We start from the raw sequence: 225777 nt of genomic DNA, 5'->3' as shown, positions 1-225777 counted from the left end.
GTGTGCCTGCCGTTGGTGTCACGGCCCGTGCGGTTGCATCGGGGCACGGGAGCGAACTACGCCTTTCACGCCGCCGGTGACGCCGGGGTGTTCCCGCTGCTCGACGACTGGGCGAAGGCGGCGGAACGGGAGGCGGCGCTCGAACCCACCGAGGAGTGGATCACCGAGACCCTGCGGGCGGCGGGGTTCGGGGACGTGCCGATCGTGCACGGCGATCCCAAGGCGTCGATCGCCGGCCAGGAGCTGGTGGTGGCGATGGGGGTCGGGCTGCACGCCGGTGAGCCGGTCGTGACCACCCAGCACGGGACGGCGCTGGTCGAGTGGGCGAGCGCGGTCGACGTCGACCAGACGGCGTTCGCGGCGCTCTACGGGTGGGGTGAGCGAGCCGACGAGCGCGAGGAACCGGTCGGATCCGCGTTGCCGTTGAGCCACAGCCAGGAACGCGCCGTTGAGCACGCACGCCGTGCGCGGATCACGGTTGTCGGCGGGCCTCCTGGATCGGGCAAGACACACACCCTCGCCGCGTTGGCGCTGGACGCCGTGGCAGCGGGAAAGTCCGTGTTGCTCGCGAGCCGTACACGCAACGCCGCTGACGTGCTCGGTGCCGCGTTGCGCCGCGCCGGTGGGCCGGTGCCTGCTCTGTTCGGCGACTCGGAGCTGCGGCAGGAGATGGCACGGGAGCTGAGCGACGGCCTCGACGCCACCGGCAAGCCCGATCGGCTGAAGGAACTCGACAAGACGAGGCGCGCTGCTGCTGCCGCTGTCACGCGAGTCGAACGCACGGTTGCCGCTGCCTTGAACGACGAACTGCTGGCTGCTGAGGCTCGCCGGCATCAGGCGTTGATGCCGGCACACCGCGCGGTGGCTCCTCAGGCGTTCGACGCGGGTGTGGATTTCGTTGCGCTGCATGGACTGTTGCAGCCGCGCACCGGATTCCTCAGTGGACTGCGCACCGGGTGGGCGTTGAAGAAGGCACGCAGAATGACCGGAGCCGGTGACGTCTCCACGGAAGACCTGGCGGCCGCTATCGACGCCGCCGAACAGACCGCGGCCCTGGTGCGTGTCGAGACGAGCGGTACCACGTTCAGTGAGCTGCGGCCGTTGCTGGCCGAGCAGGACATCTCCAGCCGGCAGGCGACTTCCATGTGGCTCAAGGAGTTCGCGGTCAGCAGCCGCGGATCGGGTGCGCGCAGGGCGGTGGCGGCGCTGGCCAAGGCGTTGCGCTCGGGCCGGGCGGCGCGGCGGCGCGGGCTGGCCGAGATCGACAGCCGGGACCTGGTGGCGGCACTGCCGTTGTGGGTCGGGACGCTGTCCGACGTGGAGGACATCCTGCCGCCCGTGCCCGGCATGTTCGACCTGGTGATCATCGACGAGGCCAGCCACGTCGACCAGCCGCTGGCCGCGCCCGCGTTGCTGCGCGGACGGTCCGCGGTGATCGGCGGCGATCCCCGGCAGCTGCGGCACGTGTCGTTCGTCAGCGATCAGGCCGTGCAGGCGGCGGTGGACGCGGAGGGCACCCAGGACCTGCGCGACCGGCTGGACGTGCCGAAGGTGAGCCTGTTCGACGCGGCGGCCGCGACCGCCGGGGTGCACTGGCTCGACGAGCACCACCGCTGCGCCCCGCACCTGATCGGCTTCGCGGCGGCGAAGTTCTACGACGGCAAGATCGCGCTGCTGACCACGCACCCGGCGATCGCCGACGTCGACTGCATCGACACCGAACTCGTGCCGGGGGAGCGCACCGCGAAGGGCGTCAACCAGGCCGAGGTCGACGCCGTGCTGGCCCACGTGCGCAAACGGGTCGCCGCGGGCGTGCGGTCGATCGGCGTCGTGACCCCGTTCCGCGCGCAGGCCGACGCCCTCGAGGAGGCGCTGCTGGGCGAGCTGACGCTGGACGAGATCACGACCGGCGGCGTCCGCGCCGGCACCGTGCACGGCGTGCAGGGAGGCGAGTTCGACGAGGTCGTGATCAGCCTCGCCGCCGACGACAAGCCGGGCGCGTGGCGGTTCGTGAACGACCGCAACCTGCTTGCGGTGCTGACGACCCGCGCCCGCGGCCAGGTGCACGTGATCACGTCCGTCGAACAACCGCCCGGCCTGATCGGCGACTACCTGCGGCACGCGGGCATCGCGCCCACCGAGACCGCGGGTGCCGAACCGGACGACGCCTGGACGGCGCGGCTGGCGCAGGAGCTGAGGACCGCGGGACTGACCGTGCGGACGGGATATCCGGTGGGGCAGTGGCGGGTCGACCTCGTGGTGGGGGAGAAGGAAGACGCGGTGGCCGTCGAGACGCGCCCGCATCCCGACGGGGCACGGGCGCATCTCGCCCGTTGGCGTGCGCTCACTCACGCGGGGTGGCGCGTGCACGACGCGTTCGGCAGCCGGTTCGGCCACGACCCGGCCCGCGCCGCCGTCGAACTGGCCCAGGAACTAGCGCCGGGGCGCTGATGGCGTCTGCAAGTACCACCAACCCATGTGTTGGTGGTACTTGCAGACGTCGTTATCGGCGGGTGGGCTGGAACAGCGGTTCCGGGGCCGCCGCGGCCGAAGGCAGGAACGGGTTCGGGTTCGCCGGGCACACGGTCCCGACCGGGGGCAGCGTGCCGTTGAGCAGGTACGCGTTCGTGTGGTCGGTCGCGCACTTGCTGACCTGGTACGCCGTGTGTCCCCAACCCGCGTAGGAGAGCAGTCGGCTGCCGGCGAGCTGACGGTTCACGGCCTGTGCGCCCCGGTAGTCCGTCACGCCGTCGAAGTAGTTGCCCACCACCAGAACCGGTGCGTTCGTGCGGGTGCGCCACGGTCCGGTGTAGCGGTCCTGGTTCACCGGCCAGTTCGCGCACGCAGCGTTGCCCCACCACCACGCCGGTCCGAACTCCGAACCGGCTGCGGCGTAACGGGAAGTCGCCCGGTACGAGTTGAAGTCACGCGGGAACTCGATGTCCGCGCACACGTTGCCGTTGTACGCGTCGAACCCGTTGGCGTAGTCGGGTTCCGCCGCGACGGAAAGCCCAGCGGCCGCGTCGGAGAGCTGGTCGAACAGTGCGGCGGCGTCCGGCCAGTCGCTCGGCGAGTACATCGCGCCGATCGCGGCGTTGATCACCGCGTCGTAGGTGTAGAGCTGGTCGCCGAGCTGGATCGGCTTGGCCTTCACCGACTTCAGCAACGCGTCCCAGCGCTTCTCCGACTGAGGCCCGAAGACGCACGCGGCCTCGTCGCAGTTGCGCAGGAGCTCGCGGAACTCCTCCTTGGTCGCGATCCGGTCGGACTCGATCTGCCGTCCGCTCGACCACAGCTCCGGGTTGAGCACGCCGTCGATGACGAGCGCGCGGATGTTGTTCGGGAACATGTTCGCGTAGGTCGCGCCGAGGAACGAGCCGTACGAGAAGCCCAGGTAGGAGATCTTGCGGTCACCGACGGCGCGGCGCAGCAGGTCCATGTCCCGCGCGACGTCCGCGGTGCTCATGTGCTGCGCGATCTTCTGGTCGTCGCGGCATTCCGGGCCGAGCGAGCGGTAGCGGTCGTAGTACGGCCGTTCCTGCGCCGCCTGGTACGGGAAGCCGGGCACGCCCTCGAAGAACTTCTCGAGGTCCGCCTCACTGGCGAAGCAGTGCAACGGATCCGACTTGCCGATGCCGCGCGGGTCGAAGCCGACGATGTCGAACCGGCCCTGCAGGTTCGCAGAGAGCGTGTTGCCGGCGCCGAGTGCGAAGTTCACGCCGGACCCACCTGGTCCGCCGGGGTTGAGGAACAACGACCCGATCCGGTGGGCCTTGTCCGTCGCGGGCTTGCGCGCCAACGCCACGGTGGTGGTCGCGCCGCGCGGGTTGTCGTAGTCCAGCGGCACCTTGACCGAGGCGCACTCGAAACCGGGGTGTTCCGGTCCGCACGCCTGCCAGTTGATCCGCGGCACCCCGTTGTCGGCCAGCGCGACGGGCGCACCGGTGATCATGAGTGTGGCCGCCGCGGCGAGCACGGTGAATCGCATCGACAAGCTCCCCCTCCTGTCCGCAGAGGTGGCCATTCCTACCTGCTCGCGACAGGTCCCGTCGACCGACGAAAGTCGCGTTCGGCCAACTGGGACGCCGGGTCCAGGAACGGGTTCGGGTTCGCCGCGCACACAGTCCCGACTGCGGGCAACGACCCGTTGAGCAGATACGCGTGGATGTAGTCGATCGCGCACTGACTGCGCCGGTAAGCAATGTGTCCCCAACCCGCGTACGCCAGCAAACGGCTGTTCGGCAGCTGCTCGGCAACGGCCTGTGCGCCTGCGAAGTCCGTCGAACCGTCGTAGTAGGTGCCCACCACCAGAACGGGCGCGGACGTGCGGGCGCGCCACGGTCCCGTGTAGCGGTCCTCGTTCACCGGCCAGTCCGAACACGCGCTCGTGCTCCACCACCAGTACGGTCCGAACTCCGAACCCGCTGCGGCATAACGGGAAACCGCGCGGTACGCGTCGAACGTGCGCGGGAACTGGATGTCCGCGCACATGTTGCCGAGGTTCGCGTCGAAGAAGTTGTCGTAGTCCGGCTCAACAGCAACCCGCGCGCCCGAAGACGCGTCGGACAGCTGGTCCAGCAGGGCCGCGACGTCCGTCCAGCTCTCGGACGCGAACCCGGCGAAGAGTCCCCACTCGATCACCCGGTCGTAGGTCCACACTTCGCCGTTGAGCTCGATCGGCTTGGCGCGCACCGATGCCAGCAGCGCCTGCCACCGTTGCTTCGACTGGGGCCCGAACGCGCAGGCGGCCTCGTCGCAGAGCCGGAAGAACTCGTCGAGCACCTTGCGCGCGGCCACCCGGTCCGACTCGATCTGCCGTCCGCTCGACCACAACTCGGGGTTGAGCACGCCGTCGATCGCGAGCGCGCGGATGTTGTTCGGGAACATGTTCGCGTACGTCGTGCCGAGGTAGGAGCCGTACGAGTTGCCGAAGTAGGTGATCTTGCGGTCGCCCAGGGCGCGGCGCAGCAGATCCAGGTCGCGGGCCACGTCGGCGGTGCTCATGTGCCGTGCGATCGGCTTGTCGCACTTCGAAGCCAGCGAGCGGTACCTGTCGAAGAACGGCCGTTCCTGCGCCGCCTCGTACGGGAAGACCGGCCCGGCCGCCAGGAACGACGCGCGCTCCTGGTCGTTCGCGAAGCAGCGCAACGGATCCGACCTGCCGATGCCGCGCGGGTCGAAGCCCACCACGTCGAACCGGCCCTCGGTGCCGGCCGATATCTTGTTCCCCCAGGCCCAGGTGTACTCGACTCCGGACGCGCCGGGCCCGCCGGGGTTGAACAGCAACGACCCGATCCGCCGTGCCCGGTCGGTGGCGGGCTTGCGGGTCAGCGCGATCGAGGTGGTCGCCCCGCGCGGACGGTCGTGGTCGAGCGGCACGGTGAACGTGGCGCACTCGAAGCCGGGACGCTCCGGTCCGCACGTCGACCACTCGATCGACGGAACGGCGTGCGCTACCGGTACGGGTACGAGGACGAGCGCCACCACGGCGCCGAGCAGGGCGAGACGCATGCGCCGTTCATATCCGCCGTCAGTCCGGCCGTCGATGCTTTTGGCGAACTCCCAGCCTGTCCGCGAGCTGGTCGTGGATGGGCGTGCTCATCACGATCGGGCTCGATGGTGGTGCGGCCGACGGTGTCGGTCCGGACGAGTCCTGCTCTTCGGGCATGCGAGGAGGGTAGGCATGGTCATTGAGGCCTCAAGCATGCTGATCAAGAAATCACCATGGTCATACCCCATGAGGTGAATCCGGATCAGCCGATCTATACCCAGTGTGCGACTCTGCACCTGGTACGTAACCACCTGTGGGTGTGCCCGATAGGAGTACGCACAATTCCCCCGCAACGTGGAATCTCACCGGGCGGACACGACATTGCAGGAAGTCGTCGCAATGCTGAACGATCGGGTTCATCGCCGGACGAACCTGGAGCGTGACGATGGTCAGCGGCAAACGGGGCGTCGCCAAGCGGCAGCTCATCCTGCTCAGCGGCCGGGCGCACCCGGACCTGGCGGAGGCCGTCGCCAAGCACCTCGGTGTCGCGATCACCCCGCAGGCGGCCTACAACTTCGCGAGCGGCGAGATCTTCGTCAGGTTCGAGGAGTCGGTGCGTGGCGCGGACGCGTTCGTGCTGCAGAGCCACACCGCGCCCGTCAACGACTGGCTGATGGAACAGCTGCTGATGGTCGACGCCCTCAAGCGCGCCTCCGCCAAGCGGATCACCGCGGTCGTGCCGTCGTATCCGTACGCGCGGCAGGACCGAAAGTACGCCGGACGCGAGCCCGTGTCGGCGCGGCTGGTCGCGGACATGTTCAAGACCGCGGGCGCGGACCGGATCGTCACCGTCGACCTGCACACCGCGCAGGCACAGGGCTTCTTCGACGGTCCCGTCGACCACCTGCACGCGATGTGGCTGCTCAGCGACCACGTCCGCGCGAACTACCAGAGGGAGAACCTCGCGGTCGTCTCGCCGGACGCCGGTCGGACCAGGCTCGCCGAGAAGTGGGCGGACGTGCTCGGCGGATGCCCGATCGCGTTCATCCACAAGACGCGCGATCCGTTGCGTCCCAACGAGGTAATGGCCAACCGCGTGGTCGGTGACGTCGAGGGCCGTACCTGCATCGTGGTCGACGACATGATCGACACGGCGATGACGAGCACGACGGCGGCGCGGCAGCTGCTGGAGCAGGGCGCGAAGGACGTCGTGCTGGTGGCCACGCACGGTGTGTTGTCCGGAGACGCGTACGAGCGGCTGATCGCCAGCAAGGCCCGCGAGGTGATCCTCACCGACACCCTGCCGATCCCGCACGAGAAGCGGTTCCAGGGCCTGACCGTGCTCGGCATCGCGCCGCTGCTCGCGCGCGCGATCCAGGAGGTCTTCGCGGACGGGTCGGTGACCAGCCTCTTCGACGGGAACGCCTGACCGGGAAGCCTGCCCGGCCGTCCCGTGTTGGTATGGGACATGGGCGACGAGCAACGTGGCCGGGTGCGGGTCGAGCACTCGGCGAAGCGGGTGCGTGCGTACTTCGGTGGCGAACTGGTCGCGGACGCGACCGCGCCGCGGCTGGTCTGGGAGATCCCTCACTACCCGGCCTACTACCTGCCGCTTTCGGCCGTGCGGGCCGAGCTGAAGCCGACGGGGGAGACCCGGCATTCACCGAGCAGGGGCGACGCCGTCGTCCACGACGTCGTCACGGCCGGCGGCACGGCCGAGGGTGCGGCGCTGACCTACCCGGACTCGCCGATCGAGGAGCTGCGGGACCTCGTCCGGTTCGAGTTCGCGGCGATGGACGAGTGGCTCGAAGAGGACGAACCGATCTACGTGCACCCGCGTGACCCGTACAAGCGGGTCGACGTCCTGGGCAGCTCACGGCACGTGCGGGTGGCGCTCGGCGGGGTGACGCTGGCGGCGTCGTCGCAGCCGCGGATCCTGTTCGAGACGAGCCTTCCACCGCGGTACTACCTCCCCTTGAGCGACGTTCGATTCGATCTGCTGAAGCCCTCGAAGACGCGGACGCAGTGTCCCTACAAGGGGACCGCCACCTACTGGTCCGTCGAGGTGAACGGCGTCGTCCACGAGGACCTCGTGTGGATCTACCGGGAGCCGCTGCCGGAGAGCCAGAAAATCGCTGGGCTGGCGTGCTTCTTCAGTGAGAAGGTCGACCTCTTCGTCGACGGCGAGCTCCAGGCGAAGCCCAAGACGCCCTGGTCATAGCTACTTTCAGCGAGGCGTACTTCACACACTGCAAACTTGCAGTGACTGCAAAAAGAGTCGTATTCTGGTCCGGTGAACCAGCCGGGGGAGAGCCTGCGCGACCGCAAGAAGCGCCGCACGCGTGCCGCGCTCGAGCGGGCGACCGTGCGACTCGCCGCCGAGAGGGGCTACGACCACGTCACCGTGGAGGAGATCGCCGCCGAGGCCGACGTCTCGATGCGGACCTTCTTCAACTACTTCGCGAGCAAGGACGAGGCGCTCATCGGCGCGGACCCGGAAGCGGGTCCGCGCATGGCCGAGCGCATCCTCGCCGCCGCGGACGAGGTCACGCCGTTCGAGGCGTACCGGCAGTCGGTGCTCGCTGAGATCACCGACGAGCTGAACAGCGCCCGCGACCTGTGGTTGCTGCGCAAGGAAGTGCTGATGCAGCGCCCGGACCTGCTGGTCCGCGCGTTCGCCAACAGCGCGGAGTCCGAGCAACTGCTCGCGAACGCGGTGGGAAAACGGGCAGGGCTGCCCGAGTCCCACCTGTACCCGCGCCTGCTGGTGGCCGCCGGCAGCACCGCGTTCCGGTGTGCGGTCACGCGCTGGGCGCTCGACGACCACGTCGCGCTGGGCGACCTGGTCAGCGAGGCACTGGACCTGTTCGGCACGGGGCTGGCTCACGTACCACATCACCACGAGGGGGGATCATGACCACCGAAGCAGAAGTGACACCGGTCCACAGCAAACGCGACGTCGTCCAGGCCATGTGGGGCCTGATGCTCGGCATGTTCGTCTCGATCCTGGCGAGCACCATCGTGTCGAACGCGTTGCCGCGCATCGTCGCCGAGCTGAAGGGCTCGCAGTCGATCTTCGCCTGGATCGTGACGACCGAACTGCTGGCGATGACCGCGACCGTGCCGCTGTGGGGCAAGCTCGCCGACCTCTACAACCGCAAGCTGCTGATCCAGGCGTCGCTGGGCCTGTTCGTCGTCGGCTCGCTGATCGCGGGTTTCTCGCAGAACATCGAGATGCTCATCGTGAGCCGCGTGGTGCAGGGCGTGGGCGCTGGTGGCGTCACGGCGCTCGCGACGGTCGTGATGGCCGCGATGATCCCGCCGCGTGAGCTCGGCAAGTACTCCGGCATGTTCGGCGCGGTGTTCGGTGTCGGCACCGTCGCGGGCCCGCTGATCGGCGGCCTGCTGGTCGACACCTCGTGGCTGGGCTGGCGCTGGTGCTTCTTCATCGGCATCCCGTTCTCCCTCGCCGCGATCTACCTGCTCCAGCGCACGCTGCACCTGCCGGTCGTGCAGAAGAGGGACACGAAGATCGACTACCTGGGCGCGTTCCTGATCGTGTCCGGCGTCTCGACGCTGCTGATCTGGTCCTCGCTGGCCGGCCAGAAGTTCGAGTGGGCGTCGGGCTGGACCGCGGGCCTGGTGTCGCTGGGCGTCCTGCTGCTGGTCGCGGCCGTCCGCGTCGAGGCCACCGCGCACGACCCGATCGTGCCGCTGTCGATCTTCCGCAACCGCACGGTCTCGCTGGCGACCGTCGCGAGCGCCCTGGTCGGTGTCGCGATGTTCGGCGGCACGGTGTTCCTCTCGCAGTACTTCCAGCTGGCGCTCGGCAAGACGCCGACCCAGGCGGGCCTGCTCGGTCTGCCGCTGATCTTCGGCCTGCTGATCTCGTCGACGGTCGCCGGTCAGCTGATCACCAAGTACGGCAAGTGGAAGGCCTTCCTGGTCTCCGGTGGCGTGGTCATGGTCGGTGGCATGCTGCTGCTGTCCACGATCACCGCGACGACGACGGTGTTCATGGTCTCCGTGGACATGTTCGTGCTGGGCGTCGGCGTCGGCCTGATGATGCAGAACCTTGTTCTGGCGGCGCAGAACGACGTGCCTGCCAAGGACCTGGGCGCGACGACCTCGACGTTGACGTTCTTCCGCTCGCTGGGCGGCGCGATCGGCGTCTCGGCGCTGGGCGCGGTGCTGGCCAGCAAGGTCAGCTCGCTGGCCGCGGAGAAGTTCGGCCCTATGGGCGGCGGAGACGGTGGCAACAGCGTGCCCGACATCTCGGTGCTGCCGCCCGAGGTCAAGGCCGTGATCGCCGACATCTACGCGACGGCGACCGCGGAGATCTTCCTGGTGGGTGCGCCGTTCGCGGTGCTGGCGCTGCTGGCGGTGGTGTTCATCAAGGAGAAGCCGCTCAAGGAGCAGAGCGGTGACGACAGGCTGGCGGCGGAGATGGCCGCGGGTCACTGATCGCCTGGTTCTCCTGACCGGACCCCTGACTTTCGTCGGGGGTCCGGTCTGTCTTTCGGGTCGGGTTTTCGTGGTCCGCGCTCTTTACGTTCTCTCCCATGAACATCTGGGGAGCAGCACTCACGCTCTTTGTGTCCACGTACATGGGCGAGGCTTCGATTCCGGGCGTCGCGGTCGCGATCACCAAGGGGGACCAGGTGATCGCGGTCGAAGGTTACGGGCTCGACTCGAGCGGTGCGCCGATCACGGCGGACACGAAGATGGCGATCGCTTCGGTCAGCAAGTCGTTCACTGCACTGGCCGTCCGCCAGCTGGCCGATGCCGGGAAGATCGACCTGGACCGGCCGGTGTTCGAGTCCCGGGTCACCCCGCGGCAGTTGCTCAGCCACAAGTCGGGGATCAGCGACCGCACGTTGGCGGAGAAGAGCTTGCCGCAGCCTTCCAGTCCGGCGGAGGCGGTGGAGCGCGCTCAGGAGGTTCTGCGCTCGGCCGTGCCCGACGGCCAGTTCCGTTACACGAACACCAACTACCACCTGGCCGCACGGCTGGTCGAGCTGGCTTCGGGTGAGAAGTTCGGTGCTTACCTGCAGAAGCACGTTTTCGAGCCGTTGGGGATGCGGGACACGGTCGCGATCGACGTGACGCCGCGCGATCTGCCGGCGGACTACCGGCGTGGTTATGGGTACGCCTATGGGTTTTCTGTTGCTTTGACCGAGCCGGACCGGTTCGTCGCGGGCTCTGATGGTGTGATCACCACGGCTGCGGACATGGCTCGGTGGTTGGTGGCCCAAAAGACTTTGGCGCCGCAGGATGGCATGGGGTGGGAGGCCGATTCGCAGGGGCAGTTGCGGCACAGCGGGATCTGGTTCACCAGCACGGCGGGTCAGTTGCTGACCTCGTCCGGGTACGGGATCGCGGTGATGGCCAACAGCGGGATCACTCTCGGCAACGAGGGCACGTACGCGTTGGAGAACGGCATTGCCGAGATCCTCGACGGCAAGACGCCTGCTGAGCCCTCGTCGTACCGGCTGCTGACGGATCTGGTGCTGGCCGTGCTGACGTTGTTGTCGCTGGGGCTGGGGATTCGTGCGTTGCGGCGGCCACGGAAGTTCCACAAGGCGTGGCAGGTGTTGAGGTTCGTGCCGCTGGGTGTGCTGCTGGCGTTGCCAACGTTGCTGGGGCTGCTGTACGGCGGTGGGCGGGACATCACGTTCTTCCAACTCGCGCACTATTCTTTGCCGCTTGTGGTGTGGTTGGCCGTGTCCAGCGTGATGAACATCAGCGTGGCAGTGGTGAGGTGGCGGCGATGAAGACGGCTGCGCTTGCGGCGTGCGTTGCTGCTGCTGTTGGTGTGTCGTTCTTCATGCAGAGGAACGTTCCGCCGTGGACGGTCGCGGTGTGGGTGCCGTTGTTCGTGATCTCGTTCCTGCTCGGGCGCCGCACTGCTTCCTGGTGGCCGGCCGTGGTGTTCGTGGCGGGCGCCTTCGGTGGGCTCATCGGCCTGTTCCTGGTGGGTCTGGCGGTGGCGCTGCCGTGGTTGCTCGGGCGGGCCGGGCATCAGCAGGCGGCACTGGCTGCCGCCGGGGTTGAGGCCGCTCACCTGCGTGAACGCACTCGGATCGCGCACGAGGTCCACGACACGCTGGGGCATGAGCTGAGCTTGCTGGCGTTGCAGGCGGGGGCGTTGGAGATGACGTTGCCCGCCGAGCACCAGGCTGCTGCCGCTCAGCTTCGCGTGTCGGCGGCTGGTGCCACGGAACGGTTGGCGGACCTGGTGTTCCTGCTCCGCGACGGTGATCCGCCTTCAGGAGTGGGTCTGCAGGACCTCGTCGATCGTGCGGTGTCGGCCGGGTTGCGTGTCGAGTTCACTGTGGAGGGTTCGGTGCCGTCCACTGTGGAGGCGACTGTGCATCGGGTGGTGCAGGAGGCGTTGACGAACGCTGCCAAGCATGCGCCGAAGTCCGTGGTGTCCTTGAAGGTGACCACGGCTGATACGACCACGATGGTCGAGGCCTGCAACGACACCGGGTTGCGGCGAGGTGCGGGGAGCCGGCTGGGCCTGGTCGCGTTGCGCGAACGGGTGCGGATCGCGGGCGGTACGCTGCGGGTCAGCCGTGGTGGCGGAAGGTTCGAGCTGGTCGCCACGCTTCCGCACCCGGGGGAGTCGTGATCCGCGTTCTGCTCGCTGACGACGAGGCGATGGTGCGTGCCGGGGTGCGTGCCATCCTCGGTTCCGATCCTGCTCTCGAGGTGGTGGCCGAGGCGTCGGACGGGCGCGAGGCGATCGATCTGGCGTTGAAACACCGGCCGGACGTGGTGCTGCTGGACGTCCGGATGCCGCGCCTCGACGGCTTGGAGGCGGCGAAGGAGCTGGCGCGCCTGGGGTTCGGCGTGGCGATGCTGACGACGTTCAACGACGACGGCTACCTGGAGCAGGCGCTCGACGGCGGCGCACGCGGGTTCCTGCTGAAGTCAGGGGATCCGCGCGAGCTGATCGCCGGGGTGCACGCGCTGGCGTCCGGTGGTGCCTACCTGGCGCCCAAGGTGGCGGCGCGGATGATCAGCCGGTTCCGCGGTGGGCGGGTCAGCGAGGCCCGTTCCCGCGTGGCGTCGCTGACCGCGCGGGAACGGGACGTGCTGGCGTTGCTGGGGAAAGGTCTGTCGAACGCGCAGATCGCCCGGCGGCTCGACCTGGTCGAGGGCACCGTGAAGGGGCACGTGAGCGCCATCCTGACCCGGCTCGGAGCGGAGAACCGGGTGCAGGCGGCGATCGTCGCGCACGAAGCAGGCCTCTAGAACGGGAAGTGGCCGTGGCCTCCGGCGATGGTGACCCACCTCGTCGCCGAGAAGGCCTCGAGGCCCCACCGGCCGCCGAACCTGCCGTAACCGCTGGACTTCACGCCACCGAACGGCGCCTGCGGCTCGTCGTCCACCGTCTGGTTGCCGACGTGCACGATGCCGGTGCGGATGCGTCGCGCGAGGGCGAGACCGCGCCGGGAGTCCTCGGTGAGAATCCCCGCGGTGAGCCCGTGTTCGGTGTCGTTGGCGATGGCCACGGCCTCGTCGTCGTCATCGACGGTGACGATGACGACGGCCGGGCCGAAGATCTCCTCCTGGAAAATGCGCATCTGCGGGGTCACGCCGTCCAGGACGGTCGCACGCCCGCCGCCACCCGCTCGGACGCGAGCGCCCTCGCTGACCGCCTCGGCGACCAGAGCGGCCACGCGTTCGGCGGCGCGCGGGGTGATCACCGGTCCGACGGCGGTGCCGGGATCGGCGGGGTCGCCATGCGTCAGCGAATCGACCTTGGCGGCGAGCTTCGCGGTGAACTCCTCGGCCACCGCCCGGTGCACCAGGATGCGGTCGGCCGACATGCAGATCTGGCCCGCGTTGAAGAACGCGCTGAACGCCGCCGCGCTGACCGCGTGGTCGAGGTCGGCGTCGTCGAGCACCAGCAGGGAGTTCTTGCCGCCGAGCTCCAGCAGGGCGGGCTTGAGGTGTTGCGCGGCAAGGGTTCCGACGATCCGGCCGACCTCGGTGGAGCCGGTGAAGTTCACCGCGCGCACCCTCGGGTCGGTGATCAACGTGCGGGCGACCTCGGCGGCGTCTTCTGGTGCGTTCGTCACGACGTTGAGCACACCCGCCGGCAGCCCGGCCTCGTGCAGCACGTCGGCGATGAACAGCCCGGCCACGATCGGCGCGTCCTCGCTCGGCTTGAGCACCACGGTGTTGCCGGCGGCGAGCGGCGCGGCGACGGCCCGCGTGCTCAGGATGACCGGGGCGTTCCACGGCGCGAACGCCGCCACCACGCCGAGCGGCTCGCGGATCGCCAGCGACAGCTGCCCCGGCGTCTCCGTCGTGAGCACCTCGCCGACGGGCTGGGTGACCGCCGCGGCCGCCTCGCGCAGGACGTTCGCCGCCAGCATGACGTTGAACCCGGCCCACCCGCCGACGCCGCCGACCTCGTTCGCCATGAGGTTCACGACCTCGGACGTCCGGGCCTCCAGGTCGTCCGCGGCCTTGAGCAGAATGCCGCGCCGCTGCGACGGCGAGGTCGCCGCCCACTGCGCGAACGCCTCCTGAGCCGCGTCGACCGCCCGCGTGACGTCCGCGACGCCACCAGCAGCCACAACGGCGTAGACCTCGCCCGTGTAGGGGTTGAGATCATCAGTGGTGCGGCCGTCCAGCGCGGGAACGCTTTCGCCGCCGATGAATAGCTGACGCTTTTCGCTTGCCACAGTTGAGGATTCAATCGTTCTACCCCGGAATCATCCAAGTCAGGCTTCCGGTGGGTGGAAACCGGACTCCAACGTCCGGCCGATGCCCCGCGCCGCCACCTGCAACGCCGCCACCAGCCGCGCGCGCACGTTCCGCAGGTCCGGCACCACGATCCCGAGCGCCGCCACCACGTGACCGTCCACCTCGACCGGCACCCCGACACTGCACGCGCCGAGCGTCATCTCCTCGAACGTCTGCGCATACCCATCACGCCTGATGCGATGCAACTGCGCCCGCATCCGCCCAGGCTCCGTAACCGTGTACGCCGTGACCCGCGTCAGCCCGTGCGTGAGCACCTCCTCCTGCACCTCCGCCGGCGCGTGCGCGAGCAACACCTTCCCCACCCCAGTCGAGTGCAACGGCAACCTGCTCCCGGTAGAGCTCACGATCGGCACCGACGCATGCCCCGACACCCGGTCGAGGTAGAGCACCTCGGTCCCCTCCCGCACCGCCAGATGCACCACGGCCCGCGTAGCAGCGTGAATGTCGTGCAGAAACGGCTCGGCGACCCGGCTCAGATCCACCTCGCCCGCCGCCAGCAGCCCGAGCCGCCAGATCCGCCGCCCGATGACGTACTCCCCGGACTCCAGCCGCCGCACCGCACCCCACTCGAGCAGCTCGGCCAGCAACCGGTGCGCGGTGCTGATCGGCAACCCGCTGCGCCGCGCGATGCCGCTGAGCGTCTGGCGGCGGTGGCGGGTGTCGAAGGTGCCGAGCAGCGACAGCAGCTTCGAGGAGACGGTGGCGGCCATCCACGAATTCTGCCCGCAGTCTTGCCGGTTCACCCCAGGACGGCCGGTGTCGTCGCGTAGATTGCTGATCACTGTGCGCAGCCGGATGGTGACGGTGGTTTCGTGGTGACGAACAGTCTCTCGGGGTCGGCGGACGGCCAAGCGGTCCAGGCCGGAACGATCATCGGGGACGTCTACCTGTCGCAGCACCCACCGCGTCTGGTTCCGTGGGAGTGCCCACCCGCGCCGAGGCTCTTCGTCGGCCGCGCGGCCGAGCTGCGGCAGTCAGCCGAACTGTGCGTGGAAGGCCAGTCGGTGCTCCTGTTCCACGGGGCGGCCGGTGCGGGCAAGAGCGCGCTCGCGCTGAGGCTGGCGACCGAGGTGCGGGAATCCTTTCCGGACGGCCAGCTCTACCTGAACCTGCGTCAGTACCGGCGTGGCGGCAAGGTGGACCTGTCCGCCGTCGTGACCAAGTTCCTCCGATCCCTCGGCATCGCCGGCGACGCGTTGTCGTGGGAGCTGGGCGAGAAGACCGGGTTGTTGCGCAGTCTGTTGCGCGACAAGCGAATGCTGATCCTGGTCGATCACGTCGCGATGGCAGGGCAGGTCACCGAGTGGCTGCCGGACGGACCGGGCGTGGCCGTGGTCGTGACGTCCAGCGTCGAGCTGACGGGGCTGCGCAGGTACCGGCCGGAGCAGGTGGAGGTGGCGGGCCTGCGCGTGGCCGAGGGCGTCGAGCTGCTCGCCGAGTACTGCGACAGGGTCGAAGCCGAGCGTGAAGCAGCCGAAGAACTCGTGGTGGTGTGCGGCGGGTTGCCCGCCGTGCTGGAGGTCGTCGGGGCACGGCTGGACGACCGCAAGTCCTTGTCCGTCGCCCAAGTCGCCGCCGAACTCGCCGCAGCGCGCAGTCTGGCGTCCCTGCCCGAGGATGTGAGGCCGGTCGTGACCACAGCACTCGACGGTGTCTTCGACGACCTGCCGGACCAGGCCCGCAGGCTGTACACGCTGCTGGGCGTGCACCCTGGCGCGGACCTCGCCTTCGACACGGTCAAGGCCCTCATGCCGGACCCCGAGGACCACCTGATCGAGCTACGGCGAGCCCACCTCGTGGACTGGGACCGGACGGACGCCGGACGGGTGCGGCTGCGCGAGTTCGCGGCGGCGCACGCGGCGGACAAGGCCGAGGAACACCTGAGTCCGGAAGGCCGGGAGATGGCACGTCACCGGCTGGTCCGCCACTACCTGGTCCTCGCGTCGGCCGCCGATCTGAGGGCCAAGGGCGACCGGCTCCGGCTCGCCGAACACGGCGCCGAGGTCAGGACGAGGGCTGAAACACTTCCCGGCGGCAAGGCCGCGCTCGACGCGCTCGACGTCGAACGCCACAACCTGGCCGGCATCGTCGCCACCGCTGCCGAGGCTGGTCTGCACGCGGAGACCTGGCAACTGTGCGAAGCACTCTGGCCGTATTACCTGGACCGCACCGACCACGACGATTGGGTCGAGATAGGCCGCCACGGTGTTGAGGCGGCGATCTCGGTGCGGGACCCGGCGGTCGAGTCGCGGATGCGGTCCCAACTGGCCAGGGCGTTGAGCGAGACGCGGGCCTTCGACAGTGCCGAGGAGGAAGCACGGAAGGCCGTGGAGCTGGCCGAGCGCAGCGGCAACCAGCGCGTCACCGCCGCGGCGGAGGAGTTCGCCGGCAAGGTCTGCGTGGCTCGCGGTGCCTACGACCGCGGCATTCCGCACCTGCGACGGGCACTGCAGCTCAACGTCGACATCGGACGGCAACGCGGCGTGGCGGTGCAGCACCACGCGCTCGCCCAGGCGTTGCATCTCAGCGGCGACAACGAGGCCGCACTCGACCACGCCGATGAAGCACTGACCCTGTTCGAGTCGCTCAGCCAGCCCGAGCCGCGCAACCGCGGCAGCGTGCTCCTGACGAAGGCGAAGGCTCAGGCGGCGTTGTACCGCGAGGAAGAAGCGGAAGCGGCTCTGGAGCAGGCGATCGGGTTGCTGCGGGAGTGCGGTGCACTGAAGCGGGAAGCGGAAGCGCTGGAGCAGCTGGCCGAACTGGACGGCGAGCGGGAAGCCGAGCTCCTGACCGCGGCGAAGTCCATCTACCTGGGCTTGGGTCACCCGGAGGCCGTCGCACGCGTCGTCGACCGGCTCGATCGCACCTAGGATCGGACCGGTGGCCGCAACACAAGAAGGAAGACTCCGCGCCCTGCACCGGGCACTCGCCGCCCACCCCAACCACCCGGTGCTGTTCGCCGACCTGATCCGCGAAGTCTGGGGCGACACACCACCGACCGGTCCGCTCCCCGCCCTGCGCACCCTGGTCAAGCGGCTGCGCAGGTCCATTCCGGACGAGATCGTCACCGACGCGTCCGGCTACCGCCTCAAGGTCCGCACGCCGGGGCCGTGCCAGCTGCCGGCCGACCTGCCGGACTTCGTGGGCCGCGAGCACGAACTGGAGCGCCTCGAACGTCAGGAAGGCGTCATCGCGATCACCGGTGCGCCGGGGGTGGGCAAGACGGCGCTGGCGGTGAGGCTCGCGCATCGGTTGCGGGAGCGGTACTTCGACGGGCAGTTGTACGTGAACCTGCGGGCGTTCGCGGCTGGGCCGCCGGTCACGCCGGAGCAGGCGCTGAGCGGGTTTCTCAAGGCGTTGGGGGTGCCGCAGGCCGCGATTCCGGCGAGCCTTGACGCGCAGGTCGAGTTGTACAAGAGGAAGCTCGACGGCAAACGGGTGTTGGTGGTGCTCGACAACGCGGTTGAGGACGTGATCGAGCCGTTGGTGCCGGATCAGCCGGGGTGCCTGGCGATCCTCACCAGCCGGCACGACCTGCCTGGGCAGTTGCGGCTGGACGTGCTGGGGGACGACGCGGCGCACGAGTTGCTGACCAGCATGCGCGTCGGAGGTACGGCGGACGAGCGCACTGAGCTCGTACGGCTGTGCGCGCACTTGCCGCTCGCGTTGCGCATTGCGGGGGCGAACGTGGCGTACGGGCACATCGAGGACTACCTCGACGAGTTGCGCGGTGACCGGCTGAACGTGTTGGAGATCGACGGGGACGCGGCGGTGCGGGCCACGTTCGAGCTGTCCTACCGGGCGTTGAGCGGTGCGGCGAAGCGGGTGTTCCGGCTGCTGGGGCTGCCGCCCGGTGCGGACATCGGGGTCGACGCGGTCACGGCGCTCGCGGGGAGTGATCCCGAGGCGCAGCTCGACGAGCTGGTGCGGGCCGGGCTCGTCGACCACGTTGGCGTTCGCTATCAGTTGCATGACCTCATCAGGCTGTTTGCTCCTGACGCTGCGGACGACGACGACCGGGCGAGGTTGCTCAAGGGCTATGCGTGGTACTTGAGGACGGCTTACAACGCCATCGGCGAGGTCGTTCCCCAGTTGGACCTGATGACCGAACCCGACCTCACCGGGGCCTGTCTGGAGTTCGAGGGACGGGACGATGCGGCGGCGTGGCTCGACGAGGAGCATGCGAACCTGGTTGCGGCCGCGCTCGCCGCGCCGTCGCCGTACGCGCAGCAGCTCGCGGACGTCGTGCGGATCTATCTGCACGTCGGTCGGTTCGAGATCGACAAGGCGCTGGTGTTCCGGGCCGGGCTGCGGGCGGCGCGGGAGGCGGGTGACCGGTCCGGGCAATGCGCGGCGTTGTTCGGCCTGGGCATGTCGGAGTGGGGGCGCGGCGAGTACCGCGACGCGCTGCACCACTACGGGGCGGCGCTGGAACTCGCGGACGCGCCTGCCACGATCGCGGTGATCAGGAACAACTTCGGGCTCGTGCACCTGGAACTGGGTGAGGTCGCGCAGGCGCGTGCCCACCTCACCGAGGCGCTCGTACTGCGGCGGCAGCTCGGTGACGAACGCGCGGTCGCCAGCACACTGATGAACCTCGGCATCTCCCACGGCGCCAGGGGAGAGCTGCGCGAGGCGGCGCGGTACATCGAGGAGTGCCACGACATCTGCGCGCGGCTCGGCATGAGCACCCAGCGTGCGCTCGTCCTGGACAACCTGTCTGTCGCCTACTTCGAGCTGGGTGAGCTGGACCGGGCACTGGCCGCCAGTCTGGAGTCCGTCCTGCTGAACACCGAAGGGCACCAGATGCGTGCCCTCTCCAACGCACTGGCGAGCCTCGCCCGCATCCGTGCCGAACGCGGCGAGGTCGATGAAGGGCTGGCGACGGCTCAGCGGTGCTTCGACGTCGCGCGGGAGGCCGAGCACCCCAAGTCGCGGATCGACTGCCTGGTCGCGATGGCCGTGCTGGAACCGGAGAAGGCGGAGAAGCACGCGGGGGAGGCGGTCGAGCTCGGCCGCAAGATCGGCTACGAACCCGGTGTGATCACCGCGTCGATCCTGCTCGCCCAGGCCACGGGATCCGTCGAGCTGATCGACGAGGTGCTCACCACGATCCGCGAGACCGACAGCTTCATGGACCACTCACGCGCGTTGCTGGCCCGCGCGCGCATCACCCGTTCCGTTGACACAGCACGACAAGCACTGCAGGCGGCGGAGGACCGCAGCCAGGCGAAGGTCGCTTCGGACGCACGATCGTTCCTGGCCACGCTGTGACGCACCTCGGTGAGGGCTGGGACAGCACGGCGGAGCTGATCGGCGAACGGTGGGTGGAACGCAGGCCGCGCCGCCCGGAGATCGGTCCGCAGCTGCTGCGCGAGTCGGTGGTGATGCCCTGGCTGGCGCCGCAGCTGCCGTTGCCCGTCCCGGTTCCCGTTGTCGTGTCACGAGAACCGGTCGTCGTGCGGCACGAACTGGTTCCCGGCGGCGAACTGGAGACGTTGAACGCGGTGCAAGGCCGGCAACTGGGGGAGTTCCTGCTGGCACTGCACGCGGTACCGGTCGCAGGGGCGTTGAAACGAGGCGTCGGACCGATGACGCTGCCGGTCGAGCGCTTTCGCGACGAGGTGCGCGTGCCCGGTGGCGAGGAGCTGCTGGCCAAGATCGACGGACTCCCCGCGGACACCCTCGTGCACGGCGACCTCGGACCCGAACACGTGCTGGGCCGCGACGGCGTGCTCACCGGCGTCATCGACTTCGGCGACCTGCACGTCGGCGATGCGGCGATCGACCTGGCGTGGGCGCTGCACTCGACACCGCCCGAGTTCGCTCAAGCACTCGCGTCGGCCTACGGGGTGACGAACGAGCTGCGGGAGCGGGCGTTGATCTGGCACCGGCTCGGACCGTGGCACGAAGTGCTGTACGGCAACGACATCGGCGACCCGGTGGTGGCAGCGAATGGGCTGAATGGAGTGCTTGACCGGCTCAGGACCGGGTAATCCCGAGGTGACAGCAACGCACGTCAGGAGGAGAAATGCCCTGGGTTCGCCGGCACCGCCGTAGCGCTCCGTACAGCTGGTTCCGCACCACCACGGTCCGCAGCCACTACCGCAGGCCGTCCGGTGGGTTCCTGATCCCGATCGTGGTCGCCATCGCGGTCATCTTGCTGCTCATCGCTCTGTTCTGAGGGTAATGTCGAAGGCATGGGACAGTTGGGTGAATTGTTCCCGGGACCCAAGGTCCGCCGCGAGGCGACGGACGCCGGTACCGGTGAGGACTACGAGGAGACCGGTCCGCTCGACCTGACCGCGGGCGCGGTCCGGTTGAGGCCGCGGCCGAAGCCCGCCGCGGAGCCGGTTGCGGAGTCCGACGGCGCGGAGTGATCACCGGTACTACCCTTGGCCGGTGCTCGCCGCCGTGCTGTTCCTCATCCCCGCTGTTTTCTTCGTTTATGGGATGGTTCGTGACCGCCGCAGGCTGAGCAACGCCATCTGGCTCGGCATCGCCCTGGTGATGCTGTTGCTGTTGCTCGCGGAGGCCGGTCAGGACAACCCGGTGCTGAGCCTGCCGCTGGTGCTGGCGTTCATGCTGGCCGTGGTCGGCCTGCTGCTGCTCCCGCTGGCGTTGCTGGCCAACGGCCTGGTGATGGTCCGCCGCGAGGGCAGATCGCTGGGCAACCTGTTGTCTTTGCTCGCCGGTCTGGCGTTGTTCGGCGAGATGGTCTACTTCGCATGGGGTATCAGCCAGCCCAACGACTGGGTCCGCGGCAGCGCGATCGGCCTGTTCCTGGTGTCGGCCTACATCGCGTTCTTGTTCGTGAGCCTGTTGCTGTACTCGGTGGTCTACGGCCGTACCGGGCGCCGCCACGGGTTCGACGGCATCGTCGTGCTCGGCGCCGGGCTGGTCGGCTCACGCGTGCCGCCGCTGCTGGCGTCGCGGCTCGACCGCGCATTGCGGCTGTACAAGCGGGATCTCGCCGCGGGACGGTCGCCCGTGATCGTCGTGTCGGGCGGGCAAGGTGCCGACGAGGACGTCTCCGAGGCGTTCGCGATGCGGCAGTACCTGCTGGAACGCGAGGTGCCGGACGACGACGTGGTGCTGGAGGACCAGGCGACCACGACCGAGGAGAACCTCCGCTACAGCAAGAAGTTGCTGGCCGAACGCGGTCTCAACGGCCGGGTCGTCGCCGTCACGAACAACTACCACGTGTTCCGCACCGCCGTGCTGTCGCGCAAGCAGGGGCTGCGGTTGCAGGTCATCGGCGCGCCGACGGCCTGGTACTTCGTGCCGAGCGCGTTCCTGCGGGAGTTCGTGGCGCTGCTGGTCCGCAACCCCGTGGTGCACGGGCTGGCGTGCGCACTGCTGATGGCGGGCGGGCTGGCGTTGACCCAGCTCAACTAGTCGCGGTGGGGAAGAGCCAGGACGGCCGGCCCCACTTCGCGATGAACGACTGAGCGTCCACTTCGGTCTGTGCGACCAGCGTCGGGTCCTCGTACGTGGAAACGTTGCTGTACAGATGTTCTACGGTGACGCCGCCGACCCGGACCGTGCCGCCCGCCGCCTGCGCCTGCCACTCCAGGTCGTCGTCGCCGTACCACCAGCGGAACCGTTCGTCCGCGCGCAGGTTCGCCTGGCCGTCGACCACGAACGCGTATCCGGTCATCCGGTCGACCTTCAGCACCGGGCCCTGCTCGGTGTTGTGCCAGTCGGCGTTGTCACCGGACCGGTCCGGGTAGGCGATCGCGGCACCGTAGCGGTCCAGCGCGCCGACCATCACGGCCAGGAAACCCGGTGGCAGCACCAGATCGTCGTTCAGCACGGCCACCGCGTACTTCTCGCCGGCGGCCTGCTCGTGCGCCCAGTTCAGGCCGATGTTCCACAACCGGCTGATGTTCGGCGGCTGTTCCTCGTCGCGGACGATCTGCGCGGCGACGTCGGCCACGGGCGGAGTGCTCGCGTTGTCGATCACCAGGACCCGCTCGGGTGGGAGATCGAGGCTCCTGATGGTCTGCCGCAGCTCGGCCGGGCGGTCGTGGGTGGGGATGACCGCGAACGTGAGCCTCATGGTCGCCATGATGGCACGGGGCCGGATCGCGCCGGCCCCGTGCTTGATCACAGCGCTTTGATCACATGGTCCGCAGGAGGTCCTTCATCTCGGTGATCTCCTGCTGCTGACCGTCCACGACGGCCTGCGCGAGCTTCTTGGCGTTGGCGTCCTTGCCCTGCTCGAGCTCGGTCTTGGCCATCTCGACGGCACCTTCGTGGTGCTTGATCATCATGTCCAGCCACTGACGGTCGAACTCAGGCCCGCTGGAGCTCTCCAGCTTCGCCATGTCTTCGCCGCTCATCATCCCGGCCATGTCGTGGCCTTCGTGGTTCTGCTTCGTGGTCGCACCCCACTGCTTGAGCCACTCGTTCATCTGAGTGATCTCGGGGTCCTGCGCCTTCTCGACGCGCTCCGCGAGGCCGCGGACCTTTTCGTTGGTGCTGCGGGACGGCACGAGCTTCGCCATCTCCAGCGCCTGCTCGTGGTGCGGGACCATGTTCTGCGCGAACGTGACGTCCGCAGTCAAATCAGGTGCGGCCGTGTTCGGGGAGCTGCTGCAGGCGCTCAAAACGAGCATGCCGACGACAGCCCCGATGAGGGACTTCTTCAAGGGTCGCTTCTCTCTGCGTTTGTGGACAGTGCTGAGTGGACTGAAGAACTCAGTTCCGCAGCACGCAGAGAGTCGTGAGGAGCGGTCTTCCGCCCGGTGGCGGGCGTTGCGGTGTGCTCAGCGGCGTTTCGCTCGGGTGCGCCGCGAGCCGGGGGAGTGCTGTCCGGACCAGGAACCAGGCCGTGACCGCGATGGCGGCCGCGACCAGCACCGCGAGGCACATGTGCAGCAGGTCGTGCTCGTGCGGCTGCTCAGGTTCCTGCTGGTGGGTGACCGTGTGCTCGGCGTGCGGAGTTTCCGCGGCTGCGACATGGTGCATCCCGACGACAGCGAAGACGAGCGCGCACAGGAACACCCACTGGGTGAGCCGGCGCTTCGTCATGTGGCACACCCTACCCGGAGCGTGGCTTGATACGGGTACCCCCTAGGGGTATTGTCGGCACGAACCTGAAGGAGGACGAGATGGACCACGCTCCCGCCAGTCTGACCCGGCAGGCGATCTCCGCGACGCTGCACTGCCTCACCGGCTGTGCGATCGGCGAGGTGCTCGGCATGGTCATCGGCACGGCGCTGGGCTGGGGAAACCTCGCCACGATCGTGCTGGCCGTGGTGCTCGCGTTCGTGTTCGGCTACTCGCTGACCATCCGCCCGGTGCTGAGGTCCGGCCTCGCGTTCAAGGCGGCCCTGGGCGTGGCGCTGGCGGCGGACACGGTCTCGATCGCGGTGATGGAGGTCGTCGACAACGCGGTGATGCTGCTCGTGCCCGGCGCGATGGACGCGGGCCTCGCGAACTGGCTGTTCTGGGCGGCGCTGACGTTCTCGCTGGCCGTCGCGTTCGTGGTGACAGTGCCGGTCAACCGCTGGATGATTGGGCGCGGCAAGGGCCACGCGGTCGTCCACCAGCACCACCACTGACCCCGAACGGCCGGGACGCGCACGTCCCGGCCGTTCCGCTCAGCTCGCGGGGCTGAACCACATGGTCCAGTTCTTCTCCCAGGTCTCGCCGCCGTCGTAGGAGAACGACTGCTCCCAGACCGGCTCCGTGCCCGGCGTCCAGTCGAACCGCACCTTCACCTCGTGCCCGCCGACCACGTCGTCGCCGAGGAACACGCCGTGCCCGTCGGTGAACCGGCCCTCCAGCGGCGGGTCGAGGTGGCCGGGAGCGCGGGTGGAGGCCCACCAGATCCGCCAGACGTCCGCGGCCGGGTCGTACTGGCGCAGCGTCATGCCCTCCCAGCCGTCGGCGAAGAAGCTGTCGATGATCGCCGCACCGCCCAGCAGTGGCCTGGCCTCGGCCGATGCCTCGAACTCGGTCCACTCGGTGCCGCGCCCGATGATGTCGTCGATCTTGCGGTTGGCCACTCGCCACTGTCCGTGCAGGAAATCGAAGTCGCTCGCGCTCATGCCGGTGACGCTAGATCGGTATCCCTGACAAACGTTGTCAGTGATCAAAACATTGACGCAAAGGTCTGGACCATTTTACCGTTCCGGGCAGTGGCCGCCGCCCTAGCCAGGAGGTCCTTCCCTTGCGACTGCTCGCCAGAGTGGTCCCGGTGCTAGCACTGCTAGCCGGGACCGTGATAGCTGTGACCAACGCGCCCATCGCAGCCGCAGCCCACGAGGACTGCCGGCCGGACGGGCTGTACAAGACGCCGGGCGTGGACGTGCCCTACTGCACCGTCTACGACACCTCCGGCCGCGAGAACATGGGGTCCGACAAGTCCCGCCGCGTGATCGGGTACTTCACCAGCTGGCGGACCGGCAAGAACAACCAGCCGGCCTACCTCGCCAAGGACATCCCCTGGAACAAGGTCACGCACCTCAACTACGCGTTCGCGCACATCGACGCGCAGAACAAGATCTCGGTCGGTGCGAACGACGCCGGCAACTCGTCGATCGGCATGGAGTGGCCGGGCGTCCCGGGCGCCGAGATGGACCCGTCGCTGCCCTACAAGGGGCACTTCAACCAGCTCACGAAGTTCAAGAAGCAGAACCCGAACGTCAAGACGCTGATCTCCGTCGGCGGCTGGGCGGAGACCGGTGGCTTCTTCAACGCCGACGGCTCGCGCAACGCGTCCGGCGGCTTCTACAAGCTCGGGCAGAACCAGGCCGCGATCGACACGTTCGCTGACAGCGTCGTCGGTTTCCTGCGCCAGTACGGCTTCAACGGCGCGGACATCGACTACGAGTACGCGACGTCGAACAACCACGCGGGCAACCCCGACGACTTCTGGATCTCCAACGCCAACCGCGGCACCCTGTGGGCCGGCTACCAGGCGATCATGAAGACGCTGCGGGAGAAGCTCGACCGCGCCGGTGCCGCCGACGGCAAGCACTACCTGCTCACCGCCGCCGTGCCCGCCTCCGGCTGGCTGCTGCGCGGCCAGGAGGCGTACCAGGTCGTCAAGTACCTCGACTACCTCAACGTCATGAGCTACGACCTGCACGGTTCGTGGAACCACTTCGTCGGCCCGAACGCCGCGCTCTACGACGACGGCAAGGACGGCGAGCTCTCCGCCGGTGGCGTGTACACGGCACCGCAGTACGAGGGCATGGGCTACCTCAACACCGACTGGGCGTACCACTACTACCGCGGCGCAATGCAGGCCGGACGCATCAACATCGGTGTGCCGTTCTACTCGCGCGGCTGGCAGGGCGTCACCGGTGGCACGAACGGGTTGTGGGGCAAGGCGGCGCTGCCGAACCAGTCACAATGCCCGCCCGGCACCGGTTCCGCGGTCGGCTCGACCACTCCGTGCGGCAACGGCGCGGCCGGCGTCGACAACATCTGGCACGACGTCACGGCTGGTGGCGCCGAGGTTCCATCCGGCGTGAACCCGTTGTGGCACACCAAGAACCTGGAGTCCAAGATCACCGGCTCGTACTCCTCGCAGTACGGCCTCGACCCGGTCAACGACCCGACGGACCGCCTGACCGGCACGTACACGCCGTACTACGACTCGACGCTGAAGTCGCCGTGGCTGTGGAACAACGACAAGAAGGTGTTCCTCTCCACCGAGACCGAGCAGTCGATCGCGGAGAAGGCGAAGTACGTCAAGGACAAGGGCCTCGGCGGCATCATGATCTGGGAGCTCGCCGGCGACTACAGGTACGACTCCACCAAGAAGGAGTACTTCATCGGCGACACGCTGCTGTCGACCATCAACACCGGCCTGAACGGCGCCGCTCCCTACGGTGCTTTGAAGGCTTCGTCCCAGCAGACCCAGTCGCTCGCGGTCGACGTGGACGTCTACGGCTTCGCGTTGGGCGACAACAACTACCCGATCACGCCGAAGATCAAGTTCACCAACCGTTCCGCCGTCACCGTTCCCGGCGGCACGAAGATCGCGTTCGACTACGGCACCAGCGCGCCCGGTGCCATGGCCGACCAGTCCGGGTTCGGGCTGAAGATCGTGTCGAAGGGACACAGCGGGCCGAACGTCGGTGGCCTCAAGGGCGACTTCCAGAAGGCGGAGCTCACGCTGCCGTCGTGGCAGTCGCTGGCTCCCGGCGCCTCGATCGAGCTGACCGTCAGCTACCAGCTGCCGATCTCGACGCCGTCGAACTTCGTGTTCACGTTCGGCGGTCAGTCGTACGCCATCTCGGCCGACCACCCGCGGATCGGCGGCGGCAACCCGCCGACGTCGTCGTCCACCACGACCACCACCACGACGACGACCACCTCGAACCCGCCGACCTGCGCGCTGCCCGCGTGGGAGAACGGCAAGATCTACAACGGTGGCAACGAGGTGTCGCACAAGGGTCGCAAGTGGAGGGCCCAGTGGTGGACGCAGAGCGAGGAGCCCGGCACCACGGGTGAGTGGGGCGTCTGGCGCGACCAGGGCGCCTGCTAGTTCTAGCTGGTTCTACATGTCAGGAATCTGTCAGGCGCGGGGCTTAGGCTGTTCATCGTGACCGCCCAAGACCCGCGCCTGCAGGAGCTCGTCCTGCTCCGCAAGGTCCGCGACCGCATCGACCGCGAGTACCGCGAACCGCTCGACGTCGCGGCGCTGGCCCGCGGCGTGCACCTGTCCGCGGGCCATCTGAGCCGCGCCTTCCGCGCCGCGTTCGGCGAGTCGCCCTACAGCTACCTGATGACCCGCCGCATCGAACGGGCCATGACCCTGCTGCGGCGCGGCGACATGTCCGTCACCGACGTCTGCTTCGAGGTCGGCTGCACCTCGCTCGGCACCTTCAGCACGAGGTTCTCCGAGCTGGTCGGCATGTCACCCAGCCAGTACAAGAAGGTCGCCGCGACCGACGGCCAGGGCATCCCGAACTGCCTGGCCAAGGCCGTCATGCGTCCGATCAGGAATCGAGAAGCGGCGGCCGGTTCGCCCGATTAGGTTGACCACCATGTCAGTCATCATCGCCGCGGCGTTCCTGCCGGCAGACGACCCCGAGAAGTCCCTCGGCTTCTTCCGCGACGCGCTCGGCTTCGAGGTCCGCCAGGACGTCGGCCAGGGCACCATGCGCTGGATCACCGTGGGCCCGCCCGACCAGCCGCAGACCGGCATCGTGCTGCACCCGCCCGCTGCCGACCCCGGCGTGAGCGAGGAGGAGCGCCGCACCATCGCCGTGCTCATGGCGAAGGGCGTCTACACGGCCATCTCGCTCGGCTCGAAGGACCTGCAGGGCACGTTCGACCGCGCGCAGGCGTGGGTCGGGGAGTCCGGTGCGGGTGAGGTGCTGCAGGAGCCGGAGGACCAGCCGTGGGGAGTGCGGGACTGCGCGTTCCGCGACCCGGCGGGCAACCTGGTGCGCATCAACCAGCTGTGACCGTGGTGCCCGGCGCCGCCGGGCACCACACTCCGTGGCTAGCGGGCGCGCGTGCCCTTGAGCTTCACCAGCTCCGATTCGTGGAGGCCCTCCACGACCTTCAACGTGCCGGCCACTGAAGCGTCCGGCTTGGTCATGTACGACTGTGTCGCGGACGGTCGCCCCACCAAGGAGAACCGCAGCTCGCCGCTGATGCCCTTGGTGCTCAGGCCGTTGGTGTCGTGGAACGCCCGCAGGATGCCGTCGCGCGTGAGGTCCTTCTTGCCGCACGCCTTCTCCATCACCGCGACGAACGCCATCGCGACCGTGTAACCGTGCACGGTGTTGATCGTTCCCGGCTCGCCCGGCCAGCGCTGCTGGTAGCCGGCCCGCAGGTCCTTGATGCCTTCGGCGTCGCCGCTCCACGGTGCGAGAGGCGTCGGGATGAGCACCTGCTTGGCGAACACCGGCGCCACCGGTGACTGCATGATCGCCGCGTCGTAGCTGACCGCGCTGACCAGGATCGGCGCGGTCCACCCGAGCTGGGCGGCGATGCCCACCGCGGCGGCGGCCTGCGGTGGGGTCAGGCTGATCACCAGTACCTTGGCGTTGGCCGCCTTCAGCGCGGTGATCTGCTCGGTGAGGTTCGCCGTAGTCTCGGAGACGGCCTGCTCCGCCACCTTCAGGCCCCAGGAGCTCGCGGCGAAGCGGCTGCCTTCCAGGGCGTCGTCGCCGAAGCTGCCGCGCAGGTGAACGTGGCCGATCGTGTCGCCTGCGGCCAGGACACCCTTGCGCTTGTAGTAGTCGAGACCGTTGATGATGTCGAGGTCGTAGGTGGTGCCGACGATCATCATGTGCGGGTTGCCGAGCAGGTCCGAAGCCCACGAGGCGGGCACCGTGAGCGCCCGCGTCTGCATCAGGTCCGGCGCGATGGCGGAGGTCATCGGCTGGCCGAGCACGTCGATGAAGCCGAGCACCTGCGGTTCCAGCTCGAAATAGCCGTCGAGCGCCTTCTGGACGTCGTAGGCGTGGTCCTTCTGCTTCAGCTCAATCCGCCGTCCGCACACGCCGCCGCGTTTGTTGACATCGTCGAGAAAAAGTTCATATCCGCGAATGCGGTAAACCGACGACCCTTTGAACGGTCCTGTCATGTCTGTCAAAACGCCGAGCGAGATCGCATCGGCCGTGACGCCTGGACCGGTCCGTACGGTGGGATTCATCTGGTCATTCCCTGCGCAGCCGGTGAGTGCCGTCAGCAGCAGGGCGGTGCACAACAACAGGTGACGAATGGGCATTCGGGGGCCTTGTCGCAGAGGGCTGGGCGCGGCGTAGCGCGAAGTATTGGGTAACAGGTCCTCGCGCGTCCAATTTTGTGGTCCGAAACACCCCTGAGGGTGAATAGCTTCGATTACCGATGGAAAAGGCTCTCCGGGTACCGTGATCGGGTGGAAGAGCCCGTGTGGAACGAGTGGCGGCGGCCCGGCCCGACGCCCGCGCAACGGCGGCGCGACATCGGCATCGCCGTGCTGGTGCTGTTGTGCGCGGTCGAGGTCACCACCCTGGTCAACAGCATGGGCGCCTACGTCTTCAGCGATCCGCCCGATCTGCCCGCGCAGCTCGGCTGGATGCTCGCGCTGTCCGTGCCCCTGGTCGTGCGCCGCCGCTATCCGCTGGCGGTCATGCTCGTGGTGTCGGCGCTGTTCATCGCCGCGCAGTGGTTCAAGGCCGGCGACACGCTGGTGCCGTCCGCGATCCTGTTCCTCGCGATCTTCACCGTCGGCGCGTGGGAGCAGAACCGCGTCGTGGCGCGTTGGTCCCGCATCGGCGTCATCGTCGCGATGTTCCTGTGGCTCGGGTTCAGCCTCGTGCGCGCTCTGCTCGGCCCCAGGGGCGAGTTCAAGGATGCCGCTGGACCGATGGATCCGGTGCTCGCGTCCGTCCTCTACGGACTCGAGTTCAACCTCTTCTTCTTCCTGTTCGCCTATGTGGTGGGCGAGATGGCGTGGTCGGCGGCCCGGCGGCAGGCACAGCTCGAGTTGCAGGCCGAGGAGCTGCAACGCTCGCAGGAGCAGAACACCCGCGGCGCCATCGCGGCCGAACGCATGCGCATCGCCCGCGACCTGCACGACGTGGTGGCGCACCACGTGTCGGTGATGGGTATCCAGGCCGGTGCCGCGCGCCGGGTGCTGGACTCCGATCCCGCGATGGCGCGCGACGCGTTGCAGACCGTCGAACAGACCGCCCGGACCGCGATCAACGAACTGCGCGGCCTGCTCGGTGTGCTGCGGGCCGACTCCCAGGAGGAACTCCGGGCGGCGCCTGGCCTCGACGACCTGCCGGAGCTGTTCGACCACGCCCGCGCTGCGGGGCTGGACGTGTCGCACGGCGTGTACGGAGACCCTCGAGACGTGCCGTCCAGAGTGGCGTTGTCGGCGTATCGGGTCGTGCAGGAAGCACTCACGAACGTGGTCAAACACGCCGATGCGCAACATGTCGACGTCCGGATGCGTTTCCTGGACAGCGCTTTGGAATTGGAGATCTCCGACGACGGCCGTGGCCGCGGCACGCCCGGTGCCGGCTTCGGACTCGTGGGCATGCGCGAACGCGTGGCGGTGCACGGCGGTTCGCTGGAAGCAGGACCACGGCGAGACGCGGGCTATCTGGTCCGTGCATCTCTGCCGACAGAGGAGAAGGTGTGAGTCTGCGAGTTGTGCTGGCCGACGACCAGGACCTGGTCCGCGCTGGCTTTCGCGTCATCCTCGGCACCGAGCCCGGCATCGAGGTGGTCGGAGAGGCGGGTGACGGCGCTCAAGCCGTCGAACTCGTGGCGTCACTGCGGCCGGACGTCGTGCTGATGGACGTCCAGATGCCGCGCATGGACGGCCTCCAAGCCACCCGCCAGATCCTGTCCGCCGGTCACGGCACCCGAGTGGTCATCCTGACGACGTTCGACCGCGAGGACTACCTGTTCGAGGCACTGCAAGCGGGTGCGAGCGGGTTCCTGCTGAAGAACGCCTCGCCGGAGGACCTCGTCGAGTCCGTGCGGGTGGTGGCGCGCGGCGACGCGTTGCTGTCGCCCGAGGTCACGCGGCGGGTGATCGCACGGTTCAGCACCGCCCGCGAACGCACCAGGCCGCCTTCGCTGACCGACCGCGAGTTCGAGGTGCTGGTCGAACTGGCCAAGGGCGCGTCCAACGCGGAGATCGCCGCCGCGCTGTTCCTGGGCGAGACAACGGTGAAGACGCACGTCTCGCGGGTGCTGGCGAAGCTCGGGTTGCGCGATCGCACGCACGCCGTGGTGTTCGCCTACGAGCAGGGGATCGTCACACCGGGAGGCTGAGCTGGACCACCTCCCGGGCTCGCTGTCCGGATCAGGCGGCACGTGCGTCACTGCGGGTCAGAGGTAGATGGCCAGGGCCACGGTGGCGACCCAGGCCAGGCCGAGGGACTGCAGAACGTGGTCGGAGCGGGCCAGATCGTCCGGGGCGCCTGCCTTTCCGCTGTCGACGTCCACGGCGTAGCGCAGGACGGCGATGACGAACGGGATCATGGACAGCGCCGCCCACGGGCTGCCGGTGCGCTGGCCCAGTTCGAACGCCCACAGGCCGTAGGTCATGTTCATGACCGCGGCCGAGGTGGCCCAGACGAACCGCAGGTAGGTCTCGGAGTACTTGGTCAGCGAGTGGCGGATCGCGGCACCGGTGGCGTGGAAGAGCTTGATCTCCGCGTACCGCTTGCCCGCCACGATGAACAGCGACCCGAAGGCGGTCACGAGCAGGAACCACTGGCTGGGGGCGATGTCCGCGCCCAGCCCGCCCGCGATGCTGCGGAGCAGGAATCCCGAGGCGACCACGCAGAGTTCGAGCACCGGCTGGTGTTTCAGGCCGAAGCAGTAGGCGAGCTGGACCGTCAGGTAGACGGCCATGAGCACGACGAGTTTCCAGCCCGCCACCGCGCCGATCGTCAGTGACGCGGCCATCAGCACGCCGGCCGTGCCGAAGGCGAGCGGGACGGGCACGATGCCCGCCGCGATCGGCCGGTTTCGCTTCTTCGGGTGGGCGCGGTCGGCTTCCGCGTCCTTCGCGTCGTTGACCAGGTACACGGCCGAGGCGGCGCAGCAGAACGCCACGAACGCCAGCCCTGCCGAGCGCAGCACGGCCGTTTCCGCGATCCTGCTCGACGCGAAGGGCGCGGCCAGCACGAGAACGTTCTTCACCCACTGGTGCGGGCGGGCGGTCCTGATCAGTCCACGAACGACGGACGGCCTGGTCTCTGTCGCCACGGTCATCGACGACCCCACACGATGCGGCGCACACCGCGTGCCACCACGGCACCCAGCACGGCGCCGGCCAGCACGTCGGTCGGGTAGTGCACGCCCAGCACCAGCCTGCTGATCACCATGGGCGGCACCAGGATCGGCACCAGCGGCTGGTTGGTGAGCGCACCGTAGGCGACCGCGGCGGTCGTGGTGGAGGTCGCGTGTGACGACGGGAAGCTCAGCTTGCTCGGAGTGCCCGCGAGCACCATGACGCCCGCGTGGTGCGGGCGTCTGCGGCGCACCACGCGTTTCACCACGATGGATGTTGCGTGCGCGGCCACCACGGAGGTGGTCGCGACTGTCCATTCCGGACGGCGGCGGTGGTCGACGAGCCAGCCCGCGACGCCCAGCAACAGCCAGCCGGCGCTGTGCTCGCCGAAGAACGACAGCATGCGGGCCGCACGTACCACCGGCTTCTTCGCGAGCGCCGACTGCACGGCGATCAATGCCGCGGCTTCACGATCGCTCATCGGATGCCTTCCCAACCCATGCGGGTCTGGGTGTCGTGGGTGAGGGTGTACTGACCGGTCTCGTGGAGCGGCTTGGTCTGGTACACCTGGATCGGGAACGCGCCGGGGAAGTCCCGCATTCGCACTGGCAACGCGGTGACCTCCTGTGTGGCGAGGACGTCGCCGAACAACGCGCCGCGCACGGGTTGCCAGGTCGCGTCGGTCAGGCCGAGCCACTGCGTGTTGCCGTACTGCACCGCGTAGGAGATCGGTTCGATCACGCCGTTCTGGACCCGTGGCTGGCGTTGGCAGGGGAACAGGAACGCGAACTGCCATGCGACACCGACGGCTGCCTCGCGGGGCAGGAACTCCCGCAGCGGCTGGTACTTCTGCGCGGCGGGCGGGGTGAACTCGCCCTCGCCGGTGAGCCGTACCTGCGTCGCGCCCGCCGGTGCCGGCGGCAGCACGAGGGTGCGGCGCAGCGGGCTGTCCACGCCGTCGGTGAGCTTGCCGGTGCCGAGCACCTCCGCGTTCGACGTCGCGTACTCGTAGGTGACGGGCGTGGGTTTGCCGGTGACGACGGTCGCGAGCTGGTCGGTCTGGATCGCGAACCACTTGTCCGGCAACGGGACCAGCGGTCGTGGTGTCGCCACCTCGATCGCGTCCGCCGCGGCGCAGCGGGCGGCGAGCGGGTCCTGGACGCTCGCCGCCCACGGCGACCACGTGTCCAGCGTGCGCGCGGTCGCGACCGCGAAGCCGCCCACCAGATACGTGATGGTGGCCGCGAAGAACATCACGACCACGACCGGTATCGCGATGACCGGGGCGTAAGAACCCTTGCCGCGCCGGTACAGGACGAATGCCACGATGGCGATCAGCAGCAACCACCAGTAGGGCTTGTCGAACTTGAGCACCGACACGTGCGGCGGGACGCCCGCGGACGGCAGGCCCAGGTGCCACGAGTATGGCCACAGGTTGGCGCCGTGACCGGCCAGGCCGAGCATCGCGACGACGCTCACGACGCCGCCGAGCAGCACCGGTACCGGCACGCGGCGGTCGTTGGTCAGCTCACGGATCAACGGCACCGAGGACAGCAGCATCAGCGCGAGGAACACCGAGCCGATCCCGGCGAGGCTGCCGAAGTGGTGCGTCCACTTGCTGGGGGTGAACCACAGCAGGAAGAACGCGAACAGCGTCGACCAGCCCGCGAGCGCGAGCCGTGGCGGTACGTCGATGCGGCGTGCTCGTGCGGCCGTGACCAGCACGACGAACCAGACGAGCAGGACGACGCACACCAGCACCGGTGCTCGCTTGGCGTAGTTCGCCATGGCGTCGCCCTGGTTGAGCAGGAACATCCAGCGGGCGAACTCGGTGTACCAGGTGTCGGAGCCGGCCATCTTCTTGAAGATCTCCTGTGCGTACAGGAAATCCCGCAGAGTTCCGTCGCTGAACGCCATGATCATCGCGACCGCGGCGGGGGAGACCACCGCGAGTGTTCTCGCCACGATCGTGCGCCAGCCCGCGTCCTTCGTCAGGAGCTTCCACGCGAACGGCAGGCCGGCCAGCAGCGGCGCGAGGGTGGTGAAACCGGTGGGGTGCGCGAAGAACCCGATGGCCGCGATGCCGACGGCCGCGCCCAGCAACGCCAGTCGTTGCCGTTCGACCGCGACCGTCACCGCGAGCAGGGCGAGCATGCCGCACATCGTCACGACGCCCTCGGGTCGCACGCCCATGTCCAGCGGCAGCCACCACACCAGGAACGCCGCGCCCAGGACGATTCCGCTGAACCTGCCGGTGAACTTCCCCGTCACGTAATGACGTGCGGCGAACCACGTCACGAGCCCGAACAGCAGTGCCGGTATGCGCAGAACCACCGGGGCGAAGCCGAACACCTGCCATTTGGCCAGGAAGTAGTAGAACCAGGAGAACGGTGTGAAGCCCTGGTTGAGGATCTGGTAGTAGTTGCCGACATAGCCCTCGAACGGCACGTTCTTGGCCATCGCGCTGTAGTAGCCGTCGTCGTCGGACATCGGCGCCAGGAACAGCCAGAGCAACATGATCGCGGGGACGACCAGGTCGATCGGGCTCAGCCGCAACCGGAATCGGCCCGGCTCGCGCCGCACCCGCCGGTCCAGCAGGACGAGACAGGTGAACGCGGTCGCCGCGGCCAGTGCGAGCAGCACCATCAGCGCGATCTTGAGCGGTGCGGGGCTGGTGCTGAACTGGTCGTCCACCTGAATCCGCACGGACAGGTCGGGACTGCTCAGGCTGGTGATCGAGGTCGCCAGCACGTGCACGTCCGGCATGGTCGCGGATCGACCGATCTCCGTGCCGTCCCGCAGGATGCTCAGCCCGCCGCGGTCGCCGCGGATCTGGTACGTGCAGTCGCCCGCGGGCACCGGCTCGTCCAGGGTGGTGACGCCGCTGATCAGCAGACGACCGTTCTCGGCCTGGACGACGAGACCGCGTTGTCCGGCTGCCGCGGGATCGATCGTCGCGAACACCGTGCCACCACTGGCCTGTGCGGCCCTGATGGCCCCGCAACCGAAGCGCGCGTCCATCTCGAATGGACGGTAGGCGCTCAGCGCGAGCATCGTGGAACGCGGCGCGGACGCGTTCGCCGGCCAGGTGACGGCCGGGTCGTTGATCGTCACGGGCGCGAGCGGCATCAGCGCCGACAACAGCACGGTGAGCGCACCGGACACGACCGCGACAGCCAGCAGCCGTCTCTTCCTCGGCACGGGCGCAGCGGTGGTGGAGGGCGCTTCAGGCGTCTCGGGGGCGAGCGGAATCGTTTCTGTCGTCACGCGCCGTTGTCCTAGGGGGGTTCGGATGGGGCGAGGCGTCAGAAGCTAGCCACCGCCCGTTACGCGGAGAGACGGAGCGGGCCACGCTTTGCTACATCTGCGTTGCCATGCCCCGGATTCGTGTTACGGATGGGAAAACCGCCATGTCGAGGCCGATATCGTCCGCACATGGTTCGTGCGCTCAGCTTCGTCGGGGTGTGCGTCGTCCTGTCCGGACTGCTGGTCAACACCTATCTCGCGGTTGTAGCACGCAACGTCTCACCCGCGGAGTACAGCGACTTCGGCGCGTTCTGGTCGATCGCGCTGCTCGTCGGGTTCGGTGCTTTCCTTCCGGTGGAACAGGAACTGGCGCGCCTGGGTCCTCGCGCGCTGCGTTCGGCCGCGGTCGTCGCGCTCGGCATGGCAGCCGTCGAGTGCGCGTTCGCCGTCTTCGTGTCACCTGCCGTCGCGGTGCTCTGCTTCCTGTCCGCGGGACAGTTCCTGGTGCGGGGCGCGCTGATCGGCAGCGGCAAGCTGGCCTGGCACGGCGGCCTGCTGGTGGTCGACACCGCCCTGCGCGTGGTGTTCGCGCTGCTCGCCGGGTGGTTGGGGGCCACGACGAGCGCGCAGTTCGAGTGGACACTCGTGGCGGCGGTCGCGGTGGCGCACCTGCCGGTGCTGGCCGCCATCTGGTGGCAGGAAGACAACGTGGTACCCGTGCGCGACATCGCGCGCGCGATCTCACCGTTGCTGGTCGGGTCTGTTTGTGCGCAGCTGCTGCTCAACGGCATCCCGGTGCTGGTGACCGCGATCGCCGCGCCGGACGAACGCGCCAAGGCCGGCGTGTTCCTCGCCGCTTTCCTGCTCGCCAGGGTCCCGCTCTTCGTCGCGGTTCCGTTGCAGACAGCACTGCTGCCGGTGATGACAGGACAGCCGATGCGCAAGGTCGTGACGCGCCTGGCCGTCGTGCTCGCACTCGTGGGCGCCGCAGGGGTTGCCCTCGCGTTCACGATCGGCCCGTGGCTGGTGCGGCTCGTGTTCGGGCCCGCCTACGTCGTGTCCTCAGTGGACATCGCGCTGATCGCACTCGGCGTCGTGGCCCATCTCGGGTTGATCGTGACCACCCAGGCCCTGGTGGCGGGCGCTCTGCACAAGCGGGTGGCGTGGAGCTGGCTCATTGGTGTCGCGGCGGCGGCGGTGACGTTCGCGCTCATCCCGGACCTGTTGCTGCGCGCGGAGATCGCGTTCCTCACCGGATCACTCGTCGGCTGGCTCGCCGGAGTCCGCCTGCTCATTTCCCCACGACAGGAGAGCGAACTGTGCTCGACGACCTCGTCATCGCCCTGACCTACTACACGCCGTACGTGTCGGGCCTGACCAACTTCGCGCGGGACGTCGCGGAGGGGCTCGCCGAGCGCGGGAAACGCGTCCGCGTGGTCACCACCCGGCACGACCCGTCGCTGCCGCACGAGGAGACGATCAACGGTGTGCGGGTGAGCCGCGCGCCGGTGCTCGCCCGGTTCGGCAAGGGCGTGATCAGCCCGGCGTTCGCCACGATGGTGCGTGAAGCCTCCGCGAACGCCCGCGTGCTCAACCTCCACCTGCCCATGCTCGAGGCCGGCCCGGTGGCGGCACTCGCGAAGTGCCCGGTCGTCGTGACCTACCACTGCGACGTCAGCCTGCCGCCCGGCCTGGTGAACACGCTGCAGGGCAGGGTGATCGACGCGTCCAGCCGGCTGGCGATGCGCCGCGCCGCCGCCGTGGCGGTGACCAGCGAGGACTACGCGCGCGAGAGCAGGCTGTGGCCGTCGATCCGCCCGCACATGGCCGCCGTGCCGCCACCCTGCCGCCCGGTCCCCGAGGGCACACCGAAATTTCGCGACGGCGACGGCCTGCACGTCGGGTTCCTGGGCCGGATCGTGGAGGAGAAGGGCGTAGAACACCTGGTAGACGGCTTCCGCGCACTGGACGACCCGTCCGCGCGGCTGCTGATCGGCGGCGACTTCGGCAACGTGGCGGGCGGCAGTGTCATCGCCCGCGTGCGGGAGCACGTCGACGGCGACCCGCGGATCAAGCTGCTCGGGTTCGTCCCCGACGAGGACCTCGGCGACTTCTACGCCTCGCTGGACGTGTTCGCGCTGCCCTCGGTGAACGCCTTCGAGGCGTTCGGCATCGTGCAGGTCGTCGCCATGCTCGCGGGAGTCCCGGTGCTGGCGAGCGACCTGCCCGGCGTGCGCATTCCGGTGCGGGAAACCGGTTTCGGGCTCATCGTTCCCCCTGGCGACGCGGCCGCCATCACCGCTGGGCTGCGGTCGCTGCGTGATGAGCCGCCGGTCTCGGATGGCACGGCGGCGGCGAAGTTCAGCGTTCCGGCCGTGCTCGACGCGTTCGAGGCGCTCTTCGAGAAACACGCTTTGCCCGCGGGGTGATCGAGCACCACCGGACGGCAAACCGAGACATACTGTCCCGGCTCCACATCGCCGTGAGAGGTGGCTCAGGTGACGACGAACCAGCGCGTCCGCCGCAGTGGCTTGGCCCCGGTCGTCCAGGCGCGGTTGGCGCTGTGGACGTTCGTCATCGTGAACTTGGCGATCATCGAGTTCCTGTTCCTGACCGCGGGCAAGGGCAAGAACGAGGTCCTCACCGTCGCCAAGTTCTTCGGCCTGCACGCCGCGCTGATCATGATGTGTCAGCTGCTGCTGGTGGCCAGGCTGCCGTGGCTGGACCGCCGCATCGGCATGGACCGCCTCACGGTGTGGCATCGGTGGGTGGGCTTCACGCTGCTGTGGACGGTGCTCACGCACGCGACGATCGTCGTCCTCGGGTACGCGACGCTGGACAACGCGTCGATGGGGAAGACGTTCCTCGCGCTGGCGGGCGTCCCCGCCTCGCTGCTGGGCATGCTCGCGGCCACCACCATCGTCGTGATCGGGGTCGTCTCGACTCGGGCTGTCCGGCGGCGTCTGCAGTACGAGACCTGGCACGGCCTGCACCTGTTGCTGTACGTGGCGCTGGGGCTGGCGTTCGTGCACCAGTTGATTGAGACCACGACGTTCAAGTCCTCGGTGTTCGCGATGGTCTACTGGTGGGCGCTGTGGCTGTTGGCCTTCGGTTCGTTGATCGTCGGAAGGATCGTGCGACCGCTGATCCTCAACTCCCGCCACCAGTTCCGGGTCGCGGCGGTGGTGCCGGAGTCGCCGAGCGCGGTGTCGGTGTACGTGACCGGCCGCAACCTCGACCGGCTGCCCGCCATGGCCGGGCAGTTCTGCATCTGGCGGTTCCCCGGACACCGCCACTGGTGGCTGGCGAACCCGTTCTCGCTGTCCGCCGCGCCCGACGGACGCACGCTGCGGCTCACCGCCAAGGCCGTCGGCAAGGGCAGCGCGGGCCTGCGCGACCTGCAGGTCGGGTCGCGCGTGTTCGTGGAGGGGCCGTACGGGGCGTTCACCTCGCTGCACCGGACTCGGCCGGGCGTGCTGCTGATCGCGGGCGGGGTGGGGGTCACGCCCATTCGCTCGCTGCTGCAGGAGCACACGCCCGGCGACTTCGTCGTGCTCTACCGGGTGCGCGACGAGCGCGATGCCGTGCTGCTGAACGAGCTGCGGCAACTCGTGGAGGCCCGCCGTGGGCGACTGCACCTGCTGACCGGCAGGACCGGTCAGGGAGCCCGGCCGTTCGAACCGGGAGCGTTGCACCAGCTGGTACCGGACGTCGTGCACCGCGACGTGTACGTCTGCGGTCCGCCCGCGATGACCGCGGCCGTGCTGAGCGGTCTGCGCAGCCTGAACGTGCCGAATGCACAGGTGCACGCCGAGAAGTTCGGCCTGGCCTGACGTACGCAATCTGACGTACGCGAGATCAGAGTGTGAGCGGATGATGCGGGCGCTCGTGGTCGCGAGAGTAAGACGCGACACCACGAGAGAAGGAGTGCACCGCGATGACTACCACCCGCAAGCTCAGCGGCCGCGCCCGCAAGGCCGTGCTGCTCGTGCACGTCCTGTCGGCGGCGGCGTGGCTCGGCATCGACCTCGCGCTGGGGATCCTCGTCGTGGTCGCACTGTCCACAACGGACGTCAGCACGGCCGGCGTCGCGATCCAGGCGATCGACATGTTCGCGATCTGGCCGATGTTCGGCGCCAGCGTCGTCTGCATGATCTCCGGCGTGGTGCTCGGTGTGACCAGCAAGTACGGGCTCGTGAAGTACTGGTGGGTGGCGATCAAGCTGTTCATGAACGTCGGCATGTCGCTGCTGATCGCGTTCTCGCTGCGGCCGGGCGTGGCCGAGGCGGCGCGGATCGGTGAGCGGATGCTGGCGGGCGACCCGACCGCGGTCATCCCGTCCGGGATCATGCACCCGGTCGTGGTCGCGCCGACGTTGCTGCTGTTCGCCTACATCCTGTCCGTCTTCAAGCCGTGGGGCCGGATCCGCAAGTCAGCGCAGCCAGTCAAGCGTCAGCGCCGCGACCTCGTCGGGGCGGTCTAGCTGCAGGAAGTGCCCGGCGCCCGCCACGATCTCGACCCGCGAACCAGGGGCGAGAGCCGTGGCGGCGTCGGCGTACTTGTCCGGCGTGATGCAGCCGTCCTCGGCACCCGCGAGCACCAGCATGGGGATCTTCGCCGGCTTCTCGGAGATCTTCGCCAGGTCAGCGAGCTCGGGATCGTGCAGTGACCTGTCGAAGTTCGCCCGGTACAGCTTCAAAGCGTTGGCCCGCAACGCGGGATCCGCGTACATGTCCCGGACGTAGTCGGGCACCTCCAGGCCGGGCGACCAGGTGCGCCACATGTAGCTGATCAACGTGTCGTTCAGCAGCCCCTCGGCCACATCGGGCACCTGGAACATGAACAGGTAGAAGAACCGCTGCTGCTGCGCCGGATCGTCGAAGATCGTCCGCAGTGCGGCAGGCGGTGGCACGGACATCGTGATGACCCGCCGAACCCGCTCCGGCCACACCGCCGCCAGCCGCCCTGCCATCCCGGCTCCGATGTCGTGCCCGATCACGTCCAGGGGCTCGTTCGACAGCGCCGCGTTGACGGCCGCGGCATCGGCGGCCAGCGTGAGCCCGTCGCCGAACGGCAGCTGCTCGAACGTCGACGGGTGGTGCCCGCGCAGGAACGGCAGGACCACCCTGCGGCCCGCCGCGATGAGGCGTTCGGCGAGCGGCCCGAACGACGTCGGGTGGTCGGGAAAGCCGTGCCAGCACACGACGATCGGTCCGTGACCCGCGGCCAGCGCCGGGAAGTCCAGCCGCTCGGTGCGGATGACGATCTCGTCGAAGTCCATCAGAAGTCCACCCGCATCACGAAACGTCGTTTGGTGGGGTGCGTGACCTGCACGAACCCCGCCTCCTCGAACACCTGCCGCGCACCGACGTGCATCTCGCCCCACGTGACGTTCTGGCCCGGCGCGGCGATCATCGGATACGCCTCGACCGCGCGAGCCCCGTTCTTGCGCGCGTGCCCGACGGTCGCCGCCGCCAGCTCGTAGGTGAGACCCTGCTTGCGGAACCCCTTGCGCACCACGAAACACGTCACGGCCCACACGCCGTCGTCGTCCTTGTCCTCGGCACGCCCCTTCCACGGAATGGGCATGCTGAGCAACTTCGCGTAGTCGCACCGGGGTTCGACCGCGACCCACCCGGCGGGCCGGTCGTCCACATAGGCCACCAGCCCGCTGCCTCGCGCCGACTGCTCCTCGTGTGCCGCAACACGTTCGTCGAGCGTCGAGTCGCGCCAGATCCAGCCCTTGACCTTGTACCGCTGGCAGTGGCACTTGCCCGGCTCGGACCCGTCGAAGATCGCCTCGACGTCCTCCCACGGCACCTCGTCCGACGGAACGATGCGGATCACGAAGACCAGACTAGAGGTCCTGGGTGAGGTTCACCGGGTTTCCGTCCGGATCGAAGATGTGCGCGACGCGTTGTCCCCACGGCATGTCGTTCGACGGACCCTGGACGCGTCCGCCCGCGGGTTCGACCAGCGGCAGCAACGAGTCGACGTCATCCACTCCGATGCTCAACGTGATCCGCGGCGGCACCGAGACGTCGGCCGGCTCGGCGACGAGCCCGAGCTCGGCGTCGCCGATCTTCAGCGTCTTGTAGAACACCTTCCCCTGCTCCGGATACCGGAACACCTCGACCGCGCCGAGAACCTGCTCGTAGAACGCCTGCACCGGCGGCAGGTTCGGGGTCACGATGATGGGCTGGATCGCCATGGACTCCTCCTAGTCGTCCACAGAGGTACGGGACGGCCGCCGGGAACTCATCGGTGCGCCGAAAATCGGCAGCAACTCGTCCACGTTCAGGAACGTCGTGCTGCCGGTGACCAGTCCGCCGCGCACATCGATGAACACCAGCCCGAACGGCTGCTCCATCCCAGGCCGCATCTGCCAGTAAGCAGGCGAGGCGTTGGCACGAACCGGCACCAGCCACGCGCCGTCGCACGCCGCGTTCGGATCGCTCAACGCCACCGAGATCGGCCCACGACCCCGCAGCCACCAGCTGAACGGCGGCATCGACATCGTCGCGTCCTCGTGCAGCAGCGCCACCAGCGTCCGCACATCGTGCCGTTCGAACGCCTCGCAATACCGGCTGAGCAGCGACTTCTGCACCGGATCGGCCGGGTTCAACGGCTCTCCGGGATCGACCGTCTGCAACGTCGCCCGCGCCCGCTGCAAGGCGGAGTTGCCCGAGGCGACCGAGATGTCCAGCAGTGTGGCGACCTCGGAGGCCTTCCACGCCAGCACATCGCGCAGGATCAGCACGGCGCGTTGACGAGGTGGCAGGTGCTGGAGGGCGGCCACGAACGCCAGCCGCACGGTCTCCCGGCGGATCGCCTGGTCCTCGGGCAGGACCTTGGCGTCGGGCACGGGCTGCACGAAGACGCGTTCGGGCAGGGGCGCGCCGATCTCCCCGCCGGCCGGTCCCAGGTCAATGGCCACGGCCCGGCGCTGGGCGGATCGCAGCATGTCGATGCAGATGTTGGTGGCGATGCGGTAGAGCCAGGTCCGCAGCGAAGCGCGCGACGAGTCGAAGCTGTCGTACGCCTTCCACGCGCGCACGAGGGTCTCCTGCACGGCGTCCTCGGCCTCGAAACCGGAGCCGAGCATGCGGTAGCAGTAGCCGTTCAGCTCGATCCGGAACGGCTCCAGCGTCTCGATCACGCAGAAGACCCTACGCGGACCGATGAGTTTTCGCGGGCTGGTCCGTACGTACGGACATGACCGAAGACATCTTGCGAGCAGTGGCGGCGGAACGGCGTGACCAGGCAGAACTCCTCGCCGGGCTCACCGAGGAGCAGTGGCACGCGCCGAGCCTGTGTGCGGGCTGGCGCGTGAAAGAGGTGATCGCGCACACGACCCTGCCGTACCGCAGCTCGACCGCACGCGTGCTCAAGGAGATGCTGAAGTCGGCGGGCAGGTTCAACCACGCCTCCGACCGCATGGCCAGGAAGGATGCCGCGGCACTGTCCACGAATGACCTGGTCAGAACGCTGCGGGACAACGCCGAACACCCGTGGACGCCACCTGGGGGCGGCCCGGCGGGTGCGCTGTCGCACGACGTCATCCACGGCCTCGACATCACCGTCGCGCTCGGTGTGGACCGCAAGGTGCCCTTGGAACGCCTCCAACACGTGCTCGAAGGCGTGACGCCACGACACGTCAAGTACTTCGGCGCGGACCTCGACCGCAAACGGCTCGAGGCCACCGACCTGGACTGGACGTTCGGCGAGGGCACGCCGGTCCGGGGGCTGGCGCAGGATCTGCTGCTGGTGGTCTGCGGACGCACCCTCCCGGCGGGAAGGCTCAGCTGACCTCGTCCCGCACGCGCGCCGTCGCCTCGGTCGTGGCCACCAGGAACCGGGCCACGACCTGACGATCCGCGTCGCTCATCTCGTCCCAGGCCGAGGAGAACTCACGGGCCAGCGGCTGGAAGAACGTCGAGGCCAGCGCCGTCGCCGCGGAGAGCACCCGGAGCTCGACGCGGCGGCGGTCGTCCGGATCGCGCTCGCGCACGACGTGACCGGCCTTCGTGAGCCGGTCCAGCACCGACGTGGTGGCCGACGCGCTCAGGTTCAGCGCCTTCGCGAGCGATCCGGGGGTCATGGGGGAGCGGGCCGTCATGATCAGGTTCAGGGCTGTCATGTCGGTCGGGTGCAGCTCGTGAGCAGCGCTGAAGATCTCCAGAAACCGGTTCGACTCCATCACCAGAGCGCGCACCAGCATGCTCAGGTCGTAGTCACTTGCCTCGCTCACGCCGCCAGCTTACAGTTCGGCCATCGAATCATTCGACGATCGAAGGAATGTCTGATGCGAGTCCTGGCCGGGGTCCTGCTCGTGGTGTGGCTGGCCCTGGGCGGCTTCACCGGGCCGTACGCCGGCAAGCTCTCGGAGGTCGCGGAGAACGACAGCAGCGCCTTCCTGCCGAACTCAGCCGAGTCCACCCAGGTCGCTGAGCTGCAGAAGAAGTTCCAGCGCGCCAACGCGATCCCGGCGATCATCGTCGTCGAACGGCCCGGCGGGCTGACCGAGGACGACAGGAAGTTCCTCGCCGAGCGCGGCAAGGGCTTCCAGGCGTCACCGGTGATCCCCGCGCCGAACGACGCCGAGGCCGCCCAGCTCGTCGTCCTGCTCGACCCGGCGAAGGAGGTCCGCGACTCGGTCGTGGAGCTCCGCGACGGCGCCAAGAACGCCCCGGCAGGCCTGAAAGTGCTGGTCACGGGACCGGCCGCACAGGTGGCGGACCTGGTGAAGGCGTTCGGCGGGATCGACGGGCTGCTGCTGATCGTCGCGGGTGCGGTGGTCGCGTTGATCCTGCTCGTCGTCTACCGAAGTCCGTTGCTGCCGCTCGTCGTGCTGGTGTCGGCGGTGTTCGCGCTCGGGCTCGCCAGCTTCGTCGTGTACCTGCTGGCCAAGAACGACGTGCTCGCGTTGAACGGCCAAAGCCAGGGCATCCTCTCGATCCTCGTCTTCGGCGCCGCGACGGACTACGCGTTGCTGCTCGTGTCGAGATTCCGCGAAGAACTGCGTGACACCCAGGACAAGTACACGGCCATCCGCACTGCCTGGCGCGGCACGATCGAACCCATCGCGGCCTCCGCCGGCACGGTCATCCTCGGCGTGCTGTGCCTGCTGTTCAGCGACCTCGACTCGAACAAGGGCCTCGGACCTGTTGCCGCCATTGGCATCGGCGCCGCGCTGCTCACCACGATGACGTTCCTGCCGGCCACCCTGGCGCTGGTCGGGCGCGCCGCGTTCTGGCCGTTCGCGCCGAAGCTCGGCTCGCCGCACCCGGAGACCAGCGGCCTGTGGGGCCGGGTGGCAGGTCTGGTGCGCAACAAGCCCCGCGCGATCTGGATCGTCACGACGCTCGTGCTGCTCGTCGGTGCCGCGTTCCTGCCGCAGCTGAAAGCGTCCGGCACCGCGCAGTCCGACGTGTTCCTGACCGAGGTCGAGTCCGTTGCGGGACAGGAGGTCCTGTCGAAGCACTTCCCCGGCGGAACCGGGTCGCCGACGGTCATCATCGCCGCGGAGAGCAAGACGGCGGAGGTGCTGCAGAAGTCAAAGGTGGACGGTGTCGCCGACGTCCGGCCGTCCGGTACGGCCGATGGCCTGGTCCGCATCGAGGCCACGCTGAAGGACGCGCCGGACTCGGACGCGGCGGTCGAGACCGTGCAACGGATTCGCGCGGCGGTGCACGGGATCGACGAGGCGAAGGTCGGCGGGCAGACGGCGACGTTGCTCGACACCAGGACGACGTCCGAGCACGACCGGTTGCTGATCATCCCGATCGTGCTGGTGGTGATCTTCCTGGTGCTGGCGCTGTTGCTGAGGTCGTTGCTGGCACCGGTGTTGCTGATCGGGACCGTGGTGTTGTCGTTCGCGGCCACCATGGGTGTGTCGGCGCTGGTGTTCAACCACGTCTTCGACTTCCCCGGCGCGGACCCGGTGGTGCCGCTGTTCGGGTTCGTCTTCCTGGTGGCGCTGGGCATCGACTACAACATCTTCCTGATGACCCGCGTCCGCGAGGAGACCCAGCGCCTGGGCACGGTCGAGGGCACGTTGAGAGGCCTCAGCCTGACCGGCGGCGTGATCACCTCCGCCGGTGTGGTGCTGGCGGCGACGTTCGCCGCGCTGGCCGTCCTGCCGATCCTGTTCCTCACCCAGATCGCGTTCATCGTGGCGTTCGGTGTCCTGCTGGACACTTTGCTGGTGCGGTCGTTGCTCGTGCCGGCGTTGTCGGTGGACATCGGTGGCCGAATCTGGTGGCCGTCGAAGCTGAGGTGAGTCAGGATCTCGGGCATGACCTTCACGGCACGTCAGCTGAACCGCGCCACGCTCCAGCGGCAGATGCTGCTGGAGCGCGAACCGGTCGACCTGCTGACCGCCGTCGACAAGGTCGTCGCGATCCAGGCGCAGGAACCCGCGTCGCCGTACATCGCGCTGTGGAACAGGATGTGGCGCTTCGACCCGGCGGATCTGGACGAGGCGTTCCGGAGCGGCGTGATCCGCAAGGCCACGCTCATGCGGATCACGCTGCACGCCGTGACGGTCGCCGACCACGAGGTGTTCCACCACGCGATGCTGCCCGCGCTGCGGGCCTCCCGGCTCAACGACAAGCGGTTCCGGGCCATGGGCCTGACCGTCGAGCGGGCCGACGAGGTGCTCGCGCACATGCTGGAGTTCGCCGCGGAGCCGAGAACCAAGCCCGAGCTGGAGGCGCTGCTGCACTCGCACGTCGGTGACGTGGGGGAGCCGGGCATCTGGTGGGCGCTCGCCTCCTACGCGCCGCTCGTGCGGGTGCCGACCGGCGGACCGTGGGCCTACGGGCCGAAGCTGTCGTTCCAGACGACGGTGATCGAGCCGCGCGAACGGATGGCGGCGCTGGCCGAGATGCTCCGCCGCTACCTCACCGGGTTCGGGCCCGCGACCGTCCTCGACATGAACCAGTTCACGATGCTGCCCCGCACCGTGATCCGGGAAGCGCTGGAGCTGCTGGACCTGGTGCGTGACGGCGACTACTTCGACGTTCCGAATCGGACGGTCCCGGACGAGGACACCCCGGCGCCGCCGCGGCTGATGGCCATGTGGGACAGCACGTTGCTCGCCTACGCCGACCGCAGCCGAATCATTCCTCATGACTATCGCAAGCTCATCATCCGCAACAACGGCGACACACTGCCGACACTTCTCGTTGACGGTTATGTGGCAGGAGTCTGGCGCACGATCGAGGACGGCGGCGTCGAGGCGACCGCCTTCCACGCCCTGAGCGAGGACCAGTGGTCGGGCATCGCCGAAGAGGCCGCAGCGCTGCGAAAGCTCCTTGACGAGCGGGAACAGCACATCTACCGGCGCTACGCCCGGTGGTGGAGCGGCCTTCCGGTCCACGACGTTCGTATTGTGTGAAAACGTCAAGATCTACAAAGGACGCTTCCTCAGTCACTATTCCTTCACCCTGCAGTGGAGGAAAGTTCAATGTTCCAAACGAAAAAGCGCGCTCCTTCGGCCCTTGCGGCCGGCCTGCTCGCGGCGGGTGCGCTCACCCTGATCGGCGGTTCTCCTGCCACCGCCGTCAACACCGCCGCAGAGTGCGTCGACACGCACGCCGACGCGCACTCGGCGGCCCGCGGCAAGCCCGGCAGCACGGGCCACGACCGCAACGAGGTATCCAGCGCCCAAGCCGAGCAGATGAACGCCGACCTGCGCCAGAAGGTGATGGAGGCCAACCAGCGCGGCGGAGTCGCCGCACTGGCAGCCGGTGGCACGATCAATGTGGTCTTCCACATCGTGAGTGCCAGCAACGGCACGGGGGCGATCGACAACGCCACCATCACCAAGCAGATGAAGGTTCTCAACGACGGTTTCGCCGGCGCGGAGTCGAGTGCCGCAGCGAAGACCGGCTTCAAGTTCGTGCTGCAGGACACCAAGCGCTACACGAACGACGCGTGGTTCAAGCTGGAGGAGACCGGCTCCGAACGGGCGATGAAGACCCAGACCCGGGCCGGCACGGCCGCGACGCTCAACATTTGGTCCGCCGACATCGAGGGCTTCGGGTTCGCGACCTTCCCGGCCTGGTACGCGGGCGACAAGAAGATGGACGGCGTTGTGATCGACTACGCCACCGTCCCCGGCGGCTCCGAGGTGAACTTCAACCTCGGCAAGACCGTCACGCACGAGGTCGGCCACTGGATGGGCCTCTGGCACACGTTCCAGGACGGCTGCAAGGCGAAGAACGACGAGGTCGCGGACACCCCGGCCCAGTCAGGCCCCAGCTCGGGCTGCCCGACCGGCCGCGACTCGTGTTCGCTGGTGGGCCTGGACCCGATCCACAACTACATGGACTATTCCTTCGATTCTTGTTACAACCAGTTCACCCCTGGTCAGAACACCCGCATGCAGAGCGCCTGGACGGCGTACCGCAGCGGCAAGTGACCTAGCGTGACGAAGGGGCGTCGCTGTCGAGCGGCGCCCCTTTCGCTTGTGCGGAAAGCAGAAGGAACCGCAGACCGTCCTTTGAGGCCTCGTCCTGTGCGGTGTAGGCGATCAACAGCTGGTCGGGGTGAGTGTCCACGGTGAACTGCTGGACGTCGAGCGTCAGCTTGCCCGCCGCCGGGTGGTGGTAGGTCTTCACGAGTTGGCGCGGGCCGCGGACCTGGTGCGCCGCCCACCACGTGCGGAAGTCCGCGTCCCGCACGCTCAGCTCCCCGACGAGTGCCGAGAGCGTCTGGTCGTGCGGTGTCCGGCCGGCCTCCATCCGCAGCACCGCAACGCATTCGCGGGCCGAGCGTTCCCAGTCGCCGTAGAGGGCGCGGAACGCCGGATCGAGGAACGTCAACCGGATGAGGTTGCGTTCCCTCGCTGGAAGTTCCGCGAAGTCCGTCAGCAGTGCCGCGGCGCCGCGGTTCCACGCCAGGACGTCCATGCGGCGGTGCAACACCATCGCGGGGATGTCCGGCATGCCGTCCAGCAGCTGCTGCAGCCGCGGCGCCACCTCTGGTGCGGCCTGCTGCCTGGCTGGGGCGACATCGGCGACGGTGAAGAGGTAGTCGCGTTCGTCCGGTGCCAGTTGGAGTGCGTCGGCGAGTGCTTCGAGGACGGTGCGCGAGACGCGGGTGGAGCGGCCCTGTTCCAGCCGGACGACGTAGTCGACGCTCACGTGCGCGAGCTGGGCCAGTTCCTCGCGGCGCAGTCCTGGCACGCGGCGGGACCTGCCGTCGTCCGGGAAGCCCGCCTGGTGCGGGTCCAGTGCGGCGCGGCGGGTGCGGAGGAACTCGCCCAGTTCGGTCATGCCTCCAGTGTCCGCGATGGTCCGCACGCGTGCCTGGTACTGGCTTGCATAGGCAGGACCCTCCCTGGTTGTGCCGGGTTCGTGGGACGAGCGTGGTGGACATGGAAAACGTGACTTTCCCCAGCAACGGAATCGAGATCGCCGGCCACCTCTACCGCCCGGAGGGTGAGCCCCGCGGCGCCATCGTCGTCGGTCACCCCGGTACGGGTGTGAAGGAGCAGACGGCCGGGGCGTACGCACGTGAGCTGGCGGACCGGGGCTTTCTGGCGCTGGCGTTCGACGCCGCCTACCAGGGCGAGAGCGGTGGCTTGCCGCGTGGCCTGGAGGACCCGTTCCAGCGGGTCGAGGACATCCGGGCGGCGGTGACGTTCCTCGGTGGCGACGGGGTCGGGGTGCTCGGCATCTGCGCGTCCGGCGGGTACGGTGTGGCCGCGGCCGGGACCGATCACCGGATCAAGGCGATCGCCACGGTCAGTCTCGCCGACATCGCCCGCCAGTTCCGGTTCGGTGCCGACGGCACGCAGGATCCGGCTGTACTGCAGGGCTTGCTGGACCAGGTTCAGGACGGCAGCTTCACGCTCTTCCCCGAGACGGCGGAACAGGCCCGCGCCGGTGGGCTGCATTCGTTCGAGGGCTGGGAGTACTACTGCACGCCGCGCGGTGAGCACACGAGATCGGCGAAGACCGTGACGTGGAGCAGCGTGGGGCGGATCGCCGCGTTCGACGCGTTCCGCGCGGTCGACCTGATCGCGCCGCGGCCGTTGCTGCTGGTGGCCGGGAGCGAGGCGGTCACATCGTGGATGAGCGTCGAGGCGTTCCAGAAGGCGGGTGGCCCCAAGGAGTTCCACTGGGTCGAGGGGGCCACGCACGTCGACCTGTACGACAAGTTCGTGCCCCAGGTCGCCGAGCGGGTGAGCGAGTTCTTCGGCAAGAACCTCTAGACCTCAGCGGCCACCGAACGGGCGTGGTCCAGTTCGCGTTGATAGCGGCCGGGGTTGGCGGCGGAGAGTTCCTCGTTCAGGGTGAGGGCCTCGGTGATCGCGGCCTCGGCCTCGGCGCGTTCGGCCCGCAGCAGGCGGATCCGCGCGTGGTCGGTGAGCGCGTCGGCCAGCAGGTAGGCGTACTCGTGCGGGTCGTCGGCGTGCCATTCGCGGTACTCGGCGACGGCTTGCAGCGAGGCTTCCAGTGCGGCGTCGTGCTGTCCCGAGTGGGCCGCGGCCAGGGCGAACGTGTTGCGCGCCATGGCTTTGCCGTCCGGCGTCTGGTACAGGCCGATGCTCTTGGCGGCAGCCTCCGCGGCCTCCCCGTAGGCACGACGGGAGATCAGCAGGCTGGCCCGGTTGTTCCACGCCCGCGCAAGCTCCTTGCGGCCGAGCTCACGATCCGCGTGCCGGGTCGCCAGGGCGATGGCCTCGTCGCTGGCCGCGAGCGACTCGTCGAGCCGGCCGGTGTCGTGCAGACGGCTGCCGAGACTGACCAGCGCGAGCGCGAGCCGCAGTTCCATCTTCATGGCCAGCGCCCGGTGTTCAGCCTCCGCGGCGAGCTGCCGGTAGCGGTCGGCGGACTCCTGGGCCGCCCGCACCGCCTCCTCGTCGAGTCCCAGGTCCCGCAGCCGGTTGCCGTGGTTGTGCAGCGCCGCGGCGAGATGGCTCCGGTACTCCCACTCGTTCTCGCTGTCCGCGCGCTGCCTGATCACGTCCACGGCCTCGGCGGCGGACGCGCGTGCCTGCTCGAACCGGCCGAGGCGGAGCTGGATGAGGCTCAGCTCGTCGAGAACGGTGTAGCACCGCACGGTCGAGTCCTGTGCGCGCTGCCTCCAGAACGCCGCGGCCTCGGCGGCGCACTCCACCGCCTGCTCGTGTTCGCCGATCGTCACGAGCCGCTGGGCGTGCTCCGACAGGGCGTTCGCGAGGCTGTAGCCCTCCCGCAGTCCGTACTCGACCGGTCCCTGCCCGCGCAGCTCGGCGACCGCCTCACCGGCGTTGCGGGCGGACTCGACGTGCCTGCCCAGCTTTCCCAGCAGGTCGGTGATCCAGTACCTGGCCGTGTTCGCGATCGAGGTGCTCTGCTTGCCCGGCACGGCCAGCCGCAGGGCGAGCGGCAGCTCCTCCTGGGCGACCGGCAGCGCCTCCTCGTACCGCTCCTGCCGGATCAGATTGTCGCGCAACGAGGTCAGCACCTTACGAAGCTTCTCGGCGTCGCCTGCCTCCCGCCGGAACTCCAGCACCTCGAGGTGCGTGCGCAGGGCGAAGTCGTCCCACCCGCACTCCTCGAACAACTCCGCCAGCTCGACCAGAGCCTCCGCCAACGCGTCCGGCCCCGGCCAGTTCTCGCGAGGCGTGCGCCGCAACTCCTCCACGACCGGCCAGGTGTACCCCAGCATCTTCAAGGGGTCCGGATAGCCGCTCCTGGCCGGGCGGTGCCACGTCTCCTCGCGGCGCACTGGCTCGATCACCAGCGAGTAGATATCACGCGGTGCGCACCTCGGGAGCCGTCTTCGTCACTTCCGCTTCCGATGTAACGGAAGCAAGCCGCTCGCTCATCGTGCCGCCCTCGGGAATCCCGGCAGGAGAGGGGATCTTGCCCAGCAGGTACCCGGCGTGACTCACCCCGAGCAACACCAGGAACGCGTCCGAGAAGGCCGGCAGCCCGGCGATGCCCGCGGGGTTGTCGACGGCCCTGAGCGCCGCGACCGCCTGTGCGACGTAGAGCAGCACCAACAGCACTGTGATGACGAAGTTCTGGAACTTCGTCAGATCGATGGACCGGCCTGCCGACGCGCCCTCCTCGACGGTCAGCATCTCCCACAGCCTGCCGCGTTCCTGGCCTCGGGGGTAGGCCGCCACGGAGTCCGGCCGGCTGGTGCTCTTCGCGACCTTGACGGCCGCCGACACGACCCCGGACCCGACCGCGATCCCGAGCAGCCACAGCACCTGGGTCGGGATCTGGAACCCGGCCACGTCGACCTGCCCGGCCGCGAACCGCCCGAACGCCATGCCGCTGATCAGCGACAACAGCACGACCGTCCACACCATGATCTGGAAGCGGGACAGGCTGTACCGGCCGCGCGCGTCCCGCAGGACGTTCTGCGCACTCAGACGGCTGGGGATCACCACCGCGAGCAGCACGATGACGAGAGCGGACACGATCCAAGCCCAGAACGTGGTCGCCATGGGGGCCTCCTCGTTACACCGTTCGGACGCTGTGGCTGATACGTCGTCGGGAGGCCACCAGGCGTTATCACGCGGGGTAACGATTAGGGGGTCGGTCTACCAGTGGCAGGCGGTGTCCGGCTCGCAGCACGGCGCCAGGAACCGGCAGCTCGGGCAGATCCACTTGGAACCGTTGCCGTACGGGCGCAGGTCGTCGGACTCGCACTGCGGGCACTGGGGGAGTTGGACGGTCTTCTTGGCCGGCTGCTCGGTCACGCGCGACAACCTACTTCAGTTGTGGTCGATCACGAGGCTGGCGCGCGCGGCCGGATCGCATCGGGCGAAGTACAGCCGCTGGCCCTCGACGTAGCGGCGGTTGCGGGGATCGTCCGGATCGGACGGACTGCCGTCGCGCCCGGCCATGCGCGCCACGGAGACCGCGAAGTCCACCGCCAGGAACACCGAGAAGTCCCAGTGGTCCACCAGTTCGTCCCGGTGCAGGAAGATCCCGTCGACCAGCAGGATCGCGGACGGCGGCGCGACCTCGGCCGGCGCGTCCACGTAGGCGTCCGTCTCCAGGTCGTGGCTCGCCCGCCGGAACGGTTGCCCGTGAGCGAAGGGCACGAGCAGGTGCCCGGCGAATCGTTCGCAGTCGAAGCTGTCGAGGAAGAAGCCCTCCGGCGACGTTCGTCCGCGCTGCCAGCGGATCTCCTGCGGGTGGTGGAAGTCGTCGACGGACGCGCGGACCACCACGCGACCCCGTGAGCGCAGCACCGAAGCCAGGTCGTCGCAGAACGTCGTCTTGCCCGCGCCGTCGACCCCGTCCACCGCGACGAGCCCCTCGGCGGGCAGCAGGCCGGCGACTTCGTTCAACAGTTCGGTTCGCGTCACGAGATCGACGATTTCACACATCGTGACCGCGATACGCCCTGTCGGATGAGACCCAGGTCTCCCCGGCCTCAAGAACGCGTAAAAGCCGGACCCAACCCCGTAAGGACGTTGTTAGGCACCCCCTGATCAGGCATTTCCTGATGCACGCTCCCAGCGTCATAGGAAAGAACCTTGTCGTTGAAGGGAGCGGCGTCATGGCCGACCTGGCCTACGCGTTGCTGCTGATCGGGAGTTTCGTCGTGCTGGGCCTGACGGTGCGTGGACTGGAGAAGTTGTGAGCACGGGACTTGTCGCGAACGCCGTCGCCGGCGTGATCGCGCTCGGGCTGATCGTCTACCTGTTCGTCGCACTCATCAGGCCGGAGAAGTTCTGATGTCACCTCTCGTGGCCGGCCTCCTGCAGGTCGGCATCCTCGTCGCGGCCCTGGCGGTCGCGTATCGGCCCCTCGGCGACTACATGGCGCGCGTCTTCGAGAACAAGAGCCACTCGAAGCTCGAACGGGCGATCTACCGGTTCGCGCGGATCGACCCGGACGCCGAGCAGAAGTGGAGCACGTACGCGTACGGCGTGCTGGGCTTCTCGTTCGTCGGCATCGTGTTCCTGTACGTCGTCCAACGCGCGCAGACGCTCTTACCGTTCGACTTCGGGCGCGGCAACGTCGAGCCCGGTATGGCGTTCAACACGGCGATCAGCTTCGTGACCAACACGAACTGGCAGTCGTACGTGCCGGAAGCCGTCATGGGGCACACGGTCCAGATGATCGGCCTGACCGTGCAGAACTTCGTGTCGGCGGCCGTGGGTCTCGCCGTGGCGGTAGCCCTGATCCGGGGGTTCGTCCGGAGTCAGACCGACCGGCTCGGCAACTTCTGGGTCGACCTCACCAGGGGCACGATCCGGATCCTGCTGCCGCTGGCGTTCATCGCGGCGATCGTGCTGATCGCGTTCGGCGTCACGATGAGCCTCAAGTCCGGTGTGGACGTTGACGGCCAGACGGTGGCCAACGCGCCGGTTGCCGGCCAGGAGGCCATCAAGGAGCTCGGCACCAACGGTGGCGGCATCCTCAACGCCAACTCGGCGCACCCGTTCGAGAACCCGAACGAGTGGTCCAACCTGATCGAGATCTTCCTGATCCTGGTCATCCCGGTGGCGCTCACCCGCACGTTCGGCCGGCTGGTCGGGCAGACCAGGCAGGGTTACGTGTTGCTCGGTGTCATGGGCGTCATCTGGACCGCGATGCTCACGGTCATCTGGGGCGCGGAGGCCGGCGGGCTCAGGCCGTTGGAGGGCAAGGAACTCCGGTTCGGCATCCCCGGCAGCGCGATCTTCGCGGACGCCACCACCGGCACGTCGACCGGCGCGGTCAACTCGCTGCACGACAGCTACACCGGCCTTGGGGGCGGCGGCGCGTTGCTGAACATGCTGTTCGGCGAGATGACGCCGGGCGGTGTCGGCACCGGCCTGTACAGCATTCTGGTGATGGCGATCATCGCGATGTTCCTGGCAGGTCTGATGGTCGGCCGCACGCCGGAGTACCTCGGCAAGAAGCTGGGACGCAAGGAGGTCACGGCCGCGGCGGTCTCGATCCTCGCGATGCCGACGGTGTTGCTGATCGGGGCGGGCATCGCGGCGATCCTGCCGAGCACCCAGGGAGCCCTCAACAACCCTGGCGCGCACGGGCTTTCGGAGGTCCTTTACGCCTACGCGTCGGCGTCGAACAACAACGGGTCGGCTTTCGCCGGTATCACGGTGACGAACGACTGGTTCCAGTCGTCGCTGGGGCTGTGCATGCTGTTCGGCCGGTTCATCCCGATCATCGCGGTGCTGGCGCTCGCCGGATCCCTTGCGGCGCAGAAGAAGGTGCCGGTCACGGCGGGCACGCTGCCCACCACCGGGCCGCTCTTCGCGACGCTGCTCACCGGCTCGATCGTGCTCGTCGCCGCGCTGACGTTCGTTCCCGCTCTCGCTCTTGGTCCCATCGCGGAGGCACTGCAGTGACCACCAAACCCGGTCTCACGGCCGCAATTCCCGAGGCCTTGAGGAAGCTGCACCCGCGCCACCAGCTGCGCAGCCCGGTCATGTTCGTCGTCTGGGTCGGTTCGCTGCTGGTCACCGTGTTCGCCGCGACCGACCCGAGCGTGTTCACCATCGCCGTCGCGGCATGGCTGTGGTTCACCGTGCTGTTCGCCAACCTCGCCGAGGCCGTCGCGGAAGGCCGCGGCAAGGCGCAGGCCGACTCACTGCGCAAGACCAAGAAGGACGCGGTCGCCAGGCTGGTGAACGGCGACGTCGTGGCCGGCACCGAGCTCAAGATCGGTGATCTGGTCGTGGTCGAGGCCGGCGAGGTCATCCCCGGTGACGGTGACGTCGTCGAGGGCATCGCGACCGTCGACGAGTCGGCGATCACCGGCGAGTCCGCGCCCGTCATCCGCGAGTCCGGTGGTGACCGGTGCTCCGTCACCGGTGGCACGACCGTGCTGTCCGACCGGATCATCGTCAAGATCACGACCAGGCCTGGCGAGTCCTTCGTGGACCGGATGATCGCACTCGTCGAAGGCGCCGAGAGGCAGAAGACGCCGAACGAGATCGCACTGACGATCCTGCTGTCCACGTTGACGATCATCTTCCTGCTCGCGGTGGTGGCGCTGCAGCCGTTCGCGATCTACTCGGGCGGCGAGCAGTCGGTGGTCGTGCTGACCGCGCTGCTGGTCTGCCTGATCCCAACCACGATCGGCGCGCTGCTGTCCGCGATCGGCATCGCGGGCATGGACCGGCTGGTGCAGCGCAACGTGCTCGCCACCTCCGGCAAGGCGGTCGAGGCCGCTGGCGACGTCGACACGTTACTGCTGGACAAGACCGGCACGATCACCTGGGGCAACCGGCGCGCGACCGAGTTCATCCCGGTCGGTCCGACGTCCGGGGAGACGCTCGTGGCGGCCGCCCGGCTGGCCAGCCTGGCCGATGACACCCCGGAAGGCCGCAGCATCCTGGAGCTCGCGGGCGGGCAGCCCGCGACCGAGCACGAGAAGACCGGCGAGTTCGTGCCGTTCACCGCGCAGACCAGGATGAGCGGCATCGACCTGGGCGACCGGATCATCCGCAAGGGCGCCGCGTCCGCGTTCGAGCTGACCGGCACGGCCCGCGAGATCGTGGACGAGATCAGCGCGCAGGGCGGTACGCCGCTCGTCGTCGCGGAGAACGACCAGGTGCTCGGCATCATCAGGCTGAGCGACGTGGTGAAGCCCGGCATGAAGGAACGCTTCGCCGAGCTGCGCGCGATGGGCATCCGCACGGTCATGGTCACCGGCGACAACCCGTTGACCGCCAAGGCCATCGCCGAGGAGGCGGGCGTCGACGACTTCCTCGCCGAGGCCAAGCCCGAGGACAAGATGGCCCTGATCCGCAAGGAGCAGGAGGGCGGCCGGCTGGTCGCGATGACCGGTGACGGCACGAACGACGCCCCGGCGCTCGCACAGGCGGACGTCGGTGTCGCGATGAACACCGGCACGTCGGCCGCGAAGGAGGCCGGCAACATGGTCGACCTCGACTCGGATCCGACCAAGCTCATCGAGATCGTGGAGATCGGCAAGCAGTTGCTGATCACCCGCGGCGCGCTGACGACGTTCTCCGTGGCGAACGACCTGGCGAAGTACTTCGCGATCCTGCCCGCCATGTTCGCGGCGATCTACCCGGCGCTGGACAAGCTCAACATCATGCACCTGGCCACACCGCAGTCGGCGATCCTGTCGGCGGTGATCTTCAACGCGCTGATCATCGTGGCGCTGATCCCGTTGGCGCTCAAGGGTGTTCGCTACCGGCCGTCCAGCGCGTCGGCGTTGCTGCGGCGCAACCTGCTGATCTACGGCCTGGGCGGCGTCGTGACGCCGTTCGCCGGGATCTGGCTGATCGACCTGCTCGTGCGACTCATCCCCGGGATTGGCTGACATGCGGAACTTTCTGAAGCAGTCGTGGGCGGGTCTGCGGATCCTGCTCGCACTCACCCTGCTCGTCGGGGTGCTGTACCCGATGGCGGTGTGGGGCGTCTCGCGGCTCCCCGGTCTGCACGCCAACGCCGAGGCGACGGACACCACGCTCGTCGCGGTCACCCGTGAAGGCGACAAGTACTTCGTGCCACGGCCGTCAGCCGCGACGCTGCCGGCGTCCGGCGGCTCGAACAAGGGTGAGCTGAACGAGGACTACACCAAGGTCATCGCCGAGCGCCGCACCGCCGTGGCGCAACGCGAGGGCGTGCCCGAGGACCAGGTGCCGCAGGACGCCGCTACCGCGTCCGCATCCGGTCTCGACCCGCACATCAGCCCGGACTACGCGGCGTTGCAGGTGCCCCGCGTGGCGCGCGCGTCCGGGCTGTCCGTGGAGAAGGTGCGTGAGTTGGTCGCTGCCAACACCGAAGGCACCTTCACCACCACCGTCAACGTCACTGCGCTGAACCGTGCCATCGACAGCGCCAGTCGTTGACGGTCGCCGGGGTGAGCTGAGGATCTACCTCGGCGCCGCTCCCGGCGTCGGCAAGACGTTCGCCATGCTCGGCGAGGCCCACCGGCGCCGGGAGCGCGGCACCGAGGTGGTCGTCGGGCTCGTCGAGACCCACGGCCGCGACAAGACCGCTCAGCTGCTCCAGGACCTCGAAGTGGTGCCGCGCAAGGTGGTGCGGCACCGCGGTCTCGACGTCGAGGAGATGGACGTCGACGCGATCCTGGCGCGCGGGCCCGACGTCGCGGTGATCGATGAGCTCGCGCACACCAACGCGCCGGGCTCGCGCAACGAGAAGCGGTGGCAGGACGTCGAGGAGCTGCTCGATGCCGGCGTCGACGTCCTGTCCACGGTCAACGTCCAGCACCTCGAGTCGCTCAACGACGTCGTGGAACGGATCACCGGTGTGCGGCAACGGGAAACCGTGCCGGACGAGGTGGTCCGCCGCGCCGAACAGGTCGAGCTGATCGACATCACCCCGGAGGCGTTGAGGCGGCGTCTGGCCCACGGCAACGTGTATCAGGCGCACCGCATCGACGCCGCGCTGGGCAACTACTTCCGGCTCGGCAACCTGACGGCGTTGCGCGAGCTGGCCCTGCTGTGGGTGGCCGACCAGGTCGACGTGGCGCTGCAGCGGTACCGCAGCGAGAAGTCGATCACCGACACCTGGGAGACCAGGGAACGGGTCGTCGCCGCGATCACCGGTGGGCCGGAGAGCGAGACGTTGATCCGCCGGGCGCGCAGGATCGCGACCAGGGCGGGCGCGGAACTGCTGGTGGTGCACGTGATGCGCGGCGACGGGCTGACCGGCGTCACGCCCGAGCACGTCGCCCGGTCCCGCAAGATCACCGAGGACGTCGGCGCGACGTTCCACTCGGTGGTCGGCGACGACGTGCCGACGGCGTTGCTGGAGTTCGCCCGCGGGGTGAACGCCACCCAGCTCGTGCTGGGGACTTCACGCAGGTCACGGGTGGCGCGGGCGTTCGACGAGGGCATCGGCGCGGCGGTGGTGCAGGAGTCCGGCGCGATCGACGTGCACATGGTCACGCACGACGAGTCACGGCGCGGGCTGCGGTGGAAGATCGGCACCGACCCGTTGTCGTTGCGGCGCAGGCTGATCGGCTGGGGTCTCGCGCTCCTGCTGCCGGTGGCGGTCACCGGGCTCGGCATGCTGTGGCGCGACGAGGTCGACTACTCGACGGACCTGGTGACGTTCCTGCTGGTCACGTGCGTGGTCGCGATCGCAGGCGGGCTCGGACCGGCGTTGGTCTGCGCGTTCCTCGGCGCCGGGTTGCTGAACTTCTTCTTCACCGAGCCCTACTACAGCCTCACGGTCAACTCCCCGGAGAACGTGATCACCCTGGTGGCCATGGTGATCGTGGCGACGGCGGTGGCGCTGACCGTCGACCGGGCGGCACGGCTGGGGGAGCAGGGCGCGCGAGCAAGGACCGAGGCGGCGCTGCTGGCCTCCTATGCGCGCACGGTGCTGACCTCGCCGTACCCGTTGGCGCGGCTGCTGGAGAAGATCCGGGTGAACTTCGGCCTGGAGTCGGTGGCGTTGCTGGAACGCCGTGGTGGCGCGTGGGAACGGGTGGCGTGCGTCGGGCCGCGGCCGTGCGACGAACCGGACGAGGCCGACGCGGACGTGATGGTCACGTCCGACATCCACTTGGCGCTGCGCGGCCGCGTGCTGCCCGCCAGTGATCAACGCGTGCTGGAAGCGGCGGCCGGGCAGGCGCTGATGGCGTTGCGGCAGCAGCGAATGGCCGACGAGGCCCGGGACGCGCAACGCAAGGTCGAGACGACCGAACTGCGGACGGCTCTGCTGTCGGCGGTCGGCCACGACCTGCGCACGCCGCTGACGTCGATCAAGGCCGCGATCGGGAGTCTGCGCGACTCCAGCCTGCCACTGTCCGAAGAGGACGTTGCAGAGCTGATGGAGACGGTGGAGGAGTCCGCGGACCGGTTGGCCGGCCTGGTGGACAACCTGCTCGACTCGTCGCGGCTGGCGACCGGCTCGGTCGAACCGGTGTTGCGGCCGGTCGGCTACTACGAGGTGGTGGCTCGGGCGCTCGCCGGCATCGCGGGACAGGTGTCGGTGCAGGTGGCCGAAGATCTGCCACCTGCGCTCGCCGACCTGGGCCTGCTGGAACGCGTGGTCGCGAACGTGGTGGACAACGCCCTGCGGCACGGCCGTCCGTCACCGGTCGCGATCCGCGCGAGCCGCCACGGATCGTCCGTGGAGCTGCGGATCGTGGACCACGGGCGCGGCCTGCCGAAGAAGGCGGGGAACAAGGTGTTCGCGCCCTTCCAGCGACTCGGCGACCGCGACGCCACCCCCGGCGTCGGCCTCGGGCTGAGCGTCGCGAAGGGCTTCACCGCCGCCATGGGCGGGGAGATCAGCGCGGAAGACACACCGGGCGGCGGGCTCACCGTGGTGATCTCGTTGCCCGCTTACGAGGAGAGGCCATGACCTCTGTACTGGTGGTTGACGACGAACCGCAGATCGTCCGCGCGTTGAGGATCAACCTCAGCGCGCGGGGCTACGACGTGATGACGGCCTACGACGGCAGATCCGCGCTGGGCGTCGCGGTCGAGGGCAAGCCCGATGTCGTGGTGCTCGACCTCGGCCTGCCCGACATCGACGGCGTGGACGTGATCGCCGGTCTGCGCGGCTGGTCGAGCATCCCGATCATCGTGCTGTCCGCCCGCACCGATTCCACGGCCAAGGTCGAGGCACTGGACGCGGGCGCCGACGACTACGTGACCAAGCCGTTCGGGATGGACGAGCTGCTGGCCCGGTTGCGTGCGGCCGTGCGGCGCGGGCTGGCACGCGAGGTGGGTGATCCGGTGGTCGAGACGTCGTCGTTCGTCGTGGACCTGGCCGTGAAGAAGGTCCGGCGCGACGGCCACGAGGTGCACCTGACCCCGACCGAGTGGGGTCTGGTGGAGATCCTGGCGCGCAATCCGGGACGCCTGGTGTCGCAGAAGCAGCTGTTGCAGGAGGTGTGGGGACCGATGCACGTCAACGAGTCCCAGTACCTGCGCGTCTACTTCGCCCAGCTGCGCCGCAAGCTGGAGGACGACCCCGCGCACCCGCGTCACCTGATCACCGAACCGGGAATGGGCTACCGGTTCGAGGTGTGAGCGGTTGACGCGGAGGGTGTGAGAGCGCTTCCATGGAGGTCCGCTGCCGTGCGATAGTGACAGAGAGGTCATCATCGTGGCTCGAAAACTTCGGTATGCGCTCTTGGCGCTGCTCCTAGCGCTCCCACTGTCCGGCGTCGCTCAAGCAGCGGTCCCACCGACACCGCCCGGTTGGTCGCTGGCCTGGTCGGACGACTTCAACGGCGCCAACAACACCGCGCCGAACACCAACAACTGGATCGTCGACACCGGCCACGGTTACCCCGGCGGCCCAGGCAACTGGGGCACCGGGGAGATCCAGCGCTACACGAATGACCGCGCCAACCTGCGCCTCGACGGCACCGGCAACCTGCGGATCGTGCCGTTGCGCGCGGCCAACGGCGAGTGGACGTCGGCCCGCATCGAGTCCCGCCGGGCGAACTTCAAGGCACCGGCCGGCGGCGTGCTGCGCATCGAGGGCCGAATCCAGATGCCGAACATCACCGGCTCCGGCGCGCTCGGCTACTGGCCCGCGTTCTGGGCGCTGGGCGCGCCGTACCGCGGCAACTACTGGAACTGGCCGAGCATCGGCGAGTTCGACATCATGGAGAACGTCAACGGCATCAACAGCGTCTGGGGCGTGCTGCACTGCGGCGTGAACCCCGGCGGCCCGTGCAACGAGACGAACGGTCTCGGCGCCTCCCGTGCCTGCCCCGGCAGCCAGTGCCCAGGCAACTTCCACACCTACCGCTTCGAGTGGGACCGCTCGGTCAGCCCGAACCAGTTGCGCTGGTACGTCGACGGCCAGCAGTTCCACACCGTGCGGCAGAACCAGATGGACGCGACCTCCTGGAACAACATGACCTCTCACCAGGGCTACTTCATCCTGCTGAACGTCGCGATGGGCGGAGCGTTCCCGAACGGCGTGGCAGGCCGCGGCACTCCTGTCCCGGAAACGACGCCCGGCCGTTCGATGGCCGTCGACTACGTGGCGGTGTGGACCCGACCGTAGTTACTCCGGCTAGCCCCACTGCTCCACCACCCCGAAGTCGCTAGCGTGAAAGCAGGGGACTTCGGGGGAAGGTGGAGCAGTGGGGGATTTCGCGCGCCGGGACGTGCTGTCCTGGCTGGGGAAAGGCGCACTCGGAGCGGTCGCGCTGGGTGCTGTGGGGCACCCCGCGATGGCGGCGAGCGGCGTGACCGTGCTGCGCGGGGCGACGCTCATCGACGGCACCGGTCGTTCGCCTGTGCGCGACGCGACGATCGTGCTGGCCGGCGACCGGGTCCTGGCCGCCGGCCGCCACCGTGACATCCCACGTGGCGTGCGGGTGATCGATCTGGCCGGGAAGTACGTGATCCCCGGCCTGTGGGACATGCACACCCACGCGACGTTCCTCGAGGACACCGTCGCACCGCTGCACGTCGTCCAGGGCGTCACCGGCATCCGCGAGATGTGGGGCCAGCCCGAAACGCACGACACCCGCCGTCGCATCGAGTCCGGCGAGATCCTCGGCCCCCGCATGGTGATCGCCAGCGCGATCGTCGACGGCCCCGGATCGATCTGGCCCGGCGCGGACATCGTCCGCACCCCGCAGGAGGCCCGCGCCGCCGTGCGCAGGGCCAAGGACGGGGGAGCGGACTTCGTGAAGGTCTACTCGTTCCTGTCTCCGGAGTGCTACGCCGCCATCGCCGCGGAGGCCCGCAGCCTGCACATCCAGTTCGCCGGCCACGTACCTGCCCGCGTGCCGGTGCAGGACGCGCTCGCACAGCACACCCACGAACACCTCTACAACCTGTTCACGTCCACTTCGGACAACGCCGACGCGCTGTACGCCCAGCTTCGCGCCATGCCCGACGACCCGGCAGACCCGAACTGGTGGGGCCGCCACGGAGGCCGCATCGAACGGGCCGCCGTCGCCACCCACTCGCCGGCCCGTGCCCGCAAGCTGTTCGCGGCCATGGCCGAGAGAGGCACCTGGCAGTCGCCGACGCTCTTCGTCGAACGGAACATGTCCCTCTCACCCGAGACCATCGCGAACGACCCGGTGGCCCTCGAACGGATGCGCTACGTCTCGGTGGCCCTGCGCGCGCAATGGCAGCTGATCATGTCCGGCCGCCCGACGCGCACGCCCGAGCAAGTGGCGGAACTGCGGAAGTTCGGCGACGCCCGCATGCGCCTGCTGCGCGAAATGCACGAGGCAGGAGTCGGTGTCGTCGCGGGCACGGACGCGGGGTTCGCCTACGTGTTCCCCGGCTTCTCGCTGCACGACGAACTCGCGCTCCTGGTACAGGCCGGGCTCTCGCCCACGGCGGCGCTGCGGGCGGCCACCAGCGAAGCCGCGCGCTGCCTCGGACTGGAGCACGAGACGGGCACGGTCACGCCCGGCAAGCAGGCGGATCTGGTCGTGCTGGACGCGGACCCGTTGCGGGACATCACGAACGTCAGCCGCGTGCACGCCGTCGTCAGCCGGGGCCGTTACCTCGGCCCGGCCGATCGTGCCCGCATTCTCCGGGAGATCGAGGTCGCCGCCCAGGAACCGGTCGAGGCACCGGTGACGCCGACGGGGTGCTGCGTGCACTGATGTGGCCCCCGCCACCGTGATCGTCAGGATCGCGTCAAGGTGCGGGCCACCCGTGTCAGGGTCTCGTCCGGGATCTGGGCACGGACCGCCGTCAGGCGTGTGCTGGACGCATGACACTCGCCGAGTTGTTGCCCAGCATCGGATGCGCCACCGAGCCGGTGCTGGAAGACGGTCTCTGGCCGGACGGCACCCGCCTGGCCGGCCAGGACCTGGTCATCGGTGGACTCCCGGCCACGCAGCTGGCGGCCCGCTTCGGCACCCCGTGCCAGGTTCTGGACGAATGCACGGTCCGCGGCAGGGCACAGGCCTTCCGCAACGCCCTGCCGGCCGCGGAGGTCGTGTTCGCGGGCAAGTCGTTGCCCTGCCCCGAGGTCTACCGGTGGATGGCGCAGGAGGGTCTGTCCCTCGACGTGTCCTCGGCAGGGGAACTCGCGCTGGCCAAGGCCGCGGGCTTCCCGGCGCAGCGGATCGTCATGCACGGCAACGTGAAGACCGCGGAGGACCTGAAGGCCGCCCTGGAGTACGGGGTCTCCCGGATCGTCGTCGACTCGCTCGACGAGATCGCCCAACTGGGTGCGTTGGCGACGCACGGCCAGGAAGTCATGATCCGGGTGACGCCCGGCATCGACGCCCGCACGCATGCCAAGATCGCGACCGGCGTCGAGGACCAGAAGTTCGGTTTCTCGCTCGCGTCCGGCGCGGCCATGGAGGCGATCCTGCGTGTCGTGGAACAGCCGTCGTTGAGGCTGGTGGGCGTGCACTGCCACATCGGATCGCAGGTCAGACACGTGGCGAGCTATGAGGAAACCGTGCGACGGATGGTCGGCCTGATCGCGTCCTGCGGCACCAGGATCGAGCAGCTCGACCTCGGCGGAGGCTTCTGCGCGCCGTACCTGCGGGGTGACGAGGACTTCGACCTCGCGGGGTTCGCGCACCGGATCACCGGCGCCCTCAACTACGAGTGCGCGCTTCACCGCATGCCGCCACCGCGCGTGCTCATCGAGCCAGGACGATCGATCGTCGCGAACGCCGGCGTGACCCTGTACCGGGTGTGCGCGGTGAAGCGAGGTCTGACGCGCACCTTCGTGGCCGTCGACGGCGGCATGAGCGACAACCCGCGCCCCGCCCTGTACGGCGCCAAGTACGCGGTCCGCCTCGTCGGCCGCGGCGGGAAACCCACGCCGGTGACGGTCGTCGGCCGGCACTGCGAGGCCGGCGACGTGCTGGCCGAGGACGTGCTGCTCCCTGCCGACGTGCACGCCGGCGACCTGCTCGCCGTCCCCGCGACGGGCGCCTACCACCACGCGCTGGCCTCGAACTACAACCAGGTGTGCCGGCCGCCGATCATCGCGGTCAAGGACGGAGTCGCGAGGCCGATCGTGCGCAGGGAAACCGAGGAGGACCTCCTGCGCCGATACCTTTGATCAAACCGCCGACGAGTCGAACGTTTGTTCCCTAGAGTGGCGCGATGCACTCGTACGCCTACGTGGCCGACTCCCGGCTGGACGAGACGCGGCGCGCCCTGGGACTGCAGACCTCCGGCGGCAGGGCGCCGAACCCGCGTTTCTTCACCGGGTTCCTCGGCGATGCGCAGCAGGCCGCGACGGCGTTGCTCGCCATCGCCAAGATCGCGGGCACCCGCTACTTCCAGCCCACCTCCGAACGCCTGCGGGACCCGGTCGTCACCTGCAACGGCGACCGGCTGCGCTTCGAGTCGTTCTCGGGCTGCTGCGGTGTTTACGCGCGCCTGGACGTCCTGGGCGACGCCCTCGAGGGCGAGGTGCACGATCGCGGCACCACGAACGTCGACGTCAACGAGCCGCTGCGGCGTGCCCTCGCCCGCGTGACCAAGGGCGACCCGCTGCACCTCACGGTGGGGCCCGACCAGGTCGAGTTCGGCACGCTCGACGGCGCGGTCGTCGAGAAGAAGGTCCCGCTGCCGCCGCGCTGGTTGCGGGGCTTCGCCGAAACCCAGGTCCTCACCTCGAAGTTCGACCTGAAGGCCGAACTCGCCCCGATGGACGCGCAACGGTTCCTCAAGACACTGCCCAAGGGACGCGCGGCGGTGTGGGCGGTGCCGTCCGGGAAGTCGTTGCGGCTCAGCGGAACGGCCTCGGCCAACGCCGTGTGCCTGGCGGGCCCGAACCGCCTGGAAACGCTGATCCCGTTGCTGCGCTTCGCGAAGGCCGTCCGGCTCTACGGCCCACCGGCCGACGGCAAACCCGTCGCGAGCGGCTGGGAGGTCGACCTCGGCTCGCAGCGCCTGACGCTGGTCCTCTCGCCCGAGGTGACCCGCGGCCTGTCCGGTGAGGGCGCTGTCCTCGACGGTCTCGCGGCCGGAGACGCCGACACCGACGCCGAACTCATCGGCGCCCTGCTCGACTTCGAACCCCGCGTGGACATCGCGGACCTGGCCGACCGCTCCGGCCTCACCCCTGCCAGGGTCAAGGACGCGCTGGCACAGCTCGGCACGTCCGGGCGAGTGGGTTACGACCTCGCCGAGGCGTCGTACTTCCATCGCGAACTCCCGTACGGCGGCGTCGACATCCAGGCCATGAACCCCAGGCTGCGCAACGCGAAGGCGCTCGTCGAGCAGAACGCCGTCAGCTGGGACGGCGAGACCGCGCTGGTCGGCGACTACCGCGTCAACGGCGAGGCGTGCACCTGCCAGTGGTGGGCCGAGTACCGCGGCGGGCGCGGCAAGTGCAAGCACGTGCTGGCCGCGGACATGGTGAGGGGCAAGGCGTGAACTTCGACAGAATCCAGACCCTGATCGAGTCGGACCAGCTGCTCGCGCTCGGCGAGGTGCTGAAGAGCCTCACGCCGGAGGAACGCAAGGAACGTGCCGCCGACCTCGTCGCGTACGAGAAGGAGCGCCGGGCGTCCGGGCGGAACTGGGAACACCACGCGGCGATGCACATCGCGGGCATCGGGCTGCTCCCGAACGCGTCCACGCTCGCGCCGTGGCTGGTGCGCTACCAGATCTGGTGGCATCGCATGAGCCAGGAGAACGGCACGATCGAGGCCCTGAGCGTGCTGCGGCACCGTGACCCCGCGTGGCTGCCTGATCTGGTCGCACGGATCGCCACCAGAATGCCGACCCGCGAGCCCGGCCGGCACGACCTGCTGAGGATCGTGCTGGAGTTCTGCGGGGACAACCCGCCGGACTCGGACGGGTTCCTGCTGGCGTTCATGGACTTCGGCGGCCACACGCGCTGGAGGCCGTCCTTCGACGCGTTGATCCCGCGCATGCTGGAGGTCGTCGGAGCCGGTGCGATCTTCGCGAACACCTGGCAGTGGCCGCAGTTCCTGGGGGAGCGGGCAGACCGGCAGGTGCTCCTCGACGGCTGTCTCGCCCGGCTCCAGCAGGGCGGCAGCGCCAAGGAGATGGAAGGTTTCCTCGCGCTGCACAAGACTCTCGACGTGACGTTGGACGAAACAGCCGTTCACGCACGGGACTACGTCGCGATGCTGCCGGACTCGCGGTCGACCGTCGCAATGCTCGCCCAGGATCGGCTGAAGTCGTTGGACGAAGCCCAAAAGCTCGACTTCAGCCTGCTGTGCGACGCGAGCCGCTGGGTGTTCGGCCGCACCGAGAAGAAGCTCATCCGCGCCCAGCTCACGTGGCTCGGCAAGCACGCGAAGTCCACTCCGGACGAAGTGGTGCTGACCGCCGCCGAACTGTTCGCGCACGAGTCCGACGACCTGCGCGGCCAGGCCGTCAAGCTGATCGCCAGGCTCCTGCCGAAGATCAGCGACTCGACGAGGGCCGAGCTCCTGGCGTTGGCCGAACAGCTGCCGGCCGACATGGCCGAGCAGCTCGGCAGCACCACTACGCAAGAAGAGTCCGCCGCGCTCGTCCCGTTCGTCCCGAAGCTGTTCCCGGACCCGATCGCCACCCTCGACGAGCTGACGGGCGAGGTGCTGTCGTTGTTCGGCCGCAACTCCCGGTACGTCGACCCGATCACCGCGGAACGGATCATCGCGGCGATCGTCCGGTTCGCCTGGCAGGACCGGGAAGCGATCGCCAGGGCGTTCCAGCCGATCTACGACAAGTACCCGTGGATCCAGAACCGCGACGCCTACAACACCTACCCGGACCACGCGACGCGCACCGCCTGGACCGAGTTCCTGGCGGTCCTCTCGGTCGTCTCCGCTCCACCGAACGAGGCCGAGTCGGCGCTGGACCCCGATCAGGCGTGGCTGGTGCAGCTGGATCGGGCCCGATCAGGGTCGGTGGGCCAGCAGCTCACCCTCAGGCTGCACGAGATCGAGCAGGGGCTGGAGAAGTCGCCGCGCCCCGCCCTGATCTCCACCCCGACGGCGATGTCCGGTCTGCTCGACCCCGCCACGCTGCTGGAACGGCTGGCCGAGGCGGAGGCGGAGGGCTGGGAACCGTGGCCGAACGACCTCGAGCAGGCGTGCCACCGGCTGCCCCGCGAGGTGGACGCCGAGGTGTTCGCGTCCTTGCAGGGCAAGACGGGGGAGCGGCTGCGAGAGTTGATCTCGTTCCGGACCGATCCGGAGACCGCCGTCGAGGAACGGACCTACCGCTACCCCACCTACTACCGGGGTCAGCAGGAGATCACCGACATCGGCCTGCTCGTGACCGTCACCCCTGGTCTGGAAGAGCCCGAGCAGCACCTGCGGGCGTACGACGAGTGGGGCCCGATGATCGAGTGGTGGCCGTCGGTGCTGCCCTCGCAACGGGAGGTCGTCGCCGCCCACCTGGTTCCGCACCTCCGATCCCGCATCGCCTCGAAGGGCAACGACGGGCCGCTGCTGCCGATGCTCGCGGAGGCTGACGGACCGGCCGGCCCGGCTGTGCATATCGCGCTCGCCTACGGTCTCGCGGCCGAGGCGGCCGTGGGCCGCGCCTGTGCGGTGGACGGCCTGCTCGTCCTCGCCTCCCGCGACCAGCTCGACGGCGAGGTGCTGGGCGATCTCCTCGGTCAGCTGCTCGAACGCGGCGACGTCGCGCTGAACCGGGTGGTGCCGGGTCTGCGCGACGCGGCCCGTTCCGGTGCGTCCGCCCAGATCTGGGACGCGGTGAAGTCCGCGCTGCCGAAGTTGTGGGCGCACAACAGGGTCGCTGACGTCATCGAGCTCGCGGTCGAACTGGCGCAGCAGCTCAAGCCCGGTGGCGAGGTCGGCGGACTCGCGGAGGTCGCCGCGCGCAAGGGTTCCAGCAAGGCGGTCGTGCAGGCGAAGCGGCTGGCGAACGCACTAGGCTGAACGCATGGACCTGGGACAGATCATCGCGGAACGGCAGATCGAGGCTGTGGCGCCGGACGGATCACGGTTCGACGTGGTGGTCAGGTTCGGCGCCCCGCGGCCGGACCCGTTGAGCAGCAACGGCGACTGGGAGTGTCCACATCAGATCGTGGGCCTCGGCGACGACGCGGTTCAGGCGGCGTTCGGCGTGGACTCGCTGCAGGCGTTGCTGCTCAGCGTCTACGCGGTGCGGATCAAGCTGGCCGAGTCGGACACCACCCTGGACTGGCTGGGCATGCCCGAACTCGGCCTCACCGTGGCGCCCCAGCTCAGTTAGCGAACACCGGGTAGTGGTCGGACAGATCCGTGTAGGTGTGCTTGCGTCCCCATGACGTGATCGACCACTCAGGACTCTTCACCCGCCGGGTCTCGTTGCGCAGCACCGGACCCTGCACCGTCAGCACGTAGTCGAGGTGCTCGGAGGCGTACTCGGGCCCGTACTGGTCGCGGCAGACGCTGTTGTCCGCGCAGTCCCACGAGAACGGGTGCCCGCCGATCTCCGGTGTCGAAGCGCCCAGCTCGGTGACCATCCGCGGGAACTCGTCGCTCGCCTTGACCACGTTCATGTCGCCCGCGACGTACACGGGCTCGGTTGCCGGGATGGACCGCGCCGCCAGGAAAGCCTTGATCTCCGCACGCTGCGCGGCACGGTATCCCGAGGGCGCGCTGGTGCAGGTGGAGTCCTCGGCCTGCATGTGCGTACCGATCACGTGCACAGGCCCGGTCGGCGCCTCGATCCGCACGTACGCGAAACCCTTGTTGGAGAACCAGTCCGCGCCACACCCGCCGCGGTACACGTGCTGGATCCGGGTGGTGATGGGCCATCGGCTGAGCACCGCGACGCCGCCGTCCTCCGGCGTCGAGTCGCTGTAGGCGCCGCTCGTCACGTCCCACCCGGCGCGGCTGCGGCCCAGCACCGGCGTCTGGTGCGGGTAGGTGTCGCGCAGGTTGGCCAGCAACCGGTCGGAGGCGGCGTTGTCGAACGCCTCGTTGAGCACGACCACGTCCTGGCCGTTGACGACTCCGGTGCTGTCGATCAGGTCGGCCCGCGTGAGCTGGCCCCAGTTCGGGTAGAGGTTCCGCGACAGCATGAAGACGTTGTAGGTGGCGATTTTCGGGGCGGCGGGGGCTGCGACCGCGGCGGGAGCGGCGGAGATCGTCAGCGCGACGGCGGCGGCGAGCGTGATCAGGCGCATGAGGCCCGATGGTGGCGGACGTGAAAGTCCTTCACAACCGCCGGGGCATGGCCCGATGGTGTCGTATCGATCAAGAGTGGATGAATCGCGGCGACGGTGCCGGCCCGGCCGGGCATCAGGTCACCGCAGCCGGTTGAGGTCCGCCCCCGACTTGTCGACCAGCGCCCGCATCGCCTCGTAGGCGGCCTCGGGGTCACGAGCGGCGATCGCGTCCACGACCGCGCGGTGTGACGGCACCGGGTCGTCGTCCACGTTGCCGTGCACGAGCTTGTCCCGTTCGGCCAGCCCGATCGCGATGATCCGTTCGACCTGGGTGAGGAACGCGTTGTGCGTGCCGGCCATCAGCAGCCGGTGGAACTCCAGGTCCGCCCGGACGGTCGCGGCCAGGTCGCGCGCGGCGGCCATCCGGTCCAGCGCGGCGGACAACGCCTCGATGTCGGCGTCCGAGGCGCGTTCGGCGGCCAGGCGGGCGGCGGCGGGTTCGACGATCACCCGCATCTCGGTGAGCTCGTCGAACAGGCCGGGGTCGGTGTCGGACTGGGTCTGCCAGCGCATCACGTCGGTGTCGAGCAGGTTCCACGACGAGCGCGGCTGCACGAACGTGCCGCGCTTCTGCCTGGCGTCGATCATGCCCTTGGCCGAGAGCACCTTCAGGGCCTCACGCAGCGCCGTCAGCGACACGTCGAGTTCTTCACGCAGTGCCGGGAGATCGAGGGTGTCGCCCTCGCCGATCTCGCCGGCGAGGATCCGGCCCGCCAGCGCCTCGACGGTCTGGCCGTGCACGCCACGAAGCCGCTTCTCGCTCATGGGACCAGATCATACGGCACATCATAAATTATGAATTATTCTTGACTTGATCATGACGTGGGCGCAATCTGTCCGCCATGGACAGGCGTCACTTCCTCCGCGTCACCGCCGCCGCGGGTGCCGGGTTGCTGGTCAGCGGCACGGCTTCCTGCGCCACCTCGGCGTCCTCCGGCCCGGTCACGCAAGCCGCGGGCACGGCCACGATCCAGTCCAACCTCTCCGCGCCGGCCGCCAAGGCCGCGATCGAGGCACTGGTGAAGGCGTTCAACGACAGGAAGGGCTCGCAGGCCTCGGTCAACACCGTGGCGTCCGAGACCTTCCGCACCCAGCTGCCGAGCTACCTCACCTCGGCCAACCCGCCCGACCTCTACACCTGGTACCCCGGCTCGCTGCTCAAGGGGTACGAGGAGAAGGGGCTGCTGCTCGACGTCAGCGACGTCTGGCAGACCATGGGCGACTACCCGCAGTCCTTCAAGACCTTGAGCGGCAAGGTGTTCGTGCCGACCACCTACTACTGGTGGGGCTTCTTCTACCGCAAGTCCAACTTCGCCAAGTGGGGCGTCACCCCGCCGAAGACCTGGCAGGAGTTCGTCACCCTCTGCCAGACGTTGCAGGGCAAGGGTGTCATCCCGCTCGGCATGGGCGCGGGGTCCGACTCGCCGTGGACGGCCTCGAGCTGGTTCGACTACTTCAACATCCGGATCAACGGCGCCCCGTTCCACCGCGAACTGCTGGCGGGCAAGCAGAAGTTCGACGACCCCAAGGTGAAGGCCATCTTCACGCCGTGGCGCGAAGTGCTGCCGTTCACCGACCCGAACGGCACCGCGATCGGCTTCCAGGAGGCCACGACCGCGTTGCTGCAAGGGCGCACCGGCATGCTGCTCACCGGCGCGTTCTTCGCCGACGCGGCCCCGAAGGACGCGCTCGACGACATCGACTTCTTCCGGTTCCCGATCATCGACCCGAAGGTGGCGCTGGCGGAGGAGGGCCCGACCGACGGGTTCTTCGCGAGCTCGAAGTCACCGCACGTCAAGGAGCTCAAGGAGTTCCTGACCTTCGCCGCGACGGCGGAGGGACAGGAGGTCTACATCAAGAACTCCTCGGGCACGATCCTGCCGACGCACCCGAACGCCAAGGACTCCGGCACACCGCTCGTGACCAAGGGCCGGCAGCACCTCAAGGAGGCCGCGGAGATCACGCAGTTCTTCAACCGCGACTCCAGCGACGCGCTGCAGCCCACCGCGGACGCGGCGCTGATCAAGTTCCTCCAGCAGCCCGACCAGCTGGACTCGATCCTCGCGACCTGGCAGAAGGCCGCCGAGCAGGTGTGGTCGTCCTGACATGACCAGAAGCTTCGCCAGGGTCCCTCCGGTCCTGCTGCTGTTCGTGCTCATCCCGTTGCTGGTGGAGGGGTTCTGGGTCTTCTGGCCCGCACTGCAGGGGTTCTGGCTCGCGCTGACGAACTGGGACGGCGTCTCGCCGCCCCAGTTCGTCGGGGGAGCCAACTACGCCAGGATGATCGACGACCCGGTCTTCCACACCGCCGTCACCAACACCGCGATCTGGCTCGTGCTGTTCGGCGGGCTGTCCGCGGTCGGCGGCCTCGGGCTGGCCGTGTTGCTGCAGAAGGAACGTCGTGGCGTCGGCATCTACCGGGCAGCGCTGTTCGTGCCGGTGGTGTTCTCGCTGGTCGCCACCTCGTTGATCTGGCAGGTGCTCTACCAGCCGGGCGGGATCTTCGACAGCAGCCCGCTGGCCGACCCGGACACGGCGTTGTACGCGGTGCTGGTTCCGGCGCTGTGGCGGCAGGTCGGGTACGTGATGGTGCTGTACCTGGCCGGGCTCAAGGGCATCGACCCCGGCCTGTACGAAGCGGCCACTTTGGACGGTGCCACGGCCTGGCAGAAGTTCACCAACGTCACCTGGCCGCAGCTGCGGTCGGTCAACTCGGTCGTGCTGTCGGTGATCGTGATCGACTCGCTGCGGTCGTTCGACGTGGTGTGGTCGATGACGCGCGGCGGGCCCTACCACTCGTCCGAGCTGCTCAGCACGTACATGTACTCGACGGCGTTCCAGTCGCTGAAGCTCGGCTACGCCTCAGCGTTGGCGGTAGTCATCTTCGTGCTGGCGTTCGGCGTGATCGTGACGTACCTCGTCCGTGCGTTCAGGGAGAACTGAGATGTCCAGTAGCACTTCTGGCCGCGTCTTCCACGCCGTGGCGGGCACGATCTCCGTGCTCTGGCTGCTGCCGATCGTCGCCGTCCTGGTCACCGCGATCCGCTCGTTCGACGACATCGCCGCCAACGGCCTCGCATCGCTGCCCCAGTCGTTCACCCTGGCCGGGTTCGCCGACGCGTGGACCAACGGCGGCGCCGGCGCGATGTGGAACAGCATCCTCGTCACCATTCCGACGGTGTTCCTGTCGCTCGCGCTGAGCTCGGCGGCGGCGTACGCGTTGAGCCGCTTCGAGATTCCCGGCCGGCGCACGATCATCCTGCTGATGCTCGCGGGCAACCTGCTGCCGCCGCAGATCCTGCTGGTGCCGGTGTCGAAGCTGACCGAGGTGCTCGGCATCTACGACACGCTGTTCGCGCTGATCGTGGTGCAGGTCGGGTTCGGGCTGGGCTTCTACACGTTCGTGCTGCAGGGCTTCATGCGCTCGATGCCGAACGAGGTGCAGGAGGCGGCGACCATCGACGGCGCCGGTCCCGTGCAGATCTTCTGGCGGATCGTGCTGCCGATGACCAGGCCCGCGCTGGCCGCCCTGGCGGCGCTGGCGTTCACCTGGATCTTCAACGACCTGCTGTGGGCGATCACCGTGCTGCGGTCGTCGTCCGTCATGCCCGTGACCCCGGCGCTGCTGGCGTTGCAGGGCCAGTACGTGTCGAACTGGAACGTGATCGCGGCGGGGTCGGTGATCGCGGCGATCCCGACGGTGGCGGTGTTCCTGCGGTTCCAGCGGCACTTCATCTCCGGACTCGCGGTGGGAGCTGTGAAATGACCTGGACGCTGAGGATGGCCACCACCTCCTACACGGTGACGGTCGAACCCGGCGGTCGTTGGGCGGAGCTGGTGGCGTGGGGTCCGCACGGAGTCGAGTGCGGGCCGTCGCCGCTCAAGAACCTCGGCGAGATCCACTTCATCACCGAGGCCGACGCGGCTCCGATCGAGTACGCGCCGCGCGGGCAGCGTCCGTTCACCGGCGCCGACCTGGAGCTGGACGGTGACTCGTGGTTCACCTTCGACGGCGCCACCGAGTCCGGCGGTGTGCTGCGCCTGGCGTTCGTCGACGAGATCGCCGGGATCCGCGCGGTGCTCTGCTATCGGCCCGAAACCACCGTCGACGTGCTCGCCCGCTGGGTCGAGGTCACCAACACCCGAGATGAACCGCTGCGTCTCGCCAGGATCGGATCGGCGGGCGTGTGCCTGCCGGTGAACAGCCCGCAGCTGTCCTTTTTGCACGGTGAGTGGGCACGCGAGTTCCAGCTGGACCACGTGACCCTCCCCGCGGGCGGGTTCCGAGTCGGCAGCTCCTACGGCGTTCCCGGGCACAACTACGCGCCCTGGTTGTCCGTGGACGACACGTGGGGCGTGTCGCTGGCGTGGTCCGGTTCCTGGGAGATCACGGCCGAGGTCGAGCCGTCCGGACTGACGCGCCTGCGCGCCGGGATGCTCGGCCCGGTCGTGGTCGAGCCGGGCGAGACCTTCACGACGCCCGAGGTGGCGCTGGCGTACTCGACCGACGGCCTGACGCGCGTATGGCACGCTTACGACCGGCTGCGGTCGAGGCCCGCGAGGAAGCCCGTGCTGTACAACTCCTGGGAAGCCACCGGGTTCGAGGTCTCGCTCCCGAAGCAACTCGAACTGGCCCGGATCGCCGCCGACCTCGGAGTGGAGCTGTTCGTGGTCGACGACGGCTGGTTCGTCGGCCGGCACGACGACACCGGCGGCCTCGGCGACTGGTACCCCGAGTCACCGGACTTCGGTGCGTTCGTCGAGGACGTGCGCGCGATGGGCCTGGAGTTCGGCCTGTGGGTCGAACCGGAGTGCGTGAGCCCGAAGTCCCAGCTCTGCGCCGACCATCCGGACTGGGTGTACCGGCTGCCCGGCCGGGAGCCGACGCTGATCCGCAACCAGATGCTGCTCAACCTCGGCCTGCCCGAGGTGTACGAGTTCGTCGTGTCCACTTTGGATCGCCTGCTGACCGAGTACGGCATCAGCTACCTGAAGTGGGACATGAACCGCCCGGCCACCGAACGGTCCGGCGAGCTCGACGACGCGCACGTCCGCAACTACTGGCGCGTCCTGGACCATCTCCGCACGAAACACCCGCACGTGCTGGTCGAAGGCTGCGCGGGCGGTGGTGGCCGGACCGATCTGGCGACCACGGGCAAGGTGGACGTGGTGTGGCCCAGCGACAACACCGCGCCGCTGGACCGCCTCAAGATCCAGCACGGGTTCCTGCACATGCACGCCCCGCACCTGATGTCGTCCTGGGTCACCGACGCGCCCGGCATGTTCGATGTCCGGCCGCGCTCGCTGAAGTTCCGTTTCGTGCTCGCCATGGCCGGCGTGCTGGGCATCGGCGCGGACGTGCGGCACTGGTCGCCTGCCGAACGCGAGGAAGCCGCCGTGCTCATCAAGCGGTACAAGGACATTCGCGAGGTCGTGCACGGCGGCGAGGTGCACCTGCTGAACGACGCGATCCAGTACTCCGCTGAGGACCGTGTCGTCGTGCTGGCCTGGAACACGGGCTCGCTGACGGGCGTGCCGGTCGTGCCCGGTCAGTCGTCACGGGTGAAGCTGAAGGGGCTGACCGCTCAGTCCTATGTGGACGAGTACGGGGAGGTCTACTCCGGTGCGCACCTGGTCCACGTCGGGCTGCCGTTCGACTGGTCCGCTGCGAACGACGCCGACGTGGTGGTGCTCAAGCCTCTCTGATCAGGGCTTTGATGTCTTCCAACGGCGTGCGGGCGAGGGTTGATCCGACCCCGCACGCCACCGCGCCGGCCTCCAGCCACGTCGGAACATCCGCCGGTGCCACCCCGCCTGTCGGCACCAGCGGCGCGTGGGGGAGCACCGCGAGCACGTCCTTGACCCACTGCGGCGTGGGCGCGGGGAACACCTTCACGGCGTCCGCGCCCAGCTCCATGGCCTGGACGACCTCGGTGACGGTGGCGGCGCCGGGAAGAACCGCCGCTCCGTACCGGTGGCCTGCGCGGATCACCGACGCCTCGAGGTTCGGCGCGACCAGGAACTGGGCACCAGCGCGCACCGCGGCGACCGCCGAAGCCTCGTCGAGCACGGAACCGGCACCGATGGTCGCGGACGGGAAGTCGGCGCGCAGGCGGTTGATCGCGTCCAGCGCACCAGGGTTGGTCAGCGGGAGTTCGAGCGACGTGAGGCCCGCGTCCAGCAACGGAACGGCGGCTTTCAGTGCTGACTCGGTGTCGCCGGTGCGGATGATCGCGATGATGCCCTGCCGCACGACTGCCTGGGTGATCTCGTAGCGGTAGCTCACGCCCGCCAGCCTACTACACATAAATTAGGAATTATTCTTGACACCCGAAGAGGGCTCGGGGGAGGCTCACCGCATGTCCGTTCGCAGAGTCGCGTTGGCCATCGCCTTGATGTCCTTGGTTGCGACACCCGCATACGCCGGTGACGACCAGGGAGCGCCCACCTACTACGACAGTGGTGTCGCCAAAACCCCGTACATGGGGTGGAACACGTACTTCGGCCTTGGTGCGCCGAACGAGAAGGACGTCCGCGGTGTCGCGGACTACCTGGTGAGCAGCGGCCTGCGCGACGCGGGCTACCAGATCGTGTGGATCGACGGCGGCTGGAACGCGCCGACTCCTCGTGACGCCACGGGAAACCTGGTCGAGGACCCGGCGCAGTTCCCCGGCGGTTTCGACAAGCTGGTGCGGGACCTGCACGCGAAGGGTCTCAAGGCCGGCATCTACACCGACGCGGGCCCGTCCGACGGCAAGAACTGCGCCGCGGGCAGTGGCGGCGGCTACTACGAGAAGGACGCGAAACGGTTCGCCGACTGGAAGTTCGACGCGATCAAAATCGACTTCCTGTGCGGCATCTTCGCGAACCTCAAGCCCGCGCAGGCGTTCGCGGACTTCAGCAGGGCCGTGCAGAAGGCAGGCCGGCCGATGATCCTCAACCTGTGCAACCCGGTCACCGACGAGTGGGGCGTCCCGCACACACCGGACCAGGTCGCGCACATCTCCTACACCTTCGGGCCGCTGATCGCCGACTCATGGCGCACCTCGACCGACGTCGCGTTCGGCGCGCCGTACGAGGGCATCTGGCGTGACGTGCTGCGCAACATGGACCGCAACGCCTGGCACGCCGAGGCCAACGGCCCGGGGCACTACAACGACCCGGACTACCTGATCCCGATGCGCAAGACGCAGCAGGGCACCTACGAGCTCAACGAGGAGGAGTCCACCTCGCAGTTCGTGATGTGGGCACAGATGTCCTCCCCGTTGATCATCGGTTCGGACCCGCGCACGCTGCCGCCGTCGATGGTCTCGACGTTGAAGAACCCGGAGATCCTCGCGGTCAACCAGGACCCGCTGGCGATCCAGGGAGTGCGCGTGGCGTCGACCGGTGACACCGACGTGTACAGCAAGGTGTTGTCGCGCAAGGGTGAGCGCTCGGTCGTGCTGCTGAACCGCCGCGACGTCCCCGCCGAGATGACGGTGAACTTCGCCTCCGCGGGTCTGAAGGGCAACGTGGCCGTCCGCGACCTGCGGGCACGCGCTGACCGCGGCACCGCTTCGGAGTCGTACACGGTCACGGTTCCCGCGCACGGCACCGCGATGTTCAGGCTGCGCGGCACGGACCTCGTGCCCGGTGAGGCCGTCGGTTCCGATGCCACTGCGTCACCCGCGATCGCTCGCGTCGGCGACGAGGCGTTGGTGTTCTCACGTGGTGTCGGCGGCGAGCTGAAGATGCTCCGGGGCGGCAAGTGGTCCAGCCTGGGCAAGGCGATCCAGGGTCAGCCCGCCGTCCGCACCGTCGGTTCGGACGTCGAGGTCACTGTCCGCGGCACTGACAACCGTGCCTGGCAGCGGACCCTCCACAACGGACGCTGGGGCACGTGGAAGTCGCTGGGCGGCAAGCTGACCGACGCGCCTTCGGTCTCCGCGGACGGCACGCTCGTGGCTCGCGGCGTCGACGGCGAGGTCTGGCAGTACAACGGCATGTGGACTTCGCTGGGCGCGCCCGGTGACGCCCCGATCTACGGCAGGCCGAGTGTCGCCGGCGGCCAGGTGGCCGTGCGGACCGCGGACGACAGCGTGTGGGTCCGGCCGGTGAACGGCGGCGAGTGGGCGTCACTCGGAGGCGTGATCTCCGGCAGCCCGACGCTGGTCGAGTACCAGGACCGCGTCTACCTGTTCGCCCGGGCCAGCGACTACACGCTCTGGCAGGTCAACCGCAGCGACGGCGCCTGGGGTGGCTGGTTCAACCGTCCGGAGTTCCCGAGCAACTCGCTCGTCGGCGCGGTGGGTGCTACTGCTGGACCCGACGGCTCCGCGTGGACAGTGGTGCGCGGACCGGACAACAAGGTCTACCGGCAGAAGCTCTAGGAGAACCTGCATGAAGTGCGCGGTGGTGTCGGGTGCGGCAGCGGGAATCGGTGCCGCCACGGCACAGCACCTGACCGAGAACGGCTACCGGGTGATCGGCGTCGACATCGCCGGTGACGTGGCGGTGAAAGGTGACGTCAGCGACCCGGAGACGTGGCAACGGGCGGTGGAGCTGAGCGACGGCGGCGTGGACGCGTTGGTGTGCAACGCCTACACGGTCACCGTCGCCCCGCTGGACCTGACCACGCCCGCCGAGTGGGAACGCCAGCTCGCGGTCAACCTCGGCGGCGCGTTCCACGGCCTGCAAGCCTGCCTGCCGTCACTGAGGCAACGCGGCGGCTCGGTCGTGCTGGTCTCGTCGGTGCACGCGCACTTCGGCATCCCCGGCCACGGCGCCTATGCGACCACGAAGGGTGGGCTGGTCGCACTGACCCGCCAGCTCGCGGTCGAGTACGCGCCGGACGTCCGGGTCAACGCGGTGCTGCCCGGTCCCGTGCTGACGGCGGCGTGGGACCGGGTGTCCGTCGAGGATCGGCAACGCAGTGCCCGAGCCACCCCGGCCGGACGCCTCGGCGACCCGGCCGAGGTGGCGTCGGTGATCGGTTTTCTGTTGTCTCCGGGGGCGTCGTTCGTGACGGGCGCGGAGATCCTGGTCGACGGCGGCTGGTCCGCGGCAAAGGACAGTTCATGAAGGTGACGGCGGTCGAGACGTTTCTGGTCGAGCCCCGCTGGCTGTTCCTCAAGGTGAGCACGGACGAGGGGGTGAGCGGCTGGGGCGAGCCCGTGGTCGAGGGTCGTGCCGAGACGGTCCGAGCGGCCGTGCACGAACTGTCCGAGCTGGTCATCGGGCAGGATCCGTTGCGCGTCGAGGACCTCTGGCAGGTCCTGCGCCGCGGCGGCTTCTACCGCGGCGGCCCGGTGCTGTCGTCGGCGCTCTCCGGCTACGACCACGCGCTGTGGGACATCGCCGGCAAAGCCCGCAGCCTGCCGGTGCACGAACTGCTCGGCGGCCCGGTCCGCGACCGCGTGCGCGCCTACTCGTGGGTGGGCGGCGACCGTCCTGACGGCATCTTCGACGCGGTGGCCCGGCAGGTCGAGGCCGGTTTCGGCGCGGTGAAGATGAACGCGACCGCTGAAATGCGCCCGATCGCCTCGCCTGCCGAGGCTCAGGCGGTGCTGGAACGCGCGCGGGAGGCCCGTGCGGCGCTGGGACCCGACGGCGACCTGGCCATCGACTTCCACGGCCGCGTTTCTCCTGCCATGGCACGACGTCTGGTCCGCATGCTGGAAGAGGTGCAGCCGATGTTCGTCGAGGAACCGGTGCTGCCCGAACTCCCGCCCGAGGTGCTGGCATCGGTCGTCCAGGCGTCCACCGTGCCGATCGCGACGGGGGAGCGGCTGTTCTCGCGCTGGGAGTTCAAACCGGTGCTGGACGCGGGCGTCGCCGTCGTGCAGCCCGACCCCTCGCACGCGGGCGGCATCTCGGAGCTGCGTCGGATCGGGTCGCTCGCCGAGGTCTACGGGGCGTCGATCGCGCCGCACTGTCCACTCGGGCCGATCTCGCTGGCGGCGTCGCTGCAGGTGGCGTTCACGACGCCGAACTTCCTGATCCAGGAACAGAGCGCGGGCATGCACTACAACGGCACCGACCCGGCGTACCTGGTCGACATGGCGCCGGTGCGGGTCGTGGACGGCTGGATCGCCCGGCCGACCGGGCCCGGGCTGGGCGTGGAGGTCGACGAGGAGGCCGTGCGCCGGGCCGCGGAGATCGGGCACGCGTGGCGGTCGCCGGTCTGGCGGCACGACGACGGGGCCTTCGCTGAGTGGTGATCTGCTACCAGTCCGCCGTGGCTTCCTCGAAGTGACGCCGGACGGCCTCGGGATCCGGGCCTTCGCCGAAGCGAACTCCAGCAAGACCAGCGTAGGCCGCCACGTCCTTCAGCACGGGCGACACCACGACCCTCCAGGTGGCGGGATCCACCGCCATCAGGCCTCTGTCGAACAGCTGGTGCACGTCGGCGCGCAGCAGGACAACGTCGTTCACGCTGTGCGCACCGCGGTCCTTGAGCGGAATGAGATGGGCTACCTGGATGAGTTCCGCCGGACACGGCCCGGTGACCGCACACGCGAATCCGTAGCGTGCGATCAGCGCCTTCCTGAATCGGGCCTGGTTGTGCCGGGCCACGACCATCGCGCGCCGCGGTGGCTCCTGAGGCTCGGCGGCGATCGGCGTGGTCACCTCGATTCGATCTGAACCGACGTCCTTGCCGGCGATGACGTGCAACGGCTCGATGGCTGTCTCGTCGAGCACCTGTGCACGAGGCACCAGCAGCTTCCACTGGCCTTTGGACGTCTGCGTCAGCGTGTCGAGGCTGATCAGCTGCCAGTGGCATTGTTCTGACGCCGGGTCGTACATGACCAGCAACACGGGCAGTGAACAGTTCAGCCAGTACTCGACGTGCGCAGTCGTCGGGTAGTGCCACCAGCCGAGCGGGGCCGGGCGGTCGAAGTAGCTTCGTCCTCCCTTGATCTGCAGCGCGAGCAGCCTGCCGGTCATCTCACGGTTGCGGCCGATCTCGACGAGGGCGTCCAGGCCGTAGTCGTCGTCTCCGTCCAGAGAGCGGAACGTCCACCGCAGCTTCTTGGTCACAGCGAGGTGAGCCTCGGCGACCGCCACAGCAGCTATCTCCGCGCTCAGGGGCCGGTTCATGGTCTCAAGATCCTAGTCGCTTGCCGGCTCCTGCCAGCGGGCTGCCAGTCGGGTGTGCGGTCGGTGCCAGCGGCTCGGGTGAGCCTGATCTTGCCGCCAACCGGGCGGCACGATCAGAAGGAGCCCGAATGCACGTCACGATCATCGGTGCCGGCCTCGGCGGACTCACGCTCGCCCGCGTGCTGCACGTCAACGGCATCCCTTCCACCGTCTACGAGGCGGAGGAGTCGCCGACGTCGCGCGCGCAGGGCGGAATGCTCGACATCCACGACTACAACGGCCAGCTCGCCGTCGAGGCCGCCGGGCTGATGGCCGAGTTCCAGAGCCTGATCCTGGAAGGCCGCCAGGCGATCCGGGTCCTCGAGTCCGACGGCACCGTCCTGCTCGACAAGCCCGACGACGGCACCGGCGGCCGGCCCGAGGTGCAGCGCGCCGACCTGCGGCAGATGCTGCTCGACTCGCTGCCGGAAGGCACCGTTCGCTGGGCCCACAAGGTAACGGCCGTTGAAGGCAAAGAACTGACGTTCGCCAACGGCACCACCGTCACCGCAGACCTGCTGGTCGGCGCGGACGGGGCGTGGTCGAAGGTCCGGCCGTTGCTGACCGATGCGACGCCCGTCTACACCGGCACGTCGTTCGTCGAGACCTACCTGTTCAACGCCGACACCGCGCACCAGGTCGCTGCGAAGGCGGTCGGCGGCGGCTCGATGTTCGTGCCGGACAAGGGCAGAGGCATCTTCGCGCACCGGGAGAGCGGCGACACCCTGCACGCCTACGTGGAGTTCGTCCGGCCGCTGGAGTGGTTCGACTTCGACGTCACCGACGCACAACGGGTCGCGCAGGAGTTCGAGGGCTGGGCACCGGAGCTCACCGCGTTGATCACCGAGTCCGACACCCCGCCGTTGCTGCGTCCCCACTACATGCTGCCGGACGGCACTCGCTGGGACCGCGTGCCGGGCGTGACGCTGGTCGGCGACGCCGCGCACCTCTCCGTGCCCAACGGCGAGGGCGCCAACCTGGCCATGCTGGACGGCGCCGAACTCGCCAAGGCCCTGGCCACACACACAGATGTCGAAACGGCGCTGCGAGAGTACGAGGAGGCCATGTTCGTGCGCACCGCGGAGACCGCCGAAGACACCGACGGCATCCTCGAGAGCATCTTCGGCGAGGACGGCGCACCGCAGAAGCTGCTCGACATGCTCATGGCAGCTGAACAGCACTGACGAGCAGCGCTTGCGGCTCAGGCATACGATCGTGCGCATGACGCAAGAGGATGGCGATCTGGACAGCCTGGTGCGCAAGCGGATCCGGGCACTGCGGGTCGCGCAGGGGTGGTCTCTGGACGAACTCGCGACCCGCGCCCGGATCAGCCCGTCCTCGCTCAGCCGCATCGAGAACGGCCAGCGCCGCCTCGCCCTGGACCAGCTCGTGACCCTCTCCCGGGCCCTCGACACGTCACTCGACCAGCTCGTCGAGACCGACACCGACGACGTGATCGTCAGCCCGATGATCGACGGCGCGCACGGCACCATGCGGTGGCCGATCAAGGCGGAACCCGGCATGACCGTCATGCGCCAGCGAATGACGACCCCGCCGCCGGACACCACCGCGTCCCTGCGCGCACACTCAGGCCGTGAGTGGCTGGTAGTCCTCTCCGGCACCGCGATTCTGCTGCTGGGCAACCGCCGGATCCGCGTCGAGACCAACCAGGCCGCCGAGTTCCCGACGATGCTGCCGCACGCGATCGGCACCGCCGGCGGCCCGTGCGAGATCCTCGGCATCTTCGACCGCGAGGCCCGCCGCGGCCACAACGCCGACAAGAAGGCCTGATCTTGCGCGGACGGCACGGGCCGAACCGACCGTCTTGCTTCATACGCAAGTGATCGTGCATTAGGCGCACGGCCGACCTACCTTGAGGTTATGAGCGATCACGGACACGGACACGGCCATGGGCACGGCCACGGCCACGGCGACCAGGCAGAAGTTCTCGAACTCGACGCGGAGATCCTCGCCGAGCACACCGCGTCCATCATCGACTGGCTGCCCGTCATGACCCCGCGCCACGTCGTCGACCTGGGCAGCGGTACCGGCGCCGGCACGTTCGCCCTCCTCACCCGCTTCCCCGAAGCCCGCATGACCGCCGTGGACTCCTCGGTCGAGCACCTGAAACGCCTCCACGACAAGGCCTGCGAACAGGGCCTGACCGTCGACACGGTCCAAGCCGACCTCGACACGCAATGGCCGGACCTGGGCACCCCGGACCTGGTCTGGGCGTCCGGCTCCCTGCACCACATGGCCGACCCGGACCACACCCTGCGTCAAATCCACAACACGCTCGCCCCAGGCGGCCTGCTCGCGGTGATCGAGATGTCCGGCATGCCGAAGTTCCTGCCGGACGACGCCCCCGAAAGCCACGTGGAGCAGCACCACCACGACGAACGCGTCCCCCACCGAGGAGCGGACTGGGGCCCGAAACTCACCGCCGCCGGCTTCACCGTGGAAGGCGAACGCACCATCACCGTCCACATCGAACGGTCGCCCGCCGTCGAACGCTATGCACACCTCGTGCTGCGAAGGCTGCTAGACACCGAAGCCCTCGAACGCGCCCTGGGCCGCGACCTCACCATGCGCGCCGAACGTACCGTGTGGGCAGCAAGGAAGGTATGAAAGACGGGTGGAACGCATAGAGGTCTGGCGCGAGTCGCTCGGTCCACTGCCCGGCGTGCGGGACGGAGACGTGCTCGCCTACGAGTTCCAGCTGCCCGACCGGTTCGAGCCGTGGCCCGGCGGCACGCTGCTGGAACGGGTGTTCGTGCTCCTGGACCTCGGCGTCAGCATGTCCGTACCTGCGTGGCAACGCGCACGCCGCACCGACCGCTCCGACGCCGGCCCGACGACCTGGTACGTCGACCTGGTGGCGCTGGAGGAGAAGCCGGGTGCGGTGATCGTCCGCGACCTGTACGCCGACGTCGTCGTGCCGGTCGACGGGCGCCACCAGCGGATGCTCGACCTCGATGAGTACGCCGACGCGATCGAGAGCGGGGAACTGTCCGTTGTGGACGCCATTGACGGATTGCGGCGGTGGCAACGGTTTCTCGATCTGCACCTGCACTCCGAACGTGAGCCGCGAGGGGAGTGGACGGACTTCCCGCCGCGACGGCTGAACGCGTTGATGGCGCTCCCGGCTCCGCTCGGGCCGATCGTCACGGAGCCTTAGAGGCCTCGACCAGCGCTGTCCGCAGCCGGTCGAGCGCATCGGCCCTAGCGCCGACCAACGACGGTTCCGCGACCGAAGCCGCCACCACGGACACGGGACGCGGCGCGGAACTGATCGTGTCGAGCAACGCCGGTCCCCACGGCCCGCCCACCACGACGACCGCGGGATCGGCGAGCGCCACCAACGCCGTGACAACACCACTGACGGCCCGTGCCACCGCTTCCAGCGTCGGGGCGTCGGCGGCCAGCAACCGGTCGACGTCGATCGCCGTCGACCCGGCCTGCCGCAACCCCAGCGCGCCGAACACCTCGATGAACGGCATCGCGCCGGACGGCCCGGCCGTGATCAGGTGCGAGATCTCCCCGGCCAGCCCGGAATGCCCGCGCCGCACCGCGCCATCGGACACAACCGCACACCCCAGTCCCTCGCCCAGGTACAGGTAGGCGAAGTCGGTGACTCCAAGGGCCGCGTGTTCGGCCTGTGCCGCCCAGTTCACGTCGTTGTCCACGATCACGGGGCCGTTCAGGAGCGGCGTCAACTCCGCGACGGGATCCAGCGAGCCCACCAGGAAGGGGGAGTCGGGCAGCTGGACGAGGCGGCCGGTCCGCCGATCAACGGGGTCGGCCGCGCTCACGGTGCACAGCCGGACGTTGTGCGCCGCAACGGTTTCCGCGACGACCGCGGGCAGCACGCCGGCCACTTCCGCCGGTGAGGTGAGCGCGTGGTGCACCGTGGCCACCACGTCCCCGTACGCATCGACGCACTCGGCCGTGACGCCGCCCGGCGCGATCGTCACCACCAACGCCACACCCACATCAGGTGCCAGGCTGTAGAACGAGCCGACTCGGCCCTTGCCGCGCCCGCCAGGGGTGCGTTCGCCGGTGTCGGCGACCAGGCCCTGTTCGACCAACCGCCGCACGGACTCGCCCACGGTCGGCTTGGACAACCCGGTCTCCACCGCCAGCTCGGCTCGCGTCAGCTTCCGCGCGGACATCAACGAGCGCAGCACGTGCTCGTCGGAGATCGAACGCAGCAGCTCCTGCGAAGGCCTGGTCACGGCGCGCATTCTAGTTAGAGGTCTTGCCTACAAGGCTGCGACACGCCTATGGTTCCAAGTAAGGAGGCCTTACTGGAAGGAGTCAAGGTGCTGCCGAACTGGGAGACCATCCCCGCTGACCTGCCGAAAGCCGTTCGTGAGATCAAGAAGGCGATCCGGGCGAACATCGAGGCGTCAGGCCGGACCGTCGAAGAGGTGTTCGCGGTCGTCGAGAAGCAGATCCGGCAGGAGGTCGACGACGTCAAGGCGGGTCAGGGCTGGCCGGTGATCGACTACGCCGACATCGAGGCCGGAACAGCGTCGACAGAGCTGGTCCAACGCCGCGGCTGTCTGGTTGTCAGGAACCACTTCGACCGCGAACAGGCCCAGGCCTGGGACGGGTCCATCGTGGACTACGTCGAGAGCAACAACTTCTTCGAGAACTACCGCGGCCCTGGCGACGACTTCTTCGGCAGCGTCGGCTCGAAGCCTGAGATCTACCCGATCTACTGGTCGCCGGCGCAAACCGAAGCCAGGCAACACGAGCGCATGGCCACGGTCCAGAAGTTCCTGAACGGCCTGTGGAAGCACGACGGCTGGTTCGACCCGGACCGCGACGTCCACTACCCGGACCGCATCCGCAGGCGTCCGCCCGGTGCGAACTCCAACGGCCTCGGCACGCACCTGGACCCCGGCACGCTCGACCTCTGGATGACCACCGAATACCAGCAGGCGTTCCGGCACCTGTTCAACGGCACGGTCGAGCAGTACGACCCGTGGGACGCGGCCCACCGCACGACCGGTCCGCAGTACCCGGGAACCACGATGTGCTCGGTGTTCCGCACGTTCCAGGGCTGGACCGCGCTCTCGGACATGGATCACGACCAGGGCGTCCTGCACACCGTGCCGATCCCCGGCGCGATGGCGTACCTGATGCTGCGTCCGCTGCTCGACGACGTCCCGGACGACGACATGTGCGGTGTGACGGTCAACCAGGTCTTCCCGGTCAACGAGAAGTACCACTCACTGTTGTTAGAGGCTCTAACGGGAATTCCGGACGTTCGCGCCGGTGACTCCGTCTGGTGGCACTGCGACATGATCCACAGCGTCGCGCCCGTCCAGGACCAGCAGGGATGGGGCAACGTCATGTACATCCCCGCCGCGCCGTGGTGTGCGCGAAACGAGCGGTATGCAGCTGAAATACAGCATGCATACGCCACCGGTTCCAGTCCGAGCGACTTCCCGGAAGAGCATTACGAGCGCGACTGGCCCAACCGCTCACGCCCCGAATAGCACCCGGAACACCGCGCCCTCACCCGGCGCGGTGTCCAGTTCGATCCTCCAGCCGTGTGCCGCGACCAAGGCGGCCACGATCGCCAGCCCCAGCCCGGTTCCGCCCGGCCCACGTGCGGAGTCCACGCGGTAGAAGCGTTCGAACACGCGCGAGGCCTGCTCGGCGCTCATCCCAGGTCCGTGATCGCGAACCTCGAACGACCCCGCGGTCAGGCGTACCTCGATCGGCGACCCCTTCGGCGTGTGGATCACCGCGTTGTCGAGCAGGTTGGTCAGAATCCGCCGCACCAGCGCCTCATCGGCCTGCACCAGCACCGGCTCGGCAGGCAGCTCCAACGCGACGGCCCGCTCCGGCTCGCGCATGCGGGCCTCGACGACGGCATCGGTGACCAGCACGACCAGGTCCGCAGTGGACAACGTCAGCGGCTGCTCCGAGTCGAGCCGCGCCAGCTGCAACAGGTCGTCGACGAGCAGGCCCATCCGTTCGGCGTGGTCCTCGATCCGCTTCAGGACCTCCGCGGCATCCGTGGCGGCGCCCTGCCGGTAAAGCTCGGCATAGCCCCGAATCGACGTCAACGGCGTCCGCAGCTCGTGCGAAGCATCGGCGGCGAACTGTCGCATCCGGTTCTCCGACGAGATCCGGACCGCGAACGCCTGCTCGATCTGCCCGAGCATCGTGTTCAACGCCGAAGCCAGCCGCCCGACCTCGGAGCCGGGCCGCCGCACAGGGACTCGCCGAGACAGATCACCGTCCGCGATCTCCCCGGCGACCTGTTCGACCTCCTCCAACGCCCGCGTGGAGGCGCGGACCAGGGCATACCCGGCCATCCCGACGAGAATCAACGCGCCGAGGCTGATCAGCAGGAACGCCAGCCGCAGGTCGTCGACGGCCTTGTCGACCTCGGACTGGTCGGTCGCCACGATCAACTCGGCGCCGTCGAGCTGCCGCATCACCAACCGATGCGAGCCCACCGAAACGTGCTCGCCCTCAGTCAGCTGCCCGTACCCCGGCAGCCCTTCGAAAACCGTGCCGGACAGCACCTCGGACGGCGACCGAAGAATCACGTTCTCCCGCGTGGGAAACTGCCGAGGCAAGGACGCCACCCGGTCGATCCGCGCGTCGAGCTGGCCGAGCAGGTACCGCTCCATCACCTGCGACCCGATCAGCCACGTGCCGAACAGACCCGCGCCCACCAGGGCGACGAGCACGACCACCAGCCGCACGCGCAACGTCATGAGCGGATCATGTACCCGAGACCGCGGACGGTGTGGATCAGGCGAGGCTCGGACGCGTCCACTTTGCGCCGCAGGTACGAGATGTACGACTCGACCACCCCGAAGTCCCCGTCGAAGTCGTGCGACCACACCTGATCGAGTATCTGCGCCTTCGACAACACACGCCCGCTGTTGCGCATCAGGTAGTGCAGCAACCGGAACTCGGTCGGCGACAGCTCCACCACCCGCGACCCGCGCCGCACGATGTGGCTCTCCACGTCCAGCGACAAATCACCGCAGGTCAACGCCTCGAACGCGTGCCCAGGCCGGGTGCGGCGCAGCACGGCCGTCACCCGCGCGATGACCTCCTCCAGGCTGAACGGCTTGGTGATGTACCCGTCGCCGCCGATGGACAGGCCGGTGATGCGGTCGTCGGTGCTGTCCCGCGCGGTCAGGTACAGCACCGGCACCTGCACGCCGCCGGAACGCAGCCGCCGCACCACCTCGAACCCGTCCCGGTCCGGCAGCATCACGTCCAGCAGCACCAGGTCCGGCGCCTCGGAACGCGCCGCCTGCAACGCTTCGCCGCCGGTCGCCGCGCTCGACACGGTGAACCCGGCGAACCGCAGGCTGGCGCACAGCAGCTCGCGGATGCTGGGTTCGTCCTCGACGACGAGCAACCGGCCGCGTTCCACGCGTTGATCCTGCATCAGCCGGTGGCGGGCCGCTGCGTGATGGTCTGCCCGGTCACCGTGCCGTCCGAGCCCGCCTGGCCCTGCACGACGACCTGTTGGCCTGCCTTCAGATCGGCCAGCTTGCCGTCGGACGTGATCTGCACCTTCGTGGTGTCCGAAGTGGACACCTTCACGATCTGACCGTTCTGGGTCTTCACGTACACGGTCGTGCCGTCGACGTGGTCGATCGTGCCGGTGGTGCCGCGCCCGAAGTTCCCGCCGTTGGGCCGTTGCTGGGCACCAGACGGCGGCGTGCCGTTGAACTGACGCCCAGCCGCGTTCTGGCGGGCCGGGGTTTCGCTGGCACCGAAGGACTTCTGCACGAACACCCCGCCGACGAACGCCACGATGGCGAGCACCGCGACACCCAGGATCACCGTGGTCTTGCCGAAGCCTGCCTTGCGTTCCTTCAGCTCAGCCGAGATGTCGTTCTCCAGCGGCTGATCGAGAGGACTGGTCACGTCAAGTACTCCTATTCGTGCCTGAGGGCTTCGATGGGACGGAGCTTCGCCGCGCGCGAAGCCGGGTAGCTGCCGAAGAACAGGCCGATCAACGCCGACACCGCGAACGCCAGCAGCACCGACGACGGCACGAGCACGGGCTGGATGCCGGCGATGGTGAACCGGCTGCCGATCACCCCGGCCGCGACGCCCAGGAAGCCACCGAACAGGCTCAGCAGCGTCGCCTCGATCAGGAACTGGCCGAGGATCGACGATCGCGGTGCTCCAACAGCTTTGCGGATGCCGATCTCCCGGATCCGCTCGGTGACGGTGACCAGCATGATGTTCGTGATGCCGATTCCGCCCACCAGCAACGAGATCGCAGCCACTGACGCGAGCAGCACGGTGAACGTCTCCGTCGTCGCGGTCCGCGCGGTGAGCAGCTGGTCCTGGCTGAGGATCCGGTAGTCGGCGGTGTCGGTGACCTTGTGCCGCCCGTTGAGGATCGTGGTCACCTGGGCCTGCGCGTTCGGCAACGCGTCGGCCGATCGCGCCTGCACGACGATCTGCGTGAGGCTGCCGTAGCCGGTCAACGCGTTCTGCGTGGTCGTCAGCGGCGCCACGGCCATGTCGTCGGCGTCCTGCAACCCGCTGGAACCCTTGGCCGCCAGCACTCCCACGACGGTGAACGGGATGTTGTTGACCAGCATGGACTTCCCGACCGGATCGGTGCCGGGGAAGAGCTGCGTGGCCACGGTCGCGCCGATCACGACGACCTTGCGCGCCTGCTGGACGTCGTTGTCGGAGAACAGGTTCCCTTGCGCGACACCGCTGTTCGTGGTCTCGAAGTAGCGCGGATCCGAGCCGATGAACTGGCTGATCGCGTAGCTCGTCGTGCCGTAGCCCGCGGTCGCCTGCGCGTTCACGACCGGCGACGCGTACTTGACGTCGGGGGAGTCGGAGCCGACCAGCGCCGCCGCGTCCGCCGTGGTCAGCGGCTTGACGGTGCTGCCGGGCTGGGCGCGCTGCGGGCTGATCGTCAGGATGTTCGTGCCGAGCCCCGCGATGCTCTGCTGCACCGCGCTGGACGCGCCGTTGCCGACCGCGATCAGCAGGATCACCGACGCGACACCGATCAGGATGCCCAGCGTCGTGAGGCCGGAACGCATCTTGTTCGCGGTCAACCCGCGCACGGCGAACGCGGCGATTTCGAAGAGTCTCACACCAGCACCCCCGCGACCCCGCCTGTAGGAACCCCGTCTGTGGGAACACTGCCGTCCACCACGCGAACAGTGCGCATGGCGTGGCTGGCGACCTCGTCCTCGTGCGTGATCAACACGACCGTGCGCCCACTCGCGTTGAGGCGGTCGAGGATGCCCAGGACCTCGCGGCTGGACTCGGTGTCGAGGTTTCCGGTCGGTTCGTCGGCAAGCACGATCGCGGGTGACGTGACGAGCGCACGCGCGATGGCGACGCGCTGCTGCTGTCCACCGGACAACTCGTTGGGCCGGTGATGCGTGCGGTCCGCGAGACCGACTAGTTCGAGAGCGGCAAGCGCGCGCTCACGACGTTGGGCACGCCGAACTCCCGCGTACACCAGCGGGAGTTCGACGTTCGCGAGTGCCGTGGTGCGCGGCACCAGGTTGAAGGACTGGAAGACGAACCCGATCTTCCTGTTGCGCAGCAAGGAAAGCTGTTCCTCGTCGAACTCGCCGGTGTCGATCCCGTCGAGCAGGTACTTGCCGGACGTCGGCACGTCGAGGCACCCGAGGATGTTGAGCAACGTCGACTTGCCCGACCCCGATGCGCCCATGATCGCGATATACTCGCCCTTCTCGACGGTCAGATCGAGCCCCCGCAACGCATGTACGGCCGTGTCTCCGGCGCCGTACGTCTTGCGGAGGTTCCTGACCTCGATGACCGGGCTCATCGACCGGTCCCGGTGAAGCCGCCGCCGTTGCGCTGGCCGCCGGTGCCGGTTCCGGGCAGGGTGCCCGGCTGCTGCTGACGGTTCTGGTTGGTCGACGTCGTCACCTGCGGCAGCACGACTTCCTCACCGGCGGTCAGCCCGGACTTGATCTCCACGTACTGGTCACCGCGCACGCCGATCTCGACCGTCTTGCGGGTTTCCGCGCCGTTCTCCATCACCTGCACGCTGCTGGCGCCGCTGACGGTCTGCACCGCCGCCGCCGGTACCGCGAGGACGTTGGCCGCCGAGCTGACGGTGACCTCGACGCTCGCCGACTGACCGGGCCGCAGCCCCGCCGGCGGTTCCGTCAACGTCAGCGTCACGCCGTACTGAACGACGTTGTTCGAGGTCGTGGGTGTGAGGTCGACCTGGGTGACCTTGGCCTGGATCGGCTGCGTCGACATCGCGTTGACCGTGACGGACGCCGCCTGGTCGGCCTTGAGCTTGCTGACGTCGGACTCGGAGACGTTCGCGTGCAGCACGAGGTTCTTCAGGTCCGTGACGACCACGAACCCGGACGCCGTCGTTGCGGTCGTGCTCGTGGTCGAACTGGTGCTGCTGGACGAACTGCCCGAACCCACCTTCTGCCCCACGGACCCGGTGACCGACGTGATGGTGCCGTCGCCTGGTGCCGTCAGCGTGGTGGCCGCGAGGTTGTCCTTCGCTTGCTGAAGCGCGAGCTGCGTCTGCCGGTACGCCGTGAGCAGCGCGGTCGTGCCGGTGCCCTTGTCCAGTGCCGCGTTCAGGTTGCCCTGCGCGATGTCGACCTGCAGCTGAGCCTGCGTCGGATCGAGCTTGGCGAGCTGCTGGCCCTTGGTGACGACGTCGCCGACCTTGACGTTGACCTCGGTGACCGTGCCGCTGGCGCCGAACGACGCGGCGGCGCTGAACGAGCTCTGCACTGTCCCGGACGCCGTCACCGTCTCGCTGACGTCGCGGTTCGCGGCAGCGGCTGTGCGGGCGGCGGTGGGCTGGGCACTGCCGGAGGAGCCGAAGAACACCAGGTAGCCGGCCACACCGGCGCCGAGGAGCACCACCACCAGCAGTCCGTTGATCAACAAGGATCTGCGACGTCGAGTCATGGCCAGGGATGGTCGTCCCCCAAGCTGTGGCGCGGCTGCGAGTTTCCTGGCAGTGCGCTGAAGATCAGCCGGTACGTTTTCACCCGAACGAGCACCTTAATTGCTCGGGGAGCAAGCCCTAACGTCGAACCATGGCCACGACCACTCCATCCACCGCGTACAGCCGGGATCTCGGCGACGAACTGCGCCGGTTGCGCGAGACCTGCACCGGTCTGACCGGTGCCTCGCTCGCCGTCCGCCTCGGCTGGGATCCCAGCAAGCTCTCGACCCTGGAAACCGGCAAGTACCGGGGGAGCGAGATCGACCTCGTGCAGTACTTGTCCATGTGCGGCAAGGACATCGACTTCTTCGAGGAGTTCAAGCAGCGATACCGGTACGCGTTCGAGGAGTACATCGTCCAGGCCTCGGACAACCTGCGCACGCTCACCATGGCGGAGTCCACCGCCAAGACGATCATGCGGTACGACACGCAGTCGGTCACCGGTCTCCTGCAGACAGCCGAGTACGCCGGCGCCTGGTACCGCATGGGTGGATTCGTCACCGAGGATCGAATCCCGTCACTTGTGCAACTCCGGACCGACCGTCAGTCACTCCTGCGGCGACACGATCGGCCGGATTGCTTGTTCTACATCCACGAGTACGCACTGCAGACGCAAGTCGGGGACGCCCGCATCATGCAGGACCAGTACTCCAGGTTGCTGCGCAGCGCGCATTTCATCCGGGTGGTCCCTGTTGGCGCGCCTGTGGTCGCCGCCAACTGCACCCTGTGGGAGTTCGACAAGGCGATGCCGGTGGCGTTCATCGAGGGCGACCTGGTGAACGTGTTCGTCCAGGATCCCGGCGCCATCGTGAGGGCCCGTCTGCTGTTCGACCGTTTGGCTGAGGTCGCCTTGGATGCGGAACAATCGCGGAGCAAGCTGGCGGAGTTCGCCGGCCGACCGCGAGAGGACCTCGATGACGCAGGAACGGGTATGGCGTAAGAGCAGCTACAGCGGTGCGACGGAAGACGGGGACTGCGTCGAGGTGTCGCTGGCCTCCGACGCTCTCGTCCGTGACTCGAAGAACCCGTCCGGAGGCGTCCTGACCTTCACTTCGACCGCGTGGAAAAACTTCCTCGAAAACCGTTGAACCATCGCCCGTCTCAGCACGTGTTCCCGCCGTCGAACGGGATCGAGGGGGACGGGTCATGGACGAGAAGACGGTGCTGCTGGGCAAGGTCGGGCCAACGGTGATGCTGCCGCGCCAGGGCGCCCAGGTGCTTCCGCTGCGCAAGTCCACCCCGCTGCGGGTGGACGTCGCGGGCGGCGGCCCCGTCGGCCTGGCGTTCGCCTGCACCCTGAAGTCGATGCTGGGCGACCAGGTGTCCGTGCGCATCCACGACCGCCGCTGGATGCGCCAGGGCGACCGAGTCGTCTGGCGCGGCTCGGCCGAGGGCAACAACCGCCGCGAGCAGGTCGTGACGCTGCAGAGCAACGTCTGGGCCGCCCTGCCCTCCGAGGTCCGCCAACGCCTCTTCACGCCGGGCAAGTTCTCCGAGATGTGGCCGCTGGGCCCCGACTCCCCGGAGTCCAAGGGCCGCCCGCGCAACATCAAGATCCGCTGGATCGAGGACGCCCTCCTGGACATGGCCCAGGACGTCTACAACATCGAAGTGGTCCCCGCCGCGTATGTGAAGCCGGACCGCTGGGACGGCGTGCACGTCCTGGCCATCGCCGACGGCGCCAAGTCCGCCACCCGCGACTCGCTGTCGTCGCACTTCGGCACCCCGAGCCGTGAACTGTTCTCAGTGGACGGTTCCCCGCTGGACGAGCGCGTCCTGGGCATCCGCGTCACCGCGAAGGTCCCCGACGAGCACACCGTCCCGCTGACCGTGGCGCAGAACAGGTTCCTCTTCAACTCACTCGGCGGCGGCTTCATCAACATGCGCCTGACCGCCGAAGAGGCCTCCGAAATCGTGGCCCTGGGCGAAAACGGCCCGGTCTCGTGCATCGGCAAGTTCGGCTGCACCATGCGCCCGTCCGGCACCCGCTTCGTCTGCGACCGCCACCGCGCCGTCTTCAAGCCGTCGGTCGACAAGCTTTCCTACCTGTGGCCCCGAATCCTGGACGGCCTGCGCTTCTTCGGCGTCGGCGCGGCCGATGTCGTGGGCATCAACTCGTTCACGCTCGGCATGCAGCAGATGTCGAAGTTCACCGCCCAGCTCGCCCCTTCGACGTTCGGCTTCCTGCTGGGCGACGCGGCCAACTCGCTGCACTTCTGGCCGGGCCGCGGCCTGAACACGGGCCTGAAGAGCGCCCTGTCGCTGGCCGTGAACCTGCAGAAGCGTTGGCGCGGCTCAGCTTTCCGCGCTGCCGACTTCGCCCAGCACGAGGGCATCATGCAGCAGCTCCAGTACCGCGAGAAGTCCCGCGCCTGGACGACCATGCTCATGCCGGACTCCGAGGGCGTGCCGCGCGGCATCGAGGACCGCATCCGTACGGGCCTTGACGGCCCCTTCGACCGTGCGGCTTTGGTCAAGACGTTGTTCGAGCGCGTGCTGGGCATCAAGAAGCGCCTCGGTGACCGGATGGGTTCGCTGGCGACCGACGAGTGGTACTACGGCCGCATCAACGCGATGGACATGCGCACCTTGAAGGTGATGGTGGAGTCCGGGCCGTGGATCACGCGGGAGATCGGCGGCGAGGAGGTCGTCATTCCTTCGGCCGAGCCCGCTACCGTTCAGGAACCTGTTCGCCGGGGTCTTTCACTGGTCTCCTAGGGCAATTCGTTGCCATTTCACGGACAATTCCAGGTCGCATTGAATCGGCTACCGGCTCGTGGTCGAGACTGCTACTTTGTGACCTCGTCGGGATCGTCTGCAGGGGCAAAGTCATGGACATCGTCTGGATCCTGGTGCTCGTTGTTGTCGCCATTTTGCTTGTTTGTGCTGCCGTCTGGCTTCGGATCTGGTTGTCGCACCGCGCGGTGACGAGCGTGGACGAATATCAGGAGGAATGTCCGACGCTGGAGATCCTGCCGGTTCCGGTGGACCACCTGCCCGCCGACGAGGGCCCGGTTGTGGAGCGGGAGTGGTTTCGGCCCAGTCGAGAGCCCGACGCCGTGGAGACCCAGAACGTCGAGGCCCGCCAGGACCCTCCCCGTGGGCAGGCCGCGCCTGGCTTGGCGGCTCGCCGCGCAGAGTCCGGCCGAGCCTTTGGCCAGGCAGCCGGCCAGTTGGGTTCTGGTCAGGCTGCGGCCGGCCTGGCGTCTGGTCGGGCGGGTGCCGGCATGATGGGCGGTCAGGCGCCCAGTGGCAGGGCGGCTGCTCCGGCAGCCGGATACGCGACGACTGATGGCGGGGGAGCGGTCTTTGACGGCCACTCGGGACAGATCTGGATCATCGACGACTCGACGGCCGACCGGCAGAACGGCATCAGTCCGCCGGCGATCGGCGCCGACTCGGGCGCGGACAGGGTTGTTCCCATCGACGCCCACGCCCCCGACTGGCCGTCTTTCGACCTCCGGTCAGGCGCCGGCGGTGAGGATCCACTTCCCCGCAGCGGCCTGTTCATCCGGCGCAACAACGCGTTCGGCACCAAGGCCACCCTCGGCATCGCGGACCTGATCGATCACGGGGTTCTCATCGATCAGACGCAGATCCGGTTCGACGATTTCATCTCGTCGGATCCTTCTGGAATTCCCGTGCCGGCAACCTCTGATGCCATAGCCGTCAGCTATGGCACGTGTGCGACTAAGCAAAACTTCTGCGCCAACAGCAACACCACCCATTTCGTTGAACTGGCTTTGCGAGCCGGCGAGATTCCGCAGAGCGCACCGTCGGCCCGGGAATCTCTGCCGGTGAACTTCGTGTTCGTGGTGGACACCAGCGGCTCGATGGAGGGTTCGAAGCTCGGCACCGTGAAGGCGGCGCTCCGTGAGCTCTACTCCCAGCTGCGCGACACCGACATCCTGGGAATCGTCACCTTCGACACGCAGGTCCGCACGGTGCTCAAGGCGACACCGAAGAAGGGCATCTCCACGACCCAGTTCGAGGTCGTCGTGGCCGGGCTGTCCGCGTACGGCGGCACGGACATCAATCTCGGCGTCCTCTACGGCATCGACGAGATCGCTCGGCACTCGCGGACGGACATGGTCAACTGCCTGTACCTGTTCTCCGACGGCGACCCGAACTCCGGCGAGCACGACTGGATCACCATCCGCCGCAACATCGCCGATCGCATCCGCGGCGACCTCACCCTGTCCTGCTTCGGGTTCGGCAGGGAGGCCCGGATGCGTGAGCTCGAAGCGCTGGCCGGCATCACGGGCGGCTCCTGCACGCTGGTGACCGACCCGGACGACGTGCGCCTCAACCTCGCCGAAGATCTGGCCAGGCGCGAACACCTCGCCGCCATCAACATCCAGCTGCAGATCGAGCTCGACGCGACCGTCACCGCGTGGCACCTCTACGGCCACGACCTGATCACCGACCCGTCCAGCCGCGCCCGCGTCGAACGCGACGTGGCAGCCGCGAAACACCGCGCCCGCGACGAGATCGGCGTCGAGTCGTTGCCCGATCTGGTGACCGAGGACGACGGCATCCGCATCTTCGCGCCCGATCTGGCGTTCGACGAGACGTACTGGGTCGTCCTGGAAGTGCGGGCACCGGCCGGCTGGACGGGGTTCGGCAAGGCGACGGTCCAGTACGTGGACGCCGTCGCCAAAGACAACCGCCGGCACGTCGTGGACCTCGGCCCCGACACGACGATCGCCGCCGAAACGGTGTTCGCGCACGCGGTCGGCCTCCGGACCAGCGAGATCACGTTCTGCGCGCTCGACGACCTCTACCACGACGACAGGGACGCGGCCAGGCGTCGCCTGGCCGAGCACGTCGACCTTCTCGGTGCCGCCCACGCCCACGTCCCGGCCCCGCAGTTCCGCGACGACCAGATGACTTTCCGGAAGCTGATCAGCCTGACGAGCAACCTCGGCCTGGTCCGGGCGTGGACCGACCGGGGAGACACCGGCTACACGATCTTCGCCATGAACAAGTTCGGCCAGAGCAGGTCCGGTTTCCTCCGCAACCGCTTCAGCTAGCCAGCTCCGCAGCGGTCCTGCCGGCAAAGGATGTTCTCGACGACCTCGTTGCGATCGGTCACCCGCCCGGCAACGTGTCCGACACCCGTCCATCTTCACCGCTGGGCGAGGTACACCCAGGCATCCGCACCCGACCCGAGCCGGACGAGCGCCCGCCGGTAGTCGTCGACCTCGTAGACGTCGGCCGCCGCCAACTCCTCCGTCGTCACCTCGAGGACCGTGCCCGCGGTCGTGTCGGCGGGGTCGCCGGTGCGCCGGACGATCGGGTGCCGGTCCGTTCCGCTGACCGCGATCACGGCAGGGTCGGTGATCGTCACCCAGTCCTGCCGGAAGCCCGGCAGCACTTCCGGTGAGCCGTGCAGTTCCCGGCCGAAGTGCTCGCGCTGAACCGACGGCGTCTGCAACGTCCCGTACGAGAAGAGGTTCACCACCGCATCGGCCGGCCCGCCGATCCGCCGCAACACCGGCTGAGCGACATCCGCGTTCCCGAGCACGATGGAAGCGCTGTCCGCCGGTCCGACCTCGTCGAGGTACCGGCGACTGGCAGCGTGATACCGCTGGTCAAACGCCCGCTCGGCTTGCTCCAGCCCGCCGAGCAGCTCGGTGTCGCGGCGCGTCCCACGATCCCGTGCCACCTCGAACGGCGTGTCGACGAAGACAACCTCGTCCCAGATGAGCTCCCGCTGCAGGAAGCTGCCGTCGACGACGAGCACCAGGTCTGCCGGAGCTTCGATCGGCGGTTCGTCGATCGGTGCGTCCGAGCGGAGGTCGATGATCCGTTGCCGGTACTTCCGATCCCCTCCGGGCCCGAGCGGCTCCAGCACCAGTCGCTCAAAGGACGCGAAGTCGTAGGCGTCGGCGTAGTACCCGTCCGCGGAGTCCCGTCCCAAGCGATGCCGGACCACCCGTGGGTTGTGGAACCCGTCCATCGACAGGTGCGCCGCTGCCCGTCCACGTTCGACCAGCGCAGCCGTCAGCTCGCGGGCAAGGGTTGTCTTGCCGGACGCCGTGATCCCGTCGACTGCCACGCGCAACGGATGTCCAGGTCGCTGTTGAGCGAGGTGGTCGGCGATCCTGCCCAGCACGCGGTCTCTGACGATCATGCGACCGAGCCTATGTCAGTCCTCCTCGACCTCGCGCCGCGCCAACCGCACCTCCTCGATGTCCAGCCGCCGCTGGATGGTCCGCAACACGATGTCGTCGATCGCCGCCTCGTCACGCAGCCGTACCACCGTCGCCCGCTTGTGCGAGATCAGTTCCAGCCGCAGAGCCGCGTACTCGACCTCGGACGCCGCGACCTCCTCGTCGCCGGCTTCCTTGGCCCGCACGACCTCCATGTGGTGTTCGTACTCGGCGAGCACCCGCTTGTAGACGACGTCGCGCACGCCGACCTTGTCCGCCAGGCGCGGCAACGCCTCGTAGGCCTCCTCGGACGCCGTCGACTGCGCCAGCCGCAGTTCCTCGTCCAGCGCCGTGTCCTCCGGCAGCTGTGAGAACCGGATGATCGACGGCAGCATCAGCGCCTGCACGATCAACGTCAGCACGACCACACCGGACGTGATGAGGATGATCTCCTCGCGGAACGGGAAAGGTCCGCCGCCGACGACGGTCTCGGGCACCGCTAACGCCGCCGCCAACGACACAGCGCCGCGGAATCCGGCTGCCGACGACACCAGCCGTTGCCGAGCACCCACGCGCCGAAGTCGTTGCTGGGGACGGCGATCGATCGCGCGGATGATGTACGGGGTCGTGTAGCTCCACAGCAACCGAGTCCCGGCGACGGTCAGCGCCACCAGGCCGATGCCGCCGAACGCGGTGAGGATCTCGCCGCCGTCCAGCGACCGGATCGCGCTGTGGGCCTGGAGTCCGATCAGGACGAACAGGGCGCCGTTGAGCAGGAACGTCGCGATGCCCCAGAACGCGTAGCTCACCTGACGGGTGTCGGCGGGCACGATCCGCGGGCCGACCCGCGCCAGCGTCAGGCCGCACGTCACCACGGCGATCACGCCGGAGCCGTGGACCGTTTCGGCCAGCAGGAAGGCGGCGAACGGGGTCAGGATGCTGACCACGGTCTCGTGCAACGGGCTGTCGAGGCGTTTGCGCACCTGCACGGCGAGCCACGCGATCGCCAGGCCCGCCACCGCGCCGCCCGCGTAGGACAGCAGCAGCTGCAGGCCGACGCGTCCGGTGCTGAACTGCTGCTCACCGGTCGTGATGGCGATGGCGATCGCGTAGATCACCAGCGCGGTGCCGTCGTTGATCAACGACTCCGCGCGCAGGATCGTCGTGGTCCGGCGCGGCATGCCCCGCGCGATCGCGGACACGGCGGTCGCGTCGGTGGGCGCGAGGGCCGCGCCGAGCACCCACGCCGGGCCCCAGTCGAGGCCCAGCGCGTGGGCGACCGACGCGACCGCTGCGGCCGTGGCGAGCACGAGCAGCGTGCTGAGCAGCACGATCGGGCGGAGGTTGCTGCGGATCTCCCGCAGCGAGGTGTTGAGGCTCTCCCAGTAGAGCAGCGCGGGCAGGAAGATCAGCAGCATCGCCTCCGGCGGGAGGCTGACCTCTTCCAGGGCCGGTACGAAGCCGAGCACGGCGCCGCACACGACCAGCAACACCGGGGCCGCGAGGCGCAACCGTCCTGACACGACACTGCTCGCCAGGATGCACACGCCCAGCACCACTACGAGTTCAAGACCGAGCATGCGCCCAAGATAAGCGGCTCACGCGCTCAGCGCGTCATCCAATTCGGCGAGCAGGCGCGACTTGGGACGCGCTCCCACGATCTGCCGGATCGGCACGCCGTCGCGGAACAGCAGCATCGTCGGCAGCGACATGACCTGGTAGTCGCGTGCGGTGGCGGTGTTCTCGTCGGCATTGATCTTGAGCACGGTCAGGTCGTCGCGCTCGCGGTCGATCTCGTCGAGCACGGGCGAGAGCATGTGGCACGGCCCGCACCACTGCGCCCAGAACTCGACGAGCACGGTGCCGGTCTTCGTGCTCTCCGCGAAGGTGGCGTCGGTCAGCTGCACTGGAACTCCTTGGGTTCGGCCACGAGGCACGGATCCTGAAAGGCGAGCCTGGCCAGCAGGAACTCCCGGACGGCCTGGAGCCGCTCCAGGCACTCGTCCACCTCCGCGAGCTTGCGCTGGTAGACCTCCCGCGAGTCGGGACACGAGTCGCCCGACTCGTGCCCCGCGCGCAGGCACGCCACGAACGGCCGGGTGTCCTCGAGTGACATGCCGACCGCCTGCAGCGACTGGATCTCCCGGACCAGCCGCAGGTCGTTGTCGCTGTACTCGCGGTAGCCGTTGGACGTGCGCTGCGCTTCCAGCAGTCCCTGGGACTCGTAGAAGCGCAGCGCACGCGTGGTGGTGCCGGCTCGCTTGGCCAGTTCGCCGATCCTCATGCCACGACGCTAAACCTTGACGCGCACGTCAAGGCAACATTCTCAGTCCGCGACCAGGCCGGCGAGCTCCCGCTGCCGCCGGATCACCCAGCGTCCCGGCGCGATGCCCGTGCCGCCGTGTTCGGGGTGCAGCAGGTAGACGGGCGCGGTGTTCTCGATGGCGGGGTTCCCGCCGCAGGGCGACCAGCGGCAGGTGCCCGGATCGGCGACGAGGACGTGCGGGTGGCGGCCGTCGCCGCCCTCGACGAGGTGGACGCCCTCGGCCGGTACCCAGCGGTCCGCACTGCTGCCGGAGTCGCCGGTGAGCATCGAGAACGGGATGACGATCAGGTCGCCCTGGGCCTGCAGGCCGTCGACGACGGGGACGGTGGTCTCTCGCTCGAGGTGGTCGAGCGTGTCGACGTTGGTGCGGTCGACGAGTTCAGCAAGGTTCATGGTGTGTTTTAGGTGCGTCGAAGGAGTTGGAGGTACTGGTCGGGCTCCAGCCCGTAGGTCCAGGCCGCGGCGGCGACCGGGTGGCGATACCAGTTGGGCACGCGCAGGCCGTAACGGCGGCGGGTGCCGTCGCGTTCGGCCGAGCCGTTGACGACCACCAGCAGGCGGGCGCGTGTGGGCAGGTCGTAGAGCGTCAGGTGGTGGCCGGGGTTCGCGGGGTCGTGCGCGGTGGAGATCGGGGTCAGCGGCGTGCCGTGCCACGCATACGCGCAGCTGCCGTCCGCGAACTCCACCGCAGGCCCGTTGTCGTTGTGCGGCAAGCGGTCCGCGTCCAGATGCACGGCCACTGGTCGTTCGGCCATGACGCAGACGTCCTCGCGGGGCCACCACCAGCCGGTCGAACGTGCGAGCGTCGCCCATGTGTCGAGCAGCGGGCCGCGAAGTCGTTGGCGCGCATCGAGTTGCGCCAGCCAGTCCGCATCGTGCTGACCGGACCAGCCGAGGCCGCGCGACGACGGCATCGTGGAGTTGACGGCGGGCACCAGGCAATCGCGGATGGTTCGGCGCAGTTGCTCGCCCTGCCAGCCTGAGCGTTGGCGCAGCGGGAGACGCAGTTCCGAGACCTGTGCGGCGATCTGAGCCCCGACGGTCTGCCAGTTGCCGTCGAAGCGGAAGAACTCCTTGGTAGTCAACACCGTCGTGGCCTCGGCAGGGGATCGAACCCAGACGAAGCCGGGCGGTGGCCTGCCGGTGGCCGCGTACAGCTGCGCCACGGCCTGTTCGGCCGCCGGACGATCAGCGGGATCGGTGCACAGCGCGTAGCTCAGCCACCGCGAGGAAATGTCAGGGGAGCGGGTCTCAAGCCCGCTCGGTGCGCTCACAGCGCGAGGGCGCGCACGCCCTTTCGAGTCGACATGCGGAAGATCGTGACACCGAACCGTCCGGAAGCGCAAGCACGAAAATATTCCCGCCCCGCCGCGTTTTCCCACCCAGTGGCCGTCCCAGCGGCCGACCCCTGACCGCGCACAGAATGCGAGGACCCGACGAGAGGGGGACCGGTGGGGTCACCACTGCACCTGGCCGTCGCGTTGCGCGCGACCGGCGACGAGGCGTTCACCGCGAAGCACTGGGCAGGGCTCGTGCGCGAGGCCGAGGAGGCGACGCTCGACTTCGTGACGCTCGACGACTCGCTGGGCGGGGAGCCCGGCCTCGACGCGGTGCTGACCGCGGCCCGCGTCGCGCCGTTGAGCTCCCGGATCGGCCTGGTGCCAACGGCGGTCGTCACGCACACCGAGCCGTTCCACCTGTCGAAGGCGATCGCGACGCTCGACCACGTGAGCAAGGGCCGGGCGGGCGTCCAGCTCACGGTCGCGCCAGATCCGTTGCACGCCAAGCACTTCGGCCGTCGCGACAACCTGGACGACCTGTGGGAGGAAGCCGCCGACTACGCCGAGGTGCTGCGACGGTTGTGGGACAGCTGGGAGGACGACGCCGAGATCCGCGACGTTGCCAGCGGCCGGTTCATCGACCGCGACAAGCTGCACTACATCGACTTCGAGGGCCGTTGGTTCAAGGTGCGCGGCCCGTCGATCACGCCCCGCCCACCCCAGGGCCACCCGCTGATCGCCGCCAGTGAGCCAGGTTTCGCGGACATCGTCTTCGCGGACACCCCCGGCGAACGCGTCTTCCGAGACGTCGAAGGCACGGCCGATCCAGACCAGTTGCTGGCCTGGCAGGCGGAAGGCTTCGCCGGGTTCCGGTTCCACGCCGACCTGCGTGAGATCACGCAAGGCCTCGTGCCCGAACTGCGCAAGCGCGGCCTGTTCCGCAGCGCCTACGAGCACACGACCCTGCGCGGCCACCTCGGCCTCACCAAGCCCGCCAACCAGTTCGCCTGAAGGAGCGCGAGATGACCAAGCAGATCCACCTCGCCGCGCACTTCCCCGGCGTGAACAACACCACGGTGTGGAGCGATCCCCAGGCAGGAAGCCACATCGAGTTCGAATCGTTCGTCCACTTGGCACAGACGGCCGAGCGCGCGAAGTTCGACTTCTTCTTCCTCGCCGAGGGACTGCGGCTGCGCGAGCAGGGCGGACTGATCTACGACCTCGACGTGGTCGGCAGGCCGGACACGTTCACCGTGCTCGCCGCGCTGGCCGCCGTCACCGACCGCCTCGGGCTGGCCGGCACGATCAACTCCACCTTCAACGAACCCTACGAGGTGGCCAGGCAGTTCGCCTCGCTCGACCACCTCTCCGCCGGGCGCGCCGCCTGGAACGTCGTCACCTCGTGGGACGCCTTCACCGGCGAGAACTTCCGCCGCGGCGGGTTCCTCGCCCAGGAAGACCGGTACACGCGCGCGGAATCGTTCCTGCGCACGGCCTGGAAGCTCTTCGACACGGGTGTCGGCGACTTCGAGCACAAGGACCAGCACTTCGACATCAGCGGCACGTTCGGTGTCCCGCAATCACCCCAAGGCCGTCCGGTGATCCTCCAGGCCGGTGACTCCGAGGAGGGCCGGGAGTTCGCCGCCGCCACCGCCGATGCGATCTTCTCGCGGCACGGGACGTTGGAGGCGGGTCAGAAGTTCTACAGCGACGTGAAGGGCAGGCTGGCGAAGTACGGCCGCACGTCCGACCAGCTGGTGGTGCTGCCCGCGGCCACGTTCGTCCTGGGCGACACCGACGCGGACGCGCAGGAGAAGGCGGCCGTCGTGCGGCGCCAGCAGGTCAGCGGTGCGACCGCGATCCGGTTCCTCGAACAGGTGTGGAACCGCGACCTGAGCGGCTACGACCCGGACGGTCCTCTGCCCGACGTCGAGCCGCTGACCGGCGAGAACACCATCGCCAAGGGGCGCGCCAGCGTGCGGATGTTCAAGGACCCGGCGGCCACGGTCCGGGAGTGGCGCGAGAAGGCCGCCGCCAAGAACCTGTCGATCCGGGACCTCGTGATCGACGTGAGCGCACGGCAGACGTTCATCGGGTCGGCGGACAGCGTCGCCACCCAGATCAACGACCTGGTGCAGCAGGACGCGGCGGACGGGTTCATCCTCGTGCCGCACGTGACGCCGGGCGGGCTGGACGAGTTCGCCGACACCGTTGTGCCGTTGTTGCAGGAACGCGGCGTGTTCCGCGCGGACTACACCGGCGAGACCCTCCGGGATCACCTCGGTCTCCGATAGTTGTTCAGCACGTGGACGTCCTTGCCGAGGCAACGGGGTGCTCCTTAACGTGAGCCTCGTTCTGCAAGTGCTCTCATCGGAGCGCAGGGAAGGGAGGGCAGGAATGGTCTTCGCTCTATTTCTGTCCTCCCGCAGGCACATCGATCACGGCCGCGTGTCCAGCGCCGCCTGTACGGGCTGACTTCTCGCCCTCCCTCATCCCGCCCGGCTTCAAGGATGCGCCATGCCCTCTTCCGGCACGCTCACCATCGTGTCCTCAAAGGACAGATCAGAGGATCTGGCCTCCTTACCGGTCGTCGCCGCCCGCCATCCGTGGCGCTGGGTCGGTGTGGTCGCGGTGCTGGTGCTCGCCGCGCAGTTCGTGCACGGCCTGGTCACCAATCCCGGCTGGGACTGGCCGACGTTCGCCCGGTACTTCACCGCCCAGTCGATCCTGACCGCGGTCGGCACCACGATCGTGCTGACCGTGCTGGGCACGGTGCTCGGGTTCGCGCTCGGCATCGTGGTCGCGATCCTGCGGATGTCGCGCAGCCCGTTCCTGTCGGCTGTCGGCTGGACCTACATCTGGGCGTTCCGGTCGATCCCGCTGATCGTGCAGTTGCTGTTCTGGTTCAACATCTCCTACCTCTACCAACGGCTTTCGCTCGGCGTCCCGTTCGGTCCGGAGTTCGTCAGCTTCGAAACCGTCGAGCTGATCAGTCCGATGGGGGCCGCCGTGCTCGGCCTGGCGCTGCACCAGGCCGCCTACGCCGCCGAGATCGTGCGCTCCGGCGTGATCTCCGTCGACCCCGGCCAGCGGGAAGCCGCAGCCGCGCTGGGCATCCCGAAGGGCCGTCAGTTCCGCAGAATCGTGCTGCCCCAGGCGATGCGCGCGATCCTGCCCAACGCGGCGAACGAGGTGATCAGCCTCTTCAAGGGCACGTCGGTGGTGTCGGTGATGGCGATCGGCGAGCTCTTCTACCAGGTGCAGGTGATCTACGGCCGCAACGCGCGGGTCGTCGCGCTGCTCATGGTCGCGACCGTCTGGTACATCATCCTGACCACGTTGCTCTCGGTCGGTCAGCACTACGTCGAGCGGTACTTCGCGCGAGGAGACCGCCGATGATCGAGGTTCTGGGCGTGCACAAGAGCTTCGGCTCGCTCGAAGTGCTGCGCGGGGTGTCGCTGGAGGTCGAGGCAGGCGAGGTCGTGGTGGTCCTCGGACCGTCCGGCTCGGGCAAGTCGACGTTGCTGCGCACGATCAACCACCTGGAGAAGGTCGACCGCGGGTTCATCGCCGTCGACGGCGAGCTGATCGGCTACCGGCGGCGCGGCGGCAAGCTGTACGAGCTCAAGGAACGCGACGTGCTCAAGCAGCGTCGCAACATCGGGTTCGTCTTCCAGAACTTCAACCTGTTCCCGCACCTCACCGCGCTGGAGAACGTGGCGGAGGTCGCCGACCTCGCTGAGGCGCGGCGGTTCCTGGACCGCGTGGGCCTGGCGGACAAGGAAGACGCCTACCCGCGCCAGTTGTCCGGCGGCCAGCAGCAACGCGTCGCGATCGCGCGAGCCCTTGCCACGCACCCGAAAGTCGTGCTGTTCGACGAACCGACCTCCGCGCTGGACCCGGAACTGGTCGGCGAGGTGCTGGACGTGCTCCGCGACCTCGCCCGCTCCGGCACGACGATGGTCGTCGTCACGCACGAGATCGGCTTCGCCCGCGAGGTGGCCGACCGGATCGTGTTCATCGACCAGGGCGTGATCGTCGAGCAGGGATCGCCCAGCGAGGTGCTGGATCACCCGGTGCACGAACGCACCCGCGCGTTCCTGTCCAAGGTCCTCTAGAAGGAGATTGTTGTGCGCAAACCACTTCTCGCCGTTCTTGTCCTGCTCCTCGCTGCCTGTGGCACGGCCGAGAGCGAGCCCGCCTCCAGCGGTGGTGCCCTGAACGTCAACCTCAGCCCGGAGCAGAACCGCGTCACGGCGGCGAAGGACGACAAGATCGCCTCGAAGGTGCCGGAGAAGTTCCGAACAAAGGGCGAGCTGACCATCGGCGGATCCGCCGGCACAGCACCACCTCTGCGGTTCTACGCCACCGACGACAAGACCGTGATCGGCGTCGAGACCGACATCGCGTCCCTGGTCGCCGACGTGCTGGGCCTCGAGCCGAAGCTCGAAGTCGCCTCGTGGGAGAACCTCTTCGTCGGCCTGGACAGCGGCGCGTTCGACCTCGGCCTGTCCAACATCACCGTCACCGAGGCGCGCAAGGAGAAGTACGACTTCGCCACCTACCGGCTGGACACGCTGGCGTTCGAGGCGAAGAAGGGCGGCAGCTGGAAGGTCCGCGAGCCGAAGGACGTGGCGGGCAAGGTGATCGCCGTGACGTCCGGCACCAACCAGGAGAAGATCCTGGTCGACTGGAGTGCCCAGAACGTGGCCGCCGGCCTGAAAGCCACCGACATCAAGTACTTCCAGAACTCCTCGGACTACTACCTCGCGCTGCAGTCCGGACGCATCGACGCCTACCTCGGCCCGAACCCCACCTCGGCTTACCACGCGGCGACCTCCGGTCAGACCGAGGTGATCGGCAACTTCTCCGGCGGCGCGTCCGTCCAGGGCAAGATCGCGGTGACCACGAAGAAGGACAACGGCCTGGTGGCACCCGTTCAGGAAGCGCTGAACCAGGTGATCGCGAACGGCAAGTACGCCGAGGTGCTGAAGCGCTGGGGCCTGTCCGAAGAGGCCGTGCCCACTTCCGAGATCAATCCGCAGGGTCTGCCGAAGACCTGATTGGGGAGAAGGCCATGCGGTTCAGCATCACCATCGACACCGATGACGAGGAAACCGCGCTCCGGCTCCTCGGCGCGTTGAAGGACGCGGGCCTGGTGGACGCCACCGAGGCCGTGGTCGAAGACGTGGACGTCCGGATCCTGCCGCACACCCGGCAGGTTCTCGTCCGGGAGTCGCCCGTCGAGCTCACCCGGCTGGAGTTCGAGCTGTTGTTGTTCCTGTGCGAACACCCCGACCGCGTGCACCGCCGCCGTGATCTCCTGGCGGCGGTGTGGGGAGTCAACGACAACTACAGCGGCGCCCGCACGGTCGACGTGCACGTGCGGCGGGTGCGGCAGAAGCTCGGCTCCGCCGCGGATGTGCTCCAGACGGTGCGCGGCGTCGGCTACCTGGTGGCTTCTTCCGGCCGGGTGCGGGTCGAACGCACGCCGAACGTCGTGCAGCTGGCTGATCGACGGGCCGGATGACCGAGGAGATCCACTGGACGCGGCCGGGCGCTCCCGAGGTCGCGGAGATGATGGCGGAACTGCTGCACGAGTACGTGAGCAGGTACGGTCCGGCGGCCCGGGAGCGGATGGCGCGGTTCCCCGACCACTCGCTGACCCCGCCCGATGGGCGCCTGATGGTGTTGCTGCGCAACGGAACCGCCGTGGCAGGGGGCGCGTTCCGGCGGTACGACGAGCAGACTGCGGAGCTGAAGCGGATCTGGACTCACTCGTCGTGTCGCCGCCAGGGCCTGGCGAGGAAGGTGCTGGAGGCGCTGGAAGACGAGGCGTCGCGTCTCGATTACCGCCGCCTGTACCTGACCACCGGGCCACGCCAGCCCGAGGCGCGTGGGCTGTACCTGGCGGCGGGCTTCACGCCGTTGTTCGACGTGCACGTCCCGCCGGCCGGGCCGCTGCCGTTCGAGAAGGCCCTGCTCGTCAGGCTTTGACCGGCTGAAGCGCTGCCAGCCAGTCCTCCATGACCTCGGCCGTGAGGTGCGCGTCCTCCTTCACCATCACCGTGTGGTCGGTCGCGACGAACCGGGTGTCGTCGGTGGGCACGGCGACGTCGTGGGCTTCCCAGCGGCCGTCAGCCCTAATCCCGCGGTGCTCCCAAGGTGATCCCCATTGGCACATTCGAACGGGCGCACTAGTAGTGGAAACCACAGCTTCTGCCGGTGAGAACGGTTCCATCGAGGGTTGATGGAAGCGCGACCACGCGGGACCGTTCGGGGATCGGGCGGTCCCGGTATGAGCGTGGGCCGGCGGCTGGGTGACCACTGATGGAAACACGAACCCTGGGTGCGGAAAAGGTATCGATGGGGTGATGAATGGGGTTTCACCCAGTTGGGACGATTGATTTCGCAACCATGATCAACTGCGGCTATCGTTCGCGCTCATCACCCGTTTTTCGATTTTGAGGTGGCGTGAAGATGCACCCGCAGTGGCACGTTAGTGCGTTCTTAGCTCCCGTTGACAACGTTGTCAGCAACGAGATAGTGGAGACCGTCCGGGAGTTGAGGGCGCGGGTGCTGTTCGACCGCGGCCGCCGCCCGGCGTTCCTGGCCGAGGACGGCCGGCACGTCGACGATCAGGACCTGGACCACGGCGCCTGGCACTTCGTCGCTCGCAAAGAGCCTGATGGGCCGCCTCTCGGGTACATCAGGCTGTCGACACCGGCCACCGGGGAGCTCTACCAGTCCCGCGCCTTTCTCGGTGTTGCCGGCTATGAGCGGATTCTGCGGGACGCCGGGGTGACGCCAGAGGAAACGTTTGAGCACAGCCGACTCGTGGTCGAGCATCGGGCCAGGAAACTGGGACTCGGTGCCTATTTGAACGCCGTCGCAATTGGTGCCGCGCACGCTCTGGGTGCTAAAGCGATGATTGGTACATCGGGCACCAAAGACGGGCAGCACGAGTTCCACGAGCGTTTTGGTTTCCGGTGTGTCGACGGGACACGCCGCTACGTGGAGCAGTACACCGAAGACGTCGTCATCATGTTCCACGACGTGAGCAAGGGCGCGGGCGAGTACCAGGACCCGGTCACCAAGGCCCGCGAGGAGTTCCCGGGGCTCGCGGCGGTCGACCACCGTCCCGCCATCGCCACCAGCCACCGCAGACCCGAGCGGCTCAGCGCCGGCGCGAACACCACCTCGTGGCAGCCGCTGCTGTTCACCCCCACGGTCGCGACGGACCGGGATGCGTTGCAGACACTGTTGAACAGCGGCCAGGTTCGCGAGATCCACGACACGATCGACGCGCAGATCGACGAACTGATCCGCAGCCGCGAGCCGTGGCTGCCACCCGCGGAGGACCTGACCCAGCGCAAGCACGACCAGCTGGGCGGGCTTTCCGAGTGGGAGTACGGCACCTGGGTCTACTACCCCTGGTCGCAACGGCTCGTGCACGTGCTGCCCCGCGAGGAGTTCCGGCTCGTCCGCACCGACCGCAACCGCGGCAAGATCGAGCGCCCGCAGCAGAGGACGTTGCTGGGCAAGAGGATCGGCGTCGTCGGGCTGTCGGTCGGCAACAGCGCCGCCGTCACGTTCGCGCTGGAGGGCATCGGTGGCAGGTTCAAGCTCGCCGACTTCGACGAGTTCGGACTGTCCAACCTCAACCGCCTCCGCGCCGGTGTGCACCACCTCGGCGTCAACAAGGCGGTGATCTCTGCCAGGCAGATGTTCGAGATCGACCCGTACCTCGACATCGAGATCTTCACCGACGGCCTGACCAAGCAGAACCTGGAAGACTTCGCAGCGGGCCTCGACCTTCTCGTCGAGGAGTGCGACACCCCGTACGCGAAGATCGCCGCCAGGGAGGAAGCCCGCAGGCGCGGCATCCCCGTCGTCATGGACTGCAACGACCGCGGCATGCTCGACGTCGAACGGTTCGACGAGGAGCCCGACCGGCCCCTGCTGCACGGCCTGATCGGCGACATCACCGCCGACGAGCTGGAGAACCTCACCAAACCGCAGAAGGTCGACCTCATCCTCGCGATGGTCGACGCGGAACGGATCAGCCCCGAGCTGCGCGCGTCGTTCGACGAGCTCGGCAAGACGCTCAGCAGCTGGCCGCAGCTCGCGTCCGGCGTGGCGCTCGGCGGCGCGCTGACCGCGGAGGTCGCCCGCCGGATCCTGCTGGGCGGCGAGTGCGCGTCCGGCCGGTTCTACGTGGACTTCGCCGAACTGATCACGCCCGCCACCAACACCGCCAGGAGCCTCGTGTGATCCCGGTGGCGTTGCGCGGAACCGGTGTCCACCTCCCCGAACGGATCGTCACCAACGACGACCTCGCGCGGATGGTCGACACGTCCGACGAGTGGATCACCAGCCGGACCGGCATCCGCGAACGGCGCTGGCTCGCACCGGACCGCGCGGTCTCGGACATGTGCGTCGACGCGGCACGGGACGCGATGACGTCGGCAGGCACGACGGCCCAGCAGGTCGACGTGATCATCGTCGCGACCTACACCTGGGACCAGCCGCTGCCGTCCACGGCGTTGATCGTCAAGGAGGCAATCGGCGCGCACCGGGCGCTGACGCTCGACGTCACGCAGGCGGCGTGCGCGAACGGCGTGCAGGCGTTGCTGCTCGCGGCACACCTGCTGCAGTCCTCGGCAGCCCGCACGGTGCTGGTGATCGCGGCGGACTGCGCCAGCCGCGTCACCGATCCGCAGGAACGCACCACGCGGATCTTCTTCGGCGACGCGGCCGGAGCGGCGGTCCTCACGGAAGGCGACGGCGGCAGCGGCCTGCTGGCGTGGGACTTCGGCTCCGAACTGTCCTACGACGTGCAGATCAAGGCCGGCGGGTCGAAGCTGCCGACGTCCGAGACGACGGTCGCCCAGCGCGAGCACTTCCTCGCGATGAACGGCAGGGCGGTCTGGGACACCGCGACGAGGTGGCTGCCCGACAGCATCCTCACCGCGGCGGCGCAGGCGGAGGTGCCGATCGAGCGGATCGACCACTTCTTCCTGCACCAGGCCAACCTGCACATCGTCAACGCCGCGCTCGAGAAGCTCGGCGTCCCGGCGGACAAGGCACCGATCACGCTCGACAGGCTCGGCAACACCGGCTCGGCCGGTGTGTTCACCGCACTGCACGCGAGGTTCGGCGAGCTGAAGCGCGGCGACGTGTTCGTGATGTCCGCGATCGGTGCCGGGTTCCAGTGGGGAACCCTCTGCTTCCGGCACTAAAAGCGGTTGCTTCGCCTGTCAGGCCCGGTGTTGCATGCAGGGACACCGGGCCTGACGGGGAGTGTCGATGCACGAAGGCGAGATCGCGACGGACGTGTCCCTTGTGGACGAACTCGTCCGCACGCAGTTCCCGCGCTGGCACGGCCTCCCGATCACCCAGGTCCGGCACGGTGGCACGGACCACGCGATCTACCGCCTCGGCGACGAGCTCGCGGTGCGGCTTCCGCGGATCGAATGGTCCAGCGGACAGGCCGACCGCGACGCGGCGACGTTGCCGAAGCTCGCCCCGCACCTCCCGGTCGCCGTGCCGGAACCGCTGGAACTGGGCGAGCCCACCGAGGACTACCCGTACCGCTGGTCGGTCGTGCGCTGGCTCAGCGGCGACATCGCGACCATCGACGAGGTCAGCGAGAACACCGGCGTCCGGCTGGCGGAACTGGTCCAGGCGTTGCACGGGATCGACACCGCGGGCGAGGCGTGGACCACCTACCGCGGCCGTCTCGACCACGCCAACAGCGACGACCGGGTGCGCGAGTCCATCGCCGAGCTCGGCAACGACCCGAGACTGCTGGCACTGTGGCGGGAAGTGCTCGAGGCACCGCACTGGGACCAGCCGGCCCGATGGCTGCACGCCGACCTCCACGAAGGCAATCTGCTCTTCACCGACGGCGAGCTCACCGGCGTGATCGACTGGGGCTGCGCCGCCGTCGGAGATCCGGCGGCTGACCTGATGACCGCGTGGTTGTTCCTCGACGAACGCGGCCGCAAGGACTTCCGTCGCGAGCTCACCGAGTTCGACGACGCCACCTGGCTGCGCGCGCAAGGCTGGGCGTTGGAGCTCGCAGTGGTCGCGCTGCCGTACTACCGGGACACCAACCCGTTCCTCGTGGGGGTCGCCACCCGCACCATCGAGCAGCTACTGACGGAACGCGCCGGGTGACTCGCCCGTCTCGCGGGTGAAGAACTTCGTGAAGTTGGTGGCCTCGCTGAACCCCAGCCGATGCCCGATCGCCGCGGACGACAGATCGGTGTGCACGAGAAGGCGCTTGGCCTCCAACGCCACCCGCGCGTCGATCAACGTCTTCGCGGACCGACCCGTCGCGGCGAGGCAGATGCGGTTCAGGCTGCGCAACGAGTAACCGATGCGCGCCGCGTACTCGGCGGCGTTGCGCGTCACCGCGAACGACCGCTCCAGCTCCTGCTGGAACCGTTCGAACCGGCCGTCCCCGTGCGAAGCATCCGCGTCCGAGGGCAGGCGGGCAATGCGCAACAACAACGCGCCCAGCAGTTGACGAAGCAGGTCGACCGGCTCGTTCGTCAGCACGTTGCGGCGGTACTCCTGCTTGAGCTCCTGCACGGCACGGGTGACGACCGCCTGCTCGCCCTTGGGCACGGTTCGCCGCACCGGTCCGAACGGGCTGAGCAACAGACGTGTGCCGTCCAGCGGCGGCGGGAACGCCGGGGTGAAAAGCACCATGAACATCTCCGCGTCGCCGTCGGGCAGGCGGAGCACCCGGCCGGGGCTGACGTGCAGCAGCGTGCCGGGCTCGCACGGCTGGTCCACGAAATCGACCATGGTGGTGGCGCTGCCCGCGGTGACCAGGAACAGCTGGTGGAAGTCGGTGCGGTGCACCTTGGTCAGCGTGTCGTCGGTGTACCTGCGCCGGAGCACGGCGAGGTCGACCACCTCGAGGCCCAGCTGGCCGCGGTCGGGGTTGCTGAAGCCGAAGCTGGCGACCTGTCCACTTTTGACCATGGTGAGGCGTGATCCTACCTCGTCCGCGGAGCGCCCGTGGGACATCTTTGGAGCCATGGACAACAAGGAACTCGTGCTCAAGGCCGCAGGCGAACTCTTCGGCGACAAGGATCCGTCCGCTGTGGACCGCTGGGTCGCACCGGACTACCGCCAGCACAGCGCGCTCATCGGTGACGGCCCCGAGGCGCTGCGCGGGCTCGTCGCGAACCTGCCGGAAGGCTTCCACTACGAACTGGCCCGCGTGATCGCCGACGGTGATCTCGTTGCGCTGCACGGCGTCTACCACGGCTTCGCGCCGGAACCACTGGTCGCGTTCGACCTGTTCCGGGTGGTGGACGGCAAGCTCGCCGAGCACTGGGACGCGCTCACGCCCGTGGTCACCGAGACGGCCAGCGGACGGTCCCAGACGGACGGTCACACCCAGCCGGCGAACGCCGACACCGAACAGTCCCGTGCGTTCGTCCGTGAGTTCGCGCAGCGAGTGTTGCAGGACGCCGACTACTCCGTGCTGACCGACTACATCTCCACCGAGACCTACCTCCAGCACAACCCGGAGGCCGCCGACGGGCTCACCGGGTTCGGCGCGGCCGCGGCGAAGTGGGCCGGCCAGGGCAAGAACCTCGTCTACAAGACGATCCACCAGGTGGTGGCGGAAGGCGATCTCGTGCTGCTGCAGTCCGAGGGCGAGTTCGGCGAGCCGGTGGCGTACTGGGACCTGTTCCGCGTCGAGAACGGCAAGATCGTCGAGCACTGGGACGTGCTCACCCCGATCCCGGCCGAACTGCCGCACACCAACGGCCTGTTCTGACCACGATCACTACTGACCACGATCACTTCTGGCCATGATCACCGCACTGCCGTTGCGCGACTACCGGAACGAGGTCGCGCTGGACGAGCCGTTCCGCCCGCTCAGCCCGCCCGCACCGGCCCGCAGCCTCGGCGTGCTGACCGCGCAAGCGTTGCGGTTGCTCGGCGAGGACCCGTGGGTGGGCCGGTTCGCCCTTCCACGCGGCCTCGCCGAGCAACGCCGACTGCTGCGATCCGTGCTGACCGTGCGGGAACCGGCGCCGCTCGACCCCGAGCTGCTCACCGTGCTCGACGCGGTGCTCGGCGGCGAACGCCAGCAACATCCGCTGGTCAACGCGCTTTCACTACCGGCGCCGATCGCGGTGTGGCGGGGCGACATCACGCGGCTGATGGCCGACGCGATCGTGAACGCCGCGAACGACGCCATGTTGGGCTGCTTCCGACCGATGCATCCGTGCGTGGACAACGCGATCCACGCCGCGGCGGGTCCGAGGTTGCGCGAGGACTGCCACCGGATCATGGCGGCGCAGGCGGCGCCGGAACCCACCGGCATCGCGAAGATCACCCGCGGCTACCACCTGCCCGCTCCGTTCGTGCTGCACACCGTCGGGCCGATCGTGCGCGGGAAGGTGTTGCCAGCACACGAGAACGCGCTCGCTGACTCGTATCGCGCGTGCCTCGACCTGGCGGCGCAGGCCGGCCGGATCCGCACCCTCGCGTTCTGCGGCATCAGCACCGGGATCTTCGGGTTCCCCAAGCGACCCGCCGCCCGGATCGCGATCAGCACCGTCCGGGACTGGCTCGCCGCACATCCCGGCAGGCTCGACCGGGTCGTGTTCGCGACCTTCAGCGACGAGGACGAAGACGCCTACCGGGAGTTGCTGTGACGTTCGAACGATGGCTGGACGAGTCGGATCGGGTGCTGGTGGCGGCGGGCGCGGGGCTGTCGGCGGCCGCCGGTTACGACTACGCGGACACCGAACGGTTCGCGGAGCTGTTCCCGGCACTGCACCGGAAAGGTCTGTGGGCGCGGTATCAACTGATCGGGTTGCCGCTGCCGCCACGGCTGTTGTGGGGCTACTGGTCCGTGCACGTCGACGACATCCGGTTCGATCCGGCGCCGAACCCGGTGTACCAACGGCTGCGCGCACTCGTCGGCGAGCGGGACAACTTCGTGCTGACGTCCAACGTCGACGGGTTGTTCGCACGCAACGGTTTCGCTGACGTGTGGTCACCGCAGGGCGACTACGGCCGCTACCAGTGCGAAACGCCGTGCACGCGTGAGACGTGGGAGAGCAAGCCGATCGTCGAGGCGGCGCTGGCCACCTACGACGCGGCGAACGGCGAGGTGTCGGCGGTGCCGTCGTGCCCGCGCTGCGGCGGGCCGGTGTTCCTCAACGTGCACAAGGGACCCGAGTACGTCCCTGACCACTACGCGCCTGACGGCCGGCGGTTGCGCGAATGGCTGGGCGGCGACGGCCGGCTGCTCGTGGTCGAGATCGGGGCCGGGTTCAGCACACCGTCGGTGATTCGCTGGCCGGTGGAGTCGCTGGTGCGCAGCCTGCCCGGCGCGCGGCTGGTGCGGATCAACCGGGACCACGCCGAGGTGCCGTCAGACCTCGACGCTCTCGCGGTGCAGGCCGACGTGACGGAGGTGCTGGCGTGAAGATCACGGCCGCTGTGGTGAGTGAACGGCACGGGGAGTTCGAACTCCAGGACGTGCTGCTGGCCGAGCCCCGCGAGGGCGAGGTGCTCGTGCGCGTGGTCGCGACCGGCATCTGCCACACCGACTCCATCACCCGGCACGGCGACCTGCCGTTCCCGTTGCCCGGCGTGCTGGGGCACGAAGGCGCCGGGGTGGTGGAAGCCGTCGGGCCTGGTGTGCCCGGGGTGGGGGAGGGCGACCACGTCGTGCTGGGCTGGCCGTGGTGCGGTGAGTGCCGCAACTGCCTGGACGGCCAGCCTCGCTACTGCCTGCGGCTGGGCGACCTGCTCGTCGGTGGCGGCCAGGCGTTGCGCAGGCTCGACGGATCACCGTTGGCGAGCCACTTCTTCGGGCAGTCCTCCTTCGCGACACATGCTGTTGTGCCGTACCGCGGTCTGGTGCCAGTGGACACGCTGCTGCCGTTGGACCTGTTGGGACCGTTGGCCTGCGGACTGTCGACTGGCGCGGGTGCGGTGTTGAACGTGCTGCGGCCGCACGCTGGTTCGTCCATTGTCGTCTTTGGAGTCGGCACGGTCGGGCTGGCCGCGATCATGGCCGCACGTAACAGCGGCGCGACCCAGATCATCGCGGTCGACCGGCATGAAGTGCGGTTGCAGGCCGCATTGAGGTACGGCGCGACCGAGGCGGTCAACACGAGTGTGGACGATCCGGTGGCCGCGGTGCACGAGATCTGTGCGGGGCCCGCGGACTTCAGCCTGGAGTGCACCGGAGTGGTGGCGGTGTGCCGGCAGGCCGTGGATTCGGTGGGCATGCGCGGTGTCTGCGCTCTCATCGGCGGTGCGCCTGCCGGGGCGCAGGTGGAGTTCGACCACCTCAGCACGTTGTGGGGCAAGCGCATCGTCGGCGTCCTCGGCGGTGAGGGCCGCAGCGTCTCGTTGATCACGACGCTGCTGGACCTGCACCGGCAGGGCAGGTTTCCGTTCGATGAACTGGTGACGCACTTCCCGTTCGAGCGGATCACCGAGGCGATCATGGCCGCGGAGACGGGTGAGGTCGTCAAACCCGTGCTGCGGATGCCATAGCAGGCCGCGCCATCCGCGAACTGGCGTAATGCGCCCCGCCATCTGGGGTCATTCGTCAGGTTACGTAAGTGAGAAAGTTTCACCACCCCTCTCGACGGCGCCCGCGGTTTGTGCGTACGGTGAGCGCGCACTAACCGTACCGGTCAGTAGTAACCTAGCTGAATTCCTTTCTCCCCACCCCTGCAGGGTGAGGAAGTGAGCGCAGTGAACATGCCGTCCGATCGAGAACGGGTGCTGTGTCTTAGTCCGTTCAGCACCCCCAACCCGGCCCTCGTGGTCGCCGCCGCACGGGCGGGCGCGCTCGGCGTGCTCGACCTCGGGCCGGACGCCGCCGCCGATCTTGCGCGCGTGGCCGCGCGTGACCCGCGCGCGTTCGCGGTGAGACTGCACGGCCCGCTGGCGACAGCATTGCCGGACGCCGTCGACACTGTCGTAGTGGATCTCGTTCGGCATGTTCCGAACCTGGCTGAGCTGGGCGAACGCCGCGTTCTGGCGGTGATCACCTCGGTGGCCGAGGCCGTTGCGGCGATCGAGTTCGGGGCCACCGGGCTGATCGCGAAGGGTGCCGAATCGGGCGGCCGAGTGGGTGGTTCGCCCGCGTTCGTGTTGCTCCAGCAGGTGCTCGCGCTGACCGATCTACCGGTCTGGGTGGCTGGTTCGATCGGTCCCGACACGGCCGCCGCGGCGATCGCCGGTGGCGCGCGCGGAGTGGTGCTGGAAGGCCAGCTCACACTAGTCGCCGAGGCTCGAAAACACATTTCCGGTGAAATTGTGAACGCGGTCCGCCTGATGGACGGCGCCGACACCGTTGTGAACGCCGGGTTGCGTGTGCATGTTCGTCAGAACACGCTCGAAATTGGTCAAGAAGGTGCGTTCGCCGAATTCTATCGCGTCTCGTTTGGGACCGTCGGTGGCGTCGTGGGAGCGATTCAGCGGGCGATTCGCGACAATCTCACCCTCGGGGGTGAGAGCCGCTCGATCCGGGCCGGCGGGCCGTTCTGCGACCGCGTGCCAGGCCTGCGCTACCCGATCGCGCAGGGCCCGATGACCCGCGTCAGCGACCAGCCCGCGTTCGCCGCGGCGGTCGCCGAGGGTGGCGCGCTGCCGTTCCTCGCGCTCGCGTTGATGGAGGGCGCGGCGGTCCGCGAACTCCTCCAGCAGACCTCGGACAAGCTCGGTGACCGGCCGTGGGGCGTCGGCCTGCTCGGGTTCGCGCCGCCAGAGCTGCGCGCGAAGCAGATGGAAGCCGTGCTGGCGGTCCGGCCGAAGTACGCGATCGTCGCCGGTGGCACGCCCACGCAGGCGCGTGAGCTGGAGGACGCGGGCATCGAGGCGTTCCTGCACGTGCCGTCGCCCGCGCTGCTGCGCCGGTTCCTCGACGAGGGCGCGCGCAAGTTCGTCTTCGAAGGCTCGGAGTGCGGCGGGCACACCGGCCCTCGAACCAGCTTCACGTTGTGGCAGCAGCAGATCGACGTCCTGCGCGGTCGCGAGAAGGACGTTGTCGCGTTGTTCGCGGGCGGCATCCACGACGCCCGCTCGGCAGCGATGATCTCCGCGATGACCGCACCGATCGCGGCACGGGGCGCGGCGATCGGTGTTCTCGTCGGCACTGCCTACCTGTTCACCGAGGAAGCCGTCACGCACGGCGCGATCCAGCCGGTGTTCCAGCAGGTCGCGCTGGAGTGCGAGGACACCGCACTGCTGGAGACCTCGCCCGGCCACGCGGTCCGCTGCGCCCAGACGTCCTATGTGGACACCTTCGAGCAGGCCAGGACCGAGCTCACCGGCCTGTCGAAGCAGGAGAGCTGGGAGCGGCTCGAACAGCTCAACCTCGGCCGGCTCCGGCTCGCCAGCCGCGGTCTCGTCCGCGGCGAGCAGGGCCTGAAGGCGGTCGGCGAGGACGAACAGCGCCGCGAGGGCATGTTCATGATCGGCCAGGTCGCGACGCTGCGCTCGGAGCGCACCACGATCGCTGACCTGCACGAGGACATCGTGGCCGGTCTGCTGCCTGAGACCACCGTGGACAGCGCAGAACAAGAGCCGCTGGACGTCGCCATCGTCGGCATGGCGGCGATCATGCCGGGCGCGCGGGACGTGGCCGAGTTCTGGGCGAACGTGCTGGCGGGCACCGACTCCATCACCGAGATCCCGCCGGACCGCTGGTCGCCGGAACGCTACGGCAGCCCGTTCAAGTGGGGCGGGTTCCTCCCGCGCACGGCGTTCGACCCGCTGGCGTACGGCATCCCGCCCGCGTCGCTGACCTCGATCGAACCCGCGCAGCTGCTGGCGCTGGAAGTGTCGGCGCAGGCGCTGAAGGACGCGGGATACGCGACCCGCGTGTTCGACCGCGAACGCACGTCCGTGATCTTCGGCGCCGAGGCCGGTGCCGACCTCGCGAACGCCTACACCGTCCGCACCGCGTTGCCCGCCTTGGGAATCCGCGGCCTGGACGACCACCTGCCCGCGCTGACCGAGGACTCGTTCCCCGGCGTGCTCGGCAACGTGATCTCCGGCCGCGTGGCGAACCGGCTCGATCTGGGCGGCGCGAACTACACCGTCGACGCCGCCTGCGCGTCCAGCCTCGCCGCGCTCGACGTGGCCTGCAAGGAACTCGTGGGCGGCACCAGCGACATGGTCCTGTGCGGCGCGGTCGACCTGCACAACAGCGCGCACGACTATCAGATGTTCGCCTCGGTGAAGGCGTTGTCCGCCAAGGGCCGGTGTGCCACGTTCGACTCGGCCGCGGACGGCATCGCGCTCGGCGAGGGCGTGGCCTGTGTCGTGCTGAAGCGGCTGGCCGACGCCGAACGCGACGGTGACCGGGTCTACGCGGTGATCAAGGGCATCGGCGCGTCGAGCGACGGCCGGTCGATGGGCCTCACCGCGCCACGCCCGGAAGGCCAGCAGCGGGCGTTGCGTCGTGCTTACGCCGCAGCGGGTCTGCCGGTGACCGAGGTCGGGCTGGTCGAAGCGCACGGCACCGGAACCGTGGTGGGCGACCGGACCGAACTGGCGTCGCTCACCGAGATGTTCTCCAGCGTCGAACCGGGCACCTGCACGATCGGCTCGGTGAAGTCGCAGATCGGGCACACCAAGTGCGCGGCGGGCCTGGCGGGCGTGATCAAGGCTTCGCTCGCGGTGCACACCGGCTTGCGGCCCGGCACGCTGCACGTCAAGCAGCCCAACGCGTTCTGGGACGCGCAGACCAGCCCGTTCGCGTTCGGTCACCGCACGTGGGCGAGCAAGCACCGGGTCGCGGGCGTGAGCGCGTTCGGGTTCGGCGGCACGAACTTCCACACCGTGCTGGCGGGCTACACCGGCGCTGACGAACCACGCCACGGGCTGACCCGGTGGCCGGCAGAGCTGTTCCTGATCCGCGGCGATGATCAGGCTGCGGCACAACGGGAAGCGGCTCGCCTGAGTGCGCTCGTCGATGCGCGGACGCCGTTGCGGTCACTCGCTGCGGCGTGCGGCGACGGCACGGTTCAGGCCGCGTTCGTGGTGAGTGATCACGACGGACTGGTGAAGGCGCTCGCGGACGTCGAAGCGTGGCGGGCCAGCGAGGTCGTCCGGTTGCGCGGGGGAGAGCGACCGAAGATCGCCTTCCTGTACCCCGGCCAGGGCAGCCAGCGACCGGGCATGCTGCTCGACCTGGTCACGGCTTTCCCGCGGCTGCAGGACTTCGTGGACGCCCGGTACGAACGGGTGATGTACCCGCCGGCCGCGCTGACCGCTGACGACGTCGCCAGGCAACGCGCGGAGATCACCGACACGCGGATGGCCCAGCCGACGCTCGGCATCGCAGGGCTGATGGTCACCGCGCTGCTGGACTCCGTCGGCGTGCGGCCGGATCTGGCCGGTGGCCACAGCTACGGCGAACTCGTCGCGTTGTCGGCCGCGGGTGTGTTCGGTGCGGACGAGCTGCTCGAACTGAGTGCGGCCCGCGCTGAGGCGATGCTGGACGCCGTCGGCGAGGATCCCGGCACGATGGCCGCGGTGTCCGCGCCGCTGGCCTCGGTGGAGGCGTTGCTGCCGGCGGATGTCGTGGTGGCCAACCACAACGCGCCCGACCAGGTCGTGATCTCGGGTGCGACGGCCGCGGTGGCGAACGCCGTCGAGGTGTTGCGGGCCGCAGGGCTGAGCGTGAAGAGCATCCCGGTCGCCGCCGCGTTCCACAGCCCGCTGATGGCAGGTGCGCGCGATCGGTTCGCGGAGCGCCTCGCGGCTATTTCCCTTGGTGAGACGCGTTTCCCGGTGTGGTCGAACGTGACCGCCGAGCCCCACGCGGACGTGCGGGACGGCCTGTCCGCGCAGCTCGCGGGCCGGGTGCGGTTCGTGGACCAGATCGAGTCGATGTACGCGGCGGGCGCGCGGATCTTCGTGGAGGCCGGGCCGGGCGGGGTGCTGACGTCGTTGGTCGGCAAGACCCTCGGCGACCGGCCGCACCAGGCGTTGCGGTGCGACGACCACGTGACGTTCCTGCGCACGCTCGCGGAACTCGCGGTCGCCGGCGTCGAGGTGGACGCCGCGCCGCTGTTCGAGGACAGGGCCGAACCCGCCACGGTCGTGCCGCCACGGCCGGGCTGGTACGTGGATGGAGGTCTCGTGCGGGACGCGAACGGCGACGCTTTGCCCGGCGGGCTGCGGCCTGCCACGGAGTTCCCGACGCTCAAGGTGGGAGCCGGGCTGGGGCGCGACGAGATCATCGAGAAGTTCCTGGACGGCATGCGGGACGCGGTCAGCGCCCAGCGCGACGTGCTGTTGAGCTACCTCGGCACCGCGCCCGCCTCGGTTCCGGCGCCGATGCCGGTGATCGAGCACGCCGTTGCCGCCGCTGCCCCGGTTCCGGTGGCCAAGGCGCAGGAGGACGTGGGCGCGGTCGTGCTCCGGACGATCAGCAACCGCACGGGCTATCCGATCGAGATGTTGCAGCCCGGGCTGGACCTGGAAGCGGACCTGTCGATCGACTCGATCAAGCGGACCGAGATCGTCGGCGAGCTGGTGGCCGAGCTGGGCGCGTCGGGATCGGTGGACGAGCTGGCCCAGCTCAAGACGATCGAGGGGATCGTCGACTGGTTCGGCGCCACGTCCACGCCTGCGGCACCTGCCAGGGATGTCCGGGCAGTGGTGTTGCGGACCATCAGCACGCGCACGGGCTACCCGGTGGAAATGCTCCAGCCTGGCCTCGACCTGGAAGCGGATCTGTCGATCGACTCGATCAAGCGCGCCGAGATCGTGGGCGAGCTGGCCCAGGAACTGGGTGCGGTGGGCGAGGTCGACGAGCTGGCCCAGCTGAAGACGATCGACGGGATCGTCGGCTGGTTCGGCGAGACTCCGGCCGTCGCCGCCGCTCCTCCTGCGCCGGCCATCACGCGTGGCACCGGGCGGCTCGTGCGGTTGGTGCCGCAGGTCGTTGCCGCCGAACCCACCGCCCCGGTCGACCTGACCGGCAAGACCGTGCTGATCATCGACGACAACGGCATCGGCCTGGAGCTCGCGGACCTCATCGAGCGGCACGCCGTGCGCCCGCGCATCGAGCCGGTGTTGCCGGACGACCTGAGCGGCATCGACGTCGTCGTGAGGCTCGGGGCACGGTTGCCCGAGGCGTTCAGCGAGGTCAAGGCGTGTGTGACCAACGGAGTGAACCTGCTCGTGGTGACCACGGGCGGCGGCACGTTCGGTTTCGACCACACGCCGGACGAGCTGCCCGCGGACATCGGCCTGCACGGCCTGATCCGCACGGCCGCGCTCGAGTACCCGGACCTCGTGGTGCGCGCGGTCGACGTGAACTCCAAGGAGAGCCACCGCGACATCGCCACCTCGCTGCTCGCCGAGATCGGCCCCGGACCGGCCGTCGTCGGCTACCACGCGGGCCGGCGGCAGGTGATCGAAGCCGTTCCGACGGAACTGCAGAACAGCACCCTCAACCTCAACGCCGACAGCGTGGTGCTGCTGACCGGCGGAGCCCGTGGCATCACCGCCCTCGCTGCCACGGAACTCGCCGAACGCACCGGCTGCCACATCGAGCTGATCGGCCGCACCCCGATCGCGCCGGAGGACCACCGGCTCAGCCACGCCACGACCGAGCCCGAACTCGTGAAGGCGTTGTTCGAGCTGGGGGAGAAGGACAACGTGCCGGCGAAGGCGCGCAAGGTGCTCGCCGAACGCGAGGTCCGCCAGACCATGGAACGCCTGCGTGCCAAGGCGTCCAGCGTCCGGTACCACGAGTGCGACGTCACCGACACCGAAGCCGTCCAGGCCGTGCTCGACGACATCAAGGCCAGGTTCGGCCGGATCGACGGCGTCATCCACGGCGCGGGCGTGCTCGACGACAAGCTGATCGAGGCCAAGACCCAGGAGTCGTTCGACCGGGTCTGGGCCACGAAGGTCAACGGCGCCAAGGCGTTCACGGACGGTTTCCTGGTGCTGTTCGGCAGCGTCAGCGGGGTGTTCGGCAACCGCGGCCAGGCCGACTACTCGGCCGCGAACGACGCGCTGGACCGGATGGCCAGGTTCTGGGGCACCCAACGGCGGGTCGTCGCCGTCGACTGGGGTCCCTGGGCCGGCGCGGGCATGGCCGTCGGGCTCGCCGACGAGTACGCCCGCCGCGGCATCCCGCTGATCGAGCCGCAGCAAGGTGTCGACGCGCTGCTGAACGAGATCTTCACCGGTGAGGACGTGCAGGTGGTCTACCGATGGGAGGCATAGCGATCGTCGGGATCGGCGCCGTCTTCCCCGGTGCCCCCGACGCGTCGGCGTTCTGGCGCAACATCGCGGCCGGGGTCGACTCGATCGGGCAGATCCCGCCCGGCCGCTGGGACCCGGCCACCTACTACGACCAGGACAGCACCACCGGCGACAGGTTCTACTGCCGCAAGGGTGGGTTCGTCGACGACCTGGCGGAGTTCGACCCGACCAGGTTCGGCATCATGCCGTCCACTGTGGACGGAGCGGAGCCGGACCAGCTGCTCGCTCTCGCCACGGCCGCCGAAGCAATCGCGGACGCGGGCGGCGAGGCGATTCTGCCGTCCCGGGACCGGGTTGGCGTGATCGTCGGCCGCGGTGGTTACCTCACGCCCGGCTGTGCGCGCCTCGACCAGCGAGTGCGGCTCGCGGACGAGGTCGTGTCGGTCGTTCGTGACCTCTTCCCGAACCTGGCTGGTGCGGACCTCGACACGGTTCGCCAGGCCATCCGCGAGAAGCTCGGACCGGAGCAGCCGGAGTCGTCGATCGGCCTGGTGCCGAACCTCGCGGCGTCCCGGATCGCGAACCGGTTCGACCTCAAGGGCACGGCGTACACGGTCGACGCGGCCTGCGCGTCCGGCCTGGTCGCCGTCGAGCACGCCGTCCGCGAGCTCCAGGAGGGCCGCGCGGACACCATGCTCGCCGGGGCCGTGCACGTCTGCCACCACCCGACGTTGTGGAGCGTCTTCACGCAGCTCAGGGCGCTGAGCCCGAGCGAGCGCATCCGGCCGTTCGACGCCGGCGCGGACGGCACGCTGCTGTCCGAAGGCGTCGGCATGGTCGTGTTGAAGCGACTGGAAGACGTCGGCGACGAACGCGTCTACGCGGTGATCCGGGGCATCGGCACCGCCAGCGACGGCCGCGCGACGAGCATGATGACGCCCAACCCCGACGGCCAGCTCCTTGCCGTGCAACGGGCCTGGGCCAGCGCGAACCTCGACCCGCACCGCGACGCGCCGGGCCTGATCGAGGCGCACGGCACCGCGACGCCCGCCGGTGACGCCGCCGAACTGGCCACGATGATCAACGCGTTCGGCGCGGAAGGCGACGAGATCGGCATCGGCACGGTGAAGTCGATGATCGGCCACGCCATGCCGGCCGCCGGGATGGCCGGGCTGATCAAGGCCGCACTCGCGTTGCACCACAACACGTTGCCGCCCACGCTGAACGTCGAGAACCCGCACTCGGCCCTCGCTGGGACCAGGTTCACGCCGGTCAGCGAAGCCCGCGAGTGGACCGGACGGCACCGCGCGGTCGTCAACGCGTTCGGGTTCGGCGGGATCAACGCGCACGCGGTTCTTGACGGCCACACCATTGCCAAGCCGCGCAAGCCGGTCATGACCTTCGCCGCCGACACCGCGGAAGAGTTGGTCACGGCGCTGAAAGAACGCCGCGTCTCCACCGCCGACCGCGCGTTCCGGCTGGCCATCGGCAACCCCGACGACCGCAAGCTCAAGCTCGCCGAACGCGTGCTGGCGCAGGGCAAGGCGTGGCCCGGCCGGCACGACATCTGGTTCTCCCCGCAGCCCCTGCTGACCAGCACGGACCAGGTCGCGTTCCTGTTCCCGGGCTTCGAGCGGGAGTTCAGCGGCGAGGTCGTCGACCACGCCGTGCAGCTGTTGCAGGACGGTCGCCGCGAAGCCCGCGAACTGATGGCGCTAGGCATCACCCCCGGTGCGCTCGCCGGGCACAGCATGGGCGAGTGGACCGCGATGGTCGTCGGTGGCATCTACCCGACGATCGACGAGTTCGTCTCCGCGCTCGGCCCCGGCGCGGTCGCGGTCGTCGACATCGCTTACGCCGCGCTGGGCTGCTCCGCCGACACCGCCGAGCAGCACCTCGTCGACGGCGTGACGATCAGCCACGACAACTGCCCGCACCAGTCGGTCATCTGCGGCCCGATCGACAAGCTCGAAGAAGTGCTCGGGAAACTCAAGGCCGCCGGGGTCATGGCGCAGCTGATGCCGTTCCGCACCGGCTTCCACACCCCGGCCCTGGCGCCGTACCTGGGCCAGGCCAGGGAGATGCTCGACCGGTTGCCGGTCCGAAGCTCGGACATCCCGGTGTGGTCGGCGAACTCCCTCGAACCCATGGCCGCCGACGAGGTCCGCGAGCTGGTCCTGCGCCACCTGGTCGAACCGGTCAAGTTCCGGCCGCTCCTGCAACGCATGCACAGCGCGGGCTTTCGCGCGTTCGTCCAAATCGGACAGGGCAGCCTGCCGGGGTTCGTCGGCGACACGCTGTCCGACCAGCCGCACGTCGCGGTCAACGCGGACATCGCGCCGGAAGCGCTGTGGGCGTTCGGGCTCAAGCGCGGTACGGCGCACAAGGTCAAGCTCAGGCTCGGCACGCCGAAGATCAAGCTCGACCCGCTGAGCACCGAGCCGGTGCTGGTCGCCGACGACAGCCCGATGTCGGCCGCGGTCAACAAGCTCCTGGCCCACACCAACGCCGTGGCGCGCGAGGTTGTCGGCGCGCTGCGGCCGAACGAAGCCGGGTTTACCCGCGAGTTCTCGCTCAGGACCATGCCGGAACTGGTGGACCACTCGGTGTTCCCGCAGCCACCGGGCTGGCCGGACCTCGCCGACGGGTTCCCGATCGTGCCCGCGACCGGTCTGCTGGAGGTGTTCGCGGACGCCGCGCGCAGGCTCACCGGCGGCACCGTGCACGGCTTCACGCAGGTCAAGGCCAAGCGCTGGCTGACAGCCCTGCCCGCGTCCACGGTGAAGATCTCCGCCCGCGCGGACGGTCCGGACCGTGTCGTGGTGCGAGTGGGCGACTACGCCGAGGGCGTCGTGCTGATGGCACCGCTCGCGAAACAGCTGGTCGGCAAGGAACTCGAGGGTGTCCGGGAGGCACCTGTCACCGCTGCTGAGCTGTACAAGGACAACTGGATGTTCCACGGCCCGGCGTTCGCGGGCGTGACGAAGATCGACTGCCTGGCGGACAACGGGATCGCCGGCGTGCTCACGCCGTTGCCCGCGCCGGGTGCGTTGCTGGACAGCGCAGGACAGCTGATCGGGCACTGGATGCAGGTCATGCACACGGTCGACCACACCGTGCTGCCGACCGGGATCGAACAGGTGTCGTTCCACGGACCCGTACCCACGGGCGATGTCCAGTGCACTGCCTGGATCCGTTCGGTGACCGCCCAGGAGATGGTCGCCGACGCCGAGCTGACCGTGCACGGCGAGCTGTGGTGCCGGATCACCGGCTGGACCACACGAAGGTTCACCACGGACGACCGGATCTGGCAGGTCAAGCTCAAGCCGGGCACCGAGATGCTGTCCACTCAGGACGACGAGTGGCTGCGGGTCACCGAGAACTGGTCCGACAGCGCGACCCGCGACCTGATCATGCGCCGCTACCTGAACTCCGCCGAGCGACGGCACTACGGCGGGCTGGACGTGCCTGCCCAGCGGGACTGGCTGCTGCGCGTGATCGCGATGAAGGACGCCGTGCGCGCGTGGTTGTGGGACCGCGGTGCCGGGCCGATCTACCCGGCGGAACTGACCGTGGACGCCGACGTCCGGGTGCGTGGCGCGTTCGCCGTGCCGCAGATCGAGGTTTTGGCTGAACCAGGGCGCGCCGCGGCCCGAGTGCGAACGGAGAAGTGATGGACGAGGTGCTGCAGCAGGTCGCCAAGATGATCACCGAGGTGGTCGGGCCCGACTTCCTGCTGGGCGTGGAGATCACCCGCGACACGACGTTCAGCGACGACCTGGGTCTGGAGTCGATCGAGTTCGTGGCGCTCGCGGACAAGCTCAACGCCCACTACGGCGTCGACCTCGTGGGGTTCCTCGCGGACATGGACATCGACGAGATCATGGCGATGTCCGTCGGCCGCCTCGTCGACCACATCACGGCTCGTGTCTGACGTTCAAGCCCGGGGGTTGCGCTTCCACGTGCAACGGCTCGGGCCAGAACAGGCACCCACCGTGGTCTTCGTGCACGGCCTGGTGATGGACAACCTGTCCAGCTTCTACTACACGCTCGCCGCGCCGCTGGCCCAGGCCGGGTTCGGCACCGTGCTGTTCGACCTGCGCGGCCACGGCCTGTCCGAACGACCGCCATCCGGTTACACGCCGGAGGAAAGCGCGGAAGACCTCGTCGCCGTGCTGGACGGGATCGGTGTGACCGAGCCGGTCTTCCTGCTGGGCAACAGCTACGGCGGCGTGGTCGCGATGCACGCGGCCGTCCAGGCTCCCGACCGGGTCGGCGGGGTCGTGCTCGTGGAGTCGGCGGTCGGGGGAGTGGTCGGCGACGCGTGGTTCGAGGACATCACGAACACGCTGACGGTCGCGGCCCTCGGGCTGGAGTTCGACCGGACGCAGGACCAGCTGATGGCCCTCGGTCAGCGCAAGATCGCGAAGCTCGCGGTCAACGCCAACGCGTTGCTCAACGGCACCACGCTGATCGACGACCTCGGCTCCGGCGCGAAGCTCGACCTGACGCAGGTGCAGTGCCCGGTGCTCGGGGTCTACGGCGCCGAGTCCGAACTCATCGGGGCGGCGGCCGAACTCCAGGAACGCATCCCGTCCTGCCGGCTGCACATCGTCTCCGGGCTCGGCCACACGGTTCTCCGCGAAGCCACGGCCGAACTGCTAGACGTGCTGCTGGACTGGTTGCCGTCATGAGCCGGTTCCTGTTCGTGGTGCCGCCGCTGACCGGCCACGTCAACCCGACCGCCTCCGTGGGCGGCGAGCTGTTGCAGCGCGGGCACGACGTGGCGTGGGTCGGGCATCCGGGCACGCTCGCGCCTCTGTTGCCGGACAACGCCGTGGTCTTCCCGGCGATCGACGACGTGCTGGAAGCGGACATCCGGGCGAAGCGGGAGCGCTGGCTCGGGTTGCGCGGGATGGCGGTGCTCAAGTTCTTCTGGGAGGAGTTCCTCATCCCGCTCGGGCACGCGATGGTTCCCGGTGTCTCCAGCGCCGTCACGAGGTTCGAGCCGGATCTGATCGTCGCCGACCAGCAGGCGCTCGCCGGGCCGTTGGTGGCACAACACGCCTATCTGCCGTGGGCGACCTCCGCCAGCACGTCCGCCGAGCTGATCAATCCGTTGAGGACGATGCCGAAGGTCGACGCCTGGGTGCGCGATCTGCTGCACGACTTCGCGGGCGGCGACATCAGGTTCTCCGACCGGCTGGTGCTGGTCTACAGCTCGAAAGCACTGGTGGCGGGGGAGTTCGGCGGAGAAGTGGCGTTCGTCGGGCCCGCGCTGGAGCACCGCGTGGAACGGGTGGACTTCCCGTGGGAGCGGCTCACCGCGCAACGGCGAGTGCTCGTGTCGCTCGGAACCCTGAACGGCCCGGCCGGTGAGCGTTTCCTCGGCCAGACCCTCGACGCGGTCGCCGGCCTGGACGTCCAGGTGATCATGGTCGCCGAACCGCGACCAGCCCCGCCGAACGTCCTGATGCTGCCGTCCGTGCCGCAGCTCGCGTTGATGCCGTACCTGGACGCGGTCGTCACGCACGGCGGCCACAACACGGTGTGTGAGGCGCTGGTGCACGGGTTGCCGCTGGTCGTGGCACCGATCCGGGACGACCAGCCGACCGTCGCCGCCCAGGTCGTGGCGGCGGGCGCGGGCGTCCGCCTGACCTACTCGCGGGCACGGTCCGCGGACATTCGCAGCGCACTGGAGTCCGTGCTGGACGAGCCGGAGTACGCGGCCGCCGCGGAGCTGGTGCGGGAATCGTTCTTGGCGGCGGGCGGCGCGGCAGCCGCGGCCGACCGACTGGAAAAGGTGGTGGCCGGGTGATTTTCAGCGTGGTGGTGGTGCTCGTCGTCCTGCTGGACGTCCTGCGCCTGCGGTCCCGCGCGTCCAAGCTGCGAGTGCTCGCTCAGGGCGCGAGCGAGCACTCGCTTCTCACGGCGACGGGAGTCCATCCCGAGGGCTCGTGGGAGACCGACGCGGACCTGGTCGACCTGGTGCCGCGCGACCTGCCGACGGTCGCCGCGCTGGACCTGCTCGGCGCGTTCGACCTGGCCAAGTACCGCGAGGACCAGTGGGCGCGCGGAATCAGTGCCTCACAGGCAGTTCTGGTGCGGGAGCAGTACGAAGAGTACGTCAACTCCGACGACCCGACCGAGTTCGTGGCGTATGTGCGGCGGGTCAAGGACCACGTTCGGGCACAGGTCGACATCGCGGTCGCGCCGGGACTGAAGGCAGGGCCGTACGACCTCGGGTACCGCGCGGCGACGTTGCGGCAGCTGGGCAAGCGGCCGTCGCTGTGGATCGCCGGCTCGGTCATCGGGTACGCGACCGTGGTGGCGGCGCTGATCACGAACTGGCAGTGGGGACTCGTCGCGCTGGCCGCCTACTGGGCGCAGCCGCTCCTGGTGTTCGCCGGAACGCCGCTGCGACCGCGTGACCTGTGGGTGCCGCGGTTCCTGCGCACGCCGTACCTGTGGTTCAAGACGGCCGGTGGCAAGAAGTCCACGGCCGAACGCCGTCAGGCCGAGCACCTCGAGCAGGCGGCGCCCTGGTACGAGCAGAACCGCGACCGGAACTTCCACGAGAACCGCCGTGACAACTGCCCGGCGTGCGGGAGCACCGACCTGCGCCTGTGGGTCACCGCGACGGACCTCGTGCAGCGCAAGCCCGGCACGTTCACGATGGACCGCTGTGTCCGATGTGGACACGTCTGGCAGAACCCGCGGCTGTCCGAAGAGGGCCTGGGCTTCTACTACCGCGACTTCTACGACGGTCTCGGCGAGACCTCGGCGGAGGCGGTGTTCTCCGGCAAGACCGAGCCCTACTACGGCCGGGCGCGCATGGTCGAGCCGTTCACCAAACCCGAACGGTGGCTGGACGTCGGTTCCGGGCACGCGCACTTCTGCCTGGGCGCCAAGGAGGTCCTGCCGCAGACGAGGTTCGACGGGCTGGACCAGGGCGCGGCCATCGAGGAGGCGGCGAAGCTCGGCCGGATCGAGCAGGCCTACCGAGGCAGCTTCAAGGAGTTCGCGGGCGAGCTCAAGGGCCGCTACGACGTGATCAGCATGCACCACTACCTGGAGCACGTGCGGGATCCGTGGGAGGAGATCGACATCGTCGCGGACGTGCTGCCCGACGGCGGTTACCTGCTGATCGAGCTGCCGGACCCGGAATGGCGGCTCGGCCGGCTGTTCGGCAAGTACTGGATGCCGTGGTTCCAGCCGCAGCACCAGCACATGATGCCGATCGGCAACCTGGAACACGCGCTCGCCGACCGCGGCCTGACCACAGTGGCCACCGAACGCGCGAAAGCCCACCTCTGCAACGACTTCACGCTCGCGTTGCTGCTGTGGCTGGGCAACGTCGCGCCGCGCACGCCCGCGCCGTGGCGGCCGGAGAAGGTGCGGCTGCGGCGGACCAGGAGCTTCCTGGTGTGGTCGCTGGGCATCCCGGCGTTCTTCGTCGCGATGGCGCTGGACCAGACGGTGAACCGGTTCCTGGCGCACCGCACCGGCAACGGCAACGCCTACCGGCTGCTGGCCCAGAAGACGGCATGACGGACATCGCGGACAGGCCTGAGATCGCGCCGGAGCTCAGGCTGGTGCCGCACGCGTTCCGGCGCACGTTCGGACGGTCCGCCAGCGGGGTCTGGTACGCGCCCGGCGTGCTGAACCTGCTGGGCGGCAAGGTGAAGGTGCACGCCAAGTGGGGTGCGATCGTCGCGGGCGATCAGCGTGACGACGGCAGGCTCGAACTGGTGTCGGTGAACCGGCCGACCGAACGGGCGCTGCTGCCGTCCGGCGAGATCCCGGCGTGGGCGGCGCCGGTGGCCGGCAGCGAAGGCGGCGCGACGCTGATGTGCAGCGTTGATCTGCCACAGGGGAGTGGTCTGTCCGCGGGTGAAGCGCTGCGCACGGCCGTGGGCCTGGCGCTGCGAGACTTGGCTGGAACAGCGTATGAAGAGCCGCCAGCCGTTGAACTCGACCTGCCCGGTCAACGGCTGCTCGTCGTCGACACACGGGTCCGGCGCGAAGAACCGCAGGTAGAACAGCCGTACACGGGACAGATCGAGGATCTCGGCGCGGCGTTGACGGCCTACCACCGCGCCCAGAACCCCGATCCCGAACAGGACGCGGTGGTCACCGCCGCGGTCCAGGCCGGTGCACGGGGCGCCAGCATGCTGGTGGACCCGCCGGGCAGGCCCGCTGTCGTTCTCGTCGACGCGGACCTGGTCCCGGCGGTGAAGAAGGCGATCACGAAGGCGGTGGAGGTTCCTCCCCGCTACCTCACGATCGTTCCCGCTCTCTTCAGAACTGCGGCTTTACGGTGAACTCGGCCCGGCGCAGGTCCTTCGAGCTCGGGCCCACCAGGAGGACGAACTCGCCGGGCTCGACCACGCGGACGCCGTGCTGGTCGACGATCGAGCAGTCGGCGACCGGGAGCTCGAGCTCGACCTTCGCGGTCGCGCCGGGCTCCAGGTCGACCTGCCTGAACGTCTTGAGCTCCTTGTCCGCCCAGCTCACCGACGTGACGGCGTCGCTGACGTAGACCTGTACGGTCTCGCGGGACGGCCGGGAGCCGGTGTTGGTCAGCGTGATCGAGGCCTTGACCGTCTCGTCCGGCCGCAGCACCGCCGTCTCCACGTGCAGCTCGCCGTACTCGACCGTCGTGTACGACAGGCCCTCGCCGAACGCGAACGCCGGCTCCTGCGTCAGGTCGGCGTACCGCGTGCCGTGCTGGCCGCGGATCTGGTTGTAGTACGTCGGCTGCTGCCCGGCGTGCGCGGCGAACGAGATCGGCAGCCGGCCACTGGGCTCGACCAGGCCGTGCAGCACCTCGGCGATCGCCCGGCCACCCTGCATGCCGGGGTTCGCGGCCCACAGCAGCGCGGCGGCGTTGCGCGCGGACTCCGGCAGCACCAGCGGCTTGGAGGCGAGCAGCACGACGATCAGCGGCTTGCCGGTCGCGGCGAGTGCGTCCAGCAGGGCGATCTGGCCGCCGAGCAGTTCGAGCGTGGCGGTGGACTTGCCCTCGCCGACCAGTTCGATGCGGTCACCGACGACGGCGACCACGTAGTCGGCGTTCTCGGCGGCGGCGACGGCCTCGGCGATCAGCTCGGGGTTCGGCGCGCAGGCCTCGACGATGTTCGGGCGCGGCTGGCCGTCCGGGAACGTGTCGCCCTCGGGGTCCGGCTCGAGCGTGAGGATGTCGGCGCCACGGGCGTAGGTGACCTCGCCGCCGGACAGCTCGCGCAGGCCGTCCAGGACGGTGGTGATCATGTCGCGCGGCTGGCCGTCGGGCAGCCAGTCGGCCTGGCCGGACGAGCCCGCCCAGTCGCCGAGCTGGGTCTGCGCGTCGTCCGCGAGGGGGCCGACCAGCGCGATCCTGCCCTTCGGGTTCTGCAACGGGAGCACGCCGTCGTTGCGCAGCAGCACCAGCGAACGGCGCGCGACCTGCAGGTTCAGCGCCACGTGCTCGTCGTGGTTGATCATGACGCGCTGGCGTTCGGTGTCGGGCCTGCGCGGGTTCTCGAACAGGCCGAGGTCGAACTTGAGCGTCAGGATGCGGGTGACCGCGCGGTCGAGGTCCTCCTCGGCCAGCAGGCCGTCCTCGACGGCCTGCAGCGCACCCTCGAAGAAGCGCGGGGTCGTCATGATCATGTCGTTGCCGGCCTTCACCGCGGCCGCGGCGGCGTGGGCGTAGTCGGGCTGCAGCTTCTGCTCCCAGACCATCCGGCCCACGTTGTCCCAGTCGGTGATCAGGGTGCCCGTGTAGCCCCACTCGCCGCGCAGGACCTCGTCGAGCAGCCACGAGTTGACCGTGATCGGCACGCCGTCGGTGGTCTGGTAGCCGAGCATGAACGTCGCGCAGCCCGCGCGCGCGACCTTCTCGAACGGCGGCAGGAACCACGACCGCAGCTTGCGCCGCGACAGGTCGGCCTCACTCGCGTCCCGGCCGCCCTGGGTCTCCGAGTAGCCGGCGAAGTGCTTTGCGGTCGCGAGGATCGCCGTCGGATCCTGCAGGCCGTCGCCCTGGTAACCGCGGACCATGGCCGCCGCGAGCTCACCGATCAGCACCGGGTCCTCGCCGAACGTCTCGTCGACGCGGCCCCAGCGCAGGTCCCGCGTGATGCACAGGACCGGGGAGAACGTCCAGTGCACGCCGGTCGCCGCTGCCTCGACGGCGGTCACGCGCGCGACCTGCTCGACGAGGTCCGGGTCCCACGACGCGGCCATGCCGAGCTGGGTCGGGAAGATCGTCGCGCCTTCGTGGAACGAGTGGCCGTGGATGCAGTCCTCGGCGATGAGCAGCGGAACCCGCAGCCGGGTCTGCGTGGTGAGGTCGTGCGCGCGCAGCACCCGCTCCGGCGAGGTGTGCAGGATCGAGCCGACGTGCTTGCGCAGCACGTGGTCGTCCAGGTCCTCCCTCGAGTCCAGCTGCATCATCTGCCCGACCTTCTCGGGCAGGGTCATGCGGGTCAGGAGGTCGGCGACCCGTTCCGCAGTGGGCAGCGTGGCGTCGAGGTAGGGCACGTCGTCGCGATCCATGTGGTCTCCGAGAGGGCTCGTGCGGCGGCAGCGTTCGTGGGAGCGCTCTCACAATGTCTAGCCGAAACCGGTTCCGGGCGAAACCGGTTTTTCGAATTCCGGTACAAACGAATCGGTTGAGATGGCCGTCAACTACCCCGAACGCGACAAACCGGCTGCCCTTTCGAGCAGCCGGTTCCAGTGTGTGGTCCGGGCGTGACGCCTTGTCAGAGCCGAAATTTCGGTCAGACCGGTACCCGCTGCCGCGCGGTGACCGCCAGCGCCGCGAAGCCGACGGCGTTCAGGCCCCACGCCACGAAGTCGAGCTCGTGACTGACGACGATCACGGCGGCCACGAAGTGCAACGGCTGGGACACCGCCGTGGCCACCGCGGCCCACCGCGGGAGGCCCGCCTGCCACATGGCGGCGCCGAGCAGGACCGTGCCGATGACGTGCCCGGCCACGAAGACCGCGGTGGCGGCGTCGAGGACGGGGTGGGTGATGGTGTCACCGTGGAGCGCCGCGGCGTCCTGGGCCACGAGCAGACCCAGCGACAGGTAGGCGGGGACCAGCAGCAACACGGCCGCCGTCGTGGTTTTCGGGGCCTGCTCGCGGGTCGTTCTCGCGACGTACAGGACCGCGGGGGCCAGGGTGAGCATCGCGATGAAGCCGAGCCAGACCACCCAGTTCTGGGTGTCGGGTGCGGCCGCCACCTTCTGCAGGGCGGTGGCCGGGTCGTCGGTCGTGTCGTAGGGGAGGATCAGCCGGAGGATCGCGATCGCCGCAGGTCCGATGGGGAGCAGCCACTTCATCGCGCCACCGCCGTGCGTCCCTTGAGCAGGAGGGTCGCGCCCGCGGCGGTGAGCAGGATCGTGGCCGCGGCCGCCGCGACGGCCGGTGCCGGGACGTCGGCCGCGAAGAACGCCGGGAGTGCCGCTGCCGCGGACAGCGTTCTGAGAGCGATCAGCGGGAGGATCGCCTTGTGCGCGCCGCGCCACGCCGAGATCACGAGCACCAGGCTGGCCAGGCCCAGAGCGGCGGCGGTCAGGGCGATCGCCATGGGCGGGGACTCGCCGTCGGTGAGCAGCGGTAGCAGCAGGTCTGCCACGGAGAGCAGGCCGAGCACGAGCAGTCCGGCGCGGAACATCGGGCACCTCCAGGTTGGTTGGGGCAACTGTGGGTGCGGGGGTGTTCCTCGTGCATTGGTGTGCGATCCGGTGAGGGCGGGAGGTTTCCCGGCGGTGCCGGGATCGTGATCCCGGGACATCGGGCACCCGGCGGCCCACACTGAGCGGCATGACGATCGGCCGCGTGCTCGCGTCCGGACTCGGTGCGCTGGTGGTGGCCGGGACCGGGGCGGCCGTCGTGGTCGTGTGGCGGCTGGGCTGGACCTGGCAGCAGGCGCTGGACGGGTTCGTCGTCACGAACTCCGCGATGGCGCTGACGTTCGCGATCTGCGGATCCGTGCTCGCCTGGCACCGGCCGCGCAACCCGATCGGCTGGCTGTTCCTGGCGGACGGTCTCGGGCACGCCACCACCGCGTTGTGCGGGACGAGCCGGGATCCGCTGCTCGCGACGATCGGGGCGTACGCGTGGCCGTGGTCGATCGGGCTGTTCCTGCCGCTGGCGCTGGTGCTCTTCCCGGACGGGCGGCTGCCGTCACGGCGCTGGCGGGCCGTGGTGGTCGCGATCGTGGTGACCGCGCCGTTGTTCGTGGTCGAGGTGGCGGCGGATCCGGCCGGCATCGGGTACCTGACGCTGCCGGGCCACGCGGATCTGGGGCCGCTGTGGATCGTGTCGGAGATGCGGACGCTGGCGGCGCTGCTGGCCGGTGTCGTCGCGTTGGCGGTCCGCTACCGGCGGGGTGAGGACCAGGTGCTGTGGTTGCTGCTCGCGGCGTCGGTGGCGGCGGCGTTCGTGGTGCCGTGGTCGTTCGTCGCGGGCACTCCGGTCTTCGTGTTGCTGGCCATCCCGTTGATCCCCGTCGCGGTGACCATCGCGATCGTGCGGCACCAGCTGCTCGACATCCGGCTCGTGGTGTCGAGGGTGCTGGCGTGGCTGCTGCTGTCCGCGGTGGTCCTGGTCGTCTACGGCCTGCTGGTCGCGGTGCTGGACCGGTTCGTGTCCGCTCAGTTCGGCCGCTCGGTCGTCGCCACCGTGGTGGTCGCGTTGCTGGTCGCGCCCGTGCTGCCCCGGTTGCAACGGCTGGTCGACCGCGCGCTTTACGGCGACCGCGGCGACCCGGCCCGCGTGGTCTCCCGCGTCGGCGAGCACCTGGCGGGCTCCGGGCTGGCCGGTGTCGTGTCGGCCGTACGGATCGCGTTGCGTGTGCCCCACGTTGCGCTGATGGCGTCTGACGTGTCGTTGGCCAGCGACGGCGCACGGCCGGAGAACGTCGTTGTCGTGCCGTTGGAGTACGACGGTGACGTGGTGGGTGAACTGCATGTGGGCGTGCGCACCGGTGAAAGCTCGCTCGGCGCTGCTGATCACAACGTCTTGAGCTTGGTGGCGGCTCCTCTGGCCGTGGCGGTGCACGCGACGTTGTTGTCGTCGCAGCTGCAGGCCTCACGGGAACGCCTTGTCACCGCTCGCGAGGAAGAACGCCGCCGTCTTCGCCGCGACCTGCACGACGGCCTGGGCCCCACGCTGACCGGCGTCGCACTGAGCGCCGACGCCGCCACGAACCTGCTGGCAGGCGATCCGGACCGCACCCGAGCCCTGCTCACGGGGGTGAGCGCGGACGTGCGTGCGGCGATCACCGACGTGCGCCGGCTCGTCGAGGACCTGCGGCCACCGGCTCTGGACGAACTCGGCCTGCTCGGCGCCCTCCGCCACCGCGCCGAACACCTGGTGCGCACGCCTCTCCAGCTGCGGCTGGACGTGCCCGACACGCTCGCGTCGTTGTCCGCCGCCGTCGAGGTCGCCGCCTACCGCATCGCGACCGAAGCGCTCACCAACGTGGTCCGGCACGCCCGCGCCACCGCGGTCGTGGTGCGGTTGAGGTGTGCGGAGGAACTCGAGGTCGAGGTCACCGACGACGGCCCGCCGAACGGGCCGTGGAGTCCGGGGGTGGGGATGCAGGCGATGCGGGAGCGGGCGGCCGAGCTGGGTGGCGGGTTCGAGGCGGGACCCACGGCCGCGGGGGGACGGGTGTGGGCCCGGTTGCCGGTGCAGGCGCCGTGACCGGCATCAGGGTCGTGATCGCCGACGATCACCCCATCGTCCGCGAGGGCATGAGCGCGTTGCTCGCCTCGCTGGAGGGGTTCGTCGTCGTGGGCGTGGCGGCGACCGGACGTGAGGCCGTCCGCGAGGTCGTCACGACGCGTCCCGACGTCGCGGTGCTCGACCTCCAGATGCCCGACCTCGACGGCATCGCCGCGACCAAGGAGATCGCCCGTGCGGCACCGGAGGTCGCGGTCCTGGTGCTCACGATGTTCTCCGACGACGACTCGGTGTTCGCGGCCATGCGCGCGGGTGCCCGCGGCTACCTGGTCAAGGGTGCCGAGCAGGACGAGATCGCGCGGGCCATCCGCGCGGTGGCAGCGGGCGAGGCCATCTTCGGACCCGCCGTCGCACGACGCGTGCTCGGGTTCCTGACCGGATCGTCCACACCAGACGTCCCGTTCCCCGAACTCACGGCCCGCGAACGGCAGATTCTCGACCTGCTCGCCGCCGGCATGCCCAACGGCGCCATCGCCGCGCGGCTCGGCGTCGCGGTGAAGACGGTGGCCAACAACGTGTCCGCCATCTTCACCAAGCTCCAGGTGGCCGACCGGGCCGCTGCGATCATCCGCGCTCGCGACGCCGGGCTAGGGCGTTAGCGTGGCCTTGGTGCCGTTCGGGGCGATCGCGAACCAGCGATCGTCCTTCCCGTGCCCGGCCGTGTCACCCGCCTGTTCGTCGTCGACGTACCGGTAGACCGGCCGTCCGGCGATGGTGACCTGCTCCAGGCCGTCCGGGCGCTTCACCGTGCCGAGCAACGCCTTGTCGAGGCCGGGAGCCTCGATGTTGCCGCCCGCGGCGAGCAGCGGCGGCCACACCAGGGTGCACTCGGCCTCGACGCAGGTCGGTTTCGGCGGGTTCGTGCTGTCCTGGGTGGTGAAGTAGAGCGTGTAGTGCTCGCGGTCGGCGACGACGGGGCCGACCGCGGGCGACTGCTCCACCTGCAGTTTCGCGATGTCTCCCGGCAGCACCGGGGTCGGGCCCGCGACGGGACCGGCCGCGGCGTCCAGTTCTTCGAGGCTGGCTGTCTCCTCGGGTTCCTCGGCGGGTGCGGAACACGCGCCGAGGACCAGGACGAGAGCGAAGGCGGCAAATCGGCTCACATCAGAGGACTACGGACAGCGACCCCGGTGCGGTTCAGCCGGAGTGGATCTCCACCTGCCTCACTTGAAGCGGTAGGAGCGCAGCACGGTCTGGGTGACCGAGTTGCCGGCCTGATCACGCGCGGTGGCTCGCACCGACACGAAACCGGGCGTGGCCGGGTGCGGGATCAGCGCGTGGCCGGCGATGATCGGCACGCGCCGCCACGTCTTGCCGTCGTCGAACGACACCTCCGTGGCCAGCTTGGTGATCCGCGCCCCCGCGGGCTTCTGCACCTCGACCTTCAGACAGTGCAACCTGCCCGCGCGAGCCTCCTGATCAGCGGAAGTCCGCACCACGAGCAGCGGCAACGGCCCGTCGGCCAGCTTGTCGGTGACGGTCCAGGTGGCGTCCGCGGAGGTGCCGAGGCTCGTCCACGGGAGCGTCCGGGTGGCCTGTGACCTGATCTCGTAGACACCGGCATCGGGAGCGGTGAACGAGCCCCAGCCGGGGTACGCCGACGAGCCGATCACCTTGCCGTCCCTGGACAGCGTGGTGCTCGCCTTCAGCGCGGCGTTCTGAGACTGCCGGTAGGTGTCCTTGCCGGCGGTGGAGAACAACGGGACGTAGACGTCCAACTTGCCCGCCTTGCGGTGCGCGCCCCAGCCCAGGTCGATCGGCCCCGTGGCGGGACTGACCGGGTTCTGGTTCCACCGCACGTCGTAGGTGCGCCGGTCGAACGTGCGCCGCAGCATCGTCTCGGTCTCGTACCGGTAGACCGGCTGGATCTCCTGCTGGTACAGGGTGTTGTTCCAGGTGAGCTCCTTCGAGGCCCAGAAGTGCTCGTTGCGCTGCAACGGCAACGGCGTGGTGCGCAACGGGGTCAGCCCGCCGGTCGAACCGGGGAACGCCGCGAACACACCGCGCAGCCCGACCGTGTTCGGCAGGTCGGCGCCGTAGGAAGCCCGGACGTGCGCGAAGTCCTTGCGCTGCGCGACGTACGTGAGGTTGTCCGGGATGCCGTACCTGTTCCACCAGATCGGCCGCCACAGGTCGGCACCGGCGACCAGCGCGGGGGAGAAGTGGAACGTGTAGACCCGGTCGGTGATCTTGCCGGTCGGTGTGGCGTAGAGCGGCGCGGTCGGGTCGGCGACGTAGGTGACGCCGGACCTGCCGACGCTGAGACCGAAGTCGTTGGACTCCGAGGTGGTCGTGACGCCCTGCACCGCGGACGTGACGGGGCTGGCGGTGCGGGCGTCGAGGGTGATCGCGGTGTCCTTGTCGAGCTTCAGCGCGGCCTTCGTGACGATCGACCGCGGACCGGAGACGTTGCCGACGTACGGGTCGGCCAGTGCGGCCTGGACGTCGTAGGTGCCGGGCGGCAGCCGATAGCTGAACTCGTTCTGGTTGAAGGCGTAGATCGACGCGGCACCGAGTCCGGTGGCGGTGTCGACGATGTTGCCGACGGACAGGTTCGGCACGTTGCCGGCGCGGCCCAGCGTGGTGATCTTGAGGCCGTACCGCTCGCCCTCGACCTGACCGCCGATCGCGGTGCTCACCGACGTGCCCTCGTTCGCCGCCACGACCCGGCCGGTGAACTCGCCCTCGGTTCCCGGTGTGAGCGTGACGGTGACGGATGCGGTGCCGTGCGCGGGAACCGTGAGCTTGGTTGTGTCCACTGTGTACGGTGCAGGGACGGTGACGCCGAGGTCGAGGGGCGCGTCGCCGTCGTTGCGGTAGGTCAGCTTCTTCGTGACCGGGCCGGTGTGCGGCCACTTCATCAGGCCGAACGACAGGCTCGCCGGTGACGTGGTGAGCTTCGTGGACGTCGCCTTGCCGACGTCGAGCCTGCCCGCGCCCTGGGCGTACACCGAGAGGTTCAGCGGCTTGCTCGCGGCCATCAACGCGGCCTTGAGCTGCTCGGCCCTCCACTCCGGGTGCTGCTGGGCCAGGATCGCCGCCGCGCCGGTCACGTGCGGTGTCGCCATCGAGGTACCGGAAGCGGTGGTGTAGTTGGCGTCCACGGGCGCGCCCATCGACGTGCCCGCCGCCCGTGCCGCGATGATCGACGAACCGGGTGCGGCGATGTCGGGCTTGATCGCGCCGTCACCCACGCGCGGTCCACGGCTGGAGAACGAGCTGAGCGCGTCCGCCTTGGTGACGCTGCCGACGGTCAGCGCGGCGTCCGCGGAACCGGGGCTCGCGACGGTGCCGGCCGCGCCCGAGTTGCCCGCGGCGATGACGAACAGGGTGCCGGTCTGCGCGGTGAGGTTGTTGACCGCCAAGGACATCGGGTCCGTGCCGTCGGTCGGGGATCCGCCGAGGCTGAGGTTCACGACCCGCGCGCCGTTGCTCGCGGCCCACTCCATGCCCTCGATGATCGCCGAGGTCGGGCAGCTGCCGTTCTGGTCGCAGACCTTGCCGATCAGCAGCTTCGCGTCCGGCGCGACGCCCTTGTACCTACCGCCGCTCGCCGCGCCCGACCCGGCGATGATGCCCGCGGTGTGCGTGCCGTGGCCGTGCTGGTCGAGGCTGGCGCCGCCACCGGTCAGGAAGTCCTTGTGCCCTGCGATCCTGCCCTGCAGATCAGGATGCGCCGGGTCGTGGCCGGAGTCGAGGTCGGCGACCGTGACGCCCTGGCCGGTCCACCCGGCCTGCCACGCGGTGGGTGCGCCGATCTGCGCGTTGCTCTCGTCGTCGATGAGCCGGGCAGTGGCGTCGAGCCAGATCTTCTTCACCGAGCTGGTGGACATGATCTCCGAGGAGGCCGTGACCGCGGTGGCGTTGATGCTGCTCAGGTAGCGGCCGCCGAGCACCGCCGGTCCGTCGTGGCTGACGATCAACGGCAACGGCCTGCCGGCGAAGCCCTCCCTGGCCAGTTCGGTGACGTTGAACAGCCGCTTGTCGACCCGGCCGGACGCCACGTCGTCCACGGCGTCGGCCGGGAGGACGACCGCGTCACCGTTGTCGGTGAGCCGGACGAACTCGACCTTCTCGCGCCCGTCGGCGGCCTTGACCTCGACGTCGTTGCCGCGCACGAACACCTGATCGCCGGTGATCAGCGTGACGACGTCGGGTTGGTGTGCCGCGGGTGCGGGAGTGCTGTGGGCGTGGGCCGGTACCGGCAGGGAGAGAAGGGCGACCGCCGAGAACGCGGCGACGAATCTGCGCATGGTTGTCCGTTCGCTGGCAGGGCGTGGCGGCGGACGACCTGACGCTAGCGATCTACGAAGACCGTGTCACCAGGCGAAAATGAGCCTCAGGAAGTGGAGGACGAGGAAGAACCCGGGCACCAGCAGCAGCACCTTGCCGTACACCGCGAGCATGTGGCTGTTGGTCCGCACGGCCATCGCTCGCTTGCCCGCACCGATCTTCTGCAGCGCTTCCTGCATCGCGCGGGCCACGTAGAACATGGCCGAGCCGTACCGCTTCTTCTCGCCGGGGAAGGGCCCCACCGGTTGCACGTGCGGGGTCCAGTCCTGGTCGAAGACGACCACCGCGGACGTCCACTTGCCCGGCAGCGGGTAGGCCTTCTCGACCTGGGCGGGGATCGGCAGGTGCGCGTCCAGCCGTTCGGTGAGGTCCGGGCGGTCGCCGGGAATCAGCAGCACGAGCTTGCCCGGCGGCTGGGTGGCGCGGGCCTGGTCGACCTCCCACCACACCCCCTCACCGGCGCCGAGCCGCAGCACGATCAGCTGGGACAGCTCCATCAGCCGCAGGACACCGGCCTGCCAGTCCTCGACGGGCAGGTAGAACCGCGCCGCGCCGAGGTGGGGCACCTGCTCGCCCGGCCGGCCCACCGCGACGACGGGACCGAACGCCCCGAGCGCGCCGATGAGGTGTTCCTCCCGCGAGTGGATGCTCAGCATCCCGGCCGACAGCGCGCCGGGCAGTGCGTCGATGACCGCCGCGTCCGGGTCGTCGTCGAAGCCGCGCAGGTACAGCACGGGTTCGCGCCAGTCGGCCCGCAGCGCCTGTGCCGCGCCCCGCACGGCCCTGGGCCGCGAGTACTTCAGCACGAAGTACGCCACCGGCAACGCCACCACTCCGCCCGCGAGGAAGAACCCTCTTGCGGCCCAAGGAAGTTCGTTGACCCTGGTTGCCGCGACCACCGCGATGAAGCCGCTCACCAGCAGCGTGTAGCCGATGCCGCTGACCACCAGGAAGACCGGGCGCCGCCACCACGGTCGCGGCGGGACGAACGTCAGGACCAGCTCGACGGCCTCGGCGTTGGCCGCACGTCGCCGATGTCGCAGGAAGAGTGCGCCCGCTGCGAGGATCGCGCCGACGACCAGCCACGGCAGCGCGCGGTCCCAGGCCTCGGCGGCCTTGACGTCGAGCTCCCGCTGGTCCTCGACGAGCTCCTCCGGCACGTCTTCGGCGAAGAGGTGGGCGGTGTCCATCTCGCCGTCCTCCGCGGCGCTGGCGGCGAGGGAGATCGAGGCGTTCGAGCTGCTGCCCGCGGAGGTGTTCCGGTCGAACCAGCGGGCGACCTCGCGGATCTCGGAGGAGGACCGGTGGTCGAGCGCGGTGAGGAACGTGGCGTACTGGGCGGGCGCGTCGTGGAAGGCGTTGCGCGCCCTCAGTTCCTGGCCGGCGGTGATGACCAGGATCAACGCCACGTAACCGACGACGACGGCTGCCGCCGTGACGAGTCTGCTCACCGTTCGCACGCCGTCATCTGATCACGGCGGTGAGGCCGGTCGTGGCGCTTCGCGGCCGGATCGCCCGAACCGCCGCAGGACGGGACCCGGCCGGTTGGTAGTAGGGAAGTGCCTGTTGATGTTGAGTTGGTGGTACTTGCAGACGCCGTCAACGCAGGCCCGGTGAGCTACGGCCGGGTGATCGCCGCCAGCATCAGGTCGCGGATCTCCGCGGCGATCTCGTCCACCGCGAGCGGCGGCTGGTGCGCCTGCCACTCCCGCAACAACCCCGTGATCGCCCCCACCAACGCGATCGCGGTCAGCCGGTACGACCGTTGCGGCGCCACGCCGGCGGCCGCCGCGCGCAGAGCCTCGGACTCGATGAACTCCGCCCACGTGTTCACCCAGCGCACGTGCTGCTGCTCGATCTCCGCGTTCACCCCGACCGCTTCGACGTAGTTGAGGCGCGGCGCACGCGGATCGGCCGTCACGCTGCGCACGAACACGTCCAGCAGCGTCGTGATGCGGACGGCCACGTCGGCGGTCCCGAGCTGGGCGAGCGTGGTGCGGACCTCGGTGAACGCCGTGGCGTTGATCAGGTCGTGCAGCTCGCGCAGCAGCTCTTCCTTCGAGGGGAACTCCTCGTAGAAGTTGCGCGTGGAGACACCGGCCTCGGTGCACAGCTCGGAGATCCTGGTGGCCGCGAAACCCGTGCTGGTGAACAGCTGCAGGCCTGCCTGCAGCAGCTTCGCCCGGCGCTGCGCCTTGCGCTGCTCGGGTGAGATGCCGCCGTAGGCACGTGCCACCGGGGTGCTCCAATCTGGTAACTCGGGTTGTCAGATTACGTCGGCGCAACCTCGCGCGCACCCCAGGCGTCTAGACCTTTGCACGGGGGTCAGCTGCCGGTCGCGCTCTTCTCCAGGGCGGGGCAGCCGCTCGTGGAGTAGCGGGCGTTGTACTCGAAATGCCACTGCTCGTTTTCGTAACGGCGACACCAGCCGAGGGTGTTGCCGTTTTTCTCGACCCATTGTGCCGATTCGATCGGCTGGATGTCGACGGCCAATCCGATCACGTGCATCGAGCGGTCAGGCGGGTTCAGCACATAACGCGACGCGAGTTCTTCGGTGCCGAACTTCTTCACGGCCTCGTCGAACTCCTTCCGCTGTTGCTGGCGGCTGCGCTTGCCGTCGTTCAGGCACAGTTGAACGCCCTGCTCAGAGGCCTTGGCACGTAACTTCTGCCACGCCTGCAACACGTCCGGGCGCAGGCCGTCCGGAGCCTCGTCGAGGTAGCGGGCGTCGATGGCGCACTTCGGTCCGTCCGGCGGTCCCGGCACTTCCTCGAGAATCGCGAGCGGCTTTCCCGGATGACGGTCGAACACGAGCGTCAATCTGCCCAGGTAACCCAGCGCCCCGCCGGCGGAAACCACGAGTGTGACGATCAGGAGCACGCCGAACACGACGCGTCTGGAGGTCTTGGACATGAATCGGATAATACGTCGTTGCGCAACTGCTTCTGTCAGCAACCCGTAACAGTCCGTCGGCAGCTGTGTCCCCGCACACGTGGCGCGGAACACATCCATTCGGCCCAATCATGCTTTCGGCGCAGCGCCACAAATGTGATCGGTGAACGGGCGCTGGCCCCTTTTGCATCGGCGAAACGTGATGGCAACATCTGTGGCGGCCGAGAACCGGCCCGTTTTTGTGAGGTCTCAGGAGGACCGCTTTCATGTCCGGCCGCATTCTTGCGTTCGTTGCTCTGTTCGCTTCACTTTTCGCCTTCGCCGGCACCGCACAGGCCGCCCCGGCCGCTCGGGACACTGCGCTGGTGCTGACCGTCCAGTACTCGGATGTCGAGGACAACGCCTTCAAGGCAACGGTCCTGACCTGCGAACGAGGTGACAGCCACCCGCGCAGGGCCCTCGCCTGCGCGACGCTGGCCTCCGCCGGTGCCGACCTGCGGTCGATGCAGTCCGACGACCGCGCCTGCACGTTCATCTATGCGCCGGTGAAGGTGACCATGTTCGGCTTCTGGCGAGGCGAGCCCGTGTCACAGGTTCAGACCTACCCGAACTCGTGCGTCATGCTGGCGCACACCGGTGCCGTGTTCGATTTCTAGGCACCGGCTATTAATGTGGAGCGGGGCGCGGCAGGGGCGCTCCGCTCCACATTTTCTTGTCCCGAAATGGGTGTTGCGCCGAATGGCGGCCCGGCTGAGCCGTGTGCGAGGGTGTGATCATGGCCGCCACCTCCCGCTTCCCCCTGCTCTCCTGGACGACCATCGCCCCCGCGCTCGGCGTGTTGCTGCTCGTGCTCGCCTGGGGGCGTGAACTCGCCCCGGTGCTGGTCGCGCTGGTCGCCGTCGTGCTCGCCGCGACCGTTCTCGCCGCGGTGCACCACGCCGAGGTCGTGGCGCTGCGAGTGGGGGAGCCGTTCGGATCGCTGGTCCTCGCGGTCGCGGTGACGATCATCGAGGTGGCCCTGATCGTCACGCTGATGGTGTCCGGCGGACCCGAGGCGTCGTCACTCGCGCGCGACACGGTGTTCGCCGCGGTCATGATCACGACGAACGGCATCGTCGGCATCGCGTTGCTGCTCGGCGCCCTCAAGCACGGCACGACGCTCTTCAACGCGGAGGGCAGCGGCGGCGCCCTCGCGACGGTGATCACGCTCGCGACCCTCACCCTGGTGCTGCCGACGTTCACCACGACCACGCCCGGCCCCGAGTTCTCCGGCCCGCAGCTCGCGTTCGCCGCGCTCGCTTCCCTGGCCCTCTACGGGATGTTCGTCTTCACCCAGACCGTCCGGCACCGCGACTTCTTCCTGCCCGTCGACGAGGACGGCGTGATCGAGAACGACGAGCACGCCGAGGCGCCGTCCGGGAAGGCCACCGCGGCATCGCTCGGCCTGCTGCTCGTCGCGCTGATCGCCGTGGTCGGCCTCGCGAAGATCGAGTCGCCCGCGATCGAGGCGGGCGTGCGCGCCGCCGGCTTCCCGCAGTCGTTCGTCGGCGTCGTGATCGCCCTGCTGGTGCTGCTGCCCGAGACCATCGCCGCCGCGCGCGCCGCGTTGCGCGACCGCATCCAGACCAGCCTCAACCTCGGCTACGGCTCGGCGATCGCGAGCATCGGCCTGACGATCCCGGCCATCGCGCTGGCGACCGTCTGGCTCGACGGCCCGCTGCTGCTCGGCCTCGGATCGACGCAGATGATCCTGCTGCTGCTCACGGTTCTAGTCAGCGTCCTGACCGTGGTGCCGGGTCGCGCGACTCGGCTTCAGGGCGGCGTTCACTTGGTGCTGTTGGCGGCGTTCCTGTTCTTGGCTGTGAACCCGTAGCACCGGAATCATGACCGGTCCGCAGATCCGTTGTGTGCCGGTTTGTCCGACTCCTACGTTCGTGGAATGTTGCGTCGCAGGGCACTTCTGCAAACGGCCGCCTTGGGTGCTGTCTCAGCGTGGTTGGGAAAGTCCACAATGGACGTCCAGTTGATCAGGCCTGGCGACGCGGCCTATCGCGACGCCAAGCTCGGCTACTTCACGCAGTACGACGGGCAACGGCCGAGCGCGATCGCCCGCGTGGCTTCGCCCTCGGATGTCCAGCGGTGTATCGAGATCGCGCGTCAGGACCGGTCGCGGATCACCGCGAGGTGCGGCGGCCACAGCTATCCCGGTTACTCCACGGCGGACGGTGCCCTGGTCGTCGACGTGCGCGGTCTCAACCGGATCGACGTCCGGCCCGACGGCACGGTCGAGGTCGGCGCGGGCGTTCTGTTGATGGATCTGTACGTGGCGCTGGCGAACGCGGGCCGCATGATGCCGGCGGGCACGTGCGCGACGGTCGGGATCTCCGGGCTGACGCTGGGCGGCGGCATCGGCGTGACCGCCCGCCAGTTCGGACTCACCTGCGACCGGCTGGTGAGCGCGCGGATCGTGACGCCGGACGGCGTGCATCGCACGGTCTCCGCATCCGAGCACGCGGACCTGTTCTGGGCACTGCGCGGCGGTGGTGGCGGCAACTTCGGCATCGTCACGTCGTTCGTGTTCCGCACCGAACCCGCGCGGAACCTCACGACCCTCAGCCTCGTGTTCCCGTCCGCGTCGCTGGCCTCGTTGCTCAGCGTGTGGCCGGACTGGCAGGGCAATGCGCCGGACGCCATGACCACGACGGTCGGTGTCGGCAACGGCCAGAACCCGTACGTCGAGGTCTCCGGCTGCTTCGTCGGCACACCCGCTGCCGCGAAACCGCTGCTGGACGACCTGGTCCGGCGCGTCGGTTCGCCACCGACGTCGCGCCGCGAACAGGAACAGGGCTTCCTCGCCGCGATGGAACGGTTCGCGTGGTGCAAGAGCGCCGACGGCTCGTGCCGCCCGAGCTGGAACGGCGGCGGCGGAACACAGGGGCGCGGCAGCTACGTGGCGACGTCCCGGATGCTGACCCGCCCGATCACCGACCCGCAGCGGCTCGCGGAGATCTTCAAGAGCACCCCGAACTCGTACAACATGATCGACGCGCTGGGTGGGGCGGTGGGCCGAGGCCCGGCTTCCGCGTTCCCGCACCGGTCTGCGCTCGCGAGCATCCAGGTCGAGCTCACGCTGCAGGCCGGGGAGGCCAACGCGCGGCGGGCCATGGGGGTGGCGCGGGACGAGCTGGCCAAGATGTTCGGCGCCACCGGGTACGTCAACTACCTCGACCCGCAGATGCCGGACTGGGCGCGCACTTACTACGGCTTGTCGCTCACCCGGCTGCAGGAGGTCGCGCGCAAGTACGACCCCGATCGGGTCTTCGCGTTCCCCCAGGGCCTGGTGTGAATCCATAAAGCCATTCCGGGTATTGCCACGTTACGACGTTCGGCCCTACATTGCGGTAACGCCGGTTACCACAAAGGGGTCCAACGATGCAGCTCCGTGCCGTGCTCGCCGCCGTTCTGCTCTTGTTCGCGCTGGTCACACCCGCTGCCGCGGTCGCGCCGGGTGAACTGGTCAGCAGCCGGGAGGTGGCGTGGCATCCGGAGCCGTTGAGGTTGCTGCCCGCCCCGGTCAAGGCCTACGACATCCGCTACCGCTCCACGTCCGCGACGGGCGTGGGCAACGTCGTGTCCGGCATGGTGCTCGTGTCGCCGCTGCCGTGGAACAACGGTCCGCGCCCGATCGTGGCGTACGCGATGGGCACGCAGGGGATGGGCGACCAGTGCGCGCCGTCGCAGCAGTTGCAGGCCGGCACCGAGGTGGAGATCGCGTTCCTCGCGCAGGCGATGTTCAACGGCTGGGCGGTCGCGGTGACCGACTACGAAGGCCTTGGCACGCCTGGGGATCACACCTACGCGGTGGCCCGGTCGGAGGGTCGCGCGCTGCTGGACGTGGCACGCGCCGCGAGCGGTATCCCCGGCCTGTCCGCTGACGCACCGATCGGCGTTTTCGGCTACTCCCAAGGTGGTCAGGCCGCGTCGGCCGCCGCCGAGCAGTGGAAGTCCTACGCGCCTTCGCTGAACGTCGTCGGTGTCGCCGCGGGTGGCGTGCCCGCCGACCTGAACGCGGTGGCGAAGTTCAACGACGGCAACGCCGGTTCGGGACTGGTGTTCGCGGCGGCCGCGGGATACGCCGCGGCCTATCCCGAACTGCCGTTGTCGGCGGTGCTCAACGCCCGCGGCCAGCAGGTCATCGATCAGATCCGCAACGCGTGCGTCGCCGAGATCGCTTTGGTGGCACCGTTCACGCGGCTGAACTCGCTGACCACGACCCCGGACGTCATCCAGGACCCGTTGTGGCAGAAGCGGTTGAAGGAGAACACTCTCGGCGCGGTGAAGCCCGCGGCGCCGGTGTACCTCTACCACGGCACGCTCGACGAGCTCATTCCGTTCGCCGTCGGCCAGAAGCTGCGCTCGCAGTGGTGCTCGCTCGGCGCCGACGTGCAGTGGACGCCGCTGCCGCTGCTCGGGCATGTCGCCGCCGTCAGCGCGTGGGGCTCGAACGCGTTGAACTGGCTCGGCGACCGCTTCGCCGGCAAGGTCACGCGGCCCAACTGCTGATCATCGCGGCGGCGAGAGCCGGGAACCAGGCCACTGGCGCGAGGAAGCCGTGCGCCAGCAGGAGCGGCTTCTTCCAGGCGGCCTTCGTCGCCTGGAAGTAGGCGATTCCCGGTGCGTCGGGATTGCGCTTCCGCCAGCCCTTCACCATCAGCGTGTCGCCGAAGGTGTTGTGCAGGGTGAGCACGGCGAACCCGATCCACGCCAGCAGTGCCGAGCCCGCTGTCATGAAGGCGACCCAGAAGCCGAGCCCGACGAACGCGGTGGTGAGGTGGTAGTAGGCGAGGGGTGGCACGTGTCTTCGCGCTCGGAGCAGGCGGGCCAGGATCACCAGTCCGACCCCGATGTTGAGCACCCAGCCGACCAGGGCGATTGTCGCTGTCATGGGCCGACGGTACTACGATCGTAGTGCCTAGTCACTACGTTTATAGTGTCCCGGTGACCTCCAACAGGGAACGCGCCCTCGCCGCCGCCGTCGAGCTGCTCGGCACCGAAGGCCTGCGGGGCCTGACGCACGCTCGCGTGGACGACCGCGCCGACCTGCCGAAGGGGTCGACGTCCAACTACTTCCGCAGCCGCGCCGCACTGCTGGACGGCGTCGTGGACTGGATGGTGCGCAAGGAGACGCCGGAGGTCGTGGCCACGCTCAAGCCGTCGTCGGCGGAAGACCTGGTCGACGAACTGTGCCGGCTCTACGACTTCATGACCGGTCCGAACGTCGTCACGACCACGGCGCGCATGGTGCTGTGGATGGAGGCGGCGACCAATCCTCAGGTGCGTCAGGCGTTGCTGCGCGGGCGGGCCGCCATGTCGGGGATGTTGATCCCGGCCCTCGCCGGCCTCGGCGCGCGTGACCCGCTGGCCGCCTCCGACACGCTGGGTGCGTGCGTTCAGGGCTTGTTCCTGCAGCAGTTCGCCAGGGGTGAGGCGATCGATCCGCGCCCGCTGGTGGAGATCATCGTGCGAGGTGCTCTGGCGTGAACCGCTTCCGGAACGTGAACCCGTGCGGCGTCGGTCCGTCCCGTCTGATCAGGTCGAGCTTCGCGAGGCCCTCCTCGGTCGTGGGCTGGTGTCCGGCGGGCACCCACCACATCACGTCCCACGCGCTGTCCGGCTCGAACCACTGAGCGCTGCGCTTCACCGCTTCCAGGTGAATGCCGCCGAACGTGAACTGCCACAACGTCTCGATGGACTCCCACACGCTGAGGTTGAACGCCTCCAGCATCGGATCGCGCCCGAGCCGCTGCAGATCGGCCATCATCCGGTCCGAGGTCGGCCGCCACACGAAGCCGGGGGACTGCTGCGCCAGGTCGTTGATCGCCTCGACCCGGCTGGTGAACCCGCGCATCCGCCAGTGGTCGAACGCCCACCGCCCGGTCGAGATGTTGGCCTGTGCCAGGTGGAAGTCCCCCATGCCCCTACTCTGACATGATCAGTGCATGAGGTGTGTGGTGCTGGACGACTACCAGGGCGCTGCGCTCGCCAACGCGGACTGGTCGGGCCTCGACGTGACCGTGCTGCGCGAGCACCTGGACGACCCGGCTGAGGTTCTGGCCGAGGCCGAGTGCGTCGTGATCATGCGCGAGCGGACCCCGTTCACCGCCTCGTTGTTCGCCCGCCTGCCTCGGTTGAAGCTGCTGATCACCAGCGGCATGCGCAACGCGGCGATCGACCTGGACGCCGCTCGCGCCCACGGCGTGACCGTCTGCGGCACCGGCAGCGCGAAGACCCCGCCGGCCGAGCTGACCTGGGCGTTGATCCTGGGCCTTGCCCGCCACGTGGCCGTCGAGAACGCGGCGTTCCACTTCGGCGGCCCGTGGCAGAGCACGGTCGGCACCGATCTCGCCGGGTCGACGCTCGGGCTGGTCGGCTTCGGCCACATCGGCAGGGCGGTCGGCCGCGTCGGCAAGGCGTTCGGCATGGACGTCGTGGCGTGGAGCCCCAACCTGACCGCGGACCGCGTGGACGCCGAGGGAGTGCGGCTCGCCTCTGGGCTGCACGACCTGTTGGGGCAGAGCGACTTCGCGTCCATCCACCTCGTGCTCGGAGACCGCTCACGGGGCCTGGTCGACGCGGCGGCGCTGGCCTGCCTTCGATCGACCGCGTTCCTGGTCAACACGTCCCGTGCCGCCATCGTGGACGGTGCCGCTCTGCTGGACGTGTTGCGCGACAACAGGATCGCCGGCGCGGGCCTGGACGTCTTCGAGACCGAACCGCTGCCGCTCGGCGACGAGCTCAGGGCGTTGCCGAACGTCCTCGCCACCCCGCACCTCGGCTACGTCACGCGGGCCAACTACCGGACCTACTTCCGGGAGGCCGTTGAGGACGTCCACGCGTTCCTCCGGGGCACGCCGATTCGGGAGCTGACCCACTCCCGGTAGGTGTCTGGTCGGCCGAACGGGTGAATCGCGGCCTCCGCTGGATCCACGGCTAACGCCTTCTTCTGGACGGGCGACTACCCGTTGGCGGCACAAGTGTGCCCTGCGTCACTCCATATTGGACAACTGACCTGGCAGCGAGGCGTCGGGGGCCACGCCGTCAAGAGGGCGGGTCGGCCATGCGGTATTCGCGGAGCAGCAGGCGGGCGGTAGCGGCGGTCACCAGCGGTGCGCTGGCGTTGCTCGGATTCGTCGTGGTCAGTCCACCGGCGGTGGCTCAGGCCCCGGACGTGCAGAAGATCCTCGCGGGCATCAGCGCGTTCGGGGACTTCTCGAAGCAGCTCGCGAGCGTCGGCAAGCTCGGGGAGGCGCTGCCGCTGCTGGGTGTCAGCCCCGGCGCGGCGCTCGGGTTCGGCGATCTCGTCGCCAAGACGGTGCACGACCCGTTGAAGGACAAGCAGAACTTCCCCGACCTCGCGGGCACCTACCAGCTCGGCGACAGCAGACCGGGCACGCTCAGCGTCCAGACGAGTGACACCAACGGCATCAAGCGCGTCGACGCCACGCTGCACGTCACGACGGTCGCGGACAAACAGCCGATCAGCGTCGCCGACCCGTCGGTCAGCTTCACGACGTCTGGTGCCGTGGACGTGACGTTCACCCTCGACGCCAAGTTCCACTTCGCCTACCAGGAGTCCACCGGCTCGTTCTGGCTGGTCAAGGACGGCGACTCGCCGAAGTTCACCGTGGGAGCGAAGGGCGAGCTCGACCCCGACGGCGTGCCGACCGCCGGCTTCGGCATCCTCGGCGTCGACCTCGACAAGGGCGCGTCGCACGTCATGGTCGAAGCGAACCTCACCGCGTCCGCCGACGACCCCAACGGTGACGGCAGGCTCACCGAGATCAGCGAGTCCGGTGCCGCCGCGGGCCTGTTCCACATCGGGCTGGGCAACCCGGCGGGCAAGGTCGACGCCAGTCTCAAGTTCACCTCGCAGCAGCTCGCCGGAGCGAACGTCGGCGGGCTCACCGGCACGATCGGCGTGCAGTGGCCGGACCTCGCGAGCGGCGCGCCGTCGATCACCGTCAGCGGCCCCGACCTGGCCCAGCTCACCAGGTTCACCACGCTCAGCCCGCGTGACCTGCTCGAGGGCCTGAGCCACCTGGTCAACTCGATCGACGCCGTGCAGCGCGCCCAGTGGGGCTCCGCGGCCGACCCGGTCGGCAACGTGAACCTGCCGTTCATGCGCGGCACGGTCGCCGACGCGGTCAAGGCGGGCAGCGCGCTCGCGAAGTTCGTCGACGACAACGTGTTCAAGCCGGAGGAGGACCCTGCGAAGGCCGGGCTGCCGAAGTTCAGCTCGGTGCAGGAGCTCTTCACCAAGCTCAACACCGGCCCGATCGCCGTGACCGGCGTGAACTACCGCGACGACGTGAAGAAGCTCGAGTTCACGTTGACCATGAAGCAGGACGCTCCGCAGAACGGCGCGCCGCTGGACGTCGTGGCCGAACTGACGTCAGGGCAGGGCGACGACGTCACCTACACCGACACGACCCTCAAGCACGTCAACAAGGCCAAGCCGTGGACGGTCGACGCGTTCAAGGGGCGCATTGTGTCCGCCGGCACCTCGCAGGGCGTGGTGAAGAGCAACACCGCGGACGAGATCACCCTCGAGGAAGGCTGGCAGGGCGGGAAGCCGGTCGACAAGTCGCCGTACAAGGTGAACGCGCCGGACCCGATGACCGGCCAGGTCACCTTCGGCGACATCTTCGCGAGCAAGGGCCTCAAGGGCGCCAACGCGTTGAACGCCACCGCGACCGTGAAGCCTTCCTACGAGGCCAAGGCCACGCTGGTGCTGGACCTGCGCGACCCGATCAAGGGTGATGCCTGCAAGCCGCTCGACCCCGACGCCGCGGCCACCGGCTGCCCGTTCGCGGACAAGAACCCCGACGGCACCACGACCCTGGTGTCCAGCCTGCCGCGCACGCCGGACCGGTTCCTGCTGCGCACCGGCAGCCAGCTGCTCAGGGCCAGCGCCGCGGTCGACACGAACGTCGACGTGAACGGCAGCATCGGGTACCTCAAGGTGCACATGTCCGGCGACCTGCACATGTCCACCAAGGACGGCTCGGCCGACATGCTGTCGATCAGCCTCAAGAAGCTCGGTGACGCGGACGGCGACCTGCCGCTGTCGCAGATCTTCGCCAAGGTCGTCGACAACCCCGAGACCCCCGCGCTCGAACCGGAGAACCTGCTCACCGTCGCGGTCGGCGCCAAGGCCACCGCCACGGTGAAGCTCGACGTCCCCGGCATCACCGACTTCTTCGGCGGTCCGGTGCAGGTCGGTGTCACCATGCCCGACATCACCGATCCGGCGAACGTCCAGTTCACCGGCCTCGACGCGCTCGACAAGGCCAAGGCGTTCGACTTCGACCCGAACAACCCGCGCGCGATGTTCGGTCAGATCATCAAGGCGCTCCAGGTGCTCAACGGCTCGCTGCAGGCCGTCGAGGGTGACGGCAAGGTCAAGAACGCGCTGACCACGCCGTTGCCGGTCGTCGGCAAGTCGTTGTCCGAGCTGCTCGGCAGCGCCGACACCGGAACGGGCAAGTACGGCAACACCACGATCAACAGCAAGAGCGTCGGCTTCCTGCGGGACGACAGCAGGACCGGCGACAAGGCGTTCGGCGCGGACCTTCAGGGCCGGGCCGTGCTGGTCGGCACCCAGGTCGCCGTGGTCCTGGCCGCGGACCCGCAGAACAACCGCGTGCTGCTGGCCGAACCGTGGGGTCAGGTGCCTGGTGACGGCACGGCGTACGCGTTCCGCAGCCCGCTGGAGGACGCGGTCGACAGGCTGACCGCCGCGCCACCGGACTACCTGCAGGACCTCGTGACACAGCTCAACGCCGCGTTGCCCACGGGCAGCGGCATCTCGTTCGCCTACCAGGTCGTCGACTCCAAGCCGTCGATCGTCCTGAAGATCGACGTGAAGCGGAAGGTCGCGACCTCGCAGCCGGTGCGGTTCTCGTTCACCGACGACAAGGGCACCGCGCGCTCACTCGTGGGCGCCGAGGGAGAGGCCACCGCGAACCTCGAGCTGACCGGCTCCACCAAGATCGGCTTCGTGCTGCCGCTGGAAGCCGGCGACGGACCGGCGGACGCGGGCGGTCTCAAGGTCCTGCCGGACTCCACCGTGGACATCACCGCGCACGGCGGCATCACCGGTGTGGTGAAGTCGTCCGTCGGGCCGCTGTCCATCGCTTTGGGCAACCCGAAGGGCACCGAGAAGGCCGTCGCGAACGCGCACTACAACGCACACCTCGGCTACTCGGGGCAGAACCCGGTGTCGTTGAGCGACTTCGTCAAGGGCGTGTCGCTGACGTTGAACGGCGACAACCAGCCCGTGACGTGTCAGGGCGACCCGGCGCAGGGCACCGACCTCGCGCTGTGCGCGGTGATGCCGGTGTTCGTCAGCTCCGACAACGTCACCTGGACCAAGCTGTCCAGCCCCGGTGACTCGTTCATCGTGCGGTTGCCACGTCAGGTCAGTGATCTGGACCAGGCGTTCTCGTTCAGCCCGGACCTGCCCGGCGGTGTGAAGCGGTTCGAGATGCCGACGGACATCGGGCAGAAGATCCTCGACGCACTGCTGGACTTCTCCCAGTTCGGCGACGGCGTCGAGAAGTACCTGGCGATGATCGAACGCGCGCTGCGCACGGCCGCGTTCGACGGCAAGCTGCCGCTCGTCGGCGACGACATCCAGCAGGGAGCCGACAAGTTCGGCCAGCTGAGGGCCAAGATCCAGGAGGCGATGACCAAACTGCCGGGCGGCGGCCGGGTGAACAACACCGGCGAGCTCCAGACGTGGGTCAACGACCACCTCAAGCCCGCGGTCGGCAGTGCCGTCACGGTCGGCTTCACCTGTGACGCCACGCTGCAACCCGCGACCAACGCCAAGGTGACGACGCAGGGCACCGCAGGGACGAAGAAGTACGTCTACGGCGTGGTCGCGACCGCTCAGAACAAGGACGCGCCGCCAGCGGTCGCCGAGGTGACGACCGGCGCGGATCCGTTGACGGGCGCGAACTTCAACCGCATCACGTGGACGAAGTCGCAGTACGCCACCGGTTACAAGATCATCCGCAAGACGGACCCGAACGCGAACAACTGGGTCGTGATCAAGGGCGACGTCGCCGGTGACCAGGTCCAGTTCGACGACAAGAACACCCCGAACGGCGCGGCCTACGTGCCGGCCACGAGCAACCCGAAGCTGACGGACTGCCCGGCGGCGGCGTCGCTGGCCGACATCACGGGTGCCACGTTCACGTTCGACGTGTGCGATGGCGACGTGTTCGGCAACGACTGCGACAAGGAGACGCTGACGCCGGAAAGCCCGCTCGACATCGGCATTCCGGGGCTGTCCCTGAAGGCCGCCGAGGGTGCGCCGAACATGAAGGCCGCGCTGGCCTACCACCTGCACGTGAAGGTGGGCGTCGACAAGAGCAGCGGTTTCTTCGTGGCCACCAAGGACGGTCCGAACCCGGAACTCGGCGTCAAGCTGAGCTTCACGCTGCCCGCGGGGATGAAGGCACGTCTGGCTTTCCTCGACGTGGACCTCAAGCAGCACGCGGGCGGCGCGACGGATCTCTTCGCCGGCACGTTCGTCGTCGATCTGCACAAGAAGGGGCAGGCGGCGTGCTTCGAGAACTGCGGCGCGGCCAACGACGACCGGATCACGCTGGCCGATCTCGCCGACATCGGCCAGGTCACCAGCGTCTCGCTCAAGGCCAAGGTCGGCATCGACTGGGACTTCGACGTCAGCGCCGGTCCGCTGCCCGGCATCAACGGCTGGTTCCACCTGAAGTGGGAGTGGAACGCGTTCGGTGGCAAGCCCGGTGACGGCACGCCGGAGATCGCGTTCAACAACGTCCAGCTCAACGCCGGCAAGTTCCTCGGAGAGGTGCTCAAGCCGATCGTCGAGAAGATCGGGTTGTTCACCAAGCCGATCCAGCCGATCATCGACCAGCTCTACGCGCCGATCCCGGTGCTCTCGGACCTGTCGCGGGCAGTGGGCGGCGGTGACGTCAACCTGGTCACGATCGCCAAGGAGTTCTCGACCATCGCGGGTGGCCCGGACCTGGAGTTCGTGGACAAGGTCCTGCGGGCGATCCAGTTGATCGGCAAGATCACCCAGAACGGCGGGGCGATCGACATCGGCACTTTCGCCGTCCTCGGCGACAAGGCCAAGACGACGACGAACTCGCCGGACAACGCCGCCTCGCTGATCGACCCGAACAAGATCACCCTCGCACCGGGCGACCTGGCGTCGAAGATCGACGCGTCGGCCGGTGGGGCGAAGATCGTGTCCGACGGCGAGGAGGGCAACAAGGCCGGCTTCACGTTCCCGATCCTGAAGGAGCCCGCGAAGCTGTTCGGCCTGATCATGGGCCAGGACGTGGACCTGATCCGGTTCGACTCGGGACCGCTGCGCCTCGGCTTCTCCTACAGCCAGTCGTTCGGCCCGGTGTACGCGCCGCCGCCGGTGCTGGTGACGATCTCCGGCAGCGCGTCCGTGGAGGCGCGGTTCCGGGCGGGCTTCGACACGTTCGGCATCCGCAAGGCCGTTGAGTCCGGTAAGGCGGCGTCCATTCTGGACTCGATCTACCTGGTGACGCAGGACGACTCCGGCAAGCCGCTGCCCGTCGTGACGTTCCGCGGTGAACTGGCCGCGGGCGCGGCGGTGAGCGTGGTGCTGATCGAGGTCGGCATCAAGGGCGGTGTCGCGCTGACGATCAACCTCACCTGGGCGGATCCGAACAACGACGGCAAGTTCCGGTTCTTCGAGTTCTCCAAGGTGGCGCTGAACAACCCGATGTGTCTGTTCAACATGGACGGACGCTTGAGTCTGTTCCTGAAGGTGTACATCACACTCGGGTTCTCGATCTTCAGTGTCTCGTTCGACTTCACGCTGGCCGATATCACGTTGCTCGACTTCTCCGTGAAACCCGACTGCTCGCCACCACCACCCGTGCTGGCGCACAAGGACGGCACGACGCTCGTGCTGCACATGGGCAACGGTGACATCGGCAAGCGCGGCCACTCCGCGTGGACCGGCAACGGCAACGAGGAGAAGTGGACGATCACCCAGCTCGTCAAGGACGGCGGCGGCTTCGACGGCTTCGCCGTGAGCGCGCTCGGCTTCCGCGAGGAGTTCCGCGACCCGAACCTGACCAAGGTGTTCGGCAACGCCACGGGTGACAAGGGCAAGCGGATCATCGTGTTCCAGGGTGACGGCGACAAGAGCGGTGCCGCGAACGACGCCAAGGCCGAGGCCAAGCCGTTCGACAAGGAGGTCGAGGTCACCGGTGGCGACGGCGACGACTCGATCAAGACCGGCATCGGGAAGTCGACCGCTCGCGGCGGTCCCGGCAAGGACCAGATCACGACCGGCGACCTCGCCGCTGCCTTCGGCGGCAAGGGAATCGCCGCGGTCGAGGGTGGCGACGGCGACGACACGATCACCGTCGGCGGGGCTGACGACGTCGTGAGCGGTGGCGCGGGCAAGGACCGCATCGCGGCCGGGCTCGGCAAGAACCGGATCGACGGCGGCGCCGACGACGACAACATCGGCATCGCCTCCGACAGCCCCCTGTCCGCGAGCAACCCCGGCAAGCCGGAGTACGTCGCACAGGCCAACGTGATCATCGGCGGAACCGGCAGCGACCGGATCTCCGGCGGTTCCGGCAACGACACCATCCACACCGGTACCGAGGTCGCGACCGGTGTCGACGACCCCGGCCCGGTGGACAAGGGCTTCAACGGCGACAACGCGAAGGACGCGATCAACGTCGTGGACACCGGCACGGGTTCTGACACCGTGTACGGCAGCCAGGGCGTGGACTTCGTGACCGGCCACTCGTTGAAGGAACAGGTCGACGACATCCGCGGTGGTGGCAACAACGACGTGCTGACGGGCGGCTACGGCAAGGACAAGGTGTACGGCGGCCCGCAGGACGACTACGTGATCGCGGAACCGTCGGACGTCGGCGACAAGGTCGGTGACGGCGTGTTCGGTCCGGTACGGGACGTCAAGCACCGCGTGCTGCCCGCCGGTGTCACGCCGTCGTCGAAGCTGCTGGTCGGCGGTTACGGCAACGACCACGTCATCGGTGGTGACGGTGGAGCGGACATCTTCGGCGACAAGCACGCCAACCCGTGCACGCCGCCGAGCGACAACCCGGTGTCGACGCCGCCCGCCGAGCCTCTCGACGGTGAGGACGGCCGCGATCTGATCACCGGCGGCACCGGGGTGGAGATCGTCGCTGCCGGTGGTGCCGCGGACAACGTGGACGCCAAGTCGAGCAACGACCGTGTGTGCGGTCAGCTCGGTGATGACGTACTGGCCGGTGGCAACGACGACGACACCATCTACGGCGGTGGCGGCAAGGACGTTGCGTACGGCGATGCGGGTATCGACAACGTCTTCGGCAACAACGACGACGACACTCTTTACGGTGGCTCGCAGAATGACGTGATCGAGGGCAACAACGGTGTGGACCGCGCGTTCGGTGGTGCGGACAACGACCGCGTCATCGGCGGTACGCGCAAGGCCGGTGAGCCCGACGTCGGTGACTTCGTCTACGGCGACGCGGGCAACGACGTCGTGATCGGGGACAACGGTGTGGACGGGCCGTTCGACCTCGACGGCTCGAACGCCGGCGCCGGCGGTGCGGACTTCGTGTTCGGCGGCGACGGCGACGACCGGGCGTTCGGCGGTCTCGCGCACGACGAGGTGTCCGGCGGCCCGAAGGACGACTACCTGGAGGGCAACAACGCCGACGACCTCGTGCACGGCGATGCCGGTGAGGACCGGATCGTCGGTGGCAGCTCCGAGGTGGCGTCCGGCGCCGGTCGTCCGGACACGGGTGACACGCTGTTCGGCGACTCGGGTCCCGACCTGATCGCCGGTGACAACGCGATCCTGTCCCTTGTGGAGGGAGCGCAGGCCACGCCGGTCACGCTCGGACGTGGTTTCGCCAAGGCGCACAAGGCCGAGCTGCTCGACCTCGGCTACACGCCCGCCGCCGGGACGTCCGGCCAGGACAAGATCAGCGGTGGCGACGAGCCCGACGTGATCTACGGCCAGAGTGACGAGGACACGATCACCGGCGACGGCTCGGACGACTACGCCGAAGGTGGCCCGGCCCGCGACAAGATCGACGGCAACGACGGCCAGGACGACCTCGTGGGCGGCAGTTCGACCGAGGACTCACCCGGTGCCGGTCAGCCCGATGCCGGTGACGTCATCCACGGCAACGGTGGTCAGGACGTCGTGCTCGGTGACAACGGCCGGTTGGTGCGCGGAGGAACCCCGCACCGGGTCGTGCAGGAACGCGGCATGACCGCACGGGCGATCACCCTGTACGACCTCGGCCTGGCTCCGCACGCCGGCTCGTCCGGCCCGGACGAGGCCGACGGTGACGACGCCAACGACGTGATCTTCGGCCAGGCCGGTTCCGACCGGCTGAAGGGCAACGGCAACGACGACTACGTCGAGGGCTCGCAGGGCGTCGACTGGGTCGAGGGCAACGACGGCGACGACGATCTCGTCGGCGGCAACAGCACCTCGTTGTCCGGCGCCGGTGACACGACCGTCGGCCAGCTCGACGCCGACGACGCCGTGTTCGGCGGTCCCGGCAACGACGTGGCCATCGGTGACAACGGCGTCGTGCTGCGCCCGGCACAGGGGGAGACCCCGACGCGGGCGACGATCCGGCTCTCGTCCGCGGGTGGAAACCCGATGGCGCAACGGATCGTGCAGCGTTACGACCTGCAGGCAGGACCGGCCGACCGCTTCGGCGCCGACCGGATGTCCGGCGGGTCCGGCGTGGACGTGCTGTGGGGCCAGGACGGCGGGGACTTCCTCGCCGGCGACGGCAACGCGGACTACCTCGAGGGCAACGGCGGCGGCGACGTGCTGCGCGGCGACCGCGGCCTCGGCTCACCGTCGTCCGAGACCACCGTGGTTCCGTTGACCAACGCGGACTGGCCGGGCAGTTCGAGTGGGCCCGACCAACTCGTGGGCACCGCGCCGGACGGCCAGGACGACATGATCGGCGGCAGCACGATCCAGGGCTTCCGCGATGGTGGTGACGCGTTCGAGGGCAACGGTGAGGACGACGTCCAGCTCGGCGACAACGGTTCCCTGAAGCGCACGCTGCAGGGTCAGCCGGGGTCGATGACCGAGCAGGTCTACGCCGAGCGGTACAAGTCCGGTGCCGTGCCTTCGAACGCAACGGTGTCACGCACCGCCGACATCGGTCCGTCGACCAGGTTCTGCACGACCGCGCAGACCACGTGCGAACCGGGCGGCGCCTTCGGCAACGACACGATGTACGGCGACGACGGCAACGACGGCATGTGGGGTCAAGACGGCAACGACACCATGTACGGCCAGAACGGCGATGACGACATGTACGGCGAGCTCGGCGACGACGTCATGTTCGGCGGCGACGGCGAGGACGCGATGCTCGGCGACCGCGGTGGTGTGGTCAACGAGTACATGAACGCCAACGACGTGGCTGCGCGCGGTTTCACGGCGAGCCTGAACTCGGTGCCGCAGGAGTCGTACACGGGCTTCCGTGCCGACGCCTACGACCGCAGGGCGGACCTGCTGCACGACGTCAACGGCGACCAGTTCGTCGGAGGCCCGACCGCACCGGCCATGCCGCACAACGGCATCGCCGAGGGTGGCGACGACCGCATGCGCGGCGGTCAGGGCAACGACAACATCCACGCCGGGTTCGGCGACGACCTGGTCAACGCCGACAGCGGCGGCGACCAGACGTTCGGCGGCGACGGCGCGGACGTGCTGTGGGGCGGCAAGGGCTGCGACCAGGTGGTCAACGCCCAGACCCCGGACTGCCTCACGAACGGCACGTTCGACGCGTCCTCCCGCGGCACGAACGACAGGTTCGTCGACCACACCTTCGGCGGTGTCGGCGGTACTTCACCGGCATCGCAACAGGGTGCGCTCGGGTCCGACGTGCTCGACTTCAACCCGCGCGGCTCCTACCCCGGCAACTGCGCGCAGGGCCTGTGGCCGCAGACGCTCGGCAACGGCGCGATCGACCCGTGCCTGTGGTTCGAGATGACCGAGAAGACCAACGACAACCCCGCCGTTCCGGCGACGTTGGCCGACAACCAGCACCACGACGGCACGGACTGGATCTACGGCGGCTGGGACCGCGACGTGCTCCAGGCCGACCGCGCGCAGAACGGGCCGAACCCTGGTGACCGCCTGATCGACTGGGCCGGCGCGTACAACCTGTACACGCACTGCCCGGCCTCCTACGGCGGCTACAACGACATCCGTCAGCGCAGCCCCGGCATGGAGGTGTTCCTGCAGAAGCTGGCGTGGGGTTCCGGCGCGGGTCAGACGGTGGGTGACGTGACCACGAGCGGCACCTCGGCGTTCCGCGAGCTGGCGCTGGTGTACCCGGCGGACAACAACGCCCACGGCATCGGTCCCGCCTACCCCACGACACCGGGCCACTTCGACTCGCCGGTGTCCTGCACGGACTGAAACAGACCGCCCGGAGTCGCTGTAGCGACTCCGGGCGTTTCGGCGACCTACAGCCAGGAGGTCCGCGATGAACGACGCCAGACTGGTCGTGGTCACCGGTGCGACCGGACGCCAGGGCGGCTCGGTCGCACGTCACCTGCTCGCCGATGGCTGGCGGGTGCGGGCGCTGACCCGTGATCCCTCGTCACCCGCGTCCGGCCGGCTCGCCTCGGCGGGTGCCGAGGTGGTGCGAGCGGACATGGCCTCCCTGGACTCGCTGCGCCCCGCCTTCGCGGGCGCGCACGGGGTGTTCAGCGTCCAGAACCCGATGATCAGCGGCCTGGACGAGGAGGTCCAGCAGGGCCGCGCGGTCGGTGACGCCGCGGCTTCGGCGGGCGTGCGGCACGTCGTGTACGCCTCGGCAGGTCCGGGAGTGCCGGAAACCGGTGTGCGGCAGTGGGACAACAAGCTGGTGGTGCGGGCACACCTGGAGTCGCTCGGCCTGCCGCTGACCGTCCTGCGCCCGATGGCGTTCATGGAACTGATGACGGACAAGGACTTCTACCCGCCGGTGTCGATGTGGCACCTGATGCCGAAGCTGATCGGTGACGACCGGCCGCTGCCGTGGTTGTGCGCTGATGACGTCGGTGCCGTGGCGGCGAGGGTGTTCGCCGATCCGAACCGGTTCGCGGGAGTGGAACTCCCGCTCGGCGCGGATGTCCGGACCATCGGCGAGTGCCGTGAGCTGTGGCGGGAGGCGTTCGGGCGTTCACCACGCGGCTTCCCGATGCCGCTGTGGCTGTTCCACCGGTTCGCGGGCGACGACCTGACCAGGATGTGGCGCTGGCTGCGGACGCACCCCGTGCCGCTCGACCTCGCCGCGACCAGGGCGATCGTGCCGTCCGCGCGGACCGTTCGCGAGTGGCTGGTGCAGCGAACCTACTCGTAGTAAGTTCGGCCGCATGACCCCGGACGCCTCCGCGCACATCGACGTCGCCGCTACTCCGCAGCGGGTGTTCGATCTGGTCAGCAGCCTGCGCGGGCTCAGCGGGGTCGCCGAGGAGTACTCGGGCGGCAAGTGGCTGGGCGCCTCCGGTCCGTCGGTGGGGGCGAGGTTTCGCGGCGTGAACCGGCGCGGCTGGCGGGTGTGGCCGACGACCGCCGTCGTGACCGACTGCTCGGTCGGGCGGTTCGCGTTCGAGGTGAAGTCGCTCGGGCTCGCGGTGTCGCGGTGGCAGTACGACATCGAGCCGACTGCTGATGGCTGCCGGGTCACGGAGTCCACCTGGGACCGCCGGCCCGGCTGGTACGTGCCGCTCACGGTGCTGGCGACCGGGGTGAAGGACCGCGCTGTGACCAACCAGCGCAACATCGAGGCCACGCTGCAGCGGCTGAAGCACGCCGCCGAGTCCGCCTGACAATCAGACAGAATCACTCACTTTTAAACACACCGCCACACTCCGGCTGGGCGGTGTGATGCGGCCGTGAGCTGCAAACATCGGAGGACCGTAACTAGAACCGGTCCACCGCGACCGTTGTAAACGCTCTCACCGCCGTGGCAACCTGCCCAAACGACGATTGACACGTGCGTAACGCCAGCGTTCAATCCCCGTCAAATATCCTATAGGATCAGAGATCCGAGGAGTTGGCGTGGCAAAGGTCGTACGTGCCGAGGCGTTCCAGGTCGACGTTCCGGTCGAGACTCTGCGCACCGACGCGGTCCAGCAGTTCGTCAAGCAGGAGACGGTGTTCGTCGAGATCGCGACCGACGACGGGCTCACCGGTCTCGGTTACGCCTACACGATCGGCACGGGCGGCAGCTCGGTCCTCGCTCTCCTGAAGGACCACCTGCTCCCGCGGATCGTGGACGCCGACGCGCGCCGGATCGAGGCGATCTGGCAGGACCTGTTCGCCAGCACGCGGAGCACGACCGTCGGTGCGATCACCTCGCTCGCGCTGGCCACCGTCGACACCGCGCTGTGGGACCTGCGCTGCCTGCGTGCCGGGGAACCGTTGTGGCGCATGGCGGGCGGGTTCCGGCAGGAGGTGCCGCTGTACGACACCGAGGGCGGCTGGCTGCACCTGTCCACCGAGGAGCTGGTCAAGGGCGCGAAGGAAACCGCGGACCAGGGCTGGCAGGGCATCAAGATGAAGGTCGGCAAGCCCGATCTCACCGAGGACGTCGAACGGCTCGAGGCCGTCCGGGCGGCGGTCGGCGAGCGGTTCGCGATCATGGTCGACGCCAACCAGTCCATGACGGCGGCCGAGGCGATCCGCAGGGCCGACGCCTTCCGGAACGTCAACCTCACCTGGCTGGAAGAGCCGCTGCCGGCCGACGACGTGAGCGGGCACGAGAGGCTCGCCAAGACCACGAGCATCCCGATCGCGGTGGGGGAGTCGCTGTACTCGGTGGCGCAGTTCCGCGAGTACCTCGAACGCGCTGCCGCCTCGATCATCCAGGTCGACGCGGCACGGATCGGTGGCATCACGCCGTTCCTCAAGGTCGCGCACGTCGCGGAGGCGTTCAACGCCGACGTCTGCCCGCACTTCCTGATGGAGCTGCACGTCAGCCTCGCGGCCGCGCTGCCCAACGGGAAGTTCGTCGAGCACATCCCGCAGCTGCGCGCCATCACCAAGAGCGAGCTGACCGTCCACAACGGACACGCGCTCGCGCCTGACACACCGGGTCTCGGCATCGACTGGGACCGCGACGCGATGGAGAACCTCCGAGTCTCCTGAAGTCATCGCCGGAAATCACAAAGGAGTGGTCTTGAGAGCGTTAGGTGTCGTTGCCGGCCTGCTCGCGTCGCTGATCGCGGTTCCCGCAGCAGCCCAGGCACCGGAAGCACAGCAGCAGACCGCCGCGCCGGCGGCCAAGCCCTACATGGGCTGGAGCAGCTGGACCCTGCAGGCGACCAACTACCCCGGGGTGAACCCGGACGGTCCTGCCAGCTGGCTCAACGAGAAGAACGTCGTGGCGCAGGCGGATGTGCTCGCGGCGAGGTTCAAGAAGCACGGCTACAACCACATCAACGTGGACGCGGGCTGGCTCACCTCGTTCGACGAGTACGGGCGCCCGGTCGCGGACGCCAAGAAGTTCCCGCACGGCATGAAGTGGCTCGGCGACTACGTGCACGGCAAGGGCCTCAAGTACGGCTCGTACCTCGCGGTCGGCCTGGACCTCAAGGCCTACAACGACGGCAAGACGCCGATCTACAACGCTCCCGGCTGCACCACCAAGGACATCGTCTACCCGGACCTGCGCAAGACCAACGGGTGGGACATGGCCTACAAGATGAACTTCGACAACCCGTGCTCGCAGAAGTACATCGACTCCATCGCCCAGGTCATCGCGGGCTACGGCGTCGACTTCCTGAAGCTGGACGGCGTCGGCCCCGGCAGCTTCAAGGGCGGCGAGAACTACGACAACACGAGCGACGTCAAGGCGTGGAACGCGGCGCTCAAGAGCACCGGGCGGCCGATCGAGTTCCTCATCTCGTGGGCGCTGAGCCACCGCCAGGCCGACGTGTGGAAGGCCAACACCAACGGCTGGCGCGTCGACACCGACGTCGAGTGCTACTGCGACACGCTCGTCACCTGGAACCAGTCGGTGAAGCAGCGGTGGAACGACGTCGTGCAGTGGATCGACGACGCGGGCCCCGGCCACTGGAACAACCTCGACAGCCTCGCGGTCGGCAGCGCGCAGATGAGCGGCCTGACGGAGGCCGAACGCCAGAGCTACATGACGTTGTGGTCGATCTCGTCCTCGCCGCTGTACATCGGTGACGATCTCACCAAGATCGACGACTACGGCTACCAGCTGCTCACCAACGACGAGGTCATCGCGATCAACCAGGCCGGCGTCCCGTCCCGGCCGGTCGACCAGTTCTCCGACCAGCAGGTCTGGTACGCCCGCAACCGCGACGGCAGCTACACCGTGGCGCTGTTCAACCTGGGTTCTAAGCCCACCAAGGTGACCGCCGACTTCGCACAGCTCGGCATCGGCGACAAGGCGAAGGTCCGCGACGTGTGGGCCAAGCGCGACCTCGGCCAGAAGTCCGACGCCATCACCGAGGAACTGCCGGTGCACGGCTCGAAGCTCTACAAGATCACGCCGCGTTCCTCGACGGCGCCGGGCGTCGTGCAGGGCACCGCGGCCACGCCGACCAGCGTCTCGTTGAAGTGGCAGGGCAAGACCGGCGTTCGTTACGACGTCTACGCGGGCAACAAGAAGGTCGCCACGACGACCGACACCAAGGCGACCGTCACCGGCCTTACGCCGTCGACGGAGTACTCGTTCACCGTCGTGCAGAACGGCAACCGCTCGCAGGCCGTCACCTACGTGACGCCCAAGGACTCCGTGATCTACGAGGCGGAGAAGGGCAGCGTCGCGGGCGGGGCGACCGTCTACGGATGCGCGTGCTCCGGCGGCAACAAGGTCGGCTACATCGGCGGCAGCGGCGTGCTCACCATGCCTGCGGTCACCATGCCGCGCGAGGGCAACTACCTCGTCGAACTGTCCTATGTGGCCGCTGACGCCAGCAGGACCGGCGTCATCACGGTGAACGGCACCAGCTTCAAGCTGCCCGTCGCCGGCTCGAACGACAACGACTGGAACACGCCCCAGAAGGTCACCGTGCCGATTTACCTGATGAAGGGCAACAACACCATCAGGATCGGCAACCCGGACGACTCCGTGTTCGACGTCGACAGCATCCGCATCTAACCCCCTGAACAGGAGGCGTCGTGGTGACTACCGTGCAAGACTCCAGCGCCCATGTCGTGCGTGGTCCCGCCACCACGGCGCCTCCACCCACAGCGAGGCGCCGCAAAGGCCCTGCCTCCCGCCGCCACGACACGTGGGTCGCGTGGCTGCTCGTCGCGCCCGCGATCCTCGGGTTCGGCGTGTTCTTCGCCTACCCGATGCTGCGCGGCGTCTACCTGAGCTTCACCGAGTTCCACATCCTCAGCCCACCGGTGTGGACGGGGCTCGAGAACATCCAGCAGCTGATCAACGACGCGAGGTTCTGGCACTCGCTCGGCGTCACCGCCTACTTCGTGGTGCTGACCGTGATCCTCGGTGTCGGCATCTCGCTGATCACCGCTGTCGTGTTGCACCGCCTGGGGGTCAACACGACGGTGCGCGGGCTGATGATCCTGCCGTTCCTCATCTCCGGCGTCGTCACGGCGCTGGTGTGGACGTGGATGCTCGACCCGCAGCTCGGCATCGTGAACCAGCTGATCACCTGGGTCACCGGCGAGCCGATCATGTTCTTCGGTTCCGACAGCTGGGCGGTGCCGACGCTGGCCGCGTTGAACGTGTGGAAGTCCATGGGCTACAACGCGGTCCTCATCTTCGCGGGCCTGCAGACGATCCCCGCGTCGATCTACGAGGCCGGCCGGATCGACGGCGCGTCGGAGTGGCAGATGTTCCGCTCGCTCACGTTGCCGTTGCTGCGGCCGATCCTGGTGATGGTCGTGATCCTCAACGTGATCAGCGCGACCCAGGTGTTCGACATCGTCCAGGTCAGCACCAAGGGCGGTCCGGCGGACGCCTCGCTGGTGCTGCAGATGTACATCTACGACAAGGCGTTCGGCCAGTTCGACTTCGGTTACGCCGCCACCATGTCGCTCGCCCTGTTCCTGCTGCTCGTCACGGTGACCTTCACGCAGATGCGGATGGCACGTGCGGGCGAGTCGGACACGAACTGAGGAGTTCCGGGCTGTGAACCTTTCTTCTGGGAACCTCTCGATGAAACTCGGCAGGGGCGTGGCCTGGGGCTACATCATCGTCGTCCTGCTGATCACGATCTTCCCGTTCTACTGGATCATCCGGACCGCGCTGTCCAACAACTTCGCGATGTCGACCGACCCCTCGTCGTTGCTGCCGGTGCACTTCACCTGGGGCCCGTTCAAACGTGCTCTCGGCCTCGCCTCACCCGCGGAGGCGGCCGCGGAAGGCGGCTCGGGGGCCAAGATCGACCTGGCGCTCGCGTTGTGGAACTCCATTGTGTACGCGGGACTTCTGACGCTCTGCACGGTCGTGCTGTCGGCGCTGGCGGCCTACGCGTTCGCCCGGTTGCGGTGGAAGGGGCGGGACGTCGTGTTCGCCGTGCTGCTGACCGCGCTGATGGTGCCGTCGGTGTTCACGCTGCTGCCGAACTTCGTGCTGATGAAGGACCTCGGACTGCTCAACACGTTCGGCGGCATGATCCTGCCGGGCGCGTTCTTCTCCGCGTTCAACATCTTCTTCCTGCGGCAGTTCATGTTGGGGCTCTCCAACGAGGTGGAGGAGGCCGCGATCATCGACGGCGCCGGGCCGCTGCGGGTGTGCTTCCGAATAGTGCTGCCGATGAGCATCGCGCCGATGGCCACCCTGACGCTGCTGACGTTCATCACCACCTGGAACGACTACTTCTGGCCGTTGCTCGTCACCAACGACGAGTCGGTCCGCCCGCTCACCCTCGCGCTCGCGGTGTTCAAGCAGTCCTCACCGCAGGCGTCGCTGGACTGGGCAGGGCTGATGGCGGCGACGCTGGTCGCGGCGCTGCCGATGTTGCTGCTGTTCGTGGTCTTCGGGCGGCGGCTGGTCAACTCCATCGGCTTCACGGGGATCAAGTGAGACTGCACTGGCCTGCCGCGGCGCAGGAGTGGACCGAGGCGTTGCCGATCGGCAACGGACGCCTTGGCGCGATGGTGTTCGGTGGGGCCGGGCGGTCCCGCGTGCAGGTCAACGACGCGACCGTGTGGTCGGGTACCGCGGAGGGTCCGGCGAAGGCACTGGCGGACGTCATGGCAGCTGGAGCAGGTCTGGAACGGCTCGCGCAGGTGCGCCAGGCGATCTTCGGCGGTGACCTGGAGCGGGCGACCCAACTGCTGATGTCGTTCGAAGGCCCGTACAGCCAGACGTTCCTGCCGTACGTGGACCTGTGGATCACCTTGCCCGAAGGCGAGTCGCACGGCCGCACGCTCGATCTGAGCACCGGTGTGGTCACCGAGCGGCTGACCATCGGCGGCAACGACGTCGTCCGGCGGGTGTGGACGTCGGAAACGGCTTTGTGCGTGGAGATCGTCGGAGCGGTTCCGCTCGACGTGGAGCTGACGACGCCGTTGCGCGCGGTGTCGCCCAACGGTCTCGACCTCGTGATCGAGATCCCGGTGGACTCCGCGCCCCGCCACGAACCGCAGATCGACGCTCCGGTCTACGGCGAGGGCTCCGAACGCGGCACGGTGAACGTGCGGATCAACGCCGGCGACGACCGGTGGTCTCTGACGCTCACCAGCTCCACCACCACGGAGAAGTACTGGACCGGTCAGCGCAGGAGCGACCTGCCGTCGTTGCTCAACGCCTGCGACGTGCGGTTCGGTGACGTGCCGGACGTCGTGGACGTACCGGAGTTGCTGGAAGGCAAGGACGAGCAGCTCACGGCGTCGGTGCTGTTCGCGTTCGGCCGCTACCTGCTGGCCTCGTCGTCACGACCGGGTGCGCCGCCCGCGAATCTCCAGGGCATCTGGAACGGCGAGCTGCGGCCCGCCTGGTCGTCGAACTACACGATCAACATCAACACCCAGATGAACTACTGGGCGGCCGAGGTCACCGGGCTCGCCGAGTGCCACGAACCGTTGCTGGAACTGCTGGAGAAGCTCGCCGTGACCGGCGCCGACGTGGCACGGGAGCTGTACGGCGCGCGCGGCTGGGTGGCGCACCACAACACCGACGCGTGGGGCTGGGCGCTGCCGGTCGGCATGGGACACGGCGCGGTGTCGTGGGCGCTCTGGCAGATGGGCGGGGCCTGGCTGGTCCAGCACGCCTGGGACCACTACGACTTCGCCCGCACCTGGTCCACTTTGGAGCGTGCGTGGCCGTTGCTGCGCGGGTGTGCGGAGTTCCTGCTGGACTGGCTGGTCGAGGGACCGGACGGCTACCTCGACACGTGCCCGTCGACGTCACCGGAGAACTGGTTCCTCGTCGACGGAGAGCCGCAGGCCCTGACGTGGTCCGTGACCATGGACGTGACGCTGATCCGTGCCGTGTTCGAACGGACTCTCGCGCTGGCGCTGGCATCGGGCCGGACGGATCCCGTGCTCGCGGAGATCTCGGCGGCGCTGCCCCGCCTGCGGCCGTTCCCCGTGCTGGACGACGGCCGGCTGGGGGAGTGGGTCACCGACCTGCGAGAGGAAGACCCGACGCACCGGCACATGTCGCACATGGTGTCCGTCTACCCGCTCGGCCAGATCGTCGCCGGCACCCCGCTCGGTGACGCCGCCGTGGCGACGCTGGACCAGCGCGGCAACGGCGCGATGGGCTGGTCGTGGGCCTCGAAGATGGCATTGCGGGCCAGGCTGGGCGACGGCGAGACCGTGCGGTCGCTGTTGTCCGAGGCCTCGCAGGCCTTCACGGGTGATCGGCACCGTGACGCGCCGTTCGACGGCTCGGAGTGGGGCGGCCTGCTGCCGAACCTGTTCAGCACGCACCCGCCGTTCCAGATCGACGGCAACTACGGCTTCACGGCGGCGCTCGCGGAAGTCGTGGTGCAGAGCCACACCGGCGTGATCGACATCTTGCCGGCGCTGCCTTCCGGTTGGGCTCGCGGCGAGGCTCGTGGGCTGCGCTGCCGCGGCGGGCTCGCGGTGGACGTGTCGTGGAACGCCGGTGAGGTCCTCGCACGGGTGCGGCGGTTGTCCGGTGACGCCTCGGAGGTCGTGCCGGTGAGCATCGGCGGCGAGGTCACCGAGGTCGTGGTGAGCGACGTCGTCGAGGTGCGGGGGAGGATCTCGTGCTGACGGACCTGGGCCTGGACGCGCTGTGGGACTACCGCAGCACCTACATCCGGCCGGACGACTTCGACTCGTTCTGGGACTCGACCCTGGCCGAGGCCCGTGAACTGGACATCAAGGCCGAAGCGGTGCTGGTCGAAACACCGTTGCGGACGCTCGACGTCTACGACGTGACGTTCTCGGGCTTCGGGGGCGACCGGATCCGTGCCTGGCTGCGCACGCCCAAAGGGCAGTCCGGACTGCCTGCCGTGGTGCAGTACCACGGGTACGGCGGCAACCGGGGGAGTGCGGTCGAGAACCTGACCTGGGCCAGCGCCGGGTTCGCGCACCTCCAGGTCGAGGTGCGGGACCAGCGCGGCGGTGCCGGGTTCATGACCCGCGGGATCGCCGACCGCTCGACCTACTTCTACCGCAAGGTCTTCACGGACGCGGTGCGCGCGGTCGACGCCGTGCGCGAGCTGGGTTCGCCCGACGTGGCTGTGATCGGCAACAGCCAGGGCGGTGGAATCGCCCTGGCCGTCGCGGGTCTCGTGCCCGACCTGGCCGCGGTGCACGCGCAGGCGCCGTTCCTGTGCGACATCCGCAGGGCGTTGAACGTCTGCGGCCGCCCGCCCTACACCGAACTGACGACCTACATCGCCGAGAACCGGCGTTCCGGCATCTTCCCGGCACTGTCCTATTTCGACGGTGTGGGATTCGCCGCTCGAGCAGTCGCCCCCGCCTGGTTCTCGATCGGCCTGATGGACGACATCGTGCCGCCGTCCACCGTGTTCGGCGCCTACCACGCCTATGCGGGACCCCGGCACATCGCTGTCTGGGAGCACAGCGCCCACGAGGCGGGCGGCTCCGACGACCTCGACATCGCACTCGACGCCTTCCGATCCCGTCTCTTGGAGAAGCCATGAAAATCGCCGCCGCTGCCCTGGTCGCAGCAACAGCCCTGGTGGTCGCGGGTTGCGGGAGTTCCGACACGGGCTCCGGCAGCAACACCGTGAACTGGTGGACCTGGGACGACAAACAGGCAGTCGCCTACGGCGAGTGCGAGAAGGCGTTCGAGGCCGCGAACCCCGGCACCGACGTGAAGATCACCCGCTACAACGTCGACGACTACTTCACCAAGCTCACCGCCGGTTTCGTGGCCAACACGGCTCCCGACGCGTTCCAGAACTCGGTGCAGTTCCTCCAGGCCTACGCCTCGCAGCACCAGCTGATGCCGATGGACGACCTCATCGCGAAGTCCTCTTTGGACACGAAGAAGTACTCGGTCGGCTTCGACACCTGGAAGTTCACCGACGGCAAGCAGTACGCGCTGCCGCTCGACTGGGCCGCCTCCGGCATCTACTACAGCAAGGACGCGCTGACCAAGGCCGGCGTCGCGGAGGCCGACGTCGCCAAGATGACGTGGAATCCCGACGACGGCGGCACGTTCGAGAAGATCGTGGCGCGGCTGACGATCGACAAGAACGGCAAGCGCGGCGACGAGGCCGGCTTCGACAAGAACGCCATCGCCACCTACGGCGTCGGCGCCATCGCCGGACGCAGCTTCATCGGCGAGACCACGTGGGCTCCGCTGGTCTCGACGCTGGGCTGGAAGATGGGCGACAAGGAGCAGTGGCCCACCAAGTTCAACTACACCGATCCCCGCTTCGTGAAGACGATGAAGTGGGTGACGGCGCTGACCGAGAAGGGCTTCTCCCCGAAGCTCGGCACCTTCACCACCGGAAACCAGTCGACCATCTCCGACATCGACCTGGTCGGCTCCGGCAAGACCGCGATGACCATCGGCGGTTCCTGGTCAGCGCCGTCGTTCGGCAAGATCCCCGGCGTCCCCGTGGGCATCGCGCCGACTCCGCTGGGCCCGGACGGCAAGCGTTCGGTGCTGTCGAACTCCAACGGCAACAACATCTGGGCCGGCACCAAGAACCCGGACCTGACCTGGAAGTGGGTCAGCTACATGGGCAGCGAGGAGTGCCAGACCAAGGCCGGCGCGACGGGTACGTTCTTCCCGTCGATCCCTGCGTCGATGGACAACACCGTGACGTCCATGAAGAGTCAGGGCGTCGACCTCACCGTGTTCAACCAGTACGTGAAGGACGGCGTCCTGTACCCGTCCAGCGCTTACGCCAACGGCTCGGCGATGCAGTCCGCCGAACAGCCGCTGTTCGAGGCCTACTTCGGCGGACAGCGCTCCGATGACGTGTTCGCCGAGATGGAACGTGTCTCGCAGGAGATACTGGCCAAGAACTGACGGGAGTCACAGGAGTGGTGTTGCGGATACCGACCAGGCGCGTGCTCGCGGATGACGTCTACGAGCAGATCCGCGCGCTGATCATGAGCGACGGCATCGCGCCGGGCGCCCGCGTCAACATCGACGAGATCGCGCGCGAGCTCACGGTGTCTCCCACGCCGGTCCGTGAAGCCCTGGCCCGTCTGGAGTCCGAGGAACTGGTCAGCAGGCTCCCGTTGCGCGGCTACCGCGTGACGGACCTGCTGAACCGAAAACAGGTCGACGATCTGTATGCCTTGCGTCTGCTGCTGGAGCCGCCTTCCGCGGCTCTGGCGGCGGGCCGCATGACACCGGAGAGCGTCGTGCTGATCGAGGAGGAACTCGCGACCTGTCCGGCGGCTCCCGCGGATGACGCTTATGACGACTACAAGAACCTCACGGCGCACGATCAGCGGTTGCACGAACTCATCCTGCGAATTGCGGGGAATGAGGCGGTCCTGCAGTCGTTCGCCAAGACGCATTGTCATCTCCACCTGTTCCGGCTGAATTTCCAGCAGCCGTTCGGGGTGCAGACCATCACCGAACACCGGGCGATCGTGGACGCGCTGGTGGCCAGGGACGAGATCGCGGCCAGTGCGGCGATGACCGCACACCTGGAGGTGGCGCGGGCCCGGCTGCTGGACCGGATGTGAGCGTGTCGAACGCCGGGGGCGGCCGGAGTCGAAATCCGTCGAACGGCACAACGCCCGACCGGACCACCACGGCCACCGGTATCACCCTGCGTCGTCCATTCGCGGACCGAAACCCGAACTGGCCCCTCTCCCCGCGAAAACCCCGTCTGACCAGCAAGATCACCTCCGGCCGGAAACCTTAAAAGCATTTAAAAACAACATGGTCTAGTCCGATTTGAACCTCGTCCGTGACCTCCCCGTAGTCATCGGTACAACACCGATCGACCCCCCGAGGAGAATCGAATGGGCGCTCGACACCGCAAGCCCGCCATGATCGGCGCGGGCGCCATGCTCGCGGTCGCCGCTGTCGCCGGTGGCATCTTCGCCTTCAGCGGCACCGACTCGAACGCGGCTGAGGACTGCGGCGGACTGGACACCGCCCTGCAGAACAACCTGACCTTCATCGCCGGGCAGCAGGCGAACCCCGACGCCCAGTCGGACGCTCGCATCGCCAACCGGCAGGCGGTCGTGAACCTCATCAACCAGCGGCGGGCGGCCGCCGGGTGTGGCAACAAGGTCGAGGCGAAGCCGGAAGCGGGCCAGGCGGCCACGTCCGGTGAGGACTGCGGCGGGCTGGACAAGGCGCTGCAGAACAACCTGAGCTTCATCGCGGGGCAGAAGGCCGCCCCGGACTCGCAGTCAGAGGCCCGCATCGCGAACCGGCAGGCCGTGGTCGACCTCATCCAGCAGCGACGCAAGGCGGCGGGCTGCAAGGGTGACGGTGGCGCGGGCAACGCCGACCAGGGCAACGCAGGCCAGGGCAACAACCAAGGCAACGCTGGCAACCAGGGCCAGAACACGGCCCAGCCCGCACCGAAGCCCACTGCCAACCCGGGCAACGACAACGGTGGCGGCGCGTCCGGTCAGCAGGTCTGCAACGGTTCCACCGTCACGCTTTCCGGTGAGGGTGGCGAGCCCGCCGCGTCGAGTGGCACGTTCCCGGTCGGCACCACGCTGAAGGTCACCAACCTGGACAACAACAAGTCCACCACCGTCAAGGTGGCGTCGGTGTCCGGCAGCTGCGCGCTGCTGAACAACGCTGCCTTCGAACAGGTTCGTGAGCCCGGCAAGTTCCTGATCCGCAACGCGAAGATCGAGAAGATCGGCTAGGTCCACACAGGACTGGTTTCGCGACGGACTGGTAGGACGGGTGTTCCCGGCAAGGCGCGGGGGAACACCCGTCCTAGGTCCATGTCCAGTGGAAACCGCGGACGCCGGGCTGCACGTCCAGCGCCACGTCGAGCAGCGTGCGACCGGGCTGCACCGACGAGCCGTCCGCGACCTGGGTGACCGAGGCCGGCGCGTCGCCCTCGAAGGTCACCTCCAGCACGTATTCGTGGGTCGGCAGCCGGAACTTGCGTTCGTAGTTCGTCGCGAGTGGACACGGCGCCTGGTTCACCAGCTCGTGCTCGATCACGATGCTCTCGCCCTTGCGCAGCGCCCGGTCGAACAGCAGTTCCGCTACCAGGAAGCCCTGCGCCGGGTCCTGCACCAGCTGGCCGACCTTGCAGTGCTTCAGGGCGTTGACCTGCGGCAACGGCCGGTCGTGCTGGTCGACGTGCATGATCACGACCCAGCGGTCCGGCCCGTTCATCGACGCCGACAGCACCTGCCGTGACCGGAAGGACAGCTCGGTCCGGTCCGCGCCGATCGTCACGAAGTCCTGCTGGCTCACCCGGATCAGCTGGTCGTCCCACTGGGTGTCCAGGTCCTGCAACACGTTCTCCACGTGCGAGGGCGACGGCCAGAACGCGGACATCGCCTCCGGTGCCTTGCGCAGCCAGCGGCCGCGCGACCGAGGTGACCCCAGCAGCCCCGAGAGGTGGCCGGGCGGCAGTTGCAGGATGTGTTCCAAGTGGACGACGGCCTGCAGTGACTTCTTGCGCTCCGGACGGCTGCGGCCCGTTTGCCAGTAGCTCAACGTCGCCAGCGAAACCGAGACACCGTTCTGAGAAAGGTGTTCGCGCAGACGCTCCAGACCTAGACCACGATTCGTGATCGCTGTCCGGAGCGCCTCCGCGAACTCGTCCACGCCGGTCACGCTAATGCATCGTCACGTCCGGCTGTAGCCCCTGACGTGGGCGGTAGGTGACCTGGCGGCCGTCCATCACCATCTCGACGTCGACGGTCTCCTCGAACGGCGGACCCATCGGCCGGATCAGCACCGGGGTGGCGCCGCCCTGGTGGATCCGCACGTTGACGCTGAGCTGCGTCGCGATCAGGTGCGCGACCAGGTCACGTGCGTTGCCGGCGCCCGTGTTCTCGCCCGCGTCCGGCTTCATGTACCAGTTGGCGTTCTCCACCAGCGCGCCGTTCATGTGGCCCTGGTGCATCGGCCTGCTGACGGTCCAGTCGGCCACGGCCCTGGTCACCGCCTGATGCGTCGCTGCCAGGCCCACCACCTGCTGGCGCAGCGTCGCCGGGTCGATGCCCCGCGCCTGCCCGACCGCGGCGTAGAGACCGTTGGTCGTGACCGGCGGCACCGGCTGACGGACCAGGATGTCCTCGTTCAGGAACCGCAGTTGCCGCTGCGTGTTGCTGACGTGGTCGGACGCCACCAGCCCGTGCGCCGCGACGACCTTCTGGTCCTTCTGGATACCCGCCTGCTGGTCGGCGAACGGAGCGGGCATCGGCGCCGAGACGGCCGGGTTCATCCGGTTCTTCTGCGGCGCGCCGAGCTGGGTCTCCATCTTCCGCGGCGGGTTCCACGTCGACGTGGTCTCTCCTGGCGCGGGCTGGCGGAACGGCTCGACGGTCGCGTGCGGACCGCTGGCGAGCCGCTCGCGTTCGTCCGCGAACTTGGTGCCCGCCTTCGCCGACTTGCCGTCCAGGAACCGCTCGGACACGTTCGGCAGCGCCGTGTGCGACTGCGGCAGCTTGCCGTCCTTGATCAGCCCGTAGGCGATCCTGGACAGGTCGGTGCCGGTGTCACCCGCGACGAAGTCCGTCGTGAACGCCTGACCGCGCACCGGGTGCCGGTTGTTCTGAACGTCCACACGGGCCTGTTGGGTGGCTTCCTCCATCAGCGCCGGGTCGGCCGGCGTGTGCAGCTTGGCCAGTTCCTTGGCGTAGAACTTGTTCAGCGACTGGCCGAGCTGCCCGAACTCCGCCTGGCCCTCGCCGAACTTCACCGACGGGTCCGCGAGGGGCACGAGTCCGTCGAAGAAGAGGTTCGGTTCCGGCGTGTAGGGCAGCAACGGGTGGATGCCCTGCTGGTTGCGGCGCGCGTGCATGTCCGCGTTGATCGCGTGCTCGAACCGCTCGGTGAAGCCCTCCTCGGCGAGCTTGTCCCGGTAGGCCTGCTTCTGTGCGTCCGATGTCTTCGTGTCGTTGTCGATGCGCGTCAGCACGTCGTTCTGCAACTGCTGCGGCGTCACGGTTACGCGGTAGCCACCGCCGACCATCAACGGCCGCAACGGCGACGGGACGTCGGGACCGTCGGCCGGGCCGACCTCGTCCGCGGTCATGAGCTGCGTGACGTGGTCGAAGACGTGTCCGCCCTGCCTCGTTCTGCGGTCGCCCGCGTCGAAGTCCATGACCGAGACGTACGGGTGCGTCCCGTTGGCGGCCAACGCGGTCACGGCGAACTCGTGTGCGTTGCTGCCCAACGTGTTGTTGCGCGTCTCACCGAACTTGAAGCCCTTGGGCCCGTGCGGAACACTCACCAGTGCGATCGGTTCCGCGTGGCCGTTCACCACGGGAGCGGCGGCGGCGATCGCGGTGTCGATGTCCTCCTGCGTCGCGGCGTTCACGCCCAGCACGAACGCCACCCGGCCGTTCATGTCGGTGGTGTTGGCCATGACGCCGTTGATGACGCCGTCGAGCTGGTCCAGCTCGCCCGCCCGGACGATCATGCTGACCACGAACGCCGGAGGCTCGTTGTTCGCGATGCTCTGGCGGGTGCGGTCGAGGTAGTTGGCCGCGGTGATCGGGGTGAGCGTGCGGCCGTTCGCCAGGTTCTGGAACGCCGCGTTGTGCACGCCGTTCTCGTTGACCAGCTCGACCTGCTCGACCAGTTCGGCCGATTCGGCTTCCTGGCCGGTCATCTCGACGTCGTTGTCCTCAATGGACAGCTCGGTGAGGTCCTCGCGGGTGCGCTTGACGGGGTCGCCGGCCTGGTGCACGTCCAGGTGCTCGTTGCCGCGCTTGTTCGACGCCGGCTTCTGCGGCGCGGGCCGCGTCTGGTCGTCCTCGTCGACGTCCATGTCCGAGTCGCCTTCGACGTCACTGTCCATGTCACTGTCGACGTCGCTGCCGATGGCCAGGTCGGCCATGCCGGACCCCAGCTGGGTGGACGGGCCGGGGCCGCCGTCATCAGTCGAGTGAGACCGGCCGTACGGGGCGAAGGTGGTCCTGCCGCTGGGGTTCGGGCTCGCGGAGATGTCGAGCACGTCGGCGTCCGCGCCGTCGCCGGTGAAGGGCTGGATCGGCGTGGCGGGCCAGCCGGGGCCGTGGACCCTGATCGGCCGGCCGATCTCGGTCGCGAGCAGCCGGACCGCCAGCTCCTCCGCCTTGGCCGCCTTCGCGTTGTCCTCCGCCTTCTCGTCGGCGTCGGCCTCGTTCTGGGCGTCGCGCTCGGCGTCCGTCAGCTCCTGGCCGGGCGTGCCGGTGTTGTCGACGACGACGGCATCGGCACCAGGCCGGTTCTCCGGCTCGATCGAGGCCGGCTCGATCAGCGCGACGACCAGGTGGCCGTTCGCGAGGTCGTGCTGCTGCCGGAAGCGCGCGATGTCCGTGGTGACCTCGGACGAGGCCTTCGACCCCTGCCGCACGGCACCCTGGCGCAGGTCGGCCGGCGTCATGCCGTCCGGGCTGCCCATGGCCTGGTGGACGGCGTTGAAGAGACCGTCCTGCCGCGGGGCCAGGGCGATCGGCAGGACACCCCGATCGAGGGTGCCGAGCATGCGGGTGACGTTGCTGTCGTTGTCCGACAACGTCATGTCGAGCATCGCGGCCATCTTGTGCTGCTTGGTCTGCCCGTCGATCGGAGGCAGCAGCGCCTCCTTGGCCGCGGTCTCCGCTCGCTTCTCGGCCGCGGTCTTCTTGGGCTGCTTCCCGCTCTTCTTGGTGGGCTGGGCGTCCGAGCTGGTGGACGGATCGGCAGTGTCAGAAGGCTGGGTCGTCGCCGCGGGGTCGATGCCCGAGTAGCCGAATCCGTCCTTCAGCGGGACGGAGACGTTCTTGTCGAGCGTGTTCTTGTCCTGCCAGCCGAGCTTGCGCGCGTCCTTGTCCGACGGGGTCCACCCGCCCTTGGTGGACACGTGCGTCCGGACGCCCGTCTCGGGGTCCCTGTCGGTGTAGGTGTGGTACTTGACCTGCTGGGGCTCGCGCTGCCGGTGGTCCTTGCCCTGGAACTCGTTGCGGATGTTCGCGGGGGACGTGCCCTGCTTGGCCGCCCGGTCCGCCTGTCCGGGAGGTCCGCCGAAGAACCGGCCGGGCACGGTGTCGTAGTTGATGTGCGACTGGGCCCAGTCGTCACCTTCCTGCTTCGCGAAGCTCAGCCCGATCCGGGACAGGTCGGTGCCCACCGCGCCGTCGACGAAGTCGGTCGAGAAGGACTCGCCGCGGTACGGATTGCGGTTCGTGGCACCGTCGACGTCCGAGCCGGACGCGATGTCCGGGATGCGTTCCTGGAGCTCGGCCCTGAGCGCCTCCGGGTTCGCCTTCGTCTCGGGGCTGATGTCGGCGAACGACTTGTGCTTGTTGATCTCGACGATCTCGGTCGCGGCGAACGTGTTCATCGACTGGCTGAGGCCGTTGAACTCGGCCGCGTTGTCGCTGAACTTCACGCTGGGGTCGACGAGCGGGACGACGGCGTCGACGAACAGGTTGGGCTCCGGCATGTACGGCAGCAGCGGGCTCGTGGCGGACTGCCGGACTCGCGCGTCCATGTCGTTGTGCATGGCCTGGTGGAACCGGTCGACGAAGTCGTCCTTCTTGACCTCGATCTTCGCCGTGTCCAGGGCGGCCTGTTCGGCGTCGTGCGCCTTCTGCTTCTTCTTGAGCGCCTCGGTCTTCTTCTGGTCGGGCTTGCCCTGCTCGAGCTTCTTCGCCTCGGCGTCCAGCAGCGGGACCTCGGCGTCGAGCTTCTTCTGTTCCGCCTTGATGCGGCTGTCGATGTCCAGCAGGAACTGGGGAACGTCGTCGACCCGGTAGCCACCCGCGAACATCAGCGGCCGGACGGGACCGACGTCGGTGTTCATCGAGTCGGTGAAGTGGTTGAAGATGTCCTTCTGCCCACTGGTCACCAGGCGCGAGCCCGTGTCGAAGTCCTGGATCGAGATGTACGGGTGGGAACCCTTGTCCAGCAGCGCGCCGACCGCGTACTTGGTCGCGTTGCCGGTCATCGTCTCGTTGCGCATCGTCCCGTAGGGGAAGGTCACCGTCTTGCCGGTCGGCGCGGGGTTGTCCAGCGCCACCAGTGCGACGGCCTCCGGCCGCCCCGCCATCGTGGCGTTGGCCGTGTCGATGGCGGCTTGGATGGCCGCCTTGTCGGCTGCTTTGCCGTTCACGCCGACCACGAAGACCATGTTGTTCTTCAGGTCGCCCGCGTCCGCCGTGATGCTCTCGACGACGGCCGCGATGTCGTTGTCGACCTTGTTGAGCTGCGCGTGGCTGACGATCATGTTGACGACGAACGACGGCTGCTTGTTCGCCTCGACGCTCTCCTTGAGCTTGCCGATGTACGAGTCCTTGGTGGGCAGCTCGGGGTTGCTGCCGTTCACCAGGTCGGCGAACGCCTGGTTGTACGTGAAGTTCGCCTTGCCGATGGACGGCACCTCGGTGATGGGGGTGACCTGGGAGTCGACGTCCATCGACGTGCCGGCGTTGCTCGGACCGGGCTCGGCCCACGTCTGGGCGCCGGGCTTGCGCTTGGTCTTGCGGTCGTCGAGCGGGGGAGCGTCGGTGTCGCTCTCCGCGTTGTGCGCGCGCTTCATCGGCCGGGTGTCGCCCTCGACGTCCGTGTCCGAGTTCTGCTGCGCGCCGGACCTGGTGTCAGCACTGGTCTTCGTGTCCGACGGCGGGGTCCATCCCGCTGGCGGCGGCACGGTGGCCGGGCCCGCGGGCTCCAGCCTCGTGTCGGGGACCATCACCTGGCTGGTGGCGGTGCGTTCGACGAGCCACAGGTGCCGCGGACGGAGACCGGGGTTGTCGAGGTGGACGTCTTCGCCCATCATGCCGCCGTCGTCCTTGTGCACGCCCGAGTTCGTGTCGTGCTGCTGGAAGACGCGTGAGGAGTCGCTGTACTCGTCCGGAATGCCGAGGTAGTGCAGCGTCTCGTGGGCGAGGACCTCCGGCTTGGTGCCGGGCTGCCAGTGGGTCTGGTCGACGTTCGGGTTCTTCGGGTCGACCTTGACGGTGGTGTGCGCCTCCGCCTTGTTGTCGGTGAACTCCAGGTTCAGGTGGAACTGGTCGCCGCTGGGCAACCGGTAGCCCTGGTTCAGCAGGTCGTTCACGCCCTTGGCGGCGTCCTGCTTGACCTGCTCGACGGCCTTCGGGTCGGCACCCTTCGCAGGGTCGACGTGCACCTTGACGGTGTACTCCTGCACGAACTTGCCGGGGCTCGTCTCGATGCGGCGCAGGTCGTAGTTGATGAGTCCCTTGTAGGACTTGATGTTCGTGGGCGTGCTCGTGGTGCGGACGTCGTGGACGACCTGGTTGACCGTCCGGACGTTCTTGGCGTCGCGGCGGTCGGCCCAGGTGCTGCGGTCGGCCGGATCGCTGGGCGCGAACCAGTCCGCGGTCCTCGCGGGGTCGTGCCGCCACGACTCGTCGGTGATGACGTCCTTGCCCCGGTGGGATTCCGGGGTCGGCGGGGTCATCGCGGGCGGGGCGCCACCACTGCGCACCTGCTTGGACTGCGCGTCGGTGTTGCTGTTCGGCGCCGGGGGAGCGGGCGGTGCCGGGGGAGCGGAGCGGGACGTGCTCGCTTCGGTACCGCTCCTGCTGGTCTCCGCCACCGAGGCCTCGGGCGGAAGAGGCGGCAGCGGCTTCGAGCCGAGGTCCGGGGCGGTGTTCGTGGTCGTGCTGGTGGTCGTGTCCGCAGTTGTGTCCGCAGTCGTGTCTGTGGCGGTGTCCGCGGGCGTCGTGCTGGACGACGCCTCCGGCTTGGGCGGCACGGGCGGCGGGGCCTGCGCGGCCGTGTTGAAGGCGTCGACCTCGCGGTCCACCTTGGCCTTCGCGTCCCACCACTGCTGCTGCTTGGCGTCCGCGGAGCGCCGGGCGTCGTCGAGCTTGGTCTCCGCGTCCTTGATCGCCTTCTCCGCCGCTGCCCGCTCCTCCGCGAGGTTCTGGTGCGCGTCCTCGGCGGCGTTGCGGGCGGCGTCGGCCTCGGCGACGACCTTCTGCTGCGCCTGGAGTTCGGCACGGGCGTCGGCGGCGGCCTTGCGCTGCACGTCGAGGTCCGCGTGGGCGTCGGTGAGCTGCTGCTGGGCGTCGGTCAGCGCGGTGTGCGCCGCGTCGGCCTCCTGCCCGAGACGGTCCAGCTCGGCCTGCGGAGCGCCGTTGATCTCGGCGTCGTCGAGCGCGTCCTTGCTCGCCAGCGCGTCCTGGCTGAGCGAGGTGATCTGCGGGTTGAGCTCCTGGATCGTGGCACGGGTGTTCGCCACGTCCGCGGACGCGCGCTGGAACGCCGTGTCCAGCGCCGGGAGCTTGGCCTCGGCGTCCAGATGGGCGTCGATGGCCGTGTTCAACGCCGTCGCGGCGTCACCGATCGCCTGGTCGGTCCTGGCCAGCACGGCCGCGGAGGAGTTGATGGCGTCCTGCGCCTCGTGGCGGGCCGTCTCGACTTCCTTCTCCGCCGTCCGCCAGTCGTCGGCCGCCTTCTTGACCTCGGTCTGGGCGTCCTTCACCGAGTCGCCGAGGTCGTGCTTCAGCGCCGCGTCGAGCTCGGTGGCGGGCATGCGCACGCCGGCCGAACCGGGCACCGTCAGGTCGACGACGCCGGTCTTGCCGCCGACCGTCGCGACGATGCGGTACTCGACGTCGTACTGCACGAGACCGGTGCGCGCCGGGTCCTTGGGCTTGATGTTTCCGCCCTGGGCCTGCGCAGGGCCGCCGGACACCCCGGAGGAGTCCTCACCCGCGTGCCGCAGCTCGACGCCGCCGGTGCCGAAGTTGACGGTGTCCTTGGCGTCGGTGCTCTGCTTGACCGCCGCGCTGCCCTGCGCGAGACCGACCGACACGTCGGCGGTCTCGGACACCTTGGCCTCGCTGGAGGTCTCGGTGGTCTTCGTGGTCAGCGGGGTCTCGATCTTGACGTCGTCGCTCAGCGACCCCAGCCGCGGGTTGACGAGCTTCGCGTAGACCTTGACGTCGGCGTCCTGGCCGAACGTCAGCGCGGCCTCCTTGAGACCCGGCACGTCGAGCGGGCCGGACAGCATGGAAGGCAGGTGCGGCTGCAGGTTCTCCGGGCTGAGCGTGGAGAGCAGGCTGTTCAACGAGCCGGTGCCCTTGCCGGTGAGGCCCTTGCCCGCGCCCGCCTCTGTCATCGCCTTCACCGCGGCGTCACGGAGGTCGTTGGCGCCACGCAGGTTCTCCACCGACGCGGTCGGCGGCAGCTGCGAGGCACGGGTGTCCTGCTGGAAGGCGAACGTCGCCGCCGGAGTGCCGAGCTCGCTGCCGCGCTTGCTCGCCGCGGACATGTACGGCTGCGGGTTGCCGCGACCGGACGTCGGCTGGGAGACCTTCTGGTTGTCCGCGTGCGTGCGGACCACCATCTCCTGCTGACCGCTCTCGGCCTTCGCGATCTCCTTCGAGCCCTTTTCGACGACGAGCTCGAACTCGACCGGCACGGTGTACTGCGCCGCCGGCCCGCTCGCCGTCCGGCTGTTGCTGAACGCCTCGCTGGTCGAGGTCGTGACCGAGCTGCTCGTGGACTGCCCGATGTTCACGCCCGCGCTGACCCCCGCGGTACCCGAGACGTTCGGGTTCGCGCTGCCGGGCGAGGCCAGCCCCGGAGCCCGCAGGCCGGCGCCCCAGCCGGAGCCGCGGCCGAGGCCCTCGCTCTCCTTGCGGGAGCCGCCGGAGTTGTGGCTCATTTCGACGCCGTCGTTGACGACCTGGTCGAACTTCGGCTCGCCCGTCTTCGCCCGCAACGTGACCTGGTACGAGTCCTTGCCGAACGTGCCGGGCTGGTGCACCAGCAGCGGCACACCGCCGTCCAGCGCGCTGTCGATCATCGCCTTCACGCTCGTGGGCGAGTTGAGGTCGACGATGCGCTGCAGGTTGCTCATCGAGTCCTTGAGCACCGAGTCCGGGATCAGCGCGTCGCTGCCGATCTTCTTGGTGTTCGTGGCGAGCTTGGTGGTGAGGTCGTTGACCACACCGGACAGGTTCGGGACGGACTCCACAGTGGACAGACCCAGTGCACCGGGTTCGCCGACCGCCACGGTCGACGGCGGCGCCATCTTCGGGAAGTCCGGCTTGGGCACGTTCGGCGCCACCTTGGGCAGCGCGCCCAGCTCCCGCGCGACGTCCTCGGACACCCGCACGAACACGGACTTCGGCATGTTCACCGTGACGCCCTCGGCGTTCGGCGTGCCGCCGTGCACGAAGTTCCCGGCCCGGCTCTCGCCGACGATGGTGAACTCGGCGTCGATCTGGATCAGCACGGTCCGCGCGTCACCGGGGGTGGTCTTGCCGCGGTCGACGTTGCCGCCGATCTCGTTCGACTCGGTCTTGGTGTCCGACCACGGCGTCCACTTGGCCGTGGCCGCGGCACCGCCGGCGCCACTGGTCTGGGACGGCGTACCGGCGGGCGGCGGGGTGACGTTCGGGCGCACCGGCACGTTGATGCCGGCGGTGACGTCGACCGACCGGCTGGTCGAGGACGACTCACCGGCCTTGTAGCCACCGCTGACCGAGTTGTCCGCGCCGGTGGTGTCCGAAATGGACACCAGCTTCGCGTCGCCCAGCTTCACCGACATGCCGATGGCGCCGGAGCGGTCGGTGACGCGGCGGTCGTACTTGAGGCCCTGCTCCTGCACGCCGGTCTCGATGAGCCGCTGCAGGTTCGCCTTGATGTTCTCCGGGGTGAACATCTTGTCGATCTGGGCGCGTGAGGCGGTGCCCGGCGTGGTGAGCGCCGAGTCGCCGTTGGCCGCGCGGTTGAGCGCGTCGATCGCCTGGTCCCGCAACGCCGTCGTGTTCGCGACGGCTTCCACGTGCAGGAACTCCGGCGACTTCGGCCGGGCTTCCTTCGGGTTCAGCAGGTCCTTGACGGTCGGCGAGTTGTCGATCTTCGTCGGCTGCGGGTCACCGGGCTTGAAGCCGTCGCCAGGGTTGTCCTTGAGCGTCGAGCCGTCCGACACCCACAGGTTGACCTTGCCGTCGATCTTGTCCAGACCGGCGCCGGTCTTGGCGACGGTCTTCACCTCCGGTGAGTGGAAACCGGGCGCGCCGGGCACGATGTTGCGCACCCAGGTGCGCGGCCGGGTGAACGAGGTGATCTCCACCTCGAACTCCACGTCCTGCTGGAACACCTGGGCGTCCGTGCTGCCGGGGTTCGACGAGGTGGCCGAGACGGCCGGTCCTGCCGAGGTCTTGTCCGTCCAGGAGTGGTTGTAGGACACACCGGCCTGGGGGGACGGGCTGAGCGAGGCGATCCCCGTCTTGACCGGGATGTTCGCGCGGCCCTGGACGCCGCCGGTCCAGCCCTTGGTGGTGCTGGTGTTGGCGTCGAGCTTGGGGCCGGTGGTGGTCGAGTCGCTGACCGGGCGCGCGTCGGCCTGGCCGAGGTGCTTCGGGTTGCTGACTTTCGCCTTGACCGTGACGTTGACGTAGGTGTTCGTGGTCTTGCCGGTGTTCTTCAGCTGCACCTGGACGCCCGGCCCGAGCAGGCTGTCCATGTTCGCCTTCAAGGCGGCGGGGGACAGGTTCGCGGTCAGCTTGCGCTGGTTCGCGAGCTGCTCGGCCACGTCACCGAAGCTCTGGCCCTTGCCGCTGCGCGGATTCGCGTCCGGGTTGTTCCACTTCGGCAGGAACTTGCCCATGCCGGGCAGGTCCTTCAGCGCGCCCTCGACCTGGCTCTGCACCTTGGTGGCCGGCACGAACTCGCCGACCTTGGCGTTGCCGGCGGCGAGCGTGTCGGCGAGGTAGGGCGGCAGGTACTTGGTGTCCGCGGTGGCCGGGTCGGTGGTGGTGTTCCTGGTGCCGTCCGGGGTGGGCAGCCCGACCGCGCCGGCCTCGTGCAGGCCCATGCGCATGTGCGTGGTCACTTCGACCTTGACGTTCTCGCCGGACGGGGTGCGCACCTCGACCTCGGCGGTGACCTCGTACAGGCCGGTCTCGTTCTTGACGCCGATACCGGTCTTGTGGCTGCTGCTCGACCCCGCGCTCACGCCCTCCGCGGTGCGCGCGGAGTAGGTGGCGGTGGCGCCGACCGTGCCGCCGGCCTTGCCCGGCACGCCGAGGTTGCCGCCGAACCCGGCGGTGACGTCGAAACCGGTCTTGGTGGTCGCGGACACACTGCTGCCCCAGGCAGAGGTGTCCTTCAGGTCCAGCGCGGCGGTGTCGTGCGTGCCGACCAGCTTCGCGTCCTTCAGCGTCGCGGTCATCTGCACCGCGCCGCCCTTGCTCGCGTGCGGGCTGGTCAGGTCGGGCGAGGTGACGAACCCGCCGAGCATGGCGGGAAGGTTGTTGCGGATCGAGGTGGGGCTGAGGAAGTTCTGCAGCACCTCGCGGCCGGGCGAACCGACCTTCGTGATGGACGGGTGCAGCTTCTCCGCGACTTCGGAGAACGCCTTCCCGGAGTTCTTGACCACCACGGCTTCCGGCACGGCGTTCTCGACCTTCGTGCCCCAGGCCGCGTCCGTCGGCGTGACCACGTCGGAGGTCCTGCCGGAGTTGACGATCTTGCTGAGGTCCGTCGGGACCTGCAGCGTGACGTCGCCGCTCTTCGTGGCGAACTGCGTGGGGTTGCCGGCGGCGTTGGTGACGATGATCGAGAAGTCGACGGGCGTGGTGATCTTCTTGGAGCCGTCGTCCGACGACTTGATCGCGCGCTGCTCGGTGGTGCTGTTCGTGGTCGACTGCGACACCGCGGGCGTCGCGAGCGCGGCCTTGCCGCCCAGCGAGCCGTACGGGCCCATCGCGACACCGGCCGTCGCCGAACCGCCGACGTCGTTGGACGTGGCGATGGTGTTCGTGGTGGTGGAGGCCGCGGCGGCCTGGAAGTTCTTGTCCACCTTGGTGTCCGGCGCGTCGGTGACGGCCGTGGTGGTGTCCGCGTGCATCTCCGCGCGGATGTTCGCCTCGAACCAGGCGTTGCCGATCTTCACCTGGAAGTTGCGGCCACCGTCGAGGAACGTCTCGAAGTCGTTCTCCAGCGCGTTCTTGATGCGCGCCTGGTCGTCCGGCTTCAGGCCCTGGATCTCGCCCACGACCGCGTCCGCGCCGCGCACGTCCGTCGGCGTGATCGAACCCAGCGCCTTGTTGTCCTGGAAGAACTTCGGCAGGTTCGTGTCCGGCAACTGGCCCACGGGCTGCGGGGCCAGCGTGGTCATCGGGATGACCGGGTTCGGCGTCTGCCTCGGCGGTGCGGGGCGCGTCTGGGGTTCCGGTGCCGGACGCGTGTCGGCGTCGGGCGTGGACCGCGTCTGCGTGTCAGGCGCGGGCGGTGCCGGACGCGTGTCGCTGTCGGGCGCAGACCGCGGTTGCGTGTCCGGTGCGGGCGGTGCCGGGCGGGTGTCGGGTGCGGGCGGCGCGGCGCGGTGCGACGGGCCCTGACCCAGGTCGTGCGGGGTGTAGGTCGTCTTGCCGTTGGGGTTCGGCCGCGCGTCGAGCTCCAGCGGAGGCGGGAACGTCGGCGGCGCCCACTTCTCCGCCTTCTTGAGGTCCGACGGCTTGGACTTCGAGTTGGTCTCCGGCCTCGGCTCGTAGAACGGCTCGATCGTCTTGACGCCGTCGGGGCCGTGGATCTTCAGCGGCCGGCCGATCTCGGTCGCGAGCAGCTTCGCCGCGAGTTCCTCTGCCTTGGCCGCCTTGGCGTTGTCCGCCTGCTTGCCGGCCGCGTCCTGCTGGTTCTGCGCGGCGCGCTCGTCGGGCGACAGCTCGGTGCCGGGCGTGCCGGTGTTGTCGACGTTCACGTCGCCGGTCCCCGGCTTGAAGCTCGCCGGGAGGTCGGTCTTCGGTGCCGGGCCGGGCTCGATCAGCGCGTTGACCACGTGACCGTTCTCGAGGCCGTGCTCCTGGCGGAAGTTCGCGATCTGCTTGGTGATCGCGGGTGATGCGATCGACCCCTTCTGCACTGCGCCGGCGCGCAGGTCGCTCGGCGACTTGATCTCCGGAGCGGCCTTGCCCTTGCCCTTCTTGGACGTGGACGGGGTGGTGCCGGCGTCCTTGACCATGGCGTCGTGCACGGCCTTGAACATGCCGTCCGGCCTCGGGTCCGCCGCGATCGGCAGGACGCCGTGCTCCAGGGTGCCGAACGTGCGGGTGACGTTGTTCGGGTTGGTCGACAACGCCAGGTTGAGCATCGCGGCCATCTTCTCCTGCTTGGCCGCCGGATCGATGCCCATGTGCCCGTGCCCCGCGACCGGCGCGGAGACCGCCGGGTTGAGGGTGTTCTTGTCCTGCGTGCCGAGCTTCTTCGCGTCGGCGTCCGACGGGTTCCAGCCGCCCTGCGACCCGGTGTGCGTGTGGACACCGGTGTTGGGGTCGTAGCTGTACTCGTGCGTGGTGACCTGCTGGGGTTCCCGCTGGCTGTGCGGCTTGTTCGACGGGTTCGGCGTGCCGTCCGCCTTGGGCTTCTTGTCGGCGAACTCGTCGCGGATCTTCGCGCCGGACACGTCGGCCTTGGCCGCCCGGTCCGCCTTGGGGTCCACCTTGCCGGTCGTCGGGTCCGGGGTGCTGCCGTACATGCGGCTCGTCACCGAGGTGAGCGCGACGTGCGACTGCGGCCACGCCTTGCCCTCGGTCTTCGCGAAACCGAGCGCGAGGCGGGACAGGTCGGTGCCCACCGCGCCGTTGACGAAGTCGCTGGTGAAGTTCTCGCCGCGGTAGGGGTTGCGGTTGTTCTTCAGGTCGACGTCGATGCCGGAGTCGATCGTGCTCTTGTTGATCGACTGCTCGACGATGGCGTCGACGTCGGACTGGGGCGCGTTGGGGTTGGCCTGCTTGACCTGGGCCTCGACCTCGGCCTTGACCCGCGCGATGTCCTGCTCGGCCTTCTTGATCCCGGCGTCGAGCGACTCCAGGGTCTTGACCTGGGCCGGGCTCGGGTTGCCGCCGTTGGCCCTGATGTCGGCTTCCAGCTTGGCCTTGGCGTCGGCGAGGGACTCGTTCGGCTTCGGGGGCGGCGGGAGCTGGTTCTGGTGGATGTCCGCGATCTCGTTGCCGGCGAACTTGTTGATCGACTGGCTGAGACCGCCGAACTCGTTGGCGTCCTTGCTGAACTTCACGTCGGGGCCGACGACCGCGACGTTCCCGTCCAGGAACAGGTTGGGCTCCGGCGAGTACGGCAGCAGCGGCGCCGAGTCCTTCTGGCGGCTGCGCGCGTCCATGTCGTCGCTCATGGCCTGCTGGAACTTCTCGGCGAAGTCCGGCTTCTGGATCTGCTGCTGCGCGACGTCCAGCTCTCGGAGGGCCGCGGCCTTGTCTTCCGGCTTGAGCTTGGGGTCGTTGGTGACCTGGGCCCGTTCCTTGTCGATCCGCGCCTGGGTGTCCGTGACGAGCGCCGCAGGGTCACCCACGCGGTAGCCGCCCGAGTACAGCAGCGGGCGGATCGGGCCGGCGTCGGAGTTCAGCGAGTCCTTGACGTGGTTGAAGATGTCCTTCTGGCCACCGGTCACCTGGCGCGAGCCGGTGTCGAAGTCCTGGAACGCGATGTACGGGTGCGTGCCCTTGCCGTTCATCGCGCCGATGGCGAACGTCGTGGCAGGGCTGTGCATCGTGTCGTTGCGCATCGTGCCGAACGGGAACCCCGGCTTGGGGTCGAACGTCGGCAGCGGCACCAGCGCGATCGGCTCTTTCCGGCCCGCCACGGCGTTGTTCGCCGTCTCGATGTTGGCGTTCATCGCGACGTCCGACCCGTTGGGGCCGTTCACGCCGACCACGAACACCATGTCCTTGCCGAGAGGCCCGGCGTCCGCGGTGATCGAGTTGATGACGTCGTTGATCTTGCCCAGCTCGCCGTGGCTCACGATCATGTTGACCACGAACGACGGGGGCTTGTCCGCCTCGACGCTCTCCTTGAGCTTGGCGAGGTAGTTGTCCTTGGTGGGCAGGTCGATCGGGCCGCTCGCCAGGTTCGCGAACGACTGGTTGTACTGGAAGCCCACGTCGCCCAGCGACAGGTCGTTGAACGTGTTCGCGAGGTCGTCGAGCTGACTGTCGTTCTGGGCGCCATCGTTCTGGGAGTCCATGTCGACATCGCCGGTGTCCACGTTCTGGTCGGTCGACGGCTGGTCGACGTCCATCGCGGTGTCGGTGTCCACAGTGGACGGGCCGGGGTTGCTGGGGCCGGCGATGTCGTTCGGGTCGAACGGCGCCCCGTAGTTCTTGGGCTTCTTGGTGGTCGGCTCGGGTTTCGCCTCGACGTCGCTGTCGGAGTCGGACTCCGGGGCGTCGCGCTTCGGCGCGGGCCTGCTGTCGGTGTCGGGCGTCGCGTTCGGCGTCGTGTCGGAGTTCGGCGTGGTGCTGGGTGCCGGGTTCGCCGTCGCGCCGGTGTTCGTGGTCGCGGGCGGCGGCACGGTGGCCGGGCCGGGCGGGTTGATGGTGGTGTCGGGCACCATCACCTGGCTGTTGGCGGTGCGTTCGATCAGCCACAGGTGACGCGGCCGGACACCGGGGTCGGGCAGGTGGACGTCGGCGCCCATCATGCCGCCGTCGTTCTGGTGGACGCCGGTGTTGGTGTCGTGCTGCTGGAAGACGCGGCTCGAGTCGCTGTACTCGTCGGGGATGCCGAGGTAGTGCAGCGTTTCGTGCGCGAGGACCTCGGGACTGGTGTCGGGGTTCCAGTGCGTCTGGTCGACGTTGGGGTTGTCCGGGTCGACCTTGATGGTCGTGTGGGCGTCCGCCGCGTTCTCGGTGAACTCGAGGTTGAGGTGGAACTGGTCACCGCTCGGGAGCCGGAAACCCTGGTTCAGCAACGAGTTGACGCCGTTGGTGGCGTTCGCCTTGACCTGTGCGATCGCGTCCGGGTCCGCGTTCGTGGCAGGGTCGACGTGCACCTTGACGGTGTACTCCTGCACGAAGTTGCCGGGGCTGGTCTCGATCCGGCGCAGGTCGTAGTTGATGAGTCCTTGGTAGGACTTGATGTCCGACGGCGTGCTGTCCGTGCGGACGTCGTGGACGGTGACGTCGACGGTCCGGACGTCGGTGTCGTTGCGGCGGTCGGCCCAGGTGCTGCGGTCGGCCGGGTTGTTCGGCGTGGACCAGTCGGAGGTCTTGGCCGGGTCGTGCCGCCACGACTCGTCGGTGATGACGTCCTTGCCCTGGTGGGATTCCGGGGTCGGCGGGGTCATCTTCGGCGGCGCGCCACCGCTCTTGACCTGCTTCGGCGCGTCGGTGTTCGTGCTGGTGTCCGGGGCGGGCGGCGCGGGGGGAGCGGGCGGTGCCGGCGGGGCGTCCCTGGTGGGCGCGGAACGGGTGTCGCCGCCGGGGTTGTTCTGCGCGGTGGTGTCCGCGGCCGTGTTGGTGTCCGTGTCGGCATCGGCGGTGTCGTCGAGCATCGAGTAGTCGACGAGCTCGTTGCGCAGTTCGGTGATCTTCGCGTCGTCGAGCTCGACACCGAGCGCCGTTTCGAGGGCGGCCTTGTTGTCGTTGACGGCCGCCGTGAAGTCCGTGGCGTTGGTGCTGCCGTCCTTCGAGATGATGCCCGCGTCGCCCAGGACCTGGAACGTCCACATCGCCTGGGTGGTCGGATCAGTGCCGGTCGGCGGGTTGCCGGTGATCGACTCGTCGAGCGTCGGGCCGTCCATGATGCCGGCGACCTGGGCCTCCTGGGCGAAGTTGGTTGCCCGGTTGTAGCCCTTCTCGTGGTCGAAGATCTCCGACGCGAGGGTGTTGGGGTCGTTGTACTTGGGGGTGTTGTCGATCGTGCCCCAGAGCTGCTTCGCCCAGTTGTCGAAGTTCTGCGGGCCGTTCTTGGGATCGTTGAAGGCCTCGATCTGGGTGGCTTCGATGATCGGGCGGTTGAACTGCTGCCGGAACGCCTCCGCGACGTTCTTCGCGCCGTGCTGCTCGATCAGCGCGGCGATCTCCGGCGTCTTGGTGTCGAGCACGACCGAGGCGCCCAGCAGGTCCAGGCCGGCGTCGTTGTAGACGAACTTGTCGGGGTTGTTCTGCAGCAACGCCTCGACGTCCTTGACCTTCGGACCGGCGTTCTGCATGGCGTCGGCGGTGAGGTCGTTGACCTGGCTCTTGACCTCGGCGACTACCGCTGGGTCGATCTCGGGGTCGATGTTCGACTCGACGTCGGAGTCGGCGTCGGAGCCGGCATCGGAGTTGCCGTCGGAGTCGGAGTTGTCGTTCGGGGCGGGCGGGGGCGGCGGCGGGGTGTCCTTGCTGGGCGCGGAACGGCTGCTGTCCTGGTTGCCGTCCTTGGCGTTCCCGTCTTTGCCGCTGTCCTTGCCGCCGCTGTCCTTGCTGTTGCCGTCCCTGGTGTCGCCGTCCTTGGTGTTGCTCGGACCGGGCTTGTCGTTGTCGTCCGTGCCGGGCTTGTGGTCGGAGTCGAGCTGGCTCTCGCTCTCCGGCGTGACCCACTCGAGGCCGGTCCACTTGTTCTTGACGTCCGGGTCGAACAGCGAGTTGAAGTCGGTCTTCTCGACCAGCGGGATCTGCGGTGGCAGGTAGGAGACGCCGGGCTCGACCTTGAGGCCGTGGTTGTCCGGGTTCATCGTGAACTGGCTGATGACACCGGTCCTCGGCGGCAACCCGCCGTCGACGAGCACGTTCGGCCCGGAGATGTCCGGTGCCTGCGCCTTCAGCTCCTCGTTGAACTTCTGGGGCGGCATGTTGTAGCTCTGCAGGCCCTCGAACTTCTGCGGGATGATGTCGGCGAACGTGTTGATGAAGTCGTTGTTCGGCGGCGCGACGATGAAGTTGTTGTTCAGCTCGCCCTTGCCGTACTGGATGTCCGCGGCCGTGTCGAGCTCGGTGCCGGGCGCGACGTCCGTCTCACCCTTCAGCGTGTCGTTGACGCTGTTCTGGTCACGCAACCGCGGCGCGAACAGCGGCACGTCCGTCGGTTGCATCTTCATGTCGCCGATGGTGTCCAGCGACACCGCGCCGGGCCGGATGTCGACGTCGACGTACACGCCACCGTTCTTGGACAACACGGCATACCGCGCGATGTCCGCCGCCAGGTTGTAGGCCTTGGCGTCCGGGTTCTGCGCGGCCGCGTACACGTCGTTGATCGTCGTGTTGGTGTCCGTGCGGCTCTCGACGTCGTTGGACAGCTCGTTGACCAGCTGCGGCGTGTCCGTCTTGATGTCGATGCCGGCGTCCTTGAGCTCCTTGACGACGGCCGGGTCCCACTCGGCACTGGAGTTGTCGGTCCAGAGGGTGGCTTTCCACTGCTGGTTGGGGTCGGCGTTCTTGCCGTTGTTCTCCCCGACCTTGGCGCCCCACTCCTTCATGCCCTGCACGGCGGCCGGGCTGGGGGTGTTGCCGAACCAGGCGAAGTGCAGTTGCTTCGGCACCTCGACCTTGCCCGCGTCGCCCTTGTTCTGGACGGACTGGTCGTACTGCTGCTGCAGCTCGGCCTTCACGTCCGGGTCCGTGATGCGGTTGATGAGGACGCGCGCCTTGCCGGGCTTGCCGTCGTTGACGGCCGTGTCGACGTGCGACTTGAGAGTGTCGAGGTCGACTCCGTTGGGGTTGGCGCCCTTGCCCACCAGCCCGACCCACGGGTCCTGGGGAGTCGTGTTCTGGTTGGAGGTGGTGTTCGTGTTCGGGGCTGGTGCGGGCGCCGGGGTCGCCGGCGGCTTGTTGAACAGGCCCTTGATGAAGTTGATGCCCAGGTACTTCTTGATCGCCGCGCGCTTCTTGCCCTTGCCGCCGTCCGGACGCGGCTGTGCCTGGTAGCTCGACGACGCCGGGTTCGACCGCGTGACCACACCGGGCGCGGGCCGAGTGTTCACGTCGGTGTTGGCGTTCGAGTTGGTGTTCGGCCCCGGAGTGACGACCGGCGGCGCGACGACGAGGTCGGGCGCGGCGTTGGGGTTCGTCGTGGTGTTGGGGCTGGGCGCCACGGCTGCCGGCGGCACGTTGGTGTTCGGCCCAGGCGCCGGCCGCGTCTTGGCGCCGGAGTCGGCGGGGTTGGGCGCGTTGGTGGGCGGCACGTCGGTGCCGGGCACGTTGGAGCCGGGCACGTTGACGGGCGGGGTGTTGACCGGTGGCGTGTTCGGGTTCGGCGTGTTCGCGGGCGGGACGTTGGCCGGGGGAACGTTCGCGGGCGGGACGTTGGCCGGGGGAACGTTCGCGGGCGGGACGTTGGCCGGGGGAACGTTCGCGGGCGGAACGTTGACGGGCGGGGCCGGGGCCGGGCGCGTCTGCGCGGGCGGCGGGGTGTTCGTGTCCGGCGTGGGCCTCGTCTGAACCGGCGGAGTGTTGGTGTCCGGCTTGGGCGCGTTGGCCGGCGGGGTGTTGGTGTTCGGCGAGTTCGCCGGCGGCACGTTCGTCGCCGGGTTCGGCGAGGGCGTGTTGGCCGGGGGAACGTTCGCCGCCGGGTTGGGCGAGGGAACGTTGGTCTCCGGCCGCGGGGACGGAGTGTTGACGTTCGGGTTCGGCGAAGGCGTGTTCGCCGGGGGAACGTTGGCTTCCGGCCGCGGCGACGGCACGTTGGCCGGTGGGGTGTTGGGAGTCGGCGGCGGCGTGTTGACCGGCGGCGTGTTGACCGAGGGCGTGTTGACCGAGGGCGTGTTGGTGCTTGGCGCGTTGACCGGTGGCACGTTCGGCGTGGGCGACGGGGCGTTGACCGGCGGCACGTTCGGCGCGGGCCGTGACTGCGCGGGCGGCGGCGTGTCGGCCTTGGGCTGCGCGGGCGGCGGGGTGTTCGTGTCCGGCCGCGGCGACGGCGTGTTCGCGGGCGGGACGTTCGTCGATGGCGCGTTGGTCGAGGGTGCGTTCGTCGACGGGGTGGGGGTCGGAGAGTTCACGCTGGGCGTGTTGACGTTCGGTGCGGGGGACGGCGCGTTCACCGGCGGTGCGGCGGGCGCCGGGCGTGACTGGGCGGGTGGTGCCGTGTCGGCCTTGGGCGTCTGCGTGGACGGTGCGGTGTCCGACCTCGGCGACGGCGCGTTCGTCGAGGGCGCGTTGACGTTCGGCGCGGGAGACGGCGCGTTCACCGGCGGTGCGGCGGGCGCCGGGCGTGACTGGGTGGGTGGTGCCGTGTTCGCGTTGGGCGGCGGCGTGTTCGTGCCGGGGGTGTTGGTGCCCGGTGTGTTGAGCGGTGGCGCGGTCGGGGCTGGGCGTGACTGGGCCGGCGGGGCGGTATTGGGGTTGGGGGACTGGGTGTTCTGGTTCGGGGAGGTTGCCGGCGGCGGTGTGGACGACGGCGGGGGCGTGAGCGGGGTTGGCTTCGGGGCCGGCGGTGGGGTGGAGGGGGAGGAGCCCGGTGCGCGGTTGATGGTGTTGTCGGGGGTGGGGGGCTTGGGGGCGTCGAACACGCCCTTGCCTGGGCCCGTGCCGAACTTGCTGCCGCCGCGTTCGCCGCCGGTGGCTGTGGGGGTGGCGCCTGCGCCTGGGGCCATGGGTGGGGCCGCTGCGCCTGGGGCTGCCGAGACCGGTGGCGTGACGCCGGGGGTGAGGCCACCGCGTGGGGCGCCCGTCGACGGTGAGGTGACCGCGCTCTGCGAGCCCGGGGTGGTGGGCGTCGCGGGCGCTGAGGTGCCGGGGACGCCTGGCTTGGGCGTGTTGGCACCGCCGGCCGAACCTGGCGATTGAGAACCCGGCGTCGGAGAGCCTGGAGTCGGAGAGCCCGGAGCGGGGACGGTCGGCTTCGGGGCCGGTGGCGGGGTGGAGGGCGAGGAGCCGGGCGCCTTGTTGATGGTGCTGTCGGGCGTGGGGGGCTTGGGCGCGTCGAACACGCCCTTGCCGCCGCCCGTGCCGAACTTGCTGCCGCCGCGGTCGCCACCGGTGGCGCCGGGGGTGCCGGGGGCCATCGGCGGGGCCATGCCCGGCGACATGCCGGGAGGCGTGGCGCCGCGCGAGCCGCCGGTCGAGGGGGACGTCACGGCGCTCTGCGGGCCGGGAGGCGTCACACCGGCCTTGCCGCCGGAACCTGGAGCAGTGGTGCTGCCGGGCACGGTCGGCACGCCGCCGACCTTGCCGCCGCCACCGGGGGTGCTGCCGGGCTTGGGCGAACCGGCGCCGGGGGTGGCGCCGCCGGGAACGGTGGGGACGCCGCCGACTTTGCCGCCGCCACCGGGCGTGCTGCCGGGCCTGGGGGAACCGCCGGGCGTGGCGCCGCCGACCACCGGGGGTGCCACCACACCGGGACCGCCCGGCGACTTCACGCCACCGGTGCCGACGGGGCCGGCACCGCCCTTGACGTTCGGCGTGGCACCGACCGCGGGACCGCCGGGACCGCCCTTGAGGCCACCGCCTGCCGGGTTCGCGCCGCCCTTGACGTTGGGCGTCGCGCCGACCGAGGGGCCGCCGGGAGCGTTGAGGCCGCCGCCGACGGGGCCCGCACCGCCCTTGACGTTCGGTGTGGTGCCGACCGAAGGACCGCCCTGGGCGTTGAGCCGGCCGTCGATGGAACCGGCGCCGCCCTTGACGTTCGGCGTGGCGCCGACGGAGGGACCGCCCTGGGCGTTGAGTCCCGGGGTGTTGACGCCACCGCCCTTGACCGCGGTGGGTCCGGTGGCCTTGTTGCCGCCCTGGGCGTTGAGCCCTGGGGTGTTCACGCCGCCGCCCTTGACCGCCGTCGGTCCGGTGGCCTTGTTGCCGCCCTGGGCGTTGAGTCCAGGGGCGTTGACGCCGCCGCCGTTGATCGAGCCCGGCCCGGTGACCTTGTTGCCCTGCGAGTTGAGGTTGGTGTTCGGATTGGCGGCGCCGGGTGGCGGCTTGGCGTTGGTCGTGGTGTCGACGCCGCCGAACTTCGTGCCCTGGCCCGAGTCCGTGTTGGTCGACGTCTGCTGCGTGGCCTTCAGATTGGACTGGACGTCCGTGAACGCCTTGGCGCCCTTGTCCGCCTGCGAGACGGCGTTGTCGTTGGACGCGTTCAGCGCCGGCACCGCGAACAGGCCGATCGGGCCGAGCGCGTTGCCGCTGAAGTTCAGGCCGCGCAGGCCGCTGGAAATGCTCGACAGCCGGGACCCCAGGTCACCCGCCTTGTTCTGCAACCCCTGCATCGAGGAGTCGTTCATGGAGTAACCGCTGTTGCCCGTCGGTCCGCCGCCTCCGGTGCCCGTGGGCGAAGGGGACGGCGTCGGATTCGGCGCCGGGTTGGGATTCGGCGACGGGTTGGGATTGACGTTCCCCTTGGCCATGAGCGGCGATTCTCCAGATACTGCGTCAGAACAGAGCAGGGTGGGCGGGGTCCCGGCTGCCGGTGGGGCTTACTCCGACGGCCTGGTGGGCCGTTCGTAGGCCACGGCCGGCCGCAGCGGCTGGGCCGCGGCGCCACCCGCCGGGGCGGCGTCGTAGGACTGCAGCGGGTTGTTCTCCTGGACCGGCGTCGCCTCAACGGTGGAGAACGGCGTGTGCGCCTGGAGCGGGTTGTAGCCCTCACGCGGCTCGAGAGCCTCGTACGCGTGGGACATCTGGGTCCGCGCCATCGGCTCGTAGCCCGACGAGGCCGGCTGCAGCGGCTCGGCCGGGGTGGCCTCGACGCTGTTGTACATCTGCTGCGGCTCGAGCGGCTGCACGGCGTGGTGCATCGGCGCGCTGGAGGTCTGGGAGACACCCGAGACCATGGTCGAGTCCGACGCTTCCACCCGGGAGAACGCCACCGGTGCCTCGTGCGCGGTCATGCGGGCGGCCTGCATCGGCTCCACGGCGTCCACGCGGTGCGCGGCCTGCATCGGCTCCACGGCGTCCACGCGGTGCGCGGCCTGCATGGGCTGCAGGGCCTCCACGCGGTGCGCGGCCTGCATCGGCTGTACAGCCTCCACGCGGTGCGCGGCCTGCATCGGCTGTACGGCGTCCACGCGGTGCGCGGCCTGCATCGGCTGTGCCACGTCCATCTGGGCCCGCTGCAACGTGTGCATCGGCTGCGCGGCGTCCATCTGCGTGCGCTGCAACGCGTGCATGGGCTCGGCGGCCGTCATCGCCGTGCGGGCCTGCAGCGGCTCGGTGGCCGTCATCATCCTGCGGGCCTGCATCGGCTCGGTCGCGTGCGCCTGGACGGTGCCCACGCGCATCGCGGAGAGCGCCTCGTTGCTCTGGGCAGGCTTCAGCGCGGAGTGCTCGGCCTGGACGGTGCCGACGTGGGCGTTCGGCAGCGTCGCCGCCGTCGCCGTCGCCGTCGCGGTCCCGTCCTGGGCCGGCTTGCCACCGGAGGCACCGGGCGGAGTACCGCCGCCACCACCGCCCTGGTTGTTCGCGACCGCCTCGTCGATCTTCTTGTCGACGTCCTTCGAGGCCTTGACACCCTCGTAGGTGATCTCGGCGACGTCGGCGGTGTTCTCGAACCGCTCCCAGCCCTTGCTGATCTTGGCCATGATGCCATCGAGGTCACCGATGCGCTTCATCTGCCGGCCGAGGGCGGCGACGACGCGGGCGACGCGGGACGCGATGTTCACGCCCAGCGCGACCGCCTTGCCGACCGCGAAGCCGATGAAGGCGGGGATCGAGGCGCCGAAGGTCGGGATCATCGCGGCGACGGCGAGCAGCGCGCCACCGATCAGCGAACCGAGCAGCTGGGCGATCAGGTCGCGCACGATGTCGCGCAGCACCGTGACCAGCATGCCCATGATCGCGACGATCTTGGCCTTGGTCTCGACGGCGCTCGCGAGCTCGTCGAGCTCCTGCGACATGCCGTCCATCGAGGTCTTGAACTTCTCGGACGACGCGCCGGTCCAGCCGTCGAACGTCGCGAGCCCGCTCTTGTGGTCCTCCGCGAGCACCCGCAGCTCGGCCGCCTTGGCCTTGGTGGCCTCGACGTTGGCCTGGATCTCCTCCGGGTTGCCCATCAGCTGGTTCAGGGCGTCGCGGAGGAAGCTGACGTGCTCGATCAGCCAGCCGATGCCGGCACCGATCAGGCTGCCCAGCGGGTCGATCGCGAGCATCACCGTGGCCGACGCCGCGCCGATCGCGTTGAACGTGATGTCGAGGGCCTTCTCGGCCTCGGACTCGGCGTCCTTGCCGATGCCGTCGATGAGACTGCCGTAGGCCTCGATGAACAGCGAGCCCTTGAGCTTGTTCTCCTCGGTGATGTTCATCCCGGGAGGAGAGGGGAGTGGCGTTTGAGGCGCGGTCATCGCTGTTCCTTACCAGGGCTGGTTGTCGTCGTCATCGTCGTCGGCCGCGCGGCGGCGGCCGCGGACGGGCGCCGGCTGCGGGGCCGCGGAGGGCCTGCTCACCGGGGGAGCCGGGGCGGGGGCCGGTTCGTCGTCGATCTCGTCGTACGCGTCGGTCTCCTCGACCTCGTCCTCGTCCGCCGGGATCGAGTCGGCGACCATCTGGTAGGTCTCCGTGCCCTCACCGAGCGGCTTGAAGACCTCGAGGACCTTCTCCGCCGCCTGCTTCTGGGCGTGCCGCGCGGTCTCCAGGATCAGCGCGGTGAGCCGGGGCCCGCCCAGCTCGACCGCGCGGTGCCCGAGCACCAGGTTCTGCAGGCCGCCGTTGGGGCCCACCGTCACCGTCACCGCGCCGTCCTTCGACGTCACGGTCGCGGTGGACGCCGCGAAGTTCTCCTGCAGGTCCTCCGACTTCTTCTTCAGGTCGGCCAGCTTGGCCTCGTACTCTTCGACCCACTGGGTTGGGTTCGCGGGATTCACACGGTCCTCCGGCGGCGGCGGTTCAACAGGTGCTGGTGTGACGTCACGCCAGCACGGCGTCGATACGGGTGGCGATGCGGTCGTTGTCGGTCGGCGAGACGCTGAGCCAGCCGTCCGAGTTGACCATCAGGTAGCGGCCCTGATGGGTGTCGAACCAGTTGATCACGACACCCGACCGCTGCCGGCCGTGGGTGACGCCGAACTGGCCGCCCGCGACGCGGTTCGCCGCGAGCTCGCCGAACTGCTTCGCGTCCTGAGGGGACAGACCGGCCTGCTGCAGCGCGTGCCGGTCGTCCTTCTCGTCGTCGGCGGAGCCGCCCCACATGTCCTCGGAGGCGTCCTGCTGCTCGGCCTCCTGGATGGTGACGGCCTGCTGCAGGGTCTCGACCCGCACGTTCACCGCCGTGCCGGGACCGGGCTCCCCGTCGGGCAGCACCCGCACGATCTCGCGGGCGATGCCGGTCTCCCGGATCGCCAGCAGCCCGATCCGGCCGTCGTCGATGATCGCGAGCACGGCCTGGCGGCCGTTGGAGGCCGCCAGGGCGCGCACGGTCCGGTCGAGCCCGGCGACGGCGTCCACCGACACCACGTGGTCGTCGAGCAGCCGGAGGTAGGCCTCCAGCCGCTCGTCGCCGGCCAGACCGCGCTGCCGCAGCTCTTCGAGCGTTCTGTCACGCAGCACCCGGCGGTCCTGCTCGGTCTCGCCCTCGCTCGGCACGTCCAGCGGGTAGGGCATCCTGCCGAGCTTCAGCTCGTGCCACAAGACGTCGAACTCGCGCGGGGAGAGCAGGAACTCGGGGGTGATCACGACGCGTCAGTCCCCTTCGCCTTCTTGGACTTGGCGGCACCGATCACCGACGGGGGCAGGTTCTCGCCAGGGACCTCGAACAGGTCGCCGCCCATGATGTAGCTGGCGGAACGGTGTTCCTTGTCGTCCTCGCCCTTGCCACCGGCACCGGGAGCGCCGCCCATCGGGGCACCGGCACCCATGCCGGCACCGGCCGCGCCGGCCGCACCGGGACCCATGCCCATCATGCCGGGACGGGCACCCTGGCCCTGGACACCGGCTGAACCACCGGGCTGCATGGCGCCACCGGCACCACCCGCACCGGTACCGCCGCCGAACGCGCCACCACCGGCACCGCCGGCCGCGCCGAAGTTCGGCATCGCACCGGGCCGGGCGCCCGCGCCGCCACCAGCGCCGCCACCGCCACCGCCGCCACCCGCACCACCGGAACCGGGGCTGCCGGGACCGTTGTAGCCGGGAGCCGACGGCGTGTAGTTCGCGGGACCCTTCGGGTTCTGCGGGGTGTAGTTCGGGTTCGCGATGTCCTTGCCGACGACCGGAACCTTCGGGAGGTTCGGGTTGTTGTTGCCAGAACCCGACCGCGGCGTGTTGCCCGTGCTCGGGTTGTAGCCGCCCGTCATCTGCGGCGTGTAGTTGCTGCCGCCGCCACCGCTGCTGCTGGTGTAGGTGCTGCCGGGGTTGCCGGGACCGGTGTAACCCGGAGCCGTCGGCGTGTACGCGGCGGCGACGTTGGTGCTCGTGTTGCCTGGCATCTGCGGCGTGTAGCCGGCGCCACCTCCGCCACCGCCGGCGCCACCGCCAGGGTTGCCGGGGCCCGTGTAGCCCGGCGCCGACGGCGTGTACGCGGCCGCGGCGGGCTGGTTCGCGCCGCCACCGGCACCTGCGCCGCCACCGGCCCCAGCGCCGCCACCGGCGCCTGCGCCCGCACCCGTGGTCGAGGGCGGGGCCGCCACGGCGGCACCCTGCGCGTGCGTCGACATGAGGCTGTCCACACCGGTGCCGAGAGCGGGCGCGGCGCCCGAACGCGCCATCGCCATCACCGGCTCCTCGACCGAGCCGGTGTTCGGGTTGAACGGCGGCTTGAAGGTCGGCACCGACGAGTCGATCTGCCGGGAGTTGTTCTCCATGGTCGTCATCACGCCGACCGCCTGGTCGTGCGCCGCGCGCGACGCGGCGTTGGCCACCGCGATGTCGGCGGAGGCGAGCACGAAGGCGGGCGTGCCCGGCTGCGAGAGCGCGGCCGCTGCCTTGTTCCAGTCGAACTGGACCGGCGCGGGCATCTGCGCTCGGGCCGCCTCCATGACGCGACCCTGGTCGGCGACCTTGGTGCCGACCTCGACGGCGGTGCGCGCCGTCTCGTCGACCCAGTCGCCGAGCTTCTTCATCGCGGCACGGGCGGCCTCTGCGGCGGCACCCGTCCACTTGCTCTCCGACGAGGTGATGACGGCGTTGATGGTGCGCGACGCCTCGGTCAGCTCCGAGCCGTACTTGCCCCAGTCGGAGCTGATCTGGCCGGCCTGGCCGGGGTCGTTGTTGTTGTGGACCGCGGCGTAGAGCTCTGGGTGCGAGCGTGACGCCCAGTTCTGCGGGTCCGTGAGGACCGGGGTGTTCTCGATCTCGCTCGGGTCGGTCTCGGGGGGCATGACCGGCTCGCCTCTCGCGTCGATGGACTCATCTGCCCGAAGGTCAGCTGTCGCCCATGTGCTTCTTCAGTTCGGCCTGCTGTTCCTCGTCGAGGCGGGTGAAGTTCTCGATCGCCTCGACGATCGAGCTCTTCGTCTGCTCCAACACCGTGCGGTACGCGGTCATGACGCTGACGAACGAGTACTGCTCACCCTCCGCACGATGGGTGAACTTGTCTCGCATCGCGTCGCCGACCGGGTTCGCACCCAGGGCCGCGGGACGGGCAATGCTGTTGTTCGCACGTTCGAGCCACGAGTCGACCTGGTCGATCTGAGCCTGGAACTGCTTGCGGAGCTCTTCGCCCGCGGCCGGGTCGAGCTGCACCTGACCCGAGGTGACGGTGTCCTTGAGCGGGACAGCGTCGTTCTCACCGACGATGTACATGCGGGCAGTATCGGGGGTCTTTTCGCGCATCGCTCACTTTGCCGCGCGCGAGTTACCAATTGAGACCCGCATTCACAATGCGTTGCGACGCAGCGAAACGGGCCACAACCGGGTGAACGACGTGTAACAGCCGTGATCGTTTGCGCAGGTTGTGGGAGCGCTCTCCGGTAGCTGCCCGCTCGGGCATCTGATCTCTGTTCACGACCCTGGAACGGGCCTTGACCAGGACTGACTGTGGCCTAAATCACATAGGGCAAAACTTGGAATTTAGGACGCACTTGAGGTTGGTCACGCGCAGGTTCGTCCATCACCGGATCGGCTGAATCGGTTGACTGACAGGCAAACGCGGACGCACCACTGGAGAGTACGCCCGCGTTCGCGATGTCGATCAAAGTTGTGCGGTGCCACCGCTGGGATCGCGCCGGCCGGAGATGAGTGGTATGTCCGGCTTCGGCGCGTCCGGGGCCGTTCACGCCAGCACGGCGGCGATCCGGGTCGCGATGCGGTCGTTGTCCGTGGGCGACAGGCTCAGCCAGCCGTCGGAGCGGACCATGAGGTAGCGGCCCTGGTGGGTGTCGAACCAGTTGATGACGACGTCCGCCCTGCTCCGGCCGTGCGTCACGCCGAACTGACCGCCCGCGACGCGGTTGGCCGCGAGCTCGTCCATCTGCCGTGCGTCCTGCGCGGACAGCCCGGCCCGCTGCAGCGCCTGACGGTCGTCCATCTCGTCGTCGGCGGCGCCCCACGGGTCCTCGGAGTCCTCTTCGTCCTGCTCGGCCTCCTGCAGCGCCACGGCCTGCTGCAACGTCTCCAGCCGCACCGACAACGCGCTGCCGGGGCCTGCCTCACCCGCCGGCAGCACGCGCACGATCTCGCGCGCCAGCCCGGTCGGCCTGATCTCCGCGAGACCGATCTGGTCGCCGTCCAGAACCGCCAGCACGGCCTCGGACTCGGTGGCGGCGGCGAGCGCCCGCACCGTCCGGTCGAGGCCCAGGACGGCGTCCACGGACACCACGTGGTCGTCGAGCAGCCGCAGCAGGTCCTCGAGCCGCACGTCGTCGGCCAGGCCGCGCTGCCTCAGTCCGGCGAGCGTCCTCTGCTGCAACGCCTTGCGTTCCTGCTCGGTGTCGCCCTCACTGGGCACGTCCAGCGGGTAGGGCAGCCTGCCTAGTCGCAGCGTCTGCCACAGCACCTCGAACTCGCGGGTCGACAAGAGGTACTCGGGCGTGATCACGATTGCTCGGAACCTTTCTGCGGTGCCTGTTGTGCGCGCAGTATCGAGCAGGTTCAGGACAAGTGGCGATGAATGCGCAAATACGTACCCGGTTGAGACGCATGTTCACAATCTCCGGTGAAGAGAGATTCGGTCACGTCCTGATGAACGCGGCATTGACCCGGCGCTTGTTCACCCTGGTTGTGGAAGCGCTCTCGGTCGCCTGTCCGGGTGGGCGCGGGAAGCCTGTTCACAGGCGTGTGCCGGCGTGGCGGTGACCTAACTCACGTGGGGTGCGTAGCTGCAACGGCGGCCCGTGCGAACGCGCTCACGCACATGGCTCCCGATCACCGGATCGGCTGACTCGAGCGTGCTCACGGCCCGCCGGATGGCCTTGCCGACCGCGATCCTGGCGCGTTCGCCCGAGTCCGTGAACGTCCTGCCGCGGCCGCCCAGCCCGGTGGCCGCGGCGATCTCACCGGCGAGCCAGTCGTGCTCTGCCCGTTCGGCGTCGGAGAGATCCCGGGTGAGGTCGCGCAGTGCGGCGAGCCTGGTGCGGTACTGCCGCAACGCCTGCGGGTCGAGCTGATCCTGCGCGGTGCTGTCGCCGGTGATCGCGTTGGTGCCTGCAACGAGTTCGGCGGCATCGATCTCCCGGCCGGGGTTGGCGGCGAGCACGGCGATGTGGGCCATCCCGATACCGCCGTCCACGAGCACGCTGCGGTTGCCGAGCCGTACCAGCCACTTCCCGCCCTCGCGCCGCACCCGCAGGTCCTCTTCAGGTGCGGAGAGACCCAGTGCCGCGGCCTCCTGTGCGCACGTGGCGAGCTGGCGGCGGGCCTCGTCGGTCTCGCCCGCCCGTTCCAGTGCCTCGGCGTACTTCCGCCGTGACGACAGCACCGCGGGCCAGTGGCCGAGTGCGAGGTTGTCCCGCACGGCCGCGCGCAGGTGCTTCACGGCGAGGCCGACGTCGCCGAACGTCAGCGCGGCCAGGCCGAGCGGGTGCCGCGCAGAGCCGAAGCACGTCACCGCGAGGCTCGCCATGAGCGGCAGCCGGGCGAACGGCAGCAGGATCGTGTGGACCTCGCGGGCGACGTCGGCGTCACCGAGCAGGTGGGCGGCGTCGGCGACCCCGCTCATCGTGACGAGCCACGTGCTGGAGCGGGGGAGTGTGTCGAGCCCGTGCCGGCACAGCATCGCGAGCGCGCCCTGGGCCTTGCGCCGGTCGCCGGACAGCGCCGCGGCCACCGCCAGCGCGCTGAAGAACGAGTTGTCGACGGTGCTCAGCGTCGGCGAGTGCACCAGGTGGTCGAGCAACGGGAACAGCTCCGCCGTGCGGCCCTGGTACCAGCGGATCGCGCAGAGCTGCGCGCCGTACCAGGCCGTGGCGTCCACGTCACCGGCCTCGGCGCCGAGCTGGGCGCTCGCTCCGGCCAGCTGTTCCGCGTCGGCGAACCGTCCATCCCGGATCGCGAGCATCACCTCGATCGCGCTCACCACGAACCGCACGGCGAGGTGGTCCTCACGGTCGAGCCGCTCGCGCAGATCCGTGAGGCGGCGAACGGCGTGCGGGTCGCCGTCGAGGAAGTGGTCGACCACCTGCCACAGCAACGCCATCATCAGGTCGCCGCCACGTCCGCTGTGTCTGCTTCGGAGCGCCTCGCCGATCATCTCGGCCGCGAGTTCCTTGCGCAGCGCGACGTGGTCCGGTCCGAGCACGCAGTGGTGCGCGAGGCTCAGCGCTTCGACGCGGACGATCGGATCGACGACCTGCCGGGCCTCGTCGAGCAGCTTGAGGACGTCTGCGTTCGTGTTGGCCTGGTAGTCGCTTTCCGCGGTGAGCCGCAGTCGCAACCGCAACGCGATGTCGGAGTTCGGTTCCACGAGCGTCAGCGCGTGTTTGATCCGTGACCGCACCAGTTCCGCTTCGGCCGCGGTGCGGTGCTCGTGCACCCAGACACCGCCCGCGCCCAGTGCCGCCGCGACCAGGGTGTGCACGTCACCGGTGCGTTGGGCGGCTTCGTAGGCCTCGGCGAACCGTTCCCGGCTGGTGCGCAGATCCCCGTTGCGCGCCAGTGCTCGGGTGCCTGCTTCCAACAACGACTCGGGCGTCACGCGGCACACCCAAGCAGACGCGTGGAACGGGGATGGAACGGGGTGGAACGCCTCAGTTCACGACCGTCGAACATGGATTTGCTTTAGGGGGCAATGCTTTGAGAAGTAATGGACTGAGAGGCGCGGTGGGTGCCGCGGCGCTGGCGGTGGCGCTGCTGCCCGCGGTGCCGGCCTCGGCCGCTCCGATCCCGACCGCGAAGTACTCGCTCGCCGCCTACGGTCACGACCAGGGCTGGCGGACGGAGAAGCACGTCCGCACGCTCGTGGACGTGACGCGCGACGGCAAGGCGGACATCGTCGCGTTCGGCGACGATGGTGTGTGGACGTCGATCGCGTTGGGAGACGGCAACTTCTCCCAGCCCCGGTTCGTCCTCGCGGCCTACGGCCACAACTCCGGATGGCGCATCGGCACGCACCCGCGCTGGGTCACCGACATCACCGGCGACGGCTTCGCGGACGTGGTCGGCATCGGCACCGACGGCGTGTGGACGTCCGTGGGCAACGGCGACGGCACGTTCGGCGCCTTCCGCTTCGTGCTGGCGGCGTTCGGCTCGGCAGGCCGGCCCACCCCGATGAGTCTGCAGATCGCCGACGCGAACGTGGACGGCAGCACGGACATCTTCGCCTTCTCCAACGGGCGGGTCGACGTGGCGCTGGCCTCCGGCGGCGGCAACTACTCGGCGCCGTACCTGGCGTCCACCGAGTTCACCGCCGACCGCTTCGACTTCGGCCACTTCAAGCTCGCGAACATCGGCGGCGACGCGCGTCCGGACATCCTGTCCATCCGCCACCTGCCGGGCATCGCCCCGATGTCCACGATCGCCCGCCCGAACGGCACCTACGGCACGTCGCAGACGTCGACCAGCAACGCCGACCAGTCCGGCAACGCGATCTTCCGCACCGCGGACGTGACCGGTGACGGCTACGCAGACGCGGTCCGCTTCGGCAACGATGTCAACACCTACACCGGCCGTGCGATCGGGGCAGGCACCTTCACCACGTTCGGCGTGGGTGTCGCGCACTTCGGTTACAACAACGGCGCCGGCTACGGCACCGCGACCCAGCCGTCGCCGTCATTGGGCAACATCAGCAACGACAATCGCGCCGACATCGTGGGTTTCAGCTCGGCCGGTGTGATGTCCGCGGTGTCGCGCGGTGACGGCACGTTCGCCGCGGCCCGTCGCGTCAACGCCGACTTCGGTTCCGGTCGCGGCTGGACGGTCGCGCAGCACCCGCGGCTGCTCGCCGACATCACCGGTGAAGGCTGGGCGGATGTCGTCGGCTTCGGCAACGCGGGCGTCTTCGTTGGCCTCGCCGACGGGTCCGGCGGGTTCCGCGGTGGCCCGGAAGTCGCTGTGGTGCCGTCGTTGCGCGGTCTCACGTACGACGCGGCGCGGGCGCGGCTGACGGCGGAGGGACTGCGGGTCGGTTCGATCCGCGGTGTCGTCGACCGCACCTGCAACAACATCGACAAGGTGCTGAGCAGCAACCCGTCCGCCGGTACCGAGGTCGGTGTGGGCACCGCGGTGGACCTGTCGATCGGGGAGCGGCCGCCGACGCCGTGCCCGTGAGGACGACCGGTTCCGGCTGAGGTGGGAGGCGGCGGAACCGGTTGGGGGGAAAGGGTCGTGCGCAGATCATGTCTGTGCACGACCCTTTGTTCGTCCCGCTGTGTGGGAGAAGTCTTGCGGTGGGTGGCTAGCTTCAAGCACATGATCTCTCGGCGCGGCGTGCTGCTCGGTGCGGGACTGGCGCTGCTACCGTCTCGTGCGGTGGCGGCTCCCTCTGTTGCTTCCATCGTGAAGCCGTTGCCCGCCAGCGACTTCATCGTGCACGGCACCAACGCGGAGACGCGCTGGGAGGCTCTGCGCGGCACCGGCTCACTGACGCCGGTCTCGAAGTTCTTCGTGCGCAACCACACTTCCACGCCGTTGCTCGACGCTTCCACGTGGCGGCTGCGGATCCACGGGTCCGGGGTCGCACGGCCGTTGTCGCTGTCGCTGGACGTGCTGAAGTCGTTGCCGTCCTGCACGGTGGAGGCGGTGATCGAGTGCGCCGGCAACGGGCGGAGCTTCTTCGCTTCCCAGCAGGGGCAGTCGGTGTCCGGGACGCCCTGGCAGCTCGGTGCGGTCGGCAACGCCCGGTGGCGCGGGGTGTCTTTGGGGTTGCTGCTGCGGTTGGCGGGGCTGCGGTCGTCGGCGGTCGACGTGTTGCCGGTCGGGCTGGACGCGGACTACGTGACCGGTGGCGTGAACCTGGGGCGGGTGCGCCGGCCGTTGCCGGTGGCGAAGGCTCTGGACGACGTGGTGGTGGCGTACGAGATGAACGGCGCTCCGCTGCCGGTCGATCACGGGTTCCCGGCGCGGCTGGTGGTGCCGGGATGGGTGGGGATCGCGAGCATCAAGTGGCTGGGGTCGCTGGAGGTCTCGACTTCTCCGCTGCACTCGCCGTGGGACACGCAGTACTACCGGCTGCTCGGGCCGACCTATCCGGCCGAGGGGACGCTGGTGACCTCCCAGGTGGCCAAGGGAGCCTTCGAGCTGGGGTTCGGGGCGTCGCTGCCCGCTGGCCGGCAGGTGCTGACCGGGAGGGCCTGGGCGCCGGGCGGGGTGCGGCGGGTCGAGGTGTCGACGGACGGGCGGTCGTGGCGGCGGGCGACTCCGGTGTCGCGGGGTGGGTGGACCCGGTGGCAGATCCCGTGGCGGGCCACTCCTGGTTCGCACGTGTTGCGGGTGCGGGTGGACGGGCAGCCGGACGAGGTGCCGTACAACACGCAGGGCTATCTGTTCGGGGCCGTGGTGAAGCATCCGGTCACCGTTGTTTGAGTGTTTCTACAGCTTCAGTGTTGACCGAAAGTGAACTGAGCTGCTCCGTGGTCCCGGAAGTGTGAAGATCGTGCGGTGACAATCTCCGCATGGGCGCCCCTGCGTCGCAGCGCCTTCCGTGCGCTGTGGCTCGCCCAGTTCGCCTCCAACATCGGCACCTGGGCCCAGACCGTCGGCGCCCAGTGGCTCATGGGTGACCTCGGCGGCAGTGCCCTGCAGGTCGCGCTGGTCCAGACGGCCACGACGCTGCCGGTGTTCCTGCTGGTCGTGCCGTCCGGGGCGCTGGGGGACATCCTCGACCGGCGGCACGTGCTGATCTCCGGCCAGGCGCTGATGCTCGCGGGCGCGGGCGGGTTGATGCTGCTCGCGGGCACGGACAAGGCGACCCCTGCCAGCCTGCTCGGGTTGCTGGCGCTGATGGCGATCGGGCAGGCGTTGTCGATGCCGTCGTTCCAGGCGATCCAGCCCGAGCTGGTGTCCCGCGAGGAGATCCCGCAGGCCGCGTTGCTCAACGGCGTCAACATGAACGTCGGCCGCGCGATCGGGCCGGCGCTGGGCGGGTTGCTCATCGCGCTGGCCGGGTCCGAGGCCACGTTCGCGTTCAACACCATCTCGTTCCTGGGCGTGCTGATCGTGCTCGCGCGGTGGAAGCGGCCGTCGGACCACCGTCCACTCGGGACGGAGCACATCACCACGGCCATGCGGACCGGTGCGCGGTACGTCGGCAGTTCGCCGTTGTTCCGCCGGGTGCTGGCGCGGTTGTCGTTGTTCATCGTGTTCGGCAGTGGGTTGTGGGCGTTGCTGCCGGCGATCGCGCGTGGGCCGCTGAAGCTCGACGCCAGCGGGTACGGCGTGTTGCTGGGCAGTGTCGGGGCGGGCGCGATCGGTGGGGCGTTCGTGGTGCCGAAGCTGTTGCGGAGCATGAGCAAGAACCGGATGGTGCTGTTCGCGACCTGGCTCTACGCCGCGGCCACCAGCGCCGCGGTGCTGACGCAGAGCTTCGCGCTGGTGATCGTGGCGATGCTGCTGACCGGGGCGTGCTGGATCGCCACGCTGTCGACGTTCAACGCCACCGCGCAGATCCTGTTGCCCGCCTGGACGCGCGCCCGTGCGCTGGCCTACTACCAGCTCATCCTCATGGGTGGTCAGGCGCTCGGCGCGGTGGTGTGGGGCGCCATCGCGGACGCGTACGGGCTCAGGACGGCGATGATCGTGCCCGCCGCCGTGATGGCGGTGGCGGTGCTGGTGGCGACGAAGTGGTTGCCGCTCAACGATCGGCCGCTCGACGTCAGCCCGGCGATCTACTGGGGTGAGCCGCCGGAGCTCGACGAGACCGAGGCCGGGCCGGTGCTGGTCACCGTGGAGTGGCCGGTTTTGAAGGAGAACGAGGAAGAGTTCATCGAGGCCATGCAACGGGTCGGGCGTGCACGTCGGCGCACCGGGGCCACGATGTGGGGGTTGTTCCGGGACACCGAGCAGCCCGGCACGTTCCTGGAGACGTTCACCATCGCGACCTGGCAGGAGCACCTGCGTCAGCACATCGAACGCGGCACCGTCGTGGACCAGGAGAACCAGGAGGCCGCACGTGCGCTCGCTTCGGGCGATGCGCACGTGCGGCACCTGATCTTCGCTGAACCCAAGAAGCTGGGTTAGGCGTTGTAGGTGGTGTGGATGACAAGGTTGTCCACGGCTTGTCCATAGCAGCGAGCTATGAGCGGAAGAGATGTTCGCGGCCCGCCGGGCGGTGTGACGCTCCTGAGCACCTCACATCCCCTGCGGAGGACACCGATGCGATTAGCGGCACTCGTCCTGGCGCTCCTGGCCGGACTTCTCGTTCCTGCACCCGCCCAGGCGTCACCGGGCTCACCGAACAGCCCGTTGCTGCCACCCGAGGTGGCGCGGAACCTGCACCACACGGCACCTGAGTCGACGATCTACGCGGCCGTGGCCGACTATCCGGCCGAACTTCGCGCGCTGACACGGGTTCTGGACAACTACACCAGCGCCGACGACGCCACCGTGCACGCCGGCATGATCATGCTCTACTACGGCCACAGCAACCCCGAGTTCCTGATCGCGGTGAAGGCCGAGCCCGAGATCCTGCGGGCGCTGCGCCGGTTCGTCGTCCGGAACCTGGTCCTGTTCGGCACCGATCGCGCTTACCTGGTCACCAACGCGACCCGTGAGGTCGGCAGATTTCTCCAGCACCGCGACATCGCTCCGACGGTTCGCCCCCTGCTCTCGGACCTGGCCTCGCGCGGTGACGTCGTGGGCCGGTTGGCGCCGCTGTGGGTGGGCGTCGCGGAGATGGTCGACTGGTACGACAAGGCGAACTGCCGCCGTTACGGCACGTGCGACTTCCGCGCGACGATCGACCGCCGCGTGCTGACCGTCCGGCACACCTGCAGCCCGACCCTGCGCATCCGGGCCCAGCAGCTGACCCGGACCCAGCTCCGCCAGACCTGCTCGTCGCTCGCCGGTCAGGACGCCGCGTTCCACCGGGTGGTGCGCGATCCGGGACCTGTCGCCGGTGATCAGAACACCTCGCTCGAGGTCGTGGTGTTCGACACCAGCAACGACTACCGGACCTATGCCGGGGTGCTGTTCGACATCGACACCAACAACGGCGGCATGTACCTGGAGGGCGATCCCTCTCTGAACCAGGCCCGGTTCATCGCGCACGAAGCGGACTGGCTGCCGACGTTCGCGATCTGGAACCTCAACCACGAGTACACCCACTACCTCGACGGCCGGTTCGACATGCACGGCGATTTCGAGGAGAACATGACCACGCCGACGGTGTGGTGGATCGAGGGTTTCGCGGAGTACCTCTCGTACACGTATCGCAACGAGGTCTACGCGGACGCGCTGGCGGAGGCGAAGAAGAAGACCTACGCGTTGAGCGCGCTGTTCGACACGACCTATGAGGGTGACACCAAACGTGTCTACAACTGGGGCTATCTCGCCGTGCGGTACCTGGTGGAGAAACACCCCGCGGACGTGTCGACGGTTCTCACGAAGTACCGGGCCGGTGACTGGGCGGGCGCACGGGATCACCTGACCCGCGTGATCGGCGGCCGTTACGACACCGACTGGTACGCCTGGCTCGGCGAGGTGCGCTGACGGTCAGCCCGCACCGAAGCAGAGCAACGGAATGCGGCTCGTGGCGGGGGAGGCGTCGGCCAGCGCTCTGGCCGGCGTCGCTCCCGCCGTCAGCGCGCGGTGGTAGGCGCTCATGACGTCCACCGCCAGGTCGTCGGGCACGCGGGCGACGCTGGCGATCACGCTGCTCGTGCCGGAGTGCAGCAACGCCGCGGTGAAGCCGAGCGCCTCGTCACCGGCCCGGACGGTGGCCTGCCCGACATCGCACGCGGACAGCACGACGTGGCGCGGCGCGACCTTCAGCCCGGCCACGTCGTAGGCCATCAGCGGGCCGTCGGCCAGGTCCAGGCAGGAGAACAGCACGTTGTCCGGTTCGTGATGCCCGTGCGCGACCAGGTGCGCGACGTCCACGCCGTCGAGCGCGTCCAGCACGGCTTCGACGGTGGCCGCGGCACCGGTGAGGCTGCGCGCCTCCGGGTGGATCGCGCTGATCCCGATGATCTCCTTCTCCGCGTTGTGCAGCCGCGGTCCGCTCGCGAGCAGTGCACCCGCCCGCGCCGGTGTCTGTGCGGCCTGCCTGCCGAACGACCACGTGGAGGCCGACAACGCCACCGTCACCGGCCGGCCGCGGAACTCCGGCAGCAGCCCCCAGGGCAGCACGCTGAGGTGTTTCGTCGGCACGATCACGACGTCGCGGTCGCCGAGGAAGGCGCTCAGGGGCGCCACAACCTCCGCGCTCAGCTGCCGCACGTGGTCGTCGATCGACGCGGACACCGTCGCCTCGAGCCGCGCGGGCAACCGCCTGCCGCACACCACGTCGAGGTCGTTGAGCAGCCGGACGACCGTCTCGACCACCGCGCTGGTCCGTCCGAGCGGCACCAACCGCACCTGACGCCGGTCGGCGACCAGCGCGAAGAGGCTGTCCGCGCGATCGAAGAAGCTGACCATCACCTGATCCGCCTCGCCGAGCTGCGCCTGCACCGCGCTCACACTCACCGCACGGCGTGCCGTGCCGTCGCCCTCCCACTGCCAGGTCCGCTGCCGGATGAGCCGTTCGAGCTCGGTGCACCGCGCCCGCGTGGCCGGATCCCGCCCACCGCGCACCCGGACCTCCCGCAGGTTGTGGTTCAGCTGCCGCAACTCGGCCAACGCCTCCCGCACGACCGGGTCCGCGGGCGGCCGCACGGGGGTGAGCCGGAACGACTGGGCGCGGCACCGCTCGGTCCACGAGAACACCAGCCGCGGCGAGCCACTGGTCAGCGCCAGGTCCAGCCCCCGCACCGCGAGGTCGGCCCCCGTGGTGGCGAGCGCGGCACGCAACTCGGTGCTGCCCCACCGGCTGCGCTGGGCCTGCAGCAGGTCGAGCCCTGCCCGCAGCTCGCGCAACGCGGGGCCCGGCGGGAGCTGCCCCGCGCGCACCAGCCTCCGCAGCAGCCGCACCTCGACCGGTCCGCCGCGACCGTTGACGGCCGCGCCGGGCCCACCGTGGGCGGTGTCGGCCGGGCTGGGTTGGCCGTGGGCGGCGTCGGCTGGGACGGGCTCGTCGCAACCGGCGTCGGCTGCCACGGACCCACCGCCAGCCACTGCTGCCGCCACGGGGTCACTGCGACCGGCTTCGGCCGCAACGGATCCACTGCGGTCGGCTTCGGCTGTGACGGACTCACCGTGACTGGCTTCGGCTGGGGCGGATCCAACGCGACCCGCTGCGGCCGCGACCAGCCCACCACGACCCGCCGTGGCCGTGAGGGGCTTGCCCGCCTCCAGCAGGGCGCGGGCCGCCAGCAGGTCCGCGAGGTCCGCGTCGTGGTCGAGGCCGAGTCCGCGCAGCCGGTCCGCCAGCTGTCCGCACCGCGCGGCGGCCGCGACCGCGGATCTGCCGGTGGCGAGGCGTGCGCGCATGGCGGTGAGGTCGGCGATGGCGGCCCATGCGTGGTCGCCGTGGCGGCGGAATCGGCGGCCCGCGCGCACCGCCCAGTCGCGTGCGATGTCCGGTTGGCCGGTGGCGAGGGCGGCTTGGGCGCGGGTCAGTTCGGCCCAGGCGTAGTCGACGCTGAAACGGTCGGTCGTGAACATCGCGAACGCCGAGTCCAGTTCTCGCCCGGCCTCTGCGGCTAGGCCCGCCGAGAGCAGTGCGCGGGCCTTGTCCATGGCCAGCACTGGCAGGTAGCCGGGTCCGTGTTCCGCGTAGCCGCCGGCCGCCTGCTCGAAGGCGCGCAGCGCGGCCGGGATGTCGTCGTCGAGCACGGCGCAGTAGCCCAGGGCGTGGGCCACTTTGGCCTCGGTGAGCGCGAACCCCTCGCGGGCGGCGATCTCCCCGCACACGCGCAGGTCCTCGCGTGCCCTGCCGGTCCGGCCGACGCCCATGCCGATCGCGACTCTGGTGAGCAGCGCGGAGGTCAGCGGGAACGGGGCGCCCGCGCGAATCAGCCGTGGCACGGCGGCGTCTAGCAGGCGCAGCGCCTCGGTCACGCGGCCCGCGCGGTGCAGCACCAGGGCGCGTTGTTGCCACAGGATCGGGCGGTCGTGGTCGGTGACCACGTGCTCGGCGGCGTCCAGGGTTGCCAGGCCGCGGGCGGTGTCACCCAGCTCGGCCTCGGCGAGTCCCAGGCTGATCAGCACGTGCGAGGTGAGCACGCGCAGGGGCAGCAGCTCCGGCGAGATGTCCGGTGACCAGTCGAGCAACCGCAGCGCGGCGCGCAGTTTGCGCGCTCCCGCGCCGGGTTTGCCGCTGTTGGTGAGCAGGGAGCCTTCTTCGCGCATCCGCCGCACGCGATCTTCGTGCGTCGCCTTCACGGGACCGACCCGCGCCTGGGTTGTCCTCATAGGACGATCGCGGGGGTCGCGACGGTCGCGCCGGCGGTGCGGACGACGAACTGGACCAGACCGGGCTCGGCGTCGTCGATGACGAAACGGCCCTGGGGTGAGGTTTCCACCGGGGTGGTGCTCGTCGCGGTGCGCAGTTCGAGCTCGGAGCCGGGTGGGGTGAGCCAGCCGTCGATCCGCACGTGTCCGTCGTCGTGGACCTGGAGCTGCACCATGAGCGCCACGTCGTCGCCGCACTCGAACGTGATCTGCCGGGCGGACTCGCCCCGCGTCACCGCCAGTTCCTCGGTCCGTTCGATCCGCGCGATGTCGAAGTCCTCGTCGAGGTCCACGGCGAACTGCGCGCACTCGACGAGACCGGGCGGCATGGGGTCGAGCTCGGCGTGCAGGTCGCGCAGCTCGTCGAGGACGCGAAGATCCTCGGCGTCGAACGGGGAGGGGTCGAACGGTCCGGTCATGACCCGCCTCCGCGCAGCTCGGCGTGCAGCTTGTCGAGGCACCTCTTGCGCGTCGGCCCCACGCTGCCGTGCTTCATGTCGAGTGCGTCGGCGATCATCGCGTAGTCCGGCCTCGGGATGAACGCCACGTAGCGCAGCAGCTCCCGGCAGCGCTCGTCGAGCAGCGCGACCGCCGCCCACAACCGGCGCTTCTGGTCGTCCAGGCCGGCCAGCTCCTCCGGGCCGGGCGCGGGATCGGCGCCGTCGGGCTCGTCCGCGGTGAGGACCTCCGGGCGGCTGCGGTCGCGCACGCGCCAGCACTCCCGTTTCGTGGTGGTGATCAACCAGCCGGCCAGCGCGAGCGGGTTGCGGATCTGCCGCATGTCGCGCACAAGAGAAAGCCAGGCCGTCTGCACGACGTCCTGGCTGGTCTCCCGATCGAGGCCCTGCGATCTCGCCACGTGCCACAGCAACGGGCTCAGCACCGCGACGAGCTCGTGGAACGCCCGCCGATCACCCTCCCGGGCCGCCGCGAACAAGGCCGCGGCGCCCGCGAAGGTGCGATCACCGATGTTCACGGAACCGGAACCGGCGGGGTCGGCTGCGGAATCGGCTGCGGGGTCGTCTTCGGGTTCGCCGCATTCTTCACCGCGGCCACCGCGTCGGCGGCGCGTTTCATCGCCTGCTCGGCGTTGCCGACTCCCGTCATCGCCACCGGTGCCATGTCGTGCAGGACTTTGGCGAGGTGCGCGGCGACGTGCGGTGCCGCGAACGAGCTGCCGGTCCAGACCGTGAACGGGCTGTGCGTGTGGTCGTCCACGTCCGGCGACTCCCGGTACTGCGGCAGGTCCGGCCGGTTGACCGCGGGCACCCGGACCAGCGGCTGACGGCTCGCGTTGGCGTCCTGCGGGAACGTGCTGATCACGTTCGTGCCGGTCGCGTAGCACGTCACCGACGGGCCCTCGTTGGTGAACAACGCCTTGCTGCCGTTCGGGTTGAGCGCGCCGACGGAGATGACCGGAGGCGTGGTCAGCGCGTTGCTGAAGGTGGACAGGCAGGCGGGGAAGAACCGCTGGGCCGAGGCCGAGTTGCCGGCCGCGGCCACCACGAGCACCCCGAGTGCGCGCAACTCACTGATCTTCACAGCGAGAGGGGAACCGCTTTCCTCGGCCTGGGGCCGCTCGAACAGGTAACCCATCGACAGCGACACGACGTCGACCATCTCCTTCGGGCCACCGTTCTTGATCCGCGTGACGAGTGCCCCCAGCGCCGCCACGACCGCGCTCTCCCTGGCGACGCCGTCGCTGCCCATGACGCGGACGGCCAGCACCGTCGCGTCAGGAGCGATCTGCTGGATGACACCCGCGCAGAACAGGCCGTGCCCGAAGCACCACGCCTGCGTGCCCACGAGCACGTTCCTGGTCAGCGGCTCGTCCTTGGGGTGCTCGATGACCTCGACGCGGTGACCTTGCTGCCGCAGGTACCTGCCGGCGTTCTTGACCGCCGTCTGGATCGTGGCGTCCACCTTGACGTACTCGCCGGTCTTCCACTTGGAGATGTCCGTCTCCGCGGTGTTCAGCGCAGGGATGCCCAGCCAGGTGTTGTACCCGATCCCGGTGTCGAGCACCGCGACCACCGGCCGCCGGCCCAGCGCCAGCGCGCTCTCGTCCCGCTGTTTGATCGCCGGGAGCTCCAGAGCGACCGGGCCGTCCAGGTAACCCGACCCCGCCGTACCGGGGCCGAACGGCACGAAACCCTGGATGGGACCCGGAACGCCGCCCAGGTCCCCTCCGTTCCACCTGGACGCGAACATGAGGTGGTCCAGGGAGATCTGGTCCGAGAGTTCCTTGGCGGCTCCCGCTCGGATCGCTTGCAGCGCCGTCCACGCGTCGACGACGGCGGACTCCCCGGCCGGCTGCAGGACGACGGGCACGGTCTCCAGCTCGGCGGGCAACGGGGGGAGCGCTCGCCTGCCGTCCGTGCCGTTGTCGAAGTCGGGGAGCCGCATCCCGATCGGGACGAGCAGGCTGTTGAGGCTGTCGTTGTTCTTGGCCGTCAGCTCGGCCCGCGGGATCAGCAGCACCGATGACACGTACGCGGTCGGCCGCAGCGCACGTCCGACCGCGGAGTTCGCGTCGTCCGACGGCTCCAGCACGCGTGCGCCGTGCCGTCGCAAGACCTCCTGCGGCACCTCGAACGCGAGCCCCCCGTCGTCGTTCAGCAGTGCCGCGGCGTCCTCGTTCACCGCGTCGTCGGCGTGCTGTGTCTCTGGCCAGTAGATCGTCATGTGGTTTCCCCTCCGAACCGACCGTGACTCGCCGCCGCACTGGGATCGTGGCCCGGATGCCGGAGCAGGGCAAGGCCTTTTGGCTCCGTCCGAGTGGCGGGAGTCCTCACGATTCACCACGGGTGCGCGGTGCTGCCGCCAGATACATCGGCTTTCCGGGGAAAACGTGTCAGGCGCGGACCGGCTGGTTCGCTTCCCACCAAGATCGGAACGACTGGCTCTGCAGCGCCTGGGTGGCGTAGGCGTCGGCGATCTCGGCGAACACGCGGTTCGTCTGCTCCCAGGTCAGCCGCTCCCGCCGCCATGCGAACACCAGCCGCATCCGCATCGGTGCCCCCGCCAGCGGCCGCACCGTCACCCCGGGACCGCCTTGCGAGGTCGGCTCGACCAGCTGCACCGCCTTGCCCGCCGCGATCAACTGACGGCCCGCGCCGCTCGGCATCTCGAACCGGATCCGCGGCACGTACCCGACCGCCCGGCAGGCCGCGCGCAACGCCGTCAGCGACCCGTCCTCGGCCCCCGGCGGCCCGACCCACGCCTCGCCCGCCAGGTCGGCCAGCTCCACCTCGGGCAGTGCGGCCAGCGGATGTGAGGACGGCAGCGCGATGTACACCGGCACCCACGGCACGACGATCCGCTGTGCCACCCCGCGCGGCAGCCCCAGGTCCTGCTCCTCGTCGACCGCGATCACCGCCGCGTCGAGATGCCCGTTCGCCAGCCCCAGCGCCAGCCCGGTGGAGGAGGGATCGACCACCAGGGTCACGTCGTCGAGAGCGTCCTCGAGTCGGGTGAACAACGCCGCCACGCACTCCATGTGCACCGACCCGAACCGCACAGGGCCGTCGCGCCCGGCCATGTCGGAACCGAACGCCTCCAGCTCCACCAGCAACAACCGGGCCCGCTGCAGCATCTGCGCGCCCAGCGCGGTGGGCACGGCACCGGCCCGGCCGCGTTCGAACAGCTTGCCGCCGACCAGGCGCTCGACCCGTTGCAGCAGGGTGGTGAGCGAGGGCTGGGAGATGCCGAGCTGCGTCGCCGCCCGCGAAAGGCTGCCCGCGTCCCCGATGGCGCAGATCGCCCGCAGGTGCCGGATCTCCAGTTCCATAGCCTGAGGCTATCCCCGATCTGGATTGGCGGGCTCCCTCCGTTCGAGGGGAGGCTGGCAGGAAGGACAACTCTGGAAGGACCCGAATTGGCTCGGACACGCCGCGACATGGCGAAACTGGTGGACGCGGACGGTTTCCGCACGTACATCCGCGACGGCTGGGGTGAGTGGGACAGCAACATCGACCTCCCGCCGGGCACCGCCGAGGCCGCTGCGGCCCACCGCGCCAGGCTCGCCCAGGCACTCCCCGGCAAGCGGATCGCCCTGGCCGCGGGACGCGCGCACGTCCGGTCCAACGACACGTTCCACGAGTTCCGCGCCGACAGCGACTTCGTGTGGCTGACCGGGTGCCAGGTCGAGGGCGCCGTGCTGGTGATGTCCGATGAGGACGCCACGCTGTTCGTGCCGGTGCCGTCGGAGACCCACAGCGTCGACTTCTTCGGTGACGCCGACCGCAGCCCGTTCTGGATCGGCGCCGCGGCCGGCCCGAAGGAGTGGGGTGCGGCACTCGGCATCACCGCCCGCCCGCTCGAGGACCTCGCGCACGCCCTGCGCGGCCGCCACCCCGAGACGCTCACCGCCAAGGGCCTGGACCCGCTGCTGGACGCGCTCACCGGCAGCCACAGCGACGAGCTGCGCACCGTCCTGTCCGAACTGCGCCGGATCAAGGACGACTGGGAGATCGACCAGCTGCGCCAGGCCGTCGACGCCTCGGTGAAGGGCTTCGCCGACGTCGCCATGGAACTCGGCCAGGCCGTGCGCGGCGGGGGAGAGCGCTGGTTGCAGGGCACGTTCGACCGCCGCGCCCGCACAGAGGGCAACGGCCCCGGCTACACCTCGATCGTCGCGGCCGGCCCGCACGCCCCGGTGCTGCACTGGACGCGCTGCGACGGCCGGGTGAACGACGCCGACCTGCTGCTGCTCGACGCCGGTGTCGAGATGAACAGCCTCTACACCGCGGACGTCACCCGTACGTTCCCGGTCAGCGGCGAGTTTAGCGCAGCCCAGCGCCAGGTGTACGACCTCGTCCACAGGTCACACGTCGCCGCGCTCGCGGAAGTCAAGCCGGGCAACGACTACAGCGCCTTCCACCACACCGCGATGCAGGTGCTCGCGGAGGGCCTGCACGACTGGGGCCTGCTGCCGGTCAGCGTCGACAAGGCACTCGACCCCGCCGGCCAGCACCACCGCCGCTACATCGTCTGCGGCACCGGCCACTTCCTCGGCCTCGACGTGCACGACTGCGCCGACGCCCGCCAGGAGACCTACCAGCAGGGCATCCTGGAACGCGGCATGGCGCTCACCGTCGAGCCGGGCCTGTACTTCCACCCCAACGACGAGACGCTGCCGCCGGAGCTGCGCGGCATCGGCGTGCGCATCGAGGACGACCTCGTCGTCACGTCGACGGGCGCGGACGTCCTGTCCGACGCGCTGCCGATCGAAGCCGACGACGTCGCCGCGTGGGTGCGCAAGCAGCGCTCCTGACCGCTGGCTGTTGAGGCGTCTGCAAGTACAACCAACTCGCAGTTGGTAGTACTTGCAGACGCCAAACCAGCAGTCCTAGGTGGACGGAGTGGAGCGGGCCCAGGCGAACGTGAGTTCCACGGCCCGCTTCCAGTTCGCGTACTCGTTCTCGCGGTGCCGCGCGTCCATCACCGGGTTCCACTGCGCGGCCAGGTGCCAGTTGCGCCGCAACCCCTCCAGGTCCGGCCAGAACCCGGCGGCGAGCCCCGCGGCGTAGGCGGCGCCCAGTGACACGGTCTCGGCGACGAGCGGCCGCATCACCGGGATGTCCAGCACGTCCGCGATGAACTGCATCAGCAGGTGGTCGGCGGTCATCCCGCCGTCCACCTTCAGCACCGGCGTCGGCGCCCCGAGGTCGGCGTTCATCGCGTCGACGACCTCCCGCGTCTGCCAGCCGGTCGCCTCCAGCACGGCCCGCGCCAGGTGGCCCTTGTTGATGTACGAGGTCAGCCCGACGACCAGTCCGCGGGCCTGGGCGAGCCAATGCGGAGCGAACAGGCCGGAGAACGCCGGCACGATGTAGCAGCCGCCGTTGTCCTTCACCGTGCGCGCCAGGGTCTCGATCTCCGGCGCGCTGTGGATCAGCCCGAGGTTGTCGCGGAACCACTGCACCAGCGACCCGGCGACCGCGATCGACCCCTCCAGCGCGTAGGTCGGTTCCGGGCCGATCTGGTAGCCGATCGTCGTCAGCAGCCCGTGCTTCGACCGCACCAGCTCGGTGCCGGTGTTCATCAACAGGAACCCGCCGGTGCCGTAGGTGCCCTTGATCGCGCCCTTCTCGAAGCACGTCTGCCCGAACAACGCCGCGTGCTGGTCGCCCAGCGCCGCGGTGATCGCGATGCCCGGCACCACCCGCGTGGTCTTGCCGTTGATCTCGGACGACGGCCGGATCTCGGGCAGCATCGACGCGGGCACGCCGAAGAACTCCAGCAGCATCGGATCCCACTGCCGGGTGCTGAGGTTCATCAGCATGGTCCGCGACGCGTTGGTCACGTCGGTGACGTGCAGGCCGCCGTTCACGCCGCCGGTGAGGTTCCAGATCAGCCAGGTGTCCATCGTGCCGAACAGGACGTCGCCGCGTTCCGCCTTCTCGCGCAGGCCGGCGACGTTGTCCAGCATCCAACGCAACGACGGCGCGGAGAAGTAGGTCGCGAGCTGCAGGCCGCAGCGGTCGCGGACCTCCTCGACGCCGGGCTTCTTCCCGAGCTCGGCAACGAGTTCCTCGGTGCGGATGTCCTCCCAGACGATCGCGCGTCCGATCGGGACACCGGTGTGCCGGTCCCACAGCACGAACGTCTCGCGCTGGTTCGTGATGCCCAGCGCGACGACCTGGTCGGCGGTGATTCCCGCCTGCCGCAACGCCTGCGGCATGATCCGGTCGACGTTGCGCCAGATCTCCACGGCGTCCTGCTCGACCCAGCCGGGCCGCGGGTGGTACTGCCGGTGCTCGCGCTGGGCGACCGCGACCAGGCGGGCGTTCTGGTCGAACACGATGCAGCGCGTCGACGTCGTCCCCTGGTCGATCGCCATCACAAACCGTTGCACGCCGAGCCCTTCAGTTCTCGTCGACGAGAGAAGTGGTGACCGCTTCAGCGGCCTGGCTGACCTGGCGCACGAGCGTCGCGCGCGGCCGTCCCGTGGAGTCGCACAACCGGTCCACCGCACCGGAGATGCCGATCGCACCGACCACGAGACCGCCCGGGATCCGGATGGGCGCGGCGATGCTCGCCTCGCCCGGCATGTACTCCTCAGCCTCGCCTGCCCAGCCCTGCGCGCGTACCTCCGTCAGCACCCTCTCCAACGCCTGCGCGCGGACGATCGTCCTGCGGGTCAGCGACGTGAGCTCCCGCCGGCGTGCGGCCGCCGACAGGTCAGGGTCGTAGGCGAGCAGCACCTTGCCGAGCGCGGTGGCGTGCAGCGGCAGCATCGCGCCGATGCCGAGTGTTTGCGCAGAGTCATCAGGCCGGAACACGTGGTGCACGACGAGCACGGCGCCGTCGTGGTGCATGCCGATCCTGACCTCCTGGCCCGACCGCGCGGCGAGCGTGTCGGCCCAGTTGATCGATCGAGAACGCAGTTCGTTCGCGTCGAGGTAGGACGTTCCCAGGTGCAGCAGGGCCGCGCCGAGCCGGTAGCGGCCGGTCGCCTGGTCCTGTTCGACGAACTCGACCCGTTGCAGCGTACGGAGAATCCCGTGCGCGGTGCCTCGCGCGAGACCGAGCGAGTCGGCTATCTCTGTGAGACCGTGGTGGCCGGAGCCACGCGCGAGCAGCCGCAGCACGGCTGCGGCGCGTTCGATCGACTGGATGGGTCCCGGCACGCGTGAAACGTAATTGAGACGACCCGTGTCGGCAATGTCGAACAGCTACGACGGCCATCACCCCTGGAAACAGGCCTGAAACGCCTTGTCTGCGCGCAGCGTGACCGGTTGGTCACACCTTCGGGGGTCGAGGGTGTCGACATTGTCGAAACGTCGGTGTTGAGCAGGAGTGACCTGCGTCATTACGTTCCGCCTCAATCACCACGGGGTGATCAGCCGTTCAAGGACGATTGGGAGGCCAGCGTGGGTCTCGGGTCAGTGTTCCTCAGCGAGGTGCTCGGTACGGGTGTCCTGCTGTTGCTGGGTGCGGGCGTGGTGGCCAACGTGCTGCTCGCCAAGTCGAAGGGGTTCGACGGCGGCTGGCTGTTGATCAACTTCGGCTGGGGACTCGGTGTCTTCGCCGGTGTGTACGTCGCCTACAAGTCGGGCGCCCACCTCAACCCGGCGGTGACCGTCGGCATTCTGACCAGCGGTGCGGCCGAGTACGCCCCTGGTGTTCCCGTCGGCTTCGGCTCGACGCTCGTGTACTTCGCCGGTGAGATGCTCGGCGCGTTCCTCGGTGCCGTGCTCGCCTGGCTCGCGTACAAGCCGCACTTCGACGAGACTCCCGACGAGGGTCTCAAGCTCGCGGTCTTCTCCACCGGCCCGGCGATCCGCAGCTACACCTGGAACCTGGTGTGCGAGATCATCGGCACGTTCGTCCTGGTCTTCGTGATCCTCGCGTTCGGCAAGACGCCGACCCAGATCGGCCCGCTGGCCGCGGCGCTGCTGGTCGTCGGTATCGGCGCCTCCCTCGGCGGCCCCACCGGCTACGCGATCAACCCGGCCCGCGACCTCGGCCCGCGCATCGCGCACGCCCTGCTGCCGCTGTCCTACCGGGGTACCGACGGCGAGGCCGTGGGCAAGAAGGACTCCGACTGGAGCTACTCCTGGGTGCCGGTCGTCGGCCCGCTCATCGGCGGTGCGCTCGCCGGTGTGATCGCCTCGCTCGCGTTCTGACGCTGACCATCCCGAAAGGACTTTTCGATGACGCAGTACGTTCTCGCCGTCGACCAGGGCACGACCAGCACGCGGGCGATCATCTTCGACCACAGCGGCTCCATCGTCGCCGTGGGCCAGAAGGAGCACGAGCAGATCTTCCCGCGGGCCGGCTGGGTCGAGCACAACCCGGTGGAGATCTCCGAGAACACCCGGTTCGTGATCGGTCAGGCGCTCTCGACCGCCGACCTCAACACCGGTGACCTCGCCGCCGTCGGCATCACCAACCAGCGCGAGACCGCGGTGGTGTGGGACAAGAACACCGGCGAACCCGTCTACAACGCGATCGTCTGGCAGGACACCCGCACGCAGGCGATCGTCGAGGAGCTCGGCGCGCTCGGCGGCGGTGCCGACCGCTACAAGGCGAAGGTCGGCCTGCCGCTGGCGACCTACTTCTCCGCGCCCAAGATCCGCTGGATCCTCGACAACGTCGAGGGCGCCCGTGAGCGCGCCGAAGCCGGCGACCTGCTGTTCGGCAACACCGACACGTGGACGCTGTGGAACCTCACCGGCGGCCCCAACGGCGGTGTGCACGCCACCGACGTCACCAACGCGTCGCGCACCATGCTGATGGACCTCGACACCCTGCAGTGGGACGAGGGCATCGCTGCCGAGATGGGCATTCCGCTGTCCATGCTCCCGGAGATCCGTTCCTCCTCCGAGGTGTACGGCAACGGCGGTCCGGGCGGTGTGCTCAAGGGCGTGCCGATCGCGGGCATCCTCGGCGACCAGCAGGCCGCGACGTTCGGCCAGGCCTGCTACGAGCCGGGCACCGCGAAGAACACCTACGGCACCGGCAACTTCATGCTTCTGAACACCGGTACCGAGAAGGTCGCGTCGAAGAACGGTCTGCTGACGACCGTGTGCTACAAGATCGGCGACGAGGCTCCCGTCTACGCGCTGGAAGGCTCGATCGCGGTCACCGGCTCGCTGGTGCAGTGGCTGCGCGACAACCTCGGCATCATCTCGTCGGCTCCCGAGATCGAGACGCTCGCGCGGTCGGTCGAGGACAACGGTGGCGCGTACTTCGTGCCGGCGTTCTCCGGCCTGTTCGCGCCGTACTGGCGGGCGGACGCGCGCGGCGCGGTCGTCGGCCTCACCCGGTTCGTCAACAAGGGCCACCTGGCGCGTGCCGTGCTGGAGGCGACGGCGTTCCAGACCCGTGAGGTCCTGGACGCGATGAACGCCGACTCCGGTGTGCCGCTGACCGAGCTGAAGGTCGACGGCGGCATGGTCCAGAACGAGCTGCTCATGCAGTTCCAGGCGGACGTGCTCGACGTGCCGGTGGTGCGTCCGGTCGTCGCCGAGACGACCGCGCTGGGTGCCGCGTACGCCGCCGGTCTGGCTGTCGGCTACTGGTCGTCGCTGGACGAGCTGCGCGCGAACTGGGCCGAGGACAAGCGCTGGACGCCCGAGCTCGACTCCGACGAGCGCGAGCGCGAGTACCGCAACTGGAAGAAGGCCGTCACCAAGTCGTTCGACTGGGTCGACGCCGACGTTCGCTGATTCTCTTCTGCTGGTTCTCTTCCGCTGATTCTCTTAGGGGAGCTGAAGGTGTTCGCAAGGCTGGATCCGGCTCGGCGTGCTGACTCGCTTGCCGCTTTGGGCAGCACGGAGTTCGACGTGCTCGTCGTCGGCGGTGGTGTGGTCGGCGCGGGTGCCGCTCTCGACGCGGCGTCGCGAGGACTCTCCGTCGCGCTCGTCGAGGCGAACGACTGGGCGTCCGGTACGTCGAGCCGGTCCAGCAAGCTCGTCCACGGCGGGCTGCGGTACCTGGAACAGCTGGAGTTCAAGCTGGTCCGGGAAGCTCTGAAGGAACGCGGACTTCTGCTGCGCCGGCTCGCACCGCACCTGGTGCGGCCGGTGCCGTTCCTCTTTCCGTTGAAGAAGCAGTGGGAACGCGCCTACGTCGGTGCGGGTGTGCTGCTGTACGACTCGATCGGTGGCGCGGGGGCGGTGCCGATGCATCGGCACCTGTCTCGTTCGAAGATGGCGGCGGTTGGGCCGTCGATTGATTCAGAGGCTTTTGCCGGCGCGATTCGGTACTACGACGCGCAGATGGACGATGCTCGGCTGGTGTCCACGCTGGTTCGGACGGCTGCTCAGCATGGTGCGACGGTGGTGTCGCGGGCTCGGGTCACGTCGCTGGTGCGTGTTGACGGCAGGGTTTCCGGTGCGTCGGTTCGGGATGAGCTGTCTGGAGTTACGCACGTGGTGCGGGCTCGGCGGGTGATCAGTGCTACCGGGGTGTGGACGGATTCGCTGAACGCTTTGAGCCCTGGGGTGCCGCCGTTCCACGTGCGGATGTCCAAGGGTGTGCACGTGTTGGTGGATCGGTCGAAGATCGAGTTGGACGGTGGGTTGATCACGCAGACCGAGAAGTCGGTGCTGTTCGTGATTCCCTGGGGTGCTTACTGGATCATCGGGACCACGGACACGCCCTACTCCGGGGATCCGTCTGAGGTCAGCGCGAGTTCTGAGGATGTTCAGTACATCCTGGACCACGTCAACGCTGTGTTGCGGTCGCCGCTGTCGGTTGAGGATGTTGTTGGGTCGTATGCGGGGTTGCGGCCGTTGCTCGACGGGGCGTCTGGGGACACGGCGAAGTTGTCGCGTGAGCATGCGGTGGCTGAGCCGGAGCCTGGGTTCTTCGTGATTGCTGGGGGGAAGTACACGACCTACCGGGTCATGGCTGCCGACGTGGTGAATGCCGCGGTGTCCGGGCTTGGGCGAGCGGTGGCGCCGTCGTTGACCGCGAAGCTGCCGTTGTGTGGTGCGGTCGGGTACCAAGAGCTGTGGGCGGACCGGGCTCGAGTCGCTGCGGAGTCCGGCCTGCCCACGTCCACTGTGGAGCGACTGCTGCGGCGGTACGGGTCCGCGGTGTCGGATGTGTTGGCGTTGATCGCGCAGGATTCGTCGTTGGGTGCGTCCGTGGCCGGGTATTTGGCGGCGGAGGTTGTTTACGCGGTTACGCATGAGGGTGCGTTGGGGTTGGAAGACGTGTTGGCGCGGCGGACTCGGATTGCTATGGAGCATCTGGATTTCGGGGCGTCGGTCGCGGGGGAGGTGGCGGATCTGATCGCGGGGCCGTTGGGGTGGTCTGCTGCTGAGCGGGATGCTGCGGTTGAGGCTTACCGGGCCCGTACCGAGTTGGCTGCCCGGACGGGAACGTGACAGTGAGATGGACGGCGCTGAGCTGATCGAGAGATTGCGGCGGGAAGGTGGGTTTCGGCTACTGCCGTTGCTGGGGAACACCGGGCAGGTTGCTGGGGTGCATCTGAGCCGGTTTCTTCCCGGTGGGCATCTCGAGGTGGTCCAGGCTTGGGATGAGCGGTGGGCCGCGTATGCGCGGATGCCGGATGCGGTGGATGTGGGGGCGCCGTTTGTGGGGCCTGGTGGTGGGGTGGTGCGGAGTGGGCCGTTTGGTCGGGTTGTGGCTCCGTTGTTGCCGATTCAGTCTGGGATTGTTGGTGGCTGAGGGCTCCGCCCTCAGACTCCCGACACTCCCAAAAGAGCCCCCTACGCCGTGCGTGGGTTGATGGCACGCCTGTTGCGTTGGGCGGAGTTGCGTTGCGTGGGTGGTTGCGTTTGGGGTGGTGGGCTCCCCCGTCTAGCGCGCCAGAGCGAGCCACGGCAGGGGAGGGATGTCAAGTCCGACGAAAAGCGTGTCGGACTTG

The 225777-nt window shown here is 69.0% G+C and carries 175 protein-coding genes; 107 read left to right on the top strand and 68 right to left on the bottom strand.

Translation table 11 applies throughout. From position 1 onward, the window contains the following. On the top strand, positions 1–2451 hold a 2451-nt coding region (locus tag ACWGE0_RS19355), incomplete at its 5' end, for an AAA domain-containing protein (RefSeq protein WP_452262262.1). A 52-nt stretch (positions 2452–2503) separates the two neighbouring features. Here the strand turns inward: ACWGE0_RS19355 and ACWGE0_RS19350 are convergent. Genes ACWGE0_RS19350 through ACWGE0_RS19340 form a run of 3 tightly spaced genes read right to left on the bottom strand, consistent with a single transcriptional unit; the run spans position 2504 to position 5668 of the window. Then, entirely contained in the window at positions 2504–3988 is a 1485-nt protein-coding gene (locus tag ACWGE0_RS19350; RefSeq protein WP_452262261.1) for an alpha/beta hydrolase, read from the bottom strand. A 38-nt stretch (positions 3989–4026) separates the two neighbouring features. Continuing rightward, complete coding sequence (locus ACWGE0_RS19345) at positions 4027–5511, bottom strand: alpha/beta hydrolase (RefSeq protein WP_452262260.1); 1485 nt, start codon at positions 5509–5511, stop codon at positions 4027–4029. Between the two features lie 19 nt (positions 5512–5530). Further along, positions 5531–5668, bottom strand: a complete 138-nt coding sequence (locus tag ACWGE0_RS19340) for a hypothetical protein (protein ID WP_452262259.1) — start codon at positions 5666–5668, stop codon at positions 5531–5533. Positions 5669–5936: 268 nt separating this feature from the next. Between ACWGE0_RS19340 and ACWGE0_RS19335 the strand changes: the two genes are divergently transcribed. The 7 genes from ACWGE0_RS19335 to ACWGE0_RS19305 all read left to right on the top strand — a co-directional run bounded on the left by ACWGE0_RS19335 (position 5937) and on the right by ACWGE0_RS19305 (position 12751). Beyond that, positions 5937–6920 carry a ribose-phosphate diphosphokinase gene (locus ACWGE0_RS19335; protein WP_452262267.1) on the top strand — a complete coding sequence of 328 codons (984 nt, stop codon included), beginning with the start codon at positions 5937–5939 and terminating at the stop codon, positions 6918–6920. A 39-nt stretch (positions 6921–6959) separates the two neighbouring features. Next, a complete protein-coding gene (locus ACWGE0_RS19330; protein WP_452262258.1) occupies positions 6960–7712 on the top strand; it encodes a DUF427 domain-containing protein in 753 nt (250 codons plus the stop codon). Positions 7713–7784: 72 nt separating this feature from the next. Further along, entirely contained in the window at positions 7785–8408 is a 624-nt protein-coding gene (locus ACWGE0_RS19325; RefSeq protein ID WP_452262257.1) for a TetR/AcrR family transcriptional regulator, read from the top strand. Then, positions 8405–9955 carry an MFS transporter gene (locus ACWGE0_RS19320; protein ID WP_452262256.1) on the top strand — a complete coding sequence of 517 codons (1551 nt, stop codon included), beginning with the start codon at positions 8405–8407 and terminating at the stop codon, positions 9953–9955. The genes ACWGE0_RS19325 and ACWGE0_RS19320 overlap by 4 nt, the downstream gene beginning before the upstream one ends. 98 nt (positions 9956–10053) lie before the next feature. Further along, a complete protein-coding gene (locus ACWGE0_RS19315) occupies positions 10054–11265 on the top strand; it encodes a serine hydrolase domain-containing protein (protein ID WP_452262255.1) in 1212 nt (403 codons plus the stop codon). Beyond that, a complete protein-coding gene (locus ACWGE0_RS19310; protein WP_452262254.1) occupies positions 11262–12125 on the top strand; it encodes a sensor histidine kinase in 864 nt (287 codons plus the stop codon). Before ACWGE0_RS19315 ends, ACWGE0_RS19310 begins: the two co-directional genes overlap by 4 nt. Continuing rightward, on the top strand, positions 12122–12751 hold the full coding sequence (locus tag ACWGE0_RS19305) for a response regulator (RefSeq protein WP_452262253.1): 630 nt from the start codon (positions 12122–12124) through the stop codon (positions 12749–12751). The genes ACWGE0_RS19310 and ACWGE0_RS19305 overlap by 4 nt, the downstream gene beginning before the upstream one ends. Here the strand turns inward: ACWGE0_RS19305 and ACWGE0_RS19300 are convergent. Continuing rightward, the gene (locus ACWGE0_RS19300; protein ID WP_452262252.1) at positions 12748–14193 is read right to left on the bottom strand and encodes an aldehyde dehydrogenase family protein; all 1446 of its coding nucleotides are present in this window, start codon (positions 14191–14193) and stop codon (positions 12748–12750) included. The two genes, ACWGE0_RS19305 and ACWGE0_RS19300, sit on opposite strands and share 4 nt — an antisense overlap. Before the next feature lie 39 nt (positions 14194–14232). Beyond that, positions 14233–14985, bottom strand: coding sequence for an IclR family transcriptional regulator (locus ACWGE0_RS19295; RefSeq protein WP_452262251.1), 753 nt, complete (start codon positions 14983–14985; stop codon positions 14233–14235). A gap of 102 nt (positions 14986–15087) precedes the next feature. Here ACWGE0_RS19295 and ACWGE0_RS19290 point away from each other — a divergent pair, with 102 nt between their 5' ends. Genes ACWGE0_RS19290 through ACWGE0_RS19265 form a run of 6 tightly spaced genes read left to right on the top strand, consistent with a single transcriptional unit; the run spans position 15088 to position 21673 of the window. Next, the gene (locus ACWGE0_RS19290; protein ID WP_452262250.1) at positions 15088–17145 is read left to right on the top strand and encodes an NB-ARC domain-containing protein; all 2058 of its coding nucleotides are present in this window, start codon (positions 15088–15090) and stop codon (positions 17143–17145) included. A 10-nt stretch (positions 17146–17155) separates the two neighbouring features. Next, complete coding sequence (locus ACWGE0_RS19285) at positions 17156–19549, top strand: tetratricopeptide repeat protein (protein WP_452262249.1); 2394 nt, start codon at positions 17156–17158, stop codon at positions 19547–19549. Further along, positions 19546–20271 carry a phosphotransferase gene (locus tag ACWGE0_RS19280; protein ID WP_452262248.1) on the top strand — a complete coding sequence of 242 codons (726 nt, stop codon included), beginning with the start codon at positions 19546–19548 and terminating at the stop codon, positions 20269–20271. The genes ACWGE0_RS19285 and ACWGE0_RS19280 overlap by 4 nt, the downstream gene beginning before the upstream one ends. A gap of 35 nt (positions 20272–20306) precedes the next feature. Then, entirely contained in the window at positions 20307–20459 is a 153-nt protein-coding gene (locus ACWGE0_RS19275; protein WP_452262247.1) for a hypothetical protein, read from the top strand. A gap of 16 nt (positions 20460–20475) precedes the next feature. Beyond that, a complete protein-coding gene (locus ACWGE0_RS19270) occupies positions 20476–20655 on the top strand; it encodes a hypothetical protein (RefSeq protein WP_452262246.1) in 180 nt (59 codons plus the stop codon). 22 nt (positions 20656–20677) lie between these two features. After that, positions 20678–21673 carry a YdcF family protein gene (locus ACWGE0_RS19265; RefSeq protein WP_452262245.1) on the top strand — a complete coding sequence of 332 codons (996 nt, stop codon included), beginning with the start codon at positions 20678–20680 and terminating at the stop codon, positions 21671–21673. Here ACWGE0_RS19265 and ACWGE0_RS19260 read toward each other — a convergent pair. The 3 genes from ACWGE0_RS19260 to ACWGE0_RS19250 form a co-directional block, all read right to left on the bottom strand. Next, positions 21666–22337 carry a glycosyltransferase family 2 protein gene (locus ACWGE0_RS19260; protein ID WP_452262244.1) on the bottom strand — a complete coding sequence of 224 codons (672 nt, stop codon included), beginning with the start codon at positions 22335–22337 and terminating at the stop codon, positions 21666–21668. The genes ACWGE0_RS19265 and ACWGE0_RS19260 overlap by 8 nt on opposite strands. 61 nt (positions 22338–22398) lie before the next feature. Next, positions 22399–22929: a DUF305 domain-containing protein gene (locus tag ACWGE0_RS19255; RefSeq protein ID WP_452262243.1), complete on the bottom strand. Its 531-nt coding sequence runs from the start codon at positions 22927–22929 to the stop codon at positions 22399–22401. Positions 22930–22978: 49 nt separating this feature from the next. Continuing rightward, a complete protein-coding gene (locus tag ACWGE0_RS19250; RefSeq protein ID WP_452262242.1) occupies positions 22979–23311 on the bottom strand; it encodes a hypothetical protein in 333 nt (110 codons plus the stop codon). A gap of 80 nt (positions 23312–23391) precedes the next feature. Between ACWGE0_RS19250 and ACWGE0_RS19245 the strand changes: the two genes are divergently transcribed. After that, the gene (locus ACWGE0_RS19245) at positions 23392–23844 is read left to right on the top strand and encodes a DUF4396 domain-containing protein (protein WP_452262241.1); all 453 of its coding nucleotides are present in this window, start codon (positions 23392–23394) and stop codon (positions 23842–23844) included. A 39-nt stretch (positions 23845–23883) separates the two neighbouring features. On the opposite strand, the gene ACWGE0_RS19240 is transcribed toward ACWGE0_RS19245, so the two are convergent. Next, positions 23884–24333: a hypothetical protein gene (locus tag ACWGE0_RS19240; RefSeq protein ID WP_452262240.1), complete on the bottom strand. Its 450-nt coding sequence runs from the start codon at positions 24331–24333 to the stop codon at positions 23884–23886. A 173-nt stretch (positions 24334–24506) separates the two neighbouring features. Here ACWGE0_RS19240 and ACWGE0_RS19235 point away from each other — a divergent pair, with 173 nt between their 5' ends. The 3 genes from ACWGE0_RS19235 to ACWGE0_RS19225 are packed head-to-tail and all read left to right on the top strand — an operon-like array spanning position 24507 to position 27708. Beyond that, complete coding sequence (locus ACWGE0_RS19235; protein ID WP_452262266.1) at positions 24507–26783, top strand: glycosyl hydrolase family 18 protein; 2277 nt, start codon at positions 24507–24509, stop codon at positions 26781–26783. 57 nt (positions 26784–26840) lie between these two features. Beyond that, on the top strand, positions 26841–27275 hold the full coding sequence (locus tag ACWGE0_RS19230) for a helix-turn-helix transcriptional regulator (protein ID WP_452262239.1): 435 nt from the start codon (positions 26841–26843) through the stop codon (positions 27273–27275). 10 nt (positions 27276–27285) lie between these two features. After that, the gene (locus ACWGE0_RS19225) at positions 27286–27708 is read left to right on the top strand and encodes a VOC family protein (protein ID WP_452262238.1); all 423 of its coding nucleotides are present in this window, start codon (positions 27286–27288) and stop codon (positions 27706–27708) included. 38 nt (positions 27709–27746) lie between these two features. Here the strand turns inward: ACWGE0_RS19225 and ACWGE0_RS19220 are convergent, their stop codons facing one another. Continuing rightward, positions 27747–28907, bottom strand: coding sequence for an ABC transporter substrate-binding protein (locus tag ACWGE0_RS19220; protein ID WP_452262237.1), 1161 nt, complete (start codon positions 28905–28907; stop codon positions 27747–27749). Between the two features lie 225 nt (positions 28908–29132). On the opposite strand from ACWGE0_RS19220, the gene ACWGE0_RS19215 reads away from it, so the two are divergent. Both ACWGE0_RS19215 and ACWGE0_RS19210 read left to right on the top strand, forming a co-directional pair. Beyond that, positions 29133–30386 carry a sensor histidine kinase gene (locus ACWGE0_RS19215; protein WP_452262236.1) on the top strand — a complete coding sequence of 418 codons (1254 nt, stop codon included), beginning with the start codon at positions 29133–29135 and terminating at the stop codon, positions 30384–30386. After that, entirely contained in the window at positions 30383–31027 is a 645-nt protein-coding gene (locus ACWGE0_RS19210) for a response regulator (RefSeq protein ID WP_452262235.1), read from the top strand. The genes ACWGE0_RS19215 and ACWGE0_RS19210 overlap by 4 nt, the downstream gene beginning before the upstream one ends. Before the next feature lie 57 nt (positions 31028–31084). Here the strand turns inward: ACWGE0_RS19210 and ACWGE0_RS19205 are convergent, their stop codons facing one another. The 3 genes from ACWGE0_RS19205 to ACWGE0_RS19195 are packed head-to-tail and all read right to left on the bottom strand — an operon-like array spanning position 31085 to position 35195. Next, positions 31085–31975, bottom strand: a complete 891-nt coding sequence (locus tag ACWGE0_RS19205) for a decaprenyl-phosphate phosphoribosyltransferase (protein ID WP_452262234.1) — start codon at positions 31973–31975, stop codon at positions 31085–31087. Next, positions 31972–32475, bottom strand: a complete 504-nt coding sequence (locus tag ACWGE0_RS19200; RefSeq protein ID WP_452262233.1) for a phosphatase PAP2 family protein — start codon at positions 32473–32475, stop codon at positions 31972–31974. The genes ACWGE0_RS19205 and ACWGE0_RS19200 overlap by 4 nt, the downstream gene beginning before the upstream one ends. Then, complete coding sequence (locus ACWGE0_RS19195; protein ID WP_452262232.1) at positions 32472–35195, bottom strand: arabinosyltransferase domain-containing protein; 2724 nt, start codon at positions 35193–35195, stop codon at positions 32472–32474. Before ACWGE0_RS19195 ends, ACWGE0_RS19200 begins: the two co-directional genes overlap by 4 nt. Before the next feature lie 234 nt (positions 35196–35429). On the opposite strand from ACWGE0_RS19195, the gene ACWGE0_RS19190 reads away from it, so the two are divergent. The 4 genes from ACWGE0_RS19190 to ACWGE0_RS19175 all read left to right on the top strand — a co-directional run bounded on the left by ACWGE0_RS19190 (position 35430) and on the right by ACWGE0_RS19175 (position 39723). Continuing rightward, positions 35430–36587: a lipopolysaccharide biosynthesis protein gene (locus ACWGE0_RS19190; protein WP_452262231.1), complete on the top strand. Its 1158-nt coding sequence runs from the start codon at positions 35430–35432 to the stop codon at positions 36585–36587. Then, the gene (locus ACWGE0_RS19185) at positions 36560–37669 is read left to right on the top strand and encodes a glycosyltransferase family 4 protein (RefSeq protein ID WP_452262230.1); all 1110 of its coding nucleotides are present in this window, start codon (positions 36560–36562) and stop codon (positions 37667–37669) included. Before ACWGE0_RS19190 ends, ACWGE0_RS19185 begins: the two co-directional genes overlap by 28 nt. Positions 37670–37738: 69 nt before the next feature. Continuing rightward, on the top strand, positions 37739–39073 hold the full coding sequence (locus tag ACWGE0_RS19180) for a ferredoxin reductase family protein (RefSeq protein ID WP_452262229.1): 1335 nt from the start codon (positions 37739–37741) through the stop codon (positions 39071–39073). 104 nt (positions 39074–39177) lie between these two features. After that, complete coding sequence (locus ACWGE0_RS19175; RefSeq protein WP_452262228.1) at positions 39178–39723, top strand: hypothetical protein; 546 nt, start codon at positions 39178–39180, stop codon at positions 39721–39723. Here ACWGE0_RS19175 and ACWGE0_RS19170 read toward each other — a convergent pair. Genes ACWGE0_RS19170 through ACWGE0_RS19155 form a run of 4 tightly spaced genes read right to left on the bottom strand, consistent with a single transcriptional unit; the run spans position 39673 to position 42399 of the window. Beyond that, positions 39673–40521, bottom strand: coding sequence for an alpha/beta fold hydrolase (locus tag ACWGE0_RS19170; RefSeq protein WP_452262227.1), 849 nt, complete (start codon positions 40519–40521; stop codon positions 39673–39675). The two genes, ACWGE0_RS19175 and ACWGE0_RS19170, sit on opposite strands and share 51 nt — an antisense overlap. After that, positions 40521–41087 carry a GNAT family N-acetyltransferase gene (locus ACWGE0_RS19165; protein WP_452262226.1) on the bottom strand — a complete coding sequence of 189 codons (567 nt, stop codon included), beginning with the start codon at positions 41085–41087 and terminating at the stop codon, positions 40521–40523. The genes ACWGE0_RS19170 and ACWGE0_RS19165 overlap by 1 nt, the downstream gene beginning before the upstream one ends. 10 nt (positions 41088–41097) lie before the next feature. Further along, complete coding sequence (locus tag ACWGE0_RS19160; RefSeq protein ID WP_452262225.1) at positions 41098–41451, bottom strand: VOC family protein; 354 nt, start codon at positions 41449–41451, stop codon at positions 41098–41100. A 9-nt stretch (positions 41452–41460) separates the two neighbouring features. Beyond that, the gene (locus ACWGE0_RS19155) at positions 41461–42399 is read right to left on the bottom strand and encodes an RNA polymerase subunit sigma-70 (RefSeq protein ID WP_452262224.1); all 939 of its coding nucleotides are present in this window, start codon (positions 42397–42399) and stop codon (positions 41461–41463) included. Positions 42400–42455: 56 nt separating this feature from the next. Between ACWGE0_RS19155 and ACWGE0_RS19150 the strand changes: the two genes are divergently transcribed. Beyond that, complete coding sequence (locus ACWGE0_RS19150; RefSeq protein ID WP_452262223.1) at positions 42456–43049, top strand: maleylpyruvate isomerase family mycothiol-dependent enzyme; 594 nt, start codon at positions 42456–42458, stop codon at positions 43047–43049. On the opposite strand, the gene ACWGE0_RS19145 is transcribed toward ACWGE0_RS19150, so the two are convergent. After that, positions 43042–43491, bottom strand: a complete 450-nt coding sequence (locus ACWGE0_RS19145) for a MarR family winged helix-turn-helix transcriptional regulator (RefSeq protein WP_452262222.1) — start codon at positions 43489–43491, stop codon at positions 43042–43044. The genes ACWGE0_RS19150 and ACWGE0_RS19145 overlap by 8 nt on opposite strands. A gap of 54 nt (positions 43492–43545) precedes the next feature. Between ACWGE0_RS19145 and ACWGE0_RS19140 the strand changes: the two genes are divergently transcribed. The 3 genes from ACWGE0_RS19140 to ACWGE0_RS19130 all read left to right on the top strand — a co-directional run bounded on the left by ACWGE0_RS19140 (position 43546) and on the right by ACWGE0_RS19130 (position 47667). Further along, positions 43546–45522: an MMPL family transporter gene (locus ACWGE0_RS19140; protein WP_452262221.1), complete on the top strand. Its 1977-nt coding sequence runs from the start codon at positions 43546–43548 to the stop codon at positions 45520–45522. 15 nt (positions 45523–45537) lie between these two features. Beyond that, entirely contained in the window at positions 45538–46641 is a 1104-nt protein-coding gene (locus tag ACWGE0_RS19135) for a winged helix DNA-binding domain-containing protein (RefSeq protein ID WP_452262220.1), read from the top strand. Between the two features lie 69 nt (positions 46642–46710). Then, positions 46711–47667, top strand: a complete 957-nt coding sequence (locus ACWGE0_RS19130; protein WP_452262219.1) for a zinc metalloprotease — start codon at positions 46711–46713, stop codon at positions 47665–47667. A gap of 1 nt (position 47668) precedes the next feature. Here ACWGE0_RS19130 and ACWGE0_RS19125 read toward each other — a convergent pair whose 3' ends face one another. Beyond that, on the bottom strand, positions 47669–48523 hold the full coding sequence (locus tag ACWGE0_RS19125; protein ID WP_452262218.1) for a helix-turn-helix transcriptional regulator: 855 nt from the start codon (positions 48521–48523) through the stop codon (positions 47669–47671). 101 nt (positions 48524–48624) lie between these two features. Here ACWGE0_RS19125 and ACWGE0_RS19120 point away from each other — a divergent pair, with 101 nt between their 5' ends. After that, on the top strand, positions 48625–49464 hold the full coding sequence (locus ACWGE0_RS19120) for an alpha/beta hydrolase (protein ID WP_452262217.1): 840 nt from the start codon (positions 48625–48627) through the stop codon (positions 49462–49464). On the opposite strand, the gene ACWGE0_RS19115 is transcribed toward ACWGE0_RS19120, so the two are convergent. From ACWGE0_RS19115 to ACWGE0_RS19100, 4 genes are all read right to left on the bottom strand, one after another. Next, positions 49461–50978 carry a hypothetical protein gene (locus ACWGE0_RS19115; RefSeq protein ID WP_452262216.1) on the bottom strand — a complete coding sequence of 506 codons (1518 nt, stop codon included), beginning with the start codon at positions 50976–50978 and terminating at the stop codon, positions 49461–49463. The genes ACWGE0_RS19120 and ACWGE0_RS19115 overlap by 4 nt on opposite strands. A gap of 13 nt (positions 50979–50991) precedes the next feature. Further along, on the bottom strand, positions 50992–51696 hold the full coding sequence (locus tag ACWGE0_RS19110) for a hypothetical protein (RefSeq protein WP_452262215.1): 705 nt from the start codon (positions 51694–51696) through the stop codon (positions 50992–50994). 96 nt (positions 51697–51792) lie between these two features. Further along, positions 51793–51951 carry a hypothetical protein gene (locus tag ACWGE0_RS19105; RefSeq protein WP_452262214.1) on the bottom strand — a complete coding sequence of 53 codons (159 nt, stop codon included), beginning with the start codon at positions 51949–51951 and terminating at the stop codon, positions 51793–51795. 15 nt (positions 51952–51966) lie between these two features. Next, positions 51967–52566 (bottom strand): uridine kinase, encoded by a 600-nt coding sequence (locus ACWGE0_RS19100; RefSeq protein ID WP_452262213.1) that lies wholly within the window; start codon positions 52564–52566, stop codon positions 51967–51969. A gap of 140 nt (positions 52567–52706) precedes the next feature. Here ACWGE0_RS19100 and ACWGE0_RS19095 point away from each other — a divergent pair, with 140 nt between their 5' ends. From ACWGE0_RS19095 to ACWGE0_RS19035, 13 genes are all read left to right on the top strand, one after another. Then, a complete protein-coding gene (locus ACWGE0_RS19095) occupies positions 52707–52844 on the top strand; it encodes a hypothetical protein (protein ID WP_452262212.1) in 138 nt (45 codons plus the stop codon). Continuing rightward, positions 52841–52939, top strand: coding sequence for a K(+)-transporting ATPase subunit F (gene kdpF / locus ACWGE0_RS19090; protein WP_319965181.1), 99 nt, complete (start codon positions 52841–52843; stop codon positions 52937–52939). Before ACWGE0_RS19095 ends, kdpF begins: the two co-directional genes overlap by 4 nt. Beyond that, positions 52939–54561: a potassium-transporting ATPase subunit KdpA gene (gene kdpA / locus ACWGE0_RS19085; protein ID WP_452262211.1), complete on the top strand. Its 1623-nt coding sequence runs from the start codon at positions 52939–52941 to the stop codon at positions 54559–54561. Before kdpF ends, kdpA begins: the two co-directional genes overlap by 1 nt. Continuing rightward, on the top strand, positions 54558–56507 hold the full coding sequence (gene kdpB, locus ACWGE0_RS19080; RefSeq protein ID WP_452262210.1) for a potassium-transporting ATPase subunit KdpB: 1950 nt from the start codon (positions 54558–54560) through the stop codon (positions 56505–56507). The genes kdpA and kdpB overlap by 4 nt, the downstream gene beginning before the upstream one ends. A 1-nt stretch (position 56508) precedes the next feature. Then, a complete protein-coding gene (locus tag ACWGE0_RS19075) occupies positions 56509–57039 on the top strand; it encodes a potassium-transporting ATPase subunit C (protein ID WP_452262209.1) in 531 nt (176 codons plus the stop codon). Then, the gene (locus ACWGE0_RS19070; RefSeq protein ID WP_452262208.1) at positions 57014–59527 is read left to right on the top strand and encodes a DUF4118 domain-containing protein; all 2514 of its coding nucleotides are present in this window, start codon (positions 57014–57016) and stop codon (positions 59525–59527) included. Before ACWGE0_RS19075 ends, ACWGE0_RS19070 begins: the two co-directional genes overlap by 26 nt. After that, the gene (locus ACWGE0_RS19065) at positions 59524–60201 is read left to right on the top strand and encodes a response regulator (RefSeq protein ID WP_452262207.1); all 678 of its coding nucleotides are present in this window, start codon (positions 59524–59526) and stop codon (positions 60199–60201) included. The genes ACWGE0_RS19070 and ACWGE0_RS19065 overlap by 4 nt, the downstream gene beginning before the upstream one ends. 76 nt (positions 60202–60277) lie before the next feature. Further along, positions 60278–61192, top strand: a complete 915-nt coding sequence (locus tag ACWGE0_RS19060; protein ID WP_452262206.1) for a glycoside hydrolase family 16 protein — start codon at positions 60278–60280, stop codon at positions 61190–61192. 79 nt (positions 61193–61271) lie between these two features. Then, positions 61272–62762 (top strand): amidohydrolase family protein, encoded by a 1491-nt coding sequence (locus ACWGE0_RS19055; protein WP_452262205.1) that lies wholly within the window; start codon positions 61272–61274, stop codon positions 62760–62762. Positions 62763–62872: 110 nt separating this feature from the next. Further along, positions 62873–64186, top strand: a complete 1314-nt coding sequence (lysA, locus tag ACWGE0_RS19050) for a diaminopimelate decarboxylase (RefSeq protein ID WP_452262204.1) — start codon at positions 62873–62875, stop codon at positions 64184–64186. Positions 64187–64230: 44 nt separating this feature from the next. Continuing rightward, positions 64231–65511 carry an SWIM zinc finger family protein gene (locus tag ACWGE0_RS19045; RefSeq protein WP_452262203.1) on the top strand — a complete coding sequence of 427 codons (1281 nt, stop codon included), beginning with the start codon at positions 64231–64233 and terminating at the stop codon, positions 65509–65511. Continuing rightward, entirely contained in the window at positions 65508–67997 is a 2490-nt protein-coding gene (locus tag ACWGE0_RS19040; RefSeq protein ID WP_452262202.1) for a DUF7824 domain-containing protein, read from the top strand. Before ACWGE0_RS19045 ends, ACWGE0_RS19040 begins: the two co-directional genes overlap by 4 nt. A gap of 4 nt (positions 67998–68001) precedes the next feature. Next, the gene (locus ACWGE0_RS19035) at positions 68002–68313 is read left to right on the top strand and encodes a DUF6968 family protein (RefSeq protein ID WP_452262201.1); all 312 of its coding nucleotides are present in this window, start codon (positions 68002–68004) and stop codon (positions 68311–68313) included. Here ACWGE0_RS19035 and sph read toward each other — a convergent pair. Both sph and ACWGE0_RS19025 read right to left on the bottom strand, forming a co-directional pair. After that, positions 68306–69232, bottom strand: coding sequence for a sphingomyelin phosphodiesterase (gene sph, locus ACWGE0_RS19030; RefSeq protein ID WP_452262200.1), 927 nt, complete (start codon positions 69230–69232; stop codon positions 68306–68308). The genes ACWGE0_RS19035 and sph overlap by 8 nt on opposite strands. A gap of 120 nt (positions 69233–69352) precedes the next feature. Further along, entirely contained in the window at positions 69353–70039 is a 687-nt protein-coding gene (locus ACWGE0_RS19025; protein ID WP_452262199.1) for a FadR/GntR family transcriptional regulator, read from the bottom strand. A 77-nt stretch (positions 70040–70116) separates the two neighbouring features. Between ACWGE0_RS19025 and ACWGE0_RS19020 the strand changes: the two genes are divergently transcribed. The 4 genes from ACWGE0_RS19020 to ACWGE0_RS19005 are packed head-to-tail and all read left to right on the top strand — an operon-like array spanning position 70117 to position 74980. Next, positions 70117–71379 carry an ABC transporter substrate-binding protein gene (locus tag ACWGE0_RS19020; RefSeq protein ID WP_452262198.1) on the top strand — a complete coding sequence of 421 codons (1263 nt, stop codon included), beginning with the start codon at positions 70117–70119 and terminating at the stop codon, positions 71377–71379. 1 nt (position 71380) lies between these two features. Beyond that, a complete protein-coding gene (locus ACWGE0_RS19015; protein ID WP_452262197.1) occupies positions 71381–72217 on the top strand; it encodes a carbohydrate ABC transporter permease in 837 nt (278 codons plus the stop codon). A 1-nt stretch (position 72218) separates the two neighbouring features. Then, positions 72219–73040, top strand: coding sequence for a carbohydrate ABC transporter permease (locus ACWGE0_RS19010; protein WP_452262196.1), 822 nt, complete (start codon positions 72219–72221; stop codon positions 73038–73040). Then, entirely contained in the window at positions 73037–74980 is a 1944-nt protein-coding gene (locus ACWGE0_RS19005; RefSeq protein WP_452262195.1) for an alpha-galactosidase, read from the top strand. Before ACWGE0_RS19010 ends, ACWGE0_RS19005 begins: the two co-directional genes overlap by 4 nt. On the opposite strand, the gene ACWGE0_RS19000 is transcribed toward ACWGE0_RS19005, so the two are convergent. After that, a complete protein-coding gene (locus ACWGE0_RS19000; RefSeq protein ID WP_452262194.1) occupies positions 74967–75560 on the bottom strand; it encodes a bifunctional 4-hydroxy-2-oxoglutarate aldolase/2-dehydro-3-deoxy-phosphogluconate aldolase in 594 nt (197 codons plus the stop codon). The two genes, ACWGE0_RS19005 and ACWGE0_RS19000, sit on opposite strands and share 14 nt — an antisense overlap. Positions 75561–75633: 73 nt before the next feature. Between ACWGE0_RS19000 and ACWGE0_RS18995 the strand changes: the two genes are divergently transcribed. The 3 genes from ACWGE0_RS18995 to dgoD are packed head-to-tail and all read left to right on the top strand — an operon-like array spanning position 75634 to position 79476. Continuing rightward, positions 75634–77646, top strand: coding sequence for a hypothetical protein (locus ACWGE0_RS18995; RefSeq protein ID WP_452262193.1), 2013 nt, complete (start codon positions 75634–75636; stop codon positions 77644–77646). Positions 77647–77656: 10 nt separating this feature from the next. Further along, on the top strand, positions 77657–78337 hold the full coding sequence (locus tag ACWGE0_RS18990) for an SDR family NAD(P)-dependent oxidoreductase (protein WP_452262192.1): 681 nt from the start codon (positions 77657–77659) through the stop codon (positions 78335–78337). Further along, a complete protein-coding gene (dgoD, locus tag ACWGE0_RS18985; RefSeq protein ID WP_452262191.1) occupies positions 78334–79476 on the top strand; it encodes a galactonate dehydratase in 1143 nt (380 codons plus the stop codon). The genes ACWGE0_RS18990 and dgoD overlap by 4 nt, the downstream gene beginning before the upstream one ends. Positions 79477–79480: 4 nt before the next feature. Here the strand turns inward: dgoD and ACWGE0_RS18980 are convergent, their stop codons facing one another. Beyond that, positions 79481–80356: a DUF4365 domain-containing protein gene (locus tag ACWGE0_RS18980; RefSeq protein ID WP_452262190.1), complete on the bottom strand. Its 876-nt coding sequence runs from the start codon at positions 80354–80356 to the stop codon at positions 79481–79483. A 128-nt stretch (positions 80357–80484) separates the two neighbouring features. Between ACWGE0_RS18980 and ACWGE0_RS18975 the strand changes: the two genes are divergently transcribed. From ACWGE0_RS18975 to ACWGE0_RS18960, 4 genes are all read left to right on the top strand, one after another. After that, on the top strand, positions 80485–81579 hold the full coding sequence (locus tag ACWGE0_RS18975; protein WP_452262189.1) for an FAD-dependent oxidoreductase: 1095 nt from the start codon (positions 80485–80487) through the stop codon (positions 81577–81579). 37 nt (positions 81580–81616) lie between these two features. Further along, positions 81617–82186: a helix-turn-helix domain-containing protein gene (locus ACWGE0_RS18970; RefSeq protein WP_452262188.1), complete on the top strand. Its 570-nt coding sequence runs from the start codon at positions 81617–81619 to the stop codon at positions 82184–82186. A gap of 90 nt (positions 82187–82276) precedes the next feature. Further along, positions 82277–83023, top strand: a complete 747-nt coding sequence (locus ACWGE0_RS18965) for a class I SAM-dependent methyltransferase (RefSeq protein ID WP_452262187.1) — start codon at positions 82277–82279, stop codon at positions 83021–83023. A gap of 7 nt (positions 83024–83030) precedes the next feature. Beyond that, on the top strand, positions 83031–83573 hold the full coding sequence (locus ACWGE0_RS18960; protein ID WP_452262186.1) for a DUF402 domain-containing protein: 543 nt from the start codon (positions 83031–83033) through the stop codon (positions 83571–83573). Here ACWGE0_RS18960 and ACWGE0_RS18955 read toward each other — a convergent pair. Then, the gene (locus ACWGE0_RS18955) at positions 83560–84630 is read right to left on the bottom strand and encodes an ROK family protein (protein WP_452262185.1); all 1071 of its coding nucleotides are present in this window, start codon (positions 84628–84630) and stop codon (positions 83560–83562) included. The two genes, ACWGE0_RS18960 and ACWGE0_RS18955, sit on opposite strands and share 14 nt — an antisense overlap. An 87-nt stretch (positions 84631–84717) precedes the next feature. On the opposite strand from ACWGE0_RS18955, the gene ACWGE0_RS18950 reads away from it, so the two are divergent. After that, the gene (locus tag ACWGE0_RS18950) at positions 84718–85902 is read left to right on the top strand and encodes a YbiU family protein (protein ID WP_452262184.1); all 1185 of its coding nucleotides are present in this window, start codon (positions 84718–84720) and stop codon (positions 85900–85902) included. Here the strand turns inward: ACWGE0_RS18950 and ACWGE0_RS18945 are convergent. The 6 genes from ACWGE0_RS18945 to ACWGE0_RS18920 are packed head-to-tail and all read right to left on the bottom strand — an operon-like array spanning position 85888 to position 91342. Continuing rightward, positions 85888–87138 (bottom strand): sensor histidine kinase, encoded by a 1251-nt coding sequence (locus ACWGE0_RS18945; RefSeq protein WP_452262183.1) that lies wholly within the window; start codon positions 87136–87138, stop codon positions 85888–85890. The two genes, ACWGE0_RS18950 and ACWGE0_RS18945, sit on opposite strands and share 15 nt — an antisense overlap. Next, complete coding sequence (locus ACWGE0_RS18940) at positions 87135–87827, bottom strand: response regulator transcription factor (protein ID WP_452262182.1); 693 nt, start codon at positions 87825–87827, stop codon at positions 87135–87137. The genes ACWGE0_RS18945 and ACWGE0_RS18940 overlap by 4 nt, the downstream gene beginning before the upstream one ends. Next, a complete protein-coding gene (locus ACWGE0_RS18935) occupies positions 87827–88312 on the bottom strand; it encodes a hypothetical protein (RefSeq protein ID WP_452262181.1) in 486 nt (161 codons plus the stop codon). Before ACWGE0_RS18935 ends, ACWGE0_RS18940 begins: the two co-directional genes overlap by 1 nt. 11 nt (positions 88313–88323) lie before the next feature. Continuing rightward, complete coding sequence (locus ACWGE0_RS18930; RefSeq protein ID WP_452262180.1) at positions 88324–89514, bottom strand: ABC transporter permease; 1191 nt, start codon at positions 89512–89514, stop codon at positions 88324–88326. Next, positions 89511–90221 (bottom strand): ABC transporter ATP-binding protein, encoded by a 711-nt coding sequence (locus ACWGE0_RS18925; RefSeq protein ID WP_452262179.1) that lies wholly within the window; start codon positions 90219–90221, stop codon positions 89511–89513. Before ACWGE0_RS18925 ends, ACWGE0_RS18930 begins: the two co-directional genes overlap by 4 nt. Beyond that, positions 90218–91342: an efflux RND transporter periplasmic adaptor subunit gene (locus tag ACWGE0_RS18920; protein WP_452262178.1), complete on the bottom strand. Its 1125-nt coding sequence runs from the start codon at positions 91340–91342 to the stop codon at positions 90218–90220. Before ACWGE0_RS18920 ends, ACWGE0_RS18925 begins: the two co-directional genes overlap by 4 nt. 131 nt (positions 91343–91473) lie before the next feature. Here ACWGE0_RS18920 and ACWGE0_RS18915 point away from each other — a divergent pair, with 131 nt between their 5' ends. The 4 genes from ACWGE0_RS18915 to ACWGE0_RS18900 all read left to right on the top strand — a co-directional run bounded on the left by ACWGE0_RS18915 (position 91474) and on the right by ACWGE0_RS18900 (position 96415). Then, positions 91474–92322, top strand: a complete 849-nt coding sequence (locus tag ACWGE0_RS18915; RefSeq protein WP_452262177.1) for a helix-turn-helix domain-containing protein — start codon at positions 91474–91476, stop codon at positions 92320–92322. Continuing rightward, on the top strand, positions 92237–92470 hold the full coding sequence (locus ACWGE0_RS18910) for a DUF397 domain-containing protein (protein WP_452262176.1): 234 nt from the start codon (positions 92237–92239) through the stop codon (positions 92468–92470). Before ACWGE0_RS18915 ends, ACWGE0_RS18910 begins: the two co-directional genes overlap by 86 nt. Before the next feature lie 58 nt (positions 92471–92528). After that, a complete protein-coding gene (locus ACWGE0_RS18905; RefSeq protein ID WP_452262175.1) occupies positions 92529–94100 on the top strand; it encodes a hypothetical protein in 1572 nt (523 codons plus the stop codon). Positions 94101–94315: 215 nt separating this feature from the next. After that, on the top strand, positions 94316–96415 hold the full coding sequence (locus tag ACWGE0_RS18900; RefSeq protein WP_452262174.1) for a VWA domain-containing protein: 2100 nt from the start codon (positions 94316–94318) through the stop codon (positions 96413–96415). Positions 96416–96510: 95 nt separating this feature from the next. Here the strand turns inward: ACWGE0_RS18900 and ACWGE0_RS18895 are convergent, their stop codons facing one another. The 6 genes from ACWGE0_RS18895 to ACWGE0_RS18870 are packed head-to-tail and all read right to left on the bottom strand — an operon-like array spanning position 96511 to position 101137. Next, positions 96511–97518 carry a gamma-glutamylcyclotransferase gene (locus ACWGE0_RS18895; protein WP_452262173.1) on the bottom strand — a complete coding sequence of 336 codons (1008 nt, stop codon included), beginning with the start codon at positions 97516–97518 and terminating at the stop codon, positions 96511–96513. 15 nt (positions 97519–97533) lie between these two features. After that, entirely contained in the window at positions 97534–99117 is a 1584-nt protein-coding gene (locus ACWGE0_RS18890) for a Na+/H+ antiporter (RefSeq protein ID WP_452262172.1), read from the bottom strand. An 18-nt stretch (positions 99118–99135) separates the two neighbouring features. Further along, positions 99136–99444 carry a thioredoxin gene (gene trxA / locus ACWGE0_RS18885; protein ID WP_166055391.1) on the bottom strand — a complete coding sequence of 103 codons (309 nt, stop codon included), beginning with the start codon at positions 99442–99444 and terminating at the stop codon, positions 99136–99138. Next, positions 99435–99821 carry a MerR family transcriptional regulator gene (locus tag ACWGE0_RS18880; RefSeq protein WP_452262171.1) on the bottom strand — a complete coding sequence of 129 codons (387 nt, stop codon included), beginning with the start codon at positions 99819–99821 and terminating at the stop codon, positions 99435–99437. The genes trxA and ACWGE0_RS18880 overlap by 10 nt, the downstream gene beginning before the upstream one ends. Before the next feature lie 42 nt (positions 99822–99863). Continuing rightward, the gene (locus tag ACWGE0_RS18875; RefSeq protein WP_452262170.1) at positions 99864–100256 is read right to left on the bottom strand and encodes a hypothetical protein; all 393 of its coding nucleotides are present in this window, start codon (positions 100254–100256) and stop codon (positions 99864–99866) included. A gap of 8 nt (positions 100257–100264) precedes the next feature. Beyond that, complete coding sequence (locus ACWGE0_RS18870; RefSeq protein ID WP_452262169.1) at positions 100265–101137, bottom strand: DUF6745 domain-containing protein; 873 nt, start codon at positions 101135–101137, stop codon at positions 100265–100267. Positions 101138–101314: 177 nt separating this feature from the next. Between ACWGE0_RS18870 and ACWGE0_RS18865 the strand changes: the two genes are divergently transcribed. The 7 genes from ACWGE0_RS18865 (at position 101315) to ACWGE0_RS18835 (ending at position 107140) form a co-directional block, all read left to right on the top strand. Further along, complete coding sequence (locus tag ACWGE0_RS18865; RefSeq protein ID WP_452262168.1) at positions 101315–102154, top strand: LLM class flavin-dependent oxidoreductase; 840 nt, start codon at positions 101315–101317, stop codon at positions 102152–102154. 11 nt (positions 102155–102165) lie between these two features. After that, positions 102166–103437 (top strand): NtaA/DmoA family FMN-dependent monooxygenase, encoded by a 1272-nt coding sequence (locus tag ACWGE0_RS18860; protein ID WP_452262167.1) that lies wholly within the window; start codon positions 102166–102168, stop codon positions 103435–103437. 223 nt (positions 103438–103660) lie between these two features. Beyond that, complete coding sequence (locus ACWGE0_RS18855) at positions 103661–104542, top strand: amino acid ABC transporter permease (protein WP_452262166.1); 882 nt, start codon at positions 103661–103663, stop codon at positions 104540–104542. Next, positions 104539–105261, top strand: a complete 723-nt coding sequence (locus ACWGE0_RS18850; protein ID WP_452262165.1) for an amino acid ABC transporter ATP-binding protein — start codon at positions 104539–104541, stop codon at positions 105259–105261. Before ACWGE0_RS18855 ends, ACWGE0_RS18850 begins: the two co-directional genes overlap by 4 nt. A 12-nt stretch (positions 105262–105273) precedes the next feature. Next, the gene (locus tag ACWGE0_RS18845; RefSeq protein ID WP_452262164.1) at positions 105274–106206 is read left to right on the top strand and encodes an ABC transporter substrate-binding protein; all 933 of its coding nucleotides are present in this window, start codon (positions 105274–105276) and stop codon (positions 106204–106206) included. Positions 106207–106220: 14 nt separating this feature from the next. Next, positions 106221–106673, top strand: a complete 453-nt coding sequence (locus tag ACWGE0_RS18840; RefSeq protein WP_452262163.1) for a winged helix-turn-helix domain-containing protein — start codon at positions 106221–106223, stop codon at positions 106671–106673. Then, positions 106670–107140: a GNAT family N-acetyltransferase gene (locus ACWGE0_RS18835; protein ID WP_452262162.1), complete on the top strand. Its 471-nt coding sequence runs from the start codon at positions 106670–106672 to the stop codon at positions 107138–107140. Before ACWGE0_RS18840 ends, ACWGE0_RS18835 begins: the two co-directional genes overlap by 4 nt. Here the strand turns inward: ACWGE0_RS18835 and ACWGE0_RS18830 are convergent. Next, positions 107130–107252 (bottom strand): hypothetical protein, encoded by a 123-nt coding sequence (locus ACWGE0_RS18830; RefSeq protein ID WP_452262161.1) that lies wholly within the window; start codon positions 107250–107252, stop codon positions 107130–107132. The two genes, ACWGE0_RS18835 and ACWGE0_RS18830, sit on opposite strands and share 11 nt — an antisense overlap. A gap of 437 nt (positions 107253–107689) precedes the next feature. Here ACWGE0_RS18830 and ACWGE0_RS18825 point away from each other — a divergent pair, with 437 nt between their 5' ends. The 3 genes from ACWGE0_RS18825 to ACWGE0_RS18815 all read left to right on the top strand — a co-directional run bounded on the left by ACWGE0_RS18825 (position 107690) and on the right by ACWGE0_RS18815 (position 111325). Next, on the top strand, positions 107690–109417 hold the full coding sequence (locus tag ACWGE0_RS18825; RefSeq protein ID WP_452262160.1) for a ThiF family adenylyltransferase: 1728 nt from the start codon (positions 107690–107692) through the stop codon (positions 109415–109417). Then, complete coding sequence (locus ACWGE0_RS18820) at positions 109414–110385, top strand: 3-oxoacyl-ACP synthase III family protein (RefSeq protein WP_452262159.1); 972 nt, start codon at positions 109414–109416, stop codon at positions 110383–110385. Before ACWGE0_RS18825 ends, ACWGE0_RS18820 begins: the two co-directional genes overlap by 4 nt. Before the next feature lie 67 nt (positions 110386–110452). Then, positions 110453–111325, top strand: coding sequence for an aminoglycoside phosphotransferase family protein (locus ACWGE0_RS18815; RefSeq protein ID WP_452262158.1), 873 nt, complete (start codon positions 110453–110455; stop codon positions 111323–111325). Here ACWGE0_RS18815 and ACWGE0_RS18810 read toward each other — a convergent pair. Next, positions 111302–112198, bottom strand: coding sequence for an AraC family transcriptional regulator (locus ACWGE0_RS18810; RefSeq protein ID WP_452262157.1), 897 nt, complete (start codon positions 112196–112198; stop codon positions 111302–111304). The genes ACWGE0_RS18815 and ACWGE0_RS18810 overlap by 24 nt on opposite strands. Between ACWGE0_RS18810 and ACWGE0_RS18805 the strand changes: the two genes are divergently transcribed. The 11 genes from ACWGE0_RS18805 to ACWGE0_RS18755 all read left to right on the top strand — a co-directional run bounded on the left by ACWGE0_RS18805 (position 112197) and on the right by ACWGE0_RS18755 (position 130707). Next, positions 112197–112949 (top strand): nuclear transport factor 2 family protein, encoded by a 753-nt coding sequence (locus tag ACWGE0_RS18805; protein ID WP_452262156.1) that lies wholly within the window; start codon positions 112197–112199, stop codon positions 112947–112949. The two genes, ACWGE0_RS18810 and ACWGE0_RS18805, sit on opposite strands and share 2 nt — an antisense overlap. Before the next feature lie 34 nt (positions 112950–112983). After that, positions 112984–113835 carry a protein-ADP-ribose hydrolase gene (locus ACWGE0_RS18800; protein WP_452262155.1) on the top strand — a complete coding sequence of 284 codons (852 nt, stop codon included), beginning with the start codon at positions 112984–112986 and terminating at the stop codon, positions 113833–113835. Further along, positions 113832–114614, top strand: coding sequence for a hypothetical protein (locus ACWGE0_RS18795; protein WP_452262154.1), 783 nt, complete (start codon positions 113832–113834; stop codon positions 114612–114614). Before ACWGE0_RS18800 ends, ACWGE0_RS18795 begins: the two co-directional genes overlap by 4 nt. Then, entirely contained in the window at positions 114611–115696 is a 1086-nt protein-coding gene (locus ACWGE0_RS18790; protein WP_452262153.1) for an NAD(P)-dependent alcohol dehydrogenase, read from the top strand. Before ACWGE0_RS18795 ends, ACWGE0_RS18790 begins: the two co-directional genes overlap by 4 nt. A gap of 195 nt (positions 115697–115891) precedes the next feature. Then, entirely contained in the window at positions 115892–122404 is a 6513-nt protein-coding gene (locus tag ACWGE0_RS18785; RefSeq protein ID WP_452262152.1) for an SDR family NAD(P)-dependent oxidoreductase, read from the top strand. Next, on the top strand, positions 122392–126057 hold the full coding sequence (locus tag ACWGE0_RS18780; RefSeq protein ID WP_452262151.1) for a beta-ketoacyl synthase N-terminal-like domain-containing protein: 3666 nt from the start codon (positions 122392–122394) through the stop codon (positions 126055–126057). Before ACWGE0_RS18785 ends, ACWGE0_RS18780 begins: the two co-directional genes overlap by 13 nt. Next, positions 126057–126317 (top strand): acyl carrier protein, encoded by a 261-nt coding sequence (locus tag ACWGE0_RS18775; protein WP_319965242.1) that lies wholly within the window; start codon positions 126057–126059, stop codon positions 126315–126317. The genes ACWGE0_RS18780 and ACWGE0_RS18775 overlap by 1 nt, the downstream gene beginning before the upstream one ends. After that, a complete protein-coding gene (locus tag ACWGE0_RS18770) occupies positions 126310–127077 on the top strand; it encodes an alpha/beta fold hydrolase (protein ID WP_452262150.1) in 768 nt (255 codons plus the stop codon). The genes ACWGE0_RS18775 and ACWGE0_RS18770 overlap by 8 nt, the downstream gene beginning before the upstream one ends. Further along, entirely contained in the window at positions 127074–128201 is a 1128-nt protein-coding gene (locus ACWGE0_RS18765; RefSeq protein WP_452262149.1) for a glycosyltransferase, read from the top strand. The genes ACWGE0_RS18770 and ACWGE0_RS18765 overlap by 4 nt, the downstream gene beginning before the upstream one ends. After that, complete coding sequence (locus ACWGE0_RS18760) at positions 128198–129934, top strand: class I SAM-dependent methyltransferase (RefSeq protein ID WP_452262148.1); 1737 nt, start codon at positions 128198–128200, stop codon at positions 129932–129934. Before ACWGE0_RS18765 ends, ACWGE0_RS18760 begins: the two co-directional genes overlap by 4 nt. Continuing rightward, positions 129931–130707 (top strand): hypothetical protein, encoded by a 777-nt coding sequence (locus tag ACWGE0_RS18755; RefSeq protein ID WP_452262147.1) that lies wholly within the window; start codon positions 129931–129933, stop codon positions 130705–130707. The genes ACWGE0_RS18760 and ACWGE0_RS18755 overlap by 4 nt, the downstream gene beginning before the upstream one ends. On the opposite strand, the gene ACWGE0_RS18750 is transcribed toward ACWGE0_RS18755, so the two are convergent. From ACWGE0_RS18750 to ACWGE0_RS18740, 3 genes are all read right to left on the bottom strand, one after another. Next, positions 130685–132925: an exo-beta-d-1,3/1,6-glucosidase gene (locus ACWGE0_RS18750; protein WP_452262146.1), complete on the bottom strand. Its 2241-nt coding sequence runs from the start codon at positions 132923–132925 to the stop codon at positions 130685–130687. The two genes, ACWGE0_RS18755 and ACWGE0_RS18750, sit on opposite strands and share 23 nt — an antisense overlap. 224 nt (positions 132926–133149) lie before the next feature. Beyond that, complete coding sequence (locus tag ACWGE0_RS18745) at positions 133150–133716, bottom strand: hypothetical protein (RefSeq protein WP_452262145.1); 567 nt, start codon at positions 133714–133716, stop codon at positions 133150–133152. Beyond that, a complete protein-coding gene (locus ACWGE0_RS18740; RefSeq protein WP_452262144.1) occupies positions 133713–134051 on the bottom strand; it encodes a hypothetical protein in 339 nt (112 codons plus the stop codon). The genes ACWGE0_RS18745 and ACWGE0_RS18740 overlap by 4 nt, the downstream gene beginning before the upstream one ends. Before the next feature lie 149 nt (positions 134052–134200). Here ACWGE0_RS18740 and ACWGE0_RS18735 point away from each other — a divergent pair, with 149 nt between their 5' ends. Together ACWGE0_RS18735 and ACWGE0_RS18730 are read left to right on the top strand one after the other, a co-directional pair. After that, on the top strand, positions 134201–136087 hold the full coding sequence (locus ACWGE0_RS18735; RefSeq protein ID WP_452262143.1) for a sensor histidine kinase: 1887 nt from the start codon (positions 134201–134203) through the stop codon (positions 136085–136087). Beyond that, the gene (locus ACWGE0_RS18730; protein WP_452262142.1) at positions 136084–136725 is read left to right on the top strand and encodes a response regulator transcription factor; all 642 of its coding nucleotides are present in this window, start codon (positions 136084–136086) and stop codon (positions 136723–136725) included. Before ACWGE0_RS18735 ends, ACWGE0_RS18730 begins: the two co-directional genes overlap by 4 nt. On the opposite strand, the gene ACWGE0_RS18725 is transcribed toward ACWGE0_RS18730, so the two are convergent. The 5 genes from ACWGE0_RS18725 to ACWGE0_RS18705 all read right to left on the bottom strand — a co-directional run bounded on the left by ACWGE0_RS18725 (position 136714) and on the right by ACWGE0_RS18705 (position 143332). Further along, positions 136714–137229, bottom strand: a complete 516-nt coding sequence (locus ACWGE0_RS18725) for a COG4315 family predicted lipoprotein (RefSeq protein ID WP_452262141.1) — start codon at positions 137227–137229, stop codon at positions 136714–136716. The two genes, ACWGE0_RS18730 and ACWGE0_RS18725, sit on opposite strands and share 12 nt — an antisense overlap. A gap of 60 nt (positions 137230–137289) precedes the next feature. Next, positions 137290–140379 carry a S8 family serine peptidase gene (locus ACWGE0_RS18720; protein ID WP_452262140.1) on the bottom strand — a complete coding sequence of 1030 codons (3090 nt, stop codon included), beginning with the start codon at positions 140377–140379 and terminating at the stop codon, positions 137290–137292. 66 nt (positions 140380–140445) lie between these two features. After that, on the bottom strand, positions 140446–141870 hold the full coding sequence (locus tag ACWGE0_RS18715) for a hypothetical protein (RefSeq protein ID WP_452262139.1): 1425 nt from the start codon (positions 141868–141870) through the stop codon (positions 140446–140448). 167 nt (positions 141871–142037) lie between these two features. After that, on the bottom strand, positions 142038–142655 hold the full coding sequence (locus ACWGE0_RS18710) for a TetR/AcrR family transcriptional regulator (RefSeq protein WP_452262138.1): 618 nt from the start codon (positions 142653–142655) through the stop codon (positions 142038–142040). A gap of 89 nt (positions 142656–142744) precedes the next feature. Then, on the bottom strand, positions 142745–143332 hold the full coding sequence (locus ACWGE0_RS18705; RefSeq protein WP_452262137.1) for a D-alanyl-D-alanine carboxypeptidase family protein: 588 nt from the start codon (positions 143330–143332) through the stop codon (positions 142745–142747). A 245-nt stretch (positions 143333–143577) separates the two neighbouring features. Between ACWGE0_RS18705 and ACWGE0_RS18700 the strand changes: the two genes are divergently transcribed. From ACWGE0_RS18700 to ACWGE0_RS18685, 4 genes are all read left to right on the top strand, one after another. After that, entirely contained in the window at positions 143578–143967 is a 390-nt protein-coding gene (locus ACWGE0_RS18700; protein WP_452262136.1) for an SSI family serine proteinase inhibitor, read from the top strand. 119 nt (positions 143968–144086) lie between these two features. Then, positions 144087–145184: a calcium:proton antiporter gene (locus ACWGE0_RS18695; RefSeq protein ID WP_452262135.1), complete on the top strand. Its 1098-nt coding sequence runs from the start codon at positions 144087–144089 to the stop codon at positions 145182–145184. Positions 145185–145322: 138 nt separating this feature from the next. Then, on the top strand, positions 145323–146657 hold the full coding sequence (locus ACWGE0_RS18690) for an FAD-binding oxidoreductase (RefSeq protein ID WP_452262134.1): 1335 nt from the start codon (positions 145323–145325) through the stop codon (positions 146655–146657). Positions 146658–146743: 86 nt separating this feature from the next. Further along, positions 146744–147874, top strand: a complete 1131-nt coding sequence (locus ACWGE0_RS18685) for a lipase family protein (RefSeq protein ID WP_452262133.1) — start codon at positions 146744–146746, stop codon at positions 147872–147874. Here ACWGE0_RS18685 and ACWGE0_RS18680 read toward each other — a convergent pair. Beyond that, positions 147855–148256, bottom strand: a complete 402-nt coding sequence (locus ACWGE0_RS18680) for a hypothetical protein (protein WP_452262132.1) — start codon at positions 148254–148256, stop codon at positions 147855–147857. The genes ACWGE0_RS18685 and ACWGE0_RS18680 overlap by 20 nt on opposite strands. Before the next feature lie 53 nt (positions 148257–148309). Between ACWGE0_RS18680 and ACWGE0_RS18675 the strand changes: the two genes are divergently transcribed. After that, the gene (locus ACWGE0_RS18675; protein WP_452262131.1) at positions 148310–148852 is read left to right on the top strand and encodes a TetR/AcrR family transcriptional regulator; all 543 of its coding nucleotides are present in this window, start codon (positions 148310–148312) and stop codon (positions 148850–148852) included. Here ACWGE0_RS18675 and ACWGE0_RS18670 read toward each other — a convergent pair. After that, a complete protein-coding gene (locus ACWGE0_RS18670) occupies positions 148827–149285 on the bottom strand; it encodes a DUF3291 domain-containing protein (RefSeq protein WP_452262130.1) in 459 nt (152 codons plus the stop codon). The two genes, ACWGE0_RS18675 and ACWGE0_RS18670, sit on opposite strands and share 26 nt — an antisense overlap. Before the next feature lie 25 nt (positions 149286–149310). Between ACWGE0_RS18670 and ACWGE0_RS18665 the strand changes: the two genes are divergently transcribed. From ACWGE0_RS18665 to ACWGE0_RS18605, 13 genes are all read left to right on the top strand, one after another. Beyond that, positions 149311–150252 (top strand): D-2-hydroxyacid dehydrogenase family protein, encoded by a 942-nt coding sequence (locus ACWGE0_RS18665; protein ID WP_452262129.1) that lies wholly within the window; start codon positions 149311–149313, stop codon positions 150250–150252. Positions 150253–150428: 176 nt separating this feature from the next. Further along, entirely contained in the window at positions 150429–160832 is a 10404-nt protein-coding gene (locus ACWGE0_RS18660; protein WP_452262128.1) for a calcium-binding protein, read from the top strand. A gap of 67 nt (positions 160833–160899) precedes the next feature. Further along, on the top strand, positions 160900–161760 hold the full coding sequence (locus ACWGE0_RS18655; protein ID WP_452262127.1) for an NmrA/HSCARG family protein: 861 nt from the start codon (positions 160900–160902) through the stop codon (positions 161758–161760). Positions 161761–161773: 13 nt separating this feature from the next. Then, complete coding sequence (locus ACWGE0_RS18650; RefSeq protein WP_452262126.1) at positions 161774–162229, top strand: SRPBCC family protein; 456 nt, start codon at positions 161774–161776, stop codon at positions 162227–162229. Positions 162230–162461: 232 nt separating this feature from the next. Next, a complete protein-coding gene (locus tag ACWGE0_RS18645) occupies positions 162462–163550 on the top strand; it encodes a mandelate racemase/muconate lactonizing enzyme family protein (RefSeq protein WP_452262125.1) in 1089 nt (362 codons plus the stop codon). A gap of 31 nt (positions 163551–163581) precedes the next feature. Next, on the top strand, positions 163582–165537 hold the full coding sequence (locus tag ACWGE0_RS18640; protein ID WP_452262124.1) for an alpha-galactosidase D: 1956 nt from the start codon (positions 163582–163584) through the stop codon (positions 165535–165537). A gap of 23 nt (positions 165538–165560) precedes the next feature. After that, positions 165561–166523: a carbohydrate ABC transporter permease gene (locus tag ACWGE0_RS18635; RefSeq protein ID WP_452262123.1), complete on the top strand. Its 963-nt coding sequence runs from the start codon at positions 165561–165563 to the stop codon at positions 166521–166523. 40 nt (positions 166524–166563) lie between these two features. Next, complete coding sequence (locus tag ACWGE0_RS18630) at positions 166564–167433, top strand: carbohydrate ABC transporter permease (protein WP_452262122.1); 870 nt, start codon at positions 166564–166566, stop codon at positions 167431–167433. Beyond that, the gene (locus tag ACWGE0_RS18625) at positions 167430–169595 is read left to right on the top strand and encodes a glycosyl hydrolase family 95 catalytic domain-containing protein (protein ID WP_452262121.1); all 2166 of its coding nucleotides are present in this window, start codon (positions 167430–167432) and stop codon (positions 169593–169595) included. Before ACWGE0_RS18630 ends, ACWGE0_RS18625 begins: the two co-directional genes overlap by 4 nt. After that, the gene (locus ACWGE0_RS18620; RefSeq protein ID WP_452262120.1) at positions 169589–170494 is read left to right on the top strand and encodes an acetylxylan esterase; all 906 of its coding nucleotides are present in this window, start codon (positions 169589–169591) and stop codon (positions 170492–170494) included. The genes ACWGE0_RS18625 and ACWGE0_RS18620 overlap by 7 nt, the downstream gene beginning before the upstream one ends. Then, entirely contained in the window at positions 170491–171837 is a 1347-nt protein-coding gene (locus ACWGE0_RS18615; RefSeq protein ID WP_452262119.1) for an ABC transporter substrate-binding protein, read from the top strand. Before ACWGE0_RS18620 ends, ACWGE0_RS18615 begins: the two co-directional genes overlap by 4 nt. Before the next feature lie 41 nt (positions 171838–171878). Next, positions 171879–172508, top strand: a complete 630-nt coding sequence (locus ACWGE0_RS18610; RefSeq protein ID WP_452262118.1) for a GntR family transcriptional regulator — start codon at positions 171879–171881, stop codon at positions 172506–172508. A gap of 516 nt (positions 172509–173024) precedes the next feature. Then, positions 173025–173657 (top strand): hypothetical protein, encoded by a 633-nt coding sequence (locus ACWGE0_RS18605; protein ID WP_452262265.1) that lies wholly within the window; start codon positions 173025–173027, stop codon positions 173655–173657. A gap of 73 nt (positions 173658–173730) precedes the next feature. On the opposite strand, the gene ACWGE0_RS18600 is transcribed toward ACWGE0_RS18605, so the two are convergent. From ACWGE0_RS18600 to ACWGE0_RS18560, 9 genes are all read right to left on the bottom strand, one after another. Further along, positions 173731–174579, bottom strand: coding sequence for an XRE family transcriptional regulator (locus ACWGE0_RS18600; RefSeq protein ID WP_452262117.1), 849 nt, complete (start codon positions 174577–174579; stop codon positions 173731–173733). Between the two features lie 10 nt (positions 174580–174589). Next, on the bottom strand, positions 174590–195985 hold the full coding sequence (locus tag ACWGE0_RS18595; protein ID WP_452262116.1) for a glycosyltransferase: 21396 nt from the start codon (positions 195983–195985) through the stop codon (positions 174590–174592). Between the two features lie 69 nt (positions 195986–196054). Next, entirely contained in the window at positions 196055–197878 is a 1824-nt protein-coding gene (locus tag ACWGE0_RS18590) for a hypothetical protein (protein ID WP_452262115.1), read from the bottom strand. A gap of 48 nt (positions 197879–197926) precedes the next feature. Next, on the bottom strand, positions 197927–198436 hold the full coding sequence (locus tag ACWGE0_RS18585) for a YbaB/EbfC family nucleoid-associated protein (protein ID WP_452262114.1): 510 nt from the start codon (positions 198434–198436) through the stop codon (positions 197927–197929). Between the two features lie 43 nt (positions 198437–198479). Next, positions 198480–199244, bottom strand: coding sequence for an ESX secretion-associated protein EspG (locus ACWGE0_RS18580; protein WP_452262113.1), 765 nt, complete (start codon positions 199242–199244; stop codon positions 198480–198482). Further along, positions 199241–200887, bottom strand: a complete 1647-nt coding sequence (locus tag ACWGE0_RS18575; protein WP_452262112.1) for a PPE domain-containing protein — start codon at positions 200885–200887, stop codon at positions 199241–199243. The genes ACWGE0_RS18580 and ACWGE0_RS18575 overlap by 4 nt, the downstream gene beginning before the upstream one ends. Positions 200888–200930: 43 nt before the next feature. Beyond that, positions 200931–201311: a hypothetical protein gene (locus ACWGE0_RS18570; protein WP_452262111.1), complete on the bottom strand. Its 381-nt coding sequence runs from the start codon at positions 201309–201311 to the stop codon at positions 200931–200933. 469 nt (positions 201312–201780) lie between these two features. Continuing rightward, positions 201781–202545 (bottom strand): ESX secretion-associated protein EspG, encoded by a 765-nt coding sequence (locus tag ACWGE0_RS18565; protein WP_452262110.1) that lies wholly within the window; start codon positions 202543–202545, stop codon positions 201781–201783. Between the two features lie 258 nt (positions 202546–202803). Continuing rightward, positions 202804–204639 (bottom strand): hypothetical protein, encoded by a 1836-nt coding sequence (locus tag ACWGE0_RS18560; protein WP_452262109.1) that lies wholly within the window; start codon positions 204637–204639, stop codon positions 202804–202806. 125 nt (positions 204640–204764) lie between these two features. On the opposite strand from ACWGE0_RS18560, the gene ACWGE0_RS18555 reads away from it, so the two are divergent. The 4 genes from ACWGE0_RS18555 (at position 204765) to ACWGE0_RS18540 (ending at position 210587) form a co-directional block, all read left to right on the top strand. Further along, the gene (locus tag ACWGE0_RS18555) at positions 204765–206210 is read left to right on the top strand and encodes an FG-GAP-like repeat-containing protein (protein ID WP_452262108.1); all 1446 of its coding nucleotides are present in this window, start codon (positions 204765–204767) and stop codon (positions 206208–206210) included. A gap of 141 nt (positions 206211–206351) precedes the next feature. Further along, the gene (locus ACWGE0_RS18550) at positions 206352–207464 is read left to right on the top strand and encodes a molybdopterin-dependent oxidoreductase (protein WP_452262107.1); all 1113 of its coding nucleotides are present in this window, start codon (positions 206352–206354) and stop codon (positions 207462–207464) included. Positions 207465–207539: 75 nt separating this feature from the next. After that, positions 207540–209117 (top strand): MFS transporter, encoded by a 1578-nt coding sequence (locus ACWGE0_RS18545; protein WP_452262106.1) that lies wholly within the window; start codon positions 207540–207542, stop codon positions 209115–209117. A 135-nt stretch (positions 209118–209252) separates the two neighbouring features. Beyond that, positions 209253–210587 (top strand): collagenase, encoded by a 1335-nt coding sequence (locus tag ACWGE0_RS18540; protein WP_452262105.1) that lies wholly within the window; start codon positions 209253–209255, stop codon positions 210585–210587. Between the two features lie 3 nt (positions 210588–210590). Here the strand turns inward: ACWGE0_RS18540 and ACWGE0_RS18535 are convergent, their stop codons facing one another. From ACWGE0_RS18535 to ACWGE0_RS18515, 5 genes are all read right to left on the bottom strand, one after another. Next, positions 210591–213389 (bottom strand): CHAT domain-containing protein, encoded by a 2799-nt coding sequence (locus ACWGE0_RS18535; RefSeq protein WP_452262104.1) that lies wholly within the window; start codon positions 213387–213389, stop codon positions 210591–210593. Continuing rightward, positions 213386–213847, bottom strand: a complete 462-nt coding sequence (locus ACWGE0_RS18530; protein ID WP_452262103.1) for a hypothetical protein — start codon at positions 213845–213847, stop codon at positions 213386–213388. The genes ACWGE0_RS18535 and ACWGE0_RS18530 overlap by 4 nt, the downstream gene beginning before the upstream one ends. After that, positions 213844–214404, bottom strand: coding sequence for an RNA polymerase sigma factor (locus tag ACWGE0_RS18525; RefSeq protein WP_452262102.1), 561 nt, complete (start codon positions 214402–214404; stop codon positions 213844–213846). The genes ACWGE0_RS18530 and ACWGE0_RS18525 overlap by 4 nt, the downstream gene beginning before the upstream one ends. Beyond that, entirely contained in the window at positions 214401–216113 is a 1713-nt protein-coding gene (locus tag ACWGE0_RS18520) for a S8 family peptidase (RefSeq protein ID WP_452262101.1), read from the bottom strand. Before ACWGE0_RS18520 ends, ACWGE0_RS18525 begins: the two co-directional genes overlap by 4 nt. Before the next feature lie 169 nt (positions 216114–216282). Continuing rightward, positions 216283–217218, bottom strand: a complete 936-nt coding sequence (locus ACWGE0_RS18515) for a LysR family transcriptional regulator (RefSeq protein WP_452262100.1) — start codon at positions 217216–217218, stop codon at positions 216283–216285. 108 nt (positions 217219–217326) lie between these two features. Between ACWGE0_RS18515 and ACWGE0_RS18510 the strand changes: the two genes are divergently transcribed. Further along, a complete protein-coding gene (locus ACWGE0_RS18510; RefSeq protein WP_452262264.1) occupies positions 217327–218703 on the top strand; it encodes an aminopeptidase P family protein in 1377 nt (458 codons plus the stop codon). A gap of 75 nt (positions 218704–218778) precedes the next feature. Here the strand turns inward: ACWGE0_RS18510 and glpK (ACWGE0_RS18505) are convergent, their stop codons facing one another. Together glpK (ACWGE0_RS18505) and ACWGE0_RS18500 are read right to left on the bottom strand one after the other, a co-directional pair. Continuing rightward, positions 218779–220272 (bottom strand): glycerol kinase GlpK, encoded by a 1494-nt coding sequence (gene glpK, locus ACWGE0_RS18505; protein ID WP_452262263.1) that lies wholly within the window; start codon positions 220270–220272, stop codon positions 218779–218781. A 25-nt stretch (positions 220273–220297) separates the two neighbouring features. Further along, positions 220298–221062 (bottom strand): IclR family transcriptional regulator, encoded by a 765-nt coding sequence (locus tag ACWGE0_RS18500; protein ID WP_452262099.1) that lies wholly within the window; start codon positions 221060–221062, stop codon positions 220298–220300. A gap of 243 nt (positions 221063–221305) precedes the next feature. On the opposite strand from ACWGE0_RS18500, the gene ACWGE0_RS18495 reads away from it, so the two are divergent. From ACWGE0_RS18495 to glpD, 3 genes are read left to right on the top strand one after another with little or no spacing between them, the layout of a single operon-like run. Next, a complete protein-coding gene (locus tag ACWGE0_RS18495) occupies positions 221306–222061 on the top strand; it encodes an MIP/aquaporin family protein (RefSeq protein WP_452262098.1) in 756 nt (251 codons plus the stop codon). A gap of 27 nt (positions 222062–222088) precedes the next feature. Beyond that, a complete protein-coding gene (gene glpK / locus ACWGE0_RS18490; RefSeq protein WP_452262097.1) occupies positions 222089–223606 on the top strand; it encodes a glycerol kinase GlpK in 1518 nt (505 codons plus the stop codon). A 48-nt stretch (positions 223607–223654) separates the two neighbouring features. Beyond that, positions 223655–225274 carry a glycerol-3-phosphate dehydrogenase gene (gene glpD, locus ACWGE0_RS18485; RefSeq protein ID WP_452262096.1) on the top strand — a complete coding sequence of 540 codons (1620 nt, stop codon included), beginning with the start codon at positions 223655–223657 and terminating at the stop codon, positions 225272–225274. The last annotated feature ends 503 nt before the right edge of the window (positions 225275–225777 follow it).

Source organism: Lentzea sp. NPDC054927 (genome assembly GCF_053610285.1).
This window is presented reverse-complemented; position numbering and strand designations above follow the sequence as displayed.

Coding starts and splice junctions, on each gene's coding strand:
- ACWGE0_RS19350 (WP_452262261.1), bottom strand. CDS start 3,988: ATGCGATTCACCGTGCTCGCCGCGGCGGCCACACTCATGATCACCGGT.
- ACWGE0_RS19345 (WP_452262260.1), bottom strand. CDS start 5,511: ATGCGTCTCGCCCTGCTCGGCGCCGTGGTGGCGCTCGTCCTCGTACCC.
- ACWGE0_RS19340 (WP_452262259.1), bottom strand. CDS start 5,668: ATGCCCGAAGAGCAGGACTCGTCCGGACCGACACCGTCGGCCGCACCA.
- ACWGE0_RS19335 (WP_452262267.1), top strand. CDS start 5,937: ATGGTCAGCGGCAAACGGGGCGTCGCCAAGCGGCAGCTCATCCTGCTC.
- ACWGE0_RS19330 (WP_452262258.1), top strand. CDS start 6,960: ATGGGCGACGAGCAACGTGGCCGGGTGCGGGTCGAGCACTCGGCGAAG.
- ACWGE0_RS19320 (WP_452262256.1), top strand. CDS start 8,405: ATGACCACCGAAGCAGAAGTGACACCGGTCCACAGCAAACGCGACGTC.
- ACWGE0_RS19315 (WP_452262255.1), top strand. CDS start 10,054: ATGAACATCTGGGGAGCAGCACTCACGCTCTTTGTGTCCACGTACATG.
- ACWGE0_RS19310 (WP_452262254.1), top strand. CDS start 11,262: ATGAAGACGGCTGCGCTTGCGGCGTGCGTTGCTGCTGCTGTTGGTGTG.
- ACWGE0_RS19295 (WP_452262251.1), bottom strand. CDS start 14,985: ATGGCCGCCACCGTCTCCTCGAAGCTGCTGTCGCTGCTCGGCACCTTC.
- ACWGE0_RS19275 (WP_452262247.1), top strand. CDS start 20,307: ATGCCCTGGGTTCGCCGGCACCGCCGTAGCGCTCCGTACAGCTGGTTC.
- ACWGE0_RS19270 (WP_452262246.1), top strand. CDS start 20,476: ATGGGACAGTTGGGTGAATTGTTCCCGGGACCCAAGGTCCGCCGCGAG.
- ACWGE0_RS19260 (WP_452262244.1), bottom strand. CDS start 22,337: ATGAGGCTCACGTTCGCGGTCATCCCCACCCACGACCGCCCGGCCGAG.
- ACWGE0_RS19250 (WP_452262242.1), bottom strand. CDS start 23,311: ATGACGAAGCGCCGGCTCACCCAGTGGGTGTTCCTGTGCGCGCTCGTC.
- ACWGE0_RS19245 (WP_452262241.1), top strand. CDS start 23,392: ATGGACCACGCTCCCGCCAGTCTGACCCGGCAGGCGATCTCCGCGACG.
- ACWGE0_RS19240 (WP_452262240.1), bottom strand. CDS start 24,333: ATGAGCGCGAGCGACTTCGATTTCCTGCACGGACAGTGGCGAGTGGCC.
- ACWGE0_RS19225 (WP_452262238.1), top strand. CDS start 27,286: ATGTCAGTCATCATCGCCGCGGCGTTCCTGCCGGCAGACGACCCCGAG.
- ACWGE0_RS19220 (WP_452262237.1), bottom strand. CDS start 28,907: ATGAATCCCACCGTACGGACCGGTCCAGGCGTCACGGCCGATGCGATC.
- ACWGE0_RS19205 (WP_452262234.1), bottom strand. CDS start 31,975: ATGACCGTGGCGACAGAGACCAGGCCGTCCGTCGTTCGTGGACTGATC.
- ACWGE0_RS19200 (WP_452262233.1), bottom strand. CDS start 32,475: ATGAGCGATCGTGAAGCCGCGGCATTGATCGCCGTGCAGTCGGCGCTC.
- ACWGE0_RS19190 (WP_452262231.1), top strand. CDS start 35,430: ATGGTTCGTGCGCTCAGCTTCGTCGGGGTGTGCGTCGTCCTGTCCGGA.
- ACWGE0_RS19175 (WP_452262228.1), top strand. CDS start 39,178: ATGACTACCACCCGCAAGCTCAGCGGCCGCGCCCGCAAGGCCGTGCTG.
- ACWGE0_RS19170 (WP_452262227.1), bottom strand. CDS start 40,521: ATGGACTTCGACGAGATCGTCATCCGCACCGAGCGGCTGGACTTCCCG.
- ACWGE0_RS19160 (WP_452262225.1), bottom strand. CDS start 41,451: ATGGCGATCCAGCCCATCATCGTGACCCCGAACCTGCCGCCGGTGCAG.
- ACWGE0_RS19150 (WP_452262223.1), top strand. CDS start 42,456: ATGACCGAAGACATCTTGCGAGCAGTGGCGGCGGAACGGCGTGACCAG.
- ACWGE0_RS19140 (WP_452262221.1), top strand. CDS start 43,546: ATGCGAGTCCTGGCCGGGGTCCTGCTCGTGGTGTGGCTGGCCCTGGGC.
- ACWGE0_RS19135 (WP_452262220.1), top strand. CDS start 45,538: ATGACCTTCACGGCACGTCAGCTGAACCGCGCCACGCTCCAGCGGCAG.
- ACWGE0_RS19130 (WP_452262219.1), top strand. CDS start 46,711: ATGTTCCAAACGAAAAAGCGCGCTCCTTCGGCCCTTGCGGCCGGCCTG.
- ACWGE0_RS19125 (WP_452262218.1), bottom strand. CDS start 48,523: ATGACCGAACTGGGCGAGTTCCTCCGCACCCGCCGCGCCGCACTGGAC.
- ACWGE0_RS19120 (WP_452262217.1), top strand. CDS start 48,625: ATGGAAAACGTGACTTTCCCCAGCAACGGAATCGAGATCGCCGGCCAC.
- ACWGE0_RS19110 (WP_452262215.1), bottom strand. CDS start 51,696: ATGGCGACCACGTTCTGGGCTTGGATCGTGTCCGCTCTCGTCATCGTG.
- ACWGE0_RS19095 (WP_452262212.1), top strand. CDS start 52,707: ATGCACGCTCCCAGCGTCATAGGAAAGAACCTTGTCGTTGAAGGGAGC.
- kdpA (WP_452262211.1), top strand. CDS start 52,939: ATGTCACCTCTCGTGGCCGGCCTCCTGCAGGTCGGCATCCTCGTCGCG.
- ACWGE0_RS19075 (WP_452262209.1), top strand. CDS start 56,509: ATGCGGAACTTTCTGAAGCAGTCGTGGGCGGGTCTGCGGATCCTGCTC.
- ACWGE0_RS19065 (WP_452262207.1), top strand. CDS start 59,524: ATGACCTCTGTACTGGTGGTTGACGACGAACCGCAGATCGTCCGCGCG.
- lysA (WP_452262204.1), top strand. CDS start 62,873: ATGACACTCGCCGAGTTGTTGCCCAGCATCGGATGCGCCACCGAGCCG.
- ACWGE0_RS19045 (WP_452262203.1), top strand. CDS start 64,231: ATGCACTCGTACGCCTACGTGGCCGACTCCCGGCTGGACGAGACGCGG.
- ACWGE0_RS19035 (WP_452262201.1), top strand. CDS start 68,002: ATGGACCTGGGACAGATCATCGCGGAACGGCAGATCGAGGCTGTGGCG.
- sph (WP_452262200.1), bottom strand. CDS start 69,232: ATGCGCCTGATCACGCTCGCCGCCGCCGTCGCGCTGACGATCTCCGCC.
- ACWGE0_RS19025 (WP_452262199.1), bottom strand. CDS start 70,039: ATGAGCGAGAAGCGGCTTCGTGGCGTGCACGGCCAGACCGTCGAGGCG.
- ACWGE0_RS19020 (WP_452262198.1), top strand. CDS start 70,117: ATGGACAGGCGTCACTTCCTCCGCGTCACCGCCGCCGCGGGTGCCGGG.
- ACWGE0_RS19015 (WP_452262197.1), top strand. CDS start 71,381: ATGACCAGAAGCTTCGCCAGGGTCCCTCCGGTCCTGCTGCTGTTCGTG.
- ACWGE0_RS19010 (WP_452262196.1), top strand. CDS start 72,219: ATGTCCAGTAGCACTTCTGGCCGCGTCTTCCACGCCGTGGCGGGCACG.
- ACWGE0_RS19005 (WP_452262195.1), top strand. CDS start 73,037: ATGACCTGGACGCTGAGGATGGCCACCACCTCCTACACGGTGACGGTC.
- ACWGE0_RS18995 (WP_452262193.1), top strand. CDS start 75,634: ATGTCCGTTCGCAGAGTCGCGTTGGCCATCGCCTTGATGTCCTTGGTT.
- ACWGE0_RS18990 (WP_452262192.1), top strand. CDS start 77,657: ATGAAGTGCGCGGTGGTGTCGGGTGCGGCAGCGGGAATCGGTGCCGCC.
- dgoD (WP_452262191.1), top strand. CDS start 78,334: ATGAAGGTGACGGCGGTCGAGACGTTTCTGGTCGAGCCCCGCTGGCTG.
- ACWGE0_RS18980 (WP_452262190.1), bottom strand. CDS start 80,356: ATGAACCGGCCCCTGAGCGCGGAGATAGCTGCTGTGGCGGTCGCCGAG.
- ACWGE0_RS18975 (WP_452262189.1), top strand. CDS start 80,485: ATGCACGTCACGATCATCGGTGCCGGCCTCGGCGGACTCACGCTCGCC.
- ACWGE0_RS18970 (WP_452262188.1), top strand. CDS start 81,617: ATGACGCAAGAGGATGGCGATCTGGACAGCCTGGTGCGCAAGCGGATC.
- ACWGE0_RS18965 (WP_452262187.1), top strand. CDS start 82,277: ATGAGCGATCACGGACACGGACACGGCCATGGGCACGGCCACGGCCAC.
- ACWGE0_RS18945 (WP_452262183.1), bottom strand. CDS start 87,138: ATGACGTTGCGCGTGCGGCTGGTGGTCGTGCTCGTCGCCCTGGTGGGC.
- ACWGE0_RS18940 (WP_452262182.1), bottom strand. CDS start 87,827: ATGCAGGATCAACGCGTGGAACGCGGCCGGTTGCTCGTCGTCGAGGAC.
- ACWGE0_RS18925 (WP_452262179.1), bottom strand. CDS start 90,221: ATGAGCCCGGTCATCGAGGTCAGGAACCTCCGCAAGACGTACGGCGCC.
- ACWGE0_RS18920 (WP_452262178.1), bottom strand. CDS start 91,342: ATGACTCGACGTCGCAGATCCTTGTTGATCAACGGACTGCTGGTGGTG.
- ACWGE0_RS18915 (WP_452262177.1), top strand. CDS start 91,474: ATGGCCACGACCACTCCATCCACCGCGTACAGCCGGGATCTCGGCGAC.
- ACWGE0_RS18910 (WP_452262176.1), top strand. CDS start 92,237: ATGCGGAACAATCGCGGAGCAAGCTGGCGGAGTTCGCCGGCCGACCGC.
- ACWGE0_RS18905 (WP_452262175.1), top strand. CDS start 92,529: ATGGACGAGAAGACGGTGCTGCTGGGCAAGGTCGGGCCAACGGTGATG.
- ACWGE0_RS18895 (WP_452262173.1), bottom strand. CDS start 97,518: ATGATCGTCAGAGACCGCGTGCTGGGCAGGATCGCCGACCACCTCGCT.
- ACWGE0_RS18890 (WP_452262172.1), bottom strand. CDS start 99,117: ATGCTCGGTCTTGAACTCGTAGTGGTGCTGGGCGTGTGCATCCTGGCG.
- ACWGE0_RS18880 (WP_452262171.1), bottom strand. CDS start 99,821: ATGAGGATCGGCGAACTGGCCAAGCGAGCCGGCACCACCACGCGTGCG.
- ACWGE0_RS18875 (WP_452262170.1), bottom strand. CDS start 100,256: ATGAACCTTGCTGAACTCGTCGACCGCACCAACGTCGACACGCTCGAC.
- ACWGE0_RS18860 (WP_452262167.1), top strand. CDS start 102,166: ATGACCAAGCAGATCCACCTCGCCGCGCACTTCCCCGGCGTGAACAAC.
- ACWGE0_RS18855 (WP_452262166.1), top strand. CDS start 103,661: ATGCCCTCTTCCGGCACGCTCACCATCGTGTCCTCAAAGGACAGATCA.
- ACWGE0_RS18850 (WP_452262165.1), top strand. CDS start 104,539: ATGATCGAGGTTCTGGGCGTGCACAAGAGCTTCGGCTCGCTCGAAGTG.
- ACWGE0_RS18840 (WP_452262163.1), top strand. CDS start 106,221: ATGCGGTTCAGCATCACCATCGACACCGATGACGAGGAAACCGCGCTC.
- ACWGE0_RS18835 (WP_452262162.1), top strand. CDS start 106,670: ATGACCGAGGAGATCCACTGGACGCGGCCGGGCGCTCCCGAGGTCGCG.
- ACWGE0_RS18815 (WP_452262158.1), top strand. CDS start 110,453: ATGCACGAAGGCGAGATCGCGACGGACGTGTCCCTTGTGGACGAACTC.
- ACWGE0_RS18805 (WP_452262156.1), top strand. CDS start 112,197: ATGGACAACAAGGAACTCGTGCTCAAGGCCGCAGGCGAACTCTTCGGC.
- ACWGE0_RS18810 (WP_452262157.1), bottom strand. CDS start 112,198: ATGGCTCCAAAGATGTCCCACGGGCGCTCCGCGGACGAGGTAGGATCA.
- ACWGE0_RS18800 (WP_452262155.1), top strand. CDS start 112,984: ATGATCACCGCACTGCCGTTGCGCGACTACCGGAACGAGGTCGCGCTG.
- ACWGE0_RS18780 (WP_452262151.1), top strand. CDS start 122,392: ATGGGAGGCATAGCGATCGTCGGGATCGGCGCCGTCTTCCCCGGTGCC.
- ACWGE0_RS18775 (WP_319965242.1), top strand. CDS start 126,057: ATGGACGAGGTGCTGCAGCAGGTCGCCAAGATGATCACCGAGGTGGTC.
- ACWGE0_RS18765 (WP_452262149.1), top strand. CDS start 127,074: ATGAGCCGGTTCCTGTTCGTGGTGCCGCCGCTGACCGGCCACGTCAAC.
- ACWGE0_RS18755 (WP_452262147.1), top strand. CDS start 129,931: ATGACGGACATCGCGGACAGGCCTGAGATCGCGCCGGAGCTCAGGCTG.
- ACWGE0_RS18750 (WP_452262146.1), bottom strand. CDS start 132,925: ATGGATCGCGACGACGTGCCCTACCTCGACGCCACGCTGCCCACTGCG.
- ACWGE0_RS18745 (WP_452262145.1), bottom strand. CDS start 133,716: ATGAAGTGGCTGCTCCCCATCGGACCTGCGGCGATCGCGATCCTCCGG.
- ACWGE0_RS18740 (WP_452262144.1), bottom strand. CDS start 134,051: ATGTTCCGCGCCGGACTGCTCGTGCTCGGCCTGCTCTCCGTGGCAGAC.
- ACWGE0_RS18735 (WP_452262143.1), top strand. CDS start 134,201: ATGACGATCGGCCGCGTGCTCGCGTCCGGACTCGGTGCGCTGGTGGTG.
- ACWGE0_RS18720 (WP_452262140.1), bottom strand. CDS start 140,379: ATGCGCAGATTCGTCGCCGCGTTCTCGGCGGTCGCCCTTCTCTCCCTG.
- ACWGE0_RS18705 (WP_452262137.1), bottom strand. CDS start 143,332: ATGTCCAAGACCTCCAGACGCGTCGTGTTCGGCGTGCTCCTGATCGTC.
- ACWGE0_RS18700 (WP_452262136.1), top strand. CDS start 143,578: ATGTCCGGCCGCATTCTTGCGTTCGTTGCTCTGTTCGCTTCACTTTTC.
- ACWGE0_RS18695 (WP_452262135.1), top strand. CDS start 144,087: ATGGCCGCCACCTCCCGCTTCCCCCTGCTCTCCTGGACGACCATCGCC.
- ACWGE0_RS18690 (WP_452262134.1), top strand. CDS start 145,323: ATGGACGTCCAGTTGATCAGGCCTGGCGACGCGGCCTATCGCGACGCC.
- ACWGE0_RS18685 (WP_452262133.1), top strand. CDS start 146,744: ATGCAGCTCCGTGCCGTGCTCGCCGCCGTTCTGCTCTTGTTCGCGCTG.
- ACWGE0_RS18680 (WP_452262132.1), bottom strand. CDS start 148,256: ATGACAGCGACAATCGCCCTGGTCGGCTGGGTGCTCAACATCGGGGTC.
- ACWGE0_RS18670 (WP_452262130.1), bottom strand. CDS start 149,285: ATGGGGGACTTCCACCTGGCACAGGCCAACATCTCGACCGGGCGGTGG.
- ACWGE0_RS18665 (WP_452262129.1), top strand. CDS start 149,311: ATGAGGTGTGTGGTGCTGGACGACTACCAGGGCGCTGCGCTCGCCAAC.
- ACWGE0_RS18660 (WP_452262128.1), top strand. CDS start 150,429: ATGCGGTATTCGCGGAGCAGCAGGCGGGCGGTAGCGGCGGTCACCAGC.
- ACWGE0_RS18655 (WP_452262127.1), top strand. CDS start 160,900: ATGAACGACGCCAGACTGGTCGTGGTCACCGGTGCGACCGGACGCCAG.
- ACWGE0_RS18650 (WP_452262126.1), top strand. CDS start 161,774: ATGACCCCGGACGCCTCCGCGCACATCGACGTCGCCGCTACTCCGCAG.
- ACWGE0_RS18630 (WP_452262122.1), top strand. CDS start 166,564: ATGAAACTCGGCAGGGGCGTGGCCTGGGGCTACATCATCGTCGTCCTG.
- ACWGE0_RS18615 (WP_452262119.1), top strand. CDS start 170,491: ATGAAAATCGCCGCCGCTGCCCTGGTCGCAGCAACAGCCCTGGTGGTC.
- ACWGE0_RS18595 (WP_452262116.1), bottom strand. CDS start 195,985: ATGGCCAAGGGGAACGTCAATCCCAACCCGTCGCCGAATCCCAACCCG.
- ACWGE0_RS18590 (WP_452262115.1), bottom strand. CDS start 197,878: ATGAACATCACCGAGGAGAACAAGCTCAAGGGCTCGCTGTTCATCGAG.
- ACWGE0_RS18575 (WP_452262112.1), bottom strand. CDS start 200,887: ATGCCCCCCGAGACCGACCCGAGCGAGATCGAGAACACCCCGGTCCTC.
- ACWGE0_RS18570 (WP_452262111.1), bottom strand. CDS start 201,311: ATGTACATCGTCGGTGAGAACGACGCTGTCCCGCTCAAGGACACCGTC.
- ACWGE0_RS18550 (WP_452262107.1), top strand. CDS start 206,352: ATGATCTCTCGGCGCGGCGTGCTGCTCGGTGCGGGACTGGCGCTGCTA.
- ACWGE0_RS18540 (WP_452262105.1), top strand. CDS start 209,253: ATGCGATTAGCGGCACTCGTCCTGGCGCTCCTGGCCGGACTTCTCGTT.
- ACWGE0_RS18535 (WP_452262104.1), bottom strand. CDS start 213,389: ATGAGGACAACCCAGGCGCGGGTCGGTCCCGTGAAGGCGACGCACGAA.
- ACWGE0_RS18530 (WP_452262103.1), bottom strand. CDS start 213,847: ATGACCGGACCGTTCGACCCCTCCCCGTTCGACGCCGAGGATCTTCGC.
- ACWGE0_RS18520 (WP_452262101.1), bottom strand. CDS start 216,113: ATGACGATCTACTGGCCAGAGACACAGCACGCCGACGACGCGGTGAAC.
- ACWGE0_RS18515 (WP_452262100.1), bottom strand. CDS start 217,218: ATGGAACTGGAGATCCGGCACCTGCGGGCGATCTGCGCCATCGGGGAC.
- ACWGE0_RS18510 (WP_452262264.1), top strand. CDS start 217,327: ATGGCGAAACTGGTGGACGCGGACGGTTTCCGCACGTACATCCGCGAC.
- glpK (WP_452262263.1), bottom strand. CDS start 220,272: ATGGCGATCGACCAGGGGACGACGTCGACGCGCTGCATCGTGTTCGAC.
- glpK (WP_452262097.1), top strand. CDS start 222,089: ATGACGCAGTACGTTCTCGCCGTCGACCAGGGCACGACCAGCACGCGG.